The following is a 194947-nucleotide window of genomic DNA, read 5'->3' as shown; positions in this document are numbered from 1 at the left end:
ATGTGGTCATGGACGAAAACGGGGTTGTGGATTTCAGCGACACCTCCATTACACAGAATACCAGGGTAAGTTACCCGATTCATCATATAGAGAACATACAGCAGCCATCCATAGGTGAGAACGTAAAGAACATTTTTTTCCTTACCGCAGATGCCTTTGGGGTATTGCCTCCCATATCCAAATTGACACCGGCCCAGGCAGCTTATCATTTTATATCGGGCTATACCGCTAAGGTGGCGGGGACAGAAGCTGGCGTTGTAGAACCACAACCGTCATTTTCGGCCTGTTTTGGGGCTCCGTTCATGCCGCTGCACCCAACAAAATATGCCGAGATGCTGAGCCGTAAGATGAAGGAATCCGGTGTGGATGTTTGGTTGGTGAACACTGGATGGACCGGAGGGCCTTACGGAGTAGGTACCCGTATGAAGTTAAAATACACCCGTGCCATGATCAGTGCCGCGCTTAGTGGGGAATTAGGGTTGTACAATTACGAGAAGTACCATATCCATTCGGTATTCGGCGTGGCCCAGCCAAGGGAATGTCCGGGCGTTCCAACAAAAGTGCTCAGTCCCAGGGCAACATGGAACAACGACGATGCCTATTACAAAACCGCCTTTAAGCTTACCAATGCTTTCAGGGAAAATTTTAAAAAGTTTGAGTCGTACGCCAGCGAGGAGATCCGAAGGGGCGGACCACAACGGTATGCTTTCTAGAAAAGTAAAAGCCCCGTCGACTGACGGGGCTTTTTATTTTTTGAATAACCAGTTCGCTTTTATTTGTTAACGCTGGTAATGTATTTCTGCAATGCCATGGTCATGGATGGAGTTTCGGGCGTTGGAGCCTGAATATCTATTCTTAGACCTGCATTGGTCGCTGCTTTAACGGTACTGTTGCCAAAAACAGCGATTCTGGTATTGTTCTGTTCAAAATCGGGGAAGTTTTTCATAAGGGATTCAATACCGGAAGGGCTAAAGAATACCAAAATATCATAATACACATTCCGTAGGTCGGAAAGGTCACTGATCACCGTTTTGTAAAAGATGCCACGAGTCCAATTTACTCCAACTTCATCCAATAATTGAGGAACCACAGGTTTCAATGAATCAGAGGATGGCAGTAGGAATTTTTCATCCTTGTACTTTTTGATCAGGGGAGTCAACTCGTTAAAAGTCCTTTTACCAACGTAAATTTTTCTTTTTCTGTATACCACATATTTCTGCAGATAGTAGGCTACGGCCTCCGACTGACAAAAATATTTCATGGAATCCGGAACTTTGAAACGCATTTCTTCAGCAATTCTAAAGAAATGGTCCACAGCATTTCTACTGGTCAGGATGATTGCTGTGAAGTTGTTCAAGTCGATTTTTTGCTGCCTAACATCTTTGGCCTCTACCCCTTCTACATGGATGAAAGGGATAAAATCAACTTTAACCTTTTCTTTTTCAATCAGTCTTGAGTAGGGTGAGTTTTCGACTTTGGGTTCTGGTTGGGAAACCAAAATTGTTTTTACTTTCATAAGTTATCAACCTTTTAAATAGCTTCCAATTAACACCAAGGGCGCAATTTCGAGTGTGCAAAGGTACAAAATAAAATACATAAAATACGGGAACAGTGCTTTTTGATGGTTCTTCAGCAGCTTTGCAAGACCAATGCCATTTATGATAAAAACAAGGATTAAAGCTACATATATTGTTGTTTTTGAATCTGTTGTGATGTAAATCAATAAAATGTTGGCAATTGAAATAATTATACTGCTATAGTTGAGATAAGAAATTTTGCTGAAAATAAATCCGCCAATGAGGCTCGTGTTGTCAAAAACAAAGCCTGTGAACATCTGCAGCAAGAATTTTACCAGCTCGAACAATGCCAAAAACCCCAAAACAATAAAATAGCTGAGGACTGATTTGTCATTTGGAATTATCTCAAAGACCTGAACAACCAAGAAAATGAAAAGAGAGAGATTGATTAGTTGAAAAAGTGTTAACAGGAGGTGGAACCAATGGGAAAACTGCCCTTTTTTATTATGGAGCAGGATGTATTTATCATTAAAAGGCAAAATGATAAAGTTTAAAAATTTCTTGTGAAAAAGATATTTTCCCAGCGCTAAAACAACCAAGCCCAGGAACAACGTAATTGTCATCCAATCCAAGGAAGTGATCGTTTTTTCAATAGGGTCCATTACTCGATTTTAATTGGTTTTCCGTTTAATCCCGGAGGTAAATTATTTTCAGAAATCCCTATTCTAAAGTACGATGGATTTTCCATAGTGGATAGGGGCAGTTCAAAATTGTAGCTTATGGTATCTTTTGACTTTAATAAAGATTGTTGAGGTGCAGTATTCTCCACCTTTAACGAACGCATTTGTTTAACTTGCTTGTGCTCGTTGGAATAAGAAATAGTGTATTTTAATTGCTCTAAGGGTATATCGAACGGATATGGATTGTACACTTTTAATGAATGCTTAATGCCCGTTTCCGGTTTTTCCACAATGCACTCTAATTTGCGGTAAGATTGAAAATCATCGATATAAATACCATGGAATACAGTGCTGTCCATATGCATATAAGAGATGTCGCCACTTTTCCTGTATTGGGAAACGTACAAAACCTTTTCGCCGCGCACCCGCTCTTCCGAACCATCAATGGAATATTGGTTTTTACGGTACATGAAGTTGTTCAGGGATATGGCAGGTACCCCGGAGTAAAACTCATACATGGAAGAGCGTCTGTAGGAATTCTCAAAAATAACAGGGATGCCGCCAGACTTTGTTTTAAGCTCTTCCGTCCATTCCCTGTTGCCATGGGTTTCGAAGAACATGGGGAACAAGGGTTGATAAATCATCCATGCCCTAGCGTACATTAAAAGTACTAAACTTACTAGGCCAATGCGGTACATCCATTTTCTACTGGATGCATTTTGTAAAAGGTGATTGAATGCGATTATGGCCAATGGAATGGAAATGGCAATGGTCCATTGTGCTTGGACCCTACGGTTAAAGCTGGAGATAAAAAAGAAGATCAATATTCCGTAAACCAAATAAATCAATGCTTTTGAGAACTTATCGGTTGTTTTGAATTTAAAAAAGGCACCATAAACCCAGTAAAACAAAAGACCTATGATCACAATATTGTTCAAGAAAAAACCAAGTGTAAACTCATCAAACTTGTAGGCTTGGTTAGGACGCTCGTACAAATGGAATGTAATGGATACAAAGTCGTTTTGGTAGAGCCACACAAAATGGGGCGTGTAGCACATCACAGCCAAAATTACCGCCAACCATGCCTTTTTATTAAAAATAAGCTTATAGTTGGATAGGAAAACGAACAGGATTACCAGTACTGCGTGGTACTTGCTGTACATTAAAGCAGCCATGACCAGTCCAAGGCCAATCGTTGTGATTATACCTTCATCCTTTAAAAAGCATTTGTACAGCCATAGGAACAATGCCGTGAAAAACAACAAAGCGGTATCGGGAAGGGTTAAAAACCCATAAGCATTCATTAAGGTGAACGAGAATACCAACAAGAAAAAATGGACGACATAGTCTTTTTTCTTTGGATTGTCGATCAACAACCACAGTAAAACATAAGTTCCGGCCGAGAGAAGTGTGCTCATCAACCTTACGCCCAGTTCGCCATTAAAAAGAAGACTGCTGAGCTTGATCAAAAATGCCACCATTGGTGGATGGTCAAAATATCCCCAGGCCATATCTTGGGCATAGTACCAATAATAAGCTTCATCATAAATAAGCTCTGTAAAGGAGGCCTGTAAAAGGTTGAGTGCAAAAAGAACCGCTAAGAGAATAAAGAAAAGCCTAGGAAACTTTTGAGACATCAAAAAGTGATTTTAGATGGACAAAGTTACAAATATTGGACCAGTACCAAATCAGCTTATTAACCGGAACTTGTGAAGGCAAACAAGAAAACCGTATTTTTGCCATTCTAATCTAGTGCGAATGGCAGACGGCTTGGTCATTATACCCACATTCAATGAAATTGAAAACATTGAGGCCATTGTTAAGGCTGTTTTTGATTTAAAAAAGGATTTTCATGTGCTGGTGGTAGATGATAATTCTCCGGATGGAACCGCGGATTGTGTAAGAACACTTCAAAAGGAGTTTCCAGAGCGACTTTTTTTAGAGGTCCGTAAAGAAAAATCAGGCTTGGGAACCGCCTACATCCATGGCTTTAAATGGGCTTTAAAAAATGGCTATGATTATATTTTTGAAATGGATGCTGATTTTTCGCACCGGCCAGCGGATCTTTCAAGGTTGCACAGAGCTTGCCTAAATGGTGCGGATGTTGCCGTTGGTTCGCGTTACAAAAAGGGTGTGAACGTCGTCAACTGGCCTTTGGCCAGAATCCTACTTTCTTATGGGGCTTCGTTTTATGTAAAGTTGATTACTGGAATGAAAGTCCATGACCCCACGGCGGGTTTTGTCTGCTACAAGAGAAAAGTACTGGAGACCATTAATTTGGACAATGTGCGTTTTATTGGCTATGCCTTCCAGATAGAAATGAAATACAGGGCCTATCTCAAAAAGTTTAAGATAGAAGAGGTTTCGATTATTTTTACAGATAGGGTGCACGGAAAATCAAAAATGAACTCAGCTATTATTAGGGAAGCCATTTTTGGGGTGATAGCCATGAAGTTTAGAAGTATATTTTTTAAAAAGAACTTTTAGTTATGTCAAAAATTCTGTTGAAGAATGCCAAAATCGTGAACGAGAACAGCATTTTTGAATCCGATGTATTGTTGGAAGGAGACTTTATTTCCCGAATCGATCCTAACATATCCGATGCAAATGCCACTGTCATTGATTTGGAAGGAGACCTGTTATTGCCCGGAATTATAGATGACCAAGTACATTTTAGAGAGCCGGGACTTACCCATAAAGGTACCATTGCTACTGAAAGCAGGGCCGCTTTGGCAGGAGGGATTACCACCTTTATGGAGCAACCGAACACCAACCCACAAACAACTACAATAAAGAAATTGGAGGATAAATTTGCTATAGCGGCAAAAGATTCCTTTGCCAATTACTCCTTTCTTTTTGGAGGCACCAACGATAATTTGGAAGAATTGAAACGACTGGATAAAAATGCGTGTTCCGGGGTTAAATTGTTTTTGGGTTCCTCCACGGGAAATATGTTGGTCGATGATGAAAAAGTCTTGGAACAGATCTTTAAGAATACCGATATGGTCATTTCCGCGCATTGTGAAGATGAAGGGACCATAAGAGCTAATTTGGCCAAGTACAAAGAAATGTACGGAGATGACATACCCATAGAGCTTCACCCTGTTATCAGAAGCGCCGAAGCCTGTTACCTTTCTTCCTCAAAGGCCATAGCACTCGCAAAAAAAACAGGAGCTAGACTGCACGTTTTTCATTTGTCCACAGGAATTGAAACCGATTTGTTCACCAATGAAATTCCTTTGGAGGAAAAAAAGATTACCGCTGAGGTCTGTATTCACCATTTATGGTTTTCCGATGAGGATTATGCAAAAAAAGGAACGTTGATCAAATGGAATCCTGCTGTAAAATCAAAAGAAGACAGAGAAAAACTTTGGGAAGCGCTTTTGGATGACCGAATTGATGTTGTTGCCACCGACCATGCGCCTCATACCCTTGAGGAGAAAAACAATCCCTATACCAAGGCACCTTCGGGTGGTCCGTTGGTACAGCACGCACTATTGGCAATGCTTCAAAAAGAAAAGGAAGGCGTTATCAGTTTAGAAAAGATGGTCGAAAAAATGTGCCATAACCCAGCAAAGCTTTTCGATATCGACCGACGTGGGTTTATTCGCGAAGGTTATTATGCGGACTTGGTCCAGGTAAACCGAAATTCCAAAAACGAGGTTAAAAAAGCCAATATTTTCTATAAATGTGGATGGTCCCCTTTTGAAGGTGTTACCTTTGACTCAGAGGTGAAACGAACTTTTGTAAATGGGCTGTTGGCTTTTGAAAACGGTACATTTAGTAAAGAGAAAAATGCAAAACGACTCACCTTTAATCGATAAGGAATGAGAAATACGGTTATATTTTTGCTTGCGTTGGTATTATTGGTTTCCTGTGCCGAAAAGGTGATAGAAGAACCTGAAAACCTTATCCCAAAAGAGAAGATGGCCGAGATTCTTCACGATTTGGCCATACTGAATGCTGCAAAATCCGGAGCACGGACCAAGTTTAGGGAGTCTGGCATAGATGTAATGGATTTTCTTTACAAAAAATATGACATCGATAGCACCCAATTTGCAGAAAGTGACCTGTATTATGCCTCGATTCCTTTGGAATACCAATCAATTTATGAGCAAGTTGAGGATAGGTTAAATGAACAAAAGGATACCCTTGAAGCGAGAGGGAAAAGAAGGAATGATAGCATCCGAGAAGCAAATTTGAGAAAAAAGGATTCGGTAGCTGGAACAAGAGGAGCCGAAAAAATCGAGAAACCTACATCTCTTCAATAAACTTTGAGCAGCAAAACGCAATGGATTCATCCATATCCCCAAATGAAAAACCCAATTCCGATTTAATCTTGTCGCTACTATATTTTTCCTGATGATATAAGCCCTTGGCAACAGCTTTGGACAATTTTCGTCTTTTGCCCAACACATTGCTCCGAACCCAATCCCATCTCCAAAAAAAATCGATCATAAATTTGGAAACCTCTTTGGTCGGAGGGGAAACATGTAGTTCGGGGGCAATTTTCTGAAATAACTTTTCATAGGTCATATTTTGATTGACCAAAATAAATCGCTCCGTTTTAATGTTGGACTCCATTAAGGCGGTCATTGCCTCGATAACATCTTTTATGGTAACAAAACCGGTTCCTCCAGGTATATAATATTTTTTTTCTTTTGATGCGTAAGTGAAGAATGTTCCGCTGCCCGATTTCCAAAAGCCAGGTCCAATGACCACACCAGGGTTTACAATTACAATGGGGAGCCCTTCCTGGGAACCTCGCCAGACCTCAAGTTCCGCATCATATTTAGTAATCCCATAAACAGACGCTTTGGCTTGGTTCCACTCGTTTTCTTCGGTTACTTCTTTTCCATGAGTACTTGGGCCGATCGCGGCAATAGAACTCACATAACAGAGTTTTTTAACCCCATTTTTTAAGGATAGGTTGACCACGTTTGCCGTGCCTTCCACATTGGTACGCTCCAAAGTTTTAAAATCTTTGGGATCAAAAGAAATCAAAGCAGCACAGTGGTAAACTTGATCAACACCATCAAAAAGGGATTCCAATCCTCCCAAATCGGTAATGTCTGCCTTTACCCAATCAATTTGTTCAATTAAAGTTGAGGGATTGTCTGTATAGTAGCCAAATACTTTGCGAACCTTGTCTATGGATTCTTCCGTTCTATAGTTGCTTCGTACCCGGTTCCCATTGTTGATTAAATGGAAAAGTAAGTGGGAACCGATCAATCCAGTACCTCCTGTAACCAAAATCATAAGGTAAAAGTACCTATTTGTGCTGTAAAAATTGAGCGAAATGCGAACTTCATTTTATATTTGCAGCTATTCCAAAAAACTGATCATGACAAAGAATTTTGTTGAAGAATTGCAATGGAGGGGAATGGTACACGATGTAATGCCAGGAGCCGAGGAACACTTAATGGAAGAAATGCGTTCCGCTTATGTGGGAATAGATCCAACGGCAGACTCTTTGCATATAGGCCATTTAGTGGGTGTTATGATGTTGAGACACTTTCAATTGGCCGGGCACAAACCCTATGCTTTAGTGGGGGGTGCCACAGGAATGATCGGTGACCCATCTGGCAAGTCGGCGGAACGAAATCTCTTGGATGAGAAAACCCTTCGCCATAACGAAGAAGCCTTAAAAGAGCAATTGGGCCGTTTTTTGGATTTTGAAAGTGGTGAGCCCAATGCCGCGGTCTTGGTGAACAACTACGATTGGATGAAGAACTTTTCGTTCTTGGAATTTATTCGAGATGTTGGTAAGCATATTACGGTAAACTACATGATGGCAAAGGACTCCGTAAAAAAACGCCTTTCTTCAGATGCTAAGGAGGGGATGTCCTTTACCGAATTCACCTATCAGTTGGTTCAAGGTTACGACTTTTTATACCTCTACCAAAACCATGATTGCACACTGCAAATGGGGGGTAGTGATCAGTGGGGAAATATAACGACCGGAACCGAGCTAATTAGAAGAATAGGAGGAGGCAAGGGATTTGCCCTTACCTGTCCGTTGATCACGAAGGCCGATGGAACCAAATTCGGAAAAACCGAAGGTGGCAACGTTTGGTTGGATGCAGAAAGAACATCACCTTATAAGTTCTACCAATATTGGTTGAACACTTCCGATGAGGATGCCGAGAAATACATTAAAATTTTCACTTTTTTGAGCAAAAAGGAGATTGAGAATTTAGTGGCAGAACATAAAGAAGCACCTCATATGAGATCGCTTCAAAAGAAGCTGGCCGAAGAAGTGACCGTAATGGTGCATTCCCAAGAGGATTTGGATAATGCCATAAAGGCAAGTAACATTCTTTTTGGAAAATCGACCTCTGAAGACTTGAAACAGCTGAACGAAAAAACATTTTTGGATGTTTTTGATGGGGTTCCACAAGCTACAGTGGGTAAAGAAGAACTTGAACCAGGTCTGGATATGATTGGTGCATTGGCTGCCAAAACAGGTTTTTTGGCCTCTAATGGTGAAGCTAGAAGGGAATTGAAGCAAAACTCCATTTCGGTTAACAAGGAAAAAGTAAAAGAGGATTACTTGATTACAGCTTCAGATTTAATCAACAATAAATTTGTGCTACTCCAACGAGGCAAAAAGAACTACTTTGTTTTAGTAGTTGAATAAAAATAAAAAAAGCCATCTTTTAAAGATGGCTTTTTTATTATGCTAAAAAAGAGATGCCGTATCGACCGCAAATTTCGGTCACTTTGGCAAAATCGGGTGGTCCGGGCGGCAAATTGCCCAATTCCTCGAACATCAGTTCCAACCCGGCCGGGAATACGCTCAGAATGGTTTTGCAATCTTGGTCCCCGACAACTTTCCATGTATGGGGCACATTTTTTGGTGCAAAAGCCAAATCACCTGCTTTTAAAATTGTGGTTTCATCCCCAACGGTTACTTCCAGTTCCCCTTCCAATACTTTAAAGATTTCGTCCTCATTGGTGTGTACATGTGGCGGAATCATGGTTCCTGGTGGATTTACTTCCTCTATTAGTGTAAAAAGGCCGTTGGTGTCCTCACTGGTTAGTTTAAAGGTTTGTTGATCTCCGATCACATTCACTTTTTTGCCTTCACCGCTTCTTACGATTTTTGGACTGAGCGGGTTACCGTCTTTCTCCTCTTTGGATGAAAAATGGGCAAATGCCGGCAATGAAGCAAGTGCCGCTGCAGAGAGGGCACTTCTTTTTAAAAATGCATTTCTATTCATTTATATGTTTGTTTGGTTATCGTAAATAAGTTACGCATAACCCTGATAAGATGATATTTAACTATATATAAAAGGTATTGTTTATTGTGTAAATGGAAGTAAATGGAGCTTTTTTGTATTCTAAAGCACCATTAAATTACATCCCCTAATATCCGAATCATCAAAACGACCGAGTACCTCAAACGTTTCATTGGGGTACGTTTTGCCCAAATCTTGGGTAGCAATAAATGAGCAAGAATAGAGGTTTGCCAAATCAATAACATTAACTCCTCCCGTTTTACCGTAGGGCTGAACCGTTAAAGGGTCTTCGGTGTCGCGTGTGATTATTTTCATCCAGGGTGGTGTTTGAAAAGTTCCATCGCCTTTGGAGTAGGCTTGGGATAGAAGCTCTGTCATCCCATATTCCGAATGGATTTTGTCCACTCCAAATCCTTTTTTTAAGATTTGATGGAGTTCTTCCCGAATCAATTCCTTCCGACGTCCCTTCATGCCTCCAGTTTCCATAACAATCGTATTTTTTAAGGATGTAGGGAATTGCTCTGCAAGGTCCAAAAGAGCAAAGGAAACCCCGATGAGCAGGGTTTTAGTGCCTTTATGCTCCAATTCTTGCAATTTTTTATGGAGTTCATCCAAATTATTTAGATAAAATCCGCTACTTGGGTGTTCCGATTGTTCAATTAGGTGGTTTACCATATAGATCAAAGAGGAACCCTCTCTTTCCAAATAAGAGGGCAATAGGGCGAGGACACAAAATTCTTCTGGTTTACCGTAGAATAGTTGAAATGCTCTGAAAAAACTTTCTTCGTACAATGTAATGTCAGGCACAAAATGTTTGCTGGTAGTACTTTGAGTAGTTCCACTGCTAGTGAAAATGGTATGTGGTTCTTTTTGGGTCGATACCACCTTATGTGTCTTGAAAAATGATATGGGCAAAAAAGGAATTTCCAGATAATGGGAAACATTTTCAGGCGATTTTTTCAGGTAGTCACAAAAATCTCGGTAAATCGTGTTGTTTCCGTATTGAAACCTAAAAACCTCCAATGCCAAATTGTCAAATTCGTCATCATTATCGATGGTGAAAATCCGATGGGTATCAAACTCTTTCATTTGGGCTCAAAAGTACCCAAAAATAAAAAAGCCCTTCTTAAAAAAGGGCTTTAAAGATTATTGTTGGGTGTTTTTATTTTACCACGAGTTTTCGGGTCATGGTTTTTTTACGTTCTGTTACTTGAAGCACATAAACACCTGGAACCAATCTGGATATGTCCAGGGTATTGGTTGTAATTCTTTGGGTCAGTACAACTTCACCAAATACATCGTAAACTTTGATTTCTTTGGTGCCGTTGGATGCTGTTGTAATGTATACTTCACTTCCATAAGCTGGGTTAGGGTACATTTTAAAACCTTTGAGCTCTTGCACGGGCCCATTGTTCACTGTAACCAGGTCTTGACCGAAAGAAAATAGTGGTAAAGCCATAAGTAAAAGAAAGTAGATTTTCTTCATATATACTGATTTGGGGCATATGTGCAGTATAAAAGTAGATAAATAGGGGTAAGTTGACCATATTATGTTGTGAAAACACTAAATATGTAGGTAAACCGTTAAAAGCTGTTGTTTAGATAGGTGTTAAACAATAAAAAAGCAGTGAACTACTTCACAATGAGTTTTCTAGTGGCAACTTTGTTGTTTTCAAATACTCTTAGAATGTAGACACCTTTGTCCAGTTCGGAAAGGTTAAGTTCCCTTCCAATAATAGTGGTTTGCAGCACTTGTGTTCCCAATACATCAAAAACGAGAATTTTTTTTGGGTCATTTAGGGTGGTCTCAATATATACTTTGCCTTGGGTAACTGGATTGGGATACAGCTTAAACCCATCAATATCCGCACTTGACTTAGCGCTTTCCTGGGAAAAACCAAGCGTACAGACAAAAAAGAAGATGACAAAGTAAAAGTGCTTCATGCGTTAATGGTTGCAAAGGCTATGCCACAAATATATAAAAATTGCCATGTGAAAATGGAACCGTTTGACGAATAGGGGGTTACTTTTCGATGAAATGCAAAAAAAAGCCCCCGATGTTTTCGGGGGCTCTTAAAAGTTATTGGGTTTGAGGTTTAGTTGACACCAATGGTCCAACCAGCTCCCCAAGTAGCAATGTCTGTTCCAGTTCCGTTTCCAACACCGGTAATAAAGTCTGCTTCGTCGAATACAAAGCCGGTATCGTTCTTCATGTTAGTGGTAACATTGTTGAATGTTGCATCGACAGCGTTTAATAGGTCGTCCAATACACCTTGACCCGTTGGGTTGTCTCCAGCATCACCATCCAAATCAAACGCTTCATCGAAATCGTTGAAAACAATGTTGGTGAAAGTTCCTTGAGTTCCAGCTCTCAATCTGATCGCTTCACTGGTTCCATCGTTTACACCAACAATGGTTACGTTGGTTACGGTAGGAGCGGAGTAATAACCACCTTCGTTGCTGAAGTCCGTGTTGTAACCATCACATTCAAAAGCTTTGTCGTGGCTAGTTCCGTGTTGTACATAAACATCTGTCAAGGCACCTCTGAATCCTTCGGTCCAGTCAATGGAATCATCCTCAGAGTTTACCACTACCAAATGGCTTGCTTCTACGGTACCACCAAAGAATTCAAATCCGTCGTCGGAACCTTCGTAAACCTCTACATAATCTATAGTGGTTCCTGTTCCAACAGCGTAAACAGATAGTCCGTTCAACTCGGCGTTACCATCGATGGCACCACCAGCGTACTCGATTCGAACGTACTGAAGGCTACCGGAATCGTCTGCAGGAGTGTTACCTCCGTAAGAAAGACCTCCAACCTCTGTAGTTGCAGTATCTACAGAACCATCGGCAGTTGAGTTGATGGGAGCTCTACCACAAAGAACTATTCCACCCCAGTTTCCTGAACTTGGAGAAGCTGCATTTGAAGTAAATACAATTGGATTGGCAGAAGTACCGTTAGCAACGATTCTTGCACCTTGCTGAATTGCGATGTATGCATTTACACCAACAGGCTCTGCTTTTACGGTCATACCCGCAGGTACGGTCAATGTAGCGCCTTCAGCAATAAGAACTGGTCCTGTAACAATATACTCTACGTCTGGATCTAAAGCTAGATCTGAAGTATACACACCACTAAGGTTTACAGTTGTTGTTTCTTCTCCACCACCTCCGGTTGTGTTGTTGGTGGTATTGTTTGTAACACTGCTATCGTTGATAACAATATCAGAGGTATCGTCCGCTTCACAAGCAATGAACAAAGCGGCGGCTATACCTAAAAATAAAAACTTGTTTTTCATTTGTCAGAAATTTAAAAAGAATTAAAATTTATATTTAAGGGTTAGCCCAATGTTAACCCCAAGGTTATACTCACGTATGATAACATCTCCGATTCCGGTTCCTTCCCTAACCAAGGAGATGTCCGGATCTAAAATGTTTTTTGCAGAAAGGTTGGCTTCGAAGTGTTCTCCGATAGCATTCTGCCACACAAAATTCAATGTAGGTACGGCTCTTTGTACTATGTTCCCCAAGCTACCTGCTCCCAAGGAGAAGATTCGGTCAGAGAAATAAGAGAAAGCTACCGTAGCTTTTGGTCGATAGTTTCCGAATACCGGGCTATAGTTCAAGTCGGCGTTCACTATAACTGGTGATGCGCCTTCAAGTTCATCCGAATCCCTGTCGAAAGAGGTTCCAAAGGTGTTTTCGGATCCTGCCGGAATGTCTCTTAAGTCTTGTTCGGTATGGGTATAAGCAGCGTTAAGTCCAGCAGATAGAATTGCATTTTCGTCGGCATCCATTAGCAGATTTTTACGCAATTCCAGCTCAACTCCATATACATCGGCTTGTTCCCCTGTTCTAAAATAACGTTGTGTACCCGTTGCATCTGCAGCAACCACTCGGTTAACCGGATCTTTGATGGTTTTGGCAAAAGCGGCCACAGAGATAATCTCACCTCTTTCCAAGAACCACTCATATTTAAGGTCGTAGTTATAGATATCCGAATACGTTGGTCCGTTTCCATCAAGACCTCCCAAAAGGTCCGGGTTACCACCAACTCTTTGTGTTACGGACTCGTAAACAAATGGCGCGGCTTCCTTGAATTCTGGAAAAGATGCCGTTTTACTGAAACTAGCCCTCAGGTTAGAGTTTTCGGTAAGGGAATACTTGGCATTTAAACTGGGCAAGAAGATGTTTTCATAAACTTCCCTGAACCCAGGATCTGTAGCGTTGATGTTGATTACATCATAAACTACTTTTTGACCGTAAGACTCCACACGCAAACCTGGAACAATGCTAAACTTGTCGGTAAGGCCCAACTCCGCCGTTGCATATAATGCGTGAATGTTCAAGTTCCCTTTGTATGTATTTTCAGGAAGACCAGGTCTGTTGGTGTTTCCAATCTCGTTGCTGATAGGGTTAAGTACGATAGTGTTCCAAAGCCCTTCTCCATCAGGAATGTTGATGTTGGTATAGTGGAAAATGGAGTTGAAGTCATTGACATCCGTGATAGGAGTGTTGTCCCTGTCCTGGATATCGTAACCGTACCTGATACTGTTGAACCTACGTTCTTTTCTTCTACCGTTGTATCCAAAGTTGAATTTTACTTTTTCGGAGACTTCATAACCCAGGTTCATAAAACTGTTCAATTCATCGTCCTCGATACTCTGGAAGAATCTTTGGTTGTCAAAAGGAATGTTGGTGTAGAATACAGGATTGGTAGAAGTGTCATTGTCCAGTGCATATTGATAGTTCTCTAAAGTGATTCTTTTTCTGTCCGGCTCATCGGAGAATACCTTGTTGAAACCAACACCCCAATCAAAAGCCAATTTTTCATCAAAAATATGCTGACCGGTCAATTGGTTCACAAAAATCATATCTTGATTAAACTGAACGTTCATCACGTAAAAACCTTCATCCGTGTTCAAGATGGCATCCCTGTTGGTACCCTGTCCGTTTATTCCGTAATATCCAACACGGTCTGCGGCACTGTTTACAAATAGAGAGTTAAAGTTTACCTTGTTTTCTGCATTGATACGGTAGGTAATGTTCCCTAAAGCAGTGGTTGTGGTTTTGTAGGCATACTCGCGTACATTTGGGAAATCAATCTTAAGCACATTGGTAAAATCACGTGCAGGTCCTTCCCAAATTTCAAAACCATTGGAAAAACTTGCAGCTCCAAAAAAGCTCAATCTTGATTCGTCATCGTTAAAATTGAAAGAATACCCGCCCTCAATGGCTCCGGAAATATTAATGGGCTCCCAAGCCGATTCCGGGTCCACTCCATGGGATAAAACGACTGCGAAAGGATCGTTGTCATATCTATTATAGAAACCAAAATCACTGGCACCTTCGCTTTTCACAAACTCTTCTCCTGCGGCATTGGTGTTGATTCCACTGCCCAAGGAAACCTCAAGGTATCCATCGCCAGTGTATTCTTTGGAGTCCACATTTACATTACCAGCGGCAAAATCACCATAAAAAGTAGGACTGTACGCTTTGCTTACCGATACATTTTCTATAATACTGGAACCGAAAAGGTCCAAGTTAATGTTCTTTTTGTTTACATCGTTGGATGGTAAGGACAATCCGTTCATGGTAGTGTTTTGGTAGCGATCACCCAAACCTCTTACATAAACATTGCTAGACCCTTGCTGCTTGGATATCCCCGAAATCTGAGCAACTGCAGCAGCTGCATCATCAATGCCTTTAAGCGTAAGCGCTTCTGCACTGATGGCCTCTTGCATTACCAAGGCGTTCTTTTGCTGTATTAGCAGGGCTATTTCTGAATCTTTGCTAGCTGAAGTGGTTACAACAACCTCCTCCAATCCAAAACTGCTGGCACCAAGGCCTGCATTAATTTCGGTTACTTTTCCCGCCTCGACCACAACATTTGGAATCTCTAAGGTTTCATACCCCAAGAAGCTGAATACCAAAGTATAGGTCCCAGGTTCAACATCGGCAATCTGAAAAAGGCCATCGAAATCCGAGGTGGTTCCTATGGTGGTTCCTTTAATCAAAACATTGGCAAAAGGTAGGGGTTCATCATTAAGTTCCTTATCTGTAAGTTTTCCCACAACGCTACCGCTCTGCTGTGCAGATAGCATCAATGTGAAAAAAGAAAAGGCCAATATTAAATATGTTTTCATACGCTACTCTGTAGGTTTAATTTTGGTGCAAAGAAACAGGTAGGTTGTAAAGGCCGTGTTAGTCGTATGTTAAGTGTTTATTTCAATTCCGTTACAATAATGTTACTAGATTAAATCAATGTTAAGCATATAACCTGTAAGTGTATTATCTTTACATTTGGGCGATTAACACAGAAATACCATCCAATGAAAAACAAGGACATTAAGATTCTACTGGTTGACGATGAACCTGATATTCTGGAAATTTTAAGCTATAACCTTTCCTCAGAAGGTTATGAGGTCTTTACCGCCAAAAATGGCGCAGAGGGCGTGGCCAAGGCAAAAAAGAAAAACCCGCATCTGATTATTATGGATGTAATGATGCCGGAAATGGATGGTATTGAAGCTTGTGAAGTAATTCGCAATACAGCTGGTCTGGAAAATATCATAATTACTTTTTTAACCGCAAGGGGAGAAGACTATTCCCAAGTCGCCGGATTTGATGCCGGAGCGGACGATTACATTACCAAACCTATTAAGCCCAAAGTTTTGGTGAGCAAGGTAAAAGCTTTGTTGAGAAGGTTGAAAGATGACAAGAAGGAAGTTGAGGATATCGTTAAAGTGGGCGACATCGTAATTAATCGGGAAGAATATAAAATCGTGAACGATGGTGAAGAGATGGTTTTGCCCAGAAAGGAATTTGAACTATTGTCCCTATTAACATCCAAGCCCAACAAGGTCTTTAAGCGCGAAGTGATCTTGGATAAAGTATGGGGCAACGAGGTTGTTGTTGGAGGCCGTACCATCGACGTCCATATTAGAAAATTGCGCGAAAAAATCGGAGACCACCACTTTAAAACCGTTAAGGGCGTGGGGTATAAGTTTGTGCTCTAATGGCCATTAAACTAAAGAAATCATACAAATTTGCACTACGGTCTTCTTTGGTCATTACCATTTTGATCACCGCGGTATTTGTAGGATTTCATATGGATGCGGACCATTTGGATTGGCCGCACACCCTACTTTTTTCACTCATTTGTTTTGCCATTTGTTTTGCCATCATACAGATTCGGGTGGAACGTTTCATATATCGGCGGATCAAACGTATTTATGATGATGTATCCCTGTTGGAATCATCATCCTTCTCCTCCAAACCTGTCACCACCGATATGAAGACCTTGGTGGAAGAGATTGAAAAATTTGCCGAGGGAAAGAAAATAGAGATAGACACCCTTAAGATCCGGGAAGAATACAGAAAGGATTTTCTTGGAAACGTCTCCCATGAGCTGAAAACGCCACTTTTTACCGTACAAGGTTATATTTTGACGCTTTTGGATGGTGCCATGAAGGACAAAAAACTTCGTAAAAAATACCTCCAACGGGCAAATAAAGGGGTGGAGCGGCTTATTTACATTGTGAAGGACCTCGACCTGATCACAAAATTGGAAGCAGGTGAACTAAAATTGGAACGCGAGGATTTTGATATCATCGAACTCATCCAAAACACCTTCGATCTTTTGGAAATGAAAGCGGCGCGGAAGGAGATATCCCTAACCTTTGATATGGAATATCCCGAGCCCATTTATGTAAATGGAGACAAGGATAAAATACAGCAGGTCATCAGTAATCTGCTAGTGAACTCCATTAAATACGGGTTGCCAAAAGGAACTACCGAGGTAAGTGTGGAGAATTTGATCAAAAACAAGGTTATTGTTCGGGTTACGGATAACGGTGGAGGAATTCCAAAACAGCACATCCCAAGACTTTTTGAACGTTTTTATCGTGTGGACCAAAGTGGGAGCCGTACCGAAGGAGGTTCTGGCCTAGGACTTTCCATTGTAAAACACATTGTGGAGGCCCATGGTGAAAAAATCTATGTGGAGAGCGAAGTGGATGTAGGTTCCGAGTTTTCTTTTACCTTGGAAAAAGCCGCTAATCCACCAGTTTCGGAGAAAAGCTCGAACAAGGAAGAAAAATCCACGATCGAATCAAATTGAGTCAATCCATCAAAATCCATGGTTCGGGATAAATCCGATAATTTAAATTCTTCCTGCTTGCTGTAGGGTACAAGGCCCTGTTTCTGCATTTTTTTAGCCAAATAAGGTTGAAGGCCGTGCTGTATTAATTCATGAATTATAGGTACGCACCTAGTAGCATGTCCCAGTCCCCAGTTCAATGGGGCGACCAGAACACGTTTTGAAGAATTCATAACAACAAAAAAACAAAATGCCATTTGCTTTTAGATTTCCTTAGTTTTGCCAAATCATTAATTTTTTTGCTCAATTCAATTCGAAAGTGGGAAGTAAGAACAAGCTTAAAAGGTTCAAGGAGAACGAAACATTCGCCAATGTGGTACAGCCCACACGGGAAGAAGTTTTGGAAGGATTCAAGTATAAAGGCAAATGGGCCTCTTTTTTCGGGAATGACAATCCCATAGTATTGGAATTGGGCTGTGGCAAGGGCGAATATACTGTTGGGCTTGCCCGAATAAATCCGAACAAAAACCATATTGGAATCGATATAAAAGGAGCTAGGTTTTGGAGGGGAGCAAAAACCGCTTTGGAGGAAAAATTGGACAACGTGGCATTTTTGCGCACCCAAATAGAGTTGGTCGATCATCTTTTTGGTGAAGGAGAAGTAAGCGAAATCTGGATTACATTTCCCGATCCACAGATAAAATACAAGCGGACCAAACACCGTATGACGAACCCCGTGTTTTTGGAACGATATAAAAAGGTTCTTAAACCCGGAGGTCTAATCCACCTTAAGACCGATAGCGAGTATATGCATGGCTATACGCTTGGGCTTTTACAAGGTTTGGGACACGAAATTTTGTATGCCAATCACGATGTGTACAAAAACGAGGGAGCTCCTCCCGAAGTTCTCGAAATTCAGACTTTCTACGAAAATCAGTATCTTGAAAAAGGAAAACCAATAACCTACATCCAATTTAGGATCAACTAACCAATGACCCACGTACTCATTCTCTTTTTTGCTACATTTTCGGCAGCATTTATGGCTACCGTACCTCCTGGGTTGCTGAATATGAATGCGGCCAAGGTAAGTGTGGAAAAAGGGAAATTGAATGGGGTTATTTTTAGCTTGGGGGTGTCCAGCACCATAATGGTGCAGGCATACATAGCGGTCTACATTTCCAAATTTTTGTACCGCAATCCCGAAGTGATCGACATATTGTTCAAAATTGCGGTGGCCGTGTTTGCCTTTTTTGCCATCTACTTTTTTGTGCTGGCAAAGCGGAACAAACTCAAGGCCAAGGCCCTAAAAGAGGTCAACCTGAGTAAAAAGAACAGTTTTTTTAAAGGGGTTTTGCTGGCCGCGCTCAATTTATTGACCATTCCGTATTATAGCGGTCTGAATGCCATGTGGAACGAAGCGGGTTGGATCAAATTTGAGGCTAAGGACATCACAACCTTTGTGGTGGCAGCGGGAGCCGGTACCTTTGCGGTCTTGTATTTATATACCTTTTATTTTGATAAGATGGAGACCAAGACCAACCGTTTTTCCAAGAACTCCAATTATATTTTGAGTGCTTTGATGCTCTTGTTGCTCATTATTACGTTGATTCGAATTATGTATCGCTAGCATGGAAGAAAATAACTTCTTTGACAAGGTCTACGAAGTAGCCAGACAAATTCCTTTCGGAAGAGTTACTTCTTACGGGGCAATAGCCAAATATCTGGGTGCGGCCCGTAGTGCTCGAATGGTTGGTTGGGCCATGAATAACTCCTTGGCAAAGGATGTTCCCGCACATCGGGTGGTCAACCGGGTTGGGGTCTTAACCGGCAAGCATCATTTTGATGGAAGCAATATTATGCAACAGCTTCTTGAAAATGAAGGCATTCCGGTCAAGGACAATCAAATTGTCGACTTTCAGAAATATTTTTGGGACCCTGCCACAGAGCTTTGATCAATACCCTGGTGGGTGTAATTCGTCAAAAGAGGTGTTGTCCTGAAAAGCTTTAGCCAATAACAATATACTTTCCTCATCGTACAGATTGCCTACAAACGTCATGCTTGTTGGATGGTTTTCGTCATCCAATCCCGTAGGAACCGCAATTACGGGATGGCCTGTTAAATTCGTGGCCAAAAGTTGATCGTTCCCGAAAGTGGGCGAGATCAAGACATCGTAATTCTTCATCAGATCCTGCATTTTTTGGATAAGGACCTGTCGTTGTCTGTTCGCTTGGATATATTCCACCGCGGGAATAAATCTACTTTGCCTTAGGGAATTGGCCCGGGAGCGTTGATCTTGTTCTACCATTACATCCACACCTCCCGAACGGACCAGTTCATCGAAAAAGGCTCCTGCTTCGGCTCTTAAAATAATGTCAAATCCCCGATAAGGTACTTCTTTGGGCATTTCCACCGCAGTTGGTTCAATACCTATTTCTTTCAGTGATTTAATGGCTTTTCTAAGATTGTCTCCTGTTTCCGTGGTATCCTCTTCAATGTCCTTTTTCAAATAAGCTACTCTTAAGTTTTTAATGTCCTTCTTCCAGTTCATCCCAAAAGGAAGGTCAACGGTGGTCAGGTCATTTTTATCTTTTCCTTGAATGGCCTCAAAAACAATGGCACAATCCTCTGCATTTCGTGCCAATGGTCCAACTTTATCCATCGACCAGCTCAAGCTCATTACACCATGCCGACTCACCCTTCCGTAGGTTGGTCGAAGTCCTGTAACTCCGTTTCTTGTACTCGGAGAAGTGATGGAACCCAAGGTTTCCGTTCCCAAAGCGAACGGTACAAGTCCTGCCGAAGTTGCTGAACCAGATCCTGCCGAGGAACCACTGGCCCCTTGCGTGGTGTCCCAGGGATTTTTGGTTTTTCCATTGAACCATACATCACCACGGGCCAAAGCGCCAGATACCAATTTGGCAACCAAAATGGCACCGGCATCCTCCAACTTTTTAACAACGGTTGCCGTTTCGTTGATGACTTGATCCCTGTATGGAGCAGCTCCCCATGTGGTGGGATACCCTGGAACCGCCATCAAATCTTTGGTGCCGTAGGGAATGCCGTGAAGAATACCTCGGTATGTTCCATTTTTGATTTCTTCGTCTGCTCGCTTAGCCTGTTGCAATGCCAAACTATCGGTAATGGTGATGCTGCATTGCAGTTCAGGTTGATATTTTTTGAGTCGGGCCAGGAAAAATTTTGTCAGCTCTGTAGAAGTTATTTTTTGGTTTTTTATGAGTGATGCCAGCTGGGGAATCGTGTAAAATGCCAACAAGTCGTAAGGTTCGGGGACTTCCACATTATCTGGAATGCCCCATTCCGTACCATTTTGTTGCTCGGGCATGGTAAAGCCAAACGGGGTCGGGTCAAAACGGACAGCCGGGAAAACATCGTTGCCTATGGGATATTTTCGCAATGAATCGAACCCGCTGCGGTTTCTTTTTAAATAGGGATAAAGGGTATCAATGTCTTTATTGGCGAAATGAAGGCCGATCAATTTTTCCGACTTTTTCACATCCCGCTTTGTAAAGGAGTTTTTATGGGTAGAACACGAGAGCCATGTTAACGAAATAAACAATAGAACAAGGTGGGGGATTCTGGTTTTTGACAGCATGTTGGTTGATAATTTCAAATAGCAGCTTCTAATCTACATTTTTTTAAAAAAAGAGCACAATAATCCCTCGGTTTTGTGTGCGATAGGGATATTTATTCCATTCCCCACAATTGAATATGTGATTTTTTTGAAATTCAGCAGTACAACTTCTTAATCTAACGCCAACACCGTATCTTTGTAGTTTAGAACCAGTTCAAACAATTGGTTTAAAAAAAATTGTTTCATGAAGTTGAAAAAGACAGATATTCTTAAAGCATTGGAAAAAATTTCCGCACCCGGTGAAGGCCAAAACTTGGTAGAGAGCGGTGCAGTGACCAATGTTCAGGTTTTCGGTGATGAGGTCGAAGTGGATGTTACCATCAAAAACCCCAGTCTTCAGGCCAAAAAGAAGACCGAGGTAGAGATATTGAAGTGTATTCACAGAGAAGTATACGAGAAAGCCAAAATAAAGGTCAACCTAAAGGTTGATGCTCCCGAAAAACCTAAAGTGAACCAAATAAAAGGGAACCCGATTCCCGGAATTCAAAATATTATAGCTGTTGCCTCCGGTAAAGGTGGCGTGGGTAAGTCTACAGTAACAGCGAACTTGGCAGTCACCTTGGCCAAAATGGGTTTTAAGGTAGGGCTTTTGGATACGGACATTTACGGTCCTTCCATGCCAATAATGTTCGATGTGGCCACGGAAAAGCCATTGTCCATTAACGTAGATGGCAAGGCCAAGATGAAACCCATCGAAAACTATGGGGTAAAGTTACTTTCCATAGGATTTTTTACTGAACCCAATCAAGCAGTTATCTGGAGAGGGCCCATGGCAGCAAAAGCATTGAACCAAATGATTTTTGATGCACATTGGGGCGAATTGGACTTTCTTTTGCTGGATTTGCCACCAGGAACAGGTGATATCCATTTGAGCATTATGCAATCCCTGCCCGTAACAGGTGCTGTAGTGGTAAGTACCCCTCAGGAAATCGCTTTGGCCGATGCCAGAAAAGGAGTTGCGATGTTCCAGCAAGAAGCCATTAACGTGCCCGTATTGGGAATCGTGGAGAATATGGCGTATTTTACACCTGCGGAGTTACCCGACAACAAGTATTATATTTTCGGTGAGAACGGAGCAAGAAATCTGTCCGAAGACCTGGAAGTGCCATTTTTGGGACAAATTCCTTTGGTGCAGAGCATCAGGGAGGCAGGTGATGTAGGAAGACCGGCTGCTCTGCAGACAGCGACCCCTACCGAGGAGGCTTTTGAAGAGCTTACTAAAAATGTGGTCCAGGAGTTGGTCAGAAGAAATACAGATCTTCCCCCGACCGAAGCAATAAAAATTACAACAATGGCTGGTTGTTCCGCTGTTAAAAAGAAATGAGCATGACAACAATGACATCAGAAGAAACAAGGAGCAATGTAGAAAAGGCGTTGGAAGAAATACGCCCGTTTTTGCAAAGCGACGGAGGAGACATTACCTTGATATCCATCGAGGAAAATACGGTAAAAGTACGTTTGGAAGGTAACTGTATTGGGTGCAGTGTAAATCAAATGACTTTGAAGAGTGGTGTGGAAATGACCATTAAGAAGTACGCACCTCAAATAGAAGAAGTCGTCAATATCTCCTAACTGATAAAAATCTTGAACTTATCTGGGCAAGCAGTAAGTTGCGTGCCAAAATTTCTGATATATGATCAAAACAGATATTCTGATAATTGGAGCGGGACCTACGGGTCTCTTTGCTGTTTTTGAAGCAGGCCTTTTACAACTCAAATGCCATTTAATAGATGCATTGCCACAAGCAGGCGGTCAATGTGCCGAGATATATCCAAAAAAACCCATTTACGATATTCCTGGATTCCCCGAAGTATTGGCGGGCGATTTGGTGGATAACCTCATGGAACAGATCAAACCGTTCCAGCCTGGATTTACCTTGGGAGAACGTGCCGAGACCATTGAAAAATTGGATGATGGAACTTTTATCGTTACCACCAACAAAGGCACCAAACATCATGCTCCCGTGATTGCCATTGCAGGTGGTTTGGGCAGTTTTGAGCCAAGAAAACCCTTGTTGGAGAATTTGGAAAAATATGAGGACAACGGAGTGGCCTATATGATCAAAGAGCCAGAAATCTATAGGAACAAAAAAGTCTTGATTGCCGGTGGCGGGGATTCCGCTTTGGATTGGTCCATCTTTTTGGCCGATGTTGCCAAGGAGGTGACCTTGGTGCACCGTAGAAATGAATTTAGGGGAGCTTTGGATTCTGTGGAGAAAGTACAGCAACTCAAGAATGAGGGTAAAATCAATTTGATAACCCCTGCTGAGGTGGTTGCTTTGAAAGGGGAGAGCCAGTTGGAGAAATTGACCGTTAAGAACACCTCCACTTCCGAAGAAACCGATGTAGAGGTCGATAACTTTATCCCATTGTTTGGATTGTCGCCCAAATTGGGCCCTATTGCCGATTGGGGACTGGAGATTGAGAAAAATGCCATTAAGGTGGACAATACCTACGATTACCAGACCAACATTCCTGGAATCTATGCCATTGGAGATGTCAATACCTATCCTGGTAAGCTAAAATTGATTCTTTGCGGTTTCCATGAAGCAACTTTGATGTGCCAAAGCGCCTACCAAAAAATCTTCCCCGATAAAAAATATGTGATGAAATATACGACCGTTGGGGGCGTAACAGGGTTTGATGGAAGCAAAAAAGAAGCGCCGAAAGCTGTTGTTAAGGCAATCGACTAAGAATAAATCAAAAATTAAATCGTTGAGTAAACTCGTTTAGGAGTTTTTGAATAGGTATGAGCGATATCAAAATAAAAATAACCGACCGAGAAGGCGTTTCGCATGAAGTAGATGCCCCAACCGACATGAACATGAACCTCATGGAGGTAGTACGTTCTTACGAACTTGCTCCGGAGGGGACCATTGGTATTTGTGGCGGAATGGCGATGTGCGCGTCCTGCCAATGCTATGTGCAGTCCGATCATCAACTTCCTGAAAAGTCGGATGATGAAGAAGCAATGTTGGCCGAGGCCTTTTTCGTAAAGGATAACAGTCGCCTGGGTTGCCAAATCCATATGACAGAGGATTTGGACGGACTGGAAGTAGAATTGGCTCCCGAAGAACCTTAGATTCTTGCCTGATAGGTAAACAGGTTGTAATATCTTCCTTCTGAAGCTATCAATTTTTCGTGAGTGCCCTGTTCCAAGATATGGCCGTTTTCAATCACAAGAATTTGGTCGGCCTTACGGATGGTGCTCAATCGGTGAGCGATTACAAATGTGGTCCTGCCTTTGGTAAGCTCCCCCAAACTTTTCTGGATAAGGGCTTCGGATTCAGTATCCAAACTGGAGGTGGCCTCGTCCAAAATCAAAATTTTTGGATCGGCCAAAATCGCCCGGGCAATGGCAATACGTTGTCGCTGACCACCAGAAAGTTTAACACCACGTTCCCCTATCAGTGTATCCAATCCTTTATCAAAACGATCCGTGAATTCATCCACATACGCAGCTTGCACTGCTTCCAATAATTTTTCTTCACTGGCATTGGGCCTCGGGAAAAGTATATTTTCACGAATGGTGCCCTCAAACAAAAAATCATCTTGCAGTACAACACCTAAATATTGTCTGAAACTGTTCAAATTTACTTTGGCAAGGTCTTGTCCATCAATGGTGATGGTACCCGAGTCAGGGTTTAAAAAACTGGCGGCCAGTCCTGCAATGGTGGACTTTCCAGAACCAGAACTGCCTACCAAAGCGATAACCTGGCCAGGTTCTACATCAAAACTGATGTTGTGCAAAACTTCTTTGTCTTCTTCATAGGAAAAACAGACATCGGAAAACGACATTTGCCCAATAACTTTGTCCAAAACAATGTTTCGGTTTTCCTCATCGGATTCTTCTTCCAAGTTCATTAATTCCTCAGTACGGTCGAGGCCGGCCAAAGCCTCGGTCAATTGGCTTCCCACGCTGCTCATTTGCACAATGGGCGCGATCATAAGTCCCAATAACACCGTAAATTCCACGAATTCACCCACGGTAAGGGTGTCGTGGATAATTTTGTAACCACCGAAACCCATTACGCTGGTAGTAGCCACACCCAGCAAAAAGGTGGAGGAACTCGTCATAAAAGCGGTGGTGGTCAAACTCTTTTTTACGTTTTGGTACAGACGCTCCACCCCTGTTTCGAAAACTTCTTCCTCCTGCTTTTCGGCATTGAACCCCTTGATTACGCGTATGCCGCCCAATGTTTCCGTCAATCTACCTTTGACCTCCGCGTTTATTTTGCCCCGATTCCTGAATATGGGGCGGATGATTTTAAAGGCTTTGAGTGCGATGATTGCAAATATGGTCAAAGGGATAAAAGTAAAAAGTGTCATAAATACGCTGATCTCCATCAACAATATCAAGGAAACCACAGCAGTAATGACACCGCCCACCAATTGCACCAAGCCTGTCCCGATGAGGTTTCGGACGCCTTCAACATCCGACATGATCCGGGATACCAAGGCTCCTGATTTGGCATTGTCAAAAAATCGAACGGGCAATGCCAATACTTTTTTCTGTACCTGTGCCCGTAGTTCAGAGATCAGGTATTGAGCCTGAACGCTTAAAATTTTGGTCAACAAGAACGAGGTTACGGACTGTACAAGAATAGCCAACATCACGCCAGCGACCAAATATTTGAGCATGTCCACATCCTTTTTTACGATAACATCATCAATAAGATATTTGGAGGCAATGGGTGCAACAAAACTGGCTGCTTTACTGATGGCAATCAACAAAAGGCCTAGAAAAACGAGTTTCCGTTTGGGCCAAATAATGGTTTTAAATGCGGTAAGGATGCTTACTTTTTTATTGGGCATAACAATTTTTAGAAAGAAACTGCAAGTTACGGCAAATTAAAAAGGATGCCGAATCGGTTGGTTTTGAGTACGGAAAAATTACAAACACTATATTTAAGTGCTTGAATTATACAAACAGCTATGTTAAAATTTGGATGGTTCGGTTTTTTGTTTTTGATATGCTCTTTGTGTGCGGCACAACAAGAGTATCCCAAACTAACGGAGATAGTCACCGACAATGCCCAGATTTTTACACGGCAACAGCTTGACGAACTTCGTAACAAACTGTACCAATTTGAATCAAAGACTACCAATCAATTAGTGATTTTGACCATTGATGAGTTGGGGGATGAGACCATTGAGCAGTACGCCTTAGAGGTATTCAATCAAAACAGACTGGGACAAGAAGGCGAGGATAACGGAATCCTAATTCTTTTCTCAAAGTTGGATAGGGAAGTCCGAATTGAAGTCGGTTACGGTCTGGAACCCTATATTACCGATGCTGTGGCTTCACGTATTATTCGAAATACAATGATTCCCAGGTTCAAAGAGGAGGATTACTTTGGAGGGTTGGACGCTGCCACGAACCAAATCATTGAATTTTTAAACAATCCCGATGCACTGGAAGAGTTCAATGCAGAGATAAAGGCCGAAGCTGAAATGCCCTGGTGGCTTTTAGGGGTCTTTGGCCTTTTTTTAATGGTGTTCATTACAGCAGGAGGATTTGTTTTTTATAAGGGGTATTCCACGTTGATCGAGATAATACGAGGCATTTTCATTGGGAAACTGGCAGTGATCCGAGGAGTGTTTATGGCGGCATTTTCCATGTTTCCTTTGATTTTTGGATTGGTTTTTATGGGCATGCCATTGTTTTTTATGGCAATGTTGCTCGAATATGATGATATATTGTTTGGACTGTCCAAAGATTTTACTTGGGTATTATTCGTGATTGTTGCATTCATTGCGATCACAATAATCTTGGCAATATTAAAAATCCGTAAAAAAGGTAATGACGATTTCAAGCTATCGTTTTTTAAATCCGACAAGACCTACATGGAGAAAACCTTCTCCTCATCGGGCACACATTCTTTTGGTTCTGGTTCCAGTAGCGGTTCTTCCAGTAGTTTTTCCGGTGGTGGGGGCAGTTCTGGCGGAGGAGGTGCAAGCGGAAGTTGGTAATTGTTTCGGATTTCCCGTATTTTCACCAAACAAACTAAACTGATCCCCGAAATGAGAATTACATTCCTTGCAGCCCTCTTTTTGTTTATTTCCTGTTCCGAAAAACCACAGACCGAGGTGGAACAATGGGAAGCACAAGCTGAAAACATCACTATAATTCGAGATGATTTTGGTGTACCCCACATTTATGGTAAAACGGATGCCGATGCTGTGTTTGGATTGCTTTATGCCCAGTGCGAGGATGATTTTAACAGGGTAGAGCGCAATTATATTTGGGCTACAGGACGTTTGGCCGAAGTTGAAGGCCAGGAGGCATTGTACAGTGACCTACGTGCAAATCTTTTTATGACAGAAGAAGAAGCCAAGGCCAATTATGAAAACAGTCCTGAGTGGCTAAAAGAGCTTTGTGATGCATTTGCTGATGGAATCAATTACTACTTGCATACCCATCCCGAAGTAACACCAAAATTGTTGACCCGTTTTGAACCTTGGATGCCAATGTATTTTAGCGAAGGGTCTATCGGAGGAGACATTGAACGTATATCCACCAGGAAAATAAAAAGTTTTTACGAAAGTGGTATGGAATTGCCCGAGATGGAAGCGCTTCAACTCAAAAAAGAGGAAGAAATGGAAGAACCACAAGGTTCCAATGGAATTGCCATTTCCGGAGACTTGACGGAATCTGGAAATGCGATGCTCTTGATCAATCCACATACCTCGTTTTATTTTAGGGGTGAGGTTCACGTAGTGAGCGAAGAAGGACTGAATGCCTATGGCGCTGTAACTTGGGGGCAATTTTTTGTATATCAAGGTTTTAATGAAAAAACCGGATGGATGCATACATCGACCTATACCGATGTGATGGATGAGTTTAAGGAAACCATCGTTAAGAATGATGGGAAACTATTTTATCAGTATGGAGAGGAATTACGGCCGGTAGATTCCAGTTCGGTCACCTTGAAATACAAGGAAGGGGAGCGTATGAAAGAGAAAACCTTCCCGATGTACCGAACGCACCACGGACCGATCACCCATCAAGTGGATGATCAATGGACGGCATCTGCCATGATGTGGGAACCCGTTAAGGCGTTGGAGCAATCCTACATCCGTACCAAACAGGATGGCTATGATGGTTTTAGAAAGATGATGGATATCCGAACGAATTCATCCAACAATACCGTTTATGCCGACGCCGAAGGGAATATCGCCTATTTCCATGGTAATTTTGTGCCCAAACGGGATACCAATTTTGATTATACCGAGCCCGTGGATGGCAGCAATCCCAAAACCGATTGGCAAGGACTGCATACCGTGGATGAAAATATTTTGGTGCTGAATCCAGAAAATGGTTGGATTCAAAATTGTAATTCTACACCGTATACCTCGGCACTTGAGTTTAGTCCAAAACGTGATGATTACCCCAATTACATGTCAAGAGATCAAGAAAACTTTAGGGGTATCCATGCCATTGAACTGTTGACCGACAGAAGCGGATATACTTTGGACGGACTCATTGAAATGGCACACGATCCTTATTTGCCAGCTTTTGAGGCATTGATTCCTGGGTTGGTAAAAGCGTACTATGCAAACCCAGATCCAGAATTAACTGAAGCTATTGATGTATTACGTGATTGGGATTTTAAAACTTCCAAGGAATCCATTGCCATGACTTTGGCGCATTATTACGGTACGCTCTGTTACTCCAAAGCTGAAAGACCTGAAGGCATGTACTCCATGCAATGGGTGGCATATTGGGGAAATGCATGGGACAATCAAAAGAAACTTGATTTCCTAAAAGAAACTTTGGATATTTTGGAGTCTGATTTTGGTACTTGGAAAATGCCATGGGGCGAGGTCAACCGTTACCAACGTCTTAATGGAGATATTCGCCAGGCTTTTGATGATGACAAACCTAGTATTCCCATTGGCTTTGCCAGTGGTCGTTGGGGAGCTTTAGCCGCTTACGGAGCTCGTTACAACAACAATACTAAAAAGATTTATGGTACTCGTGGTAACAGTTTTGTAGCTGCTGTGGAGTTTGGGGATAGGGTAAAAGCCAAAACAATGCTGGCAGGAGGTCAAAGTGGAGATCCCGAGTCGCCACATTTCAATGATCAGGCACAACGCTATGCCGATAAGGAGTTTAAAGATGCGGCCTATTACAAAGAAGACGTGCTAAAACGTGCGGAAGTTACCTATTCGCCAGGTGAGAAGTACTGAACAAAAAACTTAGTTGCTTTTTTCTATACCGCTATCCTCTTCTTTAACAATAATAAGGCTGGCTTTGGAGCCAGTGGACAGATTCCAACGGTTGTTGTGGATAACCACCCCTTTGTCGTCGGTTACGACCACCTGTGCGGTATTGGGCCCTGAAGAACCTTGGTTAAGAGCTTCAAACTCTATACGGTTAAAACCCTCTATCAAATCCAGGTTGATACCCTTGAAGGTGCCACCAAGTAAAAGATTGTATTCGACTACTTCACCGTTCACGTAAATTTTAATTCGGTCGCCGTCCACATATTCGTGGTCCCTCGCGACTATGCCCACAAATTTGGCTTTGGTCTTAAAATCGCCCAAGTATTGATCGCCAAAATGTTCATTGGCCCCTTTTTCCCGCTTTTCGATTACTTTGGGGTCTATCACCATATCGTGACCAGCTTGCAGCAGTTCCCGGTCCGGCAACATTTTAATGGTCGGCTTGTTGTTTTTGGATGTGAGGTTTTCATCGAGTACGGAAGGCATCCGCAATAAAGTACCTTGGTTGCTTGCTTTTACGTCCAGCTTGTTATTGGTTCCTATTTTCAAAGGGCGGGTAGTGGGAATATCCGACGACTGAGCGTGTGCCGAAACAGCTCCCAAAACAATTCCTAAAAAAAAGAAAATCAGTCTTTTCATAACAAGAACAAGCAAATAAGCTTTTATAAAATTAGCAAATACCCTGCCATCAACATTATAAATTGTCGTTAAATCGTTAACCTATATACTTTTTTTATGCTTTGGTTTTAAACCAAATAACGGATGAAGTATCGGAATACGTAAAATAATCAGGTCATAAATCAACCAACTAATACCAAATGTTCCTATTACAAGGATAATTGCTTTTGGCAAAAATCCCCAACTCAAATCCATCAAATAATAGGCAATGCCAACTGTAATGGTCTGGTGCAAAATATAGAAGGGATAAACTGCTCTATTGGCATAAGCAAGACCTTTGCTGGGTTTATTGAGGTATTGGGCAGCATAGGCAAAAAGGACCAAAATCCAGGACCAAAGGTTCACCACCTTCAATAACGCTTCGGTGAAATGAATTACATAACCATCTTCAAAATACAACCAAATAATTGCTTGACCTGAAAAGCCGATCACACCCAAAACAAGTGCCTTGCTCTTTACATTGGCCACTGTTTGCCAAAATACATCGCCCGTAGCTATCAATACAAAACCATAAAAGAATAGGATAATATTGAACGTAAAATTGAACCAATCATCTACCAAGGCATGGGTCACGGGAAAAAAGGGCTCCACCAACGATTCTACAAAGTAGAGTGGTATTACAAATGCATAGATTCCCCATGTTCTTTGAATCAAACGTTTGATCCAAGCTATAAAACGGGTTTGATGCTTTCTTAGGTAGATAAAGAGTGGGGCCAAAATCCACGAAAACACCAAAAGGTAAGGCAAAAACCAAAGGTGGTGCCAACTGTAGTTTCCTTCCGGATAGATGCCATCAAAAGCAATAGTGGTGAAATATTTCCAATATGAGCCTGTAAATGTCCCGTCCACCAAACGTTCAAAATATACTTGTGGGGGCACGATCAAAAACATGCCTACCAACAGGGGTATCCCTAAACGAAGGAAGCGTTCCCATACAAATTTCCCCATGCTTCTTTTACCCAAGGCGTAGTAGGTCCCCATTCCGGATATTACGAATAGGATGGGCAAACGCCATTGATTCAAGAAAGACATCGGCCAGCGCAGCCAATCGTAAATCACATTGTTTTTTAAGTGCCAGCCCCAAGGCACAAAAAACATTCCTACGTGGTAAAATATAAGCAGTGCAAAAACAATAACACGGAGCCAATCCAAATCGTAACGTCTGATAGTTGTTTTCATCCTAAAATTTTTCCCAAAGATGAAAACTGCTGCTTAAACACTATGGTTTTTCGGTTCGAGAAACGTCCTAAATTGCAATTGTGGAGAAATTACACCTTGTTTTGCTTCATAAATGCGGAGGGCGATTGTCCCGTATGTTTTTTAAAGGCATTGTAAAAGGCCGATTTGGACTTAAACCCAACGGATTGGCCAACGGCCTCCACAGTAAGTTGTTTGAATTTTTCGTCCAACAACCTTTGCTGTGCCAAGGCAATTCTTTTTTGGTTGATATAATCGTTAAAGTTGAGACCACTTTCCGAATTGATCAATTTGGAGATGGTATTGCTATTGGTGTCCAGTTTTTCAGCAACCTTTTTAAGGGACACATCTTGATGTGAATAAAATTGGGATTCCAACATAAAACTTTCAATATTCCCAAATTTGATGGTGTTGTTGGCCAAGGTCTCATATTTGTCCGCAATCCACGATTTTTCAAAAAAACGCGATTCGGAGAGGATAAAAAACGAGGTGATAAAAATGGTAATGGATTGCACTATGCCAATAATATGGTCTCCACCATCATCATCATAATTCAAATATATAATGAGCAAGGTAAGCATAAGGACAAGAAAGAAAATAACCGTATTTCTGGAAAAAACATACTTGTCCACTTTGATGTTCTTAGAAGAGGACCACTCCCTTTTTCTGGCTTTTAGCAACAGTAAAAGGGACAAAATCAAATAGAATGCAAAACTGAAAAGTACCAGCCACCTAAATTGATCTTTAAAGTGATGGTAAAAGTAGTTCATGTCACCAGGAACATCTATAAACCCCAGATTACGGTGATAGGCGCCTAAATATGCATTAAGTTTTACTTCCACTGGACTTACATAGTAATTGAATTGAGAAATAAGATAAAGCAAGGGGAGTATAAAATGTGGCCAATGTTTTTTTAGAGTGATGGGCTTTCGTTCCAATAAGGTATACAGGAAAAAATATAGGGTGGGTGTGATCAAGAGCACCAAAAACTCTGTGGAATCGTTCAGGTGGATCACGTATTTCATTAAGCCGGTGTAGCATAGGTAAATGTCCAAAAACACCAGGCATTGAACCAATAGGGACCAGCCGAACAAATTAATGGCCGATTTCCGTTTCGCTCTCAAAAAAATGACAGATGCCAAGAAGAACCCTTGGACAATGCCCAATAGCATGATGTGGGACGCAAGGTCGTACCGTATAGGGATTTGTTCTAATATAACCTTTACATCTTCCATGTTAAGGGCGTAAATTGTATCTTGAAGACAAAAGTACGAACGAAAAGTACCAATCTTTTTTTAATCAACCTGGCCAAAATGAAAAAGAGACAGTTTTTACGCTATATGGGCAGCGCTGCTATGGCCGCCCCATTATTGCCACTTACCTTGGAAAATACATCCAAAAATGTGATGCCATATCCTGGGAAGGATAGCGAGGCTTTTTGGGAGCGGATCAGAAAAGATTATAAACTGAAACCGGATTACATCAACCTTGAAAGTGGATACTACAATATAGTTCCCACTCCCATTTTGGAGAAATACACCGAACACGTGCAGCACGTAAATTATGAAGGCTCCTATTACATGCGTACGGTGCAATGGGACAACAAGAAAAAGGCCGCCGCCCGCGTGGCCGAATTGGTCAATTGTTCGGAAAAGGAATTGATCATTACCCGAAACACAACAGAATCCTTGGATATGATCATAGGGGGCTATCCATGGGAAAAGGGAGATGAAGCCATTTTTGCTGTTCAGGACTATGGGGCCATGCAAGTACATTTTCATCAAATGGAAGACCGTTATGGAATTGTTTGCAAAAAAGTGTCGTTGCCCAATCACCCTAAATCGGATGAAGAAATTGTATCGCTCTACGAATCACAGATTACACCTAAGACCAAATTGTTAATGGTGTGCCATATGGTCAATGTCACGGGTCAAATTTTACCCGTTCGAAAAATATGTGATATGGCCCATTCCCACGGTGTTGAGGTGATGGTGGATGGTGCTCATTGCATAGGACATATAAAGGTTGATTTGGCTGAACTGGACTGCGATTACTATGGCTCCAGTTTACATAAATGGCTTTGCGCTCCTTTAGGGGCGGGGATGCTGTATGTTGCCGAAAGGAATATTCCGAAGATTTGGCCTCTATTGGCCGAGCATGAAAATGATCAGACCAAAATTCGTAGGCTGAACCATACAGGGACCCATCCCGTGCACACGGATCTGACTATAAACGATGCTGTGGATTACCTTGAAATGATAGGTGTGGAGCGAAAGGAAAATCGTATGCGCTATTTACAGCGTTATTGGAGCGATCAGTTGCGGAATGTGGACAATGTAATTATAAACACACCGATTGAGCCGCACAGGAGCTGTGGTATTGCCAATGTTGGGCTCACAAACATGAAGCCAAGCGAAATGGCCCAAACATTACTGGATGAGTTCAATGTTTGGACGGTGGCCATAGATTTTGAAAATGTACATGGATGCCGGATTACCCCCAATGTATTTACTACTTTGGATGAGTTAGATCAGTTTGTGGGGGCCATTAAAACTATGGCGAAACGAGCTTAGTGGTCAATATAATCCTGAAGTTTCTCCGGACCTTCCAAGAGTACCCTTACGATTTGGAGAGTGCCGTCGGGTTTGGTGTCAATATGCCACTTGATGAGGGATATTTGACTATTTTCAATTTCAATGCCCGTAATGCTTCTTGGGTGAACACAACTGCCATCGTTAAAAAAAGGAATCTGGCCTGGCTCGGGAAATCGTGGTCTGTGGGTATGTCCGGCCAAGGTAACGAGCAAATCCTTTTTTAAAATCCACCGTTTGATTCTTTTCTCAATTCGGATCAGTTCCTTGTAATTTTTAGCAGGACTTGTAGGGTCTGCTATACCTACTACTTGCAACGGTTTCCATAAAATTCGGACCAAAAACCTGCCAATGCGCCAGCATACATAGTTCCACCAATCAGCCTGATGGCCATGAACACAAAAAATTTCTTGTCCAGTGTCGGAATGTTTTAAAATAAGAGCTTCATGGTAGGTGATGCCTTCAAAAAGCTTTTTATCGGAGCCATCAATGGGTTCAAAATAATGGGATAGGTGTTTGTCCACATAATCACCATCCCTGTATACCATATCGTGGTTGCCCCAGAGCATGTGAAGACGATTTTCCAAATGGAACCTTCGTAAAAGCTGGTACACATTTTTGTGCGCTTCAAAAATGGATTCAAAACTTAAATTTTCCCAAAGCTCGTCCCCATCGCCAAGCTCAATATAATGGAAACCCTCTCGATGATAATGGTTCAGGGCATGAAAATAAATGTTCCGATTGTTTGCGAATTCATCGGCAAAGCTGTTGTCACCTCTATGGCAATCACTAAAAAAGATGAATTTGGAATCCTCGTCAAACGGAATCGTCATGGCGTTTTGGTAGGCTCTGTCTAACCGGGTTGAAGAGGACATGGAAAAGATTTTGCTAAATATCCTTAAAAATGACGATTTGTCCATAAAGATACCCATAAAACGAAATGCATTTTTACTTTTTGTAACTTTGCCCTCTAATCCTCGACTAATTGTGTATGAAGCACGACTACCATTCGGAAAGTCCTTTGGTTCAATTGGTGAGTTTCAACAAATTGCTGGAACACTACGATGAACAACTAAAAAGTTCCAATCCACATGATGCTGAAAGGGCAAAGTATGTTTTGGAGGCACAGGCCCCATATCCGGAATTAAGGGAAGGTTTTTCCGATTTGTCCTTGTTGGATAAATACAAGGATGTGATTCGAGTGATTTTGGAGGATTCCTTTTCTCCAATACTAACCAAGAACGAAATTAAAACAGCATCCACCCCTTTTGAAAATTTGGTGTTCAATTCTTCTGAAAGGTTCCGTCAAATCCTAAAAGATGCGGGTGACGATTTTGACTTGGAAATAACCAATATACCACGCGAGTTCGGTTATATCATGCGATCCACCGTGATCCTGAAGTTTTATTATGGGTATAATTTGGATTTTAGACGTCCCTTCTTTTACGATATCCCGGATACCAACGGCGTGATGCGCAGGTACCGCATTTTGTACAATGCGGACTTTATGGAAATTATTCCGACCGATAAGGCCAAGGAAATCACACAAGACGATGTGGATGAGTTGTTGGACAACTTTTACAACCTTGACCTGTGGAAGAAAAAAATACCACCGAATAGTTTTATAGCCAAAGGTTTTGTTATTTCCAATATGTTCGATGTAACTGCGGAGCACTCGGTCTCGGAAATAAAGTCTACCCTTATCGGAAAAACCCAAAGAGGCATGGAGTCCTTTATGGAGAATTTCGAAGATACGTTTAGGTCGTTTTTTAGGCTCAACGATATAAAAGTTGGCTTTGCGGGGTACGATTCCGGTGCGAACCATTTTTTTAAGATATATGGAAAGGGCATGGAGAGTTATATCCTTAACGGCAAGGATATGGAAAAGTGCGACTCTACCTTTTGCAATTACTCGCATGGAAAATTGTTCAAAGAGAACAAATATTTTGCTATTTCCAACGTAGAAAAATATTTTGAGCGTACCAATGGCAAGGTGCAACCCTATAGAAACCTGATGGAACAAGGCATTAAAAGTGCCATCTTGGCCCCAATTACCGTAAATGGTGAATTATTGGGGGTTCTTGAGTTGGTTTCCGGTAAAGAAAACGAACTCAATAGCGTAAATGCTAATAAGCTAGATGATGTAATGCCGTATATTATTGCAGCGGTAATGCGAACCATCGAGGAAGAAGAGAACTTGATCGATGCGGTTATCCAGCATGAGTGTACCTCTGTGCATCCATCGGTATATTGGAAGTTCCAAGAAGAGGCTAAACGATTTATGGCGGATGAATTGGCTGGCAATGAACCTGTTTTTAAAGAGATCGTTTTTAAAGATGTCTATCCCTTATATGGCCAAATTGACATCAAGGATTCCGCAAAGCAACGTAACCTGGCCATTCAGAGAGATTTAATGATCCAGCTTTCCGAAATCAATGATATCTTGGAAATCGCATTCACTAAATACAAGCTTCCCATTTATGAAGAGTTGATGTTTAGGGTAAACAACTATTTGAATGAGGTCAAGGAAGCATTGTTCACACATACCGAACAGGCCGTTTTTGATTTTGTAAAAGAAGAAGTGGACCCTGTGTTCAATCACCTTCAAAAGGAAGATGGTGACATTGCTGCACTTTTGGGTAAGTATAATGAAAAGATAGACAAAGCCACCGAAAGCTATTACGACCATCGCAGAAATTACGATAACAGCGTAATGGAGGCCAATATGAAATTGGCAACCCTTTTGGATAAAAAACAGGAAGAGGCCCAAGAAATGTTCCCACATTATTTTGAGCGTTATAAAACAGATGGCGTGGAGCACAATATGTACATCGGGAGCTCTATTGCCAAAGATCAGGAATTCAATGAACTCTTTTTGAGCAATCTGAGGTTATGGCAGCTTCAGGTAATGTGCGAAATGGAGAATAAGTACTATAGCCTTAAACCCCATTTGCCGGTTAAATTGGATGTGGCATCCCTAGTTTTGGTGTACAGCACATCGTTGGCCATTCGTTTTAGAATGGATGAAAAACGTTTTGATGTTGATGGCACCTATAATGCCAGATATGAGGTCATCAAAAAACGTATAGACAAGTCCTATATCAAAGGAACCAACGAGCGCCTTACACAAAAAGGAAAACTGGCCATAGTATATTCCCAACGCAAGGATGAAAAAGAGTATTTGCGCTACATCAGTTTTTTAAAGGCCAAAGGCTACTTTACCAACAATATTGAAATCGTGGAATTGGAAGGTGTTCAAGGTGTATCTGGTTTAAAAGCGATACGTGCGGAGATATTGTATCAAACGGATAAAACATCGGAGCGCACCTACACGTACGATGATCTTATGGAAGAATTGAGCAAGTGATTTAAAAAATCAATCTTTCAGGTCCAAAAAAGCGAAAGGCAATCCCAAAAGCAATAACCGATATAATGATGCCCAACATGAAAATGTTGTAGGTCAGACGCAATATCTTATATTTTCTGTTCAAAACAATACCTAAATAATAGAGGTCCTTGGTCAGCGAGGAATACACATAGTCTTTGTCCTTTACCAGTTCTTGTACCGCCGATTGGTATTCTTCTAGACCCATTTGATGGAAGTTGCCGAAAAACAAAAGGTTTACTCTTCTTTTCTCTACATCTTCTTTGGTGAATTTACCAGTTGTAATGTTGGGTCGAGTGGCCAAAACCGATAGCACCATGGAAACCACACTGAACAGGATCAATATAAATGTAGGATAGATCATGTAGGTATTTGTGGGATTGTCCAACTTGGTAAGCAAATTGGCCAAGACCAAAGAAATTATAATGGCATTTACGGACAGTAATATGTTTGCCTTGGTGTCGGCAATATCACTAAGTTTAAGATGGTTCCTTAAGGTGACCCTATACAAAGTTTGAACGCTCCTGTCCGGGCTTTCACTCTTGTACTTTGCCTTTAGTGCTTCTTTTTTGGCGATTTTCTTCTCGGCCTTCTTCTCCTTTAGGAGCTGCTTTAAGTTTTTTTGTTTGCCCTCTTCCCATTGCTCCTTGGCATAATCGGTATAGAAAAAATGATTGCGAAACATTTTGATGTTCTTGTCCCGCCATTTTTTTGATGAATAATCCGCAACGCCGAGTTCTTTGAGTTCATCCTTTAAAAAATCCGTTGTTTCCCAGTAACTCTTCTTTGCAAAGTGGGATACGTCGGCATCACGAATAATATTTTCCTTAAGATTGGTTGGCTCATGGTACATTTTAGTTGCCAAGATCAAGGAGCATACCTCTTCGATTCCTTTGGGATCATAACCATTTTCTTTAAGAAATTCAGTTGCAATTTCACAACTGCTTTCTTCATGGTCCTTACAGCCTTTTATATGGCCAACATCGTGAAACCAAGCCGCTAACAACAACCGCTCGTTGTCAACCTCCTCTAGGTTGTAATAATTGAGCAATTCTTTAGTACTTTTGACTACTCGTTGGGTATGTCGCAAGTTGTGGTACAAAAATCTGGGGTCCAGTTTTTCCGTTAACAACTCAGAAACAAAGTGTTTAGTTTTCTCAACAATTTCCGACATAGTTCCAAATTAGAACATCCAAATTACAAAATTTGGAATCAACCTCATGGATATGAAGAAACATTATTTGTTGCTCTTTTTGATGGTCCTGGCCTCAGGTTGCGCTACCTACGAAACCAAATATGCAAAGCCTTTTTCTATTTATCCCGCTTCAGATGATAGGGAGGTTGAACACACCTTTTATTTGATCGGTGATGCAGGTAAATCCCCGATGGGAGACTTGAACCCCACATTAAAAGCGTTTAAAAACGTTTTGGACGATGCAGATGCCAATAGCACCGTTATTTTTTTGGGAGATAACATATACCCGGCAGGTCTGCCAGATAAAAAAGATTCCACCATTGCCTATTTGGAGGCCAAAAACCATTTGGATGCCCAACTGAGCACTTTGAAGCACTTCAAGGGTAAAAAGCTCTTTATTCCTGGCAATCACGATTGGTATACCGATGGTCTTAAAGGGTTGAAACGCGAGGAGGAATATGTAGAGGATGTATTGGACAACAATGATGCTTTTCAGCCCGAAAATGGTTGCCCTATCGAGGAAATAGAAATCAATGACAACGTATTGGTCGTTGCAATAGATACGGAATGGTACCTCGTTAATTGGGATAAACACCCAACTATTAATGACGAGTGCGAGATTAAGACCAGAAGCCGCTTTTTTGAAGAACTCGAGAGCATCATAAAGAAAAATAGGGACAAAACGGTTGTGTTCGCCATGCACCATCCCATGTTTTCCTATGGCTCACACGGTGGTCAGTTCTCTTTTAAACAAGGAATCTACCCCAATGGTGGCCAAGTGCCCATGCCTGTTTTGGGTGCAGCCATCAATCTATTAAGAAAAACTTCTGGCGCTACCTCAGAAGATCTTTCCAACAAAAGGTATGATGAACTTAGGAACAGAATTGTTACGCTCTCACAATATTCGGATAAGATCATCTTTGCATCGGGGCACGAACATACGCTCCAATACATCGAGGAATATGGCAAGCCTCAAATAGTAAGTGGTTCGGGAGCAAAAACAGGAGCGACCCGATTGTTGAACGGAAGCAAATTTTCCACGGGTAGAAATGGATATGCAATTTTAAAGGTATTTACGGATGGCTCGTCACAAGTAGCGTTTTATGGGACCACCGCCGATTCGGCTACAATGCTGTATCAAACGGAAGTGCTGCCACCGGATAGGTCAAACAAGAAAGTTGAGCTACCTGATGATTTTCCCCCATATAAAATGGCTTCGGTCTATGAGCCCGAGGAAATTGAAAAAAGCGGGTTTCACAAGTGGTTATGGGGAGAACGGTACAGAAAATATTACGGAACCAAAGTAAAAGCCCCAACGGTACGGTTGGATACTCTTTTAGGAGGGCTAACGGTTGTTCGGAAAGGAGGCGGAAATCAGTCCAACTCCTTACGTTTGGCCGATAAGGATGGTAGGGAATACGTGATGAGAGGTCTACGAAAAAGTGCTGAAAGATACCTTCAGTCCATTGCTTTTCAAGAACAGTACATTGTCGGTAAGTTCGAGGATACCTACACCGAGAAATTATTGTTGGACATTTATACTGGGGCACATCCTTATGCTCCCTTTTCCATTGATAGACTTTCCCAAGCACTTGGGATGTACCATACCAACCCCAAACTATATTACGTGCCCAAACAGTCCGTTCTGGGCGATTTCAACAAAGAGTTTGGTGATGGATTGTACATGATAGAGGAGCATGTTTCCGATGATCATGATAACCTGAAAAGCTTTGGGTATACCAAGAAGATTGAGAGTACTTACGACCTTATGGACAAACTCCGTGAAGATGAGGAATACAGCATTGACCAAAAGGAATATGTAAAGGCCCGTTTGTTCGATATTTTGATCGGCGATTGGGATAGGCATGTGGACCAATGGCGTTGGGCCGAATTTGAAATGGAGAATGGGAACAAGGTATACAAACCCATTGCTCGGGATAGGGACCAAGTGTTTTCCCGATGGGGAGACGGCCTTATCATGAATTTTGGATCGAGAGCGGTTCCTTCCCTTCGTATTTTTGAAGGATTTCATGAAGAAATCAGAAGTGTAAAAGGATTTACATCATCACCACGAACTTTTGCCTTGGATATGGCCCTGCTATCCGAAACCGACAGGCAAATGTGGGTGGATCAAGCCAAATTCATTCAGCAAAACTTAAATGGAGATATTATTGACGATGCCTTTTTGGCCTTTCCGGAGGAGGTTAGGGATGAAACCTTGACGGAAATCAAGAACATACTTTTGGCACGAAAGAATAACTTGGTTGAAACAGCACAGGAGTATTACGCTATTTTGAACAAGTACAGTGTAATTGCCGGGACCGACAAAGATGACTATTTCAATATTGTCTCATTGCCCAATGGCGATGTTGAGGTAAGGGCATACCGAATAAAAGGCGGGGATTATACGGATTTGTTTTTCAATAAAGTATATAGTCCAGATTACACCAAGGAGATTTGGATTTATGGCCTGGATGATGATGATGTTTTTGAGGCCAACACGGAAACTTCAAAAATAAAGGTCCGCATTATCGGGGGTCAGAACAATGATATTTACAAAATATCCGAAAACTCAAAAAAACTATGGGTCTATGACTTTAAGTCGAAGAAAAACACCTTGGAAGAGGCTTATGGCGGCAATATTAATTTAGTAAACGACTACGATACCAATACCTACGAGTTTTTGAATATCAAGGCAAGCAACAACCAAGTGCTGCCCACCATTGGGTTTAATCCAGATGATGGGGTTAGGCTTGGTTTAACCAGTACCTATACCTTTAATGGTTTCAGGAAAAATCCATTTACGCAACAACATACATTTAATGCGGCCTATTACTTTGCCATAAATGGGTTCGATTTAGGATACACCGGAGAGTTTGCCCATGTGTTCAACAAGGTGAACCTGGAAGTCGATGCCAGGTTTACAAGCCCCAACTTTACACGGAACTTTTTCGGATTCGGAAATGAGACAGTGAACAACGATGACGAAGAACCATTGGAATTGGATTATAACAGGGTTCGTATCCGAACCCTGAAATTAGCACCCTCATTGGTTTGGAGAGGCTTTTATGGTTCTAAGGTTCGATTGGGTATGGCTTATGAAAACATCGAGATCGAGGAAACCGAAAATAGATTCATCAATGAGTTTTATCTGGAAAATGGGGAGGAAAACCATTTGAGTTTTTTTGGAATCGATGGGGAATACACCTATTCCAATACGGATAGTGAGGCATTTCCAACTTTGGGAATGTCGTTCAGCTTAGAAGGCGGTTTTAAAACCAATCTGGATGATTCTTCAAGATCCTTTGGGTACGTAGTCCCATCATTTTCCATGGACCATAAACTTACAGCAGATGGCCGTCTGGTTTTTGCAACAAAACTAAAAGGTCATTTTACCATAGGAAATGGATATGAATTTTACCAAGCTGCCAGCATAGGCGGGGACAACGGACTTCGTGGATTTAGGTTTCAACGGTTTACAGGTAAAACGGCCTATTTTCAAAACACGGACCTTAGATATAGCTTTAGAGGAGTAAAAACGGGACTAATGCCAGTGAATCCTGGAATTTACGGGGGGTTCGATTATGGCCGTGTTTGGTACCCGGGAGAAGATTCCCATAAATGGCACAATTCCTACGGAGGCGGGTTTTTCTTGAACGGTGCCGATGTACTGTCCGCCAACTTTGGATTATTTAATAGTACGGATGGTCTTCGGTTTGCCTTTGGACTGGGATTTGGCTTCTAATCAAGTATGAACTCGTAAAGCTTTCTACCTCCATACTTATTTTGCTCATCGGCAATCAGAAGGGTTCCGTTGCCTAAAAAACAGACCGATTCAATTTGGGTGTCTGTATTTAGATCAATGATTTTAATCGATGACTTTGTAAAATCAGGAGCTTGAAAATCAGAAAGCAAAAAAACAAATCCATAACTCAATAAAGCAATTGTTTTTCCATCCGGAGCAATATCAGCACTTGTTACAGAGCAATGGTCTTGATCTGCACATAAAAACAGGGAACCCAAAAATTCAGCTTCGTAAGCGCCCTCTTCATCGGGTACTCTATAGATCAACGTTTTTCCAGAGTAAGGTCTGGTTCTATTTTTTGTAAAGATGTAGAGATGGTCGTTTAGATGGAAAAAACCTTCAGTGTCAAAATACAGACTATCTTTTTGTGGGGGAAAGTCATTCTGCTGCGGGTATTTGAACTCAATTTTGTCGGCATTGGGCTCTTTTTTGTCCATTTCATCTTCAGGAATCTTATAGATGACCAAATCTTCGCGCTCATTATCATTATTTCCAAAATCACCAATGTACAGATTGCCATCATTGTCCATGGTCAAATCTTCCCAGTCCTTGTTTTTGGCATGATCTATTTTTAGTGATTCCTTGATGTCACCATCCTTAGCTACCCTATATATTTTATCCTTATTGCCGCTATCTTCAATTACCCATATTTCCCCATCCTTGGTGATTTCCATTCCTGAAACCTCCTTAAGCTTTGATGGGAATTTCCCGAGTTCATCCAGTTTGCCCAAATACGTTTTCTGCGCACACCCTTGTGCTACGATCAGTAAAGAAATTAGGACAAGTTTATTCATCGGATTCCTTTATGGGCATAAATACTTCCGTTGTCCACTCCAATTCATTCCCTCCCATGTTCGGGTTATTGTAGAAAACTTCAATGGGCTTTTTCTCTATGAGGATATTGTTTTCTTTCGCATAGTCCATAATGGCATACCAAGCACGGTCTGAAGTGATATAGTTTCCGTGATAAATAGCTTTGATGGCATTTTTGCCAAAGATGCGCTTATATTCAATGTCTGGATGGTCAGGAAGTCTTTCGGAGCGAATAATGGGGTTGCAAAAATTATAAGTCAGACTATTGTTTTCCAAATCCCAATCCAATACCTCCACAAATGGAGGGCCGTTCAATTTAATTTGTTTCTCCAAAAGTATGGCATTAAGAAAGTTGTAATTGGCCATCATGCCCTTCGCCTTATCTTCTGGAGATGTTGTAAGCTGAACACAGGCACAAAATGAGGAGAAAGTTTCTTCTTCCCCTTCAATGGTCACATTAAAACCTTTGATGTGTTCGTTGAGAAAATCATTAAAATCCAAAAGCAATTTTCTGGAGCCTTTTTCAAAATCGGTATCCGAAAAAGGAACTGCCAAGCGGTTGTCAACGGAGTGGTCCAGGTCTTTTATGTTTACTTGGACCTCACTCAAGGAATCGTGGACCGGGTTTATTTCCCATTCGTATTCATGAACGGAATCGTTCACCAAGATGGTCTGCTTAAAATGACTTGGGCTAATATAATCCACAGGGACTGCCGAATCAAAGCCCTTGTTCCATGCCTTTACGGATTCGAATATGGTGCCTGGAATTGCCTTGGCCTTAAAATTAACCTGATAATCTTGAGGCTTTAAAAAAAGGTACCACAAAATTACTCCTACCACAACGGCTAGGATTATTGAAATAATCTTCCTCATAACTAAGGAGCAAAAATACGGATTAGCCTTTTGTCATGTCCAATTTATCCACCACAAATTTCCCAAGATCTCGGCCTTGTTTAATTCCAACATCAATGGCTGCACGATAATGGATTCCGCCGTACATTCGGCTTAAAGCCGCTTCACTAGATGCGTGGTTAAATGAAGTAAAGGAACGCACAGGTAAACCATAGGCTACCTCCGTATCGTCATCAAAGGCAAAGTTGTCTCCAAAGATATCCGTTAGGGCTATTGCCGCTGCACCGGATACTACGCTATGTCCGCTGGTGTATTCTGGGAACGGTGGCGTTTGCAATACGGGCTCCCAACTATCGTCGATATACTCGTTGATCACAGTTTCTGGACGAATTAGATTGCTTCGATATTTTTCATCCCAACAACTTATAAATGCGTCAGCTATCGCTATGGAAGTTTTGGTATAGGCGTATACGGTTTTTGCAAAATCGGCATCTGTTTTTCGTGAGGCGATCTTCGTAATACCTATCCAGTGAGCACCGGGAGTGATTTTTTTGGTGGCGAACATTAGGTGTCCACGGGTAACCGAAACATAGGGGTTACAGTCCCAAAACTGGGCAATGGCTATTTCATCTGACTTATCACCTTTGCCGATCATGCTCTTTCGCACCTCATAAACCTCCATCACCTCTTGGTAAAATTTGGAATCTTTTTCCATAGAGAATTCTGGTGGTGGAATTGGCTTAAATTGCTGTGCAGAATCAATCGCAAAAGGACGTATTTTTTCCCAATGGGGCTCAATACCGTTCATATAGGCCGGAGGCGTGGGCTGCCAACGCGATGGATCCTCCGAATCAACGGTAAATTTGGGCATGGTACGTGTTTCTTTGTAGTTGTCCTTGTTCATCCATTCACCTATAAAATCCGCTACTTCCAAACCATATGCTTTGGAGGCGTTAAAAACGGGTTCGTTCTGTTCCATCCAAACGGTATAAAGACTGTCTCGGAAACTTTCAATTCTTTCTTCGGAAAAGATCAACCTTTTGTTTAAGTCGATATGCGCTATTAGCGCGGCCATTTCATAATTGATGTTTTCCGTGTTTTTGGGGTCTGGAATACTTTCCAGGCCTGTTACCTGCCCGGCTAGGGATTTGTAGTTGTCGTTTTTCTTGGCTACAATCTCATAAGCGGCAATATTTGGGTAGGCAAATATTCTACTTGCCACAGGCGGTGAGAATATGTCATGTATCATCACCTCAATGACCTTGTCCACAGAGGCATGGAATTCTTCAGGAGAAATTTCTATAGGTTCTTGTTTTTTTTGACATGATACCAGAACCAATAACAGTGCTGCGATTAAACTTATGCTTTTTTTCATGGCCTTTCTATTACTTATTGATTTTATAGACTTGTGCTTTATCATTATTGAATATCGCCAACAAATATTTCTGATTGTTAAGCGTGATTGTTTTTAAATGTCTGATGGATTTTTTACTAAAATCCAATCCCAACTGATTGCCTAAAACAATGTTGTTTTCATTTTTCAGTAGGGCACCTGGAAATGAATCCAGTCTTCCATGATAGGGTTTTACACCAAAATAATTGCCCCCAACCAGTACTTCGGTAGTGCCATCACCATCAAAATCGTCCACAACAAAGGACATGATAGGGGAGACCTGGAGTTCGTTCTTAAAGGGAACAAAAACAAAATTACCATTATCGTTCTTTAAATAACCTGATTTTAGGGTGTTCACTTCCAATTTTTCGGATGCTTCCAAGATATCCTCCCCGAATATCTCTTCCACAGTGCTTCCGGCAAACGACTTATAGGTGTTGTATTTCTTTTTAAGGTAAACCATTTGTGATGCAAGGCCGTCCAATGTCTCCAAGGGGTAGTGTTCACCGTTTTTTTCCATGGCGGTTACTGTTTCCGTTTGACCGTTCTCATCAAAATCGTTGACATATAATTTCATGGGATGTTCTTGGGAGGCCTTGAACTTGGAATTGGTTCCCCAATTGCCAAGGAGGTAATCCATGTCACCATCCTTATCTATATCAAAAGCCTCGATGGTTTGCCAAAGACCGGGCATATGGACTTGCTCCACCTCTGAAAAAGTACCATTTCGGTTCTTAAAAAACTTGGGGGACATCCATTCTCCGATTACAATTAAATCTGCGGTGCCATCGCCATTAAAGTCGCTCCAAATAGCATCGGTGACCATGCCTTTGCCCAGGATGTTGAAACTTTCATTTTCTTTAAACAGGCCACCATCATTTTCCAACACATGTGAAGAAGCTGGTTTTCCAAATCTGGCTGTAATGGTGTGCCCTCCAATGAACACATCCAAGTCTCCATCATTATCAAAATCAAATGGCCTGACTACGGATGAGTTCTGGTAGAACTCTGGCAATTCCGCTTTAGCGAATGCAGTGTCTTTTTGAACATAATAAGCATCCAATAATGGGGTTGCTTTTCCAAAAAAATCCCCTCCGCCAGAAGTGATGATGACGTCATTCTGTCCATCGTTGTTAAAGTCGGCAATAGTTGCCGAAACGTTTTCCCGGATGGAATCCTTTTGGATACTGTCCAATTTTAGATTCACAAATATGGAATCTTGTTGTACGTAGATCTGTGATGATTTGTATTTAGATCCTCCTAAAAATATATCTTCTTTTCCATCTCCATTCAAATCACCGATGGCAAGAGCGGGTCCTCTATCCGAAATTTGATAAGGAATCAGTTTCTCACGGTTAAAATCGGTATAGTTATCCTCTACATGGGTAAAGTCCAACCCTAAATTATCGGGTACTGGGCTAAAAAGTGATTTTTTAGGTGCGTGCAGCGATTTATAATCAAAAGGTATGGTGTTTTTGGGTTCAATGGTCAGGGTTTGGTTTACAGGAACATTTTGTAAAACTTGATAGGTTTTGTTCGGCCATATGATTTTTATGGAATCTATCTGTTCCACATTTTGATATCCAAAATGTACCATTGGTTCGGAAGATGCCTGAAAACCACGGGTTGGAAAAAGTTCCTTGAACTGGAGGCCTCCATTTACATAGGAATACACCTTGGTTCCGATTCCCTGGGTATTCTTTTTAGTGTAATTAAACTTTAGCTTCAGGTAATTTCCTTTGTCATTTGTTTTATTAATGTATAAAGAGGCTGGCTGGTTGATGTTGTTGGTTACAAGGTCCAGATCACCATCACCGTCAAGGTCGGCCATTGCGGTAGCTCCGGAAATCAAAGTATCCTTTGTGATCCACTTGTTGGACATGTCTTTGAACTGTAGCTCCTTGCTCCCTTTAAAAACATAGTTGTGAACACTGCCGGATGGCATTAAATCCAACGCTTTTTGATCCACAAGTTTGGTATTGTCCATTTTTTGTTGGATTTGCTCGTTAGAAACAAACTTGATGAAATCCAGGTCGTTCGGTCTTTTGGGAATACCATTGGAAATAAATACATCTTGTTGGCCATCGAGATCGTAATCGCCGAAAAGGGCACTCCAGCTCCAATCGGTGGCAGCAATGCCACTCATTAAAGCGGTTTCCATAAAATTACCGTCCGGTTGGTTTACAAACAACATGTTGCGGGTAAACTGATAATGATATCCAAAACGGTCTATTCTCATTTTTTGTGTTTGGATGTTATCGTCCCCCTCGGAAGATTTTAGGGCTACTTCGTCTTCCGGTAACATATCCAACGAAAGAAAATCAGGACGGCCGTCATTATTGATGTCGGCTACATCGTTGCCCATTGAAAATCTTGACGTATGCCCAAAGTATTGTTTAAGGCTTTCGGTGAAAGTACCATCGCCATTATTCAGATAATAATAATCGTCTTCATGAAAGTCGTTGCCTACATAAATATCAGGGTATCCATCTTGGTTAAAATCGGAAATGGCCAATCCGAGGCCGTATCCATTTACACCACCATAAATGCCGGCTTCTTCGCTTACATCGGTAAATCTGCCGTCATCATTACGCAACAGTTTATCTCCCGTTTCATAACGGCGGTCGAATCTGAGATCATAGCGCCCAAAAGAATTTTGGGTGTGTACGGCATGGTTTAGGAGATAAAGGTCCAGGTCTCCATCCAAATCATAATCAAAGAAAGCTGCATTGGAACTGTAAGAATCGAAGTCCAGTCCGTATTTAGCAGCACTTTCGGTAAAAGTATTATCCCCGTTGTTTATGTATAATTCATTAAATCCGTTGAACCCATTTATACCGACCACAGCACAAACGTAAATGTCCAAAAGGCCGTCACCGTTTACATCGGCCATTGTTGTTCCCGTATTCCAACTGCTATTGCCTTCAACTCCTGCAGCGTTGGTTATATCCTCAAATTTAAGGTTGCCTTTGTTCAGATATAATTTGTTTTTCACTTGGTTCCCGGTAAAGAAAATATCCGGTAATCCATCGTTATTGATGTCGCCAATGGATACACCACCTCCATTATAAAAATAGAGGTAGTCCAGAATGCTCAAATTCTCCGTGGTAGTAAGTGTGTTGGTAAAATCCACGCCAGTTTTTTCAGGGTCTGGATTTTCAAAAAGACTTCCTCCCTTTTTGCAGGAAACAGCAAGGGATATTGTAAATAATATGATGAGCAACCTATTCATTTAAGGCGAAAATCTTTGGTTTGTTGTTGTTAATAGCGGCAATAACGTATGTTTTACCGTTTTTGTCCTTAAACTGCTTTAGATACTTTACCTCTTCCCTGATTTTGAAACCGCTGGTTTCGTAATCTTGCCATTCAAAACCTAAATTGCCATCCCCTAACAGCACGTTTCCTTGGCTTGCATCCAAGCGTGAGAACTGAGGTTTAAATTCGTAATTGTTACCGGCCATGATCAAATCCAAATTACCGTCCTTGTTGACATCTGTACAGGTGATGTCACACACACAGGAAAGTTGGACCCTGGGAGGTAGGTTTTTAATGGTGAATTTACCGCCACCTTCGTTTATGGCAATAACCGATGCCGAGGTCTCCACTTTCTTTACAATGGATTTGTCCATTACTTCTTTTGGAAAAAGTTGGTGAATGGTTCGGTGGGCATAATCCGATGCCTTTAGGTTTTGCTTTTTGAGCGATGGCAATTGATCGGTAAGCTCCCTTTTTTGATGAATGGGATAATCACCACCGTTTTCTTGCATGGTCATGATCTGCTCGATGGTACCGTTGTTATCGTAGTCGTTGATATACATTTTCATTGGAGCATCCTCCGTTGGCTTATAGTGAAGATTAAGCCCTTGGTTCCCTAAAATCAGGTCTTGGTCCCCGTCACCATCAAGGTCAGCTGTTTCCACAGTATTCCACCATCCGTAAAGACTGTCCAAGGAACTCGTCAGTTTTGTTAACCTTCTTCCAGTATTCTTATAAATTTTAGGAGTATCCCATTCAGCGGTTACGATCAGGTCTTTTTTGCCGTCACCATCCATATCTTCCCATTTGGAATCGGTTACCATTCCAGCATTTTTCAAGTCGTATCCCAATCGTTCCGTCACGTTGTTAAAGGTGCCGTCTCCCATGTTTTCCAAGAGTAGGTGGTCGGGTGATATGCCGTAAACCCCCACTACACTTCGTGAACCGATAAAGAGGTCTACATCACCATCATCGTCGAAATCGTAAGGAGATATGGTAGCAATGTTTTTAAATGTTGATGGCAGTTCGGTTTTAGCCTTGGAAAAATTCCCGTTCCCATCGTTTAAATACAACCTTGCCCTGTAATTGCGTTGCATGCCCACATTATTGCCTCCGGAACCTACAACCAAATCAAGGTCGCCATCGCCGTCGGCATCAAAAAAGGCTGCTGCCACGTCTTCATAGGCTTTATCCTCATCAAAAGCAGCTGTTTTTTTAGAAGAGATGTTTCCATTTCCTCGATGCAGATATAGGGTGCCAGGCTGGTCTTTTGCCCCACCAATAAAGAAATCTTCGTTTCCATCACCGTTTACATCGGCAATGGCCAGGGAGGGGCCTTCTTGTGAAAGCTTGTGCGCAATAAGGCCTTCGTAGTCAAAATCGTTATAGTTATCCTCTTTGTGCGCTGATACCACCTTGGTTTCCAACTCTTTTAAGAAAGATTTTTTAGCTTCCTTTTTGGGTATTGTATAGGTTTCCGTTGCATTGGAGTGATCAATGGTCAATACTTGATTGGACTCAACATTTTCCAATTTTTGAGTGAGATTGTCCGGCCATATAATGCGAATGGAGTCCAATGTGTTGGATTTTCCCAATCCAAAGGTCATATCGTATTGAATTGAAGACTGGAAGCCTCGGGATGGAATCAACTCTTGGTTTACAATATTGCCGTCAAAATAAAGCTTTGCCAGGGTGCCCACGGCAAATGGATTCGTTTCGGGTCCTTTAAACTTAAGTTGGATATAGTTGTTGTTCAACTGGGAGTCGGTATTGTTCTTATAGATAAATGCAGGTGTGTTTACATTGTTGATCACCAGGTCCAGGTCACCATCGTTGTCCAAATCGGCATAGGCGGCCCCATTGGAGCGGGAAGGAAGGTCGAACCCCCATTCCTTGTTTGCATTTTTAAAGGAAATATCCCCGTTGTTTTTGTAAGCGTAGTTGGGTTGAGGCTTGATCGGCATTTTGCTTATAATGGAATCAATGGACTCCTTTTTACCGGTCAATGCCATTTTTTGAACGATTTCGTTGGCAAAAAAGTCAACAAAGTCCAAATCTGTAAGATCATGGTTGATCCCGTTGGTGATGAATATATCTTTAAGCCCATCATTGTCCATGTCGAACATAAGCCCTGCCCAGCTCCAATCGGTAGCATCAATACCGCTGTAATAGGCCACTTCGGAGAATGTGCCATTACCATTGTTGAGCTGAAGGGTGTTCTGGATATACTGCTGACCAAAATCCTTGCTTTGTTTCAGGTCAAAAATATTATACCCCTCAAATTCCATTACGGATTTTACCCTATGTTCCTCTTCCGGTAACATGTCGGTAATAAATATATCGTTGTGTCCATCGTTATTGATATCGGCAATATCGATTCCCATGGCAGAAAGACTTAAATGGGAGGTCCAATCTTTGATCTCTTCGTTAAAGGTTCCATCTTTTTGATTGATGTATAGATAATCCCTCTCATAAAAATCGTTGGAAACATAAATATCGGGATAAAGGTCCCCGTTGAAATCCGTGACCATTACTCCAAGACCGAAACCGATCAGGCTACCATAAATTCCGGCATCTTCACTTACATCCACAAATTTGCCATCGTCGTTTCTTAGGAGCATGTCGCCAACCCCCTTGAAAATATCAGGAACACCTTCCCAATCCTGTGCCCTTACTTCGCGCTGTTCCGCATAACCAAGGCTACTTACTGGAATGTTGCTGTTATTGAGTATATATACATCCAAATCACCATCCTTGTCATAATCAAAGAATGATGCATGTGTCGTGAATCCTGTTTTGGCAAGATTGTATTCTTGCGCCTTTTCAGTGAAGGTCAAATCACCATTGTTAATGTAAAGGTCGTTGTCGTGATTGTTGCCTTCCATGTTTCCTGCATTGCAAACATAAATGTCCAACAATCCATCGTGGTTGATGTCGACCATAACTACCCCTGTGGACCAAGGTTTGTTTCCTAGAACACCGGCTTTTTCGGAAATATCCTCAAACTTCATGTCGCCTTTGTTCAGGTAAAGTCTGTTGGGTTCCATATTCCCTGTCAGATAAATATCTTCCAAGCCGTCGTTGTTTATATCACCAATGGCAACCCCTCCACCGTTATAAAAGTTTCGATATTTAAATATGTTGAAGTTCTTTTGGTTTTCGACCTTGTTGATAAATGTAACACCTGTTTCCTCGGGTTTGAGCAATGTAAAAAGAGTCTCTTTCTTTTCTTCCTCCTCCGATGTGTTCTCTCCTTTATTTTTACAAGCGACAATTGCCAATAAAATAAAGCATAGTGTAATATATCTCAGTTTCATTTGTCGTTCTGTTTTTTGACCAAAAAAATGGGAGCGTCATTATTCATCGTTATGATGAAACCATCATTCCCATTGTTGTTTATTTTCTCAATTTTTCTGGCGGCTCCGGAAATTCCAAGGCTTTGCTTCCATTCAATATTCCCGTTTTCATCATTTGACAATAAAAATCCGTGCGAAGCGTCCAATCTACCAAGTTGGGTGCTTATCTCAAAATTATTGCCCACCATTAATATTTCATTAATCTTTTCTTTATCGTTTTTTACCAGGTAAATATCGTTTACCGAGGAGGATTGTACCAAACGTGGCAATGCTTTTGTTTTAAAGTTGTTACTGCCATCATTTTCAAAATATGAAGTGCCAAGCATATACACTTTCCTTTTTGTTGCTTCTTTTAATTTATCAGATCCAAATAGTTCTTCCAAAGATGCTTTGGCAAAGTCTTTATAGAACAGGAACTTTTTGTTCAAAAAGGGCATTTGCTTGGCAAGTTCGTCCTTGGAGGCAAAAGCGGTTTCCCGGTCGCCATGAAAATGTGTTACAACAGTTTCTATGGAACCATTGCCGTCAAAATCGTTAATGTATAGGGTTACCGGCTTTTCTGTTGATGCGCTGAACTTTGTGTTGAGCCCCCAGTTACCAGCCAGGATATCCAGATCTCCATCATTGTCCATATCGGCAAGTTCAATTGCGTTCCACCATCCGTTTGTATGCTCAAGACCGTTATTTTGTTGAGACAAAAGCTGTTCCCCATTATTCAAAAAGATGGTCAATGGTGTCCAATGTCCTGCAAGGATAAGGTCTTTAAAACCGTTATTGTCCAGATCTTCCCATACAAAGTCTTTTACGTTGCCTATATTTTTCAATCCTGGTGCAAAGATGGTGGTAACTTCTTCAAAATTTCCATTTCCATCGTTTTGCATTAAATATTGTTCGCTTTTTAGTCCGAACTTTGTCGGAACGGCATTGGAAGCTATAAATAGGTCCAAATCTCCATCTTTGTCAAAATCAATGGCTTCAACCTTTGATGCATTTACCTCGATTCCATCAAACACCACATCCTCTTTTTTAAGTTGTCCATTGGTGTTGCGATATAATCTTGGCTTTAGCGGTTTTCCGTTGGTAAATTCATTTCCTGCACTTACTACGATCAAATCCAAATCACCGTCGTTATCTACATCGGCAAATGTTTGATCCACATCTTCATTGATGGCATCTTCCTCAAAAATATCCGATTGATGTGCATTGAAATTTCCTTCACCATCTTGTAGAAAAAGTTTTGATGACTGTTTCTTACCTCCGCAAATAAATATGTCCTCAAGTCCATCTTTGTTGATGTCGGCAACACCTATTGATGGACCTTCATTGGAGTGGGCGAATGGTATCAGTGGATTTCTATCAAAATCCAGGGTCGGGTATTCTTTGTGTATGAAATCCAAGCTTTTTGAAATACTGTACGGAGGCTCTGTTTGGATCTGTTGTTCCGTAAAATAGTTTCCTGATGCGTTTGAATGGGAAACCTGCAAGACTTGGTTGGACCTGATTCTCCGTAAAGTCTCGAATTTTCCCTGTGGCCATATAATTTGAATGGAATCAATGATCGAGTCTTTGCCAACACCAAAGTTTAAGCTATTGTCCTTGGCCGACATAAATCCACGGGTTACTATATTTTCTTGAACGGATCGGCCTTTGTTGCCGAATACAATTGCCTTTGCCCCGATACCGAATGTGTTCTTTGGACTTCCTGAAAAATTGATTTTTATGTAATTGCCACCCTTTAAGGTGTTCTCCATCACAAACGCTTCTTGGTTTACATTGTTCACCACCAAATCCAAATCCCCATCGTTGTCCAAATCTGCATACACGCAGCCATTACTGTAGGAACTTAATTGTGGTCCCCACGTCTCTGTTACATTGTTGAAGCTGGTTCCTCCTTTATTTTGATAAAAGTAGTTTTGTACTTTTTTCTTGGGTAAGCGATTAATGAGTTCCATATCCTTATCGGACAGGCCTTTTTCTATATTTTGCTGTATTTCTTCATTGGATATGTAATTAATGTAATCCATATCGTTGGTAACCCCTTGTATTCCGTTGGAAATGAATAGGTCTTTGAAACCGTCGTTGTCATAATCGGCAAACAATGCTCCCCAAGACCATTCTGTGGCATCGATACCGCTTAGATTGGCTATTTCCCCAAAATTTTCACCGTCCAAATTTAGATGAAGAGCGTTTTGCATGTATTGTGGTGCAAAACCATTTTTGAGATATTGTTGGTAGACCGGGTAGGCATATTCCAATCCGGATGTTTTGTATGTTTCCAGATCTTCTGGGAGCATATCCAAGGACAAAATATCGGAAAGCCCATCATTATTAATGTCGGCAATATCGTTACCCATGGAAAAATGGGTCGTATGACCAAGTTTTTTGTCATCATTTGATATTGTTTCCTTGAATGTCCCGTCCTTTTGGTTTATGTACAAGTAGTCGTTTTCAAAAAAATCATTACCGATGTAGATATCCGGATAACCATCGTTATTAATGTCGCTGATGGCCAGTCCCAAACCGTAACCTATAGTGCCTTGGTAAATCCCTGCCTCTTTGGAGACATCTACATATTGGCCGTTTTCATTCTTATATAGGATATCTCCGGACATGGAGTCAACAATCTTTCTCTTACCGCCCTTGCCGTAAGAACGATTGGGGTTTACCGAATGGTTCATGAGGTACATATCCAGATCACCATCCAAATCGTAATCAAAAAATGCAGCTTGCGTGGAGTATCCGATAAAGTCCAAACCATATGTTGCTGCTTCCTCACTAAAAATGGGTATACCTTCATCGTTGTTCCCTTGGTTGATGTATAGAAGGTTTTGTCCCCTAATGGTGCCATGGTCGCCCACTTTGCAAACATAAATATCCAAAAGCCCATCATTGTTTACATCCGCATGTGTAACGCCTGTTGTCCAACCTGTGTTATTGGTAAGGTTGGATAGGGTGGTGGCATCTTTGAAATTAAACCCTCCTAGGTTCAAATAGAATTTGTCCGCTCCTTGGTTGGAGGTAAAGTATAGGTCGACCAAACCGTCGCCATTGAAATCTCCTGCCGCAACACCGGCACCATTATAGAAATATAGATAATTTAGGATATTGAGCTCCGGTGTTTGCTCTAAACGGTTATTGAATTTGATGCCAGTTTGGTTGGAATCTTTTAGAACAAATAGCGTGTTTGATTTGTTCTTGGTACAACCTGTCAAGGTCAATAGAAATCCGAAAATAATCCAGAGTTGTGCTCTCATTTTCATTTATCAATAGCAGGAGGTAATATAAATAATTACTTTTTGCACGCCGGCAGTAAAACGATTAATGTTTTACTAAGAAAGGATTAATAATTAACTAATAGACGTTATGTCAAAAAGAAAAGACCACCGAACGGTGGTCTTTCCATATTTAAACATCTTAAACTTTGAAATTCTAATAGCCTGGGTTCTGAACCAAGTTAGGGTTAAGAATAAGTTGGGCAGATGGGATCGGGAATAATTGACGATCTGGATTTCCAACAGCGTCAGCTTCTTTAAATTCCCAGTCTTTAGTGTACTGTCCAAAACGAACTAGGTCGTTTCTTCTCCAACCTTCTGTGTACAATTCACGAGCTCTTTCGTCCAATAGATCTTGCTCGCTCACTGATCCAAGTGGAGCAGCACCTCTAATAGTTCTTAAATCGTTGATCATTGCAGTTGGATCACCACCACTTCTCCACATAGCTTCAGCTTTCATCAAATATGCATCTGAATATCTGAAGAAAATAATGTGGTTGGCAAATGCTCCATCTCTTGGGTTGTATTTAATAACACGGATACCAGTTACCTCATTGTTGTCCACAAGGCTTGGTTGTCCATCAACTGCACTGAAGAATTCTCTTGTAAAAGAAAGTGGGTTACCACCTCTATCTTCCAAAGCAGCTCCATTAGGACCATATTGTTGACCAATAAGGAAACCGAAGCCTACATTGGATCCATCTACAATACCATCGTTGTTGTCATCGGTACCATAGCTACCGTCGTAAGCAATACCACTTGGAGGAACAAAACCTCTTCGTTCTTCTTGATTATCGTTCAAGGTGCCATCGTTAAGACCTCGGTTGTTATCGGCATCACCTTCGAACAAGTCGTAGAACTCGGCCAAAGTACTGAAACCGTTCCAACCACCACCACCAAGCTCTGTAGAGTTGTAGTGCAATGTGTTGAATATTCTTGTTCCAGCTGAGGTTTGAGCGTACCAAATGGTCTCTGTGTCACCTCCTCCAGGTACGAAGATATCAAAGTAGTCGGAAGCAAGCTCATATCCATCTCCTTCGATGGCGTTAACAAGGGAAATTACCTCGCTCATGTCACTTGAAGCTGCTGAACCTGAACCATTGTAAACATGTCTGTTCAAAAGAACCTTTGCCTTAAGGAAGCGAGCGGCTGCTTTAGTTGCTCTAAAATTATCATCACCAGCAGTAGATGCGGGAAGATTGGCAATGGCATTATCCAAATCACTCAAGATAAAACCAATCGCATCTTCTCCCGTAAGTACATCTGGGTCAGCAAGCGGGTCGGCAGCCTCTGTATCTCTATAAGGTACTTGCGCAAAGTTGTCCAAGATCACGAACATTGATAACGCTCTTAAAAATGAGGCGTGTCCTTGAGCTTCACTGGAAGAAGCAGATCTTGAATCCAAAACTTCACTTGCACTTAATTGCAAACCGTTCCATTCGTTCCATACACCTAAAATATAGGAGTGTTCTGGAGTCCATGAGTGTTGGTGCAATTGTCTCCATATACCATTATCACCCCAGTCAGAACCTCTTGTAGGAACCAAAAGGGCATCTGTGGTAACTTCATTAAGGGCATATAAGTTCGCTTGCGTACCAAAATAACCATTTACATCGTTGTACATTGCAGTTATCTGGCTCGAAGCAGCCTCGGCAGTTTGTATGCCGGTAAACCCATCATCTAATAGCGAGTCCGTGGGCTCTACTTCCAAATCTGTACAGGAAGTCAGCATAATCCCTACGAACAAGCTGAGAGAAAAATATTTGTTCGTTTGTTTTATAAATTTTTTCATTGCTTTTTTTTTTTTAAAATTTAGCGTTGATACCCAATGTTACAGTTCTTGGCCTTGGGAAAGAAGTGTAATCAATACTAGCACTTGGTATACCAGTACCAAGGTCACCTGTACTAGATGATACTTCGGGATCTAAACCACTATAGTCGGTAATCAAGAACAAGTTTTGTCCTGTTAACGATAGTCTTAAACTTTTCAAAGTGCCATCGCCACTTAGTGGTACATTATAACCTACACTGGCATTTTGTAGTCTCACAAAATCACCGTTTTCAAGGTATAGTGTAGAAACTTCCTGACTTACGTTGGTGTCCAAAGCTCTTTGGGTAGCGTTTCTTGTTGTCTCAAAAGTTGGTCTGTTCAAGAATGCGTTCGCTGTATTGTTATATACATAGAATCCAAACTGACCTGTAAAGTATGCGGATGCATCCCAGTTTTTAACTCTAAGGTTAAGGGAAAGACCGGCATTTATATCTGGCAGACCGTCTTTATCCACAAAATCCTTTTGATCAGGGTTAAAGTCTGGATTACCGCTGCTGTCAACGGAATATTCAGCCATATAATAAGAGAATAGAGATCTTCCTTCTCCCAAACGTTGAGCAAATGCATCGGTTAGTCCAGGACCGTTCAATGCACCAAAGTTGGCAGTAATTCCGTTCAAGCCTTCAACTGTGTTTTTGTTGTAAGCAAAATTGAAGGAAGAGGAGAATGTAACGTCCTCCATCTGAATGAAGTCATAATTTAAAGCAACTTCAATACCTTGGTTGATTACTGTACCGTCCGTTAAGTTTTTAAAGACAAAAGGGTCAGCAGCTGGTGCAGCAGCACCTTGTCTGAACAATAGATCTTTGGTCTCTTTTCTATAAAAATCAAGGGAACCGCTGAATCTATCAAGATTGAAACCGAAGTCAATACCAACGTTCAGATCCAAAGTGGATTCCCACTTGAGGTCCGGGTTTTGTACTGCAACGGTCTGTGCACCTGGTCTAAGGATTTCACCACTGTCGCTAATACCTGGTTGAGAGAAACGAACCCTTCTTAAGAAGTTGGCATATCCAAGACCTTCTTGGTTACCGGTAATACCAGCACCCAATCTTAATTTCAATGTTGAAACATTGTCTCCTATGAAATCTTCTTCGTTAATTTTCCAGGCAAAGGCACCGGAAGGGAAATAACCGTATTGATTACTACCACCGAATTTTGAAGAACCATCAGCTCTTACCGTAGCGGTAAATAAAAACTTGTTGTTCAAGGAATAATTAGCCCTTGTGAAGAAAGATTGAAGTTCATCCGTATTGTCGAATGTATCTACCCAAACTGAAGTATAGGCTCCAGAGGAAACACCCAAGGAGGCAGTATCTTCGAAAGGATTGATGCTGTTGACAAAAGTACCGTTCGGAGCATAACCAGCTTGTTGGTATGGTCCGCTGATGCTTTCTCTAATTGTATTTACATCGTCTATCAAGGCAGAGCCCATCTCGTTCAAATCAGTAGTCGGTGCTTTCCATCCTTGTGAGTTGAACCCTTTTCTTTGGAAATCCTGAAAGGAATAACCTACAATTATATCTAGAGAGGAATTATCAAAATCCTTGTTATAGTTAAGTGTAGCTTCCAATAGCTGACTTGTTGCGTTTAGCGTGTTATAAGCCGATTGACCATTTCCTGTAACTCGGTTAAAGTTATTGGCATTTCCAGAAATAGACGAGATTGCCTTAGCATCAGAATCGTCATAACCTACGCTCACTTTAGCAGTCAATTCTGGAATTATATCATACTCAGCAGAAAAATTGATTAGAGCACGATCCGTATGAGTTACAGATTGGAAGTTTGCGAGGTAATTAGCAGGGTTCAGTTGGTTTCCTTCTAAGAAAAATACTGAGCTTGCCGGCCATGTTGGGTTGGCAGAATAAGCAGCACCAATTAAGTTACCACTTGCACCGGAAGTACCACTAATAGGTGGTGCATCGTCATTTACACGGGACATGGAAGCCTGAAGATTCAATCTTAGCTTATCATCCAAAAAACGATGGCTAGCATTTAATCTACCAGTAATACGTTCTTGTGCTGATTTTTCAATCACACCGAATTGCTTTCCGTAAGAGAATGTAGCTCTAACGTTACCGCTACCGTAGTTTCTTGAGTAAGAAAGGTTTTGGTTTTGTGATGCAACCGTCCTTGTAATATAATCTTGCCAATTTGTATTGTAACCGTAATCACTGGCATCAGCAATTTCTTGGCTTCTTATGGCAGCCGTTGTAGACAGGAATTCATCTCTGTTAAAAAGGTCATATTCGTTAGCAGGTGTGGAGATACTCAAATTGGAGCTAAATTCCCATACACCACCTTGACCAGTTCTACCACTTTTAGTGGTAATAATTACAACACCATTCGCACCACGAGAACCATATATTGCAGTTGCAGAAGCATCTTTCAAGATGGACATACTCTCGATGTCGTTAGGGTTGATAAAGTTCAATGGGTTTCTCGTAGCATTACTACCATTGATCACATCACCGCCAGATGGCGTTGTTGATTCCCCGGATAATGGCACTCCATCCACAACGAAAAGCGGATTGTTGTTGGAACGAATGGAATTAGAACCCCTAATTCTCAAGTTCATCCCTGCACCAGGCTCACCACTCGCTTGCGTAATCTGCACACCAGCGGTCTTACCTTGAATCAATTGTTCCGGTGAAGCGATGACACCTCCGTTAAATTCTTCGGAGGTTACAGCAGCAACAGAACCGGTCGCATCTTTTACAGTGGTTTGACCATAACCGATAATTACAACCTCATCCAAGGCTTGCGCATCTTCTTCCAAGGTAACATTAATGGTAGACTGGCCATTTACCGCAATTTCTACGGTCTTATAACCAATGTAACTAAAAACCAACGTGGAACTACCCTCAACATCGCTGAGCGTATAGTTACCATCAAAATCGGTCTGCGTACCATTGGTAGTGCCTTTTACCAATACGCTTGCCCCTGGCAACGGTCCGTTTGCATCCGAAACGGTACCTGATACTGTCTGAGCCTTTGCGACCCCAAAGCATAAAAATGCCCCAAGCAGCAAAAAGCTTTTTAGTAGCGTAATCTTCATAAATAATTAATTTTAAGTTTAGTTAATTTTAATTCAAGTGTTAAACATATATAAAAAAAAGGTTAATCGAAATTTAAGTATATTGCAAAATATCACGAAAACGGTTTCGTGTTAATAACTTTGAAGTGTGTGAGTATGACAAAACTTAAATTGTTAGTTTGCTGTTATCTCAATAAAAGCAATGAGATTTAAGAATTTAACAATAATAAGGACTAATATAAGGATTTTATTTTTTGAAATGCATTCTTAACCGAAAGAAGGTTTTTCAAATTTTCATACCCGTTTTGTTAAAAAATGTAATTTGTGCGCACCCTTGGATCTTTATTGAGTAATTTCCACAGCGGAATTAGTGTGCCCTAAAATATCATCATTGAAAGCAAAAATTACATTAAAAGATATAGCCAGAGAACTAGAGGTATCCATTTCAACAGTTTCCAAAGCCCTAAAGAACAGTGAGGAAATTAGCCGGGATACCAAAGAAAAGGTGCAGGCTTTTGCCAAACTTTACAATTATAAACCCAACAATATTGCAATTAGTCTTAAAAATAAGAGGACTAAAAATATTGGTGTCGTAATTCCAGATATAGTCCATCATTTTTTTACAACAGTAATACGGGGCATTGAAAAATATGCAAACGCCCGTGGTTATAACGTTATCGTTTGTCTATCCGAAGAATCTTTCGATAAAGAGGTCATTAATATGGAAATGTTGGCCAATGGAAGTATCGATGGGTTCATCATGTCCCTTTCCTCAGAAACACAACAGAAAGCTGATTACAACCATTTAAAAGAAGTTACCGATCAAGGGATTCCCGTAGTACTTTTTGACAGGATTACCAATGAGGTGGAATGTGACAAGGTTATTATAGATGATGAACTTGGCGCATACGAGGCAACAAAGAAATTCATCGACCAAGGAAAGAAAAGGATAGCCCTGATCACGACCGATGATTACTTAAGTGTTAGCAAGGCCCGAACAAAAGGGTACCGTAGGGCACTGGAAGAAAGTAGTCTCGGCATTGATGAATCCATGATATTGAAGATGCCCTCTATGGAAATGGATGAAGGATCCATAAAAACGTTTTTAAATACCAACGAACCAGATGCTGTGTTGTGCGTCAATGAAATATTTGCGGTGTACAGCATGCGTTTGGTGCAAGAGAAAGGATTGAAAATTCCTGAAGACATTTCATTTATTGGATTTACGGATGGTGTTTTGTCCAAATATGCCAACCCCAGTTTAACTGTAGTGGCCCAACATGGAGAAAAAATGGGCGAAGTTTCTGCTAAAATGCTTATTGATAAGGTGGAAAGTGAAGCAGAGGAAGAAACCTATCAAACCAAAATATTAGAGCCCACCTTGGTCATCAGAGACTCTATTGCCCATTGATTGAGTCGACTAACCAATTTTGACATGAGAACAATTTATGGTCTTATTTCATTCCTATCTATTTTTGCACTGATTTCTTGTAAAGATAAACCCGATAAAAAGTCCGATTCCCCACCTATGAAAAAGAAAGAAGTAGTCTATCAGGTATTCACACGTCTATTTGGAAACACCAATACTACTAACAAACCATGGGGCACCATCCAGGAAAATGGTGTGGGCAAATTTGCCGACTTTTCAGATAAGGCACTGTCCGAAATAAAAGGTTTGGGCGTTACCCATATTTGGTACACAGGAGTACCGCACCATGCTGTTATAAATGATTATACCGCTTATGGTATCTCCAATGATGACCCTGATGTGGTCAAGGGAAGAGCTGGTTCACCTTATGCGGTCAAGGATTACTATAATGTAAACCCCGATTTGGCGATAGACCCTTCAAAACGGCTGGAAGAATTTAAACAACTGATTCAACGAACCCACAATGCAGGTCTAAAGGTAATTATAGATATTGTTCCCAACCATGTGGCAAGAAATTATGAAGGAAAGACAAATCCAGAGGGTGTGGAGGATTTCGGAGCTTCCGACGATACATCCAAGGAATACGATGTTAACAACAATTTTTATTACATCCCCGGAGAAGCATTCCAAGTGCCCAAGTGGGAAGATGGATACCTACCCTTGGGAGGAGATGAAAATAGGTTGGCCGACTCGAAATTTGAAGAGATTCCCGCCAAATGGACAGGCAACGGCTCCCGATTGGCCCAACCCCGTTTTAACGATTGGTATGAAACAGTGAAAATCAATTATGGGATTCGCCCTGATGGTACAAAGGACTTTGACGAATTGCCCGAAGCATACCTCCAAAAAAATTATAAGGACCACTACGAGTTTTGGAAAGATAAAACGCTTCCTGACTCTTGGCACAAGTTTAAGGATATCACCGAATATTGGTTGGGTTTTGGTGTGGATGGTTTCCGTTTTGACATGGCCGAAATGGTGCCGGTTGAGTTTTGGAGCTATCTCAACTCCAATATCAAAATGATAAACCCCGATGCTTTCCTGTTGGCCGAAGTATATAATCCTAGTTTATACAGGGACTATATTCATAAAGGAAAAATGGACTACCTATACGATAAGGTGGAACTTTACGATAGCATCAAACATATTATGAAAGGGTATGGTTGGACGGATCACATTCCCGTAGTGCAAAAAGGAATGGCCGATATAGAACACCATATGCTGCACTTTTTGGAAAACCATGACGAGCAGCGTATTGCCAGTCCTGATTTTGTAGGGAATGCCCAATTAGGGAAACCTGCCATGGTTGTTTCCGCTACAATTAGCACCTCGCCAACCATGATTTATTTTGGACAAGAAGTTGGTGAGCCCGGAGCAGAAGAAGCCGGCTTCGGAAAACCAACAAGAACTTCCATTTTTGATTACATCGGAGTACCACACCACCAAAGGTGGGTCAACAACAAAGAATTTGATGGCGGGCAGTTGTCCGATGAAGAAAAAAAATTACGAGATTTTTATAAACGATTGTTGAATTTCACAATTAATAGTGAAGCTCTCATGGGCGAATACCAGGAGATTCACTTTTATAACAAGGATAATACCGAAGGTTATGACCATAGAGTGTTATCATTTGTGAGATGGTCTGAAAATGAGAAGCTCATTGTTGTTTCAAATTTTGATGTCCATAACCAATACAACTTCAATCTAAAAGTGCCTGAAGATGTTGTTTCCAAATGGCAATTGTCTGATGGAGAATACAATTTGGATGAAGCATTGTACGGGGAGGTACAAAAAACACTTAACATTATCAATGGCCAAGGGCAGATACAGGTTGAGTTGGAACCTTTGCAATCCTATATTTTTAACGTTAAGGAGTAAATTAATTTTAATTGTTTCTATGTCAAATTGTATTTTTAATGTTCAAAACCAATCCAAAATGAATAAAAACTTACTCATAGCTCTTGGAGCCGTTCTACTTTTAACTAGTTGCGAAATGACTAAATCAAAACCATTGGTAATAGGGCACCGCGGTGCCATGGGTCACGAGACTGAGAATACTTTGGCTTCCATAGAGAAAGCCATGGAGCTTGGGGTGGATATGATTGAAATCGATGTGTTCAAAATAGATAGCGGGGAAATCGTTGTTTTTCACGATGAAACGGTAGATAGACTCTCCAATTCTGGTGGTAATATTGAAGAATACAATATTGCACAAATTGGGCAACTTACGTTGGATGGAGGGCATAAAATACCTGTTTTGCAGAGTGTGCTCAAACGCGTAAATAATCAAGTCGCTTTAAACATTGAGCTAAAAGGAGCTGGAACGGCGGACAAGGTCAACCACATCATAACATATTACATCGAAAGCCGAGGTTGGAGCCCAGAAAACTTTGTAATCTCCAGTTTTAAATGGGACGAGCTAAAAAAAATGAGGGAATATAACCAGAATATCAAGATAGCAGTGCTGACCTCCGATGACCCATTGGAAGCATTACCTATAGCCAAGGAACTCAATGCTGTTGCCATAAACCCCGATTATAAAACACTTACCAAAGAAAACACTGTAAAAATCCAAAAAGAAGGATTCAAAGTATACACATGGACGGTAAACGAACCCGAAGACATTCAAAAAATGATTGAGTTTGGGGTCGATGGTATTATCACCAATTATCCGGAACGTGTGAAATAATGTTCGACGTCATAATAGTTGGAGGTGGTGCAGCAGGATTTTATGCAGCCATTCAGATAGGAGAGCTTTCACCCGATATGAAGGTGGCTATTTTTGAACGGGGCAAAACCGTTCTTTCCAAAGTAAAGGTGTCTGGAGGAGGACGATGCAATGTTACGCATGGCGAGTTTTTACCCAGGACCTTGGCCACAAACTATCCAAGAGGTGAAAAGGAGTTGCTGGGTCCCTTCCATAAATATGCACCCACCGATGTCATGGCCTTTTTTGAAGAACGGGGCGTACCCCTTAAAATTGAAGAAGATGGCCGAGTGTTCCCAAAAAGTGATTCTTCACAAAGCATAATAGATTGTTTGGTTGGCGAAGCTGACCGATTAGGGGTTCAAGTACTGAAAAATAGCTCCGTAAAGGCCATCAAGAAGTTAAATGAGGGCTGGCAAGTCACCACTATGAACAAACACTACCAGACTAAAAAGCTATTATTGGCCACAGGCAGCAATCCCAAAATCTGGAAACAACTGGAAACCCTTGGACATCAAATTGTACCGCCCGTGCCCTCCCTGTTTACTTTCAATATCAATGACAAAAGAATTCAGGGCATCCAAGGAATAAGTACATATGCTACTGTAGAGGTTATGCCAAAAAAAACATTCCATATCGATAAAAAAAGCCTGAACCTTAAGAGTAAATTAAAAGATGAGGCAGTTCTTTATTCAGATGGTCCACTTTTGATAACCCATTGGGGCTTGAGCGGCCCAGCTATTTTAAAGTTGTCCGCTTGGGGAGCGAATATGCTTCACGATTTCAATTATTCGTTTAGAATAAAAGTGAACTGGTTGCCAGATTATAGCACTGGATCAATGGAGGCCTATCTCAAGAAGGTTAAAGAATTGGAAGCCAAGAAAACCGTTGTGCGCACCAATGTAACAGAACTTCCCAAACGCTTGTGGAAGCGTTTGGTGGAAGCTGCAAATATAGCGCCCGATGAAAGATGGGGGGATATTAACAAAGGACAACTACAAGCATTGGCCGAACAATTGACGGCTTCATCATTTAAGGTGGAAGGCAAGAGCACCTTCAAAGAAGAGTTCGTTACTGCTGGGGGCGTAGACTTAAAAGAAATCAACTTTAAGACCTTCGAGAGCAAATTGCATCCGAATCTTTATTTTGCTGGTGAAATCATCAATGTGGATGCCATCACGGGAGGATTCAACTTTCAAAATGCATGGACAGGGGCATATATTGCTGCCCAGGCCATTGCCTCATAAAAATTATTGTAGAGCCAAAGCGATCCATGCTGCTATCGAGGCCCCTAATATAGGCCCAACTACAGGTATCCAGGCATACCCCCAACCATTGGAGCCTTTGTTTTTTAAAGGTAATAGGGCATGAACGATTCGTGGTCCCAAATCCCTGGCAGGGTTAATAGCGTAGCCCGTTGTTCCGCCCAAGGACAGACCTATGCCCCAAACTATAAGTGAAACCGGCAAAGCACCCAAAGAGCCCAATCCAATAATGGCATCTTCGGTGGATAGGACAGCATCCGTAAAGTAAAGCACGGAAAACACCAGAACAAACGTTCCCAAAACCTCGGAGAAGAGATTGGTAAAGATGTTCGGAATTGCAGGGGCCGTACAAAAAACACCTCGTTTGGTACCTCCGTCTTCAGTCGCATTAAAATGATCTTTATTGACCAGCCACACACAAAAAGCTGCGAACATAGCTCCGATAAATTGGGCCAGGATATAGGTTGGCACCTCGCTCCAAGGAAATTCACCTGCTACGGCCAATCCAATGCTTACTGCGGGATTGATATGTGCCCCACTATGGGGTCCGGCAACCACAACACCGGTATAAACAGCAAAAGCCCAACCCGTAGTGATTACTATCCAGCCAGAGCTGTTACCGTAGGTTTTTTGTAGGGATACGTTGGCATTTACGCCACATCCGAGTACCATCAGCAAAAAAGTACCTACAATTTCAGATACAAAAGGAGTCATATAAAGGAAATGTTAGTGTTTATGTTATTTGAAAATTAAGGGTTCTCTGTCCAGAATTCCAACGCTTTTATGGCTTTGTACCAACTCTTGATGCCTTGATCAATGGCGGTACGCTCTTCTGTAGGTTTAAAATGTACATCCGTTTGCCAAATATCCTGAATTTCTTCTTGACTTTTCCAATAGCCAACGGCCAAGCCAGCCAAATATGCGGCTCCCATTACGGTGGTTTCCACAATCTTTGGTCGTACGGTAACGGTGTTCAATACATCGGCTTGGAATTGCATTAGCATATCGTTTACTGTGGCACCGCCATCAACACGTAGTTCTTTTATGGAAATACCGGAATCTGCTTCCATTGCTTTAAGGATATCCATGGTCTGGTAGGCAATGGACTCCAAAGCGGCACGGGCAATGTGGGCATCGGTGCTGCCTCGAGTAAGCCCAAATATGGTTCCTTGTGCCTTTTGGTTCCAATGGGGAGCGCCCAACCCTGCAAATGCTGGAACAAAAACAACACCTTCTGTACTGTCCACCGAACTCGCAAGTTTTTCTACCTCAGCCGAGGTTTTTATGATGTTTAAGCTATCCCGTAACCATTGCACCACGGCACCTGCGATAAAAATGCTTCCCTCAAGGGCATATTGCGTTTTTCCATTGATTTTCCAAGCCACAGTGGTAAGCAGGTTGTTGTCGGAAACAATCGGTTTTTCTCCTATGTTCATCAACATAAAACAACCTGTACCGTATGTATTTTTAACCATTCCTTTTTTTGTGCACATTTGCCCGAACAAGGCAGCTTGTTGATCCCCCGCGATTCCTGCAATCGGTATGGGAGTGGCAAATAAATTGGGCGTGGTATGGCCATAAACTTCACTGGACTGCTTTACTTCGGGAAGCATGCTTTTGGGAATCGTCAACAATTCCAAAAGCTCATTATCCCAATCCATGGTATTGATGTTGAACAGCATGGAACGGCAGGCATTGGTCACATCTGTGATGTGAAGCCCTCCATCCGTCATTTTCCAAATAAGCCAAGAATCAATGGTTCCCATAACCAAATCACCTGCTTCCGCTTTCTGTCTTGCACCCTCCACATTGTCCAAAATCCATTTTACCTTGGTGCCCGAGAAATAAGAATCTATGACCAATCCTGTTTTTTCCCTGATCATAGCGGATTTGCCTTCTTTTTTTAATTCATCGCAATAATCAGAGGTACGTTTGTCTTGCCAAACAATGGCGTTGTAAATAGGTTCACTTGTGTTTCTGTCCCAAACTACAACCGTTTCCCTCTGATTGGTAATGCCAATGGCAGCCATTTGAGATGCCTTCAGCCCTTTTTTGCTCACAGCTTCTGCGGCCATTCCTGCTTGGGTCGACCAGATTTCATCAGGGTCATGTTCCACCCAGCCTGGTTTGGGGAATATTTGCGTGAATTCTTTTTGTGCTACGGAGATAATGGTTCCCTTTTGATCAAAGACCACGGCACGGGAACTGGTCGTACCTTGGTCCAAGGCAAGGATATATTGATTCATTTTGTTAATTTAAGTGCGTTTGAATTTACTAAAATTAATTTGGGTTTGAAATCCATCTTTATGGGGAATACATATATAGGTTTGCTACGAGGAATCAATGTAAGTGGTCAAAAAAAGATAAAAATGGCCGATTTGAGGCTGGTTTTGGAAGAAAACGGTCTAAAAAACGTGAAAACCTATATCCAAAGTGGAAATATTGTTTTTGACCATAAACAGGTAGATGCGAATAAACTTGAGGAAATTATCGCATCCACCATCCGTGCACATTTTGGCTTTGATGTACCCACCTTGATTATTCAGAAAGATGATGTTGAACAAACCCTAAAAGTCAACCCTTTTTTAGAAGAGTCTGAAGAAAATAATTTGTATTATGTTTTGCTTAAAAACCCTCCTAGGGAGGAGTTGATAGCACAGTTCAATGAGCTTCAGTTTGAAAATGAAAGGTTTCTGGTTACCGATACTTGCGTATACCTCTTTTGTGAAAATGGCTATGGTAGGGCAAAGCTCAATAACAATTTTGTTGAAAAAAAGCTAAAAGTAGAAGCTACGACCCGAAATCATAAAACGATGCTGAAATTATTGGAAATGACATCTACTTAACCGTTGAGTTCCCAAATTTTGTAATTGAGGGCAGAGGCAAAGGCCACCCATAGCACATAAGGAATCATTAAAAGTGCAGCGGGTTTGCTTATGACCTTAAACCATTTTATGGTGAGTATGATCATGGTCAACAAGGCGAGGATCACGATCATTCCGCCCAGTGGATTTTTAAGCCCAAAGAAAACTATGCTCCATAAGGCATTGAGCAACAACTGGAACACAAAATGGTACAATGCCGTTTTTACCCAAATATGGTGATAACCCTTGGACCAAACAATGCCCGCTGCAATTCCCATCATAATGTACAATGCCGTCCACACGGGGGCAAAAAGATAATTCGGAGGGGTAAACGATGGCTTGTTCAAGGTAACATACCAATCATTGACGGAACTCTGGGTCGCAATACTGGCAAGAAAACCAATAGCAAGGCAGACCAAAACACTTATGGTTATGTAAACTATTCTTTTTTTCATGGTTGGCGCAACTTTGACTAAAATAAGAATTTATTTGAATCCGATTTCCAGTAAGTTTGTCGCTGCTTATATTTGTTCAAACTTCCACGCTCAATGACGGAAAATGATTTTTTGACTGGTGACTATCAGAATTTGCCCGAAAAAGGTAAAGTCACTTGGAAGGCACCCAGCAATATTGCACTTGTGAAATACTGGGGAAAACGCCCCGTTCAGATTCCAGCCAACCCATCCATAAGTTTTACACTGGATGCTTGCGCGACAACCACTTCCGTTTCTTTTGAGAAAAAGGACAGTAAGGATGATTTTTCTTTTGATTTGTTTTTTGAGGGAAGGTCAAAGGAAGGTTTTAAACCTAAGATACGGACATTTTTGGAGCGGATTGAGACGTATCTTCCCTTTTTGAAGGAGTATCATTTTGCCATTGAAACCTCAAATTCCTTTCCGCACAGCAGCGGTATTGCTTCATCGGCAAGTGGAATGGCGGCGCTATCGTTGTGTTTAATGGATATTGAAAGACAATTGAACCCCACAATGGAAGAAGAAGTTTTCCATGCAAAGGCATCATTTTTGGCCCGCTTGGGTTCTGGAAGTGCTTGCCGCAGCATAAAGGGCAATTTAGTCCAATGGGGAGAACACGCCAACATACCCGAGAGTTCCGATTTGTACGGCATTGCATATCCGTTCGAGGTGAATCCCGTTTTTAAGAGCTATTGCGACACCATTCTTTTAGTACATAAAGGACAAAAACAAGTGAGCAGCACGGTAGGCCACCAATTAATGCACGGTCACCCTTATGCCGAAAACCGATTTGAACAGGCATTCTCCAATTTGGACAAGCTAAAAACCATATTGGAAAATGGCGATTTGGAAGCGTTCATCAAGTTGGTTGAAAGTGAGGCACTTACTTTGCACGCCATGATGATGACCAGCATGCCCTATTTTATGTTGATGAAACCCGACACCTTGGAAATCATAAATAAAATTTGGCAATACCGCGAAGAAACTAAAACGCCAATATGCTTTACGTTGGATGCCGGTGCCAATGTGCATTTGCTTTATCCAGCATCCGAAAAGGAAAAAGTGCAGGATTTTATCAAAGATGAATTGGCCATACATTGCGAAAATGGGCATTACATTAATGACCGGGTAGGACAGGGAGCAACTAAAATAAACAACTAAAAATGAACAGCTAAGCTGTTTTTTTACGTTATTTGCCATGATTTTAGACCAAAGAAAACAGGTTTTTCAGGATAAAATTTATTTGTTTATCTAATTTTATAAAAGATTAAACAAAATTTGTTTGTATCTTAGTAGTGTTATATGAAAGGTCCATTATTTTATTCCAAGATTTTATTGTTCGGGGAGTACGGCATTATCAAAGACTCCAAAGGACTATCAATACCCTATAATTTTTTTAAAGGAGCGCTGAAGCGGGAGAAGAACGATTCCAAAATGGCGCAAGAATCCAATAAAAGTCTTAAGGCCTATGCTGAGTACCTTAAAGTGCTGGAAATTAAGGAAGAAGGTTTGGTTTCTTTTGATATAGAAGCTTTGGAAAAAGATGTAGACAATGGTATGTACTTCGACAGTTCCATTCCCCAAGGTTATGGAATTGGGAGTAGTGGTGCATTGGTCGCTGCTATTTACGACCGTTATGCTACGGACAAAATCACTGTTTTGGAAAACTTGACCCGAGAAAAATTGCTTCAGTTGAAGAAAATTTTCGGGAAAATGGAATCTTTTTTTCACGGAAAATCATCTGGATTGGATCCGTTGAACAGTTATTTGAGCTTGCCGATCCTTATCAACTCCAAAGATAACATAGAGTCCACTAGTATTCCATCCCAAAACACCGAAGGAAAAGGAGCCGTTTTCTTATTGGACAGTGGAATGACAGGCGAAACGGCACCAATGGTACAACTCTTTATGGAGAACATGAAGCAGGAAGGTTTCCGAAATATGATCAAGGACCAGTTTATTAAACATACAGATGCATGTGTTGAGGACTTTCTTAACGGCAATGTAAAATCGTTGTTTGGAAATTTGAAGCAACTTTCCCATGTAGTTTTCGATCACTTCAAACCTATGATTCCATCCAAATTCCATCAACTTTGGCAAAAAGGAATCGAGACCAACGATTATTACCTTAAACTTTGTGGTTCAGGTGGAGGAGGATATATTTTAGGCTTTACCCAAGATTTGGAAAAGGCCAAAAAAGCACTTGAAGGCCATACTTTGGAAGTAGTGTACAACTTCTAAAAGCAATCCCATGCTTAGTAGAAAAAACAAACTCTTGCTTTTTAAGCTGTTGAGTCTGTTTTCCGTGGTTCGGGGTTACAATATCCTTGTAATCACCTTGGCGCAATATCTGGCCTCCATTTACATTTTGGCACCCAATACTCCTTTAAGGGATGTGGTTTTGGACCTAAATCTTTTTCTTATTGTTACAGCCTCGGCACTGACTATTGCGAGTGGTTATATCATCAATAATTTTTATGACGCTGAAAAAGACCTGATCAACAAACCCACCAAGAGTATGTTGGATCGTTTGGTGAGCCAACGATTTAAGCTTACCACCTATTTTATACTCAACTTTTTAGCTGTGTTTGCCGCCAGCTATATTTCTTTTAGGGCGGTGCTGTTTTTTTCTGCCTATATATTTGGAATATGGATATACTCCCATAAGCTTAAGCGAATCCCATTCTTGGGTAACTTGGTGTCCTCCACTTTGGCCATTTCCCCTTTTTTTGTAGTTTTTGTCTACTATAAAAATTTCCAGACCGTAATTTTCGTCCATGCCCTTTTCTTGTTCTTATTGATTTTGGCCCGAGAAATGATCAAAGATTTGGAGAGTATGCCTGGGGATATGGCCCAGGACTATAAAACCATTCCTATTATTTACGGTCCCAACGTATCAAAATCCATGATTACCTTATTGATTGCATTGACATTGATTCCCGCCCTTTTGCTTATCAGGACTTTCGATGTGGGCTATATGCACCTGTATTTTATAGCATGTATTGCGCTCTTGATTTTTTTCTTGGTTTTATTGTGGAAAGCAGATACCAAAAAGCACTACGTTTGGCTGCACAACATCATTAAATTTATCATCGTTGCCGGGGTTTTTAGTATTCTTTTGATTGATGTGGATGTGGTGTTGAACCGAATTTTGTAATTCTTTGTTCTTTAGGTTTTTTGGAACTTAAAAAGACTACATTTGCAAAAAAAAGTGACTGATGGCGAAATCAGACAATAGCAGGGGCAAAAAGCCTTCTAAAAACTTCAAGGGCGGTGATAGAAAAAAGCCGTTCAACAAAAATTTTTCTTCAAGGCCCAAGCAGAACACACCGCAGAAAAAATCCAATCCCGATGAAATTCGATTGAACCGTTACATTGCCAATGCGGGCATTTGTTCCCGAAGGGAAGCCGACACTTATATCGCTGCAGGCAATGTTACCGTTAACGGTAAAACAATTACCGAAATGGGATATAAGGTTAAACGTTCCGATGATGTCCGTTTTGATGGAAAACGGCTCAACTTGGAAAAGAAAGAATACATTTTGCTCAACAAACCCAAGAACTTTATCACGACCACGAGTGATGAAAAGGGTCGTCGTACTGTAATGGAACTGATATCCAGTGCCTCGAACAACAGATTGTTGCCCGTGGGCCGTTTGGATAGAAATACTACCGGATTGCTGCTTTTCACCAACGATGGTGACCTTACCAAAAAACTTACGCATCCCAAGCACAATGTGCGCAAGATTTACCATGTGCATTTGGACAATAATTTAAGCCTAGGTGATTTGCACAAAATCGAAGAGGGTCTCGAATTGGAAGATGGCCCTATTTCAGTGGACAGCATTAGTTATATCCAAGGTGCACCCAAACGAGAGGTAGGCGTTGAAATCCATAGTGGAAGAAACCGCATTGTACGCCGTATTTTTGAACACTTGGGATACAATGTCACTAAATTGGATCGCGTAATCTTTGCAGGATTGACCAAAAAAGATCTACCACGTGGACATTGGAGGCACTTGACGGAGCAGGAGGTCATCAATTTAAAGATGATTAAGTAATCCTTTTTAGGTATTTGCAAACGAGATAAGGGAAGTTACCTGGTTTTAAGCAAAAAACCTGGTGCTGCTTGACTTGCCTATACTTTGGATTGACAGATTCCGATTACTTGTTGAACCAATACGTAAACTTAAGCGTCAACGACCATAAATTGCCTTCGAGCGGGGATAATTGCTCGTTGTTGTTAAACACCAAAAACAGGTCGGAAGCAGGTGCGTAACGCCATTGCAATCGGGAATTGATGCCAAAGTTATTGCTCTGTTCGTTGTATTGAAAAAGCGTGTTCCAAAACAATTTATTGGTAAAGGTAATATCCGCCTCGGTACCAACGAGCCAAAAATCGGTGGTGTACCATGGTTGCGGTAAGTCCAGATTATTGTAACTGAGAGTGGCTCCCAAACTCACGTAGGGCTGAAAGCGATATCCCAATTGTGCATTGATATTGGTGCGGTATCCTCCAGAAAAATATCGCCCCAGTCTTGAGGTCAAATTATAGGTAAATAAACTTTTGGGGCGCGAGCTGTATTGTAAATAAACCCCATTCCAGTGGTGGCGCGTACCTGCCTCCAATTCCTCTTTTCCTGTGTTGGTAGGATCGAACGGAGCCAATAGCTGTACATATTCGTTAAAAACATCAACACCCAGAGAACTGCGGTCCATAAAGTTTACGGCATATCCTAAAATGGATACATAATCAGTGGAGTTCATGCTAGGGTCGAAGTAGTAAAAACCTGTGTATTGGGGCCCGTGACTCACCACCTTTTCACTAGCTGGCAAAAAAAGATGCCCAATAGAACCTTGCAGTTTGATATAGTTGTTCCGGGGCACAAAACCCACTTCGGAAGTAAAATTTTCCGAAATGTATTCCTGCTGAACCCGCCAGTTCCACTTTCGGCTACTGTAGGCTAAATGTGCACCTTGCGCAAAGCCGTTGTACGAGGAATCCGGTCCGAACGATTTCAGCATAAAAACCTTTCCGTTGTATTTATTGTCGGCAGAGGCCAAGTTATATTCCAGACCAAGATTTCTGTTGAACTGGGTGTATTCCGTTTTTAGGCTATCGGCCAATGCATTATAGTCCAAGGACTCCTTGTTCACGAACATTAATCCAATATTAGAGCGCGAGAAAACCTTTTGCTGCAAAGAAAGCACTGCGAAGTTCTGACTGGGCAGCCCTGTTTCGTCCACGTTGTCGGTCTGCATATCCATCAAACCCAAACGTAGGTTCCTGTTTAGGTTGCCACTTACCCTGGCACCAGCAATAATAGGTACGCCCAAACCAATTCTACGTGAAAAAAACGGGCGAATGGCATCGTAGCCAAAACTGGCGAATAAATCTGCATTTTCAAGGAAAAATTGCCGTCTTTCTGGAAAAAAGAGCTCAAAACGGGTCAAATTTGCCACTTGGCGGTCTGCTTCAACTTGCGAAAAATCAGGGTTGATGGTGAGGTCCAAGTTCAATGAGGAGGTTAGACCGAGTTTTATATCGCCCCCTACCTTAAACTCATCATCATATGTAATATCTTCAATGCTCGAATTGCCCACGGTTCCCAATACATAGGGAATAATGGAATAATTGAGTCCCTGTTTTGGGGGCGGATTGTCCCAGACCATAGTACCTGTGTAGGCCAAAGAGGCTGTGGGAAACTGTCTTGGAATTGGCGTCCAGCTTGATTTTTCGTTGGTGCTCAAATCCAATCTTGAAAAATTGACGCCCCATTCGGTTACATCTTTTTCGTATCGGATGGATTTAAAGGGAATGGCCATTTCCACTACCCATTTATCCTCGTAATTCTGTACTTCCGAGACCCATTTACTGTCCCAGTTAAGATCTACGCGGCCTCCATTGAACATGGTACCATCCCATTGTGCGCCATAAGCGTTTGCACCAAAACTAAATCCTGTGGTCTGGTTGTTGAAGGGGTCCATGAACAATAAAAAATTATCGTTTCCTCCAAAGGAGAAGTCCCTGCGCAGTGATTCCACCACGTAGGTATTGCCCGGAGTTTTGTAAAAAGTGGCCAAAAGATATAGTTGCTTGTCGTCATAGGCCATCTTTACTTCAGAGGGTTGTGTGGCTTTACGGTCGTCCATGGGCAATACCATAAAGAAATCGTTGGCAGCTTCTGCTTTTTGCCAAGTATCCTCGTCACCGACACCATCAATGGTGAAGGTTTCGTTGGTTTTGAACAAATGTATTTTGTAATCGGCATTTTTCTTTTGGGCATGTGAGAACACGCAAAAGAACATGGCAAGTGCCATGAAAACGGGGGATAAAAAGGCTCGGTTGTTCATTGTTTGTTTAGTGCTGCAAAAGTAATAATTTACTTTCATTTTTAACAATAAAACATGAGGGCTACCACTACTAAACGACCAGACTTAAATTTTTGGGTTTATAGTGGTTTGGTTTAATCCTCCAAACTGCTGAACTCCACAAACTCGTATTGCGGTGAAGCCTCCAGTAATTGGCGTAAAATAGCAGCGTGCCCATTGCCAAAAATTACCAAAATACGCTCTTCGGGACTTTCGGTAATCTGAACCAGTTTGGAAAATATGCGAGCATTACGGTTGTACCACCAAATGGATAAATTATCCGCACCTTGAAGGCCGCCGGTGGCAAAAGCACCTGTCAGGTAAAGTCCAAAGTTTGCATTGTGCGCTTCGCGGGAATTCATGGATTTCAAATAGTCCAATAAATGAACAGGTTTCATCATTTTATCCCTATGCTCAAAATAGGCTTCGGCATATTTCCAATAGGGGTCTTCGGTGTTCCAGTTCACCTCACCAACCAATGATTTTAGAAAAACGGAGTCTTTCTCATAAAGAGAATCACTTAATGCCCAAGTGTCTATACCGTAAATGGAATCCAATCCCAGATCGGAAGCGATGCGCATACCCAATTGGAAACGCTCATCACGATTGTCTCGGTACGCCCCGTTTTTGTACGCTTCATACTTTTGCATGGTTTTCCACTGCGGTCGGGCCTCAATCGCAATTTTGGTAGGCTTAAATCTTTTGATGTGGGCCACCAGCTCCTCTAGCTCTGACTTTTTGGGTTCTTTGAGCACATCAATTTTGTTTTCATCGGCCGATTTTAACTGGTCCAATCCTGGGAAATTGAAATGAAAAGTACCCACGACCAGAACCTTGGTTTTTTGGCCAGGATAAAATTCGGAAGGAGGTTTTAATTGGGTTTGACCAAAGGAAAAAGTGGATACTAAAACGAAAAGAACAGAAAACAGGCGCATGGTTTTGGTTTTCTTTTAAGGATGATGGAGCGCGCGTATTGTTACAGTGTAAATGAAATAACCTTGCCTATACGTAAAGTTTTAGTTGGCTGCACTTATCGTAAAGGATATGATTCCCATTAACGATTTATTATATCCACCGACAATTTAACTTATTATTTTTTATTCAAAGTACCATTGGAAATTGACCAATACCACATACGAATTGACGGATTTTACAATTTTCCCATAACCTCGAACAAGGTCCATTCATTGGGGTCCAATACAATGGAATCAGGTTGGTCTTCGCTTTCCATTTGGATATTTTGGTTGCGTTGGTTTATTTCTATGGTTTGGATGGTGAGTTTGCCATCTTTCACCAAACCTATTTCCAAAGGAAACCGGAATACATGATGGTCCCGCAATTGCTGTATGCTTAGATTTACTTTTCCGTTACTGTAACCCCAATTCCATTTGATTTGCGGATGGCCCTTTATAAAAAGCCATTGCTCAAAAAAAGACTCTAAATCCTTGCCCGATACTTTTTCCATCACATCTCGAAAATCGTCTGTCAATACATTGCTATTTCTGTATTTGTTGTAGTATGCCCGAATACCTTCCCAGAATGCACCATCGCCCAGTTTATGTCGTAGCATGTTCAATACCCAACCTCCTTTTTGGTAGGTGTTGGTGCTCAATACCTTCATAGGGTCTTTTATGCTGAGGTCAACGATGGGAGCAGGATTTTTTCGGTAATAATCAAAAATCTCTTTTTTATCTATCGCCAGTTCTTTTTTTCTACGCTCGTCGCCATATACGTTCTCGAGATAAAGAATGGAAAAATAAGTGGCAAAACCTTCGCTGAGCCAAACATGGTTCCAGCTTTTCTCTGTGGCTGAATTACCGAACCATTGGTGAGCAATTTCGTGGGCGATTAAGGGTTCAACTGTTTTGTTTCCGGTGACCGAATTTTCAAAATAGGCTATGGTCCCAGCATTTTCAAGTCCGCCCCATTGGGTCTTGGCCTGCATATTGGCCAATTTGGCGTAGGAATAGGGGCCAATGTGATCAATAAAATATTCGAGCACGTTTCCGGCAACCTCGTAATCACCAAAACCTTCCAAACGGTTTTGTGGATACACCCATGCCGATACTTCGATACCATCCACATTGTCCACCAATCGCGAAGCAAATTCGGTGACACCAATGGTCATCACTTTGGTGGCTACGGGGGCAGGTTCGTTATAAATGGTGAGCTTATAGCCGTTTTCCAAATTGCTTTCCTCCACTTTTTCACCCGTTGCCACTACATCGTAATGGTCTGGAGCGGTAATCTGGAATTCCACACTAGCCTTATCGTACGGATGGTCTACTGAGGGAAGCCAATGCCTGGCCAAGTTGGGCCAATTATCGCCAAAAAAGGAGCGCTTGCCAAATTTGGTGGATGCTATGACCAAGCCTCTTTCGGGAACCCCTTGGTATGTAATGGTAAAGGTTTGTATGGAATCGTTGGAATTCTTCGGAACAATGTTAATCTTGTCGTCGGCGTAAGTATAGTTGGCCTGGGAATCGTTTTCTGTCACCTTGGTGATTTCCATACCAAACTCACCGGATTTTTGGATGAGGTCCAGAGAAAAAGGAACCGCTCCATCCTTAAACTTAACCGTTATCTGGGTTTCCCCTTTTATTTCGTTCGATGCATCATTTAAATGAAGGCCAAAAACATAGTTTTGGACATCTACCGATTCATTTTTGGCATAAACATCCTGTGCTACGGAAAAATGGAATAACCCTAAAAAAAGAGCTAAGTTGAGTATAAATTTTTTGGACATAAAATCAAGTTGAAAGCCGGGGGCTTAAATTTCAACCCAATTTATCCATTTTAGGCCAAAACCTTTTCCATTTTTTCTTTTATCTGCTCCAAACACAGATTACCTAAACTGCCTTCGTGGATGTGGTCAATGTCCCGTTTTGGTTTAAAGTTGCCATTTTCTATCGCTTTGCCCATGGTCTTATAGGCATCACGGAAGGGCATACCACTTTTCACCAATTCGTTCAAGGTATCCACACTAAAGAGATAATCATATTTAGGGTCTTCCAAAATGGATTTGTTCACTTTGATTTCCTTTAGGCTGAAGGTCATCATTTCCAAACAGGCATGCATGTCCTGCAATGCGGGAACGATTACTTCCTTAACCAGTTGAAGATCCCTGTGATAACCACTGGGCAAGTTGTTCATGATCATGATCAATTGGTTGGGTACTGCTTGAATCTTATTGCACTTTGCCCTGATCAATTCAAATACATCTGGATTTTTCTTATGTGGCATAATGCTGCTCCCCGTGGTCAATTCGTTCGGGAAGGAAATGAAATCAAAATTCTGGCTCATGTACAGGCAAATGTCCATCGCCATTTTGGATAGGGTAGCGGCAACACTTGAAATACCGAAAGCGGTTGCTTTTTCCACTTTTCCACGGCCCATTTGGGCGGCCACCACATTATATTTTTGCGTGGCGAATTCCATTTCAGCAGTGGTAAAACTTCTATCGATGGGGAAAGAACTTCCGTAACCCGCTGCACTACCCAATGGGTTTTGGTCCGCAACTTTATGGGCAGCCTGTACAAAGTACAGATCGTCCACCAAACTCTCGGCATAAGCAGAAAACCAAAGTCCGAACGAGGAGGGCATTGCAATTTGAAGGTGGGTGTAGCCAGGCAACAAAACACTCTTGTGTTTGTCCGCAAGTTTGATCAGCAAATCAAAAAGTACCTTGACCTGACTTTTGATCTCGGTCAACTCATCTTTAAGGTACAATTGCATCGCCACCAAAACCTGATCGTTTCTGGAACGAGCAGAATGGATTTTCTTGCCTGTATCGCCCAATTTTTCGGTCAGCATAAACTCGATTTTGGAGTGCATGTCCTCAAAATCGTCCTCAATCTTAAATTTCCCCTTTTCGATGTCTTTGGCGATGGCATCCAAAGCTTTTACAAGGTCTTTGGCCTCATCTTCGGAAATCAGTCCGACTTTGCCCAGCATTTTGGCGTGTGCCTTGGAGGCGATAACGTCATATTTTGCCAACAACAAATCCAATTCGCGGTCGTTGCCTACGGTAAAGTGGTCTATTTTTTTATCGGTACTGAATCCTTTGTCCCAGAGTTTCATAGTTTTTGTTTTGTCATTCCCATGCAAAGGGGAATCATATTAATTCGTTCTCGACTTAGCTCGAACTGACAGTTTATTGTAAAAATCCCGTTAGGGTTTTGATGTAAATATCTATTCCCTCCTCAATTTCGTTTACAAAGATATATTCGTTGGCCGAGTGCGACCTTGTACTGTCACCAGGTCCCAATTTCACCGACTGACAGCTTAGGGCGGCCTGATCGGACAACGTTGGTGAGCCATATGTTTTTCGGCCAAGTGCCAATCCGCTTTTGACCAGATCATGATCAGGATCAATGCATGATGAGTTCAAGCGCAAGGAGCGTGGCGTCATTTTGCAAGGCGCTTCTTTTTGGAGTATATCCGCAATTTCCTGATTGCTGTAACAATCGTTCACACGGACATCGATCACCAAATCCACGTGGCCGGGCACCACATTGTGTTGGTTGCCTGCATTGATTTGGGTCGTGGTCAGTTTTACTTCACCGAGGGCATCCGAAACTTTATCGAAGGAATAATCTTTTAGCCATTGTAAAACCTCAATGGTGTTGTAGATGGCATTGTTTCCGTTGGGATGTGCCGCGTGCGAGGGAGTTCCATCGACCACTGCATCAAACACAACCAATCCTTTTTCGGCAATGGCCAAGTCCATTAAAGTGGGTTCTCCTACGATGGCCACATCAATATTTGGAAGAATGGGAAGCAAAGCTCTAATGCTTTTTTCTCCGGCATCTTCTTCCTCGCCCGTGGCAGCCATAATGATATTATGGCTTAGGTCTTTTTTCTCATAAAAATGAACAAAAGTGGCCAATAGTGAAACCAAACATCCCCCCGCATCGTTACTTCCGAGTCCGTAAAGTTTTCCATCCTCGATATGGGCGTCAAACGGATCTTTGGTATAGGCACTGTTGGGTTTTACGGTATCGTGGTGTGAATTGAGCAATAATGTTGGTTTGCTTTCATCAAAATGTTTGTTGAAGGCGTAAATGTTGTTGTACTGTCTTTTGGTCGCTACACCAAAACCCTGAAGAAATTGCTCTATGGCATCACCTGTTTTGACCTCTTCACCTGAAAAGGAAGGTGTGCTAATGAGCTTTTTCAGCAGTTCAATGGCTTTTTCCGTTAAAATGTCTTGCGTTATTTTCATAAAGTCAATGTCGTATAATCTGAATTGTCCGCTTCCAGCATATTGGTGTTTCCTACGCAAACCTTGGATACGTTGTTGCGTAATGCGTAAAAACAATTGTGCATTTTTGGCAACATGCCATCGGCTATTATGCCATAGGCCAAAAGTTCGTCATATCCTTTGGAATCGATATGCTGAATTACGGAATTTTCGTCCTCCACATCTTCAAGAACTCCTTTTTTCTCGAAGCAATAATATAATGTGGTCTCAAATTGGTCTGACATGGCTATGGCAAGTTCCGCAGCAATGGTATCGGCATTGGTATTCAACATTTGTCCTTTCCCATCGTGGGTAAGGGCGCAAAAAATTGGTGTGAACCCTGCCTGTAACAGTTTAAAAATCCCATAGGTGTTTACCAAGTCCACATCGCCCACCAAGCCAAAATCAATATTTTTTTTTGGTCTTTTGTGTGCTCTAATGGCATTCGCATCGGCACCGCTCATTCCAATGGCATCGGTTCCCAAAGCCTGTAATTTCGCTACTATTTTTTTGCTGTACAATCCTCCGTAGACCATTAGTGCGATATCCAAGGTTTCGGCATTGGTAATTCTTCTACCATTGACCATTTTGGATTCCACGCCCATTTGTTTGGCCAATTCTGTGGCTTTTTTACCTCCTCCATGGACCAAAATTTTGTTGCCATCCATTTTAGCAAATAGGTCCAAGACCTGTTTGCATCCTTCAGCATCTTCAATAAGGTTGCCGCCAATTTTTACTACGGATAATTTTTGTTTCATTTTATGTATTTATAATCCCTCCATCTATGGTCACTGAGGTTCCTGTAATCCAAGAGCTGTCATCAGAAACCAAAAAAAGCACAAGTTTAGTAATATCTTCAGGCGTGCCCAACCTTTTTAACAATGTAGTCCTTTTCGCATTTTCAACAGCCGTATCAGGATTCTCGAAAGCCTTGGCGGATTCCCATAATAAGGGAGTGTCCACAGGGCCAGGGCAAATAGCGTTCACTCTAATTTTTGGCGCATAATCCACCGCCATTTGCTTCATCAAGGCTACGGATGCAGCCTTGGAGGCACAATAAGCTGGGTGATTTGGGAAGCTCTTAAAGGCTGCGATCGATGCATTGATCAAGATATTGCCTTGTGGCTGTTCCTGTAAATGGGGAATCGCATATTTGCAAAGGTAAAAGATGGCACTCAAATTGGTGTCTATGGTGTTTTGCCATGAATCAATAGGTAGCTCTTGAACATTGCCCAATCCAAGAACTCCAGCATTCAAAGACAAGATGTCCAGCTTACCATAAGTTTCCAGAGCTGTATCCACCAATTTTTTGTTGTAAGATGGTTCTGTGACATCCCCTGGCACGAACACTGCTTGGTCAAGACTCTTTTCTAACGCTTTGCCGCTTTCCTGGTTCCTGCCCGAAAGCACCACCTTGGCCCCTTCGGAAGAAAGCCCTTCGGCAATGGCTTTTCCCATTCCGCTCGTTGCACCGGTCACGATACATACCTTATCCTTTAGTTTCATTTGTTCTCCAATATTTTTTTCAATACAATCTGAGCTGAATAGACCCTGTTTTTGGCTTGTTCCACCACCAGTGATTGTTCACTGTCCAACACGGCATCCTCCACGATCATGTTTCTTCTAACGGGGAGGCAATGCATGAACTTGGCCCTACCCAGCTTTTCTTTTGTAATCGTCCAATTGGTGTCTTTGCTCAGTACCTTTCCGTAGTCGGAATAGCTGCTCCAGTTTTTCACGTAGACGAAATCGGCGCCTTCCAAAGCTTTATCTTGGTCATACTCTATTTGACATCCTTTAGTCAATTCTGGGTTGAGTTCATAACCCTCGGGATGGGCGATCACAAAATCAGCATCCTGTAATTTCATCATCTGTATAAATGAATTGGCCACAGCATGCGGCAATGCCTTGGGATGCGGAGCCCAGGACAAAACCACTTTAGGTTTCCTTTTGGTTTCATACTCCTTCAAAGTAATGGCATCTGCCAATGCCTGAAGGGGGTGCCCCACTGAACTTTCCATGTTTACCACCGGGATCGTGGCGTACTTGGCAAATCCATTGATGACTTCTTCCGCTTCGTCCTTTTCCCTGTCCACCAAACCTGCAAAGGCCCTTATGGCAACGATATCGGAGTATTGGGAAACCACTTGGGCAGCTTCTTTTATGTGTTCCGAAGTGCCTTGGTCCATAATGGTTCCATCTCCATATTCCAGCGCCCAACCTTCGTTCCCGAAGTTCATGATCATTACTTCCATTCCAAGATTCATGGCTGCCTTTTGCGTGCTTAAGCGGGTTCTGAGGCTATTATTGAAAAACAATAGACAAATTGTTTTCCGCTTGCCCAAACCTTCAAACTGATAAGGGTCTTTTTTTAGGGTTAATGCTTCGTTCACCCAATCGGGCAAGGATTCTATATCGTTGACGGATAAATAGTGTTTCATTGTAATGCTTTTTTCAGCGCTTCAAAAAATAGGTCAATATCATTTTTGGTAATGTTCAATGCGGGCAAAAAGCGCAACAGATTTTTGTTTTTGGCACTGCCCGTGAACATATGCTGTTCCACAATCATTTTTTTGCGCAATGAGGCGATTTCAAAATCGAACTCCAGACCAATCATAAGTCCTTTACCCTTTACTTTTTTGATTTCAGGTATCTCTGAAGCTTTTTTCCTAAAATAGGCTCCAAGTTCGGAAGCGTTTTCTATCAGGTTTTCTTCTTCCAAAACCTCCAAAACAGCTAGACTCGCGGCACATGCCAAATGGTTGCCACCAAAGGTGGTTCCCAAAAGTCCGTAAGATGGTGTAAACGACTCGTGAATCAAAATGCCTCCCACAGGGAAACCGTTGCCCATACCCTTGGCTATGGAAATAATGTCGGGATCTATTCCATGGTGCTGAAAAGCAAAGAATTTACCGCTTCGACCATAACCGGATTGCACTTCATCGGCAATAAGGACTATGTTGTGTTCTTTACATTTTTTTGCTATAAACTGGAAGAATTCCGTGGTGGGCTCATCCAAACCTCCTACACCTTGAATGGCTTCTATGATCACGGCACAATAGGCATCATTTTCAATGGCTTTTTCAAATGCATCAAAATCGTTCAGCGCCAAGAAAGTGACTTCCTGTTGTTTGTTGATGGGAGCATTGATGCTTGGGTTGTCTGTAGCGGCCACTGCAGCCGATGTTCTTCCGTGAAAACTATTGGTAAAGGCAATCACTTTTGACTTGCCAGTGTGAAAAGAGGCCATTTTTAGGGCATTTTCGTTGGCTTCAGCCCCTGAATTGCACATAAAAAGGTCATAATCTTCACAACCGGAAAGCTCGCCCAGTTTTTGCGCGAGTTCTTGTTGTAGTGGATTTTGGACAGAGTTACTGTAAAACGCCATGTTGTCCAGTTGCTCCTTGATCCGCTTTACATAATGAGGATGGGTATGGCCAATGGAAATCACGGCATGACCACCATAAAAATCCATATATTTTTCCCCTTTATCGTCCCAGACCTCAATGCCCTTTGCCTTTACGGGAGTAACATCATATAACGGGTATACGTCAAATAATTTCATATTTATCCCTTTCTGATTTGACTGATTTTTTCAAATGAGGATACAATTCCCCTGATCAATGATGAGCTCAAGCCTTGGTGTTCCATTTCGTTCAAACCTTCAATGGTGCATCCTTTTGGCGTGGTCACACGATCTATTTCTTCTTCTGGATGGCTTCCTGATTCAATTAAAAGACTGGCAGCACCGTTACAGGTATGCATGGCCAATTCTTGCGCTTCTTTTGCATCAAATCCCAATTGAATGGCCCCTTGGGTAGTGGCACGTATCAATCGCATCCAAAATGCAATTCCACTGGCACAAATTACCGTGGCAGCTTGCATCTGGTCCTCTGGAATTTCCATGGTATGACCCATTCGATTGAAAATCGCTTTGGCCAGATCCACACGTTTTTTGCCGAGTTCGTTGCTACAAATACAGGTCATGGATTTACCAACGGAAATGGCTGTGTTTGGCATGCTTCGGATGATAAATTTGTCCGACCCGATGATTTCCTCGATTTTAGGAATACGGAAGCCCGTAATGGTACTGATCACTACATGTTTTTCGGTCAAAAGGTCCTTGGTCTCCTCCAATATGGAAGCAAAATGACCTGGCTGTACCGCAAAAATGAGGATATCCGAATTTTTAACGGCCTCTTGGTTGTCCGAAGTAACGGTTACGTTCCCGTATTTTTCAAACTCTTGAATGGATTTGGTGTTCCGTTTTGTGAGATACATGGTGGTGGCACCGTTGCTGTGCAAAATGCCCTTGGCAATGGCCAGTCCCAAATTCCCTGCTCCTATAATCGCTATTTTCATGGTCGATATTTTAAAATACCCCTGCTTTTAATAAAAGACCCTCGGCCTCAGGGAAACCGAACATCAAATTCATGTTTTGCACTGCCTGCCCCGATGCACCTTTCAATAAATTATCAATGGCCGAAGTCACCAAAAGGAGGTCGTCATGTTTGTGTAAATGGATATGGCATTGATTCGTGTTCACTACTTGTTTTAGGTGTAATTCTTCCTCAGACATATGAGTAAAGGCAGCATCTTTATAAAAATCGTTGTACAGCTCTTTTGCTTCTTCCAAGCTGCCGTTGTATTTGGTGTAGGCAGTGGCCAAGATTCCTCTCGTAAAGTTCCCACGGTTGGGCAAAAACATCAATTTGCCTACGGACTTTCCATAAGAATTCAAGCTTTCCCCAATTTCCCCCAAATGTTGATGTGTAAAAGGTTTGTACCAGGATACGTTGTTGTTCCTCCAACTAAAATGAGAGGTGGCGGATAATCCAACGCCTGCCCCAGTACTTCCTGTTACAGCGTTGATATGTACATCATCACCCAGTAAACCTGCTTTTGCCAAAGGCAACAATGCCAATTGGATGGCTGTTGCAAAACAACCGGGATTGGCAATGGCCCCTGCAGCTTGTATGGCAGACTTGTTCAATTCAGGAAGCCCGTAAATAAATCGTTGGCCATTAAAAATGGAATCAGCTTGTAACCTGAAATCGTTGCTGAGGTCTATGATTTTTGTTGATGTCGAAAATTTGTTCTCATTCAAAAATGAGGTCGAATTACCATGTCCCAAACAAAGAAAGACCACATCCACATCAGGATTTACCTCGCCAGAAAATTTCAATTCCGTCTGTCCCAACAAATCTCGATGGGCAGAAGTAATGGCTTTTCCCGCTCGAGTGGTGCTGTACACAAAGTCGATCTCGGTTTTGGGATGATTAAGCAGAAGCCTTATCAGCTCTCCGCCCGTGTATCCCGAACCTCCTATGATTCCTGCTTTGATCATAAATCTTGATTTACATGGTTTGCAATTTTCCCCGAATTGGACAAGATTTTGATGAAGCCCTTTGCATCGTCAGCGGTCCAGCCTTTGTTCATTTCTCCATAACTTCCAAAGGAAGCGTTCATTAAATCGTGCTTGGAAGAAATTCCGTTCAGTTCAAATCGATATGGATGTAAGGTGACAAAAACATCACCCGAAACGTGTTTCTGTGTGTCGGTCAAAAAGGCCTCAATATTTCGCATTACCTCGTCCAGATAGTTTCCTTCGTGCAAGAGCATACCATAAAAATTGCCCATTTGCTCTTTTTGGTATTGCTGCCATTTGCTCAAGGTGTGTTTTTCCAGCAAATGGTGCGCTTTAATAATGATCAATGGGGCCGCGGCTTCAAAACCGACCCTTCCTTTGATTCCAATAATGGTATCGCCCACATGGATATCCCTGCCAATGGCGTATTTGGATGCAATGGCAGATAATTTCTCGATATTGGCTACAGGTGTATCCTGCTCGCCGTCCAACGCTACCAATTCACCATGTTTAAAGGTCAATTTCAACTCTTTTGGCAATTCTTTTTCCAATTGGCTCGGGTAGGCACTTTCAGGCAAAGATAGGTGGGAGGTCAGCGTCTCGTCACCCCCAACGGATGTTCCCCACAAGCCTCGGTTGACTGAATATTTTGCTTTTTCCCAAGAGTAATCGATACCGTTTTGTTGTAGGTAATTGATTTCTTCTTCCCTGGCCAATTGTTTGTCCCTGATTGGGGTGATGATCTTTATTTCAGGGGCTAGGATTTGAAAGATCATATCAAATCTAACCTGATCATTTCCTGCTCCGGTACTACCGTGTGCAATGTATTTCGCCCCTATCTTTTTGGCATGGTTTACTATCTCGATTGCCTGAACAATTCGTTCCGCACTTACGGAAAGGGGATAGGTATTGTTTCGGAGCACATTTCCAAAGATGAGGTATTTTACCACCTTGTCATAAAATGTGGCGACCGCATCGATGGAGGTGTAAGTGGTCGCACCCAAGGCAAGGGCTTTTTCTTCGATCTCTTCAATTTCAGCTTTGCTGAACCCTCCTGTGTTCACGCTTACTGCGTGCACTTCAAAACCTTCTTCCTGCGATAGGTATTTGGCACAGTATGAAGTGTCCAATCCGCCACTGTAGGCTATAACTAATTTTTCCATTTTTTGAATCTTTAAATATTGTTGTTGTCGTACTAAGCGTTCTTGACTGCGCTCGAACTGACAGTTTATTTGTCTTTCTTTTTTAGAAAAAGGCTTTCCTTAATACTTTTCAATCGTTGAAATGCCTTTTTGTTGATTTTTTCGGGTTCTTGTTTTTGTGCCTTTGGGTCGTGCAACATTCCTGTGCAGAGACACATTTTTCTGTCGGTACGTGTTAGAATATCAAAGTTCTTACATGTCTGACAACCCTTCCAGAACTCCGGGTCATCGGTAAGTTCAGAAAAGGTGACGGGTTTGTAACCCAACTCGTAGTTCATTTTCATTACGGCCAGGCCTGTAGTGATCCCAAAAATCTTGGCATCGGGAAATTTTTTCCTGGATAGGTCAAAAACCGCTTTTTTGATTTTCTTGGCGAGACCTTGATTTCTGTAATCGGGATGCACGATCAAACCGGAGTTGGCCACAAAGTCCTTGTTTCCCCATACCTCGATGTAGCAGAAGCCAGCAAACTTATCCCCATCCAAAGCAATGATGGCGTTTCCGTTTTGAAGGCGCTTTATGATATATTCAGGCGTACGTCTGGCGATACCTGTACCTCGGACTTTGGCCGATTCGGTAATGGTATCACTAATGATCTGTGCGTATTTAAAATGTGATTCGTTAGCAACAATAATTTCCATTGCAAGCGATTATTCTGTAAAAATTGAAAAAAATGTATTTGGAAGTTTTGCGGAAATGGACTCACCTATTTCCAATAGATATGATGCACCCTTACGGGCGACGACGGCGGGGAGTAAATGGACTGATAGGAGCAGTGATGCTCAAAGTGGATAATATGTGCTGTTGTCCTTTCATTCTGGGGCTAATGTACAAATTAATTCGAATTGTACTAAAGTTGGGATTACTTTTTGAAGAAATATAACTTTTTTGGTCTGCTTCCTATCATTTCATAAATAAAGAAGCCGATTACCAAAATGTATTCAATGGCCAACAACCATAGATTCTCTTTGTAATCAGGATTGGAGTAGGTGTAGTAGCTGAGAATAATGGTGCAGGACCAGACCAGGGGGAACCGGTAGTCCGTAAATATGGCAAATCCCAAAAGGAATACCACGTACCACGGATGTACGGTACTGGAGAGAAAGTAATAACAAGCCAAGGCAAATACCATTGATGTGATCATGATTTCCAGTTTTTGGTTTTTCCGAAGGAAAGCAAGCAGTAATACGATAACAACCACAACTTTTTGAATTAAAGAGCCGTACGAATCAATTAATTCCCAGGGCTTGGCTTCGAAATAGCTGACCGCAATCTTTTTTACTACATTGTAAATACTGGCATTGAATTCAAAATTTGAAAACCATAATCCGACGCTCTCCGAGTAATTGTCAATAAACACAGGAGCGTAAAAAGGGAAGAGCAATGCGGCACAACCTAAACCTATAAGTGTGTAAAAAACGACACTCTTCTTAACTCCCAGGTATTTCATGAAAAGGGGCAAAAACAGGAGGGGCATTAGCTTTACCATAATGGAAGTGGCATATATGGGTGTTGCCCATAACCATTTGTTTTTTGAGATAAGATGCAAGGCCCAAACAAAGAAGAAGAGCATTACCCCTTCAAAATGAAGGTTGCCTGTTAGTTCGATGACGACCAAAGGATTTAAAAAGTACCAAAATGCCAAGTGATTGGCTTTGTTCAGGTGTTGCAACAGTTTTCTGCCAAAATAAAGTACGCCCAAGTCTGCAAGGATCACGATCAATCGCATCGCAATGGTAGAGCCCAGTATGCTTCCTCCGCCTAAAAGGGATGCAAGTGCAAAAAGTACTTGGTTAACAGGTGGGTAATTACTGTAATGTCTAGCGTTAAGGTCGGTCATCCCTTCGTGAAGCTCCTTCATGCCGTCAAACGATACCGTATCCTGTTCCATAATTTGGTCTGGGGTGTACAAATAGGGATTGAGGCCATTTTTGATGAGTTCGCCATCCCAGATAAAACGGTAAAAATCTTGTGAGAGGTTAGGCTCTGCAATCAGGAAAACCAATCGAAAAAGTATCCCGATGACCAAGAGGAACTTAAAATTCCACTTTTCGAACCGTATAATTTTGAAAGTAAGGTAAAATAGTGCCCCAAAGAGCATAAAAAGCTTTACAAAATCGGTACGCACCAAATTGTAAGCGAAACTCCAGTAGAACAAAATACAAGCGACAGCAAACAATATCGGGTATCTGTGCAGTCGCCAGTAAGATTGCATAATGGTGGGTTATGCCTTGGAAGTTAAGGATTTAAAGAATACAAATCCAAAACCTAAGAACAACATCAAGTGGAAAGGGAACAATCCGTAGTCGTTCAATGGTATGGCGCTGTACATTCCGAAAAGGAAATAAATCATTAAGGCAAACTCCAAAATCATGTTGGGCGAAAGTTTCTTGGTGAGGTACTTGTTGCCTTTCCAGGAATCCGTAAGGTTATTGATGTTGAACTTTGGGGTTCTTACAAACTCACTTCGTTTACCTAAATGTCCTTCCAAAACAGCTACCGTATTGTGCAATGAAAAGCCCAATGCCACTGAGAAAAAGGTAAAGAATAGTTTAATGTAGTCCACAAAATTATCAAAACTGCTACCCTGTATGCTCTTGTAGGTGAACCAATAACAAACGAACAGGATAATGGTACTTAGGATGAAGAAGCTGGTTACCTCAAATACCCAACCCAAATGTCCATATGTATTTTTGATGTAGAGCATTGGAATGCTCAACAAGGCCACGGTAAAAACACAAAGGAACATAGAGCTGTTCAATAAGTGCATAACCCCGTGAAATTTGGTTTTAAAAGGTATGTTTTTGGCCGTGATGACACTCCAAACAGTTTTTCTAAAGTTTTCGGCCCCACCTTTGTTCCAACGGAACTGCTGTGAGCGCGCTGCACTGATTACAACGGGAAGCTCGGCAGGTGTTTCAACATCTTCCAAATACTTGAACTTCCAGTTTTTCAATTGGGCGCGGTAGCTCAAATCCAAATCTTCGGTAAGGGTATCACCTTCCCAGTTCCCTGCATCAAAAATGCATTGTTTTCTCCAGATACCTGCGGTGCCATTAAAGTTGATAAAGTGTCCTTTTGAGTTTCTTCCTACTTGCTCCAAAGTAAAGTGGGCATCCAAAGCAAAGGCTTGGATACGTGTTAGGGTAGAATAATCCCTATTGATGTGTCCCCAGCGGGTCTGGACCACACCGATTTCTTCATCTTTAAAGTAGGGAACAGTTTTCTTGAGCCAATCGGCTTCTGGCAAAAAGTCGGCATCAAAAATGGCTATAAAATCCCCTTTGGCGATTTCAAGACCTTCTTTTAGGGCGCCGGCTTTAAAGCCTTGTCGATTTTCGCGGCGAATGTGCTGTATGTCCAATCCAGTTTCCTGAAGCTCTTGTACCCTTCGGGCGGTTTCGGCAACGGATTCATCGGTGGAGTCATCCAACACCTGAATTTCCAACTTGCTTTTTGGGTATTCTATTTTGGCGATGTTGTCCAACAAACGCTCCATTACGTATTCCTCATTATAGATGGGAAGCTGTATGGTCACGAATGGAATTTCTTTGGGGTCTAGAAGGTTGAACTTTGGGGCTTCTTCGTTTCTTCTTTTATACCCAAGGTAATTGATTAGGAGATTCAACTGTGCAAGGCTGTAGAAGAAAATCAAAACTAAGGCGATACTATAAATAGCAATGATGATGTAAGTAATAGCAAGTCCCATTATTTTAAACTGTATTTAAAGATCCAACCCAATATTTTTATGCCCGCAAATATAGTACCTTTTACCGTACCTGATACTTTTGAAACGCCAATTCTTCGTTTGTAACGTACTGGTACTTCGATATATGACATTTTTTTTCTCAAAATTTTCAATTGCATTTCCACAGTCCATCCATAAGTTGTGTCCTGCATTTTCAATTCTTTGAGCTTTTCATATTTTATCGCCCTAAAAGGTCCCAAATCCGTAAATTTTGACCTAAAAAACAATCGCATTAAAAATGTGGCCAATTGGTTACCAAAAACCTGTTGCGGGGTCATTGATTCTGGTTCGCGAAGTATTTTTTTTCGCGCTCCAACCACAAAATCGATGTCATTTTCCAAAATTGGGGCGATAATCTTATCCAATTCCTCTGGATAATCTGAATAATCTCCGTCGATAAATACGATAATGTCGGGTGTTTTGGATCTTTCGGAGATGTAATTTAATCCCTTTAGGCAAGCAAACCCATATCCCTTGCGGTTTTCTGTTACTACCGTTGCTCCTGCTTTTTTTGCATTTACCACGGTATCGTCCTCAGAACCGTTGTCCACAACAATTATTTCGGATACATGACCAGGAATTTCCGAGACTACCAAACCAATGGAGTCTTCTTCGTTGATTGCTGGGATAATGACTTTGACGTCCGCCATTGGCTGGGTATCAATTTTAGTTCGTGTTAGTGGTTGCCAAAACTAAAATTTTCCATTGATATCTGACCGGGATTGTTCAAAAAAGGAAGTCTGTCTATTTTTTGTTGACAAGGTTCATAAGGTCTACATCGTTCCCCAACAATACTTGGTTGCTATCTATCCTACCTTCCAAGGGACCATTCTCCAATTTAAGCACGCCACGAGGACAAACAGCGGAACAAATACCGCATCCTACACAACTTGCTCGGACTATGTTCTCCCCTTTTTGCGCATAGGCACGCACATCGATGCCCATCTCACAATAGGTGGAACAATTGCCGCAAGAGATACACTGTCCTCCGTTTGTGGTGATCCTAAATCGAGAGAACAATTTTTGCTGGAAACCTAGGATGGCTGCCATAGGACAGCCAAAGCGGCACCATACCCTGCTTCCGAAGATAGGGTAGAAGCCCGTTCCGATAACTCCTGAAAATATACTCCCGATCAAAAAAGAATATGATTTACGAAGTGTTCCCGATTTGAAAAGGAAAACTTCACCTTCACCACTGAAAAAGTGAAATCCGATAAGGGCTATGATGATCACAAAGTAACCTATGGCTCCGTACTTCGCATCTTTTTGGAGCTGATCCCGCTTAAAGATCATGGCCCAACCGAACACTAGCGTCAGTAAAACGGCCACGCCGATCAAAAAGGAGCTTTTGGTCAACCAATATTTACTGGTGTCCGTTCCCAAATAGGAATAGATGACAGCGGTGGTCATCAAAGTCACAAATACTACTACGCTGTGCACTACCCAGCGCTCAACCTTCCATGCAAATGTGGATTTATCGCTTAATTGCCTAAAGGAATCACCTGCAGTTTCTGCCAATCCTCCGCAGCCGCATACCCAGGAGCAGTACCATCTTTTACCATATTTATAGGTTAGGATAGGTGTGATCACAAAAATGGAAAGGATGCCGAAAATCAAGAAGGCAAATCCAATTTCTCCCGAACTTAAAAACATTTTGATGCGATAGCCCTCAAAATTGTAATAATTGAGCGGCCAAATATTTTTGAGGTCGTAGTAAGGTAGACTGCCTCCGTCCAAAATTTTATGGCCGTTCAAGCGGGCCATCAATTCTGGGATAATAAAGGCAAAAGCGGTTTGAAAGAACATCACGCTCCAAGTTCTCAATCTCTCGTAGCGATTGTGGCGGTATTTCCAGATGAACTTGATGCCAAAGGCTAAAATGGCAACGGTGTAAAGAGTCCCATAAACAAACCATTGGCTTGCGGGATTCCCGTTCAAAAATTTGCTGAGTGGGTCAAAAAGGCCGATAACACCTTTGTTTTCGCCATCACTGACCAAGCCAAGGTATTCCGGATAAAAATAGAGTACAATGTAAAAGCCTGTGAGCGCCAAACCTGCCACCCATCCCCATAATCCACGGCTGGAAATGGACCTGAACCAAACCCCGTCGTTTTTAATGCCTGGAATTTTTTGGGAATAGGCATCCCAAGAAAACCAAATGGTTCCAATGCCAATGGCGGATAAGGACAAGGTCAACCATAAGGTCTTGTTCGGAAAACTGGTATTAAAAACAGCCAAGAGCAAAATACCGAGTCCCGATAATCCCAAAAGGACGGCAATTTTTTGACCAATGCTTAGACTTCTGGGTGGTTCGCCCGTTAAGGCCATACTTTTATTATAGGTGCTCATAATTATAACTTAAGCAATCTTGAAGATGCGTTTTAGGTTTTTCTTTTTCAGGTTGATGGATTTTCCAAAATCGGCATTGTATTTTGAAACAATATCGGATTCAAAATTTTTATAGAATTCGGGGTCAAAACTGGCATCTCTGAGGTGCTCCATCACAAAATCAACCGTTCTTTTTTCACTGAGCCATCTATCGAAAACTTCGTGCCGTAAGCGAATCCCAAAAGTGTTGATGCCCAAAACGGTTTCGGAATCATTATCAAACGCAATAGTGATACAGCGTTTTTCTTTGGGATGCCTCCAATGGAAATGGGTTTCGGATTCTTTTTTTCTTGGTTCCGGAAAAACCCAACCATAGGTTTGGTACTCAATATCCAGAAACTTGGCTGAGTTGAACCAATGCCCTGGTTTGTATTCCATTCGGTTTCCACAGATGGTCTGGGCCAGGGTTTCACCCATCATCCGGCCTGTGTACCAAACGGCTTCAACAGCTCGTCTATTCCCAATGGCTTCTTGCTGCTCTGCGCAATCGCCAATGGCGTAGACATCTTCAACGTTGGTCTCCAAAAATCGATTCACCTTTACACCTCGACCTAATTCAATTCCCGAATCTTTGAGGAAATCAATATTAGGAGTTACACCTGCTGTTAATCCAACTAAATTGCAATCAATTTCTTCACCAGTTCCGGCCAAGGTCACAGATTTTACCCTTCCATTTTCGTCGGGATGGATTTCTTTTAATGAGACACCCAAACGCAAATCAATATGATGTTCCCGAATGTGCTCATTGATCATTTCGGAATCTCTATTTGGTAATATATTGTTCCAAAAACTGGGTTCCCGTACTAAAAAAGTAACAGGAATATCGCGGGTGCGAAGCATTTCGGCCAATTCAATACCGATAAGACCACCTCCTACGATTACTGCTCTTTTACATACTTTATTGTTCGGTGCGTTTTCTTCCAGCAGATCCAGATCTTGCTTTGAGTATAGTCCTTGAACACCATCTAGATCCTGTCCGGGCCATCCAAATTTGTTGGGTTTTGACCCTGTTGCAATAATCAGTTTATCGTAGTTGAGGTCTGGCGCACCATCAATATGAAGTGATTTTTCTTTTGTGTTTACCTTGGTAACGTAACCCCTAACCAAATCTATTCGGTTCTTTTTCCAGAAGTGGTTTTCATAGGGTTGGGTGTGCTCAAACTTCATATGGCCCATGTACACGTACATCAAGGCTGTTCTGGAAAAAAAATATTCAGATTCGGCCGAAACAATGGTAATTTTTTTGTCCGAAAGTTTACGGATATGTCTTGCAGCCGTAACGCCTGCAATACCATTTCCAATAATGACAATGTGCTCCATGGGTTGGGTTTGAATGTTTTATGTGTCGAGTTTTATGGAAAGAACTTAACAGTAAAATGAAAATTAATAAGAATTTAGCAGCTAATAGGTGTTTTAAAATTATTATTTTAGAAGGGTCCACAATCATTATGAAGAAGCTATTTTTTTTATACGTTCTTGTTTTTGTCTCTTGTGCCACTAGCAAGTTTGACAAAGTCAATGGTGTCAGTTTTGTTGCGTCTGGGGAAGAATTATCGCAACAACATGTCGATCCTGTTCTTGATGTTCAGGCCAATTATGCGGCTATAATGCCCTTTGGTTTCATTAATGAAAAAAACTCATCTGAACTGTTTTTCAATTTGGATAGGCAATGGTTTGGAGAACGAAGAGAAGGGGCTAAACAGTATATCGAAAAACTACATCAGAATGGGGTCATGGTCATGGTTAAACCCCAAATTTGGATTCATAGAGGAGAGTTTACAGGCAATATGAAGATGCCTTCGGAAGCGGACTGGAAAAAACTGGAGGAATCCTACGAAAAATTTATTCTACTGTTTGCTGAACTGGCCGAAGAGACCCAAAGCGATATTTTTTGCATTGGGACGGAGCTAAAGACGTTTGTGAACGAGCGACCTGAGTTCTGGAACCAGCTAATTCAAAAAGTAAGAACGGTATATCATGGAAAGCTCACCTATGCCGCAAATTGGGATGAATATGCAAAAACGCCATTTTGGTCGGAATTGGACTATATTGGTGTAAACGCCTATTTTCCATTGTGTGAAAAGCAAAACCCTACTATTGAAACCCTTACCGAGGGCTGGCAGCCTTGGAAAACCAAAATGTACAATCTTGTAAAACAGGTTGATAAGCCCATTTTGTTCACTGAATTTGGGTATCGAAGCATGGATTTTACAGGCAAAAAACCTTGGTTGGTAGACCGAAATCAGGAGAAAGTAAACCTAGCGGCGCAGGCCAGGGCCACACAGGTACTTTTTGACGAATTTTGGAACGAGGATTGGTTTGCAGGAGGCTTTGTTTGGAAATGGTTTATGCAGCACGACCAAGTTGGAGGTCATGAGGATAACCGTTTTACTCCCCAAAATAAACCTGCAGAATCCATAATTAGAAAACAATATGCCCAAGTGAAGGAATCACGTCTTTAAAACTGTTAAAAGATTGTGGGATTTTTTCTGCTAAAAAATTCCTTCGTGTTTTATTTTTTGTGATATTTGCAATACACCCCTCCCAAAAACTTTCAGCAATGAAATCAAAATTGACCCTTCTATTTTGGGTATGGGCTTGTACATTCCTTTTTGGACAGGAAAACCCTTATTACAATGTGGTTGCTGAGCAAGGAGATGGTATTTTTTCCCTGCTTCGTAAACAAGGACTGGACCCTGTCAAACATTACGGAACATTTTTAGAGCTGAATGCCGAAAAGATAAAAGAAGGCACTCTTTTAAAGTTAGGGGAAAACTACAAAGTGCCCTACGCCGATGATTCCTTTAAAAAAACTGGTGTATTGATAGAAGCCATAGAAGATGTTGAGGAGCCGATTTTTGATAAGGAACTTGCACAAATGTATCTGAAAAGTGACAAGCTCAAAGATGCGGTGTACTACTTGATCACCGACAATACCACGGAACAGGACCAAAAAATTGTTACCGATATAACACAGCGTTTGGCTGCCGAGCTCATGGTACACGGGGCCAAGATATATCTAATGGGAGACGAAGTTTCCAATAACTTGGATAGAGACAGCTTGTCCGTTGTGGACGCTATGGGGGATTATATCAAAGCGATCAATAAACGTTATATACAAAATACGGGCAAATACCAACGTGTGCTGTTGATCCGTGCTGAAAATATAACCGGGTCCGGTAACTTGGATGTGGCAGTTTACCATTATAATAAAAGCACCCAAGGCCAGCGTTTTGCGGAGAATATTCAGAATGTATTCAAGGAGAACAGTGTTTCCAATACAACTTTTGACGAAGCTAGCTTGATCTTTGAGGACAAAAACAGCCTTTATTTAGCTCGAAATATTCTACCGGCCATAAGCTTACTTACCTTGGAAAACACTTCTAGATCCAGTAACAAAATCTCACTTAGATCAAACAGAAAAGAATTTGCCAATCTGATCAGTAATGGCATTATTAATGATTATGTTGATTTAGAATTAGAGAATTAGATGAAATCTTTTCGGTTTATCACATTTTTAATCGTTTTGTCTTTGGTTCAGGTCACGATGTATGCCCAAGAAGCATATCCTAAAGTACTGGCCCAAGAAGGGGATGGAATTTATTCCTTGTTGAGAAGACATGGTGTGAGTCCAACAAAATACTACAACGACTTTGTGGACATGAACAGTGAGGAACTGGGAGAAGATGAATCCCTGATTTTAGGAAGACACTATATGTTGCCCGATACGTTGGCCAAAAATGTTGAAGTGGTGGAAGAGGACATTACCTATTCCATTTTTGGTGATGATTTTAAAAAAGTGGATGCCGCCAGTGATCGTTTGGCCAATACGGTCTATTATTTGATTTCAGGTCACGGTGGGCCCGATCCAGGAGCCGTGGAAAAGTACCATGGAAAAATGATCGCTGAGGACGAATACGCCTACGATGTTACCCTAAGACTGGCCAGAGAGCTCATATCGCACGGAGCGGAAGTACATCTCATTGTGCAAGATGCTAACGATGGCATTAGAGACCATAAGGTCCTTGAGTTGGATACCGATGAAACTGTTGGCTCGAAAAGCATACCGCTCGACCAATTGGAGCGTTTGAAGCAACGCACCAAAGCCGTGAATGACCTGTACACAAAGAATACTGGTAAATATCAGCGTCTTTTGGTCACACATGTTGATAGTAGGGGCGAGGGCACCAATATTGATGTATTCTTTTACCACCATGAAAAAAGTACCAATGGAAAAAGGTTGGCAGAAAGTGTTCACCAAACCTTTTTCAGGAAATACAAAAAATTCCAGCCCAACCGATTGTACAACGGCACCTTTATGGAACGAAGCAGTTTGTATGTGGTAAAAAACACGCTTCCCGCTATGGCCTATATTGAAATTGGCAACATTAGAAACAAAAAGGACCAACGTAGAATCTTGGACCCCGATAACCGGCAGGCACTGGCCAAGTGGATTTCAGAGGGAATTCTATTGGATTATGAATCCTCCAAAGAGGCCATTGCCAAATAAAGCACTAACAACAACCTCCACCATTGTAATGGTAGGTACTTTCGCTTATATATATTTCATCTGAAGCGCTTGCCAAAGCAGCCGCTGTTTTATCACACACCGCTAAGGGTTGGTTTTGTTGTAGCACATGCCCCTTTTTGTCATCAAAATAGTCCTCGTTACCAAAATAAATAGCCGTTTTCCCTGTAAAAACACAGGGTCCGTCTTCGGGCATCGGGTCTTTTATGGCCGCTATTTCAATGGATTCAATATGAATGAGCTCTTTAGTGGGATAATGGTTTGGCGATAACACCCTGTACGATCGTTTTCCTCTGATTTCAATGGTTCCGAAACCAGCCTCGGTCAATACTTTTATGTAATCCTTCAAAGGAATGCTACCGCTAAGGCATTGTGCCCTTAACCTATCATCGTTACGGAGTTCGTCGCTCATAGGTTGTTCACAGATCGGGTCGCTCATCACCAATCTTCCGTAAGGCTTCAAAACGCGGTACATTTCGGAAACAGCTTTCTTAAGATCTTCTATTTTAAAAATATTGAAAAGGCAGTTTTGGGCAGCTACATCAACACTTTCGTCTTCAACAGGAAGATGTAAGGCATCCCCTTTGACTAAGTTGACATACTCACTTTTGAACCAATCGTTTTCCTCTTCGGCAATTTTGAAGTTTTTTCGGGAGGCTTCCAACATTTCGTCCACGGAATCCACACCAACAACTCCGCCTTTTTGTCTGGAAAAATAGGAGAATTGTAGTAGCTCCATTCCACCGCCGACTCCTACGTACAGAATCTTTGGATTGTTTACCAGATCCTGTGCGGAAACCGTGCTCCCGCAACCATAGTTCATCTCTTGCATGATCTTGGGAATGGACAGGCCCGGAAATTGCCAAATGGGATTGGTGGTACAGCAAAGCCCAACATCCGGGGTTAGGGCTGCATCTTTATATAGGTTTTGGGTGGCGTCTAAATAGCTCATAGTTCTTTGATCAGTTCTTTGAATAATTTAATCATTTTAGGTTCAGTTTGCCCGGCAATCTTCAAAATTTCCTGAACTTCAACAGGTTCTAGGTTGTCCGGGTCGCATTCATCGGTCAATACGGATACTGCTACAATAGGTAGTCGTAAATGATTGGCAACAATTACTTCGGGAACAGTACTCATTCCAACGGCATCGGCACCCATTATCTTGAGCATTCGATATTCTGCCTTGGTTTCCAGTTGTGGGCCAACCACGGAGGCATACACTCCTTTTTTTAAAGAAATATGCTCTCTATCGGCTATAGCTTCAAGTTTTTTTCGCATTTCCGGGTCGTAGGGCTCGCTCATATCAACAAATCGGTCTCCAAACTCTGCAACATTTTTAAAGGCCAATGGTGACCCGCCTTGCAGATTGATATGATCTTCGATCAGCATAATATCCCCTTTTTTAAAATCAAGGTTGATGGCTCCTGCGGCATTGGACACAAACAATTTTTTGATGCCGAGTTGATGCATCACCCGTATGGGATAGGTAATGTCCGTAAAATCATATCCTTCGTACAAATGAAATCGGCCCTGCATCACCACGGCTTTTTTGCCCCCAATGGTGCCATAGATCAATTTGCCCGTATGGAACTCCACTGTGGCCAATGGGAAATAGGGAATATGGTTGTAATGGGCTTCGGTGGGGTTTTCTATATCGTCCACAAGCTGTCCTAGTCCCGTACCGAGCACAATACCTATTTCCGGGGTTTCAAAACCTCGTTTTTTTAAATATTGAACGGATTCATCAATCTGTTTCTGTGTCATTCTTTTAGATGTTTTATAAATGGCGCAAAGGCCTTAATATCTATAATGTCCTCGTAATGGTCGACATCGTTTTTTTCTTTCAAAAGCGCTACTTTTTCGTCTGTTAAATCGGAAAGTGTGTCCGATAGCACCGTATTTGTGCCCCAATCCTTGTTTTGGAACAATTCCATCTTTAAGGATGTCATCCCTAAAAGATAGTACCCGCCATCTTCTGCGGGCCCCACAACAAAGTTGTGGTTTTTAAATTTTGAAAAAGCTTCTTCCAGATCGGATTGGTTCAGGTGGTACATATCGCTCCCAATGATGATGATATGCTCAAAACCTGCTTGGAACCCTTCTTTGAAGGCGTTCATCATTCGTTCGCCCAAATCGTTGCCTACCTGAAGTTTTTTTGTGTACAACTTATTGTCCCAAATATCGTTTCTCCAAACTTCTTCTGAGTAGTAAACCCATTTTTCCACCTTTAGATCTTTGGTGAACGACACGGTTTTGTCCAACAAAAATTTATAGATATCCAAAGCTGCTTGGTCTCCCACTTTAGCGGCCAATCGGGTCTTACACTTACCTAGTTCTGGGTTGCGGGTAAGGATTAAAAGTAGGTTTTTGCTCAATTGCTTTGTTTTGGTAACGGACACTTTTATGGTGTTGGTCAACAAGACAATCCAATACTTACTTTCCTGTTCTGTTGTTAAGACTGGGTCATCCTTTGTTCATCCACCCAAATATACCACCATAATGATTTTCTACATGGGCAAACCCCGACTTTTTGGATTTTGAAGTACTAAAAACCAGATTTCAATCCTAGGAAATTTTGATCAGATAACTGGGCAAGTGTTTTCGAAGCTTTTCAAAAGATATGGGTTTTGTAAAGTAGTCGTTCATACCAACTCCCTTAGCCTCGTCAATGGCCTCTTTTGTTACATCTGCGGAAAGCCCTATGATTCCAATGGTATCGTTGAATTTTCTGATTTCTTGAGTGGCCCTTAAACCATCCATTTTTGGCATGTGTATATCCATGAAAACCAAATGGTAGTCATTTTTTTTGACGGCTTCGATGGCCTCAAGTCCATTAGTAGCAGAATCGGAATGTACCCCCAAATTTTCGAGGGTCTTTTTGAGCACCATCACATTCACTCTATTATCGTCTACGATGAGAACGTTACAACCACTAAGGTCAATCAATTCTTTGGCTGTGCTTGTGGTGCTATTACTGGTCTCCGAAATCGGAAATTTAAGCGATAGGTGAAATTCGGTGCCTACACTTTCTTGACTTGTGACATCAATTTTACCTTCGAGAAGCTCTACAAGTTTATAGGTGATGTACAGTCCAAGGCCACTGCCTTCATGGCGTTTAGCTTTTCCTACCTCTACCTGGGTAAATCGGTCGAAGATGGTTTTAAGTTTATCGTTTGGAATTCCTATTCCAGAGTCTTTTATGGTAATGGCAATGGAAAGGTCATTGTCCACAATAGTTTCTTTATAAGAGATAGTTATCCCTCCTTTTTCGGTAAATTTTAGGGAGTTCCTTAAAATATTGGTTATGATTTGACCGTATTTCCCAATATCACCAACCACTTCAATCTGACTTTGCCCTGTTTGGTCCAGATTTATGTACAGTCCTTTTTCTTCCGCGGTTCGCCGATAAATCCTGATGATATTCCTTAACTCTCCCAAGGGAGAAAATATATCTTCCCTAAAAGTAGTTTTGCCTGATTCTATTTTATCTATTTCAAGAATATCGTTCACCAAAAGGAGCAATTTTTTGGAAGAAATATCCATCAAGGACAGGTATTCTTGCAGCGAACTTTGAATTTCGGACAGCTTTAAAACCTCAATAAATCCGATGATCGCATTTAAGGGCGTTCTTATTTCGTGGCTCATATTGGATATGAACTCTGTTTTTGACCGAGATGCCTTTTCGGCCCTTAATTGCTCCTTTTTCAATGATGTGTTGAGGTCTTTTAGTTTTACATTGGCATCGCGCAAATACTTGTTCTTTTTTCTAGAAGACCTATAAAAATATATCAGGGAGCTGGTAAGTAAAGAGAGCAGTAGCCCAAAAGCCAAATAAATGTAGGTCGATTCTTTTCTTTCGGCCAAGAAGTTTAGATGGGAAGGCATTAAAGAGAATGTCCATTTTTGGCCATCAAGTGCGTCCACCTCAAAAGTTGTAGTGAAAATAAATTCATTGCCGATCTCACTTGTTCTTGGATTGTTTTTGGAGTAAAATATGGTTCCTTTTTCGTCCTGTACTTGAATTGCGAATTTGTCCAAATCGGCAACCAACTCATTAAAAGGCGCTGTAAAATCCATACCTGCGGTAACTGAACCCCTAAAGGCACCATCAAAATAAACAGGCGCATCCACCAAAAAAGCAGTGCCCCCTTGGTGCAGCTCTGTCCATGAAGAAATGTTGGTTGAGGAGTCCAATACATGATTCCTCCATTCGGGATATCTTGGGTGTTTGGTAAGGTCTAACCCGACTGCTGCGCGGTTTCCATCCAAAGGTGTTATTTTTTGGATGATCATGGAGCTGTCCAGCCATTCCACAAATCTAAAGGATGGGTTTTGTTCCAGAATAAGGCCGGCATCTTTTTCCCAATAGTCAAAATATGAACCATTGGTCATTTCAATACGATGTTTAAGGTTCTCCAAGGATTTTATGTTGTATTTGACCAAAGAGAAAAACTCCTTTGCCCTAAGGCTTCCCGTGTTCTGAATCTCCCCAACGTAATTCGATTTTTGGGTGTTGAGGGAGTTGTTCCATAGGATAAAGACAATGGCTATGAATAGTGCAAAAACCGCAAGCGGAAATATAAGGTCTCTTTTAGAGGGCTTCAACGACATATTAAGTACCTAAATCGGGGCTAATTATTAATACTTTTTCAACTCATCAGTTTAGGGTCAATGCATATTTTGCTTCTTTCCATAGTTTTGGGCTCCGTAAGAAAATACAACATTCACTAAGGTTGTTAACACATTTTTTAAAGAAAAATTGTGTGCAATGCCCTCTTTAAGAGAAAAATGCACGGCTCTATCATATTTTCAATCGTTCTAGAAGTTATATCTATCCATTTATTGGTTTTTTTCTAGGATAAAGCAACGCTTATTTCCGTTAAAGAAAGAGATAAAATTTGTTTATCTTGATTAGCTCATTTTATAAAAAGGTAATGTACAGATACTTCTTCATCAGTTGCTTAATGTTAATTATGTTGGTTTCATGTAAAAACGAGCACAAGCAGGAATCGGTGCAAAATCAAGTAGAATCGAGCTATAAAGAGCAATATCGACCACAATTTCATTTCTCGCCCGAGGAAAAATGGATGAACGATCCCAATGGATTGGTCTATAATGATGGTTTTTATCATCTATTTTATCAATATTACCCGGATGATATTGTATGGGGGCCTATGCACTGGGGACATGCGGTAAGTACGGATTTGGTGCATTGGGAGCACAAGCCCATAGCACTGTATCCTGATCAAAACGGACTTATTTTTTCTGGAAGTGCTGTGGTGGACACAAAAAACACCTCTGGTTTTGGGGAAAATGGCAAAATACCTTTGGTCGCCATTTTTACATACCATTCCATGGATGGAGAAAAGGCTGGAAGAAAAGATTTTCAAACACAAGGTATCGCCTATAGTTTGGATAATGGTGACACCTGGACAAAGTATGCCGATAATCCTGTAATCGGTAATGAGGGAATCAAGGACTTCAGGGATCCAAAGGTGTTTTGGCACGAACCGTCAAAATCTTGGATATTGACGTTGGTTGCAGGCGACCATGCTAAGTTTTATACTTCCAAAAACTTAAAGGATTGGGAACACCTGAGTGATTTTGGAAGAACAAAAGGCGCTCATGGAGGGGTGTGGGAGTGTCCCGACCTTTTTCCATTAAAGATCAAGGGTTCGGATGAAGAAAAATGGGTATTGATCATCAGTATTAATCCCGGGGCGCCCAATGGCGGTAGTGGAACCCAATATTTTGTAGGTGATTTTGACGGCAAAACCTTTTCCACCGATCAAAAGGAACCCAAGTGGTTGGATTATGGAACCGATAATTATGCGGGGGTAACCTATAACAACGTACCTAATGGCGAGCGTATTTTTATAGGATGGATGAGCAATTGGGATTATGCCCGAGACACGCCTACCAAAAAATGGCGAAGTGCTATGACGCTGCCACGCAAGCTATCACTTTATGAATGGGATGACGACTATTTTCTGGCCAGTTACCCGATTGAAACAGTGGATAAATTGTCCAACCCTCCTTTAGTTGAACAAACTGAGGTTCCATCTGGCGAGACTTTCAGTGTGGAGACCAATGGGCTGAATCAATCCGAAATATGGCTGACAACAGCTTCAAAAAAGTTTAAAATATTGTTTAAAAATGCATCCAATGAGGTGCTCGAGCTGCACATGGACGTAGAGAACAGGAAATTTGAGGTCGATAGAACCTTATCTGGGAAAATCGATTTTCAGGAAGATTTTGGTGCAAGAAAGCATGTAGCTCCACTAATGGATGCTCAAAAAAAAGCACATGAACTGAGGATTTTTATGGACTGGTCGTCCATGGAATTATTTATTGATCAAGGTTTGGTCTCCATTACCGATCAAGTATTTCCTACCTCTCCTTATGATACACTGATTATTGTTAACGAGGATAACGAGGCTCCCATTCAAATAAATGCTGTCAGCCCAATGAAATCGATTTGGTAAAGTTTAAATGCACTGACCGATATCAGTTTTTTTGAAGTGTTTCCTTTTGAAATTTGCCATAAAAAATGAGGTATGGGCATTACACGGGAGCAGCTTCACAAAATGGCATTGCAAATAGATGAGGTCGTTGATTTGGTTCAACAACAAGATGCGGACAGCAGCCCTGTTGTAAAGCAGGTATGTCCCATTTATAAAAAGAGTGCCAAAAACCTCATGCATTATGCAACCTTTAGGAGTTTTGATGCCAGAAATATGCAAAGGGGTCTAAAAGAGTTGGGTTTGACCCGTTTGGCCAATTCCGAAGGAAATATTCTAGGCAGCCTTATCAATTTAAAGATCATTACCCATAGTTTGTTGGGGAGCAATCCCAACTTATCCCATAACGAGTTTTTATCCATCGGCGATGGAAATAAACTTTTAAAGAAGCATACCGACCAACTTTTTGGAAAAAGCGATAAAAGGAGACGGGTCCGTATTATGGTGACCATGCCATCCGAAGCAGCGACCGATTATAATATGGTTTTGGAAATGGTTGAAAATGGAATGGACTGTGCCAGGATCAATTGCGCTCACGATAATCCGGAAGTTTGGAAAGCCATTATAGCCAATGTGCAAAGGGCGGCCAACGAATGTTCCACTACAGTTAAGGTAGCCATGGATCTTGCGGGATCAAAGGTCCGAACGGGAACAATTGATTTCGGTGAAGTGGGTCAAGTGAAAAACGGTTCAAAAAAGAAGCGGAAGCCTTTTATTCTTTTGAACAAAGGAGATAAACTCATTGTATCCGGCAAGGAGGATAAAGCGACCTCCGCCAAGTATGATGATGGAGGGAATTTACTGAAACCGGCAACCATTGGTTGTGTGCCTTCTCAAATAATTGAACGTGTGGAGAAAGGGGCCCCAATTTTATTTGATGATGGCAGAATCGAAGGGGAGATTATGGAAACGGCCCCCGATCACTTCGAAGTGAAAATTACACGTGCCGATCCTGGTGGCACCAAACTGAAAGGAAAAAAGGGAATTAACCTACCGACTTTGGATTTGGGTATTTCGGGTTTGACGGAAAAGGACAGGGAGGATCTGAAATTTGTAGTGAAACATGCCGACATTGTCAACTATTCCTATGTGAACGATGAAAAGGATGTAAAGGACCTTCTTATGGTACTAAAGCGCTTGGGTGCAGACGAAGATTTGGGCGTGATACTAAAAATAGAGACCAATTTAGCGTACAAAAACTTGATCAACATCCTGATTACTGCAATGCAACGAAAACACTTAGGTGTGATGATCGCAAGAGGAGATTTGGCTTTGGAAGTAGGTTGGAAAAATATGGCACTGGTACAGGAAGGTATCCTGTCCTTTTGCAGTGCAGCCCATATTCCCGTGGTATGGGCAACCCAGGTTTTGGAAGGTCTGGCAAAAAAAGGAATGCCATCCAGGTCGGAGATAACCGATATCACATCATCTGTTCAGGCCGAATGTGTAATGTTGAACAAAGGTCCTCATATTAACGAGGCCATTTCTTTTTTGGATGAAGTTTTGTACAACGTGGAAAATTCCCATGATAAAAAAGAAGTGATGTTGCCTAAAATGGAATGGAAATAAAAAGGGCGCCTTAAAAAAGGAGCCCTATTGAGAACATTACTATCCATTGTCGAATCTGGTCGATGCGCTAGTGTTTAGTATAGCTTAATTCATATACAGGTAGATACTGCTTAATAGAAAGTAAATGGATAGCGCAATAACAATATACCAGAACAGATATCCCAGTTTTGTATCTATAGTGTTCATTTTTTGAGTGTTTGCTATTTAGTTGAGTTAAACTGCTCCTCTAAATTATCCAAAAGATGGGGCAAACAAGCCATATTTTTATTTGTGGCAGTAAATGGGACATAACTGGTAATAAAAGTTATGTAAATGGGAAAACCTATTTTTTGATAATAACATCCCAAGCGAAAAGTAGATAAGTCGCTTACATTTAATGAATTGTTTCTGCAGTGGGAGAGGGGAACTAAAACTTTAGGAAGGATGTTTGTTAGGAAGAACCAACACCCTTCCTTAAAAAGTATATGTGGTAGAAATTAAACTAAAGGGGAACCCTTTAGGCGCTTTTCTATCTTACGCTTTTTAGCAGTAATGTTCTTCATGGTTTCCATTAATTTGGAATCCTTGGTTTTTTTATAGATCTCGTTAATGGAAAGAATCAAGCTTTTTGCTTCCCTTGAGGCCTTAACCCTATCGCTGGTGGACATGTGGCTCATTGGCCTTTTTTCGAACTCTTCCGCCTTTTCTAGTAATTCGTGGGTCATTTTTTGTTTTTAAAATTATTCGCAATCGGCTAAATATAAGAGTTAGTTTGATATTATTTGCCTATGGAACCATTTGATTTTCATATTTATGAAAACATTAAGAAGTCGAATCCGGTAAGTCCTATAGAAATCTAAAAAAAGTCAAAAAAAGTAAATCTTGCCATTCTCCGATTGATGATCTCATCTAGATTTTCGGACAAGGATTATTTTTAACCCTCAACTATGTTAAAATAACGTAACCCCATTGTAAACTCAATATTATTTAAGCTATTTTCGTTTAAAAATCGAACTTGGAAATAATCTGGAAAACGTCAGGGAGAAAAAGCCCCTGGAATCATGAGCACAGCATAGATTTGGAATATGATCTACGACTTCAGGTGGTCAGGATACTGATTGATGAGGCAGAACACCTCATGGATTATCTTTCTTTGGTGGTCATGGAGATAAACCTGTTAAACGGCCATGTATCCGTCAATGAAGAAACACCAGAGCCTCTTTTTTCCAAAATCTCCAACAATTTGGAACAGCCCAAAACCAAGGAAGTCCCGAAACAGACCTCACCGTTGTCGACTAAGGTCAACGTTTAAGATCATATAAGTCAATCTAAAAATGGATTGAGTAAATGCTACCTTCAGGATATGGGTAATTTTATAAAAATAAGTTACTCAGTATGGCAATTATTGGAAATATCATAAAAGGGGTGATTGAGGCCAGAGAGGCCTTGAGCAAAGACACAAGCCCTGTTGAAGAGCAAAAAAAGGTCTTGAAAGAATTGTTGGAAAAGGCCAAGGATACAAAGTTTGGGGAACACTACGATTTTGCTTCCATCCTAAAATCCGACAATCTTCAAAAGGCATTTTCCGAGGGGATACCCTATCATGATTATAAAAAAATCACCGAAGAATGGTGGAGTAAGACCATAGAGGGCCAACCCGATGTTACTTGGCCCGGTAGCCCCGATTTTTTTGCACTCTCTTCGGGAACTACGGGAAAAAAATCCAAAAGGATTCCTGTGACCAAAGATATGCTGGATTCCATCACAAGGGCTGGCAGACAGCAGGTATTTGCCATGAGTAATTTTGATATGCCCGCCGATTTTTTTGAAAAAGAAATTATGATGTTGGGCAGTTCCACAAATCTTCAGGAACGTGATGGAAAAAAGGAAGGTGAGATCAGTGGAATCAGTGCCAGTAATATTCCATTTTGGTTTAAAAAGTATTACAAGCCCGGAGATCAAATAGCTAAAATCGATGATTGGGACGAGCGCGTACTGTCCATCGCAAAAAATGCCAAAAAATGGGACATTGGAGCTTTGAGCGGCATCCCGTCTTGGATGGAACTCATGCTTAAAAAGGTGATAGACTATCATAATGTGGACAACATCCACGAAATATGGCCCAATTTGCAAGCCTATACTTCCGGCGGAGTGGCATTTGACCCGTACGAGAAAAGTTTCAATGCACTGTTGGACCATCCCATTCAGATTATTGATACCTATTTGGCATCAGAAGGGTTCTTTGCCTGCCAAAACAGGCCGGAGACCACCGCAATGAAACTGATTACGGACAATGGTATTTACTTTGAGTTTGTGCCGTTTGAGCCGCAATATGTGAACCAAGATGGATCATTGACGGATGATGCACCCTCCATAACCTTGGATGATGTCGAGGAAGATGTGGATTACGTGCTGATCATTTCAACAGTGTCTGGGGCTTGGAGATACATTATAGGGGATACCATCGCCTTTACCGATGTGGAACGGGCTGAAATCAAAATTACGGGACGTACCAAGTTTTTCATGAATACGGTGGGTTCCCAGCTTTCGGTAAACAAGCTGAACGATGCCGTAAAGCATTTGGAGGAAGCGTTGAACATAAAGGTGCCGGAATATACCCTTTGCGCCAAGCGTTTTGATGATGGGTTCTACCACACTTGGTATTTGGGTTCCGACAACCCATTGGATGAAGAAAAAACCGCAAATGTTCTGGACAGTTATTTAAAAGAAGCCAATAAAAACTACAAAGTGGCCCGAAGCAAAGCTTTGGAAGGGGTAAAGGTTACTTTTGTGCCCCAGCAGCTGTTTGCCGATTGGAACGGGGCCAACAAGAAAAAAGGCGGTCAGGTTAAAATGGAACGCGTTATGGGCGAAGAACGCTTCGAGGAATGGGAAGCATTTGTTGCTCAAAAATCATAATAAATTATTGTCCCTAATGGAATCCTGGTGCTCCACCATTTCCATAATTTCGTCTGGGGAGAGGTAATACTGCTTTATACGGGCTTTGTAAACATCGTCGATTTCGGAATGGTTTAGGATAAACCGTTTTGTTTTCAGGATATATTCGGACATGCCCCGGGACACTGCAAAAGAGTCGGCTGCCCGTTCGGCTTTTTTTACGAATTCCTTTAAGAGTACATATCGGATACCAAAACCTATGAGATTGAGATTGCCACGTTCTTGATAATCCATCACATGGCCAAGCTCATGTCCTATCCAACCGATCAGCACATCCCGCGGCACATCCACTGTTTTAAATTCCGCTCCGGAAATCTTGAACTTTTCACTGATCAAGATCACATAGCTTCTTTTGCTCCTGGGCTTTAGCAGTCCACTCCAAGTGGGCTGAGCCTGCATCACTGATTTTTTGATGTTCTTTTTGAACTTGAATGCTATGGGAATCCCCTCGAGTTCGGAAAAATGTCCAAGGGCAATCTCCACCTCGTCCTGTATGCTTTTTGGTATGGTAGTTTTGGGTTCTTTCAAAATATGGACAACTAAAAATACAGCGATGATCGCTAGAAAAAGTAGTTTTAGTTTTCTTCTCAAAATTTAAGGGTTAGAAAAGGGCAAATTATAATTTGCCCTTTTTAATTAGATTATACTGTGTTTAGAACTGGTACCGTAGTCCGAGAGCGATATCCAAATCCAGGTCGTCCGAGTAAGTGTCATTGAAACCAATTTCAGGCCTCATATCAAGCGAAACCAATAATGGAAAATCAAAATCGTACTCAATACCTATGTCACCTGCTACTAGAGCAAAGGTGCCATCAACTTCTCCGGCATCAAAAGATCCCAAACCACCACCGGCACCAACATACCAGTTAAATCCTTCGTCAATTGGCATTACCCATTGGTACAGCCCCACTAGTTTAAAGGCTTCCACATTGTTGGAATCTCTCCAGCCAAGGTCGAATTCCAGTCTATTGTTTTCGTGCAGATAACGCTGATAGGAGATTTCACCTCCAAATCCGTCGTTATCGCCCACCCTGATACCCAATGCATTTTTAGATATGCTCTGGGCGCTTAGGGTTGTCGCTCCGATTAAGAATAGAATTAAAAATAGATTTTTCATGATTGTTTTATTTTGATACTAAGTTAACCTGGACCTTGTGTTGGGGTTGCCGTAAATCAGCTAATGATTGATGCAGACCATTATTGGGAATACTAGATCAGGGGTTTTAAAAATTTGAAGAGCCCCTCGAGGAATTTTTGCCAAAGGGTTCTGTTCAGGAACCGTTCCAAGGTAACTGGGCTGGCTTTTTCACAGATTTTTTTGAACTCTTCCGTCATTTCCCTGTTGATTTCTTTGTTGTACAGTAAAATATTGGTCTCATAGTTGAGTTCAAAGCTGCGAATGTCGAAGTTGCCGGAGCCAATGGAGACCAGGTCATCATCCACGATCATTATTTTGCTGTGGGAGAAGTCGTTCCGTAAATAGATTTTCACCCCGACCTTCAGCAATTCTTCGAAATGGGAAAACATGGCAAATTTGGCTGCTTGGGAATCAGATTTTTTAGGAACCAAAAGAGTGATTTCCACTCCTTCGAGCGCGATGATTTTTAGGCTCTGCAAAAACGCTTCACCGGGAACAAAATAGGGGTTGGCTATGCATATGGAACGTTTCGCCTGGTTCATCATGCCTATATATTGTTGCATAATGGTAGGGTGCTTGGAATCTGGTCCGCCAGCGACCACTTGGGCATTGACGTTGCCTGCGGCTTGTTGTGCAGCAACATAGTTGGAGATATTAAAATCCGCTTTGTTGCTCGCAAAAAAGTAATCCTTTAGAAAAATAAGGTGCAGATCGTTTACAATGGGGCCTTCCAGTTTTAAATGGACGTCTTTCCATTTACCCAGTCCATTTTCCCGTTTTATGTATTTGTCGGAAACATTCACCCCTCCGGTAAAAGCCACGGTATTGTCTATGATCACAATTTTTCGGTGGTTTCTAAAATTAAGGGAGAACAACAGGTTCCTTATCCGAATGGGCATAATGGGATATATTTTTACCCCGATATCCTGAAATTGTTTTCTGGGGCGGCCCCGTAATTTATAGCTGCCGAGCGAGTCGTAAATAATTCTGATTTCTACACCTTCTTTGATTTTTCTTTCAAAAAGGTCCAGCATTTTATCCAAAAGCGTGCCCCTCTCCAAAATGTAATATTGCACATGGATGAATTTTTGGGCCTCTTCCATGGCTTTGAACAAAACGTTGAAGGTTTCCCCGCCATCTTGTAAGACCGATACCTTATTGCTGGATTTTGCAGTGGTACTGGAACTGGCCTCTATCAATCGGTTGAGCCTTTCCTTTCGGATATCATCATCAAAATGCGCTAAAAACGCTTCTTGCTCGGAAATTTTAGGCTGGGCAAACTTGTTTCTTTTTTCAAATTCCTTGGTGTTGTAGAACTTGAACTTTCTACGGTTCATGCCAAAAAGATAGTAGAGTATGGCCCCTAAAAAGGGCAGGATGATAATGGCCAAAGCCCAACTAATGGAACGCGAGGGCCGCCTTCCGTGATAAATAATGGCTCCGATCGCCCAAACGGAAGTTGCAATGTACAGGATGGTTAAAAAGGTCTTCAAAAAAAATGGTGGTGTTTCTGTTCTCTAAGGTATGAACGAATATCGGTATATCCTTCCTTTAGTAAAAATACCGATGAACGCAAACAAAAAAACTCTGGCCAAAACTGGCCAGAGTTATGCTTTGTCAGTTGTGAAATTTCTTAGGAGTCGGTAGCGTCCTCAACTTCATCCTCCACGTCTTCAGCAGCATCTTCTACGTCTTCAGCGGCATCCTCCATTTCGTCCCCAACATCTTCTGCGGCATCTTCAAGATCGTCGGCGGCATCCTCGACCCCATCTTTTACGTCTTCTATGGCCTCTTCGGCCTTATCTTCTTTGGTTTCCCTGCAACTGGTCAAACTTAAGGTAAGTACCGTTGCCAAGAGCATTGTAAATATTCGTATCGACTTTTTCATGTAGTTTCTGATTTTAGGGTTAATGATTTCTTTTAGTGTGTGTTGTTTTATAATTTTTTTCTTCCTGTTATCAACGAAATGATAAACAATACAATGAATATGAAGAATAGGATTTTGGCAATGCTTGCCGCTCCTGCGGCAATTCCTCCAAATCCGAAAATACCGGCAATAATGGCCAATATTATAAAAGCGACTGTCCAACGTAACATAATGATAGTGTTTAGTGTTAATGCCTGACTAGCTCTTAATCAGTACATTACAAATATCGTTTACTTGTGCGTGGTAGCTTGCCGCTATACCTTTTTATGTTGACTCAATAGCGGATATGGGTGATTAAAAGGGTGTAAAGTTCTCAGATTAGACTGTTTGGCCGCCTGTTTTTTACTGTTGAGACCCCGCGAGCAAGGATTCAATTTGCTGGCTCGGGGCCAAATTTTTTAGAAAGAATTGGTTGTCCAAGCGCTTGGCTTCCAAATTGATGTTATGGGGGTCCTGAACAATTTGTTTCAGCTCATCAACAGTTGCGTTCTGGTTCAACCATGTTGCAGCCTGTTCTTTAGGAACTATGACCGGGGCCAGATTGCTAATGTTGTGGTAACTGGAAACAAACGGGTCGGTCTTGGTCACCATTACCGCGGTGCACAAAAAACCGTCATGCAACACATTGTAGGTGCCTGCCAAATAAAATGGTTTTTCGGAGGGTCGGTAAATATGGTAGCTGTAGGTGTTGCCGTTTTCCAGCAGATGCGTGTAAAAACCGGTCACAATAATCAAACAACGCCTTTTTTTGAAGGATTCCTGCATCCAGGCTACGTTTTCCAGTTCCTCCAACTGCACGTTCAAGGTGTTGGCATTATCCTGGAAATTGTGCCAATCCTCTTTAAAATCCTGTGGCATGAGCCCCCAAATGGCAAAAGTTATCTTATTGGGTTTTTCCATGGGCACCACGCTAAGGTTGATTTCGTGAAAACCATTGATGATAGGGTTTGGCCGGTATAAATTCGGATATCTGAAGGGAATTCCAAACTCCTTTTCTATCGCGTCTTTCCCTGCCTCATTTGAAAGTTTGTAAATCATAATCTTCTTGCATCTAGGTACCAAGTAAGGATAAACCATCAAAAAAGATTGACTCAAACCAATTTAATTGTGTTGCTATTCATTTTTTTATTAAAACTATGATAAAGGTGTGCCCCTATGGTTGTGCACTTGCCAACAAAGCCTATCTTTAGGGGTTAAGACCAATAATTGAACAAAAAGTAGGAAGACTTTTTAATGATAAAAATTAAAGTAGACGCCCACGATACCGCAGAATCGGTTGAGCAGATCAAGAATGCCATTGGAGGCGAAATAACCGAAAGATGGGGACAGCATTCCTTAAATGTTTCCAACGATAAGGCAAACGGAAGTATCCGTTTTATCACTTTTGACTGGGGTGTGAGTTTATTGGAACTCGATATCACTTTTTTTGACGAGGTACTGATCGAGGTGGATACTTCCGACTTTAACCCCATTAGCTTTTATTACTGTTTGGAAGGGTATTGCGGACATAAGTTCGGGTACCAGCCGGAAGACGATATTAAGATCATGGAGCAGTTCCAATCGGTGATCCTGACCAATCGCGATGGCGGTATAACGGACAGATACTTTCCCAAGGACATAAAAATAAGCCAGACGGTGATACAGGTGCGCAGAAAACCTTTTTTGCGCAAAAGGTTGAACCAAGGGGAGGAACTCAACAAGCAACTGTACAAGGTGTTTTTGGATACCGATCACGAAAAGGTATTTGCCTATTATGGATCGTACAACCTCAAAATTGCCGAGGTAATGGCCGAAATAAAAAAGATCAAGGCAAAGGGAATGGTCCGTATTATGATGATCGAGGGGTATGTGTACCAGATCCTATCCATGCACATGATCCAGCATAACAAGGAGGTGCAGAACAAAAGGCCCCAGACCAGTTTGCTGAAAAGGGAATTGAAGAAGATCCGTAGCTATGCCAAAAAAATAGAGAAGAACATTGCAAAGGACTTTTCTTTGGAAGACATCTCTGCCGAAACCGGCCTTACCCAAGCAAAGCTGCAAGAAGGGTTTAAACTGCTTTACAACAAAACGGTTACCGAGTACATACGCCATGCAAGGCTGGAACTCGCCCGTGATTACATTGCCACCACCGAAATGAACATTTCCGAAGTGGTCTATTCCATTGGCTTTACCAGCAGGAGCTACTTTTCCAAGATCTTTAAGGAGAAATACGGTTTGAGCCCGAGTGAATTCAAGAACAGCAAAAAAAGCGCTGAGGTCGTAGGGTAGCAATTACCTATCTGCCCAATAAATTCGCCACCAAGGGGAGTTCAGCACCGTTCCAGGGTACAAATGCCCTGGTACACATGGGTTACCGCTACACAACGTAAGGGGTCCGGGGCATCTATAGTAAAGCATAGCCGCAATTGCTCGCCATCCACGTACAGTTTGCCATGGCTCAAGGGCCGGGGCAGGGACTGCATTGTAATATGTTGGCACTCCCCAACATGGGGCATTCGGAATTTAAAGGAAAAACTGAACACCAGATGGTCCAGCACCGTGAGTTCCGCTACGCCTTGGTGTAGGGTTTTATGGAGGGCGATACGGCCATGCTGCCGCTGCACTTGGTTAAGGAACTGCCCGTTTTGATGGTTACGGATGGTAAGGTTGGCAAAGGTGATCTGCAAGGGGGCAGGGGAACTTTGGTTTAGAAAGTCGGTAAAAGTGGATAAAACGGGAATGGGTGGCATAGTAGATTGTTAGATTTTGGGATTCTCTAAATTCAAAAATAATAAAAAGGTTGTAAACAACCCGTTATATACAATTCGTTGTATAAAACTTCTTGTATGCATTTTTGATATATGTCAAAGCGTGAACGAAAAAAGGAAATCCCAGCCTTTTGTATTGAATTCGGGAAACACCTCAGAGCATTAAGGATTAAAAATGACTTGAGTGTTGAAGAAATTGCTTTCAAAGCAGGAATAGATGCTCAGAACCTACGAAAATATGAGTTGGGGAAGCAAGAAATGAAAATTTCTATGCTTAAGAGAATAGCTGATGCTTTTGGAATAACTACTTCCGAGTTGTTGTCTTTTGACAAATAATTTCTCCATCATTGGTTCGAAGCATTCTAATTTTCAAAATCAAACGGCAGGGAAAATTTCACCCGTCTCCAATAGTTGTAGCGGTAGGTATTGAATTCATTGATAATTACTATATGGTTGACATTTTAGTTGATTCATTTGCTTTTTCGAACGTCACAAATAGGGTAAAACAAAGAAAAATGATTATTTTTTGGTCATGAGAAACACTATCCTATTATTACTATTGGTGCCATTCACAATGTTTTCACAGGCAACCATAGATTCAGTAAACCAAACGATTTATTTAAGGCAGGTTCATGAGATTGGCCTTAGCAAGCAAGAACTAAAAAAAAAGAAGGCGATGAATGGGTGGCCCGGTCATTCAAGAATTCAAATTATGTGACTAGAATAAACAATGCTGACCAGATTTTAGCAAAGGGAGGCTTTTCAGTTGGTGCTGATTTTACCGCTTATGGCACAACTATTTATGTTACGAGAGACATTAATTTCACTTTGGATCTTCAATTTAGAGAAGGGAGATACAAAATTGAAATCATGGACCTTTCTATGTCTACTAGCGGAGTAGAAATACCTTTTATCTTCATGAATATGGATTTTGAGGCATATAGGGATTATAGTCGAAAAGTGCTAACTGAAACAGATATGCCTGGTACTAAGGCGGCATTAAAACGATTGAATAATGATAAAAAGGCTCGAAAGGATTATGATGGTCAAAAGAATCATTATGATCAAATTTTCCCTCAGATTGTAGATGAAATCGAAAGTATTGATTCATCTTTATTGGCTTATATGAAAAGTGAGGTCAAGGCTGATGATGATTGGTGATTAATTACTCTTTTTATTGCCATATTTTTTCCATGCATCCCTAAGGTTAATAGCAATGGATGTCAGTTGGTATCCCGGCCCTTGTTGGGTGCCATGAGAAACCATGCCAAAATAAAGTGCTTCCGCTAACCCTGAAGGAACTAGAAATTTTAAATCAGAAGAATAATTTTCATTCTCTACGACATCCATAAGTTCATCTGAAAAAGATGATTTAATGGCATGACAAATTAATCTTAACTCGGCGTTATCAATGTCGCCGTTAAGGAATGCTTCAAAAGCCACAGCCAAATATTCAACTTTAACCATAGAATCACTATGTTCGATGGAAGTATAAAGGGCTTCTCCAAATTTTACTCTACGATTTTGATCTTTTTTTGATTCGTTAATAAGCCTTTCTTTTTGCTTCTCATTAATGCTTCCCAATTTATCGATAAAAGTTTTCACTTTGTTGAGATAAATCTTGTCACGGATGCTTTTAACCCCTTTGATAATATTAATTGATGTCCCTATTACCGGTATTTCCTTCACTACTTCATTATCAACCAAGGAATCCAAAATAAATTCGCCGCTATCTGTTAAAAAGTTTTCTAAAGAATCATTCATCTTACGGTTGTTTTATGCTCATAAGGTTAAGGGAGTAGTTATTAAGTCGTGAACTCAGGTATGAATCTACTTCATTAGAAGAAATTTCTTCAAATGGTTCGGTAAAGCAAGAGATATTTATTTTTTGAAAATTGGTTATTTTAGTGAATCTTTAGAATTCTCCTCCTTTTTTTCTACGTTGACAAACTTGAAAACTAGAATGAAAAAAACTATAGCTGTAAGGCCAAGTACAGAAAAAAAGCCATAGATGTCAAAAATCCACAAGTATTGAATAGAAGATACGATAACTCCTATGATATTAGCAGTTAAAGTTACCTTCCTTTTGCTTGATTCAATTGGAAAAACAATGTTTTGGAATATGGCTTTAAAAATTGAAAGAAGAACCCATGTATTAATTGAAAATCCAATTTTGTCCAGTATTGAGTTCAATTTTATAAACGGAAAATCTTCTAAAAAAAATAAGGATACCAATATGAAAACCAAGCCATAGTATGATATTTCAATGAGCCACCAGACAACATTTCTTTTCCAAGATTGATTCTTTTCTCGATTTACGTAGGTCAAATTCATATTTAACATTCGATTGAAGGGAATGCATAATGTATGACCTGGTATTGGAACTAGTTGATAGTTTCCATTGTCATCAAACTTATATCGGTTAGTATCTTCCAAAAAGATGCTCTCAAGTTCGTTTGTTTCAGAATTAATAAAATAGTCAGTAATTTTTCCGCTGTACATTTTGGCTTTTCCATTTTGGTCCACTAGTATATCTGCATCAGTATACCAATAAACCATCCCTGACTCTTTCGGTGCTAATTTGACTTTTCCACGTATAAAATAGTACCAATAGTTTTTATATTTCAATACAGGAAATAATGATCTTAAAAAGTTTGATAAAGCTGCTTTTCTAAAAACTATTCCTATAAGAATAGCAGCAATATATACCCCTAAAATTAGAATTAAGAAGTCCTTATAAACAAGAAAAAATTTACTGGACTTGGGAATTTCATTATTTGATAGTAAGTCAAAAATTTCTTTAATAGTTGAATATGATATAGCTGACAACAACTTTTTTCCTGAAATCACCCTCAATAGGTAAAAGAAAAAAGAGCTTGCAAGCAGGACCATAATGCTACTGAAGATGGTCCAAATGAATCGTTCCATTAAATTACCCTGTGAGAACTCTTTGTTAAATTCTCCAGTAAAGTAAAATCGTCTTAATAAGAAACCTGGAATTATAAATATGGAAACATAAAAAATAGTGTGAAGTGCAATATTAAACTCCATTTGTCACACTATTTAGTTTTAAGATATGTTGATTACAACCTCGGTATCGTCAGAAAGGGTAATTTTCTTCTTTTTCATTGAAGAGTCTTTCTTCAACTCTTGAACAGTGTCATCAATGAGAATTTTATCCGCGGGGTTTTTGAGAACACCCTTGGCCTCATGACTAATCACAGTATCTTCTCTTATAAATTGAGAAAATAAGGTGCCTGCTAGCAAACTATATGCTAAGTTTAACTTCTCTGGTAAATTTTCAAAAAAATGCATAATTAACCCCTTGTCTCTAAAAATATACAATATTAATTAATTAACGTAAAATTCAACAAATTCTTTTGTAAGAATAGTCGTCATTAATCTGGAAACCTTTCAATTTCAAAATCATCAATCATTCTTCAAATAAATTTTCTTAGTACTAGAACAGCAGATTATCTTACAAAAAAACCTCTTGTGAAGAAATAATTTCAAGCAATTGGATAATTGATAATGTCAACGAAATTGTCAACCAAAAAACAAAACCCCCACAATCCTTGTGGATGCGAGGGTTTGTGGTGGTACCTCCAGGAATCGAACCAGGGACACACGGATTTTCAGTCCGTTGCTCTACCAACTGAGCTAAGGTACCAAGCTTTATTAAGCGGGTGCAAATATAATTTCAAAATTAGGATATACAAACAAAAACCCGAAAAAAAGGTTCTGATTTTTTCCAATTCCCGACCTTTGTACCATGAATCTGGTTATCGATATAGGGAATACCTTGATCAAATACGCTGTTTTTGAGAACAGAAGGATCATCTACGACCACAGCTTTGAGTCGGGATTGTTCCTTTCCAACATAAAGGAACTGTTCGAGAAATATCCGCGGATCAACCATGCCATTATATCATCTGTCGGTAAACTGGACCGGAAAGAAAGGGATGTAGTGGCCCTGTTCTGCAGAGTGCACGTGCTCACGAGCCAATCCAAAGTTCCCTTTAAAAACAGTTATGCCACTCCTACAACTTTGGGGGTGGATAGGATTGCCCTGGCCACGGCGGCCTATTACCAAAACACGAGGGGCAATACCTTGGTCATTGATGCGGGAACCTGCATCACCTACGATATGGTGAACAATGCGGGGGAATATGTCGGCGGAGCCATTTCGCCCGGTATTCGGATGCGGTACAACGCCATGCACAACCAAACCGCGGGACTTCCTTTGTTGGAACCCGAGGAGCTGCTGGATTTTATCGGCAACTCAACCGAATCCTGCATGCACAGTGGTGTGATCAACGGGGTGGCCCAAGAAGTGGATGGGGTGATCGATCAATATCAATCTCGTTTTCAAGATTTAACAGTTATTTTAACAGGCGGAGACTCCCATTTTTTTGCCAAAAGGCTAAAAAACACCATATTTGCGAACTCCAAATTTCTCTTGGAGGGACTTAATTGCCTACTGGAATACAACACAAACTGAATGATTAAAAAAATTCTGATCGCTTTTTTTTGCGTTACTGCCCATGGTTTGTTCGCACAAAATGGAACCATTTCGCCATATTCTTACTTCGGAATAGGCGATCACCGGGACAACGGTTCGGTGGACAATCAAATGATGGGCGGTATAAGTATGTATGGGGACAGTATCCATATCAATTTGACCAATCCAGCGGCATACTCCAAGCTTAGGTTAACCGCATATACGGCAGGGCTTTCCCATAAAGAGTACCGGTTAAAGGACTGGACAGAGGAGCAAAATGTTTCCAAAACCAACTTGGATTACCTTTCCATTGGTTTCCCGATCGCAAAGAATGCAGGGTTCGGTTTTGGTATTATGCCTTATTCATCTGTAGGGTATAACTTGAATGCAATTTCGGTAAATGGTCAAGGTTCCGAAGTCACCAATGTGTATACGGGATCAGGCGGGCTCAACCGATTGTATGCCTCCATAGGGTTCGAACCTATTAAATACCTGAGTCTAGGGGTAACGGCCAATTTTAATTTTGGTACGCTGGAATATGAAAGGGTTCAAAGTGTCGAAGGGGTACAGTTTGGGACTCTGGACAATCGGGAGTCCAAAGTAAACGGGTACGATTTTAAATATGCCTTAAACTATACTCCTATTATTAAGGATAAATATACGCTCTATACCTCTGTTTTGGTGAATACCCAGGGTAATTTGGTCTCAAAAAACAACCAGCGCTTGGGGTCGTTTTCGTTGGATACAGGTGCTAATGTAGAGGTGGTCGATGTAAACCTGGACGCATCCAACCTAAGGAACACGGAGTTGAAAATACCGACCAGAACAACGGTTGGTCTTGGTTTTGGGGAAAATAAAAAATGGTTTCTTGGGGGTGAGTACAGTTTTCAAAAAATGAGCGATTTTGACAATACGTTCCTCGGCTTGGAGAATGTAACATACAATGATGCGAGTACCTATGCCTTTGGAGGGTACTGGATTCCTGACTATCGACCTCTTTCAAGCTACTTTAAACGCGTTACATACCGTGCCGGGCTTAGGTACGATGTAAGCGGTTTAACGGTCAACAATAAAGAAATTAACAACTTTGGCATAACTTTTGGATTAGGTTTACCACTAGGAGGGGATTTCTCCAATCTAAACCTAGGTTTTGAACTCGGAAGGCGTGGAACAACCGATGCAAACCTGATAGAGGAAAGTTATTTTAAAGTCAATATAGGCTTATCGTTAAATGATAGATGGTTTAGACAGAGAAAAATAAATTGATAGCCCCTTTTTTTAAAAATTTGATAAATAACCACCCATAGAAGGTCCTTCAGGAGGATTTTTTAATGAAAATTTGTACTTTAACAGCTTTAAAATTAGTAAGATGAAAAAGAGACACTACTTAACAATGATAATGGTCACCATGTTGGCGGGATTAAGTATGGCCCAAGCGCAGAACCCCGAGTGTATGACCAATCTGTCGATTTATGCAGAACACGTAAAGGTGAAAAACTATGATGCAGCTTATGAACCATGGAAAATGGTTTACGAAAGTTGCCCGGACATTAACAAGGCAAATTTCTCCTATGGAGAGCGAATCCTGAAAGCGAAGGTTGAAAGCTCAACAGGAGCTGAGAAGGATGCATACATCCAGGATTTGTTGGACTTGTACGATAATAGTCTAAAGTATTTCCCAACAAATTACACCAAGGCAGGTGTTGCCATCGACAAAGCTTTGTTGATGTACGAGAACAAAATGGCTTCCGATGAGGAGTTGTTCAATTTGTTGGATAAAGCTTTTCAAGAAGATCAGTCCAACTTTAAGAACCCAAGAGCCTTATATCTTTATTTCTCTAGCTTGGTGGATTTGCACGATGCCGGTAAAAAAGACCTTCAAGACGTATTTACAACATACGATGATGTTACTGGAAGAATTGAAGCAGAAAACCAAAAACTTACGGATATTGTAACTAAGCTTCTTCCAAAAGATTCTTTGGGCACCTTGACTTCTAAAGAAAAAAGAGCCCTTAGGGTTGCTACGGTGAATTCTGAGTCTTTTGGTAAAGTAGCAAGCAGTGTAGATTCCAAATTGGGTGCACTTGCAGATTGCGATAACTTGATTCCATTGTACGAAAAAAGCTTTGAGGAAAAGAAGGATGATGTAAAATGGGTAAAGCGTGCCGTGGGTAGAATGTTCTCCAAGGAGTGTATAGACGATCCAATGTTTAGAAAGTTGTTCGAGGCCCAGTTGGCTTTGGATCCATCTGCCGATGCTTATATGTACGGTGGTGCACTTAAACAAAAGTCTGGAGATATGAACGGTGCACTTGCTGACTTCAACAAAGCGGTAGAGTTGGAAACTGATTCCTATAAGAAATCCGATATCCTTTATAAAATTGCCACTACGGTTAGAAATAGCAGCAAGTCACAAGCAAGAAGTTACGCACTTAAAGCTATTGATGCCAACCCGGCAAACGGTAAGGCATATTTGTTGATCGCCAACTTGTATGCAACCAGTGCCAATGCCTGTGGTAGTACTCCGTTCGAAAAGAGAGCGATATACTGGAAAGCTGCCGACATGGCAAGAAAAGCTGGTCGAGTAGACCCTGCTTTGGGTAGCAGAGCAAGTCAAACTGCGGCAAGTTACGCAGCCAAGGCCCCATCCAAAGAAATGATTTTCAGCTCAGGAAAAGCTGGTCAAACCATTTCCTTCAGCTGTTGGGTAGGCGGTAGTGTTACAGTACCTAACTTGTAGTGAAATACACATCAAAACATATTTTAAAGAGCTTTGCCACGGTTTTTACCGTGGCAATCCTTTTTATATCCTGTGGTGATGACTACGAGAGGGTTGGGGAAGAAGCGGTAAAACCCTTGTTTCCACAAGGCGTGGCCCAAAACTTCACCTTGACTTATACCGAGACCATGGAGGCGATGGGAACCCAAGATTCTGCAACTACACGGGTGATAGCGGTTCTTACCAGTCCGTTATCCGAGGATTTTGATAATCAAAGATTTAAATTCCGTACCTTTCCTGAAGGGCTCCAGGTTGATTTTTATGATGAAAAAAATCAGAAAAGTGTGATCGTTGCCGATTACGGTATTGTATATTCTCAGACCAATTTGATAGATTTGCAAGGGAATGTTGTTGTGGAAACACATGATGGTAAAAAGCTGGAGACCGACCAATTATATTTTGATAGAAAGAACAATTGGGTTTTTACCGAAGCCGCTTTTACCTATACCAACCCCGAAGATGGTACCGTAATGGACGGTGAAGGAATGGATTTTAATAAGGACTTCACCTTTTTTAAGGCCCATAAAACTTACGGCCTAATGACGATTAAAGAAGAAGAATAGTATGATCAAGATTTTAAGATACACAGAATACCTTTATTTGGCGGTAGCCGCCATTTCCATATATAAGATCGCCACACTTTGGAGCATAAACCCAAAGGATACCTACATATTTATCTTCTTTGCGGTCGTATCTATCGCTATGTTCGCTTTTAGAAGAAGATATCGAAAACGTTTTGAACAGCGAAAAAAGGATAATCAACAATAGCATTGGATTCTTCCATTATCATCATCGTTCTTTCCCTGCTGTTTTCAGCATTTTTTTCCGGAATGGAGATTGCCTTCGTTTCGGCCAACAGGATCCATATTGAAATAGAAAAAAAACAGGAGGGCTTTCTGGCCAAGGTACTTACCTGGCTTACCGATAAACCTTCAAAATTTATTGCCACCATGCTCATTGGCAATAATATAGCATTGGTCATCTACGGCCTTTTTATGGGTGATTTGTTAATGGAGTGGTTTCAGGGGATGCTTCCTACCGATTATCAGTTTCTTAACGTATTGTTGACCGATTTCAGCTTACTGTCACAAACCATTATTTCTACACTCTTGATCTTGTTGACCGCGGAGTTTCTGCCAAAAGTCTTCTTTCAAATCTATTCCAATGCATTGCTCAAGGTATTTGCGGTACCTGCCTATTTTTTTTACCTCTTGTTTTCGGGGATTTCATGGTTCGTAATTAGAGTTTCGGATTTTATTTTAAAAATATTTTTCAAGGACGAAGGGGATGAAGTACAATTGTCCTTTACAAAACTGGAACTTGGGGATTATATCACCGAACAAATGGAAACCGTTGAAGAAGAGGACGATGTGGATTCCGAGATCCAGATCTTTCAGAATGCATTGCAGTTTTCAACCGTAAAAGCACGAGAGGTGATGGTTCCCCGTACCGAAATTACCGCCGTGGAACAGAACGAGACACCCAAAAACTTGACCAAGCTCTTTACGGAAACCGGTTATTCCAAAATCTTGATATTTAAGGAAAGCATCGACGAGATTATCGGATATGTACATTCCTATGAGCTCTTCAAAAAACCAAAGACCATCAAAAGCATACTGCTGCCCGTTGAGTTTGTTCCAGAAACCATGCTCATCCAGGATATTTTGAATGTGTTGACCAAAAAAAGAAAAAGTATGGCGGTTGTTCTCGATGAATATGGAGGCACATCCGGAATTTTAACGGTCGAGGACATTATCGAGGAGCTTTTTGGGGAAATTGAAGATGAACACGATTCCACAGATCTTTATGAAGAGCAAATCAGTGAGAACGAGTATAAGTTTTCAGCTCGAATGGAGGTCGATTACATTAACGAAAATTATAAACTGGAACTTCCGGAAGGGGAAGAATACGAGACTTTGGGTGGGTTGATCGTTAACCAAACAGGGGAAATACCGGAGCAGGATTCAGAAGTCACGGTAGATAATTTTACTTTCAAGATTTTGGAGGTGTCCAATACCAAAATAGATTTGGTAAGTGTGCGCGTTCATGCTGAAGATTAATAATTTCCGACCCTTTTTTAGCTTTCCTATTTGAAAAGAAAGTGGTATTTTCGCCCACTGAATTTAAAGAAAACAAGCAGTAAAATGGCAATATTAGAGAATATTAGAAAACGAACAACAGTTCTGATTCTAATTATTGGTTTGGCGTTGTTCGCATTCGTAATATCAGGAGTATTCAGCAGTAACAATTTTGCTGGTGGAAAAGTGGGCTCCTCGGTTGCAGAGGTAAATGGAGAAAATATTCCGATCGATGAGTTTCGAACGCAAGTAGAAACAGCTTCCAGAAGATATGGACCCACAGTTACATCCACACAGTTGGTGAACATGGTTTACGAGCAAGAAGTAAGAAAAACCATTTTGAACCAACAGTTCGAAGATTTGGGAATTGATGTGGAAAGCGATCAGATCGTTGATTTCGTAAGAACATCCGGATATGCCCAAATTCCAGACTTTCAAGATGAAAATGGAGTTTTTAATGCGGAAGTTTTTAAAAGTGCCATTGCAGACTGGAGAGCCAACGACCCTTTGCGTTACGATGCCTGGTTGCAAGATGAGGCATCCATTATCCAAGCGGCCAAAGAGCGTATGTATTTCAACTTGGTAAAAGGAGGGGTGACTGCTACCCTTACGGAAGGCAAATTGGATTACAATATGGCCAATGACAAAATTGACCTTCAGTATGTACGTATACCTTACACATCTATTGAAGATAGTGAAATTGAAGTCTCCAAAAGCGAGATTCAATCTTATATAAACGACCACAAGGCTATGTTCCAGCAGGAGAAGGCACGCGACATTCGCTTTGTGTATTTTGAAGAAAAGCCATCTGCAGAGGATGAGAGCAATGTAAAAGCTGAGATTACCGCATTGATGGACGATTCTGTTGAATATTCAGAAGCAAAGGATGCCAACGATACTATTCTTGGTTTTAGAAACACCAACGATATGGCGGCTTTCCTTGATAGATACTCCGATACTAAATTCGATACCATATACAAAGCCAAAAGAGACTTGCCTGCTGTTGTGGCAGACACATTAATGGCCATGAATGTTGGTGAAGTATTTGGACCATACACGGATGGGGATTTTTATAAAGTTTCCAAGATCATGGACAAGAAAGCCAATGGAACGGTAAAAGCAAGTCATATCCTAATCACTTGGGAAGGGGCGGAACGTGCCAACCCATCTATAACCAGAACCAAAGAAGAGGCAGAAGCAGAGGCAGAAAGATTGTTGGCCGAAGCCAGAAAAGAAGATGCGGTCTTCACAGCTTTGGCAAGAGAAAATTCCGATGGACCTTCTGCTCCTCGTGGAGGAGACCTTGGTTATTTTCAAGAAGGTGTAATGGCGGACGAGTTCAACGATTTCTGCTTCGGTAACCCAACGGGAACAGTTGGTTTGGTAGAAACTCAGTTTGGGTATCATGTTATTAAAATAGACGATAAGCAAGATGTAGTTCAAATTGCCACTATGGCAAGGGAAATAGAACCATCTGAACAAACCATCAACACCTTGTTCACGGATGCTACCAAATACGAAATGGCCGTGATGGATGCGGAGCCAGAAAACTTTGGTGACATTGCAAAGGAAAGCAACTACACGGTGAGACCTGTAAACAAAATAAAGGAGATGGAGGAGAATCTTCCTGGTCTTGGCTCTCAGCGTAGTATTGTTCAGTGGGCGTTTAACGATGACACCAGTGTTGGCGACATCAAACGTTTTAACGTAAACAATGGTTATGCCGTAGTGCAGTTGACCAAGAAGTATAAAAAAGGACTTATGGCTCCCGAGGATGCATCTGCGAGTGCATTGCCGGCCATTAGAAAAGAGCGTAAAGCAGCGCAGATCATTGCGGCCAATGAAGGGAAAACCATGGAAGCCATCGCATCGGATAACAATGTGACCCAAAATACCGCTTCAGCGGTTACCATGTCATCGCCAACCATTCCTGGAGCTGGTAGGGAACCTTTTGTTGTAGGTAAGGCCTTTTCCATGGAGCAAGGACAAACCTCGGATTTGATCGAAGGTAATAGTGGCGTGTTCATGATCCAAGTGACCAACAAAACCGAAGCACCGGATGTGGAAAACTACAGTACCTATGCCCAAAACTTACAGGGTGGTACGGCCGCGCGTGTAAATGGAGCAGTTTACAATGCTTTAAAAGATAAAGCTGAGATAGAAGATAAGAGAGCTACGTTCTATTAACAGGATTTAGCAAAGCAAACAAAAAGCCTCCATTTTTTACGGAGGCTTTTTTTATTTGATGAAGTCTGAATTATTTGCTTTCTGCTTCGTCCCATTTCATCTTATAACAGATGTTGGTTATTTTCCCTGTGGAATCTACCGTGATTTCGAAACCCTGTTTCGACCGGAAATAAGCATCTCGTAAAAAGTACCATTTGCCATTTTTTAAAAAGAACTCTCTTTTATCCGGTTTCCAGTCGGCAATAGGATAGATATCATCCAACATGGATTGGAAAACAAATGCAGTTTCTTGGTTTAGGCGAAAATCCTCCTGAATATAACTGGTCAGTTCTGGTAGGCTGGTGTTGCTGTTGATATGCTCAAACCGCTTTACGTTTTGGCCATTGTCCAGGACAATGAATTGATGGATTTCCGTATCCTTTTCCCCATAAATGTTTTTGGTTTTTTGGGTAATGTGGAACACATCGTACTTTAAAATATTTTTTACTGCCTCGGAAGTCATCTTGTTATAATCGGTCTCACAGCTTTTGTTGATAAAGTTATCGAGACGATAGGTGGCCTCTGGATGATCTTGGCAAAATGCACAAGTAATGGAAAGAAGCATTGTCCATGTTAGGGAATTGCCGATTGCTTTTTTACAGATGTGGACCATTCTACACGATAGTTTGATGAATATCTATCAAACTTATGGGCAAACCATTGATTTTATGAGTGCTAATTGATGGATGGGGTGTTTGGGTTTATGGAAATGGTGAATAGATTAATTATTTAAAGAAATAAATTAATTGTACGAAGCGAACCCCAAGAAGAATTTCTTCTTGGGGTAAACTAAACAAGGAAGTTCTTTATTTGTAAAATATATTAGTTGGGACACTCATTGGTATAGTTGAACACAAGACCAACTGTTGGAGATGGTCCATCGTTAAAGATTTTAGTTCCATTTGCATCATAGATCTGATAGGTTACCTCCTTATCATATTCGCCAGAGTTGTACACAACTTCTACCTCACTGCCATTAGGAATATCAATTGTTTTTGTAGCAGATGCTCCTTCTTCTTCAATTAAAGCAATTTCACCAGCAGCAACTCCATCATAGCTAAAGGAAAGAAATCCACCATTCCATCCATCGCCATAGGAATCTTGCATTTCAATAGTCCAAGTGCAGGGTGTTCCAAAAACGGTTACATTCATGGTGCTTGTTTCGGATTCTTCACCGTTTGCAACAATTTCAGAAACTGAAACCGATACTGGTTGATCAAACTGGGTAAAGGTCACATTTATTTTATGAGGTGCACCAGATACCTGAGCCATTTCCGCACCATTTACGGTCCACACATAATCTGAACCTCCTCTTGGTCTTACGGAATATTCAGCCGTTTCGCTAACAAAACCAACTATTGGCCCCGTGAAATTATAGACAAAAGGCACCACTTTTGGAACGTCTGATTCAATATCGTTGTCTTCAAAGCAAGAAGTAACTATTAAACAGGAAACCAATAATAAGGTGATTCCTCTAAGTTTGTTAAATTTTAGTTCCATAATATTTTATTTTAATGATTATTTATCTCCATCCACCATTTGAATAATCTTCCCCAGCTACACCAGTCGTCCCGCCGAAAGTATAACTATCCGCAGGAATAGCTTGCAGAGCTGATGCGGGAGCAGGGAAATGTAATAAAGTGCCAGATTGTAGCAAGTCTTCTTTTCGCATTTCAAAGAAGGATAACCCAGATGAAAGAATCGGCATTTCAACCATTCTTTCATAATGGATAGCATCAGCTACAGCTGAAGCGTCAATAGAAACAGGGGGTAAATTCCCTCTATTTACCCTAGTCCCTGCGTTAATTAGGTCAGCTGCGGCTGCTATATTTCCTAAATGTAGCTGGGCTTCGGCTCTATATAGATCTACTTCTGCTTTGTAAATTTCAGGAGTTGCTACAGTCCATTGCGTGATATAATTATCATATCGAGAGTATCTATAACTACTATAATGGTATTCACCTCGTTCTGGTCGAAAAGCCTGACTGTCAAGATATTCGAAATCTGTAACCAAACGGGAGTCATCGCTTGTTGAAGGGGGAATTGTAACCTCCCCTGATGGCCAATAATCAGGAGTGTTCGAATCTATTAAGTTAATAACGTACATATCAATTCTTGCCCAGCCAGGATATACCAAATATGTCTTAAAGGAATCGTACCATGTGGTATCGTCATGCAGAATACTAAAATCATTTTTGATTCCATTGTTTGCGTAGGAAAGTACTCTATTCCAATTTGTGGTACTTTTTTGAACACTATTTCTGGAATTTAAAGTCAACATTCTGGCACCATAACTGTTCATTAGTTGAGAAAGTTCAACATTGGTCATAGAATTTCCCGGAAACCAATTGTCTGGTACAGTGAATGTATTGTTGTCGGCTAAATTGATAGCCTCATCCAATTTTTTCAACGCAAATGTCATTCCTTCCTCATAGTTTACTGGCTCTCCATCATTTAAAGTACCCGTTTCGTCGGATAGCCAGACTTTGTCAAAAAATAATGCATTGTAGCCAAGTGTCAATGCTTGTGTAAATTTGGCTATGGTCTCAATTAATTTTGGTTGACTGAAATCCGCACCTTCATTAACCTGAGCTAAAACTGTATTTGCATCTGCCAATATGGAATAATAAGCGCTAAATGGATTTTCTATTATGACTGCATTTGGGTATGAAGTGGTATTATTGTATGCTACCCTTGGTTCACTGGAAATATCTCGCATCCCAAAATTGCCCCATGAACACGTTGAAACATCCGCAGCAGTATTGGTCGCAAAACCAAGGCCATCAGTACTTGATGTTGTCATATAAAAGTTTTGATACAATCCTGAAGCTGTGGCCTCGATGGCACTAGCATCAAAATTCAGAGTTTGGTCATCTGGATTTTCTAAGTTTTCAACTTCTAAATCGGTCTCAAACTCCATACATGATGATATTATCAAAAAGGGAGCAAAAGCCAATATTGTATAAATATGATTGAACTTTTTCATGGTGTTTAAAATTTTAGTTGTATTGATAAAGAGTAGGAAGTTTGGACAGGATATACTCCATAATCAACCGAAAAGTATTGACTTGTATCATCACTATATGAATTAACTTCGGGGTCCCAACCGGTATATTTGGAAAATGTCAATAGGTTTCTGCCTATTAAGCTTAACTTTATTTCATTGAAGAAATCCAAATGATCTAATGCCTTTTTTGGTAGCCTATATGAAAGTGAAGCTTCTCTAAGTTTTACAAAGGTTCCGTCTTCTACCCAGAATTTGTTATTGTTGTTTGTGTCATATAGATTACCATAGTAAATGGTAGTTTTCTTTTCTGAGTCTGGTTTATTAGATTGATCAACGATATCAGTTCTGTTAGAGATTGTTAACCATTGTCTATTCTTATTGTAGACATCCCCACCTTGTTTCCAATCCCATAACATATACAGTGATAGGTTCTTATATTTAAAAGTTGAGTTGATACCGGCACGGAAATCAGCATTTTGATTACCAATTTCCTCAAAAACCGGGATATCATCTTCATCTACTTTTATAATGGGAGCTTCGTCTGAAGTCCCAATCGTGTTAGCTAGAACTACAACACCATCTGAGTTAACGACATAATCGGTGATTGACCCACCGTCGGGTAACTGCTGAGTCATTGTTTCCAAGTCTTCTACAAAAACTCGACCCCACATAGTGCCAAATTCGATACCTTCCCTTAACAAGAATAGATCTTGTGAACCTACCTGTTGCTCTGGAGCGTTAAGTTTTGTAATTACATTTTCGGTGGTAGCAAAGTTCAAACCTAAATTCCACGAGAAATTTTTATTTGATATTACAGTAGCGTTCAATGATGCTTCGTAAGTATTCGCTTCCAAATCCCCAACATTTTGCCATTGTCTATTTTTACCCTCGTTTGCTGGAGGGAAAAGACTTACTAACATAAATTGATCGCTTGTTTTTTGCTGGGAGTAAGCACCTTCAAAGTTCAATCTGCCATTAAACATTGATAAATTTGCCCCAACTTCCATTTCTTCGGTTAAGGAAGGTCTTAAATCAGGATTGCCTTTTATCCTGTCAGTGTCTAATGACCCATTGTTGATTTCAATTTGTTCATATTGCCATTCAAATCCAGGTCGTTGACCCGCAGTCCCGATGGCAAAATTGATTTTGAATTCATCTACTCCAGGGATTTTAAAATCTTCGGATAATCTGTATGCTCCTGATAATCTATAGTAATCATTCCATTTATAATTCTCGCCAAATAACGAAGACCCATCTTTCCTATAAAGCCCATCCAAAATATATCTGTCTTTAAAAACCAATCCACCTATGGCAAAAAAGTTTTGAGCAATAGTTTGTGAAAAGTCAGAACCGCTTATAAGGTTATCCGAATCAAAGTTGTCTAAACTCGGAATTCCGGGATATAGATAATCCGTACCTTGGGAGTAAAAGCTTTCATATTTTATATCTTCATTAAGGTAGCTCAATTTTCCTTTAAGCTCTAATTCACCAACTTCTTTAGCAAAATTTAGTGTCGCTTGTGCTTTTTGGGCTAGGGAGTAACTACTTGATTTATATAAGCTTCCCTTGGAGTACCCAAACCCAATTTCAGACCCATCATCTTGGAAGCTATCGAACTTGTTGTTATCACTATATCTATAGTTGTCGCTTTCAAAAGTATATTCTAAATCAGCGTTAAGCCAAGAAGTTAGTTTTACATTCAAATTATATCCTCCCAAGAAGCGTTGTTGAGTTGATTTTATATCTGTATTGTAAAGAGAATACAAAGGGTTGTCTATCTCATTTTCCCATGGGTCTGGTTTGAAATAATAAGGCTGTCCATCTGGATTGGTAGCCAGTAGATTGGCATCGGGTGATAACCTCATGATGATACGATAAAAGTCATCATTGTCCACAGGGGAGGAGTCGTTAACATTTATAAAAAGATTGCTGGTACTAAACTTCAGCCAATCATTAATCTGGTAACTGGCATTTAATCTGTAACTATTTCTTTGGTATCCTTCTATTAACTTAAGAACGCCTTCATAGTCAAAATCTTCAAAAGAAAAGAATACATTTCCTTTGCTACTACCTTGTGAAATAGAACCATACATAGTCCTTGTCAATCCCTCTTTAAAAATTAAATCTTGAAAATCATTATACACCCCATATGGGTTGTCTGAGTATCCATCGTCGTCGATGGTTCTACCTCCAATAGTGGCCATTGGGTGTCCAGCTGCTGCCAAAATACTTTGGAAATTATCTGGATACATCACACCTTCAAACTTTGTATACTGGCCTGCGAAGCTTTGCCAATCGCTTGCCAATTTGTAAGGGTGGGATTGGTTGGTAGTAACAAAGTTTGTGAGTTTGGTAAAGCCTATTTCATTTCTTAAAGTAACTTCGGTTTTACCTTCTTTACCTCTTTTGGTAGTGATGACAATAACACCGTTACCAGCTCTAGAACCGTATAGGGAAGAAGCAGATGCTCCTTTTACGATTTCCATACTTTCGATATCGTCCACGTTGATATCCTGAAGTCCGTTTTCTACAAACACACCGTCTAAAATCACTAATGGCTCCTGAGAACCATAGAAATTAGTGGATCCTCTTAATATGATATTGGCTCCTTGACCAGGTTGTCCTAAATTGTTTACTGAAACACCGGACACCTTACCTTGAAGTGCACTTGCGGCTGATGTTGCAACAACTTCCTGAATATCGTTTCCACCTACTTTTGCTACGGTTACCGATAGCTTTTTTCGGCTAGTAGCACCAGCCACACCGGTAACAACAACTTCATCCAATGCTTGTGCGTCATCCTCCATTTGTATGTTAATGGTAGGGGCCGTACCAATTGTTCTTTCTACAGTTTTTTGACCGATGTAGCTAAAACGAAGCACTTGGCCGGTACTTGCCATTATGGAATAGTGGCCATCAAAATCGGTTTGTGTACCATTTGTTGTACCGACTACAATAATTGACACTCCTGGAAGAGGAAAACCATCCTGACCGGTTACGGTTCCAGAAACATTCATTTCTTGTGCGAATGCTGTTAAGAAACAAAAAAACAGCACTAGCATCATCCAATAATTTTTCATTATCATAAAAATTAATTTAGAGTTAGTTAATGCATCCAAGCAAGGGGGGATAAATCTCTTTTGTAGGCTAATTCAAAAAACCTCCGAAACAATGAAAACTAATAATCGGAAAGAAGTAAGATTTAGAGCCCCACCTTGTGGATTGCGGAACAAAAAAAATGAAAGTAATTACGGAGGTTGTAAGCGCTTATTAACCTTTACTTATTTACCGACCAAGATTAACATTAACAAAGGGAAGGTGCTTTTCATGCAGCTTTTTGAATATATTCTTTTGGGGTGGTATGGGTTATTTTTTTAAATGCTTTGTAGAATGAAACCCTGTTGTTGAAACCACATCGATAAGCAATATCTGAAATGGACTCTGATGATTTCTCAAAATTGGAACATAGTATTGACTTAGCTTCTTCAATTCTATACCCATTTATAAAATCGTAGAAACTCATATTAAAATTTTCGTTGATTACTTGTGAGGCGTGATGTCTTGAAATATTCAATAATTCAGCAATATCATCCAAACGGATATCGTGATTTAGATATAGCTTTTTATTTTCCATCAAACTTTCCAACTTGGTTTTTAGTTCCGTTGAAAATGCTTCCGACAGTCCTGTTTTTTCATACTTATCACTTTTCTTCGGAGTCGTCAATTGATAGGACTTTCCTTCCAAGGTTTTATGATTCTTAATCAATAAGTAAATAACCGTTGCATTTAAAGCCAGAGGAACTAATTGTGCATAAACAAAGGGTGCTTTAAAACTCTCATTCCAGTTTAACCAATAGTAAGCAGTCAAAAAGATGGTATAGAAAAAGTGAAACGAGAAAAGTAAAAGTAACTTTTTGGTTAAAAAACCGGCTTTGCGCTTATTCAGTAAAGGTGTGAATTCCCAGAACGACATAGCTTTCATTTTTGTCTTCCAGATTCAAAGTGCAAAAAACAGGGGGTTTATGGCCTCACCAATTGATGAATGCCCCATATGAGTTTACGGATGAGTTTAATATGGACTACTTTGACCCTTAAAAGTGACTATAAAACCATTTTTGAATAAGGAACCACAGTGTTGTACCCTTTGGATTTAAAATAGGAAATGGATTGATCATCACCCGTGGCCATTACAAAATCCCCTCCCCAGGCTCCAAGGCTTTTTATCATTCCAAAATAATCCGGGAAAAGTTGCTGCTTTACGGGATCCATTTTTAAAATATGGGAAAGTAAGCTTTCATGCTCTTCCATTAGTGATTCAAAACCGGATAGAGTGGAAGCTGAAATCATTTTTCTTGTAATGTCCGAAACCTGTTTCACCAACTTTGGCTTGTCAAATTGTTGCTCTCTGTAGTTGGCAATGGCCTCTTTACTGCTCTGTTTTTGATTAAGATGGACGAAGTAGAGCGAGTCCTTAAAACTAGGCGCAAAATCAATTTCCTTAACATGAGGTTCCCCATCTTGGAGTTGGTAGGTGATAGGTAAGTTGTGCTGTGCACAGGCAATATCGTAACCACTTCCGCCAAAAGCATTCCATAAAAGTTGATAGGCATCCACACGCGCCCATTGTGCCAAATTGTTTATAAGGGTGGAAGATGTTCCAAGGCCCCAAGATTTGGGGAATGTAAGGTGGGTCTCGATCTGGAAACCATGACTATCCGTTAATAATAATGGGTTTTGGGCATTGGCTTCCAAAAGTAAGGACATCAATGTCTTGGCCATGTTTTCATCCGAAGTGGAAACCACATTTAAATTTTTGAGGTCAAACTTTGCGGAGAACCAGACTTGATCATTTTCATCAAAACTGGTCCATTCCAAAAAACCCGATTTTGTCGGAGTTACATGGAGCGATTGTCCATAGCTGGTGGGGATGGCCAAGCCCAATGCGCCATCCAAGATGGCATACTCCCCCGTTAACAATAACTTGCCGTTGCTGTAAAACTCCTTCTCCATTAGTTTGATTTAATTCTTTCAAAAGCCTCTTTTACCGAGGCATTGGTTACGGTCTGATCCTTAAAATAGGTGACCAATTGTTGCTTTTCGGCTTCTGTGGCCCCCAACTGGTTCAACATGTTCAGCAAGTGCATTTTCATGTGCCCTTTTTGAATCCCCGTGGTGACCAAACTACGGACTGCCGCAAAATTCTGGGCCAATCCGGCTACGGCCACAATTTGCATCAATTGTTTTGCAGATGGATTTTGAAGGATCTCCAAAGCCAGTTTTACCAATGGGTGCAAAGTGGTCAATCCGCCTACGGTTCCAAGAGCAAGGGGCACCTCGATCCAAAACTTGAAAATGCCGTCTTCTATTTTTGCATGGGTGAGGCTGGAATATTGACCGGCTTTTGCGGCATAGGCGTGCACGCCTGCTTCCACGGCCCTAAAATCATTTCCCGTGGCAAGTACGACCGCATCAATGCCGTTCATAATGCCCTTGTTGTGTGTTACGGCCCTATATGGCTCCACATTTGCTATGTTCACGGCCTGTACAAACTTTTCGGCGAATTCCTCGGCAGGCATATCCGCATTGCCCAATTCCGAAATGGGGCAACTTACCTCGGCCTTTACCAAACAATCGGGCACATAGTTGGACAAGATGCTCATCACTACCTCAATGTTTTTTTCTTCCTCGGTAAACCCATCAAAAGTAAGTGCGAGCTCCTTTAATGTTTTGGCAAATTGTTCCAAGCAGGAATTGATAAAATTCGCTCCCATGGCATCCAATGTCTCAAAAGTGCAATGGAGCTGATGGTAGCCTTTGATCTTATCCGATAGATCCCTTAATTCAATATCATTGATGCCTCCGCCCCGCTTTTCCATGCTCTGGGTAATGGTGGCAACACTTTTAAGCAATTCTGGTTTGGCCGAATCAAAGAAATCGGAAAACTTTTCTTTATCTCCTTTATATATAAAGTGTACCTGCCCTACTTTTTCGGTACCGATGATCTCGGCTTTAAAACCACCGCGTTCCAACCAAAACTTCGCTGCCTTGCTTGCTGCCGCTACCACCGAGCTTTCCTCTATGGCCATGGGTATGGCATAGAGTTCGTCGTTAATCCTGAAATTTGGTGCTATGGCAAATGGCAAATAGTAGTTGGATACGGTATTCTCTATAAACTCATCGTGCAGTTTCTGCACTCTGGGGTCCGTGTTCCAATACTGTTCCAACAGTTGTTTGGTGGCCTTCGGGTCCTTGGTGCAATTGGTGGCTATCCAATCAATTTTTTGGGTTTTGGTAAGTTTGGAAAATCCTTCAACGGGAGTGTTCATAAAGCTGGGTTAAAGCATTCAAATATACGGATATTGACCATTTAGGTGAGCCTCGTATTTATTTTGAATTCGAAGTGGTGTTTTAAAGGTTAAATTTTGTTGCAAACGCAACATCAAAATTTATTTTTCCGATAAATATTAGTAAACTTGGGAGTTTTTAATCAATTTTTTTCACTTCATGAACAAACAATCTTTTCTATTCCTGTTCCTTTTGGGAGTTGTTACTTTTTCCACAGCGCAAAAGAAAAAAATAACCCTTGAAGAAATTTGGGGAGGAGAGTTTAGGACAGAATACATGGATGTCCTACGATCCATGAACAATGGTACACAATACACTGTTTTAAATACCACACGTTCCCCGCGTTCCAGTAGTTTGGACAAGTATGATTACGAAACCTTGCAAAAGGCGGAAACCATTGTGGCATCGTCCGATGCCGTGCCCTATTTTTCGTCCTATACCTTTAGTGATGATGAATCACAGGTGCTTTTGGCTACCGAAGTAGAGCCTATATTTAGACGTTCCCGCTTGGGCATTTACTACGTGTATGATATCGCCTCCAAAGAATTGGTGAAAATTTCCGAGACGAAGATCCAAGAACCGACCCTTTCTCCTGATGGCGGCAAAGTGGCCTATGTTCTGGACAACAATTTATATGTGATGGACCTGGCCGAACGAACCACCAAACAAGTTACCACCGATGGTAACAAGGGTACCATCATTAACGGGGTTACCGATTGGGTATATGAGGAAGAATTTGCATTTGTACGTGCTTTTGAATGGAACAGTGATGGAACAAAAATTGCTTTCCTCAGATTTGATGAGACGGAAGTGCCACATTTTTCCATGGATTTTTACGGCACGGGATTATATCCATATCAATACGAATTTAAGTACCCCAAAGCTGGGGAGAAGAATTCCGTAGTTACCCTACATATGTATGATGTTGCTTCCGGAGCTATTTCGAATGTTGACCTGAATGATCCATACTACATTCCAAGAATCAAATGGATGCACGATGCAAACACGCTAAGTGTCCAAACATTGAACAGGCATCAAAACGATTTAAAACTATATGCGGTAAATGCGGAAGATAATTCAGCGACCGTTTTGTTGGAAGAAACCGATGCGGCTTATGTGGACATTGATGACGACCTTACTTTTTTGGATGATGATAGCTTTATATGGACAAGCGAGGCCGATGGCTACAACCACTTGTATTTGTATGACAGCAATGGGAAACTAAAAAACCAGATTACCGAAGGACCTTGGGAAGTGACCCGTTACTATGGCTATGACGAAAAACATGACCGCATTTTTTATCAGTCGGTAGAAAATGGTTCCATCAACAGGGGTGTTTACAGTATTTCCACCAAAGGAAAACGTAAAAAGGAATTATCGACCCAAGAAGGAACCAATGCTGCAGCTTTTAGCACGGACTTTACGTATTACATCAACACATATTCAAGTGCGACTACGCCCTACAGGTTTACGTTGCACGATGCTTCCAATGGTAAATTGGTCAAGGAGATCAAGGACAATTCAGCTTTGCAGGACAAGTTGAATGGATACGAGATTGCGCCCAAAGAGTTCTCCACCATCAATGTAAATGGGTACGACCTTAATATGTATATGATCAAACCGGCCGATTTTGATCCAAATAAAAAATATCCACTCTTCATGTTCCAATACAGTGGTCCAGGTTCGCAACAAGTAGCCAACCGATGGATGGGCAGCAATGATTATTGGCACCAACACTTGGCATCGCAAGGTTACATTGTAGCTTGTGTAGATGGCAGGGGGACAGGATTAAAAGGTCGTGACTTTAAAAAATTGACTCAAAAAGAGTTGGGTAAATATGAGGTGGAGGACCAGATTGCAGCCGCTCAAAAATTGAGCGAACGTTCGTATATCGATGAAAACAGAACCGGAATCTGGGGATGGAGCTATGGAGGTTTTATGTCCACCAACTGTTTGCTTAAGGGCAACGATACTTTTGAAATGGCCATTGCCGTAGCGCCTGTGACCTCTTGGCGTTTTTACGATACCATTTACACGGAGCGTTATATGCAAACGCCACAGGAAAATCCAACGGGGTACGATGATAACTCTCCATTCAATTATCCGGAATTGTTAAAAGGAAAGTATCTGTTGGTCCATGGTTCGGGAGATGACAATGTGCACGTACAGAACACCATGAGAATGATAGAGGCCTTGGTACAGGCCAATAAGCAGTTCGATTGGGCGATTTACCCGGATAAAAACCATGGGATCTATGGGGGCAATACCAGATTGCACCTTTATACCAAAATGACCAATTTCGTTAAAGAAAATCTTTAGAACTTAAACCAATACAGTTATGTCAGAAGTATCCAAACCAGAAAGTGAAAAGCAGTTATTTGGGCACCCAAGAGGATTGTTTTACCTCTTTTTTGCAGAGTTATGGGAGCGTTTCAGTTTTTATGGAATGCGAGCGTTGCTTACCCTTTATATGGTGGATGTAATATTCGCAGCTTTAATGGAACGAGATTATGCAACCGCAGCGGTTTATTCTTCATATGGTTCGTTGGTTTACGCTTCAACAGTTATTGGAGGTCGTATTTCCGATAGTATTTTGGGAATGCGTCGATCTATTTTTCTTGGAGGGATATTGATGTCTTTAGGACATTTTGTTCTGGCTATAGAAAACCATGTAACTTTTTTTATTGCCCTTTCACTTATAATAGCGGGAAATGGGTTCTTTAAACCGAACATTTCAACATTTGTTGGTTCGCTTTATAAGGATGGGGACCCAAAAAAGGACTCGGGATTCACCATTTTTTACATGGGAATCAATATTGGCGGATGGGTGGCACCTTTACTTTGTGGCTTTTTAGCGGCCAAATATGGATGGCACTATGGATTCGGACTTGCCGGCATTGGAATGCTTACGGGTCTGATTGTTTTTTGGAGCGGTATCAAAAAAGGGGTTTTCGGAGACAAAGGGCTTCCTCCAGAAAATGGAAATATTGAAAAGAAGGTATTGGGATTGAAACAAGGCATATTGGTGCCAGTTTTGGCATTTGCTTCAGTTCCGATTATAGCTTATTTGCTTTCTGCCTACAAGGCACTGGGGGCAGAGGGAACTTTTTTCGGGGATCAAAACATTGTAAACGTTATTTTTAAATTGATCGGTATTTCCATTTTGTTTTATCTGGGCTACATCATGTTTAAAGCTACAGTAGAAGAGCGTAAAAAACTCTTTGTAGCGGTACTGATCACCTTTTTTATGACCATTTTCTGGGGATTCCATGAGCTTTCAGGTAGTGTAATTACGCTTTTTGCAGCTCGAAATGTGGACTTGGAGGGAATTATGTCAGCTTCTCAGACAAATTCTTTGAACTCCATGTGGATCATTATTTTGGCTATTCCTATTTCCTTAATGTGGCAATGGTTGTCCAAAAAGAAGCTCAATCCACGAACTCCCTACAAATTTGGGATGGGACTTTTGTTTGCGGGTATCAGTTTTTATGCACTGGCCGTTAGTGGAGCCAGTGCCAACGAAAATGGATTTGTTCCGTTCACATACTTGCTGTTGATGTATTTCTTGTTATCGGTAGGGGAACTGTTCATGTCACCCGTGGGACTGTCAAAAATCACAGACCTTTCACCAAAACGGATCGTAGCCTTTATGATGGGGGTTTGGTTCCTGTCATCAGCATTTGCATTCCAAGTGGTCGGTTTTATTGGTAAGCAATTGGCCATCGAAAGCACAGATGCCGATATAAGCGGTTTTAGTACCCTCAATATTTATACTGATGGATTTATGCTCATTGCACAATACGCTCTAGGAGCTGGGGTTTTGGTTATCATAGCTTCACCTTTGATCAAAAGATTGATGGGCAACGTACACTAAGAACAGTTTCAAAATTTAAAAGAATAATATCCCTTTTCACCGGTGTAGTGGAAAGGGATTTCTTTTTGGGCACAGGTTGCTTTCCATTTGTTGATCATAGATGGATAATTGCTGCCATCGGCGATTACTTTTTTGGGACTGATGGAATCAAGAAGTCGTTCAAGATTCAGTTTGGGAGATTGCGTGAGCAACAGGTAATCCACATGTTCTTCCAAAGGAAGGATGCCCAAACTATCCACAACAAACAGTTTTTTGCCCCCAATACGGTAACTGTTTTGTAATGCGGTTGTATCTACGTTTTGAATCCGTTCGGCCACTGCATAGTTGTCCGCAATGTTTCCGATGTTGGATCTGTCCGAAGTAAGAATGGAAAGAGAGTCACCCAATTGATGCAAAAGAACCGTATTTCTTGTTCGGTGTGCCAGTACAATGGTTTCCTTTTGATGTACCTGAAATTGCCCCCAGATAACCCAACTTTGATAAAGGATCAGACCTCCAAAGAAAACCAAAGCTGATTTCCATCGGGGTCGGGATAGAAATAGGACCATGGCAATGATAATAAGATAGCCCAATAGCAACTGAACCGAATCAAAAGGAATGTTTTTGATGATGAAACCTTCCTGTTGGGCCACCCAACCTACAATGGAATTCATTAGATGAATGATCCAGTTGAAACCATCGACCATAAATTGGGGCAAGTAATCAATCAAAGTCAATAGGATGACCAAGATTCCGAAGCCCAAAATCAATCCTAAACAAGGAACTATGAGCAGGTTCGAAATAAAAAACAATGCCGGAAACTGATGAAAATAGAACAGACTCATAGGAAGAACGCCTAATTGGGCGGCAACACTTACGCATAACAATTGCCACATTTTACGAAGGATGATATGCTCAGGAAACCAAAACTTTTGCAACTTGGGATAGATCCAAACAATGGCAAACACCGCCGCATAACTCATCTGGAACCCTACTTGAAACAGGAACAATGGTTTTACCAGTAAAATGAACAACATGGAAAGTGCCAAAATGTTGAATGAGTTCGTTGGCCGGTTGAGGTAAAGTGCGTAGGCCACAAAAGAGAACATGGTCACCGCACGAACAATGGAAGGGGAGAGCCCGGCCAAAAATGCGTAGCCCCAAAGTAGCAAAACAACCAGGATGAGCTTAGTGGTTTTACCTTTAGGTAAACCCTCCAATGGGGACAAAAGAAACTCCAATAAAAACAGGATGATTCCAACATGAAGCCCAGACACGGCCAAAATATGGACAGCTCCCGCATTTTTGTAGTTGTTATAGGTGGTTTCGGAAATATCGTTACGTTTTCCCAAAAGCAAGGCTTGGATAACACTCAGTTCTTCCGTTCCAAAGTTTTTTTTCTCTAATTTGGAAATGATATGCTCCCGGAAGTTGCTTGCTATACCAAATAAGGTTTTTGAAGCATGTTCCTTTTTTACAATGTTGCCATAGTTGGTTCTGATCTGATGTTGGATCCCTTGTTTTAAAAGGTAATCTTTGTAGTCAAATTGGTGTGGATTCAATGGTGGACGAATACTTTCAGGTTGGGCATAGATAAAAAACTCATCATCCACCAGTAATTGTTTTACTGTTGAATCCACTGAAAGACTAAAAAGTAATTTTCCCGATACTTGAACATTGTCCGAAGTAATGATCTGGGCGACATATCGATGGGAGAACGTGTTGGGCTTGAGTACTTCACTTATTTTTAATTGCCAAACTTTTTCCTGTTTAAGGTCTGATTTTGAGTAGTGATTGGGCATACCACCACCCATGGATATACCCACAACAAAAACACCCAAACATATGGTGATGAGCGACGTTACCACTTCAAAATACGGGAACCCAGTTCTGTGCTGCTTTTTGCCGATCCAAAAAAGGGCTGGCATCAAAACAAGCATCGATAGTAGGGGTAAAAGTGGTTCTACATCAAAATAAAAGCCGATGATAATGCCCAAAGCAACCCACAAGGTGAGTTTTATGGACACAAAATTAAGTTGACGCACCTTACAGGATGCGCATGGCCTTTACAAAAGCGCTGTTCCAATATCCTTCCCGTAACGAGGATACCAGTACACCGCGTGAGGTTGTGGCATGGATAAATTTAATATCGTTTCCATCCACATCGACCACCAAACCCACATGATTGATGCGTCTCCCCGTCTTACTTGTTTTAAAAAACAGTAAGTCTCCTTTTTCGATATGGGTTACCCTGATTTTTTCACCTTCCAAGGCCATTTGGTAGGATGTTCTGGGAAACATAATGTCGTTTTCCTTTAAGGAAACATAGACCAATCCAGAGCAGTCCATGCCCTTTTTTGTGGTCCCCCCATATTTGTAACGGGTTCCTGAAAAAGTCAACGCGGTGGAAATAATTTCGTTGGCCTTAGCATTTTTACGCCCCTCTTTTTTGGGTTTTCGTTTAGGGGAAGTGTCGGTGGTGGACCCCTCTACCGTAACGGTTCGGGTCTTGCTGTAGGTGCGTCGTTTTTTACCTGGGCCGCAAGCGGCAAGGGTAAAAAGCAACAGTAAGATTATGGTTTTTCGTAACATCCAAGAATAGATTTACTTTCTTGGATGATAAAACTACGCATTTTTCACAATTAATTGGGCGGCCTTTTCACTGGCGCCCTTCCCGCCCAATTTTTCTTTGAGCAATTTATAGTCGGATAACATGCGATTCCGTTCAGCTCCATCCACAATTTTGGTAAGCTCTGCTTTTAGGTTTTTTGCAGTCAAATCATTCTGAATCAATTCCTTGACGACTTCCCTCTTCATGATCAAATTGACCAGGGAAATATAATCCAGCGTGATGATGCGCTTCGCAATTTGATAGGAAATCCAATTTCCTTTGTAGCAAACCACTTGAGGGATGCCAAAAAGAGCGGTTTCCAAAGTGGCCGTTCCACTGGTAACCATCGCCGCATGGGAATGCTTTAAAAGGGTGTAGGTTTTGTTGGTAACAAACTCCACTTTATCCCCTTTAAGGAATGGGGTGTAAAACTCATTGGGTAGACTGGGAGCCCCGGCAATTACAAATTGGTAGTTGGGAAAATCCTTTTTCACGGAAAGCATCACGTCCAGCATTTTTTGAACTTCCTGCTTCCTGCTACCGGGCAATAGGGCAATGATGGGCTTTTCGGGGTCTAGGCCGTTTTCTTTTCTGAATGTTTCATTATCCTGCAGTGGAGTGTTCTCAATGGCATCGATCAGTGGATGCCCAACAAACTCTACAGGGTAGCCATGTTTGTTTTCGTAAAAATCCTTTTCGAAAGGAAGGATGACGTACATGTTATCAATGTCCCGCTTTATTTTTTTGATCCTACCTTCCCTTGATGCCCAAATCTGCGGAGAAATGTAATAATTGGTTTTGAAACCGTTTTCTTTGGCCCACTTTGCGATTCTTAGGTTGAATCCAGAGAAATCAATAAAAATAATCTGATCGGGATTGAACTTTTGGATATCCTCTTTGCAATACGAAATGTTTTTGAAGATGGTGGGAATGTTCATCAGCACTTCCAAAAAACCCATAAAGGCCATATCCTTGTAGTGTTTGGCCAGTTCACCGCCAGCTTGCTGCATTAAATCACCACCCCAACAACGAATCTCTGCTGAGGCATCCTCTTTTTTGAGAGCCTTTATCAAATTGGATCCGTGTAGGTCCCCCGATGCTTCACCAGCTATGATGTAATATTTCATAGACTTCTAAACTAAGCCATCACTTTATACAATAGAATAACCAGGGCCGTTACCAAAGTCGCTAGCATAACACCTTTGGCCCGTTGGTCTCTCTTGATCCGTAAAAATCCAAAAAACGCGACCAAGTTTAATATGGCGCCCAATGCCAATAGGCTGCCAATGTGCCCTTGATCTATCGCGGCATTAAACGTTTCAACAATGCCCAAATCGGAAAATAGCAGAATATAAAGCAAGGTGCCAAAGGTATTTGCAATGATTCCTACTATAAATCCTATGATGATTTCTTTCTTATTGTTCATTTAAGTTCCAGTTGTTTATTTGTGGTATGGCATGGTGTGCCGTAAGGTCAAATTGAGTGGGTACCACGGAAATATAGCCTTCTGCCAATGCCCATTCGTCGGTGTCTTCGCCTTTGTCCAAAAGTTCAAATTCTCCCGTTAGCCAATAATAATCCTTTCCCGAGGGGCTTGTTCGTTTATCAAACTCCTCTTTCCAATTGCCGCGGGCCTGCCTGCATATTTTAACACCTTTTGGTACAGTTTTGGTTTTGGGAATGTTCACATTCAACACCGTACCCTTTGGAATCCCGTTGGTCAACGCTTCGGAAACAATATTTTTGATCGGTCCCAATGCCGGTTCAAAATTGGCATCCCAGGAATAGTCGCACAATGAAAAACCAATGGCTGGAATACCTTCAATGCCAGCTTCGATCGCGGCACTCATGGTACCCGAATAAATCACATTAATGGAAGAATTTGACCCATGGTTGATACCGCTTACACAAATATCGGGTCTGCGATCCAAAATTACCCGAAGTGCCAATTTTACGCAATCGGCAGGGGTTCCACTGCAACTGTACTCGCTCGGAGCCCCTTCTTTATGGTCTACTACCACCTTTTTGGAAAACAAAGTGCTATCCACCGTAATGGCATGTCCCATGCCGCTTTGTGGACTGTCGGGAGCCACTACAATTACATCTCCAAGCTCTTTCATGGTGCGTATAAGTGCCCTAAGCCCGGGAGCGGTTATGCCGTCATCATTGGTAACAAGTATCAACGGTTTTTCCATGTCGGATAATTAATGGCATAAAAATACGTTTTTCATAAGGATATGAAACCTTTGGCGTTTAACAAAAAATTAAATCCAGCATTCAGGACTGGCACGGTTTTTTCTGTATATTAGGGAATTCATACAATTAGAAACGACGGATGACGTAATGAAGATTTGACAGTATGAGGTCAGATTATTTCGCTCCAGAAAAATCACATTATGAAAAAGAACTTTATTTTGGCACTTTTGGTTATTCTTGTTGCAGTTGCCTCCTGCAGTTTTACCAATAAGTCTTTTGGAAATGACGACAAGGATAAACTTCTACTCGATTTGATCACTTATGTTTTGGAAAGAGGGCATTATGAGCCCAAGGAAGTAAACGATAAATTCAGTTCCAATGTTTTTGATGATTTCATTGACATCGTAGATCCTACCAAAAGATACTTTTTAAAAAGCGATATACGGGAATTTGAAAAATATAGGTTTATGATCGATGATGAGATCAGAAATACCGACATCGAATTTTTCAATACAGTATATCAACGCTTGATGTTACGAATGGACGAGGCCAAGGAAATTTACAAAGAAGTGCTTTCCAAGCCTTTTGATTACACAGTGGATGAAACCATCGAAATCGATTATTCGGAACAAGATTTTGCCTCCAACAAAAACGAACTTAAAGAGCGTTGGAGAAAACAATTGAAATACAATACGCTGAATGTTTTTGATAACAAGATAGATAACCGGATTTCAGAGCTAGATCAAGCTTCGAACGAAAAAGCGGAAACAGTTTTAGCCTTTAATCAAATCCCTAGTGCCGTGGACAAAGCGGCTACCGAAGAAGAAGCGAGGGAAGTGACAAAAAACACCCTGGATGAATTCTTTGACTTTGTGGACGATTTGGAACGCAAAGATTGGTTTGTGCAGTACTTGAATACTATTGTCGAAGAATTTGACCCACATACGTTTTACTTTGCTCCAGAGGAAAAAGAAAAGTTTGATATAGGTATGTCCGGTAAGTTTGAAGGTATCGGTGCCAGATTGCAGAAAAAACCCGAAGGTGCTAAAATCGTTGAGATTATTTCAGGAGGACCTGTTTGGAGAGATCAGTCTCTCGAAGTTGGCGATGAAATTCTTAAAGTAGGCCAGAAAGGCGAAGAGCCTATCGATATCGTTGGTATGCGATTGGACGATGCCATTAAATTGATCAAAGGCCCAAAGGGTACCGTGGTTGAATTGACCGTTAGAAAAGTGGACGGAACCATAGAAACGGTCTCAATTACCAGAGATGTGGTTGAATTGGAAGAATCCTACGCAAAATCGGCTACAATAGAAGCTGGCAACCAAAAATATGGATTAATAGATCTTCCAAAGTTCTATGTGGATTTTGAAGATTATACCGAAAGAAATGCAGCTACAGACGTTGCCAAGGAGTTGGAGCGTCTTAAAGAGGCCGGTGCAGAAGGCATTATTTTGGATTTGAGAGACAATGGAGGGGGATCATTGAAAACTGTTGTGGAAATGGCAGGGTTGTTTATTAAAGATGGCCCTATTGTTCAAGTACGTTCCTCTGGCCAAAGAAAAGAGGTGCACGAGGATAAGGACGAACGTATTCAATGGGATGGTCCGTTGGTTATTTTAGTGAACGAGCTGTCCGCATCAGCATCTGAAATTTTAGCCGCTGCCATGCAGGATTATAAAAGAGCCGTTATTATTGGAAGTAAGCAGACTTTCGGAAAAGGAACGGTTCAAAATGTAATTCCTTTGGATGGTATTGTACGTGGAAATCAGCATGGAGATTTGGGTGCCATTAAATTGACCACTCAAAAATTCTACCGAATCAATGGAGGATCAACCCAGTTGGAAGGGGTTAAAAGTGATATCGTGGTTCCAGACAGGTACAGCTATATTGATTTAGGTGAGCGCGATCAACAAAACCCATTGGGTTGGGATAAAATCACACCAGCAGATTACAAGGCATGGGATGGTTATATTGATTTGGACGAAGCTGTGAAAAACAGTAAAGACCGTATGTCCAAAAATGAGCAGATCAAACTTATAGAGGAAAATGCAAAATGGTTGAAGGAACAACAGGACGAGAATTTGATTTCCCTTAAATATGATTCCTATGTGAGCAAAGAGCAGGAAGCTAAAAAAAGATCTGAAAGGTTCAAGAGCCTAAAGGATTATGATTCCAAATTATCTTTTGGTTCTTTACAATATGAGACTGAGTTGTTTACTCAAGATTCCGTACTCAGAGAAAAAAGGAATAGATGGCACAAAGATTTGGCACGTGATATTTATGTGGAAGAAGCGGTAAACGTGCTAAAAGATCTACATAAGAACAATATTAAGAAAAAGGAAAACGACGAATTGGCTAGCGTAAAAGGATAAGTCAATTACCTTATAAACTTTAACAAAAAAGCCAGCTCAAAAGGAGCTGGCTTTTTTGTTTGATCAGAATACTACATGATATAAAAATCTTTTGGTTCAATGGGTTTGGGAAGATCTGTCTCGCCGATAAGTTGCTTTATGTTAATATCAATGGTCCGCGATATGGAGGTTACGGGCGTGTCCGTAGGACGGTTTTCAAATGGATCCTGTAATCTAAAAGCCGCTTTTTCAAGAAAAAAGAAAACCATGGACAGAATCACCAGTACCGGAACTTCGATAAAAATGCTCAAGTTTAAGGGTTCTGTGAGGGAGAGAAAGATAACGAAAAGATATATCGCCAAGTGTAGCCCTTTTCTATACGTTGTTGGGAAAACCGTGTTTTTGATACGCTCACATTTGCCCATGGATGCCGTTAACCGTTCCATGGTTTCCTCCAGTTGAAGCCTGGAAAACTTATCTAATTTACCCTCATCGTACAGCTCTTTCAACGAATCGGTCTGAAGATCCAATATCCCCAAAGGCACATTGTTTTGTGATAGTAATTTTTTAAGCTCTTCCTCTGGGATAAGCCCCTTCAAATTGTCAAATGGATCTTGGCCCCGTAAAGATTGTCCAAGCGAATAGCACCAGGCAATTTGTCGGAGAGCCATGGTTTTTATCATAGGGCAGTCCGTTTCGGTGTACATTTTTAATTGCATTACAAGGGTACGCGAATCGTTTACGATGGCGCCCCAAATTTTTCGGGCTTCCCACCACCTATCGTAGGACTGGTTCACTTTAAAAGATATCAGAATGGATATCGCAATTCCCAAGGTTGTTGGAATGGTCAGGGGAATCTCCGTGTAATGATGCGAAAAAAAGATGACGGGAATATCGGTAACCAGTACGATGAGCAGTACCACCAACAAAGAAACTTTAATCTCGTTAAAAACATATTTTATCGGTAATACAGGTTTTATAATCATGTAAATTGTCTTTTTAAAGGCTGCTTTTTGGCTCGATTGCTTCAAGATAGAAATATTCCCAAGGAGTTTTATTTTTTTAGGATGTATTTATTTGCAAAATTGAACCATCAAACCAATTCAAAACCTAGAATGAGGAATAGAAACATTTATGCAATACTTATGTTTATTTGTATTGTTGGTTTTTGGCTGTTCGAAAACTTTTATACGCCAGCCACCTATTCCGGTACCGATAGTTCTAAAGCTGATGTAATGGAGTCTGACTACTTGCCCAATTCCACAACCGGTGAAGTTGTTGAGCACAGCTACTATACCTTTTCTTATAGCGAACCATTTGAACAGGCAGAATGGGTGGCCTATATCCTCAAAAAAGAACATTTGACCTACGACGATAGAGAGCGACCATATTTTATCGAGGATCCAAAGGTGAAGACCAAATCAGCGGATTGGAGAAATTATAGGGGCTCTGGATACGATAGGGGACATTTAGTGCCTGCTGGTGACAGACGCTTTTCGGAACAGGCCTATAATGAAACGTTTTATACGAGCAACATCAGTCCACAGGACAACTATTTTAATGCTGGTATTTGGAACCGTTTGGAGCAAAAGGTACGCACTTGGTGTAAAAAATATGGTGATTTAATGGTAGTAACCGGCGGTGTATTGGAGTTTGGGCTTGCTGAAATAGGGGAGGAGGGTGTGGATGTACCCCAGACTTTTTATAAAATTGTGCTAAGAGGCAATGGTGAGGGTGCCAAGGTGGTAGCATTCTTGATTCCAGCTTCGGAAACCGATGAACCCCTTGAAAATTTTTTGGTTTCCATTGATGTGATCGAGAAAAAAACAGGTATTGATTTTTTTGAGAAACAGCCTAAAGCTTGGCAATCAAAAATCGAATCCAAAGTGGATGCACGGGGATGGAAATTCTAAATACCGTCCTTTAATCGGTTAGAGTCGAGTTTTAGAAAGATAAACAATAACATCGTGAAGAAAATCAGTCCTGAACCACCGTAACTAAAGAATGGTAATGGCACGCCAATGGTGGGCAACAATCCTATCACCATTCCAATATTGATGAAGTAGTGGAACACCAATATCGAAATAACGCCATAGCCGTACATTCGGCTAAAATCACTTTTTTGCCGCTCGGCGATGTATATCAACCGTAAAAAGAACAACGAGAACAACAGTATAACGGCCGAAGTACCTAAAAAGCCCCATTCTTCACCCACCGAGCTAAAAATATAATCGGTGTGTTGCTCGGGAACAAAATCTCCTTTGGTTCGTGTTCCCTCCAAAAAGCCCTTTCCGGTAAATCCTCCCGATTCAATTGCTTTTTCGGACTGATAGGTGTTATAACCGATGGTCTTTCGGATTTCGTCCAGTTTTTCTTCATCCTTTTCCAAACTCAGCCATAAGGCAAAGCGATCTCTGTGGCGTTGTTCAAAAACATTTTCGAACACAAAATTTACGGATAGGGAAAAGAGTATCGAAACTGCAATAACCCCAAGAACCGGAAGAATAGGAATTTTTACGGATGCTTTTTTAAAGGTGTAGATCAATAAGGTGAGTATGACCAATCCAATGGCAACCCAGACTGTACCGAACATTAAGGTTGTGGCGAACAATACCACTGCAAAGATGAGAATACCCAAATAGTAGATGGGAAACCCTTCTCTGAACAACACAAAGAACAGGGAAAAATAGATAAGCGAGCTTCCTGGGTCGGGTTGTGGTAAAATCAATATGGCAGGAAGCAGGATGATTACCAATGCATACAATTGGTGTTTGCCCGTGCGAATATCGGTTTGTATGTCACTTAAAAATTTAGCAAGTGCCAAGGAGGTGGCCACTTTGGCCAACTCCGAAGGTTGAAGGTTGAAAAAACCAAGATCGTACCACGAAGTTGCTCCTGCAATGGTCTTTCCAAAAACAAACAGGCCCAATAACAACACAATGGAAACAATATAAAATATGGAGGAAAAGCGCTCAAAAAATTGAGATTCCACAAACAAAACAAAGATAATGCCCAAGGCAGCGAGCCCTATAAAAAAGAGCTGTTTGCCATACAACGTGGAAAAGTCAAAAATGGAAGTACTGACCTCGCCCACCGAAGTGGAATAAATATTGATCCAACCAATAAATACCAAAAGGGCATATAGGATTACGGTTATCCAATCCAACCTTCCAAAAGGCCCTCTACCAGACATACTCGTTTATTTCGAAAGGTTCACCACTATAAGGTTTGGCATACTCGTGCTCCAACGTTTTTTCCAACATGCGCTTTTCCAGATCTTTCCTTGTAATCTCTCCTTTAATGTATTTTTCAATTAAAAGTGAGGCGATATGGCCTGCATAGCGTGATCCGTAGTACCCGTTTTCAATATATACGGCCAAGGCTATCTGAGGGTTTTCAACAGGGGCGAAGGCGACAAAAACGGAGTGGTCCGTCAATTGCATCCGTTCTCCATCAACACGAATATAGTTTTCCACTGTACCTGTTTTTCCTGCGATTTCAATACCTGGAATTTTAACCCATCTTGCAGTTCCATAGTTATATACATTGGTCATGCCCTCAATTACCGGATCAAAATATTTTCTATCGATAGTGGTATACCTAGGCTCCGTGTATTTAGGGTCTATTTCACCATTGCTACCAATGTTCTTGATCACATGAGGTGTATAAAAATACCCGCGATTGGCAATTGCAGCGGTCATATTGGCCAGCTGTAAAGGGGTGGCCGCTATTTCTCCTTGACCAATGGCGTTGGATATGATGGTGGATGCGGCCCATCTGCCATCTCCATACCATTTATCATAGTAGGCAACATCCGGGATTCTTCCAGGTGCGCCGGTAGGAAGGTCCGTGCCCAAATAATCCCCGAGACCAAAACTTTTCATGTGTTTTTCCCAGATATCCATGCCCTCGTCCGTAGTCTCATATTTGTCAAAAATCCTACGAAAAACCCCTGCGAAATAGGCATTGCAGGATTGATAGATTCCAGAGTTCAAATCTCGGACACCTCCACCACAATGGCACCCTCGAAGCGTATTCCCAACATAAAACCCATGATAGCACCGAAACTTGGTACTTGTATCTATAACACCTTCTTGAAGGCCAACCAGAGCATTTAAAGTTTTAAAGGGCGAACCTGGAGATGGCTGTGCTAAAATGGAACGGTCCCAAGTAGGTTTGGATATGGTATCGTAATGAAGTTTACTGTAATTTTTTGATCGTTGTCTACCCACCAACAAAGCTGGGTCGTAGGTTGGGCCCGAGATCATAGTCAATATCTCACCGGTTTTGGGTTCAATGGCCACAATGCCCCCACGTTTGCCGTGCATCAATTTTTCTCCGTATTCTTGGAGGGTTTTATCAATGGTAATGTGTATTTCTTTGCCCTGTTGTGGCAGTGTATCGAGTTTACCGCCTTTGTAAGGACCAATATCCCTGTTGAAACGGTCTTTTTGAATATGTTTCACTCCTTTTTGACCTCTTAGGATTTCTTCATATTGCTGTTCAATACCTGTTCGTCCCTTTAATTCCCCAGCAACGTAGTAGGGGTTGTTTTTAAGGTCCCATTCGTTTACCTCACTAATATATCCCAGCACATTAGCCGCACTTTGTGTGTTGTAGTAGCGCAATGATCGTTTCTGAATATAAAAGCCCGTAAAATGGCGCATTTTTTCCTGAAGCTTTGCGTAATCTTCTTTGGAAAGCTGAGGCACCAAAACCGAAGGCAGTCTTGGGGAATACCTTCTTGCTTTTTCCATTTTGGTCAGGAACTCAGGTTTATCTATCCCCAAAAGGCTACAGAATTCCAAGGTATCCAAGGGTTTTACTTCTCTTGGGATCACCATTACGTCATATGCTGGCTGATTGCCCACCAATAGCTTGCCATCCCGATCGTAGATGTAACCTCTTTCGGGATAGTCATATACTTTTTTTATGGCAGGGTCATCCAATATTTGATCGGGTGAAAACCGAAACAATTGTAAATAGGATAGCCTACCTATAAAGGTGAAACCTATAAGTACAACAACCGATGAAAGCAATAATTTTTTCATGATGAACCTGAATTCTAGGGGCTCATATATACCCCAACGATAAAAACTACGTTTTTATTCGCTTTTTGGACTAAAAAGTGAACTGAATAATACACAAAGTATTAAAGTTACAACACCTGTGGCAAAAACTTTTTTCAAAATTAATAGGATATGGGCAATACTTAAAATTTCGAACGAAAAGAATATCAGGTGATGCAAAAGTACAAGTAAGGCCAAAAACGTGATCCGCTGCACCTTGGTCGTGTTCTTAAAACTGAAACTCTGGAAATCATAATTTACCCCGAAACAAAATCGCATGATCGCTGGTCTGGCATAGGCAATGGTTACCGAAGCCAAAGCATTTAGGGCAAGTGTATCCGAGAAAATATCTATGACCAGTCCCAATAAAAAAGCGGTGAGCATAAAAATGGCCCTGTTCCCTTTGATAGGATACCAATAAAAGAAAACTACGTAAACAAAAGGATTTATAAAGCCCAAAAAGTTCAGGTTGTTGAAAATCAGCACCTGTGTGATGACCAACAACACAAAACGTAAAATATTTATGACCAGGGTGTTGTTCATTCTATGGTTCTGGATTCTAGTTCCTCGATTTCCTCTTTGTCCTTGTTCTGTATCAAGTATACATTTTTGATGTTGGCCATATCGGAAAACAATTGCACATCAATGTTGTAAAAACTCTTGGCATCGTTAAGGTCATACTTTTTAATTGTTCCGATGGGTACGTTTTCTGGAAAAATACTGGACATGCCCCCAGTAACAATGGTGTCCCCCACAACCAAGGGAACCAATCGGGGGATATCAACGAGCTGGACAACGGTATAGTCTTTTGTGTCCCAAATCAAAGAGCCAAAGTATTCGGTACCTTGTATTTTGGCATTGATGTTGGATTTGGTATTGAGCACACTTTGCACTGTGGCAAAACTGTTGGATACATTTTCCACGATTCCTAAAATCCCTTCTGTGGTGATCACGCCCATATCCTGGTGCACTCCGTCTTCTTCTCCTTTGTCTATTAAAACATAGTTTCGGGGGGAGGTAAAACTATTTTTGATAAGCTTGGCGTCTAGAACTTGGTAGATGGCCAAAGTGGAATCCAAGGGTTCAATACTATCATATTGGGTGTTGAAGAGCATTTTTCGTAACTGTTTGTTTTCCTCCACCAATCTTTTGTTCTCTTCTTGTAAGTTGAAATATGAGGACATATCGGAACCGGCACCATAAATACTGCCCGTGACCCATCGTGATGAATTAAAAAATTTGGATTGATGGTAGGAGTGCGACCGAATGGTCATCACCAAGGCTATAAACGCAAAAAACACATACAAAAATGCATTTCGATACCGTAAAATAAAATTGATGATGCGTTGCATGCAATCGTATCGTTAAGAAGGTTTTTCAACTCCTTGAAGGTAATAGAACTGTAAGGATTACAGGTCTATTTTATTAAAATACTTTTATAGCGTTCCAAGTTTTTAAGCGCAATACCTGTACCTCGAACAACCGCTCTCAAAGGATCTTCGGCAATGTAAACGGGCAAATCGGTTTTAAGGGAAAGCCTTCTGTCCAATCCTCGAAGCATAGATCCGCCACCTGCCAAATAAATACCTGTATTGTAGATATCGGCGGCAAGTTCGGGTGGCGTTTGGGACAAGGTTTCCATAACTGCGTCCTCTACTCGTAAAATACTCTTGTCCAAGGCCTTGGCAATTTCCCGATAAGAAACCTGGACCTGTTTTGGTTTTCCTGTCAAAAGATCACGTCCTTGGATGGATTTATCCTCTGGCGGGGATTTTAGATCCTCTGTGGCCGAACCAATCTCTATTTTGATGGCTTCTGCCGTGCTTTCGCCCACATATAGGTTGTGTTGGGTGCGCATATAATAAATGATGTCGTTGGTAAACACATCCCCCGCAATTTTTACGGACTTGTCACAAACGATACCTCCTAGTGCGATTACGGCAATCTCCGTGGTACCACCACCTATATCCACGATCATGTTTCCTTTCGGCTGCATAATATCAAGACCAATACCGATGGCAGCGGCCATGGGCTCATGAATCAGGTATACCTCTTTACCGTTGACGCGTTCCGCAGACTCACGTACCGCTCGCATTTCCACTTCTGTAATACCCGAAGGAATACAAATGACCATCCGCAACGCAGGCGGGAACCACTTTTTCTTGAGCGCTGGAATATTTTTGATGAACATGCTGATCATCTTTTCCGATGCATCAAAATCGGCGATAACCCCATCTTTCAATGGTCGTATGGTCTTGATGTTTTCATGGGTCTTACCCTGCATCATATTGGCTTCGCGGCCCACCGCGATAATTTTTCCTGATACGCGGTCCCTAGCCACAATGGAAGGACTGTCAACAACCACTTTGTCCAAATGGATGATCAGGGTATTTGCAGTACCAAGGTCAATAGCTATTTCCTCGGTCATGAAATCAAAAAATCCCATAAAAAAAGCGTCTATTTCGGATTAACGGTAAAATTTATCGGCTAAAGTACTAAAATTAATGTTTAAAATGCCTAGTACCTGTCATCACCATCGCCAATCCATTTTCATTGCAATAATCAATGCTCAATTGGTCCTTGATGGAGCCTCCTGGTTGTATCACACTTTTAATGCCTGCTTTGTCCGCAATCTCCACACAATCAGGGAATGGGAAGAAGGCATCACTGGCCATAACGGCACCTTTCAAATCAAATTCAAAAGACTTTGCTTTATGGATGGCTTGGTTCAGGGCATCAACACGTGAGGTTTGCCCGGTACCACTTGCACACAATTGTTTGTTCTTGGCCAAAACAATGGTGTTACTTTTGGTGTGCTTGCACAACTTGGAGGCAAAAATCAGATCCTCGATTTCTCCCGGAGTCGGTTTTTTGTCCGTTACAGGGTTAAGATCCTCTTTGGAATCGGTCTTGGAATCCTTATCCTGGACCAAAACACCGTTCAAACAAGTTCTGACCAAAGTCTCTGGTAATTCAACCTCATTTTGAATCAAAATGATTCTATTTTTTTTGCCCTTTAAGATTTCCAATGCTTCATCAGAATAACTGGGGGCAATGACCACTTCGCAGAACAATTTGTGGATTTCCTCGGCCGTTGGCTTGTCAATTTCAACATTCGAGATCAGAATACCGCCAAATGCTGAAACAGGGTCGCCGGCCAGAGCATCCACATACGCTTGATGGATGGTATTTCGGGTGGCCAGTCCGCAGGCATTGTTGTGTTTTAGAATGGCAAAGGTCGGGTCGTCATTTTTAAATTCGCCCATCAAATTTACGGCAGCATCCACGTCCAAAAGATTGTTGTAGGATAGCTCTTTACCATGCAGTTTGGAGAACATGGCATCAAAATCACCAAAGAAGAATCCTTTTTGGTGTGGGTTTTCACCGTAGCGCAATACCTGACCCTTGGTCTCGCTTATTTTCAATACGGCTTCTTCATGGTTCTGATTGAAATAGTTGAAGATGGCGGTATCGTAATGTGATGAAATATTGAAGGCCTTGGTGGCAAAACGTTTACGGTCTTCCAAGGTGGTGGTTCCGTTGCCTTCGGAAATCACGTTCAAAAAGTCTTCGTAATCCTCCATGGAAGATACACAGAGTACATCCTTGAAGTTTTTGGCAGCAGCCCTGATCAAGGAAATACCACCGATATCGATTTTTTCGATAATATCTTGTTCCGATGCGCCACTGGCAACGGTTTTTTCAAAAGGGTAAAGGTCCACGATCACAATGTCCAACTGTGGAATGTCAAATTCCTCCATTTGGGCCACATCACTCTCATTGTCCTGCCTGTTCAAAATGCCTCCAAAAACCTTAGGGTGCAATGTTTTTACACGGCCACCCAATATGGATGGGTAGCTGGTTACGTCTTCAACAGGTACCACATCGATACCAAGATCTCGGATAAATTTTTCGGTCCCCCCTGTAGAATAAAGGGTTACTCCCAGTTCGTCCAATTTTTTAACGATGGGTTCGAGCCCATCTTTATGAAATACTGAAATTAATGCGGCAGCGGCTTTTTTTGCAGTCATCTTCTGTGTCTTAGAATCAATTTATTAAGCGCACAAAAGTACTTTTTTTGAAGCTAAAAAGCAGCACGGTTTATCAATAAATTGGGAGAAGTTTTACAGAATCTCCGCCACTTTCTGGTTGATGAATTCCAAAAAGCGCTCATCTTCCTCTGTAAATGGGTCCGGAGTATTGGAATCGATATCGATTTGGCCCACATTTTCACCGTTTACAAACAAGGGAACCACAATTTCTGCTTTTACCGTAATGCTACAGGCGATATAATTGTCTTGAGCGGCCACATCGGGTACCACAAAGTTCTCATTGCTCACGGCCACTTGTCCGCAGATGCCCTTTCCAAACGGTATGATGGTATGATCGGTCGGTTCGCCAGCGTAGGGTCCCAGTTTCAATTCCTCTTTATCCCCATTTTTAAAATAAAACCCTACCCAATCGTAATAATCCACATTGGTTTGTAAAAGTTCGCAGATTTCGCCCAAACGGGTATCCACGGATTTGGTTTCATCCTTTACGATTTCGAGTAACTTGGGTTCCAATGATTTTAGCATGAGATGATTTTTTTTTTGCAAATGTATTGAATAGTGGATTTGTACGACAAATTAAAGAGAGCTTACATGTTGAAAACAGATAAAGTTCTGTTAAGCAAAACAATAATTGTTGATATTTTGTAGTTTTGTAATCGAATGAAACAGATTTTTCATCAAATAGTATCCTCATTAATGGCCCTTTTGGTCTTGGCCTCTACAGTTTCGTGGACGGTCGACAAGCATATTTGTATGGGGAAAGTGATGGATATTTCCTTATTTGCCCATGCCGATGACTGCGGTATGGACATGGAAATGGAAAAATCCTGTTGTGATGATGAAACTTTTACCCTTCAAGGTCAGCATGACCTAAAAATTTCCTTTGAGAACTTTGATTTGGACCAACAAGTCTTCTTGGTAAGCTTTGTCCAAACCTATTTTCAGCTTTTCGAAATTGATTCTCAAGAACCCGTTACTTTCGGTGAATATAATCCGCCCCCATTGATACGGGACGTACAGGTTCTTGACCAGACTTTCCTTATTTGATTTAAACTTGGATTGAATTACCCGACTTATTTGGTCGGGCGTCTGCATTTATGCGCGTTTTGTATTGATCTAATGTTTAAATCAAACCTTTATGCTGAACAAGAGCATCAAATTTTTAATAGAGAACAAATTGGTAGCTGTGCTGCTCCTGCTATTTTTTATGGCATGGGGTATTGTTAGTACTCCTTTTAATTGGGATACTGGCGGCATTTTGCCCAGTAACCCCGTTGCCGTGGATGCAATTCCCGATATTGGCGAAAACCAACAAATTGTTTTTACCAAGTGGCCAGGTCGTTCTCCACAAGATATAGAAGATCAGATCACCTATCCGTTGACCACTTCGTTATTGGGCATTCCAGGGGTCAAGACCATTCGAAGTTCTTCTATGTTCGGTTTTTCCAGCATATACATCATTTTTGAGGAGGATGTGGAATTCTACTGGAGTCGAAGCCGTATTTTGGAAAAACTCAATTCGCTTCCCAATAACTTGTTGCCAAATGGTGTAAACCCTGCTTTGGGACCCGATGCCACGGCTTTGGGACAGATTTTCTGGTATACGCTGGAAGGTCGCGATAAAGAAGGCAATGTGACTGGAGGATGGGATTTGCAGGAACTTCGTAGTGTACAGGATTACTATGTAAAATACGCTCTTTCTTCTGCATCCGGTGTATCCGAAGTGGCATCCATCGGAGGTTTTGTTCAGGAATACCAAGTGGATGTGGACCCCGAACTGATGAAACAGTACAATGTTGGTTTGGATCAAGTGGTGAAAGCCGTAAAACAGAGCAATCGGGATATTGGTGCACAGACCTTGGAAATCAATAAAGCCGAATATTTGGTGCGTGGGCTTGGCTACATTAAATCTTTGGACGATATAAAAAATGCTGTAGTTACTGCAACAGACTATACTTCCATTCGCGTTCAGGATGTGGCCCGGGTTTCTTTGGGGCCAGCTGTTCGCCGTGGGATTCTGGACAAGGAGGGTGCCGAAGTGGTAGGCGGTGTGGTTGTAGCCCGTTATGGCGCCAATCCGTTGGAAGTCATCAATAACGTAAAAGAACAAATAAAGGAGCTGAGTGCAGGACTACCTTCCAAAGAATTAAAGGATGGAACCACTTCACAGCTCACCATTGTACCTTTTTACGATAGAACCGAACTTATCCAAGAAACACTTGGAACACTCAATGAAGCCTTGACCCTTGAAATTCTGATCACCATTTTGGTGATTGTGGTCATGGTATTTAATCTTAGGGCCTCCGTTTTGATTTCTGGACTGCTGCCCGTTGCAGTGCTCATGGTGTTCATCGCTATGAAAATGTTCGGGGTAGAGGCCAATATCGTAGCACTATCAGGTATCGCCATTGCAATTGGAACCATGGTAGATGTTGGGGTGATTCTCTCGGAGAACATTATTCGTCATATGGATGAGAACGATGCAAGCTTGTCGACCAATGAAGTGGTCTATAATGCGACTTCCGAGGTGTCAGGCGCTATTTTGACTGCGGTGCTGACTACCATCATCAGTTTTATTCCTGTGTTTACCATGGTGGGGGCCGAAGGAAAGCTCTTCCGACCCCTGGCCTTTACTAAAACCATGGCATTGACGGCTTCCATAATCGTTGCCCTCTTTTTGATCCCACCTTTTGCAGCTGCAATTTTTAGAAAGAAAAGTGTAAATCAAATTTTCAAATACATTTGGAACGGTCTTTTGATCGCCTTGGGGTTGGCGGCCATCGCTTTCGGATATTGGTTGGGCTTGGCCTTGATCGCCTTTGGTGTTTCGGGAATCCTAAAATGGAGAGAGGTTATTGATGAAAAATGGGCAGGAATGCTCAATGTGGGTATTTGTGTTGTTACGATTATTTTCTTGTTGGCCGCTTATTGGAGACCGTTGGGCTTTGATCGGAGTATTGGTATAAATCTGTTTTTTGTTGGGTTGATATGTGGTGGTCTATTGGGCGTATTTTACCTCTTTAGACAATATTACGGTCGTATTTTGACCTGGGCCTTGGAAAACAAATTACTGTTCCTTTCCATTCCTACCGTAATTGTGGTCTTCGGATTTATGATCATGCGGAACACGGGCCAAGAGTTCATGCCTTCCTTAAATGAAGGTTCCTTCTTATTGATGCCCACTTCACTGCCACATGCCGGGGTGGAAGAAAACAAACGGGTCCTGCAGCAGCTAGATATGGCTGTTGCCACCATTCCCGAGATTCAAACCGTGGTAGGAAAAGCGGGTAGAACGGAATCCGCTTTAGATCCAGCACCCCTTTCCATGTACGAGAACATTATACAATACAGGTCGGAGTATCAAAAAAATGAAGCGGGAAGTCCGCAGCGATTCAAGGTAAATACGGATGGTTATTTTGAGTTGAGCAACGGAAAAGTGCTCGCCAATCCAAATTTAGAAGTAAGCAATGAGCAGAACTATGCCGAAAACCATGTGAGCGAACCATTACGAATAGATAGGGACCTTTTGATTCCGGATGAAGACGGTGAATACTTTAGAAACTGGCGTCCGGAAATAGAGCGTCCAGACGATATTTGGAACGAAATAGTGAAAGTTACCAAGTTGCCCGGGGTTACTTCAGCTCCCAAATTACAACCAATTGAAACGCGTTTGGTAATGCTTCAAACCGGGATGCGAGCTCCCATGGGCATTAAAGTGAAAGGTCAGGATTTAAAGGAAATCGAAAACTTTGGACTTCAATTGGAACCCATTTTAAAAGAAGCTGCCGGGGTAAAAGATGAAGCGGTTTTTGCCGACCGAATCGTTGGCAAGCCCTATCTCCTTATCGATATTGATCGCGAAAAACTTGTTCGCTACGGTCTAGTGATAGAAGATGTCCAGCAAATTCTGGAGGTTGCCCTTGGCGGGAAGACGCTGACCCAAACCGTTGAAGGAAGGGAGCGCTACAGTGTTCGCGTGCGCTACCCAAGGGAGCTTCGGGAGAATCCCACCGATATCGGAAACATTTATGTTCCAGTGCAAAAAGGCAGTCCGGTGCCGTTGAGCGAATTGGTAACCATCCGATACGAGCAAGGACCGCAAGCCATTAAAAGTGAGGATACCTTTTTAGTGGGCTACGTGCTGTTCGATAAACAAGACGGCTATGCTGAAGTGGACGTGGTCGAAAATGCACAGGCCAAGATCCTGGAAAAGATTGAAAGCGGGCAATTGACGGTGCCCAAAGGCATCAGCTACCAGTTTACGGGCTCGTATGAAAACCAGTTGCGGGCCAAGAAAACCTTGTCCGTGGTGGTTCCATTGGCATTGTTGATCATATTCTTGATTCTCTACTTCCAGTTTAGGTCGGTTGCCACATCCTTGATGGTGTTTTCTGGGATTATGGTAGCATTTGCCGGCGGATTTTTAATGATATGGTTCTACGGTCAGGATTGGTTCCTCAACTTTAGTTTTATGGGTGAAAACCTGAGGGACCTTTTTCAAATGCACACTATCAACCTGAGTGTGGCGGTATGGGTAGGATTTATTGCGCTGTTCGGTATTGCCACGGATGATGGGGTAGTGATGGCTACATATCTTACCCAAACTTTTGATAAGAACCGACCCGACAACTTGAAAGGTATTCATGCTTCGGTTTTGGAAGCAGGTCAAAAACGAATCAGACCTTGTTTGATGACCACGGCGACTACAATTTTAGCGCTATTGCCCGTGCTTACCAGTACAGGTAGGGGAAGCGACATTATGATACCCATGGCCATTCCAAGCTTTGGGGGTATGTTGATTGCATTAGTCACATTGTTTGTGGTACCAGTGCTGTACAGTTGGAAAAGTGAATTGCAACTTAAAATGCAAAACCGATGAGAAAAAGCTTCATTTATATAGTATTCGTTTTAACGACTATTGGCGTGAATGCCCAGTCCTTGGAGAGTTATCTTGAGGAAGCGGAATTGAACAGTCCCATGATTCAGGCCTTGGAATTGCGCTATAATATTGCCAAAGAAAAGGTAAACGAGGTAAACACCTTGCCCAATACCACTATTGGAGCTGGATATTTTATCAGTGAACCTGAGACCAGAACAGGGGCGCAGCGAGCCAAGTTTTCAGTATCTCAGATGTTGCCCTGGTTCGGAACCATTACAACCCGTGAAAATTATGCCAGCTCCATGGCGGACACTGAATTCGCGGAAATTGTGATAGCCAAACGAAAGTTGGCCCTTTCCGTAGCACAGTCCTACTATAAATTGTACGGGATTCGGGCCAAACAAAAAGTATTAGTGGAAAATATTGATCTGCTCAAAACCTATGAGACCTTGGCCCTGACCTCTGTGGAAGTTGGAAAGGCATCGGCCGTGGATGTTTTGAGACTCCAAATTCGCCAAAACGAACTGCAGCAGCAGAAAGAAGTGTTGGAACAATCCTACTTGGCTGAGCAGGCCATTTTCAACAATTTGTTGAATCGTGATGAAAGTATTGGAGTTGAGGTAGTCAACAATATGGACGTTCCCGAGAGCGACCCTATTCTTGACAGGGAAGATTTGAGTCTTAATCCAGAACTGCTCAAGTACGACCAATTGTACGAATCGGTAACGCAATCGGAATTGCTCAACCAAAAGGAGAATGCCCCGAGTTTTGGAATCGGGCTCGATTATATCCCTGTTTCGGAACGCGACGATATGGTTTTTAGCGATAATGGAAAGGATATTGTAATGCCGATGGTAACTTTTTCCATCCCCATTTTCAATAACAAGTTCAAGTCTATTACCAAGCAGAACGAGCTTCGTCACAAGGAAATAGAACTTCAAAAAGAAGAGCGGTTGAATGTATTGGAAAATGCCTATGCCGATGCAGTTTCGAAAAGAAACCAGGCACGTATTGCCCATCAAACCCAAACTAAAAACCTGAAACAGGCCAAGGATGCCGAAGAAATCCTGATCAAAAACTATGAAACGGGAACCATCGATTTTAACGATGTGCTGGACATTCAGGAGTTGCAGCTAAAGTTCCAGACGAATCAAATACAATCAGTGCAGTTGTATTACCTGCAATCTGCCATCATCAATTATTTAATTAACAAGTAAATTTAATATGTCAAAAATGAGAACAAACATTAGAACAATTATCGGAATCGCAGTTGCTTCAGTATTGGTACTTACCGTATCGTGCAAGGGAAAAACCGAGGAAGCAAAGGATACATCTACCGAAGCGACCATGGAACACGAAGGCCATGACATGGAAAACATGGACCACGACATGGATAGCATGGATCATGAAGGCCATGATATGGAGGGCATGGAAACTGCCAAAATGGAAGGCAAGGAGTATACCTCTAAATATGTTTGCCCAATGCATTGTGAGGGTAGTGGAAGCGATGAAGAGGGTAAATGCCCAGTTTGCGGGATGACCTATGTGTTGAACGAGGAGCATATGGCAGACGGACATACCCATAATTAATTAAGTTAGAATTGTACCAGCAATGCGCATCAAAGTGAAAAATATGGTTTGCGACAGGTGTAAAGGTGTTTTGAAACAAGAGTTTCGGAATGCTGGCATTGAGGTGGTACATATGGACTTGGGAGAAGTCCAATTTTCTGATGGGGCCCAAGAACAAATCGAGCGTATTCGGGAGATTTTGGTCAAAAATGGTTTTGAATTGATCGAGGATGTAAATGACAGTTATATTACTGATGTTAAAAAACACTTGATCAATGCCGTGAACGATGATTTGCGCCAGAATCTCTCGACATACCTATCAGGAAAAATGAACAAGGATTATTCGGCACTCAGTAAGATGTTCAGTGCTAAAGAAGGCCTTACCATCGAAAAGTATTTCATCCTTTTAAAAATTGAAAGGGTAAAGGAAGAAATCCAGATGGAAAGCAAAACATTTTCGGAAATCGCTTACGATTTGAATTATAAAAGCAGCAGCCATTTGGCCAAACAATTTAAATCGATAACGGGAATGTCCATGAGCGAATATCGAAAAGTACAAGATTGGAATCGGAAGCCCTTGGATGAAATTGTATAAAAGACATCCAGAATTGTAAAAGGCTTTTGACTGGTTTTCAGCTAGTTTTGAACAAAAAACAAACAAGATGAAACATACCTATCACATACACGGAATGAGCTGTAATGGCTGTAGAAGTCATGTAGAGGAAACACTTTCCAAAGTGGAAGGGGTCAATGCTGTCGAGGTAAGTCTGGAAAAAGCCGAGGCCGTAATCCAGATGGAGGAACATATCCCGATCCAAAGGTTTGAAGAAGCGCTGGAAAGTGATGGGGGCGGATACACTATTCATGCGAACGGAGGACACCATCATAAACCGAAGAAGAAGGAAAAAAAGCCTGTTTCCAACGGGAATGGCACCTTTTACTGTCCTATGCAATGCGAGGGAGATAAAACATATGACAAGCCTGGCGACTGTCCGGTTTGTGGGATGGATTTGATAGAGGAACAAAACACCTCTGCAAGCTCCAAACAGCAATGGACATGCCCCATGCACCCCGAAGTTGTGGAGGATGGCCCGGGTTCATGCCCTATTTGTGGAATGGATCTGGTACCCAAAGAACCAGAAGCCAGTGCGGAAGAGAAAACATATAAAAAACTGCTCAAGAAATTTTGGTTGGCGGTAGCTTTTACTTTGCCCATCTTTCTTATTGCCATGAGCGATATGTTGACCAACAATCCATTGCATGATGTAATGGCTCCAAAATATTGGAATTGGGTGCAGTTTGGACTATCGATCCCTGTAGTTTTTTATGCTACTTGGATGTTCTTTGAAAGAGCTTATCGAAGCATCAAAACATGGAATCTGAACATGTTTACATTGATTGGTATTGGGGCCGGTGTTGCATTTGTGTTCAGCGTGTTGGGATTGTTGTTTCCAGGATTCTTCCCTGATCAATTTAAAGGTGAATCCGGGGCGGTACATGTTTATTTTGAGGCGGCGACCGTAATCCTAACCTTGGTGCTTTTGGGACAATTACTGGAAGCGAGGGCGCACAGCAAAACCAATAATGCCGTTAAGGAATTGTTGAAATTGGCTCCCAATAAAGCTGTCAAGGTGGTAGATGGTGAAGAAGTAGAGGTAAGTATTGATGATATTGAAAAGGATGATATCCTCCGTGTAAAACCTGGAGAAAAAATTCCTGTGGATGGAATCATTACCGAGGGAGAAACTTCCGTGGATGAATCCATGATCACGGGCGAGCCCATTCCTGTTGAAAAAGGAGTTGAAGATACAGTAAGCAGCGGTACCATTAATGGGAATCAAACGTTTTTGATGAAGGCCGAAAAAGTAGGTAGTGATACCCTGCTGTCGCAAATCATCAATATGGTAAACGAAGCCAGTAGAAGTCGAGCACCCATTCAGAATTTGGCGGATAGGGTATCGGCCTATTTTGTGCCAACGGTGGTCGTTGTTTCCATCTTGACTTTCGCCGTTTGGGCCATTTGGGGTCCTCAGCCCACCTATGTTTACGCCTTGATCAATGCCATCGCGGTTCTGATCATAGCCTGTCCCTGTGCACTTGGTTTGGCGACACCCATGTCGGTGATGGTCGGGGTTGGGAAAGGTGCCCAAAATGGTGTGCTGATCAAAAACGCAGAAGCTCTGGAGAAAATGGCCGATGTGGACACCTTGATCATTGATAAAACAGGAACCATTACCGAAGGTAAGCCCACTTTTGACCATTTGGAAACCTTTTCTGATGAGTATTCAAAAGAAGATCTACTGCAATACTTGGTATCTGTAAATACCAATAGCGAACATCCCTTGGCTCAGGCTACTGTAAAGTACGGTAAGGAAAAAAACATTCAAATTCTAAAAACGGAGGCTTTCAATGCCGTTACCGGTATGGGTGTTGAAGGCAAAGTCAAGAATTCTGAAATTCTTTTGGGGAACATCAAGTTGATGGAAAAAGCCAAAGTGGAGATTTCCGATCAGATGAAGGAAAAGGTGAAAAAAGCACAAGAAGAGGGAAAAACGGTTTCTTACTTGGCCGTTGATGGCATCTGTCATGGTTTTGTGGCCATTGGAGATAAAATCAAGGAGACCAGTGGTAAGGCAATCAAAGCGATACAGGATAAGGGTATAGCGGTAATCATGCTCACCGGAGATAATGCGACCACGGCACGAGCTGTAGCCAGCGAACTGCATTTGAACGATTTTAAAGCGGAGACCCTACCTGAGGACAAAATGAAAGAGGTAGAGCGCTTGCAAGGAGAGGGCAAAGTAGTTGCCATGGCAGGAGATGGAATAAACGATGCTCCCGCATTGGCCAAAAGTGACCTGGGTATTGCCATGGGAACCGGAACCGATGTGGCTATTGAAAGCGCCATGATCACTTTGGTAAAAGGAGACCTTCATGGAATTGTAAAAGCACGTAACCTCAGTGAGGCCGTCATGAAAAACATAAAACAAAATCTATTTTTTGCATTGATATACAACACCATCGGAGTGCCGGTTGCAGCTGGAGTGCTTTATCCCTTCTTTGGGATTTTGCTCTCACCTATGATCGCTGCCTTGGCCATGAGCTTTAGCTCGGTATCGGTAATAGCCAATGCATTAAGATTACGAACTAAATCAATCGACTAAAACAATATGGTAAAACGGACAACAGCGGTTAAAATTAGAAAGGCCCATAGGTATTTGGGAATATTTTTGGGCATACAATTCATCATGTGGACAGCCAGTGGATTATATTTTAGCTGGACCGATATTGATGAGATCCATGGAGACCATTTTAGAAACATGGATCATGAACCCGCTGCTTTTGATGGGCTTATCGGGTTTTCCCAAATCAATTTGCCCGATAAAATCAGTTCGTTGAGCTTAAAGGAGATTGCAGGACAGCCTTATTACTGGATCAATAACGAATATTTGGTGGATGCCAAAACAGGAGACCATAAAGAGGGGATTACCGAAGCAGAAGCATTGGCCGTGGCAGAACGCGAAATGTCACCTGAATTAAAGGTAAAAGGCGTTGAGGTGATTGATGAGACCGATAAGCATCACGAGTATCGGGAAAGGAAGTTGCCCGCTTATGTGATCACCTACGATTCCCCCGAAAATATCAAGGCCTACGTTTCGGTGGCCGATGGGTCTTTTCAAACCGTAAGGCATCGCGACTGGCGGTGGTTCGATTTTCTTTGGATGACCCATACAATGGATTATGAAAGTAGGGATGATTTTAATACCACCGTGCTCCGGGCCTTTTCGCTTTTGGGGCTGATCACCGTGTTGAGCGGATTTTTACTTTGGTTTACCTCGTCACCAACGGTGAGGAAAGTCGTTAAACGAAAAAAATAGCGTTATGAAAAAGGAAAACATCATATACATAGGAATTGCCGTAGTGGTCGGATTGTTGGTCGGTTATCTCATATTTGGAGGCCACTCTAATGTTACCAACGAAACAGAACATGATCACAGCGCCGAAACAGCTTCGGGCGAAATGTGGACCTGTTCCATGCATCCGCAGATCATGCAACCAGAGCCGGGCTCTTGCCCAATTTGTGGAATGGACCTGATCCCAGCGGATAGTGCGGAGGAGGGACTCATGGCGAATCAAATTAAAATGTCCGAGAATGCCATGGTATTGGCAGGGGTAGAGACAGTTCAAGTAGGTGCTGCTGCAGATGGTGAAGAAAGCATCAAGGTTTCTGGTAAAGTAACGGTCAATCAGAAATCTGATGCGGTTCAATCAGCCTATTTTGATGGCAGAATCGAAAACATCTTTGTCAATTTTGAAGGTGAAGAGGTCAGAAAAGGTCAAAAGTTGGCCACTATTTACGCACCGTCCTTGGTTTCTGCACAACAAGAATTACTGACGGCAGCCAATTTAAAGGAGTCCCAATCCCAATTGTACAAAGCAGTCCGCAACAAATTAAAGTTGTGGAAGTTGACCGATGCCCAGATCGACCAAATCGAGAGTTCGGGAAAGGTACAGGAAAACTTTCCGGTATACGCGAATGTCGGAGGGGTGGTTTCCGAGATTATGGTGGAGGAAGGTGATTATATAAAAACCGGTTCACCTTTGGTGAAAGTTGCTAATTTAAATACCGTTTGGGCCATTTTTGATGCTTATGAAAACCAATTGAGTTTGTTTAACGAAGGACAGATGCTGAACGTAACGACAACATCGTATCCCAATGAAGTATTTCGAGCACAAGTTTCCTTTGTTGCTCCTACACTGAACAAGGATACAAGAACTTTGGAAGTTCGTGCAGAGCTTGACAATAAAAAAGGTTTGCTTAAACCGGGCATGTTCGTGCAAGCGGAAGTTGAGGTTTCAAATGCTCAAGATGAATCGTTGACCATTCCCGAAAGTGCGGTTTTATGGACTGGAAAACGCTCCTTGGTCTATGTGCAGCCAGATGCCAACAACTCCATTTTTGAAATGCGTGAAGTGCAGCTTGGTAACTTAAGAAATGGAAGTTATGTGGTCAATTCCGGATTAAAATCTGGAGATTTGGTAGTTGCGAAAGGTACTTTTACGGTAGATGCAGCAGCCCAATTGCAAGGAAAGAAATCCATGATGAACCAAGAGGGAGAAGAAATGCAAATGGGTCATGAAGGTCATTCAAGCATGGGCAGTACTATGAAAATGGAGTTCTCTCAAGAAGTACAGGACGAGTTTGCAGATTTGTTGGAAGTATATTTGAACTTGAAGGATGCTTTGGTGACATCAAATCGGGAGCAAACGCAAAAATTGGCACAAAAAGGAGCTGGAATGGCTTCAGAAATAATTGATATGCCAATGGATGACATGGGAAAGACCCATATGTCCAAATTAGCGGAACAACTTACGGATATGGCTTCAAAAGAGGATCTGGATGGCCAACGTGGAGGATTTGTTCTCCTTTCCCAGAATATGATTCAAATAGGGCAACAAATGCAAAGTTTGGATACAAAACTTTATGTGCAACACTGCCCTATGGCAAATAATGATAAAGGGGCCAATTGGCTCAGCCTCGAAGAAAAAATACGAAATCCGTATTATGGAGATGCCATGCTCACCTGTGGAAGTGTGGTGGGTACTATTGATTGATTTTTATTTTAGTTAATATTTAGCCAAATAAAATCTACGGATTCAAATCTGAAATACATTTACTTCAGTTTTTAAATTGTTGACTGATGAAACAAGCAAAGTCAAACGGAAAGTCATCTCCTGCAAAAGCTGTAAAGCCTGTTGCCAAGAAGACTGCCCAAGCTACTGGAAAGAAGAAGTAACTTGGATATCGGTTCTCTGAGCGGAACCATGCAACTGATAAGAAAAAGAAAACGCCCCGATGCAAATCGGGGCGTTCCTATTTAAATCCGAATAAGATTTTTTATTACATCATGCCTGGCATTCCACCGCCACCTCCCATTGGAGGCATAGCTGGGGCATCTTCCTTAATGTCGGTCAATGCACACTCTGTGGTCAAGATCATTCCTGAAACCGAAGCAGCGTTTTCCAAAGCAATACGGGTCACTTTTTTAGGATCGATGATTCCAGTTTTAAGCATGTCCACATATTGATCGGACTTGGCATCGTAACCGAAGTCTTTTTTGCCTTCAAGTACTTTGGCAATCACTACGGAACCTTCGCCACCTGCATTCTCTACGATAGTACGCAAAGGAGCTTCAATGGCTTTGGCCACGATCTGTACACCTGTAGTTTCATCCAATGAGTCGGTTGCCAATTTCTCAAGAACTTTTTTGGCTCTTACCAAGGCAACACCTCCACCTGCAACAATACCTTCTTCAACAGCGGCACGGGTTGCGTGCAAGGCATCGTCCACACGGTCTTTCTTCTCTTTCATTTCCACTTCGGAAGCAGCACCTACGTAGAGTACGGCGACACCACCGGCCAATTTGGCCAAACGTTCCTGAAGTTTTTCTTTATCGTAATCGGATGTTGTGGTCTCGATTTGAGCTTTGATCTGGCTTACTCTAGCCTTAATGTCATCTGCATTTCCGTTACCGTTGACAATGGTAGTATTGTCCTTGTCAATCGTCACGGTCTCAGCAGTACCCAACATATCCAAAGAAGCATTTTCCAAAGAGAATCCTCTTTCTTCAGAGATTACGGTACCACCAGTAAGGATTGCAATATCTTCCAACATGGCTTTTCTTCTATCGCCAAAACCTGGAGCTTTTACAGCGGCAATCTTAAGGCCACCTCTCAATTTGTTTACTACCAATGTGGCAAGGGCTTGTCCTTCCACGTCTTCGGCAATAATCAAAAGAGGTCTTCCTGATTGCGCTACTGGCTCAAGGATAGGAAGGATTTCCTGTAGGTTGGAGATTTTCTTGTCAAAAAGAAGAATGTAAGGGTTCTCCAAATCAGCGATCATTTTATCGGTATCGGTCACGAAGTAAGGAGAGAGGTACCCTCTGTCAAATTGCATACCTTCAACCACATCAACGTAAGTATCCGTACCTTTTGCTTCTTCTACGGTGATAACACCCTCTTTTCCAACTTTATCAAATGCTTTTGCGATAAGATCGCCAATGGTTTGATCGTTGTTTGCGGATATGGAAGCTACCTGCTTGATTTTGTCAGAGTTGTTGCCAACTTCTTTGGTTTGTTTTTCCAAGTCGGCCACCAAAGCTTCTACGGCTTTGTCGATTCCGCGTTTCAAATCCATGGGATTTGCCCCTGCGGCAACGTTTTTAAGACCTTCTTTTACGATGGCTTGGGCCAAAACAGTTGCGGTAGTGGTACCGTCACCTGCTTGGTCGTTGGTTTTGGAAGCAACTTCCTTCACCATTTGTGCACCCATATCTTCAAGGGCGTCTTCCAATTCAATTTCTTTTGCAACAGATACACCATCTTTGGTTACTTGTGGTGCTCCAAAGGACTTGCTGATGATTACGTTTCTACCTTTTGGGCCCAAGGTTACCTTAACGGCCTCGGCCAATTTATCAACGCCTCTTTTCAGACCGTCACGTGCATCTATATCAAACTTAATATCTTTTGCCATTTTGTTTTCTCGTTTTGTCATTCCTGCGGAGGCAGGAATCTTTTGGTTATACTTTTAAGTTTTTGATGGATTCCCGCTTTTGCGGGAATGACATATTGGTTACACTATTGCCAAAATATCGCTTTCGCGCATCATCAAATAGTCGGTACCATCGAATTTAAGTTCGGTACCGGCATATTTTCCATAAAGAACGGTATCACCAACTTTTACGGTGATTTTTTCGTCCTTGGTTCCAGGTCCAACGGCCACAACAGTTCCCTTTTGTGGTTTTTCTTTTGCGTTGTCCGGAATGATGATACCGGAGGCAGTTTTGGTCTCGGCCTGTAGCGGCTCGATCAAAACCCTGTCTGCCAATGGTTTGATATTTACTTTAGCCATATTTTTAATTTTTAGGTGTTTGTTTTAAAAATTCTTGTATCTAATGGACAGAAATTGTGCCAATGGACAAAAACTGACATTCTGGGAAACAAAAATGCCAGCTTGTCATTTCAAGCTGGCATTTTTCTATGCTTTGTCACTTTTTATTATCCAATAGTATCTACTGGACTTGTAGTGTCGGCTGGTGGAAGTTGTTCCGGTACTTCCTCTGGAACCGTTTCAGGTACTTCTGTATCGTCACCTTGAAGTAGTTTGGAATCTGCTTGGCTATAGTTTCCTTTTAGGGAAACATTGGAAAGCAATATCAAAACAATCAAAAGGGTTGCAAGGGTCCAAGTACTCTTGTCCAAAAAGTCCCCCGTCTTCTTTACGCCACCAACAACTTGGTTTCCGCTTCCCCCGAAGGATGAGGATAAACCACCTCCTTTTGGGTTTTGGACCATAATGACCAAGACCAACAAAAGGCACACGATAATTATCAGTACCAAAAAAATTGTAAACGTGCTCATTTCTTATCTTTTTCTTTCTGCAGCTTCTTCACCGCCTGAATTTGGTCTGCAAAGAAACCACTTTTTTCTGGATATTTCAAACTCAATATTTTAAACGCTTGAATGGCTTTTTTATACTTTTTCTGCTCCAAATAGACCTTGGCCAAAGTCTCGGTCATCAACTCGTTTTTGTCGATTTTGGTAGACTCTTTTATATTGACTTTTGGGTTGGTTTCCTTTGGAACTATCTTGGGGTTGTTTTCGATGAACTTGTCCAAAAGTTCGAATTTTTTCTTCCGCTCCAGCTCCTCTAAGGCTTCCGATCCCTGGTTGTTCTCGGGTTCTTCGGTATGGGAGGTCAATTGGAGCCATTCGGTAAAGGAATGCTTTTCCTTTTTTGTGAACGGAATCGGCTTGCCAAGGTTTAGATCGGTTTCCGATTCTTTTATGTCTTCCGTTTCTTTCTCTGTTTCCTTTTCCTGTGTTCGCGATTCGAAAAGTTCCGGGTTGAGAATTTGCTCGGCATCGTTTAAATTCTGAGGCAATGCAGGTTCGTTGGATTCCGAAAGCATACTTGCTGCATTCGGGTTGGGCTGAATTTCTTCGGAAACGGCTTCTTGGTCTTCCAGTTTGGCCCCCCTGCCAGCAATGGTATCCGCAATATTGTTCTGGATGAATTCTTTTGAGGTGATGTAATCAAAAAGAACATCCCTGTCCGCCGTGTGGGCAGCAGTTACCTTTAAAGCACTGTTGTACTTATAGCTGTCCAGATTTTTAAGTCCCTTTAAATGCAGGGCGCGAGCTGCTTGAAAATAGGGGTATTCCTCAATAATGCCTTCCAATTCCCTGGTTTGATTGGGAGACAGGATGGTATTTGAGTTTTGAAGAATGTGTATGAAATCCGAAACGTTCATAATCTACCAATTTCCCAGAGAAGCATTGAAAATGTCCTGGGTGAGTCGTTCAAAAATTTCCTCGTGTGCCGCAGCCTGAATGGACGGCAACGACGCAGCCGCATCAAAATCATAAAAGAAGGAAAACCGTTTTTCAAAATCTGCATCTTCCTTTGTGGTATTGTAAAACCGGACATTCACGCTCATGGTAAGTCGGTTTTGAGCAGTACGTTGATCGGCCGTTGCCGTCATGGGTACTACTTTGTATTCCACTATTTCTCCTTCATAGACCAAATCACCATTACTTCCTGTAAGGGACAAACTGGTAAGGTTATTGATCATATCCTGCAGCGCCAAGGTGAAATCCCTTCCCAATCCTGGAACAATGGTGGATCCTGGGGTTTGGTCCGCATAATTCTGGAAAAAATTGACCTGGAAACTCTCGGCTGTCCCTATATCGGCACCAGAAAAGTTATAGGCCCCACAACTTTGCAGGAACAGTACCAATCCAAGCAATCCAATCTTTATTCCGTGTTTTTTCGCCATTGTTTTCAAACTTTTGATCTTGATCAAAGATCGTACTGCTTTATTTTTCTGTAGAGCGTTCTTTCCGAAATGCCGAGTTCTGCGGCTGCAGCTTTTCGTTTTCCCTTGTTGCGCTCCAGCGATTTTTTGATCAACTCGATTTCCTTTTCTTGTAAAGATAGGGTTTCTTCCTCTTCAATTTCCTCTGCGAAATGATACCTGTCTTCCGGAGGTTGTTGTGATGTTGTAGGCGCTGATGCTTCTACAACAGGTTCCGGGAGATGTAGTAATTCGGCTGGGGTTTCCTCATGCTCTATATCTTCCTCTTGTTGTTGGTTTCCGTAGATTTTACGGATCAAACCTTCATTTTCGCGCTGAACTTTATTGGAGTCGTTGTCCTTTAAAAGTTCCAAGGTCAATTTTTTAAGGTCGTTCAGGTCGCCTTTCATATCAAAAAGGACCTTGTACAAAATTTCCCGTTCGTTGCTGAAGTCGCCTTCTTTCCTGGATTGCTCAATCACAGCAGGTAGATTGGAGCTGTTTGCATCCGGCAAATAACTGCTCAGGGTTGCGGCGGAAATACTTCTGTTTTCTTCCAACACCGAAATTTGTTCCGCTATGTTTCGGAGCTGTCTTATATTCCCTGGCCAACGGTATTTTAATAGTAGATTGACCGCATCCTCCTCCAATCGAATAGTGGGCATCTTATATTTCTGTCCAAAATCCGAAGCAAATTTTCTGAACAACAAGTGAATGTCTTCCCTTCTATCTCGAAGAGGGGGTAAATGAATCTCTACCGTGCTCAACCGGTAGTACAGATCTTCCCTGAACTTTTCCTTTTTGATGGCCTCAAACATGTTGATGTTGGTTGCAGCCACAATTCTTACATCTGTTTTTTGTACCTGTGAAGACCCTACTTTAAGGAACTCCCCATTTTCCAATACACGCAGCAATCGAACTTGAGTGGTCAATGGAAGTTCACCTACTTCGTCCAAGAAAATGGTCCCGCCATCAGCTACTTCAAAATAACCGCTACGGGTTTGGGTGGCTCCTGTAAAGGCTCCTTTTTCGTGTCCGAACAGCTCACTGTCAATGGTTCCTTCGGGAATGGCCCCACAGTTTACCGCAATGTATTTGGCATGCTTTCGGTGGGAGAGCGAGTGTATGATCTTAGGAATGGATTCCTTACCCACACCACTTTCACCTGTTACCAATACCGAAATATCGGTGGGTGCCACTTGTATTGCTTTTTCTATGGCACGGTTGAGCTTCACATCGTTCCCGATGAGCTCGAACCGTTGTTTTATGGATTGAACACTCTCCATATATTAATTGTTCTTTGAATATTCAATGGCTTCTCCAATAAGAGTAGCCGAGGTGCATTCGTTGATTTTTACGTTCACAAAATCGCCCACTTTGTAATTTTCCTTTGGAAAGACTACAACAGTATTCTGTGAATTTCGGCCCATCCAGTGGGCATCTGATTTTTTGGAAGTTCCCTCGATAAGGACTTCTTCGATTTTTCCCAAATGCTGTTGGGTGCGATAATGGCTATGTTCTTGTTGCAGCTCAATGATTTCCGTAAGACGTCTTTTCTTAATGGCTTCAGGAATGTCGTCCTCCATTTTACGTTCGGCCAATGTTCCGGGTCTTTCGGAATAGGCGAACATAAAACCGAAATCATATTTCACGTATTCCATCAAACTTAAGGTATCCTGATGGTCTTCTTCCGTTTCCGTGGGGAATCCTGTTATCATATCCTGACTGATGGCACAATCGGGAATTATTTTTTTGATGTTATCGATTAACTCAAAATATTCCTCGCGCGTATGCAAGCGGTTCATCGCTTTTAAAATCCGGTTGCTCCCGCTTTGCACGGGAAGGTGGATATATTTGCAAATGTTTTGGTATTTGGCCATGGCCTCGATTACATCCAAAGTCATGTCTTGAGGGTTGGATGTGGAAAAACGGATACGCATCTTTGGTTGTGCCTGTGCCACAAGCTCCAATAGTCCGGCAAAGTTCACTGAAGTGGCTTTTTGCATATCTGTGGCCTTGTCAAAATCCTTCTTCAACCCACCGCCATACCAAAGGTAGCTGTCCACATTTTGACCCAAAAGGGTAATTTCCTTGAATCCTTTTTCCCAAAGGTCGTTTACTTCTTCCAAAATGGATTGTGGGTCACGGCTTCGTTCTCTTCCTCTGGTAAAAGGGACTACGCAGAAAGTGCACATGTTGTCGCATCCACGTGTAATGGACACAAAAGCGGAAACTCCGTTGGTGTTCAATCGGACCGGTGCCACATCACCATAGGTCTCATCCTTGGAGAGGATAACATTAACGGCATTTCTACCTTCATCGATTTCTTGGATAAGGTTGGGCAGGTCTTTGTAGGCGTCTGGTCCTACTACCATGTCCACGATTTTTTCCTCTTCCAAGAACTTGCTCTTCAGGCGTTCGGCCATACAGCCCAAAACACCAACTTTCATATCGGGCTTGGTTCTTTTTACCGCATTGAACTTTTCCAAACGTTTGCGAACGGTTTGTTCGGCCTTTTCCCGGATGGAACAGGTATTTACCAAAACCAAATCGGCATCTTCCAAATTTTGGGTGGTATTGAAACCTTCCTTGGCCAAAATGGATGCTACAATTTCGCTATCGGAAAAATTCATTTGGCAGCCATAACTTTCTATGTACAGTTTTCTGCCGTTGTTTTCCTTATTTTCTAGCGACAAGGTACTTCCCTGTTGGCTTTCGTCTATTATTTTTTCCACGCTCTTTTCCTCTATCATAAATGTTTCAATGGGGTGCAAAGATAGTGCTTATTACATTTTAGTGACAATATGGCAGTATTTTTTAATAATATATTGCGATATCCCCTGTTAGTGTTACCTTCAAGCTTAAAACATAACCAATTTGAAAGATGAATTTCACCAATATTTCGGATAGAATCAACCATAGTTCACCAGTAGAGTTCGGAACTGTGTTCAATAATTCCGTGGAGCTTTTTAAAAAAGTATGGTTACAGGGGTTTATTACGCTCGTATTGACTTTTGTAAGCATTTTGCCTTTTTATTTGTTGATCTATTTGCCCATGATAGCCATGGACATAAGCGATCCCAATACGTTTGACCAACAAGAGTTGCCGCCTGCTTTTGCAGGTTTAATGAGCCTGATCGCTCCCATATCTTCTGTGGGTGTTATGACTATTGGAGTTTGTTTGAACGCAGCTTTTTTAAGGATTTGTAGAAAATATGACCTTAATGAATCCGGAAAAGACGATTACTTCTATTTTTTTACTAAGGAATATTTGGTCAAGGCATTGATTCTTTCGTTGATAATGATGGGACTATCATTGTTGGGGATACTGGCTTGTGGTCTTGGAATTATCTATTTGATGGTCCCCATGTCCCTGTTTCCGGCATTTTTTGCCTTTGACAAGGAGCTCTCGGCCTTGGACATTGTTAAAGCGGGTTTTGCTTTGGGCAATAAAAACTGGTTAATGATTTTTTTATTGGTATTGGTTGCAGGGTTGGTGTCACAACTGGGCTTGATCCTATGTTTGATAGGAGTTTTGTTCACGGCCATGTTCAGTAAAATCCCAATATATTTTATTTACAAGGATGCCGTGGGCATTTCCATGGATGTATAATCTTGATAAAACAAAAAGCGCCCTTATTGGAGGGCGCTTTTCAAAAGAATAAATATGTTATTATTGTGTGGAAATCAATTTGATTTGGTTTTGTTCCACCTTTTGGTTGATCAAGGTGGCTTGCTTTTCCACTAAAGTATTAAGATCATTGATTTCTTTGTCCAGTTCTTTGGTAATCTCTACAAAAAACTCCTGGGCTTGTTGGGTAGGTTTTTGGTCACCACGTTGGGAGTCTACCATCAAAAACGCCATTCTGTTATTGATTCGAATACCATAGTTTAAAGGATCTTGTCTACTTTGGTTTTTCGTCATGTGTATGTTGTTCTCGATAACGGAAAGTTCCTCTTCAAAATCCTTGGCCATTTTTTGGATTTCAGGATTGTCCTTTGTTTTCTCTTTTAAATAAGCCAAATCCTTTTTAATGTTCCTAATGTTGATGATGGCATTGTTGGCACGGGAAACTTGGTCGCGCACTTTCATGACAAAGTCAAACTGATCCTGAAAATCTTTTTGGGTTAGGGAAATCCTTGGATCTTTTACAATGGTGAACATTTGCTCCATGGAGTTTCCGTTCACAGTAAGCCTTGCTTTGTAATTTCCAGGTACTGCCTTAGGGCCAATGTTGGGTGATGAGTAAAACACCATTCCTTCGAATTCCTGGTAGCCAGGATACCTCATGTTCCAGATAAATCGGTTTCCTCCTTCGGTTACTTCCAATTTTTGTGTTGAGGTGGGGTCCAATCTATCAGGTTTTGCCTGATTGGAAAAGGTTTGGATCACGCTGCCATCCGTTTCCAAAATTTCCATGGTAACGGTATCGGTTTCCTTTAAAGTTTTCAGGTAATAGTTGATGATGGCCCCATTAGGATGGTTTTCACCTACCAATTTGGTGTTGGGTTCTCGCCAAGATCGGTCTTGGTGCATTCTATAGGCCATATCCGGTTTGTACAGATAAAAATCACTATTGGATACTTCTTCGGATAGTTGATGGAGCGGAGTTAGATCGTCTATCATCCAAAAACTTCTTCCATGGGTGGCTACAATCAAATCATTGTCCCTTACATGAAGGTCACGGATTGCGGTAATGGGTAAGTTCAACTGGAAGGGAGTCCAATGCTCCCCATCATCAAAAGAAATATACATGCCCCATTCTGTTCCCGCATACAATAAACCTTCACGGACCTTATCGGAACGGATAACACGTGTGTAATAATTTCCTTTGATACCATCCGTGATCAATTTCCATGTTTTTCCGTAATCTTCCGTTTTGTACAAATAGGGAGTGTAATCACCGAACTTATAGGAAGTGGCGGCCACATAAACCGTTCCTGGATCAAATGGGCTGGCATCAATTGAGTTGATCATGTTCAGTTTTGGTGACATTGAAGCTGGTGGTGTTACATCTTCCCATGTTGTGCCATTATCGCGGGTTACATGGATCAATCCATCATCGCTACCGGTCCAAATCACTCCTTTTTCCAAGATGGACTCCGTAATCACAAAAACATTTGAATAGAATTCTGCACCTGTGTTGTCCTGCGTAATTGGTCCGCCCGATGATTCTATGGTCTCAGGTATACCTCTTGCCAATTCTGGAGAAATGGTTTTCCAAGATTGTCCTCCATCGGTCGTGGCATGCAAATAGTTAGATCCTGCAAAAAGCACGTCGGAATCGTGCCTACTGAACGTCAATGGATAGTTCCAATTAAAACGGTACTTCATTACCTCTGCTCCAGAACCTGCGGGATTGTCGGGCCAAATGTTGGTTGAAATGGTCTGACCCGTGGTATGGTCCAAACGGTTCATATAACCTTTGTAAGTTCCTCCGTAAACCAATTGGTTGTTTTTAGGGTCCGGCGCCAAGTGCGCGCTTTCTCCACCTGCTGTGGGTTCCCAATCATCTTGAGTGATGGCAGAACCTGAAGAACGGTGAGAAATCCGCAGTGCTGTGTTGTCTTGCTGCGCTCCATAAATTCTATATGGGAAAATGCTATCTGTTGCAACTCGGTAAAACTGGGCAGTAGGTTGGTTATAATAGGTGGTCCAGTTATTTCCTCCGTCGTTGGAGATTTGTGCCCCACCATCATCGGCAATGATCATTCTTTGATTGTTGTTCGGGTCTATCCAAAGATCGTGGTGATCTCCATGAGGTGCATTTTTTAATGTAAAGGTGTTTCCTCCATCTGTGGAAACGCCATAGCTCACGTTCATCACCCAGACCTTATCTATATTTTGGGTGTCGGCATATATTCTGCTATAGTACCAAGCTCTCTGTCTTAGTCCCCGGTTTTCATTGACTTTTTTCCAAGTTTTTCCCGCATCATCAGAACGGAATACGCCACCGTCCTCAGCTTCGATTATGGCAAATACCCTATCGGAATCCAAAGGTGATACGGTAATGCCCACTATTCCCCATGGAAAGCCAGGCAATCCTGAATGTTCCGATATGTCGGTCCAAGTATCACCTCCGTCGGTGCTTTTAAACATTTTACTGTCGGGCCCACCACTATCCATGCGGTAACCGTTTCGTTTCATCTGCCATGTGGCGGCATAAAGAATTCTACTATTGTTGGGGTCCATGACGAGGTCTCCTGCACCTGCCTTATCACTTACATATAAGATCTTTTCCCAATTTTTTCCTCCATCAGTGGAACGGAAAACACCACGGGTCTCATTGGGTTTCCATAGGTTTCCAATGGCAGCAACATAAACAATGTCGGGATTTTTGGGATGGATGCGAATACGCGCTATGTGTTCGGAATCTTTCAATCCGATGAATTCCCAGGTCTCACCGGCATCCATACTTTTCCATAGCCCTTTGCCCGAGGAAACGTTTCCTCTAAGTGTTTGTTCTCCTTCGCCTACATAAATAATGTTTGGGTCGGATTCGGCAACGGCAACGGCTCCTATGGAACCGCCAAAGTAGCCATCGGAAATACATTCCCATGAATTACCGGCATCCGTGGTTTTCCAAACACCACCACCAGCGGTACCCATATAATAGAGGTTAGGGTCGTTGGCAACCCCGGTCACAGTTCCGGCTCGACCACCTCTATGGGGTCCCACCATACGATATTCCATACCGTTGTAAAGGGACTCCTTAAATTGTGGTGAATTGTTTTTGTTCTTTTTGCGTTGAGCGTTCGAGGGATAGAAACATAGCAAGGCAAGGGCTATGATCAAAAAGCGGTTGGTCATTTTAGTTGGGTTATTGAGTTAGACTTCTAAAAATAACAATTATTTTAACCAGTGTCATCAATGATCCCATATTAATATGGGATTTCTGAATTTGAACCAGGATTTTTTTGGATTTTAGGACTAAATCAATGTTGGTAAATGCCGAAGTTTAAATTTTAATATACTTTTGTTGAGACAAAACCCAGTGCATGCCAAAGAATTTAGTTATTGTAGAGTCCCCCGCAAAGGCGAAGACCATTGAACGATTTCTAGGAAAAGAATTTCAAGTAGAGTCCAGTTTCGGACACATTGCCGACCTTCCATCAAAAGAGCTAGGCGTAGATGTGGAGAACGATTTTAAGCCTAAGTATACGGTGGACAAGGAGAAAAAAGCCTTGGTGAAAAAACTCAAGGATTTGGCCAAAAAAGCGGAAACCATATGGCTGGCAAGTGATGAGGACCGTGAAGGAGAAGCTATATCTTGGCACTTGGCAGAAGAGTTGGGGCTGGACAAAAACAAGACCAAACGAATCGTATTCAACTCCATTACAAAATCGGCTATCCAAAAGGCGATTGAAAACCCAAGGGACATCAACTACAACTTGGTCAACGCGCAACAGGCACGTAGGGTGTTGGACCGTTTGGTTGGGTATGAACTATCACCGGTACTTTGGAAAAAAATTAAACCGGGACTTTCCGCAGGTAGGGTGCAATCCGTAGCGGTTCGCTTGATCGTGGAACGTGAACGCGAGATTGAAGGTTTTACTCCGGAGGCATCTTTCCGAATAAAAGCGGAATTTAAAACAGATGGAGGCAATGTTTTTGCGGCCAAGCTGAACAAAACATTTCCTACGAAGGAAGCAGCCGAAAAATTTCTTGAAGAAAATATCGGAGCAGATTTTTCGGTTTCCGATTTGGCCAAAAAACCAGCGAAAAAATCCCCAGCGGCACCATTTACTACATCCACCTTGCAGCAGGAAGCATCAAGAAAACTTTATTTTTCGGTAAGCCGAACCATGCAGGTGGCGCAGCGATTGTACGAGGCAGGGCTTATTACTTACATGAGGACAGATAGCGTTAACCTATCCAACGAAGCAATTGCAGCTGCAAAAGATGCCATTTTGGACAATTATGGCAAGGAATACAGTCAAACCAGAAACTTTACAGGCAAGTCCAAGGGGGCACAAGAAGCTCACGAGGCAATTCGCCCGACCGATATGAAACTACAGTCGCCCCAATTGGAGCGCGACCAAGCCAAGTTGTACGAACTTATTTGGAAACGTACGCTTGCTTCGCAAATGAGCGATGCCCAGTTGGAACGGACCAATGTAAAAATAAAAGCGAGCACCCATAACGAAGAATTCTCTGCAAACGGGGAAGTAGTGAAATTTGATGGTTTTCTAAAAGTATATCTGGAAGGAACCGATGACGAAGATGGCGAAGAGCAGGAAGGAATGCTGCCGGCTATGAATGTTGGCGATCCTTTGCAGAACGTATATATTTCTGCCACGGAAAGATTCACCAGACCACCTTACCGTTATTCGGAAGCTTCTTTGGTAAAGAAATTGGAAGAGTTGGGAATTGGTAGGCCATCTACATATGCACCAACGATATCCACTATTCAAAATAGGGGGTATGTGGAAAAAGGTACCGTTGAGGGAACCGAACGCAAATATGCGCAATTGGTACTGGAAAACGCAAAAGTATCCGATAGCCAACTAACAGAGACCGTAGGTTCCGAGAAAGGGAAGATCGTCCCAACGGATATCGGGATGATCGTAAACGATTTTTTGGTGACACACTTCACGCAAATTCTCGATTACAATTTTACCGCCCAAGTCGAAGAGGATTTTGATGAAATCGCTTCAGGTGATGAAGATTGGCAGGAAATGATGAAAAATTTCTACAAGGATTTCCATCCCAATGTGCTGGAGGTCGAGGAAAATGCAGAACGTGCCAGCGGAGAACGTGTATTGGGTACGGACCCCAAATCCGGCAGACAGGTTTCCGTAAGGTTGGGCCGTTTTGGACCGATGGTTCAAATAGGTACTGTGGACGATGAGGAAAAGCCCGAGTTCGCCAGTTTGTTGCCCGATCAATCCATTGGAACCATTACGTTCGAGGAAGCGATGACACTTTTTGAGCTTCCACGAAAATTGGGGGTTTACGAAGGTGAGGAAGTAGAGGCCAATGTAGGTCGTTATGGACCTTACGTAAGGTTCGGGAAAAAGTTTATTTCACTTGCCAAGGGCGAAAGCGCTTTTGATGTGGATATGGACCGCGCCATTGAACTGATCAAAGAAAAGCAAAAGGCCGATGCGCCGATCGCCTCCTATGAAGGAAAGGACGTTACCAAAGGTAAAGGTAGGTTTGGACCTTTTATTAAATGGGATGGCATGTTCATCAATGTGAACAAGAAATATGATTTTGATAATCTTTCCGATGGGGATATCGCTGAATTGATCGAGGCCAAAAAGAAAAAGGAAGCTGAAAAGCTCGTTCAAGAATGGCCTGAAGAAAAAATCAGGATCGAGAAAGCCCGTTGGGGAAGACATAATATTATAAAAGGTAGGGTCAAGGTAGAACTCTCCAAGGATGTGGATGCCACAAAAGTGACCTTGGAGGAAGCACAGACCCTATTGGAAAAGAAAGCACCAAAGAAAAAAGCCAAGACAAAAGCTAAGAAATAGTATGGCCTTCGATTTTCTGGTTCCGGTTAAGGACAAGGTATTGGCACATTCCGAATTGCTGCCAGAACAAGCATTGGGCAAAAACATCCACATGCACACGGAAAAAGACGGACTTCCGGTATTCGCCCATGCCGATGTTGCCATTTTCGGTGTGTTGGAATCCAGGAACGCTTTCGAGAAAAAACCGGAGAAACTCGATTTGGACGAAGTCCGTATCCAGTTGTACCGATTAATGATGGGCAATTGGAACTCTACCATCATTGATATCGGGGATGTGGAGGAAGGTGATACGGTGGAGGACACTTATTTTGTCGTTAAGGAAATCGTGGCAGGTCTGCTCGAGGAAAACATTATACCTATAGTATTGGGGCTTACCCAGGATATTACTTTTCCTACCTACCGTGCTTTTGATAAAATAAAGAATATGGTGAATCTGGTCTCCATCGATAGTCGTTTCGACTTCGGTGAGGACGATGAACTGATTTCGTCACATTCTTATATGAGCAAGATCATAACCGACAAGCCCAATAATCTTTTCAACTTTTCCAACATAGGATACCAGAGTTATTTCAACGCCCAGGAAGAAAAGGATTTGATGGAGCGTCTTTTTTTTGATGCCTATCGATTGGGTGAGATTGCCACTAACATAGAATTGGCAGAACCCGTTTTGCGCAGTAGCGATATTGTTAGTTTGGATCTACGGGCCATCCGTGCCAGCGAAATGGGTATGGCCCGAAATTTTTCTCCCAATGGTTTTACGGGAAGGGAAATATGTGCCATTGCCCGCTATGCAGGTATCAGCGACAAGGTTTCCCTATTTGGTATCTACGAAGGGGAAAACTCCCACCAGGCTTTTCAGATGATAGCACAGATCATTTGGTATTTTATAGAGGGCTTGAGTTATAGAATAAAAGAATACCCGAGCTCCAAGAGCGAAGACTTCACAAAGTTCACTGTACCCACGGACACGGAGGAATTGATCTTCTTTAAAAGCCATGTCACAGAAAGATGGTGGGTAGAAGTACCAACAATTTTAGCTGAACATACTAAAACAAATTCGGTGGCGTTATTACCATGCACCGAAGAGGACTATTTGGATGCTTGCAACCAGAACATTCCCGAAAGGTGGTTTAAAGCCTATAGAAAAGGCCTGAACTAAATAAATTAAATTTTGATCATTAATTGTTTTTACACAATAATTCATTCAAAAATCAGTTTTGAGAATAATGAACCTGTGTAGCACAGTTATTAAATCTTGAATCGAACAATTTAACCTAAAGTATGAGAAAGCTATTCTTTTCATCTATAGCACTTGTTTTTTTGCTTACCAGTTGTGGCTCTAAATCAAGGTCAAAAGGTGAACTAGTTGGGGTAAAGGGAAAAAAATGGCATCCAGAAAAACCCTATGGAATGGAACTGATTCCCAGAGGCGCCTTTGTAATGGGTAAAGCCGATGAGGATCAGGCAAAAGTATTGAATGCTCCCACCAGAACGGTTACCGTACGTTCCTTTTATATGGACGATACGGAAATCACTAATAGTGAGTACCGACAGTTTGTGGAGTGGGTCAAGGATTCCATTGTAAGAACCAGATTGGCCATTTTGGCGGATGAGTTAGGTATTAGCCCTGAGGATGAAGGTATTGGTGAGTATGCTTTTAAGGATACCGACACTACCGAATTATCCGTTTATGACAAGTATATGCTCGACAACTATGCGGGCCTTGGAGATACTGGGTATGAAGGTAGGGCATTGAATAAAGATGTTGATTTGGTATGGGATACTTCCGAATATCCGGATGAATACTATGCTGAGATCATGGATTCCATCTATCTTCCTGAAGAAGAGAGTTATAATGGTGTAAGAAGCATAGATGTCACCAAATTGAAATACAAATACAGCTGGATGGATATTGAAGCTGCTGCACGTGCTAGGTCCGGTAGCAGAAAAGATTTTATAAAGCAAGAGGAACTGAAAATTTATCCGGATACTACCGTGTGGATTCGGGATTTCGAATATAGTTACAACGAGCCAATGCACAACGATTACTTCTGGCACGATGCATACAGCGATTATCCTGTAGTGGGAGTAAACTGGATGCAGGCAAAAGCTTTCTGTAACTGGAGAACAAAATTCAAGAACGACGATCAAAAAAGTCGTGGAAAGCAGTTCGTGAACCAATTTAGGTTGCCAACTGAAGCAGAATGGGAATATGCCGCTAGAGGTGGAATCGAAGGTGGTACTTATCCTTGGGGTGGTCCTTATGTGATCAGTGACACAGGATGTTTTATGGCCAACTTTAAACCGCAACGTGGTGATTATGCAGCCGATGCAGCCCTATATACTGTAGAGGCAAAATCCTTTGAACCAAACGACTACAACTTGTATAACATGGCTGGTAACGTATCCGAATGGACCAACTCCAGTTTTGATCCAGGTGCTTACGAATATCTGTCCACCATGAACCCGAACATTGGTTCACAGGACAATCAACGTAAAGTGATCCGTGGAGGTTCCTGGAAAGATGTAGCGTACTTCCTTCAGGTGAGTACGAGAGATTATGAATATCAAGATTCCGCTAGAAGCTATATTGGTTTCAGAACGGTTCAAGATTATATGGGAGAAGAAGATTCTACCGACGGAAGAAGCGGACTATAAAAAAACAACGAGAGAACATTATATAAATAACAAGTAAGAGTAGTAACCAAATACTTATTTATATAACTTAATTAAAACTAGAATTATGGCACAGTCAAAATCAACAAAAAAGCTGTTTAACATGGCCTACGGGCTTGGAGCATCGGTAGTAATTATTGGTGCATTGTTCAAGATCCTTCACTGGGAGTTTGGACCACTTACAGGTGGACTTCTTCTTGCGATTGGACTTATTACTGAAGCATTGATCTTCGCAATCTCTGCATTTGAACCAGTAGATGATGAATTCGATTGGTCTTTGGTATACCCGGAATTGGCCGGTGGAGAAGCAGATGCTTCCAGAAAACAACAAGCTAAGGATGCTCAAGAAGCCGAAGGACTTCTTTCCAAGAAATTGGATAGTCTTCTTAAAGAAGCTAAAATCGATTCCGAGCTTTTCTCCAACTTGGGTGAAAGTATCAAGAGTTTTGAAGGTGCCGCCAAGAATATCACTCCTACAACAGATGCTATTCAGCACACTAAAAAATACTCCGAGGAATTGTCTCACGCCGCAGCTCAAATGGAATCTTTGAACAGCTTGTACAAAGTACAGTTGGAAAGCGCAAGCAGACAAGCTTCCATCAACGAAGAAGTAGTTCAGAATGCTGGTGCCCTGAAAGACCAAATGGAGTCTTTGGCCACTAACCTTTCATCTTTGAACGGAGTATACGGAGGTATGCTTACCGCCATGGGAGGAAAAAACTAATTAGAGGTTTTTAATCAACAGAAAACAAAACCAAATCAAATTAATTATTAAATCTAATTAGAAAAACATGGCAGGAGGAAAACAAACACCACGTCAGAAGATGATCAACCTTATGTACTTGATCTTCATCGCGATGTTGGCACTTAATATGAGCAAGGAAGTACTTGCCGCTTTCGGACTAATGAACGAAAAGCTAGAGACTTCCAACACAAACATGGACGCCAATAATGCTAGCTTTTTTGCAAGCTTGGAAACCAAAGCTTCCGAAAACGAAGAAGAGTATGGCGAACTGTACGAAGATGCTCAGCAGATCAAACAACTTTCAGATTCTTACTACAGTTATTTGGAAGGATTGAAGAAAGAAATGACCGCAGATTTGGAAGATGACAAAGACTATGTGGTTATGGACAAGTCTGACTACTTGGACCAAAAATTCTTTCAGGGCGACAATTTGGGCCCAGAAGGTAAAAAGTTCATGGAGCAGATTGAGACTTACCGTGAAGGTGTGATCAACGCTTTACCAGAAGGCGAGTTCGAATCTTTGAAATCAGCAGTTAAAACCCGTTTTGCTACCAGTGATGGTAAAAAAGATGATGGTAAAGTTGAGAAGAGAGACGGTACACGTCAAGATTGGATCAACTATCACTACGAAGGGTTCCCATTGGTAGCCTCTTTGACAAAGATGACCCAGTTACAGGCCGATATCAAAACTACCGAGCAAGAGGTGTTGAAAACGCTTTTGGAAGGTGAGTTGACGGAGGCTGTATCCTTGACCAACTTTGCAAGTTCATTGAATGCTCCAAAAACAGCATACTACTCTGGAGAGAAATACGATGGTAAGATCATTGTTAGCAAGACTGACAAGACTTCCACTCCTGTAAAGGCTGAATTGACTTTGGACGGAAGGCCATTGACAGAAGGCAAGGATTACGAATTGGAAGCTGGTGGTATCAAAATGTTGATCAGTGCCGGTACTCCAGGTGATCACACGATTAAAGGAACCATGACATTCATGCAAGATGGTGAAGAGGTGCCGGTAGAAGTGAACAATACTTTTGCAACTATCTCCATGCCTAATGCAGCAGTTATCTCTGCAGATAAAATGAACGTGGTTTACCGTGGTGTTGCTAACCCAATGACCATCTCTATTCCAGGTATCCCTGACAACAAAGTATCTGCATCAGCTCCAGGATTGAGCAGAAGAAGCGGAAGCCAGTATGTTATGAACCCAGGAACAGGTAGGTCTGTAACCATTACTGCTTCGGGTACATTGCCCGATGGTAAGGGAATCCGTACTTCGTCTGAATTCCGTATCAAGGATATTCCAAGACCTAGCGGTACCGTTCGTGGAGAGTCCGGTAGCATTAAAATGCCAAAGAACAACCTCGAAATTGCAACGGTAAGCGCTATGTTGGAAGACTTCGATTTTGACTTGAACCTTGCTGTAAGCCAGTTTAAGTTCAAAGTGCCAGGTCAGCCTACGGTAGTTGTAAACGGAAACAAATTGGATAGCAGAGCTAAATCTGCCTTGAAGAGAGCAGGTAGAGGTGAGTCTGTCCAGATATTCGATATCCAAGCTTATATCACAAACAACAAGAGCTACAAGTTGAAAAAAGTATCTCCTGTAGTGGTTGAGCTTACTAATTAAGAAGTATAAAAAGTATACAAGTGATCATGAATTGGAAGAACGCATTGTTAATTGGATTGTTGGGCATATTGCCGGTATCAATCATGGCGCAGGCAAATATTTTAAATGCCAAGTTGCCCGAGGATATAGGTAAGAAAACCCAAGCTCAGATAGAGCAAGATGCCGATGAGCCTTTAGAATACGGTTATGTGGATGATAGGGATATCCTTTGGTCCAAGACCGTTTGGGAAATCATCGATCTTGACGAAAGAGTGAACTTTCCACTATATTACCCGACCGATACCATAGATATTGGAAAGGACAGAAGGTCGCTGTACCACGTTTTGATGAAGAACATCAAAAATGGAAACCTTACCGAGGTTTATACAGACTCCTACTTTACCGAAAAGAGAAAGTTGGAAGACCTTTCGGCCACTTTGAGCAAAGTGGATACCACGGACCTAGGATACGAGCAGGTAAATGCTGGTGAGCAGGTTTCCCCGGAGTTTATCAACAAAAGGGACCTTACAGCAGCTGATATTGAGGAGTATCGCATAAAAGGTATGTGGTATTTTGACAAGCGCCAAGGTGAGCTTAAGTACCGCTTATTGGGAATTGCACCAGTTGCCCCGGACGTTAACTTCATCGATGATGAGTCTATAGATCCAGGACAGAACAAAGTAGAATTGTTCTGGGTATGGTACCCTGCGGCAAGGCAAATTTTGCATGAAGCCAAGGTGTACAACCAACGTAACTCGGCAAGACCGATTTCCTTTGATATGTTGTTGAACGCGCGTCGATTCGATGGTGTTATCTACAAAGAGGAAAACGTCCACGAAGATCGTGAAATAAGTGATTACATTTTTGATAATGCATTGTTCCAGCTCTTGGAAGCCCAAAGAATAAAAGAAGGCATAAGGGATAGAGAGCAAGATATGTGGGCATATTAAGCCCATAGAATAATTCCAATTCTATAAAGCAAAACGCCGCACCTAGTGCGGCGTTTTTTTTGCATTAAACTAAGGTCTGAATGAGTAATTGATCGATCAGATGTCTAATTTTGCAATATGTTGGATTATTTAGTAGTAGGTCTTGGTTTAGCGGGAATTTCCTTTTGCGAGGTGTTGGAGAAAGAAGGTAAATCTTTTACGGTGATTACCGATGAATCGCAACAAGCGTCGCAAGTGGCGGGAGGTTTGTACAATCCCGTGATTCTGAAACGGTTTACCATGGCTTGGAAAGCAAAACAACAGCTATTGGGAGCCAAGCCGTTTTACAAAGGATTAGAGGAAAAATTAGGGGTAACGTTGGATTATGAACTCCCGGTACTAAGGAAGTTTGCCTCAATTGAAGAACAAAACCTGTGGTTTGAGGCGGCCGACCGTCCAGATTTGGATTATTTCCTGTCAACAAAAATTCTACCGAACAAAAATCCTGCGATTGATGCCCCACATGGCTTCGGCCAAGTGAAATATACAGGTAGAATAGATACAGGTACTTTGGTTCGCAGCTACAAAAATTATCTGAAGAATTCCGATTCACTTTTAGAAGAATCCCTTGACTATGATGAGTTGTCCATATCGGACGAAAGGATAACGTACAAATCCATTCCGGCCAAAAAAATAGTATTTGCCTGCGGATATGGTCTCAAGCAAAATCTATACTTCGGATACTTGCCTTTGAACGGGACCAAAGGAGAATTGCTCATTATCCATGCCCCCGATTACAAAGAGGAAAACGTTATCAAATCCTCCGTTTTTACTATTCCCATGGAAAATGATAAGTATTTGGTAGGGGCCACTTATAAATGGAAGGATAAGACCAACGAACCCACAGAGGAGTCCAAGAATGAACTTTTGGAAAAACTCATGACTTTTTTAACATGTGATTTTGAGGTTGTGGGTCATGTTGCGGGTATTCGTCCAACGGTTGTAGACCGCAGACCTTTGGTGGGCAGGCACCCAGAACATGAAAACCTGTATGTGCTGAACGGATTTGGTTCCAGGGGAGTTTTGATTGGACCGTATGCTTCTAAACAATTGTTCGATTACATAGAAAAGCAGTCGGAACTGGACCCGGAAATGGATATACAACGATTTACAAAAAAATACTACTCAAATTAACCCTTAACTGATTTGTGCTTTTCGACTGCAGTAGGGTCGTACTTCACAAAAAAGTTGATCCAAATGTTTCTGGACAGCCGTATGATCACGGGCATAAATACTACCAAAGTGCCCACAATTGCAATAAACGTATTTGGTAACGAAGCCCCAAGGAACAAAAAGGAGATGACAAAGGCTGCCACCGCAAAGGCAATACCTACTGCGTAGCTCACATACATTGCACCGTAAAAAAAGGAAGGTTCGATCTTGTATTTTAAACCACAATGGGAGCATCTTTCGTTCATGCTGAAAATTTTGGACAACGCGTACGGATTGGAGTTCTCGTACATGCTCTCTTCATGGCATCTCGGACAGTTTCCTGTTAAAATGCTGTATATTTTGGTTCCTTTTTTTAACATTTGCAGGGTTTTTGCACAAAAATATACATTCGACAACTAAAGTTTTGTAAATAAGGTCACATAAAAATGCTAAATGTCCATAATCTTTCCGTAGCCTTTGGAGGAGAATATCTGTTCGAGGAAATATCGTTTCGTCTTAATGGCGGCGATCGTGTAGGCCTCATTGGAAAGAATGGAGCAGGGAAATCCACGATGCTCAAACTATTGGCCAAAGAAATGCCCTTGGATGAAGGTGCCATAGCCACTGAAAAGAACATCAAAATCGGGTTTCTAAAACAGGATATTGATTTTGAAGAAGGACGAACCGTATTGGAAGAATCCTATCAGGCATTTTCCGAAATCAAGGAAATGGAGCTCAAGCTAGATGAGATCAATACCGCATTGGCCGAACGGACCGATTACGAAAGCGACGGTTATCACCAGCTTATGGTAGATCTGAACGATGTCACTCACCGTTACGAAATATTGGGAGGATACAATTACCAAGGCGATACGGAAAAGGTCCTTCTTGGATTAGGTTTTAAGCGGGAAGATTTTGATAAGCTCACCGATACATTTTCAGGAGGGTGGCGTATGCGTATAGAATTGGCCAAACTATTGCTGCAAAATAACGATGTACTGCTGTTGGATGAGCCTACCAACCACTTGGATATCGAATCCATTATTTGGTTGGAGCAATTCCTTCGAAACTTTACGGGAGCCGTTGTAATTGTTTCCCACGATAAGATGTTTTTGGACAACGTGACCAACCGTACCATCGAGATTTCTTTGGGAAGGATTTACGATTACAATAAACCTTACTCACAGTTCTTGGTTCATCGGAAAGAAATCAAGGAACAGCAATTGAGCGCTCAAAAGAATCAAGAAAAACAAATTCAACAGACGGAACGACTCATCGAAAAGTTCAGGGCAAAGTCCAGCAAGGCCTCCATGGCGCAATCCTTGATCAAAAAGCTGGATAAAATGGACCGTATTGAGGTTGATGAAGAGGATAACAGTGTGATGAACCTTCGTTTTCCCGTTTCCGTTAACCCTGGTAAGGTGATAGCAGAGTTGAACGGTATTTCCAAAAGCTATGGGCCAAAAAAGGTATTGGAGGGGATTGACCTAATGGTGGACCGCGGGAGCAAAACCGCCTTTGTGGGACAAAATGGACAGGGAAAAACAACCCTAGCCAAGATTATTGTGGGAGAACTGGATTATCAGGGCGATTTAAAGATTGGCCACAATGTACAATTGGGCTACTTTGCGCAGAACCAAGCTGAATATCTGGATGGAAACAAAACCATTCTGGATACCATGATAGATGCCGCCAACGAGAAGAACCGTAGTAGTGTAAGGGATATATTGGGCTCCTTTTTGTTCAGGGGAGATGATGTGGACAAATACGTGAAAGTATTATCCGGAGGGGAACGAAACCGTTTGGCCCTGGCCAAGATGCTTTTGCAGCCTTTTAACGTGCTCGTGATGGATGAGCCTACCAACCACCTGGACATTAAATCAAAAAATGTATTAAAGCAGGCCCTCCAAAATTTTGAGGGAACATTGATTCTGGTTTCTCACGACCGTGATTTTCTTCAAGGGTTGACCGATAGGGTCTACGAGTTTAAGGACGGGGGTATCAAGGAGTACTTGGGAGATATCGACTTTTATTTGGAGCAACGTAAGATGGAGGATTTCCGAAGCGTGGAAAAAGGCGATCAAAAGAAAGAAGAAAAAACCCAAGAGAAACCTAAGGAGAATGATTATCACACCCAGAAAAAACAAAAATCCTTAAAGAATAAACTCAGCGGGGTAGAAAAGAAGATCACCGAATTGGAAAAGGAAATCGCCGATATTGATCACGATCTTTTGATGGATTATGACACGACCATCTCAAAGCCGGATTTTTTTGATAATTATGAGGGCAAAAAGAAGGATTTGGAGTCCTTAATGGAGGATTGGGAACATTTGTCCCACAAACTGGAAGCCCTGGATTAACGATTAAATTATTTTCTTACCACATATTTTAGCGAATTCACAACATATTAATGTGTATTCAGCGATTATTTTTGTAGGATGTTTCTCATTTTTATTACTTTGTAAGTAAATTCTTCTTGAAGAAATAAGTAATAAATGATTCGAGCAGCCTTTTTTTTCTTTTATTTGATTTTTTCCACAGGTGTTTCTTTCGCTAGCGGACAGGTTTCCCCCATAGAAAAATCTGCGTTAGTGGATTTGTACAATAGTACCAATGGTGATGAATGGAACGCTTCTTGGGATTTAGAAGCACCTATTGATACATGGAAGGGAGTAGATATCAAAGATGGACATGTAGTAGGTTTAACGCTATTCATGAACAATTTGAATGGTACACTTCCAGAAAGTATAGGTGACTTAGAGTATATCACTGAGTTGAACCTTGCTTTCAATCAGATTACCGGAGTACTGCCCAAGGACATTGTGAAACTAAAAAACCTTAAGGTTTTTCGTTTGGAGATGAACCGAATTAAAGGCGCTATTCCAACAGGTGTTGGCAATTTTAACGATTTAGAGGTTTTTTCCATGTTCAATAATTTCTTAACGGGACCTATCCCCGAAACTTTTGGAGAATTAGAGAACCTGGAAGAATTAAATCTTTCCAGTAATAATTTAAAAGGTATTATACCAAAATCTATTGGAAACCTTTCCAATCTAAAAGCATTGGGTCTTTTTGAGAATAGACTGGAGGGGGAAATACCGGCAGAAATAGGAAATTTGGTTCAGTTAAAAGAGTTGGTTTTGTCCAATAATCACCTAGGTGGTGAAATACCTGTGGAGTTTGGTAAATTGGCAAGTTTGGAAATATTGCAACTTCAAAATAATCAGTTCGATTCTTTCAATGTTCTTCACAACATGAACACAAAACAGTTTTTGGTTTTGGATACCGATGATAAAAGCTTGAATCCTAGGTATAAAGATATTCAATTTGAGCGTACTCGGATGGCAGATACCAAATTCGAGGACGAAAACGAAAACGAGTAGTTAGTTATTACTTTAGTTTGTTTGGTTTGGGGATGCCGTTCGGGGTCCCCTTTTTGCATTTGACCGGGTTCAAAACGCATTTTATGAAATATTTAACCATTGTAAAAATTGTAGGGAATAGATTTGCAGTGATTAAACCAACTAGCGCATGCGAAAGCTTATTATATCGGCAGTTGCCGGTGGAATCATAATTTTTGCCTCCTTGTATTTTGCGGGTATGATCGCAGGTAGTAAGGATAACAGAAGACCGCCTTCCCAAAAGGTGGTAAAGACCGTTTTTGTTGATACGGTAAAAAACACAACTGTGCCCATTATGGTGCCCGCCAATGGGAATCTTAGGGCAAAAAAGCGTGTAGAACTTTATTCCGAAGTTCAAGGTGTATTTAGACCGGGAAGTAAATTGTTCCGTACAGGACAAGAGTATGCGGCCGGTCAAACGCTTATAAGAATAGATGCCAGCGAATACTACGCTACAGTACAATCGGCCAAGAGTAATTTATACAACTTGCTTACTTCCATAATGCCCGATCTGCGACTGGATTATCCTGAAATATATCCAAAGTGGCAACAATACCTCAATGGATTTGATTTGGAAAAGACCACTCCCGAACTACCGAAGATGGATTCCGAAAAGGAAAAATTCTTCATAACAGGGAGAGAGATTATCACAACTTACTACAATGTAAAGAATTTAGAGCAACGCCTATCCAAGTATACGATAACTGCACCGTTTACGGGAGTATTGACCGAAGCTTTGGTAACCGAAGGAACCTTGATCAGGTCAGGACAAAAACTAGGAGAGTTCATTAACACGGGACTGTACGAATTGGAAGTTTCCGTGAGTAAGACTTATGGTGATTTTTTGAGGGTAGGGAAAAAAGTAGAGCTTTTCAATTTAGAGAAGACCCAAACTTTTACCGGTGAGGTAACCCGGGTCAATGGAAGGGTCGATCAGAACTCCCAGACCATAACGGCATATATAGAGGTAAGTGGTGATAATTTAAAGGAAGGCCAATATCTTGAAGCCAACTTAGAGGCAAAAGAAGAAACGGACGCCATTGAAATTAACAGATCTTTGCTGTTGGAGAACGATCAAATTTTTGTTGTAAAGGATTCCATTTTGGATTTAATGGCAGTACAGCCTATATTTTTTACTGACAAGACCGTAGTGCTCAAAAACGTTCCAGATGGCGAAGTGATCGTTGCCAAACCAATGACCGGTGCCTATGCAGGTATGTTGGTTAAAATATTTGATGAAAGTAAATCCTAAACCTCCTCGGCCATGAGAAAAATCATCTCGTATTTTATTAAATACCACATGGCAGTAAATGTCTTTATTTTGGCATTTTTTGTTTTTGGGGTTGTAGGGATACTTTCCTTAAAATCATCTTTTTTTCCGCTTAACGAAGCTCGGAATATAACAATAAATATTACCTACCCAGGAGCCTCTCCGCAAGAAATTGAAGAAGGGATTGTTCTTAAAATTGAGGATAATCTCAAAGGTTTGGAGGGCGTGGAACGGGTAACTTCTACCTCAAGGGAGAACAGCGGTACCATCAATGTAGAGATTGAAAAGGAAAGGAATGTTGACTTTATGCTGCTGGAGGTGAAAAATGCAGTGGATAGGGTGCCAACTTTCCCTACTGGAATGGAACCGTTGATTGTTGCCAAACAAGAACCTGTCCGACCAACGATAAGCTTTGCAGTAAGTGGTAAGGACATTCCCTTGGCTACCTTAAAGCAAATAGGACGCCAAATAGAAAACGATTTAAGGGCAATTGATGGAATATCCCAAATTTCAATATCCGGTTATCCGGATGAAGAAATTGAGATTGCAGTGGATGAGAACAGCCTCCTTGCCTATAACCTATCCTTTAGCGAGGTAGCACAAGCCGTGTCCAATGCAAATATCCTTGTGACGGGAGGTAACATCAAAACCGTTACCGAGGAATATCTTATTCGGGCAAATAATAGATCATATTACGGAGATGAACTTTCCAATATTGTTGTTAGGGGAGATGCAGCAGGACGTGCGGTAAGATTGAAAGATGTCGCTACCATAAGGGACAGGTTTTCCGAAACGCCCAATGCATCCTATTTCAATGAGCAGTTGGCCGTTAACCTTACAATTACCAGTACCAATACAGAGGATTTAATGGGTTCTGCCGAGAATGTAAGGCAGTACATTAAGGATTTCAACGAAAAATATACCAATGTTCAACTCGATGTAATCGATGATCGATCGATAACATTGACACAGCGTACCCAGCTCTTGACAGAAAATGCAATTGTGGGTATGATTTTGGTTTTGATATTTTTGTCCCTTTTCCTTAACACCCGATTGGCCTTTTGGGTGGCTTTTGGACTTCCGATTGCGTTTTTGGGAATGTTTATTTTTGCCCCAATGTTCAACGTTACCATTAATGTATTGTCCCTGTTCGGGATGATCATTGTTATCGGTATTTTGGTGGATGATGGAATTGTGATTGCCGAGAACATTTATCAGCATTACGAAGATGGAAAACCGCCCGTAAAAGCTGCTATAGATGGAACTATGGAGGTGCTGCCACCTATTATCTCGGCTATCATCACTACCATTTTGGCCTTTTCCATATTTTTGTTCTTGGACAGCCGTATTGGTGAGTTTTTCAGCGAAGTTTCTGTAATTGTAATTCTGACCTTGGTAGTTTCCTTGGTGGAAGCATTGATCATATTGCCTGCCCACTTAGCGCATTCCAAAGCATTGCATCCACAGAGTGATAAACCCAAAACTGGTATTGCAAAGGTTTTTGCGGAGCTACGGGTCATCAACAAGATAGGTGACAGAATCATGAACTATATGCGCGATAAATGGTACAGCCCCGCACTTCGGTTCATGATGAACTACAAAATATTGACTTTTGCCCTGTTTTTTATGGCATTGGCCTTGACCCTTGGTTCCATTGGTGGAGGTATTGTCAGAACATCATTTTTCCCTAGAGTAGCCAGTGATCAGGTATCCATTGAGCTTACCATGCCCAATGGTACCA

General features: G+C 41.6%; 159 protein-coding genes, 1 tRNA gene and 1 pseudogene (1 of these 161 running past the window's edge). 69 read left to right on the top strand and 92 right to left on the bottom strand.

Annotated elements, in window-relative coordinates; translation table 11 throughout:
* Window positions 1-713: phosphoenolpyruvate carboxykinase (ATP) (locus J0654_RS16530; RefSeq protein ID WP_207030224.1), on the top strand; the 713-nt coding region annotated here is incomplete at its 5' end.
* 59 nt (window positions 714-772) lie between these two features.
* On the opposite strand, the gene J0654_RS16525 is transcribed toward J0654_RS16530, so the two are convergent.
* Genes J0654_RS16525 through J0654_RS16515 form a run of 3 tightly spaced genes read right to left on the bottom strand, consistent with a single transcriptional unit; the run spans window position 773 to window position 3834 of the window.
* Window positions 773-1516, bottom strand: coding sequence for a uroporphyrinogen-III synthase (locus tag J0654_RS16525; protein ID WP_207030223.1), 744 nt, complete (start codon window positions 1514-1516; stop codon window positions 773-775).
* Between the two features lie 6 nt (window positions 1517-1522).
* The gene (locus J0654_RS16520) at window positions 1523-2179 is read right to left on the bottom strand and encodes a DUF4271 domain-containing protein (RefSeq protein ID WP_207030222.1); all 657 of its coding nucleotides are present in this window, start codon (window positions 2177-2179) and stop codon (window positions 1523-1525) included.
* Complete coding sequence (locus J0654_RS16515; RefSeq protein WP_207030221.1) at window positions 2179-3834, bottom strand: glycosyltransferase family 39 protein; 1656 nt, start codon at window positions 3832-3834, stop codon at window positions 2179-2181. Before J0654_RS16515 ends, J0654_RS16520 begins: the two co-directional genes overlap by 1 nt.
* A 121-nt stretch (window positions 3835-3955) precedes the next feature.
* Between J0654_RS16515 and J0654_RS16510 the strand changes: the two genes are divergently transcribed.
* From J0654_RS16510 to J0654_RS16500, 3 genes are read left to right on the top strand one after another with little or no spacing between them, the layout of a single operon-like run.
* Window positions 3956-4684 carry a polyprenol monophosphomannose synthase gene (locus J0654_RS16510; RefSeq protein WP_207030220.1) on the top strand — a complete coding sequence of 243 codons (729 nt, stop codon included), beginning with the start codon at window positions 3956-3958 and terminating at the stop codon, window positions 4682-4684.
* 2 nt (window positions 4685-4686) lie between these two features.
* On the top strand, window positions 4687-6021 hold the full coding sequence (locus J0654_RS16505) for a dihydroorotase (RefSeq protein WP_207030219.1): 1335 nt from the start codon (window positions 4687-4689) through the stop codon (window positions 6019-6021).
* Window positions 6022-6024: 3 nt separating this feature from the next.
* On the top strand, window positions 6025-6468 hold the full coding sequence (locus tag J0654_RS16500; protein ID WP_207030218.1) for a DUF4296 domain-containing protein: 444 nt from the start codon (window positions 6025-6027) through the stop codon (window positions 6466-6468).
* Here the strand turns inward: J0654_RS16500 and J0654_RS16495 are convergent.
* Window positions 6452-7456: an NAD-dependent epimerase/dehydratase family protein gene (locus tag J0654_RS16495; protein ID WP_207030217.1), complete on the bottom strand. Its 1005-nt coding sequence runs from the start codon at window positions 7454-7456 to the stop codon at window positions 6452-6454. The two genes, J0654_RS16500 and J0654_RS16495, sit on opposite strands and share 17 nt — an antisense overlap.
* 85 nt (window positions 7457-7541) lie before the next feature.
* Between J0654_RS16495 and tyrS the strand changes: the two genes are divergently transcribed.
* On the top strand, window positions 7542-8837 hold the full coding sequence (tyrS, locus tag J0654_RS16490) for a tyrosine--tRNA ligase (protein WP_207030216.1): 1296 nt from the start codon (window positions 7542-7544) through the stop codon (window positions 8835-8837).
* 37 nt (window positions 8838-8874) lie between these two features.
* On the opposite strand, the gene J0654_RS16485 is transcribed toward tyrS, so the two are convergent.
* From J0654_RS16485 to J0654_RS16460, 6 genes are all read right to left on the bottom strand, one after another.
* Entirely contained in the window at window positions 8875-9420 is a 546-nt protein-coding gene (locus J0654_RS16485; RefSeq protein WP_207030215.1) for a quercetin 2,3-dioxygenase, read from the bottom strand.
* A 120-nt stretch (window positions 9421-9540) separates the two neighbouring features.
* Window positions 9541-10527 (bottom strand): LuxE/PaaK family acyltransferase, encoded by a 987-nt coding sequence (locus J0654_RS16480; RefSeq protein ID WP_207030214.1) that lies wholly within the window; start codon window positions 10525-10527, stop codon window positions 9541-9543.
* Between the two features lie 73 nt (window positions 10528-10600).
* A complete protein-coding gene (locus J0654_RS16475; RefSeq protein WP_207030213.1) occupies window positions 10601-10924 on the bottom strand; it encodes a T9SS type A sorting domain-containing protein in 324 nt (107 codons plus the stop codon).
* Window positions 10925-11070: 146 nt separating this feature from the next.
* Entirely contained in the window at window positions 11071-11382 is a 312-nt protein-coding gene (locus J0654_RS16470) for a T9SS type A sorting domain-containing protein (RefSeq protein ID WP_207030212.1), read from the bottom strand.
* Between the two features lie 152 nt (window positions 11383-11534).
* Entirely contained in the window at window positions 11535-12737 is a 1203-nt protein-coding gene (locus J0654_RS16465; protein ID WP_207030211.1) for a multidrug transporter, read from the bottom strand.
* 21 nt (window positions 12738-12758) lie between these two features.
* Window positions 12759-15584 (bottom strand): TonB-dependent receptor, encoded by a 2826-nt coding sequence (locus J0654_RS16460; RefSeq protein ID WP_237686034.1) that lies wholly within the window; start codon window positions 15582-15584, stop codon window positions 12759-12761.
* Window positions 15585-15770: 186 nt separating this feature from the next.
* Here J0654_RS16460 and J0654_RS16455 point away from each other — a divergent pair, with 186 nt between their 5' ends.
* Window positions 15771-16457, top strand: coding sequence for a response regulator transcription factor (locus J0654_RS16455; RefSeq protein ID WP_207030210.1), 687 nt, complete (start codon window positions 15771-15773; stop codon window positions 16455-16457).
* A complete protein-coding gene (locus J0654_RS16450; protein WP_237686033.1) occupies window positions 16457-17560 on the top strand; it encodes a sensor histidine kinase in 1104 nt (367 codons plus the stop codon). Before J0654_RS16455 ends, J0654_RS16450 begins: the two co-directional genes overlap by 1 nt.
* A gap of 95 nt (window positions 17561-17655) precedes the next feature.
* On the opposite strand, the pseudogene J0654_RS18430 reads toward J0654_RS16450, so the two are convergent.
* A pseudogene (locus tag J0654_RS18430) lies at window positions 17656-17772 on the bottom strand (glycosyltransferase); the annotation flags it as partial.
* 86 nt (window positions 17773-17858) lie between these two features.
* Between J0654_RS18430 and trmB the strand changes: the two are divergent.
* Genes trmB through J0654_RS16435 form a run of 3 tightly spaced genes read left to right on the top strand, consistent with a single transcriptional unit; the run spans window position 17859 to window position 19491 of the window.
* Window positions 17859-18527, top strand: coding sequence for a tRNA (guanosine(46)-N7)-methyltransferase TrmB (trmB, locus tag J0654_RS16445; RefSeq protein WP_207030209.1), 669 nt, complete (start codon window positions 17859-17861; stop codon window positions 18525-18527).
* Between the two features lie 3 nt (window positions 18528-18530).
* Window positions 18531-19166: a LysE family transporter gene (locus J0654_RS16440; protein ID WP_207030208.1), complete on the top strand. Its 636-nt coding sequence runs from the start codon at window positions 18531-18533 to the stop codon at window positions 19164-19166.
* Between the two features lies 1 nt (window position 19167).
* On the top strand, window positions 19168-19491 hold the full coding sequence (locus J0654_RS16435) for an MGMT family protein (RefSeq protein WP_207030207.1): 324 nt from the start codon (window positions 19168-19170) through the stop codon (window positions 19489-19491).
* Here the strand turns inward: J0654_RS16435 and J0654_RS16430 are convergent, their stop codons facing one another.
* Complete coding sequence (locus J0654_RS16430; protein WP_313784005.1) at window positions 19492-21054, bottom strand: amidase; 1563 nt, start codon at window positions 21052-21054, stop codon at window positions 19492-19494.
* A gap of 322 nt (window positions 21055-21376) precedes the next feature.
* Between J0654_RS16430 and J0654_RS16425 the strand changes: the two genes are divergently transcribed.
* The 4 genes from J0654_RS16425 (at window position 21377) to J0654_RS16410 (ending at window position 24273) form a co-directional block, all read left to right on the top strand.
* A complete protein-coding gene (locus J0654_RS16425) occupies window positions 21377-22516 on the top strand; it encodes an Mrp/NBP35 family ATP-binding protein (RefSeq protein WP_207030205.1) in 1140 nt (379 codons plus the stop codon).
* Between the two features lie 11 nt (window positions 22517-22527).
* Window positions 22528-22764 carry a NifU family protein gene (locus J0654_RS16420; protein WP_207030233.1) on the top strand — a complete coding sequence of 79 codons (237 nt, stop codon included), beginning with the start codon at window positions 22528-22530 and terminating at the stop codon, window positions 22762-22764.
* A gap of 61 nt (window positions 22765-22825) precedes the next feature.
* Window positions 22826-23884, top strand: coding sequence for an NAD(P)/FAD-dependent oxidoreductase (locus J0654_RS16415; RefSeq protein ID WP_207030204.1), 1059 nt, complete (start codon window positions 22826-22828; stop codon window positions 23882-23884).
* Between the two features lie 56 nt (window positions 23885-23940).
* Window positions 23941-24273 (top strand): 2Fe-2S iron-sulfur cluster-binding family protein, encoded by a 333-nt coding sequence (locus tag J0654_RS16410; RefSeq protein WP_207030203.1) that lies wholly within the window; start codon window positions 23941-23943, stop codon window positions 24271-24273.
* On the opposite strand, the gene J0654_RS16405 is transcribed toward J0654_RS16410, so the two are convergent.
* Complete coding sequence (locus tag J0654_RS16405; protein ID WP_207030202.1) at window positions 24270-26006, bottom strand: ABC transporter ATP-binding protein; 1737 nt, start codon at window positions 26004-26006, stop codon at window positions 24270-24272. The two genes, J0654_RS16410 and J0654_RS16405, sit on opposite strands and share 4 nt — an antisense overlap.
* 120 nt (window positions 26007-26126) lie before the next feature.
* On the opposite strand from J0654_RS16405, the gene J0654_RS16400 reads away from it, so the two are divergent.
* Both J0654_RS16400 and J0654_RS16395 read left to right on the top strand, forming a co-directional pair.
* Window positions 26127-27164 carry a TPM domain-containing protein gene (locus tag J0654_RS16400; RefSeq protein ID WP_207030201.1) on the top strand — a complete coding sequence of 346 codons (1038 nt, stop codon included), beginning with the start codon at window positions 26127-26129 and terminating at the stop codon, window positions 27162-27164.
* A gap of 51 nt (window positions 27165-27215) precedes the next feature.
* A complete protein-coding gene (locus tag J0654_RS16395; RefSeq protein ID WP_207030200.1) occupies window positions 27216-29384 on the top strand; it encodes an acylase in 2169 nt (722 codons plus the stop codon).
* Window positions 29385-29393: 9 nt separating this feature from the next.
* On the opposite strand, the gene J0654_RS16390 is transcribed toward J0654_RS16395, so the two are convergent.
* The 3 genes from J0654_RS16390 to J0654_RS16380 all read right to left on the bottom strand — a co-directional run bounded on the left by J0654_RS16390 (window position 29394) and on the right by J0654_RS16380 (window position 32530).
* Entirely contained in the window at window positions 29394-30059 is a 666-nt protein-coding gene (locus J0654_RS16390; RefSeq protein ID WP_207030199.1) for a hypothetical protein, read from the bottom strand.
* 81 nt (window positions 30060-30140) lie between these two features.
* A complete protein-coding gene (locus tag J0654_RS16385) occupies window positions 30141-31277 on the bottom strand; it encodes an acyltransferase family protein (protein WP_207030198.1) in 1137 nt (378 codons plus the stop codon).
* An 89-nt stretch (window positions 31278-31366) separates the two neighbouring features.
* On the bottom strand, window positions 31367-32530 hold the full coding sequence (locus J0654_RS16380) for a helix-turn-helix domain-containing protein (RefSeq protein WP_207030197.1): 1164 nt from the start codon (window positions 32528-32530) through the stop codon (window positions 31367-31369).
* A gap of 78 nt (window positions 32531-32608) precedes the next feature.
* Between J0654_RS16380 and J0654_RS16375 the strand changes: the two genes are divergently transcribed.
* The gene (locus J0654_RS16375; protein ID WP_207030196.1) at window positions 32609-33868 is read left to right on the top strand and encodes an aminotransferase class V-fold PLP-dependent enzyme; all 1260 of its coding nucleotides are present in this window, start codon (window positions 32609-32611) and stop codon (window positions 33866-33868) included.
* Here the strand turns inward: J0654_RS16375 and J0654_RS16370 are convergent.
* Entirely contained in the window at window positions 33865-34761 is an 897-nt protein-coding gene (locus tag J0654_RS16370) for a metallophosphoesterase (RefSeq protein WP_207030195.1), read from the bottom strand. The genes J0654_RS16375 and J0654_RS16370 overlap by 4 nt on opposite strands.
* 116 nt (window positions 34762-34877) lie before the next feature.
* Here J0654_RS16370 and J0654_RS16365 point away from each other — a divergent pair, with 116 nt between their 5' ends.
* A complete protein-coding gene (locus J0654_RS16365) occupies window positions 34878-37253 on the top strand; it encodes a GAF domain-containing protein (RefSeq protein WP_207030194.1) in 2376 nt (791 codons plus the stop codon).
* A gap of 1 nt (window position 37254) precedes the next feature.
* Here the strand turns inward: J0654_RS16365 and J0654_RS16360 are convergent, their stop codons facing one another.
* Complete coding sequence (locus J0654_RS16360) at window positions 37255-38445, bottom strand: Pycsar system effector family protein (RefSeq protein ID WP_207030193.1); 1191 nt, start codon at window positions 38443-38445, stop codon at window positions 37255-37257.
* A 52-nt stretch (window positions 38446-38497) separates the two neighbouring features.
* Between J0654_RS16360 and J0654_RS16355 the strand changes: the two genes are divergently transcribed.
* Window positions 38498-42211 (top strand): metallophosphoesterase, encoded by a 3714-nt coding sequence (locus tag J0654_RS16355; RefSeq protein WP_313784004.1) that lies wholly within the window; start codon window positions 38498-38500, stop codon window positions 42209-42211.
* Here J0654_RS16355 and J0654_RS16350 read toward each other — a convergent pair.
* The 8 genes from J0654_RS16350 to J0654_RS16315 form a co-directional block, all read right to left on the bottom strand.
* Window positions 42208-43065 carry an NHL repeat-containing protein gene (locus tag J0654_RS16350; protein ID WP_207030191.1) on the bottom strand — a complete coding sequence of 286 codons (858 nt, stop codon included), beginning with the start codon at window positions 43063-43065 and terminating at the stop codon, window positions 42208-42210. The two genes, J0654_RS16355 and J0654_RS16350, sit on opposite strands and share 4 nt — an antisense overlap.
* On the bottom strand, window positions 43058-43957 hold the full coding sequence (locus J0654_RS16345) for a GyrI-like domain-containing protein (RefSeq protein ID WP_207030190.1): 900 nt from the start codon (window positions 43955-43957) through the stop codon (window positions 43058-43060). Before J0654_RS16345 ends, J0654_RS16350 begins: the two co-directional genes overlap by 8 nt.
* 22 nt (window positions 43958-43979) lie before the next feature.
* A complete protein-coding gene (locus J0654_RS16340) occupies window positions 43980-45311 on the bottom strand; it encodes a vanadium-dependent haloperoxidase (protein ID WP_207030189.1) in 1332 nt (443 codons plus the stop codon).
* Between the two features lie 10 nt (window positions 45312-45321).
* Window positions 45322-48561 (bottom strand): VCBS repeat-containing protein, encoded by a 3240-nt coding sequence (locus tag J0654_RS16335; RefSeq protein ID WP_207030188.1) that lies wholly within the window; start codon window positions 48559-48561, stop codon window positions 45322-45324.
* Complete coding sequence (locus J0654_RS16330) at window positions 48554-51901, bottom strand: CRTAC1 family protein (RefSeq protein ID WP_207030187.1); 3348 nt, start codon at window positions 51899-51901, stop codon at window positions 48554-48556. Before J0654_RS16330 ends, J0654_RS16335 begins: the two co-directional genes overlap by 8 nt.
* Window positions 51898-55194 (bottom strand): VCBS repeat-containing protein, encoded by a 3297-nt coding sequence (locus J0654_RS16325; protein ID WP_237686032.1) that lies wholly within the window; start codon window positions 55192-55194, stop codon window positions 51898-51900. The genes J0654_RS16330 and J0654_RS16325 overlap by 4 nt, the downstream gene beginning before the upstream one ends.
* A gap of 175 nt (window positions 55195-55369) precedes the next feature.
* Window positions 55370-57004, bottom strand: coding sequence for a RagB/SusD family nutrient uptake outer membrane protein (locus J0654_RS16320; RefSeq protein WP_207030185.1), 1635 nt, complete (start codon window positions 57002-57004; stop codon window positions 55370-55372).
* A 13-nt stretch (window positions 57005-57017) separates the two neighbouring features.
* The gene (locus J0654_RS16315) at window positions 57018-60101 is read right to left on the bottom strand and encodes a SusC/RagA family TonB-linked outer membrane protein (RefSeq protein ID WP_207030184.1); all 3084 of its coding nucleotides are present in this window, start codon (window positions 60099-60101) and stop codon (window positions 57018-57020) included.
* A 370-nt stretch (window positions 60102-60471) separates the two neighbouring features.
* Here J0654_RS16315 and J0654_RS16310 point away from each other — a divergent pair, with 370 nt between their 5' ends.
* From J0654_RS16310 to J0654_RS16295, 4 genes are all read left to right on the top strand, one after another.
* Window positions 60472-61491, top strand: coding sequence for a LacI family DNA-binding transcriptional regulator (locus J0654_RS16310; protein ID WP_207030183.1), 1020 nt, complete (start codon window positions 60472-60474; stop codon window positions 61489-61491).
* Window positions 61492-61515: 24 nt separating this feature from the next.
* Window positions 61516-63387, top strand: a complete 1872-nt coding sequence (locus tag J0654_RS16305) for an alpha-amylase family glycosyl hydrolase (RefSeq protein ID WP_207030182.1) — start codon at window positions 61516-61518, stop codon at window positions 63385-63387.
* A gap of 115 nt (window positions 63388-63502) precedes the next feature.
* A complete protein-coding gene (locus J0654_RS16300) occupies window positions 63503-64198 on the top strand; it encodes a glycerophosphodiester phosphodiesterase (protein WP_207030181.1) in 696 nt (231 codons plus the stop codon).
* Window positions 64198-65463, top strand: a complete 1266-nt coding sequence (locus tag J0654_RS16295) for a BaiN/RdsA family NAD(P)/FAD-dependent oxidoreductase (protein WP_207030180.1) — start codon at window positions 64198-64200, stop codon at window positions 65461-65463. Before J0654_RS16300 ends, J0654_RS16295 begins: the two co-directional genes overlap by 1 nt.
* 3 nt (window positions 65464-65466) lie before the next feature.
* Here the strand turns inward: J0654_RS16295 and J0654_RS16290 are convergent, their stop codons facing one another.
* Entirely contained in the window at window positions 65467-66195 is a 729-nt protein-coding gene (locus J0654_RS16290) for an MIP/aquaporin family protein (protein ID WP_207030179.1), read from the bottom strand.
* A 35-nt stretch (window positions 66196-66230) separates the two neighbouring features.
* Window positions 66231-67727, bottom strand: coding sequence for a glycerol kinase GlpK (gene glpK, locus J0654_RS16285; protein WP_207030178.1), 1497 nt, complete (start codon window positions 67725-67727; stop codon window positions 66231-66233).
* A gap of 60 nt (window positions 67728-67787) precedes the next feature.
* On the opposite strand from glpK, the gene J0654_RS16280 reads away from it, so the two are divergent.
* Window positions 67788-68327: a DUF1697 domain-containing protein gene (locus tag J0654_RS16280; RefSeq protein ID WP_237686031.1), complete on the top strand. Its 540-nt coding sequence runs from the start codon at window positions 67788-67790 to the stop codon at window positions 68325-68327.
* Here the strand turns inward: J0654_RS16280 and J0654_RS16275 are convergent.
* Complete coding sequence (locus tag J0654_RS16275) at window positions 68324-68800, bottom strand: TspO/MBR family protein (protein ID WP_207030176.1); 477 nt, start codon at window positions 68798-68800, stop codon at window positions 68324-68326. The genes J0654_RS16280 and J0654_RS16275 overlap by 4 nt on opposite strands.
* A gap of 93 nt (window positions 68801-68893) precedes the next feature.
* On the opposite strand from J0654_RS16275, the gene mvaD reads away from it, so the two are divergent.
* From mvaD to J0654_RS16255, 4 genes are all read left to right on the top strand, one after another.
* Complete coding sequence (mvaD, locus tag J0654_RS16270) at window positions 68894-69979, top strand: diphosphomevalonate decarboxylase (protein WP_207030175.1); 1086 nt, start codon at window positions 68894-68896, stop codon at window positions 69977-69979.
* 141 nt (window positions 69980-70120) lie between these two features.
* Window positions 70121-71059 carry a mevalonate kinase family protein gene (locus tag J0654_RS16265; protein ID WP_207030174.1) on the top strand — a complete coding sequence of 313 codons (939 nt, stop codon included), beginning with the start codon at window positions 70121-70123 and terminating at the stop codon, window positions 71057-71059.
* Window positions 71060-71069: 10 nt separating this feature from the next.
* Entirely contained in the window at window positions 71070-71975 is a 906-nt protein-coding gene (locus J0654_RS16260; protein ID WP_207030173.1) for a geranylgeranylglycerol-phosphate geranylgeranyltransferase, read from the top strand.
* A 61-nt stretch (window positions 71976-72036) separates the two neighbouring features.
* Complete coding sequence (locus tag J0654_RS16255) at window positions 72037-72879, top strand: pseudouridine synthase (protein ID WP_207030172.1); 843 nt, start codon at window positions 72037-72039, stop codon at window positions 72877-72879.
* Between the two features lie 103 nt (window positions 72880-72982).
* On the opposite strand, the gene J0654_RS16250 is transcribed toward J0654_RS16255, so the two are convergent.
* The 18 genes from J0654_RS16250 to J0654_RS16165 form a co-directional block, all read right to left on the bottom strand.
* Window positions 72983-75172, bottom strand: coding sequence for a DUF5916 domain-containing protein (locus J0654_RS16250; protein ID WP_207030171.1), 2190 nt, complete (start codon window positions 75170-75172; stop codon window positions 72983-72985).
* Between the two features lie 113 nt (window positions 75173-75285).
* Window positions 75286-76125, bottom strand: a complete 840-nt coding sequence (locus J0654_RS16245) for a DUF5694 domain-containing protein (protein WP_207030170.1) — start codon at window positions 76123-76125, stop codon at window positions 75286-75288.
* A gap of 215 nt (window positions 76126-76340) precedes the next feature.
* A complete protein-coding gene (locus J0654_RS16240; RefSeq protein WP_207030169.1) occupies window positions 76341-77936 on the bottom strand; it encodes a M1 family metallopeptidase in 1596 nt (531 codons plus the stop codon).
* 50 nt (window positions 77937-77986) lie between these two features.
* Window positions 77987-79270: an argininosuccinate lyase gene (gene argH, locus J0654_RS16235; RefSeq protein ID WP_207030168.1), complete on the bottom strand. Its 1284-nt coding sequence runs from the start codon at window positions 79268-79270 to the stop codon at window positions 77987-77989.
* Window positions 79271-79343: 73 nt separating this feature from the next.
* Window positions 79344-80414 carry a M20 family metallo-hydrolase gene (locus tag J0654_RS16230; protein WP_207030167.1) on the bottom strand — a complete coding sequence of 357 codons (1071 nt, stop codon included), beginning with the start codon at window positions 80412-80414 and terminating at the stop codon, window positions 79344-79346.
* Window positions 80411-81190: an acetylglutamate kinase gene (argB, locus tag J0654_RS16225; RefSeq protein WP_207030166.1), complete on the bottom strand. Its 780-nt coding sequence runs from the start codon at window positions 81188-81190 to the stop codon at window positions 80411-80413. The genes J0654_RS16230 and argB overlap by 4 nt, the downstream gene beginning before the upstream one ends.
* Before the next feature lies 1 nt (window position 81191).
* The gene (locus tag J0654_RS16220) at window positions 81192-81938 is read right to left on the bottom strand and encodes an SDR family NAD(P)-dependent oxidoreductase (RefSeq protein WP_207030165.1); all 747 of its coding nucleotides are present in this window, start codon (window positions 81936-81938) and stop codon (window positions 81192-81194) included.
* Window positions 81935-82873, bottom strand: a complete 939-nt coding sequence (locus J0654_RS16215) for a Rossmann-fold NAD(P)-binding domain-containing protein (RefSeq protein ID WP_207030164.1) — start codon at window positions 82871-82873, stop codon at window positions 81935-81937. The genes J0654_RS16220 and J0654_RS16215 overlap by 4 nt, the downstream gene beginning before the upstream one ends.
* Window positions 82870-83997 carry an aspartate aminotransferase family protein gene (locus J0654_RS16210; protein WP_207030163.1) on the bottom strand — a complete coding sequence of 376 codons (1128 nt, stop codon included), beginning with the start codon at window positions 83995-83997 and terminating at the stop codon, window positions 82870-82872. Before J0654_RS16210 ends, J0654_RS16215 begins: the two co-directional genes overlap by 4 nt.
* Before the next feature lie 2 nt (window positions 83998-83999).
* Window positions 84000-84794 (bottom strand): pyrroline-5-carboxylate reductase, encoded by a 795-nt coding sequence (gene proC / locus J0654_RS16205; protein WP_207030162.1) that lies wholly within the window; start codon window positions 84792-84794, stop codon window positions 84000-84002.
* 10 nt (window positions 84795-84804) lie between these two features.
* Window positions 84805-85779 (bottom strand): N-acetyl-gamma-glutamyl-phosphate reductase, encoded by a 975-nt coding sequence (argC, locus tag J0654_RS16200; protein WP_207030161.1) that lies wholly within the window; start codon window positions 85777-85779, stop codon window positions 84805-84807.
* The gene (gene argG / locus J0654_RS16195; RefSeq protein ID WP_207030160.1) at window positions 85776-86963 is read right to left on the bottom strand and encodes an argininosuccinate synthase; all 1188 of its coding nucleotides are present in this window, start codon (window positions 86961-86963) and stop codon (window positions 85776-85778) included. Before argG ends, argC begins: the two co-directional genes overlap by 4 nt.
* A 65-nt stretch (window positions 86964-87028) precedes the next feature.
* A complete protein-coding gene (locus J0654_RS16190) occupies window positions 87029-87643 on the bottom strand; it encodes a GNAT family N-acetyltransferase (protein WP_207030159.1) in 615 nt (204 codons plus the stop codon).
* A gap of 221 nt (window positions 87644-87864) precedes the next feature.
* Window positions 87865-89217, bottom strand: a complete 1353-nt coding sequence (gene mptB / locus J0654_RS16185; RefSeq protein WP_207030158.1) for a polyprenol phosphomannose-dependent alpha 1,6 mannosyltransferase MptB — start codon at window positions 89215-89217, stop codon at window positions 87865-87867.
* Window positions 89218-89226: 9 nt separating this feature from the next.
* Window positions 89227-90711, bottom strand: a complete 1485-nt coding sequence (locus J0654_RS16180) for a cellulose synthase family protein (protein ID WP_207030157.1) — start codon at window positions 90709-90711, stop codon at window positions 89227-89229.
* The gene (locus J0654_RS16175; protein WP_207030156.1) at window positions 90711-91400 is read right to left on the bottom strand and encodes a glycosyltransferase family 2 protein; all 690 of its coding nucleotides are present in this window, start codon (window positions 91398-91400) and stop codon (window positions 90711-90713) included. Before J0654_RS16175 ends, J0654_RS16180 begins: the two co-directional genes overlap by 1 nt.
* A 94-nt stretch (window positions 91401-91494) precedes the next feature.
* Window positions 91495-93099 (bottom strand): 4Fe-4S binding protein, encoded by a 1605-nt coding sequence (locus tag J0654_RS16170; RefSeq protein WP_207030155.1) that lies wholly within the window; start codon window positions 93097-93099, stop codon window positions 91495-91497.
* 9 nt (window positions 93100-93108) lie between these two features.
* Complete coding sequence (locus J0654_RS16165; RefSeq protein ID WP_207030154.1) at window positions 93109-94458, bottom strand: NAD(P)/FAD-dependent oxidoreductase; 1350 nt, start codon at window positions 94456-94458, stop codon at window positions 93109-93111.
* Window positions 94459-94586: 128 nt separating this feature from the next.
* Between J0654_RS16165 and J0654_RS16160 the strand changes: the two genes are divergently transcribed.
* From J0654_RS16160 to J0654_RS16150, 3 genes are all read left to right on the top strand, one after another.
* On the top strand, window positions 94587-95600 hold the full coding sequence (locus J0654_RS16160; RefSeq protein ID WP_207030153.1) for a glycoside hydrolase family 113: 1014 nt from the start codon (window positions 94587-94589) through the stop codon (window positions 95598-95600).
* 98 nt (window positions 95601-95698) lie between these two features.
* A complete protein-coding gene (locus tag J0654_RS16155) occupies window positions 95699-96628 on the top strand; it encodes an N-acetylmuramoyl-L-alanine amidase (protein ID WP_207030152.1) in 930 nt (309 codons plus the stop codon).
* Window positions 96629-97648 (top strand): N-acetylmuramoyl-L-alanine amidase family protein, encoded by a 1020-nt coding sequence (locus tag J0654_RS16150; RefSeq protein WP_207030151.1) that lies wholly within the window; start codon window positions 96629-96631, stop codon window positions 97646-97648.
* 4 nt (window positions 97649-97652) lie between these two features.
* On the opposite strand, the gene arsM is transcribed toward J0654_RS16150, so the two are convergent.
* The 4 genes from arsM to J0654_RS16130 all read right to left on the bottom strand — a co-directional run bounded on the left by arsM (window position 97653) and on the right by J0654_RS16130 (window position 102271).
* The gene (gene arsM / locus J0654_RS16145; protein ID WP_207030150.1) at window positions 97653-98618 is read right to left on the bottom strand and encodes an arsenosugar biosynthesis arsenite methyltransferase ArsM; all 966 of its coding nucleotides are present in this window, start codon (window positions 98616-98618) and stop codon (window positions 97653-97655) included.
* A complete protein-coding gene (locus tag J0654_RS16140) occupies window positions 98615-99430 on the bottom strand; it encodes a purine-nucleoside phosphorylase (RefSeq protein ID WP_207030149.1) in 816 nt (271 codons plus the stop codon). The genes arsM and J0654_RS16140 overlap by 4 nt, the downstream gene beginning before the upstream one ends.
* Window positions 99427-100041, bottom strand: a complete 615-nt coding sequence (locus J0654_RS16135; protein ID WP_207030148.1) for a TIGR04282 family arsenosugar biosynthesis glycosyltransferase — start codon at window positions 100039-100041, stop codon at window positions 99427-99429. The genes J0654_RS16140 and J0654_RS16135 overlap by 4 nt, the downstream gene beginning before the upstream one ends.
* Before the next feature lie 190 nt (window positions 100042-100231).
* Window positions 100232-102271, bottom strand: coding sequence for a response regulator (locus J0654_RS16130; RefSeq protein WP_207030147.1), 2040 nt, complete (start codon window positions 102269-102271; stop codon window positions 100232-100234).
* 368 nt (window positions 102272-102639) lie between these two features.
* Between J0654_RS16130 and J0654_RS16125 the strand changes: the two genes are divergently transcribed.
* Both J0654_RS16125 and J0654_RS16120 read left to right on the top strand, forming a co-directional pair.
* A complete protein-coding gene (locus tag J0654_RS16125) occupies window positions 102640-104151 on the top strand; it encodes a glycoside hydrolase family 32 protein (RefSeq protein ID WP_237686030.1) in 1512 nt (503 codons plus the stop codon).
* Between the two features lie 72 nt (window positions 104152-104223).
* On the top strand, window positions 104224-105756 hold the full coding sequence (locus tag J0654_RS16120; RefSeq protein WP_207030146.1) for a pyruvate kinase: 1533 nt from the start codon (window positions 104224-104226) through the stop codon (window positions 105754-105756).
* A 476-nt stretch (window positions 105757-106232) separates the two neighbouring features.
* Here the strand turns inward: J0654_RS16120 and J0654_RS16115 are convergent, their stop codons facing one another.
* Entirely contained in the window at window positions 106233-106460 is a 228-nt protein-coding gene (locus J0654_RS16115; protein WP_014032240.1) for a hypothetical protein, read from the bottom strand.
* Window positions 106461-106750: 290 nt separating this feature from the next.
* Here J0654_RS16115 and J0654_RS16110 point away from each other — a divergent pair, with 290 nt between their 5' ends.
* Together J0654_RS16110 and J0654_RS16105 are read left to right on the top strand one after the other, a co-directional pair.
* Window positions 106751-107047, top strand: a complete 297-nt coding sequence (locus tag J0654_RS16110) for a hypothetical protein (protein WP_207030145.1) — start codon at window positions 106751-106753, stop codon at window positions 107045-107047.
* An 83-nt stretch (window positions 107048-107130) separates the two neighbouring features.
* The gene (locus J0654_RS16105) at window positions 107131-108654 is read left to right on the top strand and encodes a GH3 family acyl-acid amido synthetase (protein ID WP_207030144.1); all 1524 of its coding nucleotides are present in this window, start codon (window positions 107131-107133) and stop codon (window positions 108652-108654) included.
* Here the strand turns inward: J0654_RS16105 and J0654_RS16100 are convergent.
* From J0654_RS16100 to J0654_RS16075, 6 genes are all read right to left on the bottom strand, one after another.
* Window positions 108649-109284 (bottom strand): hypothetical protein, encoded by a 636-nt coding sequence (locus tag J0654_RS16100; protein ID WP_207030143.1) that lies wholly within the window; start codon window positions 109282-109284, stop codon window positions 108649-108651. The genes J0654_RS16105 and J0654_RS16100 overlap by 6 nt on opposite strands.
* A gap of 61 nt (window positions 109285-109345) precedes the next feature.
* Window positions 109346-109810, bottom strand: a complete 465-nt coding sequence (locus J0654_RS16095) for a hypothetical protein (protein WP_207030142.1) — start codon at window positions 109808-109810, stop codon at window positions 109346-109348.
* A gap of 92 nt (window positions 109811-109902) precedes the next feature.
* Window positions 109903-111324 (bottom strand): cardiolipin synthase, encoded by a 1422-nt coding sequence (cls, locus tag J0654_RS16090; protein ID WP_207030141.1) that lies wholly within the window; start codon window positions 111322-111324, stop codon window positions 109903-109905.
* A 140-nt stretch (window positions 111325-111464) separates the two neighbouring features.
* Window positions 111465-111719, bottom strand: a complete 255-nt coding sequence (locus J0654_RS16085) for a hypothetical protein (protein ID WP_207030140.1) — start codon at window positions 111717-111719, stop codon at window positions 111465-111467.
* A 47-nt stretch (window positions 111720-111766) separates the two neighbouring features.
* Complete coding sequence (locus tag J0654_RS16080; protein ID WP_207030139.1) at window positions 111767-111928, bottom strand: DUF1328 family protein; 162 nt, start codon at window positions 111926-111928, stop codon at window positions 111767-111769.
* A gap of 172 nt (window positions 111929-112100) precedes the next feature.
* Window positions 112101-112796: an SOS response-associated peptidase gene (locus tag J0654_RS16075; RefSeq protein ID WP_207030138.1), complete on the bottom strand. Its 696-nt coding sequence runs from the start codon at window positions 112794-112796 to the stop codon at window positions 112101-112103.
* A 195-nt stretch (window positions 112797-112991) separates the two neighbouring features.
* On the opposite strand from J0654_RS16075, the gene J0654_RS16070 reads away from it, so the two are divergent.
* Complete coding sequence (locus J0654_RS16070) at window positions 112992-114029, top strand: helix-turn-helix domain-containing protein (RefSeq protein ID WP_207030137.1); 1038 nt, start codon at window positions 112992-112994, stop codon at window positions 114027-114029.
* A 41-nt stretch (window positions 114030-114070) separates the two neighbouring features.
* On the opposite strand, the gene J0654_RS16065 is transcribed toward J0654_RS16070, so the two are convergent.
* Window positions 114071-114490, bottom strand: coding sequence for a hypothetical protein (locus tag J0654_RS16065; protein ID WP_207030136.1), 420 nt, complete (start codon window positions 114488-114490; stop codon window positions 114071-114073).
* 111 nt (window positions 114491-114601) lie between these two features.
* Here J0654_RS16065 and J0654_RS16060 point away from each other — a divergent pair, with 111 nt between their 5' ends.
* Window positions 114602-114844 carry a helix-turn-helix domain-containing protein gene (locus tag J0654_RS16060; protein WP_207030135.1) on the top strand — a complete coding sequence of 81 codons (243 nt, stop codon included), beginning with the start codon at window positions 114602-114604 and terminating at the stop codon, window positions 114842-114844.
* Between the two features lie 378 nt (window positions 114845-115222).
* Window positions 115223-115669, top strand: a complete 447-nt coding sequence (locus J0654_RS16055) for a hypothetical protein (RefSeq protein WP_207030134.1) — start codon at window positions 115223-115225, stop codon at window positions 115667-115669.
* Here the strand turns inward: J0654_RS16055 and J0654_RS16050 are convergent, their stop codons facing one another.
* The 4 genes from J0654_RS16050 to J0654_RS16035 form a co-directional block, all read right to left on the bottom strand.
* The gene (locus J0654_RS16050) at window positions 115670-116272 is read right to left on the bottom strand and encodes a PaRep2b protein (protein ID WP_207030133.1); all 603 of its coding nucleotides are present in this window, start codon (window positions 116270-116272) and stop codon (window positions 115670-115672) included.
* A gap of 135 nt (window positions 116273-116407) precedes the next feature.
* Entirely contained in the window at window positions 116408-117559 is a 1152-nt protein-coding gene (locus tag J0654_RS16045) for a hypothetical protein (protein ID WP_207030132.1), read from the bottom strand.
* Between the two features lie 18 nt (window positions 117560-117577).
* Window positions 117578-117823: a hypothetical protein gene (locus tag J0654_RS16040; protein ID WP_207030131.1), complete on the bottom strand. Its 246-nt coding sequence runs from the start codon at window positions 117821-117823 to the stop codon at window positions 117578-117580.
* Window positions 117824-118102: 279 nt separating this feature from the next.
* Window positions 118103-118178, bottom strand: a tRNA-Phe gene (locus J0654_RS16035).
* A gap of 102 nt (window positions 118179-118280) precedes the next feature.
* On the opposite strand from J0654_RS16035, the gene J0654_RS16030 reads away from it, so the two are divergent.
* The 7 genes from J0654_RS16030 to J0654_RS16000 all read left to right on the top strand — a co-directional run bounded on the left by J0654_RS16030 (window position 118281) and on the right by J0654_RS16000 (window position 126053).
* Window positions 118281-119009: a type III pantothenate kinase gene (locus J0654_RS16030; protein WP_207030130.1), complete on the top strand. Its 729-nt coding sequence runs from the start codon at window positions 118281-118283 to the stop codon at window positions 119007-119009.
* Complete coding sequence (locus J0654_RS16025; RefSeq protein ID WP_207030129.1) at window positions 119010-120275, top strand: BamG family beta-barrel-assembly machinery protein; 1266 nt, start codon at window positions 119010-119012, stop codon at window positions 120273-120275. It abuts the gene before it with no gap.
* A gap of 103 nt (window positions 120276-120378) precedes the next feature.
* Window positions 120379-121749, top strand: coding sequence for a hypothetical protein (locus tag J0654_RS16020; protein WP_207030128.1), 1371 nt, complete (start codon window positions 120379-120381; stop codon window positions 121747-121749).
* On the top strand, window positions 121749-122351 hold the full coding sequence (gene lptC, locus J0654_RS16015; protein WP_207030127.1) for an LPS export ABC transporter periplasmic protein LptC: 603 nt from the start codon (window positions 121749-121751) through the stop codon (window positions 122349-122351). The genes J0654_RS16020 and lptC overlap by 1 nt, the downstream gene beginning before the upstream one ends.
* 1 nt (window position 122352) lies before the next feature.
* Window positions 122353-122556, top strand: coding sequence for a hypothetical protein (locus J0654_RS16010; RefSeq protein WP_207030126.1), 204 nt, complete (start codon window positions 122353-122355; stop codon window positions 122554-122556).
* Between the two features lie 2 nt (window positions 122557-122558).
* Complete coding sequence (locus tag J0654_RS16005; protein ID WP_207030125.1) at window positions 122559-123848, top strand: hemolysin family protein; 1290 nt, start codon at window positions 122559-122561, stop codon at window positions 123846-123848.
* A gap of 84 nt (window positions 123849-123932) precedes the next feature.
* Window positions 123933-126053, top strand: coding sequence for a peptidylprolyl isomerase (locus J0654_RS16000; protein WP_207030124.1), 2121 nt, complete (start codon window positions 123933-123935; stop codon window positions 126051-126053).
* A gap of 70 nt (window positions 126054-126123) precedes the next feature.
* On the opposite strand, the gene J0654_RS15995 is transcribed toward J0654_RS16000, so the two are convergent.
* The 7 genes from J0654_RS15995 to J0654_RS15965 form a co-directional block, all read right to left on the bottom strand.
* On the bottom strand, window positions 126124-126705 hold the full coding sequence (locus tag J0654_RS15995) for a hypothetical protein (protein WP_207030123.1): 582 nt from the start codon (window positions 126703-126705) through the stop codon (window positions 126124-126126).
* A 209-nt stretch (window positions 126706-126914) separates the two neighbouring features.
* On the bottom strand, window positions 126915-127592 hold the full coding sequence (locus J0654_RS15990) for a hypothetical protein (RefSeq protein ID WP_207030122.1): 678 nt from the start codon (window positions 127590-127592) through the stop codon (window positions 126915-126917).
* A gap of 22 nt (window positions 127593-127614) precedes the next feature.
* A complete protein-coding gene (locus tag J0654_RS15985) occupies window positions 127615-129078 on the bottom strand; it encodes a RagB/SusD family nutrient uptake outer membrane protein (RefSeq protein ID WP_207030121.1) in 1464 nt (487 codons plus the stop codon).
* 5 nt (window positions 129079-129083) lie between these two features.
* Window positions 129084-132218: a SusC/RagA family TonB-linked outer membrane protein gene (locus J0654_RS15980; RefSeq protein ID WP_207030120.1), complete on the bottom strand. Its 3135-nt coding sequence runs from the start codon at window positions 132216-132218 to the stop codon at window positions 129084-129086.
* Between the two features lie 206 nt (window positions 132219-132424).
* Window positions 132425-133072, bottom strand: a complete 648-nt coding sequence (locus tag J0654_RS15975) for a helix-turn-helix domain-containing protein (RefSeq protein ID WP_207030119.1) — start codon at window positions 133070-133072, stop codon at window positions 132425-132427.
* A 128-nt stretch (window positions 133073-133200) separates the two neighbouring features.
* Window positions 133201-134109, bottom strand: a complete 909-nt coding sequence (locus J0654_RS15970) for a GYDIA family GHMP kinase (RefSeq protein ID WP_207030118.1) — start codon at window positions 134107-134109, stop codon at window positions 133201-133203.
* Window positions 134109-135425, bottom strand: coding sequence for a hydroxymethylglutaryl-CoA reductase, degradative (locus tag J0654_RS15965; protein ID WP_207030117.1), 1317 nt, complete (start codon window positions 135423-135425; stop codon window positions 134109-134111). The genes J0654_RS15970 and J0654_RS15965 overlap by 1 nt, the downstream gene beginning before the upstream one ends.
* A 178-nt stretch (window positions 135426-135603) precedes the next feature.
* Between J0654_RS15965 and J0654_RS15960 the strand changes: the two genes are divergently transcribed.
* Window positions 135604-137763, top strand: a complete 2160-nt coding sequence (locus J0654_RS15960; protein ID WP_207030116.1) for a S9 family peptidase — start codon at window positions 135604-135606, stop codon at window positions 137761-137763.
* A 19-nt stretch (window positions 137764-137782) separates the two neighbouring features.
* Window positions 137783-139318, top strand: coding sequence for a peptide MFS transporter (locus tag J0654_RS15955; protein ID WP_207030115.1), 1536 nt, complete (start codon window positions 137783-137785; stop codon window positions 139316-139318).
* A gap of 8 nt (window positions 139319-139326) precedes the next feature.
* Here the strand turns inward: J0654_RS15955 and J0654_RS15950 are convergent, their stop codons facing one another.
* From J0654_RS15950 to surE, 5 genes are read right to left on the bottom strand one after another with little or no spacing between them, the layout of a single operon-like run.
* Window positions 139327-141324 (bottom strand): ComEC/Rec2 family competence protein, encoded by a 1998-nt coding sequence (locus tag J0654_RS15950; protein ID WP_207030114.1) that lies wholly within the window; start codon window positions 141322-141324, stop codon window positions 139327-139329.
* A 19-nt stretch (window positions 141325-141343) separates the two neighbouring features.
* Window positions 141344-141889: a C40 family peptidase gene (locus J0654_RS15945; RefSeq protein ID WP_207030113.1), complete on the bottom strand. Its 546-nt coding sequence runs from the start codon at window positions 141887-141889 to the stop codon at window positions 141344-141346.
* A 33-nt stretch (window positions 141890-141922) separates the two neighbouring features.
* A complete protein-coding gene (gene lpxB / locus J0654_RS15940) occupies window positions 141923-143035 on the bottom strand; it encodes a lipid-A-disaccharide synthase (protein ID WP_207030112.1) in 1113 nt (370 codons plus the stop codon).
* An 11-nt stretch (window positions 143036-143046) separates the two neighbouring features.
* The gene (locus J0654_RS15935; RefSeq protein ID WP_207030111.1) at window positions 143047-143334 is read right to left on the bottom strand and encodes a hypothetical protein; all 288 of its coding nucleotides are present in this window, start codon (window positions 143332-143334) and stop codon (window positions 143047-143049) included.
* A complete protein-coding gene (surE, locus tag J0654_RS15930; RefSeq protein ID WP_207030110.1) occupies window positions 143324-144103 on the bottom strand; it encodes a 5'/3'-nucleotidase SurE in 780 nt (259 codons plus the stop codon). The genes J0654_RS15935 and surE overlap by 11 nt, the downstream gene beginning before the upstream one ends.
* Window positions 144104-144304: 201 nt before the next feature.
* Here surE and J0654_RS15925 point away from each other — a divergent pair, with 201 nt between their 5' ends.
* Window positions 144305-146479, top strand: coding sequence for a carboxy terminal-processing peptidase (locus J0654_RS15925; RefSeq protein WP_207030109.1), 2175 nt, complete (start codon window positions 144305-144307; stop codon window positions 146477-146479).
* Window positions 146480-146550: 71 nt separating this feature from the next.
* Here the strand turns inward: J0654_RS15925 and J0654_RS15920 are convergent, their stop codons facing one another.
* On the bottom strand, window positions 146551-147444 hold the full coding sequence (locus J0654_RS15920) for a bestrophin family protein (protein WP_207030108.1): 894 nt from the start codon (window positions 147442-147444) through the stop codon (window positions 146551-146553).
* A gap of 129 nt (window positions 147445-147573) precedes the next feature.
* Between J0654_RS15920 and J0654_RS15915 the strand changes: the two genes are divergently transcribed.
* The gene (locus tag J0654_RS15915) at window positions 147574-148371 is read left to right on the top strand and encodes a DNA/RNA non-specific endonuclease (protein ID WP_207030107.1); all 798 of its coding nucleotides are present in this window, start codon (window positions 147574-147576) and stop codon (window positions 148369-148371) included.
* Here the strand turns inward: J0654_RS15915 and rodA are convergent.
* The 7 genes from rodA to J0654_RS15880 all read right to left on the bottom strand — a co-directional run bounded on the left by rodA (window position 148368) and on the right by J0654_RS15880 (window position 156104).
* Complete coding sequence (gene rodA, locus J0654_RS15910) at window positions 148368-149651, bottom strand: rod shape-determining protein RodA (protein ID WP_207030106.1); 1284 nt, start codon at window positions 149649-149651, stop codon at window positions 148368-148370. The two genes, J0654_RS15915 and rodA, sit on opposite strands and share 4 nt — an antisense overlap.
* On the bottom strand, window positions 149641-151509 hold the full coding sequence (locus J0654_RS15905; RefSeq protein WP_207030105.1) for a peptidoglycan D,D-transpeptidase FtsI family protein: 1869 nt from the start codon (window positions 151507-151509) through the stop codon (window positions 149641-149643). The genes rodA and J0654_RS15905 overlap by 11 nt, the downstream gene beginning before the upstream one ends.
* Window positions 151510-151563: 54 nt before the next feature.
* The gene (locus tag J0654_RS15900; protein WP_207030104.1) at window positions 151564-152070 is read right to left on the bottom strand and encodes a rod shape-determining protein MreD; all 507 of its coding nucleotides are present in this window, start codon (window positions 152068-152070) and stop codon (window positions 151564-151566) included.
* A complete protein-coding gene (gene mreC, locus J0654_RS15895; RefSeq protein ID WP_207030103.1) occupies window positions 152067-152879 on the bottom strand; it encodes a rod shape-determining protein MreC in 813 nt (270 codons plus the stop codon). The genes J0654_RS15900 and mreC overlap by 4 nt, the downstream gene beginning before the upstream one ends.
* A 65-nt stretch (window positions 152880-152944) precedes the next feature.
* On the bottom strand, window positions 152945-153973 hold the full coding sequence (locus tag J0654_RS15890; RefSeq protein ID WP_207030102.1) for a rod shape-determining protein: 1029 nt from the start codon (window positions 153971-153973) through the stop codon (window positions 152945-152947).
* A gap of 55 nt (window positions 153974-154028) precedes the next feature.
* The gene (gene purH, locus J0654_RS15885; protein WP_207030101.1) at window positions 154029-155558 is read right to left on the bottom strand and encodes a bifunctional phosphoribosylaminoimidazolecarboxamide formyltransferase/IMP cyclohydrolase; all 1530 of its coding nucleotides are present in this window, start codon (window positions 155556-155558) and stop codon (window positions 154029-154031) included.
* Window positions 155559-155651: 93 nt separating this feature from the next.
* Window positions 155652-156104, bottom strand: a complete 453-nt coding sequence (locus J0654_RS15880) for a GAF domain-containing protein (protein ID WP_207030100.1) — start codon at window positions 156102-156104, stop codon at window positions 155652-155654.
* Window positions 156105-156239: 135 nt separating this feature from the next.
* Between J0654_RS15880 and J0654_RS15875 the strand changes: the two genes are divergently transcribed.
* The 8 genes from J0654_RS15875 (at window position 156240) to J0654_RS15840 (ending at window position 167643) form a co-directional block, all read left to right on the top strand.
* Window positions 156240-156626 (top strand): HYC_CC_PP family protein, encoded by a 387-nt coding sequence (locus tag J0654_RS15875; protein ID WP_237686029.1) that lies wholly within the window; start codon window positions 156240-156242, stop codon window positions 156624-156626.
* A 91-nt stretch (window positions 156627-156717) separates the two neighbouring features.
* Window positions 156718-160458 carry an efflux RND transporter permease subunit gene (locus J0654_RS15870; RefSeq protein WP_207030099.1) on the top strand — a complete coding sequence of 1247 codons (3741 nt, stop codon included), beginning with the start codon at window positions 156718-156720 and terminating at the stop codon, window positions 160456-160458.
* A complete protein-coding gene (locus tag J0654_RS15865) occupies window positions 160455-161675 on the top strand; it encodes a TolC family protein (RefSeq protein ID WP_207030098.1) in 1221 nt (406 codons plus the stop codon). Before J0654_RS15870 ends, J0654_RS15865 begins: the two co-directional genes overlap by 4 nt.
* Window positions 161676-161691: 16 nt before the next feature.
* The gene (locus J0654_RS15860; RefSeq protein WP_207030097.1) at window positions 161692-162048 is read left to right on the top strand and encodes a heavy metal-binding domain-containing protein; all 357 of its coding nucleotides are present in this window, start codon (window positions 161692-161694) and stop codon (window positions 162046-162048) included.
* 22 nt (window positions 162049-162070) lie between these two features.
* Complete coding sequence (locus J0654_RS15855) at window positions 162071-162622, top strand: helix-turn-helix domain-containing protein (protein ID WP_207030096.1); 552 nt, start codon at window positions 162071-162073, stop codon at window positions 162620-162622.
* Window positions 162623-162689: 67 nt separating this feature from the next.
* Window positions 162690-165191, top strand: a complete 2502-nt coding sequence (locus J0654_RS15850) for a heavy metal translocating P-type ATPase (RefSeq protein ID WP_207030095.1) — start codon at window positions 162690-162692, stop codon at window positions 165189-165191.
* A 6-nt stretch (window positions 165192-165197) separates the two neighbouring features.
* Window positions 165198-165905 carry a hypothetical protein gene (locus J0654_RS15845; RefSeq protein WP_207030094.1) on the top strand — a complete coding sequence of 236 codons (708 nt, stop codon included), beginning with the start codon at window positions 165198-165200 and terminating at the stop codon, window positions 165903-165905.
* Between the two features lie 4 nt (window positions 165906-165909).
* Window positions 165910-167643, top strand: a complete 1734-nt coding sequence (locus J0654_RS15840) for an efflux RND transporter periplasmic adaptor subunit (protein ID WP_207030093.1) — start codon at window positions 165910-165912, stop codon at window positions 167641-167643.
* Between the two features lie 286 nt (window positions 167644-167929).
* Here J0654_RS15840 and groL read toward each other — a convergent pair whose 3' ends face one another.
* The 7 genes from groL to miaB form a co-directional block, all read right to left on the bottom strand.
* A complete protein-coding gene (groL, locus tag J0654_RS15835) occupies window positions 167930-169564 on the bottom strand; it encodes a chaperonin GroEL (RefSeq protein WP_207030092.1) in 1635 nt (544 codons plus the stop codon).
* Between the two features lie 99 nt (window positions 169565-169663).
* Window positions 169664-169942, bottom strand: a complete 279-nt coding sequence (locus J0654_RS15830) for a co-chaperone GroES (RefSeq protein WP_207030091.1) — start codon at window positions 169940-169942, stop codon at window positions 169664-169666.
* A gap of 146 nt (window positions 169943-170088) precedes the next feature.
* Window positions 170089-170451: a preprotein translocase subunit SecG gene (secG, locus tag J0654_RS15825; RefSeq protein ID WP_207030090.1), complete on the bottom strand. Its 363-nt coding sequence runs from the start codon at window positions 170449-170451 to the stop codon at window positions 170089-170091.
* The gene (locus J0654_RS15820) at window positions 170448-171344 is read right to left on the bottom strand and encodes a hypothetical protein (protein WP_207030089.1); all 897 of its coding nucleotides are present in this window, start codon (window positions 171342-171344) and stop codon (window positions 170448-170450) included. Before J0654_RS15820 ends, secG begins: the two co-directional genes overlap by 4 nt.
* Window positions 171345-171347: 3 nt before the next feature.
* Window positions 171348-171869, bottom strand: coding sequence for an LptE family protein (locus tag J0654_RS15815; RefSeq protein ID WP_207030088.1), 522 nt, complete (start codon window positions 171867-171869; stop codon window positions 171348-171350).
* Window positions 171870-171892: 23 nt separating this feature from the next.
* Window positions 171893-173173 (bottom strand): sigma-54 interaction domain-containing protein, encoded by a 1281-nt coding sequence (locus J0654_RS15810; protein ID WP_207030087.1) that lies wholly within the window; start codon window positions 173171-173173, stop codon window positions 171893-171895.
* Window positions 173174-173176: 3 nt separating this feature from the next.
* Entirely contained in the window at window positions 173177-174622 is a 1446-nt protein-coding gene (gene miaB / locus J0654_RS15805; RefSeq protein WP_207030230.1) for a tRNA (N6-isopentenyl adenosine(37)-C2)-methylthiotransferase MiaB, read from the bottom strand.
* Window positions 174623-174771: 149 nt separating this feature from the next.
* On the opposite strand from miaB, the gene J0654_RS15800 reads away from it, so the two are divergent.
* Window positions 174772-175500: a hypothetical protein gene (locus J0654_RS15800; RefSeq protein WP_207030086.1), complete on the top strand. Its 729-nt coding sequence runs from the start codon at window positions 174772-174774 to the stop codon at window positions 175498-175500.
* A 60-nt stretch (window positions 175501-175560) separates the two neighbouring features.
* Here J0654_RS15800 and J0654_RS15795 read toward each other — a convergent pair whose 3' ends face one another.
* Window positions 175561-178698: a WD40/YVTN/BNR-like repeat-containing protein gene (locus tag J0654_RS15795; protein WP_207030085.1), complete on the bottom strand. Its 3138-nt coding sequence runs from the start codon at window positions 178696-178698 to the stop codon at window positions 175561-175563.
* 188 nt (window positions 178699-178886) lie between these two features.
* Here J0654_RS15795 and topA point away from each other — a divergent pair, with 188 nt between their 5' ends.
* From topA to J0654_RS15760, 7 genes are all read left to right on the top strand, one after another.
* Window positions 178887-181367 (top strand): type I DNA topoisomerase, encoded by a 2481-nt coding sequence (topA, locus tag J0654_RS15790; protein ID WP_207030084.1) that lies wholly within the window; start codon window positions 178887-178889, stop codon window positions 181365-181367.
* A gap of 1 nt (window position 181368) precedes the next feature.
* A complete protein-coding gene (locus tag J0654_RS15785; RefSeq protein ID WP_207030083.1) occupies window positions 181369-182526 on the top strand; it encodes a formimidoylglutamase in 1158 nt (385 codons plus the stop codon).
* A 122-nt stretch (window positions 182527-182648) separates the two neighbouring features.
* The gene (gene porK, locus J0654_RS15780; protein WP_207030082.1) at window positions 182649-184025 is read left to right on the top strand and encodes a T9SS ring complex lipoprotein PorK/GldK; all 1377 of its coding nucleotides are present in this window, start codon (window positions 182649-182651) and stop codon (window positions 184023-184025) included.
* A gap of 85 nt (window positions 184026-184110) precedes the next feature.
* A complete protein-coding gene (gene porL / locus J0654_RS15775; protein WP_207030081.1) occupies window positions 184111-184767 on the top strand; it encodes a type IX secretion system motor protein PorL/GldL in 657 nt (218 codons plus the stop codon).
* 67 nt (window positions 184768-184834) lie between these two features.
* On the top strand, window positions 184835-186415 hold the full coding sequence (porM, locus tag J0654_RS15770; protein ID WP_207030080.1) for a type IX secretion system motor protein PorM/GldM: 1581 nt from the start codon (window positions 184835-184837) through the stop codon (window positions 186413-186415).
* 26 nt (window positions 186416-186441) lie between these two features.
* Window positions 186442-187344: a type IX secretion system ring subunit PorN/GldN gene (gene porN, locus J0654_RS15765; protein ID WP_207030079.1), complete on the top strand. Its 903-nt coding sequence runs from the start codon at window positions 186442-186444 to the stop codon at window positions 187342-187344.
* A 117-nt stretch (window positions 187345-187461) separates the two neighbouring features.
* Complete coding sequence (locus tag J0654_RS15760) at window positions 187462-188517, top strand: NAD(P)/FAD-dependent oxidoreductase (protein ID WP_207030078.1); 1056 nt, start codon at window positions 187462-187464, stop codon at window positions 188515-188517.
* Here the strand turns inward: J0654_RS15760 and J0654_RS15755 are convergent.
* Window positions 188514-188915: a DUF983 domain-containing protein gene (locus J0654_RS15755; RefSeq protein ID WP_207030077.1), complete on the bottom strand. Its 402-nt coding sequence runs from the start codon at window positions 188913-188915 to the stop codon at window positions 188514-188516. The genes J0654_RS15760 and J0654_RS15755 overlap by 4 nt on opposite strands.
* A gap of 66 nt (window positions 188916-188981) precedes the next feature.
* On the opposite strand from J0654_RS15755, the gene abc-f reads away from it, so the two are divergent.
* The 4 genes from abc-f to J0654_RS15735 form a co-directional block, all read left to right on the top strand.
* The gene (abc-f, locus tag J0654_RS15750) at window positions 188982-190895 is read left to right on the top strand and encodes a ribosomal protection-like ABC-F family protein (protein ID WP_207030076.1); all 1914 of its coding nucleotides are present in this window, start codon (window positions 188982-188984) and stop codon (window positions 190893-190895) included.
* A 135-nt stretch (window positions 190896-191030) separates the two neighbouring features.
* A complete protein-coding gene (locus J0654_RS15745) occupies window positions 191031-191918 on the top strand; it encodes a leucine-rich repeat domain-containing protein (protein WP_207030075.1) in 888 nt (295 codons plus the stop codon).
* Window positions 191919-192066: 148 nt separating this feature from the next.
* Entirely contained in the window at window positions 192067-193188 is a 1122-nt protein-coding gene (locus J0654_RS15740) for an efflux RND transporter periplasmic adaptor subunit (protein ID WP_207030074.1), read from the top strand.
* Window positions 193189-193200: 12 nt separating this feature from the next.
* On the top strand, window positions 193201-194947 hold the 5' portion of the coding sequence (locus tag J0654_RS15735; protein WP_207030073.1) for an efflux RND transporter permease subunit. 1547 nt of this gene lie beyond the right edge of the window; 1747 of the gene's 3294 nt are visible here — the first part of the coding sequence; it begins with the start codon at window positions 193201-193203; the stop codon falls past the right edge of the window.

The organism is Flagellimonas profundi, from assembly GCF_017313275.1.
Lineage (GTDB): Bacteria > Bacteroidota > Bacteroidia > Flavobacteriales > Flavobacteriaceae > Flagellimonas > Flagellimonas profundi.
This window is presented reverse-complemented; position numbering and strand designations above follow the sequence as displayed.

What these genes read in the sequence shown, in the direction of transcription:
- J0654_RS15890 (WP_207030102.1), bottom strand. Translation starts at nt 153,973, where the DNA reads ATGGGATTTTTTGATTTCATGACCGAGGAAATAGCTATTGACCTTGGT.
- J0654_RS16510 (WP_207030220.1), top strand. Translation starts at nt 3,956, where the DNA reads ATGGCAGACGGCTTGGTCATTATACCCACATTCAATGAAATTGAAAAC.
- J0654_RS15945 (WP_207030113.1), bottom strand. Translation starts at nt 141,889, where the DNA reads ATGTTACGAAAAACCATAATCTTACTGTTGCTTTTTACCCTTGCCGCT.
- J0654_RS15880 (WP_207030100.1), bottom strand. Translation starts at nt 156,104, where the DNA reads ATGCTAAAATCATTGGAACCCAAGTTACTCGAAATCGTAAAGGATGAA.
- J0654_RS16125 (WP_237686030.1), top strand. Translation starts at nt 102,640, where the DNA reads ATGTTGGTTTCATGTAAAAACGAGCACAAGCAGGAATCGGTGCAAAAT.
- J0654_RS16480 (WP_207030214.1), bottom strand. Translation starts at nt 10,527, where the DNA reads ATGAAAGAGTTTGATACCCATCGGATTTTCACCATCGATAATGATGAC.
- J0654_RS16515 (WP_207030221.1), bottom strand. Translation starts at nt 3,834, where the DNA reads ATGTCTCAAAAGTTTCCTAGGCTTTTCTTTATTCTCTTAGCGGTTCTT.
- J0654_RS16440 (WP_207030208.1), top strand. Translation starts at nt 18,531, where the DNA reads ATGACCCACGTACTCATTCTCTTTTTTGCTACATTTTCGGCAGCATTT.
- J0654_RS15745 (WP_207030075.1), top strand. Translation starts at nt 191,031, where the DNA reads ATGATTCGAGCAGCCTTTTTTTTCTTTTATTTGATTTTTTCCACAGGT.
- rodA (WP_207030106.1), bottom strand. Translation starts at nt 149,651, where the DNA reads ATGTCTGGTAGAGGGCCTTTTGGAAGGTTGGATTGGATAACCGTAATC.
- J0654_RS15840 (WP_207030093.1), top strand. Translation starts at nt 165,910, where the DNA reads ATGAAAAAGGAAAACATCATATACATAGGAATTGCCGTAGTGGTCGGA.
- J0654_RS16075 (WP_207030138.1), bottom strand. Translation starts at nt 112,796, where the DNA reads ATGATTTACAAACTTTCAAATGAGGCAGGGAAAGACGCGATAGAAAAG.
- J0654_RS16325 (WP_237686032.1), bottom strand. Translation starts at nt 55,194, where the DNA reads ATGAGAGCACAACTCTGGATTATTTTCGGATTTCTATTGACCTTGACA.
- J0654_RS15900 (WP_207030104.1), bottom strand. Translation starts at nt 152,070, where the DNA reads ATGAACAACACCCTGGTCATAAATATTTTACGTTTTGTGTTGTTGGTC.
- J0654_RS15820 (WP_207030089.1), bottom strand. Translation starts at nt 171,344, where the DNA reads ATGAACGTTTCGGATTTCATACACATTCTTCAAAACTCAAATACCATC.
- argG (WP_207030160.1), bottom strand. Translation starts at nt 86,963, where the DNA reads ATGGAAAAATTAGTTATAGCCTACAGTGGCGGATTGGACACTTCATAC.
- J0654_RS16280 (WP_237686031.1), top strand. Translation starts at nt 67,788, where the DNA reads ATGGGGAATACATATATAGGTTTGCTACGAGGAATCAATGTAAGTGGT.
- J0654_RS16500 (WP_207030218.1), top strand. Translation starts at nt 6,025, where the DNA reads ATGAGAAATACGGTTATATTTTTGCTTGCGTTGGTATTATTGGTTTCC.
- J0654_RS16300 (WP_207030181.1), top strand. Translation starts at nt 63,503, where the DNA reads ATGACTAAATCAAAACCATTGGTAATAGGGCACCGCGGTGCCATGGGT.
- J0654_RS16165 (WP_207030154.1), bottom strand. Translation starts at nt 94,458, where the DNA reads ATGGAGCACATTGTCATTATTGGAAATGGTATTGCAGGCGTTACGGCT.
- J0654_RS15795 (WP_207030085.1), bottom strand. Translation starts at nt 178,698, where the DNA reads ATGACCAACCGCTTTTTGATCATAGCCCTTGCCTTGCTATGTTTCTAT.
- J0654_RS16290 (WP_207030179.1), bottom strand. Translation starts at nt 66,195, where the DNA reads ATGACTCCTTTTGTATCTGAAATTGTAGGTACTTTTTTGCTGATGGTA.
- J0654_RS16395 (WP_207030200.1), top strand. Translation starts at nt 27,216, where the DNA reads ATGAGAATTACATTCCTTGCAGCCCTCTTTTTGTTTATTTCCTGTTCC.
- J0654_RS16255 (WP_207030172.1), top strand. Translation starts at nt 72,037, where the DNA reads ATGGCGAAATCAGACAATAGCAGGGGCAAAAAGCCTTCTAAAAACTTC.
- porK (WP_207030082.1), top strand. Translation starts at nt 182,649, where the DNA reads ATGAGAAAGCTATTCTTTTCATCTATAGCACTTGTTTTTTTGCTTACC.
- J0654_RS16250 (WP_207030171.1), bottom strand. Translation starts at nt 75,172, where the DNA reads ATGAACAACCGAGCCTTTTTATCCCCCGTTTTCATGGCACTTGCCATG.
- J0654_RS16390 (WP_207030199.1), bottom strand. Translation starts at nt 30,059, where the DNA reads ATGAAAAGACTGATTTTCTTTTTTTTAGGAATTGTTTTGGGAGCTGTT.
- J0654_RS16260 (WP_207030173.1), top strand. Translation starts at nt 71,070, where the DNA reads ATGCTTAGTAGAAAAAACAAACTCTTGCTTTTTAAGCTGTTGAGTCTG.
- J0654_RS16455 (WP_207030210.1), top strand. Translation starts at nt 15,771, where the DNA reads ATGAAAAACAAGGACATTAAGATTCTACTGGTTGACGATGAACCTGAT.
- mptB (WP_207030158.1), bottom strand. Translation starts at nt 89,217, where the DNA reads ATGCAATCTTACTGGCGACTGCACAGATACCCGATATTGTTTGCTGTC.
- J0654_RS16025 (WP_207030129.1), top strand. Translation starts at nt 119,010, where the DNA reads ATGATTAAAAAAATTCTGATCGCTTTTTTTTGCGTTACTGCCCATGGT.
- J0654_RS16435 (WP_207030207.1), top strand. Translation starts at nt 19,168, where the DNA reads ATGGAAGAAAATAACTTCTTTGACAAGGTCTACGAAGTAGCCAGACAA.
- J0654_RS16160 (WP_207030153.1), top strand. Translation starts at nt 94,587, where the DNA reads ATGAAGAAGCTATTTTTTTTATACGTTCTTGTTTTTGTCTCTTGTGCC.
- J0654_RS16040 (WP_207030131.1), bottom strand. Translation starts at nt 117,823, where the DNA reads ATGCATTTTTTTGAAAATTTACCAGAGAAGTTAAACTTAGCATATAGT.
- purH (WP_207030101.1), bottom strand. Translation starts at nt 155,558, where the DNA reads ATGACTGCAAAAAAAGCCGCTGCCGCATTAATTTCAGTATTTCATAAA.
- J0654_RS16190 (WP_207030159.1), bottom strand. Translation starts at nt 87,643, where the DNA reads ATGGAAATTATTGTTGCTAACGAATCACATTTTAAATACGCACAGATC.
- J0654_RS15915 (WP_207030107.1), top strand. Translation starts at nt 147,574, where the DNA reads ATGAGGAATAGAAACATTTATGCAATACTTATGTTTATTTGTATTGTT.
- J0654_RS16240 (WP_207030169.1), bottom strand. Translation starts at nt 77,936, where the DNA reads ATGTCCAAAAAATTTATACTCAACTTAGCTCTTTTTTTAGGGTTATTC.
- J0654_RS15830 (WP_207030091.1), bottom strand. Translation starts at nt 169,942, where the DNA reads ATGGCTAAAGTAAATATCAAACCATTGGCAGACAGGGTTTTGATCGAG.
- J0654_RS16060 (WP_207030135.1), top strand. Translation starts at nt 114,602, where the DNA reads ATGTCAAAGCGTGAACGAAAAAAGGAAATCCCAGCCTTTTGTATTGAA.
- topA (WP_207030084.1), top strand. Translation starts at nt 178,887, where the DNA reads ATGCCAAAGAATTTAGTTATTGTAGAGTCCCCCGCAAAGGCGAAGACC.
- J0654_RS16355 (WP_313784004.1), top strand. Translation starts at nt 38,498, where the DNA reads ATGAAGAAACATTATTTGTTGCTCTTTTTGATGGTCCTGGCCTCAGGT.
- abc-f (WP_207030076.1), top strand. Translation starts at nt 188,982, where the DNA reads ATGCTAAATGTCCATAATCTTTCCGTAGCCTTTGGAGGAGAATATCTG.
- J0654_RS16305 (WP_207030182.1), top strand. Translation starts at nt 61,516, where the DNA reads ATGAGAACAATTTATGGTCTTATTTCATTCCTATCTATTTTTGCACTG.
- J0654_RS16245 (WP_207030170.1), bottom strand. Translation starts at nt 76,125, where the DNA reads ATGCGCCTGTTTTCTGTTCTTTTCGTTTTAGTATCCACTTTTTCCTTT.
- J0654_RS16485 (WP_207030215.1), bottom strand. Translation starts at nt 9,420, where the DNA reads ATGAATAGAAATGCATTTTTAAAAAGAAGTGCCCTCTCTGCAGCGGCA.
- surE (WP_207030110.1), bottom strand. Translation starts at nt 144,103, where the DNA reads ATGGAAAAACCGTTGATACTTGTTACCAATGATGACGGCATAACCGCT.
- J0654_RS15920 (WP_207030108.1), bottom strand. Translation starts at nt 147,444, where the DNA reads ATGATTATAAAACCTGTATTACCGATAAAATATGTTTTTAACGAGATT.
- porN (WP_207030079.1), top strand. Translation starts at nt 186,442, where the DNA reads ATGAATTGGAAGAACGCATTGTTAATTGGATTGTTGGGCATATTGCCG.
- J0654_RS15800 (WP_207030086.1), top strand. Translation starts at nt 174,772, where the DNA reads ATGAATTTCACCAATATTTCGGATAGAATCAACCATAGTTCACCAGTA.
- J0654_RS16400 (WP_207030201.1), top strand. Translation starts at nt 26,127, where the DNA reads ATGTTAAAATTTGGATGGTTCGGTTTTTTGTTTTTGATATGCTCTTTG.
- porM (WP_207030080.1), top strand. Translation starts at nt 184,835, where the DNA reads ATGGCAGGAGGAAAACAAACACCACGTCAGAAGATGATCAACCTTATG.
- J0654_RS16120 (WP_207030146.1), top strand. Translation starts at nt 104,224, where the DNA reads ATGGGCATTACACGGGAGCAGCTTCACAAAATGGCATTGCAAATAGAT.
- J0654_RS16335 (WP_207030188.1), bottom strand. Translation starts at nt 48,561, where the DNA reads ATGAATAGGTTGCTCATCATATTATTTACAATATCCCTTGCTGTTTCC.
- J0654_RS16065 (WP_207030136.1), bottom strand. Translation starts at nt 114,490, where the DNA reads ATGCCACCCATTCCCGTTTTATCCACTTTTACCGACTTTCTAAACCAA.
- J0654_RS16150 (WP_207030151.1), top strand. Translation starts at nt 96,629, where the DNA reads ATGAAATCTTTTCGGTTTATCACATTTTTAATCGTTTTGTCTTTGGTT.
- J0654_RS16375 (WP_207030196.1), top strand. Translation starts at nt 32,609, where the DNA reads ATGAAAAAGAGACAGTTTTTACGCTATATGGGCAGCGCTGCTATGGCC.
- J0654_RS16175 (WP_207030156.1), bottom strand. Translation starts at nt 91,400, where the DNA reads ATGGCGGACGTCAAAGTCATTATCCCAGCAATCAACGAAGAAGACTCC.
- J0654_RS15810 (WP_207030087.1), bottom strand. Translation starts at nt 173,173, where the DNA reads ATGGAGAGTGTTCAATCCATAAAACAACGGTTCGAGCTCATCGGGAAC.
- secG (WP_207030090.1), bottom strand. Translation starts at nt 170,451, where the DNA reads ATGAGCACGTTTACAATTTTTTTGGTACTGATAATTATCGTGTGCCTT.
- J0654_RS16460 (WP_237686034.1), bottom strand. Translation starts at nt 15,584, where the DNA reads ATGAAAACATATTTAATATTGGCCTTTTCTTTTTTCACATTGATGCTA.
- J0654_RS16475 (WP_207030213.1), bottom strand. Translation starts at nt 10,924, where the DNA reads ATGAAGAAAATCTACTTTCTTTTACTTATGGCTTTACCACTATTTTCT.
- J0654_RS16105 (WP_207030144.1), top strand. Translation starts at nt 107,131, where the DNA reads ATGGCAATTATTGGAAATATCATAAAAGGGGTGATTGAGGCCAGAGAG.
- J0654_RS16380 (WP_207030197.1), bottom strand. Translation starts at nt 32,530, where the DNA reads ATGGAAGATGTAAAGGTTATATTAGAACAAATCCCTATACGGTACGAC.
- J0654_RS16265 (WP_207030174.1), top strand. Translation starts at nt 70,121, where the DNA reads ATGAAAGGTCCATTATTTTATTCCAAGATTTTATTGTTCGGGGAGTAC.
- argB (WP_207030166.1), bottom strand. Translation starts at nt 81,190, where the DNA reads ATGAAACAAAAATTATCCGTAGTAAAAATTGGCGGCAACCTTATTGAA.
- J0654_RS15870 (WP_207030099.1), top strand. Translation starts at nt 156,718, where the DNA reads ATGCTGAACAAGAGCATCAAATTTTTAATAGAGAACAAATTGGTAGCT.
- J0654_RS16045 (WP_207030132.1), bottom strand. Translation starts at nt 117,559, where the DNA reads ATGGAGTTTAATATTGCACTTCACACTATTTTTTATGTTTCCATATTT.
- argH (WP_207030168.1), bottom strand. Translation starts at nt 79,270, where the DNA reads ATGAAACTCTGGGACAAAGGATTCAGTACCGATAAAAAAATAGACCAC.
- J0654_RS15860 (WP_207030097.1), top strand. Translation starts at nt 161,692, where the DNA reads ATGAGAACAAACATTAGAACAATTATCGGAATCGCAGTTGCTTCAGTA.
- J0654_RS16050 (WP_207030133.1), bottom strand. Translation starts at nt 116,272, where the DNA reads ATGAATGATTCTTTAGAAAACTTTTTAACAGATAGCGGCGAATTTATT.
- J0654_RS16410 (WP_207030203.1), top strand. Translation starts at nt 23,941, where the DNA reads ATGAGCGATATCAAAATAAAAATAACCGACCGAGAAGGCGTTTCGCAT.
- J0654_RS15990 (WP_207030122.1), bottom strand. Translation starts at nt 127,592, where the DNA reads ATGGAACTAAAATTTAACAAACTTAGAGGAATCACCTTATTATTGGTT.
- J0654_RS16415 (WP_207030204.1), top strand. Translation starts at nt 22,826, where the DNA reads ATGATCAAAACAGATATTCTGATAATTGGAGCGGGACCTACGGGTCTC.
- J0654_RS16020 (WP_207030128.1), top strand. Translation starts at nt 120,379, where the DNA reads ATGAAAAAGAGACACTACTTAACAATGATAATGGTCACCATGTTGGCG.
- J0654_RS16010 (WP_207030126.1), top strand. Translation starts at nt 122,353, where the DNA reads ATGATCAAGATTTTAAGATACACAGAATACCTTTATTTGGCGGTAGCC.
- J0654_RS16385 (WP_207030198.1), bottom strand. Translation starts at nt 31,277, where the DNA reads ATGAAAACAACTATCAGACGTTACGATTTGGATTGGCTCCGTGTTATT.
- J0654_RS15845 (WP_207030094.1), top strand. Translation starts at nt 165,198, where the DNA reads ATGGTAAAACGGACAACAGCGGTTAAAATTAGAAAGGCCCATAGGTAT.
- J0654_RS16465 (WP_207030211.1), bottom strand. Translation starts at nt 12,737, where the DNA reads ATGAAAAACAAGTTTTTATTTTTAGGTATAGCCGCCGCTTTGTTCATT.
- J0654_RS16295 (WP_207030180.1), top strand. Translation starts at nt 64,198, where the DNA reads ATGTTCGACGTCATAATAGTTGGAGGTGGTGCAGCAGGATTTTATGCA.
- J0654_RS15785 (WP_207030083.1), top strand. Translation starts at nt 181,369, where the DNA reads ATGGCCTTCGATTTTCTGGTTCCGGTTAAGGACAAGGTATTGGCACAT.
- J0654_RS16085 (WP_207030140.1), bottom strand. Translation starts at nt 111,719, where the DNA reads ATGAAAAAGTCGATACGAATATTTACAATGCTCTTGGCAACGGTACTT.
- J0654_RS16095 (WP_207030142.1), bottom strand. Translation starts at nt 109,810, where the DNA reads ATGAAAAATCTATTTTTAATTCTATTCTTAATCGGAGCGACAACCCTA.
- J0654_RS16170 (WP_207030155.1), bottom strand. Translation starts at nt 93,099, where the DNA reads ATGAGCACCTATAATAAAAGTATGGCCTTAACGGGCGAACCACCCAGA.
- J0654_RS15755 (WP_207030077.1), bottom strand. Translation starts at nt 188,915, where the DNA reads ATGTTAAAAAAAGGAACCAAAATATACAGCATTTTAACAGGAAACTGT.
- J0654_RS16220 (WP_207030165.1), bottom strand. Translation starts at nt 81,938, where the DNA reads ATGAAACTAAAGGATAAGGTATGTATCGTGACCGGTGCAACGAGCGGA.
- J0654_RS16340 (WP_207030189.1), bottom strand. Translation starts at nt 45,311, where the DNA reads ATGAAAAAAAGCATAAGTTTAATCGCAGCACTGTTATTGGTTCTGGTA.
- J0654_RS15995 (WP_207030123.1), bottom strand. Translation starts at nt 126,705, where the DNA reads ATGGTCCACATCTGTAAAAAAGCAATCGGCAATTCCCTAACATGGACA.
- J0654_RS15850 (WP_207030095.1), top strand. Translation starts at nt 162,690, where the DNA reads ATGAAACATACCTATCACATACACGGAATGAGCTGTAATGGCTGTAGA.
- J0654_RS16215 (WP_207030164.1), bottom strand. Translation starts at nt 82,873, where the DNA reads ATGAAACACTATTTATCCGTCAACGATATAGAATCCTTGCCCGATTGG.
- tyrS (WP_207030216.1), top strand. Translation starts at nt 7,542, where the DNA reads ATGACAAAGAATTTTGTTGAAGAATTGCAATGGAGGGGAATGGTACAC.
- J0654_RS16360 (WP_207030193.1), bottom strand. Translation starts at nt 38,445, where the DNA reads ATGTCGGAAATTGTTGAGAAAACTAAACACTTTGTTTCTGAGTTGTTA.
- J0654_RS16345 (WP_207030190.1), bottom strand. Translation starts at nt 43,957, where the DNA reads ATGAGGAAGATTATTTCAATAATCCTAGCCGTTGTGGTAGGAGTAATT.
- J0654_RS15975 (WP_207030119.1), bottom strand. Translation starts at nt 133,072, where the DNA reads ATGTCGTTCTGGGAATTCACACCTTTACTGAATAAGCGCAAAGCCGGT.
- J0654_RS16470 (WP_207030212.1), bottom strand. Translation starts at nt 11,382, where the DNA reads ATGAAGCACTTTTACTTTGTCATCTTCTTTTTTGTCTGTACGCTTGGT.
- porL (WP_207030081.1), top strand. Translation starts at nt 184,111, where the DNA reads ATGGCACAGTCAAAATCAACAAAAAAGCTGTTTAACATGGCCTACGGG.
- J0654_RS15855 (WP_207030096.1), top strand. Translation starts at nt 162,071, where the DNA reads ATGCGCATCAAAGTGAAAAATATGGTTTGCGACAGGTGTAAAGGTGTT.
- J0654_RS16230 (WP_207030167.1), bottom strand. Translation starts at nt 80,414, where the DNA reads ATGAAAATAACGCAAGACATTTTAACGGAAAAAGCCATTGAACTGCTG.
- J0654_RS15760 (WP_207030078.1), top strand. Translation starts at nt 187,462, where the DNA reads ATGTTGGATTATTTAGTAGTAGGTCTTGGTTTAGCGGGAATTTCCTTT.
- J0654_RS16330 (WP_207030187.1), bottom strand. Translation starts at nt 51,901, where the DNA reads ATGAAACTGAGATATATTACACTATGCTTTATTTTATTGGCAATTGTC.
- J0654_RS15815 (WP_207030088.1), bottom strand. Translation starts at nt 171,869, where the DNA reads ATGGCGAAAAAACACGGAATAAAGATTGGATTGCTTGGATTGGTACTG.
- J0654_RS15935 (WP_207030111.1), bottom strand. Translation starts at nt 143,334, where the DNA reads ATGAACAATAAGAAAGAAATCATCATAGGATTTATAGTAGGAATCATT.
- J0654_RS15970 (WP_207030118.1), bottom strand. Translation starts at nt 134,109, where the DNA reads ATGGAGAAGGAGTTTTACAGCAACGGCAAGTTATTGTTAACGGGGGAG.
- mvaD (WP_207030175.1), top strand. Translation starts at nt 68,894, where the DNA reads ATGACGGAAAATGATTTTTTGACTGGTGACTATCAGAATTTGCCCGAA.
- J0654_RS15740 (WP_207030074.1), top strand. Translation starts at nt 192,067, where the DNA reads ATGCGAAAGCTTATTATATCGGCAGTTGCCGGTGGAATCATAATTTTT.
- J0654_RS16370 (WP_207030195.1), bottom strand. Translation starts at nt 34,761, where the DNA reads ATGTCCTCTTCAACCCGGTTAGACAGAGCCTACCAAAACGCCATGACG.
- J0654_RS16315 (WP_207030184.1), bottom strand. Translation starts at nt 60,101, where the DNA reads ATGAAGATTACGCTACTAAAAAGCTTTTTGCTGCTTGGGGCATTTTTA.
- proC (WP_207030162.1), bottom strand. Translation starts at nt 84,794, where the DNA reads ATGAAAATAGCGATTATAGGAGCAGGGAATTTGGGACTGGCCATTGCC.
- J0654_RS16210 (WP_207030163.1), bottom strand. Translation starts at nt 83,997, where the DNA reads ATGAAATTATTTGACGTATACCCGTTATATGATGTTACTCCCGTAAAG.
- J0654_RS15955 (WP_207030115.1), top strand. Translation starts at nt 137,783, where the DNA reads ATGTCAGAAGTATCCAAACCAGAAAGTGAAAAGCAGTTATTTGGGCAC.
- groL (WP_207030092.1), bottom strand. Translation starts at nt 169,564, where the DNA reads ATGGCAAAAGATATTAAGTTTGATATAGATGCACGTGACGGTCTGAAA.
- J0654_RS15925 (WP_207030109.1), top strand. Translation starts at nt 144,305, where the DNA reads ATGAAAAAGAACTTTATTTTGGCACTTTTGGTTATTCTTGTTGCAGTT.
- J0654_RS16115 (WP_014032240.1), bottom strand. Translation starts at nt 106,460, where the DNA reads ATGACCCACGAATTACTAGAAAAGGCGGAAGAGTTCGAAAAAAGGCCA.
- J0654_RS15865 (WP_207030098.1), top strand. Translation starts at nt 160,455, where the DNA reads ATGAGAAAAAGCTTCATTTATATAGTATTCGTTTTAACGACTATTGGC.
- J0654_RS15905 (WP_207030105.1), bottom strand. Translation starts at nt 151,509, where the DNA reads ATGAAAAAATTATTGCTTTCATCGGTTGTTGTACTTATAGGTTTCACC.
- J0654_RS16320 (WP_207030185.1), bottom strand. Translation starts at nt 57,004, where the DNA reads ATGAAAAAATTTATAAAACAAACGAACAAATATTTTTCTCTCAGCTTG.
- J0654_RS16450 (WP_237686033.1), top strand. Translation starts at nt 16,457, where the DNA reads ATGGCCATTAAACTAAAGAAATCATACAAATTTGCACTACGGTCTTCT.
- J0654_RS16140 (WP_207030149.1), bottom strand. Translation starts at nt 99,430, where the DNA reads ATGACACAGAAACAGATTGATGAATCCGTTCAATATTTAAAAAAACGA.
- J0654_RS16275 (WP_207030176.1), bottom strand. Translation starts at nt 68,800, where the DNA reads ATGAAAAAAAGAATAGTTTACATAACCATAAGTGTTTTGGTCTGCCTT.
- J0654_RS16420 (WP_207030233.1), top strand. Translation starts at nt 22,528, where the DNA reads ATGACATCAGAAGAAACAAGGAGCAATGTAGAAAAGGCGTTGGAAGAA.
- J0654_RS16030 (WP_207030130.1), top strand. Translation starts at nt 118,281, where the DNA reads ATGAATCTGGTTATCGATATAGGGAATACCTTGATCAAATACGCTGTT.
- J0654_RS16495 (WP_207030217.1), bottom strand. Translation starts at nt 7,456, where the DNA reads ATGATTTTGGTTACAGGAGGTACTGGATTGATCGGTTCCCACTTACTT.
- J0654_RS16405 (WP_207030202.1), bottom strand. Translation starts at nt 26,006, where the DNA reads ATGCCCAATAAAAAAGTAAGCATCCTTACCGCATTTAAAACCATTATT.
- J0654_RS15985 (WP_207030121.1), bottom strand. Translation starts at nt 129,078, where the DNA reads ATGAAAAAGTTCAATCATATTTATACAATATTGGCTTTTGCTCCCTTT.
- J0654_RS16155 (WP_207030152.1), top strand. Translation starts at nt 95,699, where the DNA reads ATGAAATCAAAATTGACCCTTCTATTTTGGGTATGGGCTTGTACATTC.
- J0654_RS16000 (WP_207030124.1), top strand. Translation starts at nt 123,933, where the DNA reads ATGGCAATATTAGAGAATATTAGAAAACGAACAACAGTTCTGATTCTA.
- lpxB (WP_207030112.1), bottom strand. Translation starts at nt 143,035, where the DNA reads ATGAAATATTACATCATAGCTGGTGAAGCATCGGGGGACCTACACGGA.
- J0654_RS16080 (WP_207030139.1), bottom strand. Translation starts at nt 111,928, where the DNA reads ATGTTACGTTGGACAGTCGCTTTTATAATATTGGCCATTATTGCCGGT.
- glpK (WP_207030178.1), bottom strand. Translation starts at nt 67,727, where the DNA reads ATGAATCAATATATCCTTGCCTTGGACCAAGGTACGACCAGTTCCCGT.
- argC (WP_207030161.1), bottom strand. Translation starts at nt 85,779, where the DNA reads ATGATCAAAGCAGGAATCATAGGAGGTTCGGGATACACGGGCGGAGAG.
- J0654_RS16365 (WP_207030194.1), top strand. Translation starts at nt 34,878, where the DNA reads ATGAAGCACGACTACCATTCGGAAAGTCCTTTGGTTCAATTGGTGAGT.
- J0654_RS16070 (WP_207030137.1), top strand. Translation starts at nt 112,992, where the DNA reads ATGATAAAAATTAAAGTAGACGCCCACGATACCGCAGAATCGGTTGAG.
- J0654_RS16350 (WP_207030191.1), bottom strand. Translation starts at nt 43,065, where the DNA reads ATGAATAAACTTGTCCTAATTTCTTTACTGATCGTAGCACAAGGGTGT.
- J0654_RS16425 (WP_207030205.1), top strand. Translation starts at nt 21,377, where the DNA reads ATGAAGTTGAAAAAGACAGATATTCTTAAAGCATTGGAAAAAATTTCC.
- mreC (WP_207030103.1), bottom strand. Translation starts at nt 152,879, where the DNA reads ATGCAACGCATCATCAATTTTATTTTACGGTATCGAAATGCATTTTTG.
- J0654_RS15960 (WP_207030116.1), top strand. Translation starts at nt 135,604, where the DNA reads ATGAACAAACAATCTTTTCTATTCCTGTTCCTTTTGGGAGTTGTTACT.
- J0654_RS16525 (WP_207030223.1), bottom strand. Translation starts at nt 1,516, where the DNA reads ATGAAAGTAAAAACAATTTTGGTTTCCCAACCAGAACCCAAAGTCGAA.
- J0654_RS15965 (WP_207030117.1), bottom strand. Translation starts at nt 135,425, where the DNA reads ATGAACACTCCCGTTGAAGGATTTTCCAAACTTACCAAAACCCAAAAA.
- J0654_RS15875 (WP_237686029.1), top strand. Translation starts at nt 156,240, where the DNA reads ATGAAACAGATTTTTCATCAAATAGTATCCTCATTAATGGCCCTTTTG.
- J0654_RS16520 (WP_207030222.1), bottom strand. Translation starts at nt 2,179, where the DNA reads ATGGACCCTATTGAAAAAACGATCACTTCCTTGGATTGGATGACAATT.
- J0654_RS16505 (WP_207030219.1), top strand. Translation starts at nt 4,687, where the DNA reads ATGTCAAAAATTCTGTTGAAGAATGCCAAAATCGTGAACGAGAACAGC.
- J0654_RS16180 (WP_207030157.1), bottom strand. Translation starts at nt 90,711, where the DNA reads ATGGGACTTGCTATTACTTACATCATCATTGCTATTTATAGTATCGCC.
- arsM (WP_207030150.1), bottom strand. Translation starts at nt 98,618, where the DNA reads ATGAGCTATTTAGACGCCACCCAAAACCTATATAAAGATGCAGCCCTA.